This window comes from Rhodococcus sp. 2G, assembly GCF_001886355.1.
Classification (GTDB): domain Bacteria; phylum Actinomycetota; class Actinomycetes; order Mycobacteriales; family Mycobacteriaceae; genus Rhodococcus; species Rhodococcus pyridinivorans.
Genome location: NZ_CP018063.1, coordinates 3,450,862 through 3,681,547, shown reverse-complemented (window position 1 = coordinate 3,681,547; position 230,686 = coordinate 3,450,862). Strand labels below are relative to the sequence as shown.

Here is a 230,686-nt window from a genome sequence, read left to right as displayed (position 1 = left end):
CGGTCGCGTCGAGAGGGTTGACCGGAAGCCGGGTGAGATGGACGGATTCCGGGGAGATCCGCGCAACGGCGAGCACGACGGCGGCCGTCACCACACCCTCGACCAGCCCGACGGGAATGTGCGTGGCGTAGAGGAATCCGATGTTCGACACCGGAACCGCAAAGGTGCCGCCGAGGGCGTACTCGACGACGAAACCCGTCACCGCCGCGAGGACCGAGACGAACCCTGCGACGAACGAGACCGGACCGAGCATGACGAACCGCCGCACCCCGTGGTGTTCGCACAGTGCGCGCAGCACCGTCGCGGCGAGGAAACCGGCGGCGATGGCGACGAGCACCATGTTCGTGACGTTGGCGCCCAGTGCCGACAGGCCGCCGTCGGCGAAGACGAAGGCCTGCACCACGAGGACGATCGTCAATGCGACCGCACCCACGAACGGGCCGAGCAGGATCGCCGCGAGCGCGCCGCCCACGACGTGGCCGCTCACGTCCGGCAGCACCGGAACGTCGACCACCTGCAGGGCGAACAACAGGGCGCAGACCGCCGCCGCAGTGGGTACCGACCTCTTGCTCAGGTCGCTGCGTGCGTGCCAGGCGGCGATGCTGACCCCGATCACGGCGATGACGAAGAACCACGCGGATGCGCGGCCGGTGATCAGGCCGTCGCCCATGTGCAGGGCGAGGACGTCCGTGCCGGCGAAGCCACTCGTATCGACCATCTCCGATGTCCCTCCCACCGACGGAGTGCTCTGCGGCGAAGGCTAGTACCGGCATCGGGGGAGGCGGAGCGTTTTCGAGAGCTCGGCGGGACGGGAGCCTGGGCAAAAAGTGAAACCCGTTCTATATTTGCGTCATGTACGAGTGGTCCGACACAGACCTCATGTTCCGCGATGCGCTTCGCGGTTTCATCGAGAAGGAAATCCGCCCGCACGTCGACAGTCTCGAATCGGGAGAACTGCCGCCGTACGACATCATCCGGAAGTTGTACGCGACTTTCGGCATCGACGAGATGGCCCGGGAGTCGCTCGACCATGCCCTCGCGAAAGAGGAACGCGGAGAGAAGTCTTCGGGATCGTCCGGTGGAACCGGCGGGTCGCCGGGGATGGCGGCGTTGCTCAATATCGAGATCGCCGGGGTGAGTCTCGGGCTCATCGCCTCGCTCGGCGTCAGCCTCGGCCTGACCGCGGGCACGATCCGCAGCCGCGGAACCCTCGCGCAGAAGAAGCGGTGGTTGCCGGAGTTGGTGACCTTCGAGAAGGTCGGCGCATGGGCTATCACCGAACCCGATTCGGGCTCCGATGCGTTCGGTGGGATGAAGACGACGGTGCGCCGCGACGGGGAGGACTACGTCCTCAACGGCCAGAAGACCTTCATCACCAACGGTCCGTACGCCGACGTGATCATCGTGTACGCGAAGCTCGACGAGGGCGACTCCTCGGTGGATCGCCGCGACCGCAAGGTGCTCGCATTCGTGCTGGACAAGGGCATGGAAGGGCTCACCCAGAGTCCGCCCTTCAAGAAGATGGGCATGAACTCCTCGCCGACGGGCGAGCTGTTCTTCGACAACGTGCGCCTGACCCGCGACCGGCTGCTGGGTGAGACCGAGGAAGGCGGTCGCAGCGACGGCAAGGACAGCGCGCGCGAATCCTTCGCCACCGAACGTATCGGCATCGCCTATCTGGCCCTGGGCATCATCGAGCAGTGTCTGAAGCTGTGCACCGAGTACGCGAAGTCGCGGAAGCTGTGGGGCAAGGAGATCGCACAGTTCCAGTTGATCCAGCTCAAGCTCGCCGAGATGGAGATCGCGCGGGTGAACGTCCGCAACATGGTCTTCAGCGCGATCGAACGCACGCAGGCGGGGAAGCCGGTGAGCCTGTCGGAGGCGTCGGCGATGAAGCTGTACTCGTCGCGGGCTGCGACCGAGGTGGCGATGGAGGCCGTGCAGCTGTTCGGAGGAAACGGATACATGGCCGAATATCGCGTCGAACAACTCGCGCGTGATGCGAAATCGTTGATGATCTACGCCGGTAGTAACGAAATTCAAGTAACACATATCGCGAAGGGATTGCTCGCACAGTAAGCCCTGAATACGACCGCTCGAAATTAGCAAAAAGGACAATTTTCGGAGGGGGATGACAATTCCCCCACTGTGTCGACTATTGTTCGCCATGAGAAAAGTTATGCCGGTCGCCGACGAGGGGAGCGACCGGTCCGGAGGGGAGTCCGAGCGGAAATCGGGGGAGCGATGTACGCGGAACGAAGGGACGGCGAAAAGCCGTCGGTCACGACGGACGGCAGGAGCGCTCGCGCAGAGCGCACCCGGCAGGCCGTCATAGAGGCTCATATCGCGCTCATCAGGGCGGGAGAGCTCAAACCCACAGGGGCGCAGATCGCCTCGCGGGCCGGGGTGTCCCTGCGATCGTTGTGGGGACACTTCGGCGACCTCGAGACATTGTTCGCCGTCACCGGCGCCGAGCTGATGCGGCGCCAGGTCGACGCCTACGAGCCGATCGATCCGTCGCTGCCGCTCGAGGAGCGGATCGACGCCTACTGCAGGCAGCGGGCGGAGATGCTCGAATACATCGCGCCGTTCGCACGGTCGTCCGAGATCCGGGTGCCGTTCTCGCGCGAGTTGCAGCGCAACCGCGTGCGTTATCTCGACCGGGCGCGATACGAGATCGGGGCGTTGTTCTCCGACCAGTTCGAGGGCGTCGACGGCACCGTCCGCACCCACATCGAGAACCTGCTGGGTGTGTCGACGACCTGGCCCACCTGGGTGTCGCTGCGGGACGTACTGCGTTTGCCGGTGCCCGAAGCCGTCGAGGTCATGAAGCGGTCGGTGTCGGCGCTGCTCGCGGAGGCATCCGGAGCCGGCCGGCAGCAGGCGGTGGCCCGTGTTGCGCAGGAGAAGGCCGCGGTCGCACCGCACCGGAGGGCGCAGCAGTCCCGGCCGGTGCCGGCGATGACACCGCGGGAACAGGTCGTCGTCCCGGCCTGAGCGCCCGGCCTGAGCATCAGAGCGTGTCGGTCGGTTTCCGACCGGCGCGTGCCGAGAGAAAGGTCTCGACCGCAGGCAGCGCGGCCGAGACCGTCTCGGCATGGTCCACCCCGCGCAGGATCGCGAGTCGCGCACCGGGGACGGTGCGCGACAACGCGCGGGTGTCCTCCACGCGCAGGCGATCGTCCGACCCGACGACGGCGAGCACGGGCACGTCGATGTCGGCGAGCATCTCGTCGTCGATCCCCGGTTCCCGATCCGACCGGCGGAAATAGGCGGCGAGAGCCTGCGCGTCGTTCTTCAGGAAGGCCGAGCGCGTCGCGGGATCGACCGGCGTGCGACGCCGCTCCTCCCAGGCACGGACGAAACCGTCCATGCCCTCGCGCTCGAGCACGTCGACGGTGCCGGGGAAGAACATCGCGTCCATCGATCCCGCCTGGGGGCGTGCGCTCCCGCCGAGCAGCGTCAGACTCGACAGTCTGTCCGGAGCGTCGACGGCGAGCGCGAGTCCCGCACGGGCGCCGAACGAATAGCCGACGTAGTGCACCCGGTCGACCCCGGCCGCATCCAGGACGGCCAGCAGGTCCCCGACGATCGCGTCCATCGCGTAGGCGTCCTCGTCGTGAGGGGTGTCGCTGCGGCCGTGCCCACGCAGGTCGGGCATGACCAGCCGGAAATCCCCGCTGAGCGCCTTCACGTAGCCGAAGGCCCGCCACACCGCCGACGACAGGGCACTGCCGTGGACCAGCAGCACGACCGGTGCCCCCTCGGGACCTGCCGTGGTGAACCGGATCCGGGTGCCGTCGGCGGGATTCGTCGCGTGGCTCATCCCAGCAGTATCGCCGAACGGCTCACCGCCCGAGCTCGACCGACCGATCCACCTCCACCTCCTCCAGGAATCGTTCGTCGTGCGAGACCACCACGAGCGCACCGCTGTAGGCACGCAGGGCCTGGGTCAGGTGCGCGAGACCGGCCAGGTCGAGGTTGTTGGTGGGCTCGTCCAGCAGCAACAACTGCGGAGCGGGATCGGCCGCGAGCACGATCGCGAGCGCGGCCCGCAGTCGTTCCCCACCCGACAGTGCCCCCACGGCGACCTCGGCGTGCCGGCCGCGGAACAGGAAGCGCGCCAGACGTGCCCGCACCTGCTGCGGAGTCAGGTGCGGCGCACGATCCTCGGCGTTCTCCGCGACCGAACGATCGTCGTCGAAGATGTCGAGCCGCTGCGGGAGCAACGCGAAGGGAACGTGGGGTTCCGCCTCGACGATGCGGTGCAGCAGGGTCGTCTTCCCCGACCCGTTGGGGCCGCGCAGCGCGATCCGTTCCGGCCCGACGATCTCGAGCGGTGCGTCCGCCACACGCCGGCCGGGTGGAACCGCGGTTCCGGGCAGGTCGATGCGGATCTCCGGATCGTCGCGCACGGCGTCCTTCGCGCGATCGAGGTTCTCCCGTGCAGTGGTCAGATCCTCCTCGTGCTCACGGCGGAATCGCCCGGCGGATTCCTGCGCCTGCCGTTTGCGCGCGCCCATGACGATCTTGGGTTCGCGCTTCTGCTCGTACATCTTCTGCCCGTAGCGTTGCCGCCGGGCGAGCGTGACGTGCGCCGCCGCCAATTCGCGTGCCTGGCGCCGCACGTCGTTACGGGCGTCCCGCACTGCGGCCCGTGCCGCCTCCTGCTCCTCCGCGACGATCCGTTCGTACTCGCCGAATCCGCCGCCGAACAGGCGCAGAGCCCCGTTGCGCAGTTCGGCGATCGAGTCCATGCGGTCGAGCAGTTCCCGGTCGTGCCCGGCGACGAGCACCGTGCCGGGGAACCGGTCGAGCGCATCCTGCAGGCGCGCACGTCCGTCGGCGTCGAGATTGTTCGTCGGCTCGTCGAGCAACAGCGCGTCCGGCTCGTCGAGCAGGCGTGCGGTGAAGGCGAGCAGCACCGTCTCCCCGCCGGAGAGCTGACCGACGGTGCGGTCGAAATCCCCGACGTCGTGCAGGATCCGGTCGAGGCCGACGCGATGCATGAGCGCAAGAGCGCGGTCCTCGATGTCCCACCGATCGGCTACGACCTCGAAGTCCCGATCGTCGAACGATCCTGATTCGATGCGGCGCAGGGACTTTCGGATATCGCCGATGCCGAGGACGGAATCGACCGGCACCGTCGGATCGAGGGTCACGTCCTGAGGGAGGTAGGCGACCCGTCCCCGCACCGTCGACGAACCGGAGGTCGGGCGGAGTTCACCCGCGATCAATCGGAGCAGGGTGGTCTTCCCACTTCCGTTGCGTCCCACCAGGCCGATCCGCCCCGCCGAGACGACGGCGTCGAGATCCTGCACGGCGATGGTGCCGTCCGGATGGGCGTAGGAGAGTGCGGACAGCGTGATACCGGATGAAGACATGATGGCTCCCGAAGGGTGAGGGTCGATTGCGCGAGTGCGCGGGGACGGGACCTCTCACAGGAGCAACGGACTTCTCCGATCGACGGGTACGGGATGCGAACACCATGGTGAGCCCGTACCGTCCGGGATGCAACCGAATATTTCACCCCGACTCCTACCTGCGATAACAGGCACGGGCTCGAAAGTGCAGGCATGATCGGGACCGTGTGGATCCGACTGATCGGTATGGGAGTCGCGACAGCCACGGTGCTGTCGCTGTCGGCGTGTGCCCTCGGCCCCGATCAGCCCGAGACGATCGCGGAGGAGTTCGCTGCCGCTCTCGACGCCGGCGACGTCTCCGGAGCGGCAGCGCTGACCACCGATCCGGTGGCCGCGGAGTCCGCGATCGATGTCCTCTTCGCCGGCCTCGGCCACGACGACCCGACCGTGAGTGTCGCGGGGACGGGCGACGGCGACACCTTCGACCTCGACGTGACGTGGAACTTCGGGGAGGGCCGCGACTGGTCGTACCGCACCACCGGCAGCGCGACGGAGGACCCCGAGGCCGACGCGTGGCGGGTCCGCTGGGACCCCACGGTGCTGTCACCGGAACTGGCGGGCGGCGCGTCGCTGGAGTATCTGACCACCGTCGGCGCCCCGCCGACGATCTTCGACCGGGCCGGGCGGCCGCTCATGGGGGAGCAGGTCGTCACCGTCGTGAACCTGGATGCCACCGCCGATCCCGCCGCGGTCGCTCCCGTGCTGGCCACGGTCGTTCCGACGATCACGGCGGAGAGTCTCGCCGAGCAGGTCGCGGTGGCCGCCGGCGGCGCTGCGGGAGTGATCACGCTGCGTGAGGAGGACCTCGCACCGATCGAGGATCGCCTCGCCGCGCTGCCCGGCGTGACGCTCGTGCCGCAGACCCGTCTGCTCACCACCGAGCGCGACCTCGCCTCGCCCGTGTGGTCCGGCCTCGCCGAACTGTGGCAGGAGGGGCAGGACGCCTCGGCCGGCTGGGTGATCCGGCGGGTCGCGGCGGACGGCACGACGAGCCAGGTCGCCGGCGAAGCCGGACCGGAGGCACCCGACCTGACCAGCACGATCGACCTCGACCTGCAGCGACGGGCCGAGGAGGTCCTCGCGGGTTTCGACACGCCCGCGGTGATCGTCGGGATCGAACCCTCGACGGGCGCGATCCGCACGATGGCCCAGAACGACGCGGCCGACGCCGAGGGGCCGATCGCCGCGACCGGCCTCTATCCGCCGGGGTCGACGTTCAAGGTGGTGACGACGGCGGCGGCGCTCGATGCCGGGCTCGCCGAACCCGACACCGTGCTGCCGTGCCCGGGCGTCGCCTCGGTCGGCTCCCGAACGATCCCGAACGACGAGAACTTCGATCTCGGCCCCGTGCCGCTGCACACCGCGTTCGCGTTCTCGTGCAATACGACCATGGGGCAGCTCGCTCTGGACCTGCCGCCCGACGCCCTGCGCGCCACCGCGGAACGCTTCGGTCTCGGCATCGATTACGTCACGCCCGGTCTCGTCACGGTCACGGGTAACGTGCCGGTCGCAGACACCGATGCTGCCCGCGTGGAGGCAGCGATCGGACAAGGTCGGGTGACGGCGTCGCCGTTCGGGATGGCGCTGGTCGCAGCCTCGGCGGCGAACGGCCGCACGCCGGTTCCGACGATCGTGGAGGGGCAGCCGGCGACCGCGGATCGGGAGGCCGAACCGATGCCCGGGGACGTGCTGACGGCACTGCGAGAGATGATGCGCGAGACTGTGATCGAGGGTACAGCCGGCACGTTGCGCGACATTCCCGATCTGGCGGGGAAGACGGGGACGGCGGAGTACGGTGACAACGTCGGGGCGCACGGCTGGTTTATCGGATCACAGGATAATCTTGCCTTTGCGGTGTTCGTGTCGGGGGCGGACGGCTCCGCCCCTGCCGTCGAGGCGGCGGGGCGATGGCTGAGGGGGTAGGACGCGTGGCGCAATTGTGATGTGTTCGTGCACAACGCGTGCTGGTGTCTCGTGTGACTGAAGTGAAGGTTGTTACATATGAGATTTCGTGATTGGCGGGGGAAGCGGGGGCGCATCGTCGCGCTGGCCGTGTGCCTCGTCGTGGCTGTCGTCGCTCTGACGACGGTTGTGTTCTCGGATTCTCGAAGCGAGGCGCAACGCCTCGTCGACGACTTCGTTGCCGCCCTCGACGATCGTGATGCGGGCGCAGCGGCGGCCCTGACCTCCTACCCGAACGCGGCGGAGGAAACGATCTCGCAGATGTACGACGGTCTGTCCGACGGCACCGTCGACTACGACGTCACCCAGCTGGTCGAACTCAACGACGACTCGGGATACTTCACGCTCTCCGCCGGCTGGAATTTCGGTGAGGGCAAGGACTGGTCGTATCAGGTCACCGGTTCGGTGCGGAAGCTCGCCGTCGGCTGGCGTGTGTCCTGGGACCCGGAGGTCGTTGTCCCCGACCTGTCCGGCGGACGCACCGTCCACCACGTGCGCACCGACGCCGCGCCGCCGAAGATCTTCGACCGCACGGGCCGCCTCCTCATGGAGGAACAGACCATCAACGCCGTGGTGCTCGACCCGGCGGCGATGCCCGACCCCGTCGACACCACCACTCGTCTCGCGGCGGTTCTCGAGCCGGTCGCACCCGTCATCACCGCCCAGCTGATGCAGGAGCGGATGGCGGAGAACCCCGGAAACCGGATCACCGCGGTCAAGCTCCGCGACCAGGACTACCAGTTCCTCGAGGGCGGCATCGTGTCGATCCCCGGGGTCGAGGTGCTCACGACACCCACCCTGATCAGCGCCGATCGGCGGATCTCCACGCCGCTGCTCGACTCGCTGCGCTCGGCCTGGCAGCTCGAACGCGACCGGACGGCAGGCTGGGCGGTCACCCTCGAGGATCCCGAGGAGGGCCCGATCCAGGTGGCGGGCTTCCAGGGCCCGCCGCCTCCGGACCTGCAGGCGACCGTCGACTCCCAGGTGCAGCTCGCCGCGAAGGAAGCGGTCGTCACCGCAGGTACCCCGGCCGCGGTGGTCGCCATCCAGCCCTCGACCGGTGGCATCCTCGCCGCCGACGTCAACAACTGGGCCATGGAACTCGGTCCCGTCATCACCCACGGTCTCTACCCGGCCGGCGGCGTTCTCGATCCGGTCCGGCTCGCGGCCGGCCTCGAGCGCGGCGTCGATCCGAACGACGTGGGATCCGATGACGTCGCCTCGACCGCCCGTCGCCTCGGCCTCGGCGTCGACTACGACGTGCCGGGCTTCGAGTTCGAGACCTCGCAGATCGGGCACAACCGCTCCGGAGTTGTCCAGTTCGCTGGATCGGATTCCGACGAGAACCTGATCACGCCGCTCGGCGCCGCGGTGCTGGCCGCCTCGGTCGCACGGGGCAGCGTCGCTGCCCCGACGCTCGTGCAGGGCCAGGAGACGGTCGTCCACGACGCCCCCGAGGCGCTGCCCGGTTCTGTGATCGACGCCCTGCGCGGCATGATGATCGACAACGTGCAGAACGGTCCGGCGTCCTTCCTCCGCGGACACGCCGGTCTCGCGGGTATCGCCGCGGCGAGCGGTGAGGACCGCTGGTTCTTCGGCTACACCGGCGGCGACCTGGCCTTCGCGGTCTTCGTCGCCGATGCCGACGGCGGCGACCGCGCGATCAAGATGGCCGACACCTTCCTGCGCAAGCTCGGAGAACCCCTGCTCGGGGAGTGATCGGCCGGAGGCCGGTCCATGGTGCGCTGATCGGCCGGAGGCCGGTCCGCGGCGTACAGGTACGTTGAGCGACCGTGACCGTCCTCGACCTGGCACTGCTCGTGGTTGCCGGATTCTTCGCGGGTGTCGTCGGGTTCGTCACCGGCCTGGCGTCGATCGTCTCGTATCCGGCGTTGCTCGCCGTCGGCCTCCCGCCGGTCGCGGCGAACGTCACCAACACCGTCGCGATGGTCGGTGTGGGTGTCGGGGCGCTGACCAATTCGGCGCAGGAGGTCGTCGACACCGGCCCCCGCGTGTGGTGGTGGACGCTCTACGCCGCGCTCGGCGGCGTGGTCGGCGCGGCTGTCCTGCTCGTCGCGCCGCCCGACTCGTTCGAGGCGATCGTTCCGGGTTTCGTCGCGCTCGCCGCTCTCGCGCTGCTGCTCCAACCACGCATCCGCACCCTGGCCGGCGGTCGCGACCTGCCGCGGGTGTTCTCCGTGGCGGTCTTCGTCGTCGCGGTCTACGGCGGATACTTCGGTGCCGGCGCCGGCGTCGTCTTCTACGCGCTGGTGCTTATCTGCACGTCCGAGCAGATTTGGCGCGCGAGTATCCTCAAGAGCTACCTGCTCGGCGTCGCCAACCTGGTCGCGGCGATCGGGTTCGCAGTCTTCGGACCCGTGCACTGGGGTGCGGCGGCCGCCATGGCCGTCGGCGCGTTCGCGGGTGGCTACTGCGGTCCGCCGCTCGTGCGGCGCATACCCCCGAACCTGCTGCGCGTGGGTGTCGCGCTCGCAGGGTTCGGGTTGGCGGTATGGCTCGCTCTCCGCTGAGCAGCGTCCTGTGCAGTGGTGGCTACTGCACGCCGTGCATGAGCTTTTTGATGTGCGGCGCGAAGAGGGCCAGCACGATGCCCACTGCGATCGACGCTCCGCCGATCCACAGGTAGTACGGCACCTCGTTGTTCTCGTCGTAGAACCCCGCGAGGGTGCCGGCCATGGCCGTACCGCATGCGACGGACAGGTAGAACAACGCGACCATCTGCGTGTGGAAGTTCTTCGGCGCGAGCTTCGTCGACAGCGACAGTCCGACGGGGGACAGGAACAGCTCGGCGAAGGTGAACAGCAGCAGGATGAAGACCAGTCCGAGCAGCGGAGCGCTGTTGGGGCCGCCACCGGCCATGGGGATGAAGCACAGGAAGGCGATGCCCATGATGATCGTGCCTGCGGCGAACTTGATGGGCGACGAGGGCTGACGCGGTCCGAGTTTGGTCCACACGGCGGCGAAGACACCCGCGAACAGGATGATGAAGACCGGGTTGATCGACTGCACCCAGGACGGCGGGAACTCCCACCCGAACAGATTACGGTCCAGGCGTGTGTCGGCGTAGACGGCGACCATCGTGAACTGTTGCTGGAAGAGCGACCAGAACACCGCGCTCGCGATGAACATCGGGATGAACGACAGCACCCGGCTGCGCTCGACCGGCGTGATCTGCTTGCTCGACAGCATGAGGACGAAGTAGGTGATCGTCGCGATGATGGTCAGGGCGACGACGATGTCGGACATGTTGCTCGTCGTGACGAGGCCGGTCAGCGCGGCGACCGCGATGAGGACCACGGCGACCAGACCGATCCCGGCGGCTTTCGTGCGCGTCTCGGCGGGAAGCGGATGGGGTGGCACCTTGCCGATGTCGCCGAGATGCTTGCGGTAGATCGTGTACTGCAGCAGGCCGAGGAACATGCCGACCGCGGCGAGACCGAAGCCCCAGTGGAAGCCGTAACGCGTCTGTAGGAAGCCGGTGAGCAGCGGGCCGACGAGCGCGCCGATGTTCACGCCCATGTAGAAGATGGAGAAACCGGCGTCGCGTCGCGGGTCCTGCTCGTCGTAGAGATCGCCGACGATCGACGTCGCCGTGGCCTTCAGACCACCGCTACCGAACGCGACCAGCACCAGGCCGATACCCACCCCGACGAAACCGGGCAGCACCGCGAGCGCGATGTGGCCGAACATGATGAGCACGGCGCTGTAGAACAGGGTCCGTTCGGAACCCAGCAGCCGGTCGGCGATCCACGCCCCGAGAATCGTCGACAGGTAGACCGTGCCGCCGTAGGCGCCGACGATGGAGGTCGCAGCCCCCTGGCTGATCCCCAGCCCGCCCTCGGACGCCGAGTAGTACAGGTAGTAGATCAGGATGCCCTGCATGCCGTAGAAGGAGAATCGCTCCCACATCTCGACACCGAACAGGTTGGCCAGGGGTAGTGGCTGACCGAAGAACCGATGGTCGGATCGCGACCCGGTCAGAGTAGGTGGTTCCAGCGTGGACATGATCTCCACTGTTCCACCGCACGGGGCGCGAGCGCGAAAAATTCGCGTATCCCGCGGTCGCAGATCACACTTCGCGTGCGAGTGCGAGAGCTGCGACCGGAGGGTCGGTACCGGTCGACCTCGGCGAGGTCAGTGAGCGTCGACCTTGCGGTGCTGGAGCAGTCCGACGACCACGCGCCAGCCCACCAGGAACAGGCCCAAGAAGATCGTCGCGACGATGATGAAGGCGGTTGCGGTGCCCTGACCGGTGACGGCCCGCAGCAGCATCCCCACGACGAGGGTGCTCACCCACACGAGCAGTCCGGTGGGAACGGCCGCGAAGGCGTCGAACTTGTCGCGGTAGAGCCACGCGGTGAAGAACCATCCGACGGTGAGGCCGCCGAGGAACGGCCACGCCGTTCCTGCGAGCCCCACGAGATCGAGCACTTCGTCGTGACTGGAACGACCGAGCACGGCGAATACGACGACGAGAACGACGTCGATCGCCAACGCCGGGATGTACTTCTTCACGGGTCCAGAGTAGCGGCGGCGCGGGGCGCGTCGGAATCTCCGGCGCGTGCTCTCGAGCACGATCCGGACCGGTAGAGCGGGTGGAACGCGGCAGCGCCCCTGCCGGAGCAGGGGCGCTGTCTGTGCGAGAGGGGTCAGGCCTGCAGGACGGCCTCGATCTCGAGGGTGATGGTGATCTTGTCGCCGACGACGGCTCCGCCGCCTTCGAGCGGCATTTCGATGCTGATGCCGAAATCCTTGCGGTTGATGACGGTGGTGGCCTCGAAGCCGGCGACCGGGCCCTGGCCCATGCCGGGGTTGACGCCGTTGAACTCGAGCTTCAGGTCGACCGGGCGGGTGACGCCGTGGAGCGTGAAGTCGCCCGTGACGATGTAGTTATCACCGTCGGCACGCACGTCGGTCGAGGTGAAGGTGGCGACGGGGAACTGCTCGGCGTCGAAGAAGTCGGCGGAGCGGATGTGCGAGTCGCGGTCGGCGTTCTTGGTGTTGATCGACTTGACGTCGATCTCGGCGTTCACCGATGCGGTGCCGTCCTCGGCGACGGTGATGGCGCCGGAGAAGTTCTCGAAGGTGCCGCGAACCTTGCTGACGACGAGGTGCCGGACGGTGAAGCCCACGTTCGAGTGGACGGGATCGATGGCCCAGGTGCCGGTGGTCAGGCCGGGGAAGGTGGTGGTGGTGGTCGTCATGGTGGTCCTCCTCGATGGTCAAACTTTCAACTGCTTGTCGACAATCATGCCACCAAATAGTTGCATGCGCAACTACATCGTGAGGTGGATCACGCCGGCTCGGGATTCTCGACCGGACGACGCCGCCGCTCCAGGGTGCTGCGCTCGTGTTCTGCGCGCTCGGCGATCGGATCGATCTCGTCGGGTCCGTTGCCCCGGTACATCGCGGCGACGGTGGCCCAGCCCGCCAGGGCCACGAACGCGAAGCTCACCATCCGATACACGAAGACCGCTGCCAGCGACTGCGACGCGCTCAGCCCGGCAGCGGTGAGCGTCGCGATGAGGGTGCCGTCCACGAATCCGAGGCCGCCCGGTGCGAGCGGCACGCTGCCCACGGCCTTCGCCGCCGCGAACGCGATGAACAACCCCGCCACCGACGGAGAGCCGCCGACAGCCCAGCACGCCAGTCCGAGGCACGCGACATCGGCTGCACGGTGCACGGCCGACCACGCCACCGCGGCCACACCGTCGCGACGCGCGAGTTCGACGGACTCGAGCTGCGCGAGGGTGCGTTCGAAGACGTCGAAGCCGGTGTCCCTCGGCTTCCTCGTGATGCGGTTGACCCGACGGAGCACCCACGTGCCCGCCGCCTCGATCGACGTGGGGTTCTTCGCGACGTACCGCAGGCCGAAAATCAACGCGATCGCGCCCGCGAGCGACAACACGAGAGTGACGGGGCTGATCCGGCTGCCGACCGCGAACGCACCGATCATGCCCACCGACGCCAGGGTCACGGCCGCGATGACGCCGGAAACCGCGAGTTGCCACGAGGCGACCACGGGGGTCGCACCCCACTTGCGGGTCTGCTTGTAGGTGAAGGCCGTGGAGAAGACCGGACCTGCGGGCAGGGTCACCGCCATCGCCGTGCTGCCGTAGATCACCGACGCCGAACGCCAGTGCCCGACGCGCACCCCGCCGGCGCGGAGCAGTCGCTGCTGCACTCCCGCGAAGCCGCTGAGGGAGATCATCTGCGCCAGCACGGCCGCCGCGAACCAGCCCCAGTGCATCTCCGTGACCGCGCGCCACGAGTCGCTCATCGTCGGCCACAGGTAGATCGCCTCGACCGTCAGCAGAGCCACGAGGGCGATCGCCGACACCCACTTGATCCACCGGAACGAGCCCCGGCGCGGCGTGGCGTCGGGGCATGGAGGATCGTCGTGCGGCTGCGCCACGCTGTTCACCGTAACCGACCGTCGGGTCACGAAGAGGGCGCTGTGGCCGTTCCGCGTCGTTCGCGGGTGTCGCGGGACGGACCGTCACTCGTCCGTCGAAGTGTTCGATTCGTCCGTCCCGTTCGCTTCTCCGGGGGCTCCGGGATAGCGAACCGGCCATGCGAGATGGGTCATCCGCCGCCGGCCGCGAAGCTGCACCTCGTCGCCGAGTTCCCAGTGGCTGCGCTCCTCGTCGTCCGCGAAGTACAACGCGCTCGACGACGCGAGAACCCTACTCGGACGCAGTTTCGCCAGCTCGGTCAGGCGCGAGGCCTCGTTGACCGGGTCGCCGATCACCGTGTACTCGAAGCGCTCCGCCGCGCCGATGTTGCCGGCCACCGCGAGTCCCGCCGACACGCCGATCCCGACATCGAGTCCGGTGATCTCGTCCAGAGCGAAACGCAGTTCGCGGGCCGCCGCGAGCGCCGCCGTGGGGGCGTCCGGCCGGTCGAGGGGAGCGCCGAAGATCACCAATGCCGCGTCGCCCATGAACTTGTTGACGAAGCCGTGATGATGGTCGACCACCTCGACGACGACACGGAAGAACTCGTTGAGCAGTTCGACGACCTCGCTCGGTGGGCGCTCGGCGGCCGTCGCCGTCGAACCCACCATGTCGACGAACAGCACCGCGACGTAGCGCGTCTCACCACCGAGCTCGGTGCCGTACTGCAGGGCCCGGCGCGCGACGTCCTCACCGACGTGCTGACCGAACAACTCCCGCAGACGCCGGCGTTCGTCGGACTCGGCCATCATGCGGTTGAAGCCGACCTGTAGGCGTCCGATCTCACTGCCGTCGAACACCTCGACCTGCACTCCCGAGGCGCCGCGCTGCACGCGTTCGATCGCCCAGCGCAACTGCTTGATCGGGTCGGAGATCTGCGCCGACGTCAGCAGCGACAACACGAGCGCGAGACCGATCGACGTCACCGCGAGGGCGAGCACGGACAGGGCGAGCGCGTCGGCGTCGAAGTCGGTGTTGGCGCTCAACTGCGTCACGCACAGCAGCACGATCCCGGCGACCGGCATGAGCGTGCCCAGGCCCCAGGTCATGGCCAGGCGCGTGCCGACGCCGGGAGCCATCGTCCGGTCGAAGTTCCCCTCGCTCAGCGCCCGCGCGGCGACCGGCCGCAGGATGCGTTCACCGAGCATGTAGGTGAAACCGAAGGTGCTGGTCGCGGCCATCGCGACGGTGACCGAGACCGCCACTGCGAGCGACGGCATCTCCTCGGCGGTGAGGAAGACGAAGAGTACGCCGCCGAGCAGCCACAGACCGAGGTGCACGATCGCCTGTCGCAGCGGGGCGTGCAGGGCCGCCATCTGTTCGGCCCGGGTGGGCGGGCCGCCGCGGAGCTGCCACCGGACGACAGAGCGCAGCGTGATCGCTGCGGCGCCGAGGCTCACGATGCCGGCGAAGACCAGGTACACCGCGAAGACCGCGAAGTTGCGGACCCGATCCGCGATGATGGCGTCGGTCTCGGCGATGGGGATGCCGTACCGGACGAAGGCGAACACGAGCATCGCACCGAACAGGTTCGACGCGCCCATGGAGACCATGTAGAGCGGCCAACGACTCCGCAAGGTGGCGGCGACAGCTCGGTACGACCTCAGCACGACTTCAAATCAAACCACTGTGCGGACGGTCACAGGATGGGGCGGTCACTGTTGGAGGCGCGGAGTGGTTGGATTCACTCGCCCCACCTACTGTGACGAAAGGTGCGAAACGTACACATGAGGCCGCCTCCGACCGGTCCCGACGCGGATGCACCCCTGTGGCGGGCCGCCCAGGTCTTCCGGCTCGTGACCGTCGCATATGCGGTGGGATCGCAGTTCTCGACCGTCGTGAACTACACCCGTCCGGGCTTGTCGTGGTTCTTCACCGGGGTGCTCGTGACGTGGTCGCTCGTCTCGGCGGTGTTGCTCTCCCGCGAGGCACGACTGCGCCGCACGGTCACCGTGGTGGACCAGATCCTCGCCGTCGCGTTGATGGCGGCGACCCGGCTGGTCGCCGACCACGACTGGTACAGCAACCACCAGACCATGCCCACCACGCTGTGGGTCGCCAACGCCGTGCTGTCGGCCGCGATCCTCGGCGGTCCGCTCACGGGCATCGGCTCGGCGCTGCTGATGTCCGTCGTCAGCGCGGTGGTGCGCGACCAGATCAACCTCGACCTGTGGCGCGACGCGACGGCGCCGGTGCTCGTCGCGTGCGGTGTGGCAATGGGTTTCGCCACCACCACCGCGCGCAGTGCGCACCGGCAACTCGAGCAGGCCGTGCGCGTGGCAGCGGCCACCGAGGAACGGGACCGGCTCGCCCGGCAGGTGCACGACGGCGTGCTGCAGGTGCTCGCGCTCGTGCAGCGGCGCGGACTCGAGCTGGGCGGTGATGCGACGGAACTCGCCGAGTTGGCCCGCGAACAGGAGACCGCGCTGCGGCAGCTGATCTCCGAACAGGACACCGACGTCGACCGCGGCGGTGAGCATGCCGACCTCACCGCCCTCGTCCGGGCCAGGGCCGGGACCGGTGCGACGGTGTCCGCCCCCGCCGGCCCGATCATGATCCCGCGGGATCGAGCGGAGGAACTCGCGGCGCTCACGACAGCGGCGCTGTCGAACACGCAACTGCACGCCGGCGCCGGTGCCGCCGCCTACATCCTCCTCGAGGATCTCGGCGACGAGATCGTACTCAGCATCCGGGACGACGGCGTCGGGATCGAACCGGGCAGACTCGACGAAGCTCGCGAACAGGGACGCATGGGGGTGTCCAAGTCGATCGTCGGGCGAGCGGAATGGCTCGGCGGCGTCGCACTGCTCGACAGCGATGTAGGCGAAGGAACCGAATGGGAGATCCGGGTACCGAAGGGGAATGAGTGGCCGAGATCAGCGCGGAAACACACGAGAACAGCACAGAGGAACGCAGCACCGTCAGCGTGATGGTGGTCGACGACCACCCGATCTGGCGCAACGCCGTCGGACGTGACCTCGAGGAGGCCGGGTTCACCGTCGTCGCCGAGGCCGACGGTGTCGCGAGCGCCGCGCGCCGTGCCGCCGTCGTCCGCCCCGACGTCGTGCTCATGGACATGGCGATGCCCGACGGCACCGGCACCGAGGCGACCCGCGCGGTCCTCGAGGTCTCCCCGGACAGCCGGGTGCTGGTCCTGTCGGCGTCCTCCGAACGCGACGACGTCCTCGGCGCGGTCAAGGCGGGCGCGTCCGGCTATCTCGTGAAGAGCGCCTCGGTGCACGAACTCGTCGACGCCGTCCTCGCGACCGCGCGGGGACAGGCCGTCTTCACCCCCGGACTGGCCGGGCTCGTGCTCGGCGAGTACCGCCGGATGTCGAACGACGTCGCCGACCGGAGACCCCCACCGACCCTGACCGGCCGGGAGACCGAAGTGTTGCGTCTCGTCGCGAAAGGGTTGTCGGCGAAACAGATCGCAGCGCGACTGACGCTCAGCCACCGCACGGTGGAGAACCACGTCCAAGCGGCGCTACGCAAACTGCAGCTCGCCAACCGCGTCGAACTCACCCGCTACGTCATCGAACAGGGCCTCGAATAGCGCTCCGCACAGTGGCTCCGACGACTTCGGAGGCATACCGTTCGTCCCGTTAAGCTCAGGGCATGGAACCGAAGGATCTGCGGGTGTCGGACGCCGAGCGCGAGCACGTCGGCGAACTTCTGCAGCGGGCGGTCGGGCAGGGAATGCTCTCGCTCGGGGAGTTCACCGAACGGATGGACACCGTCCTCGCGGCCAAGACCCGAGGCGACCTGAACCAGGTGCTCGTCGACCTGCCCGGTATCCAGATCCGGCCCGAGTTCCAGGAGCAGAATCTGCCGGGCATGTCGCAGGCGCACTATCCGGCGCCGAGTGCGGCCGGCTACCCCGCGCCGAGTGCAGCTGCTTTCCCCGCGACCGGCCAGGGCGCTCCTCTCGTGATCAAGGGCCGCGTCTCCGGCATCGAACGCAAGGGTCGCTGGCACGTGCCGCCCGCCGTCGTTCTCGACACCGTCGCGTCCTCCGTGACCCTCGATTTCACCGAAGCGGTGATGCAGACGCAGGTCGTGCGGATCGACGTGAGCGACTACCTCAGCTCGATCAACATCGTGCTCCCCGCCGAGGCCACGGCCGACGTCAACGGCGTCGAGAACGTCGCGTCGAGCGTGTCGTCGAAGGTGCGCGGCGGAGCGCCGTACGGACCGCTGCACGTCGTGGTGACAGGCAAGGTCCGCGGCGGGAGCTTCAACGTCACCCATCCGCTGTCCACGCGGCTGCGGAAGTTCTTCAACGGCAGCTGACCCCGGAAACACCCGAGGCGACCCGCTCTGCGGGTCGCCTCGGGTTCGTTCGTCAGATCAGTCGCGACGCTGCCGGGCGATCAGCTCACTGACGCTGATCGAACGGCCACTGTCGGGACCGTGGCGTCCACGCCTCCGCGACTCCGCGTCGTTCTGCTCCGGCTGCGATTCGTCCGCTCGCGCTTCCGGCCGCTCGCCGGCCGGGCGGGGCGGCTGCTCCGGACCACGGGACCGGGAGGGCAGAGGCGGACGGGGACCGTTCTGTGTCGGCGGCTGCATGCCCTGCGTCGGCGGCTGCTGAGTGCCCGGCACGGGCGGTCGGGCAGGTCCCTGCGCCGGAGGTCGCTGGGCCTCCGATGTCGGGGGACGTTGCGAGTCCGGCGCCGAGGGGCGCGGTGCGTCGGAAGTGGGCCTCGGTCGCTGGGCCGAAGACTCCCCGCCGGGCGACGTACGGCGCAACTGCGACAGCCAGTTCTCGATCGCCTGCGGATCCCGTCCACGACCGGTGCCGGGTTCGCTCGGACGCGGAGCCGGGGCACCGGGCAGAGCTTCCGCATCGCCCGGGACAGCGGGCGGTCGGATGAAGGACTGCGGCAGCGGCGGCGGAACCTCCCCGCGCTGACGGCGGGGGAGCGGAGGCGCCGACGACGGCGACGACGGGTCGGACGCACCGCGCTGTGTCTGATCGAGCGCACCGCGCTGTGTCTGATCGAGCGCACCGCGCTGCGTGACATCGCGCTGCGGCATCTCGGGGGCACGACGTTCGGGCTTCTCCGGGACACCCTTCTCCGGGCCTCCGAGCCCCGGAAGAGCCGAGCCGTTGCGCTCGTCCACCGGCGGCCGACCCTCCGGGCGACGACGCGGCTCCGGGATCGGACGCGACGGACGCCCCGGACCCGTACCGGGCTGCTCCGGACGGCTCGCCGGCATCGGACGCCCGGCTGCGGGCGGCACCCGTTCGCCGTTCCGCGGAGCAGCAGGGGGACGACCGGACGCGGGCGCGGCCGGACGGACCGGGGGGCGGCCCGGGGCCTGCCGTCGCACCGGCGGCGGCGTGAGATCGCGGAGCTTGCGCTGTTCGGCGGCCGGCCTCGGCGGAGCGATCTTGGGCAGCGGCTGCGTGAGGTCGGAGCCGCCCTCGAAGGCACCTGCCGGGAAGCGGTGCGCGCCCGTGGCCGCGACCGTCGCCGGCCCGAACATGCCGACGGTGATGAGCTCGGGAACGTCCTCGGGCATCAGTTCGTCGGCGAGGATCGGCTCGCCCAAGCCGATCTTCTCCTGGATCCGCTTCATCCACGCCGGAGCCCACCAGCAGTCGTCGCCGAGCAGTTTCATCACGGCGGGCACGAGGAACATGCGGATGACGGTCGCGTCGATGATCAGCGCGGCGATCATGCCGAACGCGATGTACTTCATCATCACCAGCTCCGAGAACCCGAAGGCACCGGTGACGACGATGAGGATCAGGGCGGCCGCGGTGATGATGCGACCGGTGTGGGCGGTACCGATACGGATCGACTCGGTGGTGCTCGCCCCCATCGATCTCGCCTCGACCATTCTGGAGAGCAGGAACACCTCGTAGTCGGTCGACAGGCCGTACACGATCGCGATGATCAGCACGAGCACCGGCGACATGATCGGCCCCGGGGTGAAGTTGAGCAGGTCGGCGCCGTTGCCGTCGATGAAGATCCAGGTGAGGATGCCCAGCGTCGAGCCGAGACCCAGGGCGCTCATCAACACGGCCTTGACCGGCAGCACGAGCGAGCCGAACGCCAGGAACATCAGCAACGTCGTCAACAGCACGACGACCACGACCATCAGCGGCAGGGTCTCGAGCAGGGCCCCGATGGAGTCCTGCTCGATCGCCGGGGTGCCGCCGACGAGCACTTCGACACCCTCGGGCCATTCGGCTGCGTGCAGGTACTCGACGGTGTCGGCGGACTCGTTGCGGTCGGTCAGACCGGCCTTGAGCACACGGACGCCGTCCTTCGCGGGGCCGGTGATCTGGAACTTCTCGACGAGGCCGGGAGCTTCGCTGGCCGTCGTGATGATCTTGTTGAGGTCGCCGCCCTCGGCGCCGCGGACCACGAGCTTGACCGGCTCGGCGCGCTGGCCGGGGAACAGTTCGTCGAAGGTCTCCTGCGCGACGCGCGTGGGGTGCTCGGGCGGCAGGTAGGTCTCGTTGATGCCGCCGAACTTGATGCCGGTCAGCGGCATGATGAGCAGCAGCAGGCCGATGACCGTCGGGATGGTCACCTTCATCGGGTTGACCATCACCCAGCGGCACAGGCGGCCGAGGAAACTGTTCTCGACCTGCTCGTTCGACTGGATCTGCCCGAAGCGTTTCATGCCGAACTTGTCGATGCGCCTGCCGAGGATGCTCAGGATGGCGGGCAGGATCGTGATCGACAGCAGGGCAGCCAGTGAGACCGCCGAGATCGCGCCGTAGGCGACCGACTTGAGGAAGCCCTGCGGGAACAGCACGAGGCCACCGAGGCTGGTGACGACCATCGTCGCCGAGAACACCACCGTGCGACCTGCGGTGACGACGGTGCGTCGCACCGCCGCCGGGGTGTCGTAACCTTCGGCGAGTTCCTCACGGAACCGCGACACCATGAACAGGCCGTAGTCGATCGCCAGGCCCAGGCCGATCAGTGAGACGACCGGTGCGACGAACGAGTTGACCTCGGTGAAGTTGGTGATCAACCGGACGATGCCGTTCGCCGCGACGATCGTGAGACCACCGGTGATCAGCGGGAGAGCGGCCGCGACGACGCCACCGAAGACGAAGAACAACAGGATGCCGACGGCCGGGATCGCGAGGATCTCCATGCGCTTGATGTCGTTGGCCATCGTGTCGTTCAGTGCGCCGGAGATCGGCTGCAGACCGGCGAGCTGCACGTCGACGCCGTCGATGTAGAAGGCGTCCTTGATCTCGCGGAAGTTGCCGGTCAGCTCCGTGTCGTCCTCGCCGGCGATCGCGACCGACGCGATCGCGTGCTGACGCGACGGATCGGCGAGCGACGGCAGCGACGGCGCGTCGTCGGTGGGCCAGTACGCACCGTTGATCTTGAGGATTTCGTCGGGATGCTCGGCGACCAGCGAGTTCAGGCTGTCGGTGACCTTCGCCGCGAACTCGGGATCGTCGACCGTGCTGCCCTCGGGTGCCGTGTACAGCACCAGCACGTCGCCCGCGGTGTCGCGGCCGAAGGTGCCGTCGGCGAGCTTGGCAGCGGCGACGGACTCCGAACCGGGATCGTCCCAGCCGCTCTGGCTGAGGTGATCGTTCAGGCTCAGCCCGTACCCGGCGAGCGCGAGCAACCCCGCGACCATCACCGCAATGACGGTGAAGCGCGCGCGGTAGACGAGCTCTCCCCAACGGTCGAACACGTAAGTCTCCTATTCGGCGACGCTCTTGCGCCCCACCAGGAGAGCAGAAAGCGGTCGGAACGGCTGCAGCCAGGCACCCTCGTCGGGCAGCGATTCCAGGCTGACGCGGGGCAGCGGTTCGCGGAACACACCGGGAATGTCCTCGAGATCGAGGAACTGGATGATCTCGGAGGTCACCGCCCAGCTGGCGTGCTCGCGGAAACCGAGCACCTGGGTCGCGATGCCCTCCTGTGCGAGCCGCTCGAGGGGTTCACGGAACGCCTGCCCGTCGGCGGAGGCCACCATGACACCCGCGAGACCTTCCCGGTGCCTCAGCTCGATGTGGTCCAGCATGTCGGAGTCGACATCGCTGTCCTCGTCGATCTTCGGTTTGGCGAACACCGCGAAGCCCACATTACGCAAGGCCTCGACCCAGGGGCGGACGACGTCCGCGCTGCCGGGGGCGATATTGGTGAACACCGTGGCTTCGGGTTCGAGGGTCGCGGAGTGCAGACGCGACAGTTCGGCGGTGCGTCCGAGCAGCCACCGGCCGAGAGCGTCGAAGCGCGGGCGGTAGGCCGCGGTGGGCCGGCCGCCGAGGATCGCGCCGAGGCCCATGTCGAGGTTGGGTGCGTCCCAGACGAGCAGGACCTTTCGGACCGGCTCGACACCGTCGATCGCGGAGGGGTCGGTCACGCCGGGAAGCTCTTCATGGACACTCATGCTCCGATCTTCCCCCAGACGAACTCGTTGATAGCGCTACCCACCTGGTGTGCCTTGTCCTCGAACTTGGTGACGGGGCGTTCGAGGCTGATCGGGGAGGTGCCGGTGAAGCGGGCGAGGCGCGGTTCGGCATCGCCCACCTCGGCGATGGCCTCGGCGTAATCGGCGTGGTCGGTGGCCACGTGCAGCACTCCACCGGGCTTCAATCGGTCGGCGATCAGGGCGAACGTCGGGGCCTGCAGGAGTCGGCGCTTGTGGTGGCGGGCCTTGGGCCACGGATCCGGGAAGAACACCCGCACGCCGGTGAGTGACGCGGTGGTCAGCATCTTCTCGAGCACCTCGACGGCGTCGCCGCGCAGGATCCGCAGGTTCCGGATCGGTGCGTCGGTGTTGCAGCTGCGTTCGATGTTCTGCAGTGTCTGGGCGATGCCGGGCTTGTAGACCTCCACGGCGATGAGGTTCACCTCGGGCTCGGCTTGGGCCATAGCGACCGCGGCGGTTCCTGTTCCGGATCCGATCTCGAGGACGAGGGGCGCGGAGCGACCGAACCAGGCGTCGACGTCGAGCGGTTCGTCGCCGACTTCCTTGCCGAGTTCGGGCCAACGACGGTCCCAGCACTGCTGCTGGGGGTCGGTCAGCGATCCACGGCGGGACCGGAAACTCGTCACCCTAGGGTATAGGCGGTTCCCGCGGGTCGGGCGCTCCTCGAGCGTCTCGGTGGTGTGCTGATCGGCTTCGTTCACCGGTCCATTGTCGCGTATTCCGAGAGTGTGTGGCGGGAGTGACCTGAGTGGCCACAGTGTTTTCTCAGGGAAGCATTCGTTCGGCTGCCTGTCAGCGATCTCTCTGCGACAATTTCCGCCGACGATCGGGGGATCATGACGGGGGAGTTGTGGCACCACCTCGCCGCGCAGGTCGAACAACTGGATGCGCAGGCAGGGCGGTTGATTCGCAGGGCGCTGACCGAGCATACGGCCGCGCTGCGGGTGCAGGTCGCGGGGCGGGCCGGGACCGGCCGGGAGAGCGTCGAGACGCAGGTACGCGAACTGCTGCTGCGCAGGGTCGATATCGAGGGTGGGCAGGTAGACGCGGCCGTGGGCGGAGTGGCAGTGGACACGCCGGACGGTCCCGACCCGGTCCTCGACGGTGACGTCGTCGTCTACGTCGTGCCGCGTCGTCTCGACCCGGCCGTCGCCCATCCGGCCGACCGCGCCGCGCTGACGGCCGTGGATCCTTGTCGCCTCGTCCTCGTGGTGACGGGTGGGACGGATGACAGCGAGTGCGCTCTCGTCGCGCGTGCGACGGGGGTGCCGCCGGATCAGGTGGTCGCGGTCCGCGATGAGGAACTGCTCGGGGAACGGCTCGCCGCGCGTGCGGTCGTGGCGCGCCGCCTACGTGACGAGGAGCTCGCCCGGGTCGTGGCGGGTGTCCCGGCGGCACCGCAGGTGCGCGAACTCGTCGAACAGACACTCGACCTGGTCGGGCTGGACCCGATGGAGTCCGTCGCCGCGGGACTGCGGTGACACCGCCGAGCGGACTCGTGGATCCGGCCGACGACGTCCTGCGCCGATGGAACCCGCGCGGATGGATGGGACTGCACCGGCCGGCCGCGACCGGCGTGCGGGTCGTCGGAGTGCCCGGTTCCGGCGCCGGCACGCTGGCAGCGGAGCTACGACCTCTGGGCGGGCTGGACATCACGGACGATGGCCGCGCCGTCACCCTCGTGGTGTTCGACCCGTCGGCGACGATCGGCCGCACCGAACTCGACCTCGTCCGCTCGGCGGCAGCCGAGTCGATCGAGGTCGTCTGCGCACTGACGGGCATCGACCGCTTTCCCGACTGGCGTGCGGTCCGCGACGCCGACGTCGAGATCCTGCAGCGGCACGCATCCTGGCTGCCGAGGGTCGTGGTCCTGCCCGTGAGCGCCGCGGCCGCTCGGCGGGCACGCGAACTCGAGGACGACGCGAGCGAGGCGGTCCGGCAGACCCTGCTCACCGCGTCCGGACTCGTCGAACTGCGGGACGTCCTGGCCGCCACGGTCCGGTCGTCGCACGACCCGCGACGAGCACGCGCCGCGGTCGTCGCCGCCACCCGGCCGATGATCGAGGAGGAGATCGGACGACTGAGCGCGGAGGACGAGGAAGGGGGCCTGCGTGCGGAGCGCTCCCGCCTCACCGCCGCAGCACCACCCGCGACCTCCGGCCCCGACCTGCGCCGGCTGCAGGTGACGCTGTTGCAGGAGGTCGCGATGCGCGTGCGGGCGGCGTCCACCGCCGCGGGCGAGGTGCTCGAGACCGCGGACGCGGATGCGGTGGTCACGACGATCGACACCCACGTCGACGACCTGTGTGCGCGGCTCACCGACGAGACGGCCCGGATCGCACCGGGCACTCCGGCGCCGGAACCCACGCGCACGGCCCGCCCACCGCAGACCGCGCGGTCGATGGAGGACACGCTGACGGTGGTCTTCGGTGCGTCGGCAGGCGCGGGTCTCGGCAGACTGCTCCTCACCCCGTTCGGGGACCTGCCGGGCTGGATGTCGCTGGTGGTCGCGATCGCGTGCGCGGTTCCGGCCGCCGGATGGCTGATGCGGATCCGTAGGCGAATCGCCTACCGCGACCGGATGCGGCGGTGGATCGCCGACGAGCTCGCGACCGTACGGGCGGAACTCGACACCTGGATCCGCACCCGCATCCACGAGACGGAACTGCAGTCCACCGCGCTCGCGGTCGCTGCGCGCGACCGGCACGCGACCCGCGTGCGGGAACGCGTCGCCGCGATCGACGCGGAGATCACCCGTCGCCGGGGCGAGCGGCGTGCGCGCACCGCCGCGTGCGAACGCGACCTGGCGGCACTCGGACACATCCCGGAACCGCAAGGTGCCGGGGTGCGTCCAACCGGATAGGAGCGATCCGGCGCGTGCCGGGTCGGAAAGGGGAGACGATGGCCGAATTCGCCGGCTCGGGTGGCACACCCCAGCCGTTCACCGATCCCTTCGATCCGTCCGGGTTCGATCCGTCCGAGTTGGCCGCCTGGGCCGACGAGCTCGCCCCGACGACCGACCTCGACGGTGACGGCGCCGCCGAGACGGTCGTCGCCGATACCGAGCACTGGGGAGTCGGTGGCGACTGGGGCGACGGTCTGGTGGTGGCCACCGACACCGATCTCGACGGCAGCAGTGATCGCCTCTCGGTGATCGCGGACGACGGCCGTTACGGCGTGTGGGAATACTGTCGCGAGCTCGACGGATCGGGTCGGTGGAGTCGACTGGACACAGGTAGCCTTGAATACGACGTACACCACGGAGAAGAGTCGAAGTGATTCATATCCGGCTGCGCAGCAGGGGGAGGGGACGGTATTGTGCGCAAGTTCTGAATCGTTTCTGTGAGATTTCCGACCGGCCCCGAGTGACGCCGGTCGGCATTCCGACGTTAACCTCTATGAAAAGGACATCCGGCGCCTACTTCGCCTGTTCGGCCACGGACGAAGTAGGCGGTACCCCTGCCGAGAGGGGCAAGCCCGGGTCTGCCCTCGTCCGCACAGAAGAACGTGCAGGTCGGAGGTGGGATCCCGGTTCCGGGCACACCCCAGGAGAGTTTTGATGACCTCAGCGACCATTCCCGGTTTGAACGGTACCGACGACAAGCTCCCGACCCAGCATGCCGAGTTGCTTGCCTGGGTCCAGGAGATTGCCGAGCTCACCCAGCCCGATCGTGTCGTATGGGCCGACGGATCCGATGAGGAATGGGATCGTCTGACCTCTCAGCTGGTCGAGGCAGGCACCTTCACGCGTCTGAACGACGAGAAGAAGCCGAACTCGTTCCTGGCCAATTCCGATCCGTCGGACGTCGCACGCGTCGAGTCGCGCACCTTCATCTGCTCGAAGAACGAGATCGACGCGGGCCCGACCAACAACTGGGTCGACCCCGACGAGATGCGTGCCACGATGACCGAGCTGTACCGCGGCAGCATGCGCGGACGCACCCTCTTCGTCGTGCCCTTCTGCATGGGCCCGCTCGGAGCCGAGGACCCGAAGCTCGGCGTCGAGCTGACCGACTCGGAGTACGTCGTCGTCTCGATGCGCATCATGACCCGCATGGGCAGCGCGGCTCTCGAGAAGCTCGGCACCGACCGTCCGTTCGTCAAGGCGCTGCACTCCGTGGGTGCGCCGCTCGAGGCCGGTCAGCAGGATGTCCCGTGGCCGTGCAACGACACGAAGTACATCACCCACTTCCCCGAGACTCGTGAGATCTGGAGCTTCGGCTCCGGCTACGGCGGCAACGCCCTGCTCGGCAAGAAGTGCTACTCGCTGCGCATCGCGTCGGCCATGGCGCACGACGAGGGCTGGCTGGCCGAGCACATGCTGATCCTCAAGCTGATCTCGCCCGAGGAGAAGGCCTACTACATCGCCGCGGCGTTCCCGTCGGCCTGTGGCAAGACCAACCTCGCGATGATCCAGCCGACCATTCCGGGCTGGCGTGCCGAGACCCTCGGCGACGACATCGCGTGGATGCGTTTCGGCAAGGACGGCCGTCTCTACGCCGTGAACCCCGAGTTCGGCTTCTTCGGCGTCGCGCCGGGCACCAGCGCCGACTCGAACCCGAACGCGATGGCGACCATCGAGGCGGGCAACACCATCTACACCAACGTCGCGAAGACCGACGACGGCGACATCTGGTGGGAGGGCATCGGCGGCGAGACCCCGGCGCACCTCACCGACTGGCTGGGCAACGACTGGACCCCCGAGTCCGGCACCAACGCCGCGCACCCGAACTCGCGTTACTGCACCCCGATGTCGCAGTGCCCGATCCTCGCCCCCGAGTGGGACGACCCGCAGGGTGTGCCGATCTCCGCGATCCTGTTCGGTGGCCGCCGCAAGACGACGGTGCCCCTCGTCAGCGAGTCCTTCGACTGGCAGCACGGCACCTTCCTCGGCGCGACCCTGTCGTCCGAGCAGACCGCCGCGGCAGAGGGCAAGGTCGGTAGCGTCCGTCGCGACCCGATGGCGATGCTGCCCTTCCTCGGCTACAACGCCGGCGACTACCTGAACCACTGGATCACGCTCGGCAAGAACGCCGACGAGGACAAGCTGCCGAAGATCTTCTACGTCAACTGGTTCCGTCGCGGCGACGACGGCCGCTTCCTGTGGCCCGGCTTCGGCGAGAACTCGCGCGTGCTCAAGTGGATCGTCGACCGCATCGAGCACAAGGCCGGCGCGCAGTCCACGCCGATCGGCTACGTGCCCAGCGCCGCCGACCTCACGCTCGACGGTCTCGATGTCGATCCCGCCGACGTCGACGAGGCCCTGAAGGTCGACGTCGAGGAGTGGAAGTCCGAGATCGACGGCATCGCCGAGTGGTTCGAGTTCCTCGGTGAGAAGGTGCCCTCGGGCATCCGCGACGAGTTCGAGGCCCTCAAGCAGCGCCTCGGCTGAGTCCGTACACGACGACGAATGCCGTTCCCGGTTTCCCGGGAACGGCATTCGCCGTCTGTGGGGTGAAATCCGGGAAATCGTTCACAGCGGACATCTCGGTTGTGCCACGCCGACCGGTGACGTAGTTCGACGATGCACTGCAACTACTTCCGTCGGCGAGCGGGTCGTCTCGTGCGTGGTTCGAGTCGTATCGGTCGGAAGTGTGCGGCACTGGTGGGGGCGACGGCGCTGGCCTGGGCGCTCCTGGCGGCGCCCGCCACCGCACAGAGCGAAGAGCAACTTCGTCGGCGGACGTCGTTCTTGGCGAGAAGACCACGGTGGCAGCGGCTTACGCGCTGGCAGTTGCCCCGGTACTCGGAACTTCCCCGAACGGCCCCGCCGCCGAGGCGCGGCGGCCGCCGGGTTCCGTGGGGTGTGGTCGTCGACGGCAACGACAACATCTGGGTTGCGAACTTCGCCGGCCGGGCCGTCTCCCAGTTCTGCGGCAGCAGGGCAGTCGCCTGCCGTCCCGGAACCGCCACGGGCGCACCGATCTCCCCGGACGTCACCGGCTACGGACTCGACGGCCTCGTGCGCAACACCGGCATCACGATCGACCAGGCCGGGAACGTGTGGGTGGCGAACAGTTGGAAGCAGATCCCGATCCAGACCAATCCCGGCGGCTCCGAGATGGTGGCCTTCGTCGGGGCCGCCGCGCCAGTGACGCCCTGAGCGTCACGCGTTCTGCGTTGCCGCCCACTCGTCGAGCCGTCGCTTCGCTTCCTCCGCGGGCACGTTCTCGACCCGCGTCATCACGGCCCACCGATGACCGAACGGATCGAGGATCGACGCGAACCGGTCGCCGGTGACGAAGGTCGACGGTTCCTCGAACACCCGGGCACCGAGGGCGACGGCCCGCGCGAACACGGCGTCGGCGTCCGCGCAGTACAGCACGTACGAATGGTCGACGTCGTTCGTTCCGCTCGGCGCGTGCAGGCCGATGCCGGGATGGGGATCGCTCAATTGCAGTCGGCCGTTGTCGAAGTCGAGCTCTGCGTGCATCACCGTCCCGTCGGGGCCGTCCATCCGCTCGACGACGGTCGCTCCGAACGCGTCGCAGTAGAAGTCGATCGCGCGGGAGGCACCGTCGACGACGAGGAAGGGGGTGAGGGAGGTGTATCCCTCGGGGATGGGGTTCACCGATTTCGTCATGGCGCCAGTGTCGGACGCCGACCGTGCGCTCGTATTGAAGAAATCCGACCGGTGACGACCTAGGGGCGGAAGACCGCGCGCAGGCAGTCGTCCTCCTTGTTCTTGAACATCTCGTAGCCGCGTACCGCGTCGGTGAGCGGAAGGGCGTGCGTCATGAGCCAACTCGGGTCCAACCTGCTCTCGAGGACGTGTTCGAACAGGGTGGGCATGTACCGCTGGCCATGTTGCTGCGCCGTCCGCAGGGTCAAGCTCTTGTTCGTCAGCACCGCCATCGGGAACTTGTCGGTGACACCGTAGATGCCGAGCACCGACACGACTCCGCCCTTGCCGCAGGACAGGATCGCCTCGCGCAGGGAGGTCGCGCGGTCGCTCTCCATCCGCAGCGCCTGCTTGACCTTGTCGTAGGCCTGCATGACGCCGGTTCCGTGACCCTCCATGCCCACAGCGTCGATGCAGGCGTCCGGTCCGCGTCCGCCGGTGCTCTCGCGGAGCGTCTCGTAGACGCTGTCGACCTCGGCGTAGTCCACGGTTTCGGCGCCGACCTTCTTCGCGGCGCGGTCGAGGCGGTCTCGGAAACGGTCGATCACGATCACCCTGTCGGCGCCCATGATCTTCGCGCTTGCCGCGGCCATGAGACCGACGGCGCCGGCGCCCCAGACCGCCACGGTGTCGCCCGGGGTGATGTCGCAGAAGTCGGCGCCCATGTAGCCCGTCGGTACCGCGTCCGACAGGAACAGGGCCTGTTCGTCGCCGACACCGTCGGGGATCTGGAAGCAGTTGACGTCGCCGAAGGGCACGCGGATGTACTCGGCGTGCGAACCCTGGTACCCGCCGAAGGGATGGGTGTAGCCGTAGATTCCGCCGGTGGGATAGCCCAGCACGGGTTGCTGCATCGCGGCGTTCGCGTTGGTGGTGTCGCACACCGCGTGCAGGCCGTCGGCGCAGTACGGGCACTTCCCGCATCCGATGAACGACGGCACGACCACCCGGTCGCCGACCCGCACGTTCGTCACCTCCGGGCCGGTGTCGACGATCTCGCCCATGAACTCGTGGCCGATCACGTCGCCCTCCCGCATCCCCGGCAGGTACCCGCCGAGGAAGTGCAGATCGGACCCGCAGGTCGTGGTGAGGCGGACCGCCACGATCACGTCGTGCGGGTTGACCAGGCCGGGATCGTCGACCGTCTCCACCGACAACTCGTTCACCCCCATCCAGCACAGGGCTCGCATCACGCGTCTCCTTCCGATTCACGGGCACTCGGACTGCCCTGCAGGGTGGGGATCTCACCGGTCTGCATGAGAGCCCGCGCACGGTAGAGCGCAGTGAAGGTCAGGGCGCCGGTGACGAGATCGGGGACGGGAACCTCGGCGCGCAGGGTCATCTCGGTGCCGCCCCGGGGCGCGTCGGACACCGCGAGCACTACGCGCGGACCCGGGGTGTCCGCGTCGTCCTCGCCGACGAACGCGAGTCCTTCCGAGGTGACGTCGACGCGGGTGTCCCAGGTCGTCGTCCCGCCGGGGCTCTCCCAGGTCCAGCGCAGCCGGTTCGCTTCGACCGTCTCCACCCGGACGTGGTCGCCGAAGACTCTGCTCAGGTTCTCGGGATCGCGCCAGAACTGCATGACCTGTGCGCGCGGAGCCGCGACGGTCACCGTCTGCGGTTTCCGAGCGTCGACGGGCCGGTCGACGGCGCGCCGGACGAATCCGCCCACCGAGCGACCGGCGTCGTCGATCGCCCTGTTCGCGTTCTCCACGACTCGGCTCGCGTTCTGCACGACTCTGTTGAAGTCGACCACGGTCGTCTCCTTGCTCGGATGCTCGGATGCTCGGGTCGGTGTTCGGTGTTCGGTCTAGTCAGGGTCTTCCACGTTTCGGCGTCTGTTCGGCGACACCGTGCCGTAGCGGGGGGTGATCGTCCACTGTGCTTCGTCGAGTGCACGGATCCTCGGCGCGAGCGTGCCCGGCGCCAGTTCGTCGTAATCGGGGACGGGAAGATCGTGGTGACTCATATGGTCGGCTACCCGTGCTCGGTGGCCGGGCAAACCCGGTCGAGCCGGTCCGAAATCTCGCGGGGCACGAACCCGTCGAGGCCGGGCCGGGCGACGACACGCCGACTCGCCGGGGAATAACGACGGCGTACGGATACGTTCGTACATCGATGGGCCCGCCGAGTCGTCCGATGACGGCGAAATGGTGCAATAGACCGAGACCGCGACCCGAGCCGCCGTGTGTGGCCATGAGGAGGATCGAGCATGAGCAGGATCTACGACAACGTCACCGAGCTGGTCGGACGGACCCCGATCGTCAAGCTCAACCGTCTGACCGAGGGAGCCGGCGCCACCGTCGCCGCGAAGCTCGAGTTCTACAACCCGGCGAACAGCGTCAAGGATCGCATCGGTGTCGCGATCATCGACGCGGCCGAGAAGTCCGGTGAGCTGAAGCCCGGCGGCACGATCGTGGAGGGCACCTCCGGCAACACCGGCATCGCGCTCGCCATGGTCGGCGCTGCGCGCGGTTACAAGGTCATCCTCACGATGCCCGAGACGATGTCCACCGAGCGTCGCGTCATGCTCCGCGCCTACGGCGCCGAGATCGTCCTCACCCCGGGTTCCGAGGGCATGAAGGGTGCCGTCGCGAAGGCCGAGGAGATCGTGGCGAACACCGAGAACGCGATCCTCGCCCGCCAGTTCGGCAACCCCGCGAACCCGGAGATCCACTACAACACCACCGGTGAGGAGATCTGGAAGGACACCGCCGGTGAGGTCGACATCTTCGTGGCCGGAATCGGTACGGGTGGCACCATCACGGGCGCGGGTCGCAGGCTCAAGGAGTACAAGCCGGACGTGAAGGTCGTCGGTGTCGAGCCGGTCGACTCTCCGATCCTCAACGGTGGCGAGCCCGGACCGCACAAGATCCAGGGCATCGGCGCGAACTTCGTGCCCGACGTGCTCGACCGCGAGATCTACGACGAGATCGTCGACGTCTCGTTCGAGGATTCGATCCGTGTCGCGCGCGATCTGGGCACCCAGGAAGGCATCCTCGGTGGCATCTCGTCGGGTGCGATCGTCTGGGCGGCCCTCGAGTTGGCGAAGCGCCCCGAGAACGCCGGCAAGCTGATCGTCGCCGTCGTCTGCGACTTCGGTGAGCGGTACATCTCCACCCCGCTCTTCGAGCACATCCGGGACTGATCGCCGTCGTGGGAATCCTGCACACTCTCCGGGAGGATCTGCAGTCGGCGCGCGGCCACGATCCGGCCGCGCGCAGCGACGCGGAGAACGCCATCGTCTATTCGGGGCTGCACGCGATCTGGTCGCACCGCATCGCGCACCGGATGTGGCAGGTGCCCGCCCTGAAGGGACCTGCGCGGATCCTCGCGCAGTTCACCCGGTTCCTCACCGGCATCGAGATCCACCCCGGCGCGACCATCGGCCGGCGCTTCTTCATCGACCACGGCATGGGCGTGGTCATCGGTGAGACGGCCGAGATCGGCGACGACGTGATGCTCTACCACGGCGTGACGCTCGGCGGCCGGTCGCTGGCGAAGGAAAAGCGTCATCCGACGCTGGGCAACCGGGTCACCGTCGGGGCGGGGGCGAAGATCCTCGGCCCGGTGGTGATCGGGGACGACAGCGCGATCGGCGCCAACGCCGTGGTCACCCACGACGTGCCGGCGGATTCGATCGCAACGGGTATCCCCGCGACCGTCCGGTCCCGCAAGAAGCACGAACCGCTCGTGGATCCGACGACGTACATCGATCCCGCGATGTACATCTGAGGTCGCGTCCTCCCGAAACACGAAAGAGGGGAGGATATGTGCGAGTTCTCCGTCGAGAACGCACATATCCTCCCCTTTTTCCGGGATCAGCCCTCGTAACCGAGCGGGTACAGCACCGACTTGGTTTCGCAGTACGCCTCGACGCCCTCGGGACCGTTCTCGCGGCCGATACCGGAGTTCTTGTAGCCGCCGAACGGTGAACCCGGATCGAATGCGTACCAGTTGATTCCGTACGTGCCGGTGCGCACGCGCGAGGCGATCTCGAGGCCCTTCTCGACGTCGGTGGTGTACACCGAACCGGCCAGGCCGTAGTCGGAATCGTTGGCGATCTTCACGGCCTCGTCGACGCTGTCGTAGGGAATCACGCAGATGACAGGTCCGAAGATCTCCTCGCGGGCGATGGTCATGGAGTTGTCGACGTCGGCGAAGATCGTCGGTTCGACGAAGTAGCCCGTCTCGATGCCCTCGGGGCGACCACCGCCGAGCACGAGACGCGCGCCTTCCTCCTTGCCCTTGGCGATGTAGGACTCGACGCGATCGCGCTGCTTCGCGGAGATCAGCGGCCCGAGTTGTGCGCCTTCGGTATCGGGCAGTCCGACGGGGAAGAAGGCCGCGGTCGCGGTCATCTTCTCGATCACCTCGTCGTAGCGCGACCGCGGCGCGAGGACGCGGGTCTGCCCGACGCAGGCCTGACCGGTGTTCATCAGGCCGGACATCACCAGCATCGGCATCGTCGAGTCGAGGTCGGCGTCCTCGAGGATGATCGCTGCCGACTTGCCGCCGAGTTCGAGTGAGCAGCGCTTGAGTCCGCGCGCGGCGATCTCACCGATGTGACGACCCACGGCCGTCGAACCGGTGAAGGTGATCTTGTCGACGTCGGGGTGCGAGACCAGGTACTCGCCGGTCTCGGCGCCGCCGGGCACGAGTGAGAGGACGCCCTCGGGAAGTCCTGCCTCCGTGAAGATCTCGGCGAGGACGTTCGTCGTCAGCGGCGATTCGGGAGCGGGCTTGAGGACCACCGTGCATCCGGCGAGCAGGGCGGGTCCGAGTTTGTTGAGCATCAGGAACAGCGGCACGTTCCACGCGATGACGGCGGCGACGACGCCGACGGGTTCGCGGCTGACGCGGCTGCGACCGAACAGGCCGGTGCGCTCCTCGGTCCACGGGAACGAATCGGCAAGCCCCGCATAGTAGTCGAGTGTGGCCAGGCCCGACGTCAGCTGCATCATCTCGACCGAGGCCGGCGGCTGGCCCATCTCCGCGGTGAGCGAGGCGCCGATCTCCGCACGACGCTCCTCGATGAGCTTTGCTGCCTTGCCGAGGATCTCGGCGCGCTCGCTCGGGGTGGTGCGCGACCACGGGCCTTCGTCGAAGGCCGTGCGGGCGGCGGACACCGCGGCATCGATGTCCTGCGGTCCCGCGACGGGCACGGAACCGACGCGCTCTTCCGTGGCGGGGGAGAACACCTCGAGTCTCTCGTCGGTCGACGGTGCCACCCATCGGCCGCCGATGAACAACTTGTCGTAGTCGGTCATGTCGCTTCCTCACCTGGCTGTGCTCGTGTATCGGCCGCATTCGTGTGACCTCGAACACTAGAACACGTTACAACTATTGACCAGGGGGTGACCAGACCGGACGGGACGGGAAGGCTCGATCCCCGAGATGGCAGCGACGGTGCAGGAGCCGAATCTCCTGCTCGAACTCGGGAACGGGCCCGTCGACGACGGCCTCCGGCACGACCTCGCGGATCGGCAGCGGACGGACCGGTGCCGGCGGCACGCCCATCTCGCCGAGCCACCGGACCAGTTGCTCGGAGGACGCCGCGTAGACGATCCGCCCCAGGCCCACCCAGCCGTGCGCGGCCGCGCACATCGGGCAGTGCTCACCGGAGGTGTAGACGGTGGCGGTGGCACGCCGGTCGGGTTCGAGATGTTCGGCCGCCCACCGCGCGAGCGCGAACTCGGGATGCCGGGTGCGGTCGCCGCCGGCGATGCGGTTGCGGTCCTCGGCCAGGACCGTGCCGTCCGCGTCGACGAGCACCGACCCGAACGGCTCGTCACCTGCCGCGACCGCCTCCTCCGCGAGTTCGACGCACCGCCGCAGATGCTGCAGATCCGTGTCGTTCACCATGGACGTCTCCTTCCTCCCTCGACTGCACCGTAGGGCGGGGGAGGAGCCGGGTGGCGCGAATCGGCGACCGTCACCACACTGGAGGGTGCCCAACGGTCAGGAGACATGTCATGGCGGAGAACAATCCGTTCGGGTTCGACCCCGAAGATCTCGACCGCGTGGTGCGGGAAGCCGGTGAGGAACTGCGGGAACTGAAGGACCGTATCTTCTCCTTCCTCGAACCGCCGGTGGCGCCGACGCGCACGCAGCCGCGGCCCGAGACCACCGGTGAGAAGGGCGACGGCGTCTGGGTCGTCTACACCACCGAGGACGACGGCGTGGCCCGCGTCGACCAGGTCCATCGCACCGAACTCGACGCGCTGCGCACGCTCAAGGGCAACACCGACCCGCGACGCTCGGTGCGGTTCCTGCCCTACGGGATGAGCGTGAGCATCCTCGATCGCCCGAGCGCCACCGAGGGCGGTGCCGCAGAGGAGAGTGCCACCGGCGACACCGCTCCCGACGACGCCGCGACCGGCGAGAACTGATCAGTTCTAGCCACCATCGTGGATGTAGGAGGCGAGCTGGTCGCGTTCGGTCTGTAGTTCGTCGATGCGGCTCTTGACCACGTCGCCGATACTGACGATCCCCACCAGCCGAGCGTCCACCACGACCGGTAGGTGCCGGATCCGCTGTTCGGTCATGGTCTCGGCGAGACTGTCGACCGAATCGGTGGGCAGGCAGGTCGTCACCGTCCGCGACATCAGTTCGTGTGCCGGGGCGGCGAGGATCGACGGTCCGCGTTCGTGCAGGGCGCGTACGACGTCGCGTTCGGTGACGATCCCGGCGACGGTCTTGCCCTCGCACACCACCATCGCGCCGATGTTGAACCGCGCGAAGTCGCCGATGAGCTCGCACACCGTGGTGTCGGGCTCGACCGTGTGCACCGCCGAGCCCTTGTTCCGCACAATGTCAGCAATCCGCATCCGGTACCGCCGATCTGCTCGCAGAGCATCCCGGCGGCCCCTCACCGGTTTCCGCCGGGACTCCGATGTGGTCCTCAGGGTAGGCCGGAAAACCGGGTGTGCCCGGTCAGGTTATCCAGTCGTGACCTGCGGCGACGATCGATGCGCCGGTGAGGGTGCCCAGTGCGCCGAGTTCGGCGGGGACGATCTGCAGGTCCTGCACGAACCGTAGGCGGGCGTGCCGGGCCGCCGACGCGAGCATCGGCCGCCACAGGTGCCCGCCCGATTGCGCGAAGCCGCCGCCGACGACCACGCGTCCCACATCCGTCAGTGCTGCTGCCGACGCGATGACCTGGCCCAGTGCCGTCCCGGCCCGTTCGAGGGCCGCGGCGGCGACGCCGACCCCGGCCTCGGCGTCCGTGGCCAGCGCGACACCGTCGGGGCCTTCCCAGCCGTGGGCACGGGCCCAGCGCACCGCCGACGGGCCGCTCGCCACGGTCTCGATGCAGCCGACGCCTCCGCACGCGCACACCGTCGTGCCGTAGGGCGAGACGACGTGCCCGATGTGGCCGGCGTTTCCGGTGCGGCCGCGCACGATCCGGCCGCCGAGCACGAGACCGCCGCCGATGCCGGTGCCGAGCACGACCCCGAGCAGGTCGGCGACATCGCGTCCGGCACCGAAGCGCTGTTCGGCGAGGGTCGCGGCCGCGCCGTCCATCACCGGATCGACGCGGGCGTCGGGGAACACCGAACGCACGGCGTCGACGAGTGCGAAGCCGGAGCTCCACTCGGAGATGTTGATCGGGCCGATCGTCCCGGCGTTCGTGTCGACCGGTCCTGCCGCGGCGATACCCACGGCGGTCACCGGTCCCCCGCCGATCTCCGCGACCTCCCGCAACAGTCCCGCGCACGCGCCCCACACGTCCTTCCGGGGAACCGGCACGGATCGGGCTTCGAGCGGGGTGCCGTCGTCGGCGGCGACGGCCGCGGCGAGCTTGGTGCCGCCGACGTCCAGGGCCAATGCGGTCATGGCGACGACACTAAGCGACGGGTCAGCGTCGGCGCAGGACCAGTACCAGGTTGCTGGCGAGGAATTCCCGGACGCCGGGCACGTCCACGAGCCACCACGCCCAACTCGGGTGGTAGCGGGGGAAGGCCGCGAGCAGTTCGCCATCGGGTGTCGAACGTGCCCAGCGCAGACCGTCGCTCGCGCCCACGTCGAACAGCGACACCCCGTACCGGTTCTTCGGCTCCCTGCCGTGCTTGCGCGCGTAGCGCCGGGCCGCGTACTCGCCGCCGAAGGCGTGCCACGGACCGGTCTCGTGCCCGCCGAACGGTCCCCACCACAGGGTGTACGACAGCACCATCAGTCCGCCGGGCCGCGTGACGCGCAGCATCTCGTCGGCCATCACCCACGGCGTCGCGACGTGTTCGGCGACGTTCGACGAGAAGCACACGTCCACCGACCCGGTGCGCAACGGCAGCGCCAGGCCGGAGCCGCGGATCGCGCCGCCCACCTGCAGGCCGGCGGCGTGCATCTCCGACGGGTCGGGCTCGATCGGCACGTAGCGCGAACCCACCTCGGTGAACGCGTCGGCGAAGTAGCCCGGTCCGCCGCCGACGTCGACGACCGTGGTGCCCGTCAGATCGGCGCCGGTCAGACCCGTGTAGAGATCGCCGATGAGGTCGACGGTGTCGCGCGCGAGACCGCCGTAGAACTTCTCGGGTGCCGTCTGCTCGAACCGGAAGCTGCCGAGCAACCCCACGGAGCGGCGCAGTGTGGCGCGGCGGGCGAACAGCCGGGTCACGTCGGTGCGGGGTCGGGTCGTCGATGGCACGTCCAGTCACCTTAGTGCGGGCCTCACACTCGTCCCTCACCTGTTGCCGCCCGGCACCCGCTACTGTGTCCCTGTCATCGTCCGAGTCACATCTGCCCGGCCGGGTGGTCGAGTCGACATACAGGGGGTCACCGCGTGCGGGAGGTTCTGCTGCTTTGCTGGCGCGATAGCGGACATCCGCAGGGTGGTGGCAGCGAGCGGTATCTCGAACAGGTCGGGGCGCAGCTCGCGGCGCGCGGCGTCCGCGTCGTCCTGCGGACTGCCTCCTATCCCGGAGCCGCCGAGCGAGACCGGATCGACGGCATCACCGTCAGCCGCGGCGGGGGACGGCTCACCGTCTATCCGCGCGCGCTCGCCGCGATCCTCGCAGGCAGATTCGGTGTCGGCCCCCTCGCCGGTATCCGTCCCGACGCCGTCATCGACACCCAGAACGGCATTCCGTTCTTCGCCCGGCTCGTCGCCGGTGCGCCCGTCACGGTGCTCGTGCACCACTGCCACCGCGAACAGTGGCCGGTCGCGGGCAGGCTGATGGCCAAGCTCGGCTGGTGGATCGAGTCGTCGCTCTCGCCGCGCGTGCACCACCGCAACCAGTACCTCACCGTCTCCCTTCCGTCCGCCGACGAACTGCGCGCTCTCGGGGTCGACCGGGAGCGGATCGCGGTGGTCCGCAACGGTGTCGACGCCGTTCCCGCCGGTGTCGCGGTGGGTGGCGACGACACGCGCACGGCCCACCCGAGCGTGTGCGTGCTCTCGAGGCTGGTGCCGCACAAGCAGATCGAGGACGCCCTCGCCGCGGTCGCGGCGCTGCGCGGCACCGTCCCGGGTCTGCATCTCGACGTCATCGGCGGCGGCTGGTGGGAGCAGAACCTCCGCGATGCGGCCGCCGAACTCGGCATCGGCGACGCCGTCACCTTCCACGGCCATGTCGACGAGCAGCGCAAGCACGAATTGCTCTCCCGCGCTTGGATTCACGTGATGCCCTCGCGCAAGGAGGGGTGGGGACTGGCGGTGGTCGAGGCCGCCCAGCACGGTGTGCCCACCATCGGTTACCGCAGCTCCAAGGGATTGACCGACTCGATCATCGACGGCGTGACCGGTGTGCTCGTGGACTCGCCCGCCGAACTGACCGCCGCCGTCGCCGATCTGATCGCCGACGCCGACCGTCGTCGTCAGCTCGGCAACAAGGCCCGCATCCGCGCGGGCGAGTTCTCGTGGGAGGCCACGGGAGAGGGCGTGCACGAGGTCCTGTCCGTCACGACCTTCGGGCACACCGTCTCAGGACTGTTCCCGCGCGCCGACGAGCCGTCGACGCTCGCCGACCCGCTGCCCGAGCGCGCAGCCAGCGCCGCCGGCCAGTACCAGTAGCCACACGACGTGCGCCCCGATCGCCAGGGCGCGATGGGGTGACGGGGTCGAGGTGACTCCCTCCACCCGGTACAGGCTCAGATCCTCGTCCTGATAAGCGGTCTCGAGGGCTCCGAGCGTGCTCTGCGCGTCACCGAGTTCGCCCGGCGTGCCGTGCTCGACGAGCACCCAGCCCACCCCGCGGGCGGCGAGCGCACTCGGATCCGCGCCGGACAGCAGCAGGGCTTCGACGTCCTCCGCGCGACGACCCTCCCCGGCGACACTGCCCTCGGCGACGATCAGGGTTCCGGTCTGCAGGACGTCGGCGCGCAGCATGCGCGGGGACGGATCGAGCACCGGTACGGGCCCGGAGAAGTCGAAGACCCGGAACATGCCCACGGGCAGCACCGCCACGTCGCCGTCGTCGGCCGTGACGATCTGCGACACCTTCTCCCAGCCCAACGGATAACGCACGGGCTGCAGTTGCCCGCCCACACCCCACACCAGGTCGGGCAGCGCGACCAGCACGGCGGCGATCGCAGCCGCCGCCCACACCGGTTCGGGCGCCACGAAGCGCCGGGCGAGGACGGTCGTGCCGGCCGCCGCGGCGAGCGCGTAGGCGGGCATCGCCCACGCGACCCACTTCTGGGTGTCGCGCAGCAGTCCCGCGCCGGGCACGTTCACCATCGCCCATTCGCCGACGGCGAGTCCCGGGCCGGTCGCGGCGAGGGCGATGACGAGCACCGCAAGGACGGCAGGCACCGCGACCGCGACGATCACGGAGTTCCTACGTCGCCGCCACAGCGCCGGCACCCCGCACGCCACCACCGTGAGCAGCAGCAGGGTGCCCATCAGCGCCCATGCGGTAGTGCGCGAGGTGGGGACGGATTCGGCGTTCCAGATCCCGCCGAGCCCTGCCACCGAACCGATCGTGCCGAGCAGTGGTTCGGCCCGGGCGGCGAAGGCGCGCACACCGGCCGGGTCCGCTTCGGTACCGCCACCGGCGAGCGCCGTCGCGATCAGCCACGGCAACGACACCGCGACACCCAGCGCGAGTGCGCCGCCCACGCGCGGCAGCACCCGCGTCCGCCCACCGGGCGCGACGAGGACGGCGCAGGCCGTCACGATCGCCAGCAGGGCACCGGTCGGAGTCAGCCCCGCAGCGGCCAGGCAGACCGCCAGCGACCCCCAGCCGCCGCGTCTCCGTCGCCGGATCGCGACGGCCGCACAGATCGTCCACGGCAGCGCGGCGTACCCGGCGAGCAGACTCCAGTGGCCCTGCAGCAGCCGCTCGGCGACATAGGGATTCCAGATCGCGACCGTCGCCGCGACGAGCCGGGCGCCGGTTCCGCTCGTCGGCAGCACCACCGCGACCAGCCGTGCCGCACCCCATCCCGCCGCCCACAACGACGCGACGAGCAGCGCCGTGACCGCGACACCACCGTCGACGACGGTGCTCACCCACGCCAGCAGGGCGTCCTGCGGCACCGCGCGGGCGGCGGCGTCGGACAGACCGAGCGCAGAATCGGTGAGGAACGATCGGGGAGTGCTCACCGCGTCGCGGAAGAGCAGGTAGCCGGGGGAGACGAGGAACGGACCGAGCACCGCGACCGTCAGGACGAGGGACCAGACCGCCGGGAGAGCCGCCGTCGTGGACATGCGGGACGACTCCGGGCGGGACATGGCGGCAGAATACGGTGTCGTTCCGGATGGGAGGATGAGCGGATGCCGCGAACACCCCGACCCGCGTCGGAGGGAACCGAGACCACTCGTGGTTCGACGACGGGAACCGCCGTCACCGGCATGACACTGGTGACGGTCGGCGCGATGACCGCGAACCTCGCGTCCTATCTGTTGCACCTGCCGGCGGGACGCTGGCTCGGGCCCGCCGGATACGGCGAGTTCGCGAGCCTGCTCGCCGCGCAGCTCGTCCTCGCCGTGCCGGCACTGGCGTTGCAGACGGTCGTCGCCCGGGAGGCCGTGCACGGCACCGGCGCCGCGGCGCTGCGTCGTCTCGGTTACCGCTGCGCCGTGCTCGCCATCGTCGTCGCGATGCTCCTCGTGCCCGTCGTGGCGTGGGCGCTCGACACGAGTGTCGGCGGGGCGTTCGGGTCGCTCGTCACCGCGCCGCTGCTCGTCCTCCTCGCCGCCGAACAGGGCCTGCTGCAGGGGCGGGGCAGGTTCGCAGCGCTCAGCGTCGTCCTGTCCGCCGCGGGCGTCGCGAAGGTGGTGCCGGCCGTGGCGGTGCTCGCCGTCGGAGGCGGCCCCGGTGCCGCGCTGTTCGCCGGGGCGCTCGGCACGGGTGCGGTCGCGCTGGCCGCGAGTGTGCTCGTGGGCCGGACGTCGGGTGGACGGACGGAACGGGTCCCGACCGCCGGGGCGGTGCTGCGTGCCTCCCAGGTGCAGCTGGCCCTCATCGCGCTCACGTCGCTCGACCTGCTGCTCGCCCGCATGCTGCTCGATCCCGATTCCGCCGGGTTGTACGCGCTGGGGGCGGTGGCGACGAAGGTCGCCTTCTGGTTGCCGCAGGCGGTCGGTGTGGTGCTCTATCCGCGGATGGCGAATCCCGCCCAGTCGGCGGCCGCGGTGCGGTCGGCGCTCACCGTCCTCGTCGCGATCGGCGCGGTGCTCGTCGCCGGCGCGGCGATCTGCGCACCGATCGTCCCGATGCTGGTCGGCGACGCCTACGGGCCGGTGCAGTCGCTGCTGTGGCTGTTCGCACTGCAGGGCGCGTGTCTGGCCGTCCTGCAGGGCGCGCTGCTGTCGGCGATCGCCGGGGAACGTACCCATCTCGCGCTCGTCGCGTGGGTGGGCCTCGCCCTCGAGGCGGTGCTGATGTTCACGGTGGCGTCGACCCTGCGGCAGTTCATCGCCGTCGCTGTCGGTGTGGCCGCCGCGACGGCCGCGGTGGTCGCGGTGCTCGCTCTGCGCGGTGCTGGGGCGACCCGGTCGTCCACGGACGACGCGGCGACCCCGTCCACCGACGAGTCACCCGCGAACGACACCGCCCCCCACCGGGATCGGTGAGGGGCGGCTCGGTTCGTCTACCGGACGATCACTCCTGCGTCGGAGGCTTCCGCAGATCGGTGCGCGGGATCTCCTGCGTTCGATCCGTCGTCCAATCACGCTGCTGCGCGTTCGGATCGGTCTGGCGCGGGATGACCTCGGTGCGGTCCTCGGTGTGATCGCGCTGCGCGCCGCCCGAATGCGCCGGGCCGACCGTGGTCGTGGCCGGGCCTGCCGGGGCGGGACCGCCGGTCGCGGTGGCGGGACGACGGTTGCCGCCACCGCGGATGCCGAGCACGAAGCCGACGATCAGCAGGATGACGCCGAGGATGCCGAGGATGATCGGCAGGGTGCGGCCGAACAGCGAGATGGTGTCCTGGCCGTCCTTGGCCTGGCCGATCTGGTACTCGATCGTCTCCTCGTCGAACGGCAGTGTCACGTTGAGGACCGTCACCTCGGGCTTGTCGGCCTCGCGGGCGTAGTACTGGTCCTGCTGCTCCTGGCCTTTGACGACGACACCGGTGACCGGGTCGACCCACAGGTCGCGGATGTTGTTGTACCAGCGGGTCATCGTGATCGGCTCGTCGCCCTCACCGACACCCCAGGTGGAGGCGGGCAGGCTGAGCTTGTAGGTCGGGACCTCGGGGTCGGCCTTCGAGAGGTCGATCGGCCCGATCTCCTGGCTGAAGTGGTAGACCTTCATGCCGTTGATCTCCTCCTCACCGACGAAGTCGATGGGGAAGTTCTCGCGAGCGTTGATGTCGTAGTACGGGTACGACTCCTGCTGGACGTCGAACGGGAACTTGTACTGCAGTCCGGCGCGGTTGTCGATCTCCACCGGCGGCTTGTCGGCGCTCACCTGGATCGTGCTCACGCGCTCCGGGAACTCCTCCTCCGAGACGGGCATGGAGGTCTTCCGGTCGATCGTGAGACGGTCGACGACGGCCGAGACCAGGCCCGTGTCCCCTTGCATGTCGAGTCGTCGCACGGTCTGGCCTGCCTGCAGCGTCATGACCTCGGCGTTCGAGGGATCCTCGACGGTGACGAAGCGCTGCGCGACGATCGGCACGTCGCGGTCGACCTGCGCGTTGCCGGCGAGCAGCTGACGGGAATTGAGGATGTCGCCCGTGCCTTCGGCGACCGTGGTCACCTCGAGATCGAGCGGTGTCGTTCTCAGCTTCCCGAGCGTGTACGTCGGCACGAGAATCGCGATCACCAGGAGGAAGGCCCCCAGGCCCACCAGAATCATTGCCAGTATCCGGCCGGAGCTCGAACGCTCAGCCATGCTTTCTCCTCACTCAACGGTCGTCATCGAGTACCCCCACCGGCAGCAGCAGGGCTGCACGGATCGCCTGGCATCCGGCCCGCGAACACCACGTGAGCTCAGACACTAACAGCCCGGTATGGCAATTTGCGCGCTCGCTCGCCGCTGGGACGGATCGGTAGTCGATCTTCGTCGCTGCCGGGATCGTCCCGTGCCGGGTGATCCTGCTCTGTCCACCGCTCCCGCGACACGGCACACTGGTGCCCGATGACCACTACCACCGACCGGAACCGCAGCATGAGCGGATTCCTTCCGGCACTCGAAGGAATGCGCGGTTTCGCCGCAGTGGGCGTGTTGATCACCCACGTCGCGTTCCAGACCGGCGCGGTGCACGACCCACTGATCGGCCGGGTGTGGGCGCGGTTCGACCTCGCCGTCGCCCTGTTCTTCGCCCTGTCCGGCTTCCTGCTGTGGCGACCGCACGCCGCCGCGGCCCGCGCGCTCGGGCCGTCCCCCTCGACGACCCGCTACTTCCTCTCCCGCGCGACCCGCATCCTCCCCGCCTACTGGACCGTCGTGATCCTGGTGCTGTGGTTGCTGCCCGGCGCGGGCGGCGGCGCGACGGTGTGGTGGTCGAATCTCGCGCTCGTGCAAGTGTTCGTCCCACTGACCCTCACCGAGGGCCTCACCCAGATGTGGAGTCTGTCGGTGGAGGTGGCCTTCTATCTCGTGCTGCCGCTGCTGGCGCTGGCGGTGAGCGGGCTGCGCGGGGACGCCGCCCGCTACCGCGTCCCGCTGCTGCTCGCCGTGAGCGCACTGTCGCTGCTGTGGGCGTGGCTACCGGTCGGCACCCCCGACCACATCAACCACACCAACTGGCTGCCCGGCTACCTGCCCTGGTTCGCGGCGGGAATGATCCTCGCCGAACTCGTCACCGGCCCCGAGACGTGGATGCACCGCTTCGCGGCGCGGCGCACGGTGATGGGAGCGATCGCCGTCGCCGCCTTCGCTGCCGCCACCACCCCGCTGGCCGGGCCGGAGACGCTCACCGATCTCGCACCCACCGAATATCTCGCCAAGATCGCCCTGGGCGCGATCATGAGCTTCGCCCTGCTCGCCCCGCTGACCCTCGCACCGCGCCGGCAGCACCGCGTCCTGGCGAGCCCGGCCGCACTGGCCGTCGGGCGCTGGTCGTACGGCGTGTTCATCTGGCATCTCGCGGTGCTGTCGATCGTCTTCCCCGTCTTCGGGATCCCGGCTTTTGCGGGGCACTTCTGGTTCGTCCTGACGGTGACGGTCGTGCTGAGTCTGGCCGTCGCGTCCGTCAGCTACGCCCTCGTCGAGGAGCCGGCGCGGGCCGCCTTCCACCGTTGGGACAAGGCCCGGCGCGGTACCGCCGCCAGGCCCACCGCGACCACGCCGACGAGCGCCGCGAACTGAATCAGGAACGAGTGCCCGACATATCCGTCGGGTGATCGCCACGGCCCGGTGGACAGCAGCGCCATCGCCAGCATCGTCGCGCCACCCGCGGTGCCTACGAGCACACGCGACGCCAGGACGGGGCCGCGGCGCACCGCGAGCGCACCGATCCCCACCGCGCCGGCGACCGCGACGGCGGCACCGGCCCATCCCGCGAGGAGCGTCGCGGCGACCAGCACACCGGTCAGCGCGAGAACCGACGAACCCCAGGTGCGCGGCATCGGACCCGGATCCTCGACGCGCCGCCGCGGCCACACGGCCGCCGCGAACAACGGGACGAGCAACAGCAACCCGCCGAAGATCCCGAGCCGGTACCAGCGGTCGGTCGCGAACTCGAGTGTCAGCGTCTGCTCCGGCCCGGCCGGCACGATCCAGCCCTGCTGCCAGCCGTCCACGACGACCGGCGTCGCCACGGCACCGTCCGGGGTGCGCGCCACCCAGCCGACGTTGGTGCTCTCGGGCACCACCACGAGCCGGTCCTCGTCGCCCGCCGGAACCGTCACTTCGCGCAGGTTCTCCGTCCAGCGGCCCTTGTCGAGTTCCGTCGGCTCCGCGACGGGCGCGTCGGGACCGGGGACGTCGAGCCGAAGGCCCGAGACGACGAAGGCCGCACCGGGATCGACATCGATGTCGACCCGGCCCGGGTTCATGCCGACGACGTCGGTGCCGCACAGCGTCGCGGGGACCTCCACGCCCGCCGCGAGATCGGCGACCCGCGCGGTGAGCGACGTGCGGTAGCTGCGTCCGTCGATCTCCACGACGGGTCCGCGCTCGCAGTCGACGGTCACCGTCTCGTCGTAGACGGATCCCTGTGCCCCGATCGGCCCGTCGTCGCCGAGCACCGACACCTCGGCGAGCCCGGGCGGGGTGAGTTTCGAGAAACCCAGCACTGTGCGATCGAGGGTGTCGCGCCAGTGCACCACGGTGAGTTCGATCCGGTCCGTGACGTGCGGGGTCAGATCGACGATCGTGTTGTCACCGTCGAGTTCGCGCACCTGCGGTCCGTTGCCGAGATTCACCGCGACCCGCGACGGCGCGACCGGCAGCGCTCCCAGCGCCGTCCTGATCTCCAATCCCGTGACGCGTTGTTCCTCGGGAAGCTCCAGCGTGAGCGACGGCCGCGGCGCACCCGCTTCGAGCGAGCTCTCCTCCGCGGTCCACGACGTCCGCGGGTCACCGTCGGTGAGGGCGAACGCCGAGCCATACAGGTCGACGACGTCGGCGTCACCGCGCGCGACGACCCGATCCGAACGGTCCGCGAGGTCCTCGAGCGCCGGCCCGGGGCGCGCGCGCAGGAGCAGTTCCGGGCGGACCCAGGTCTCCTGCGGCACGTCCAGGGTGCGGGTGAACATGCCGGGTTCCTCGGCGGAGGTGGCGAGTCCCCGCGCGCAACGGACACGGTCGTAGGTGTCGACGCAGCTGCCGCGGCCGGGGAATTCCTGGCCGAGCTGCCATCCGCGTACCGCGGCGTCCTCGACCGGGCCCGGCACCACGATGCGGCGACGGATGTCGATCGGGTGTGGTTCGTTCCGGTCGGTGAAGTCCTCGACGACCACCTCGGTGAGACCGAACTGGTTGCCGACCGTGCCGCGTTCGGTGTGCACGGACGTGATGCGGATCCACGAGGTGGTGCCCAGCGGCAGCGCGACCGTCTGTTCGCGTCCCGGTTCGTCGACGCGCACCGCCGTGCTGCCCCGGTCGGTGGACACCTCGAGCCACTTGACGGGATCGCCGAGAGCACCGGAGCTCGTCGTCAGGTGCAGCAGACCCGCTTCGATCGGCCGGTCGAGGTCGAGCTGCAGCCACTGGCCGATCGCCGATTCGAGTCCGTTGCTGTGCCAGCCGGTCGTCGGATCGCCGTCGACCACCGCGGCCGGGCTGCTCGCGACCGACGTGCCACCGAGCTGGGTGGCATCCGACGCCGCGCTGGACACGCTGATGCGGGCGCCTTCCCATTCGGCCCGGACGAGTTCGGTGTCGGGCACCGGATAGTCGGGGACGGCGTTGTGGGTGCGACGCGGGTCGTCGGCGGTCCGGATCGTCGACGAATGATGGTCGACCTGCCCGTAGTCCGTCTCGCGGTCCGTCGGGGTGTCGGTGACCGTCACCTCGTCGACGGGCAGACCCGCGCGGGCCGCGTCGGCGGCGAGGAGCGTGGGACCGACGAACTCGGGCTGCGCGGTGTTGCGGCGCAGCAGCGCTTCGGGGCCGCCCTGCACGACCGGCACGTCGGCGATGTCCACGACGTAGGGACCGACGGGTGCCGCGGCGGGTTCGGCGACGCGGTAGATCTCCACGGCCGGATAGGCAGGTCGCAGGTCGGCGTCGGTGACGAAGTCGTCGGGGTTGTCGAAGACGATGTCGTCACCGAACTCGGCGACCCGCTCGATGCCCGGCGAACCGTCGAGCGCGCGATGCACGAGTGCCGGTCGCGCGGCGGGAGAGGTGTCGGGATCGAGGTCGTTGCGCACCACCAGGAAGCCGATGCCCTGACCGCGCAGGGTCGCGGCGAGACCGTCGGACGGGCGGCCGTCGGCGATGTCGCGTTGCACGGCGTCGAGGGCACGGATGGCGCCGGGTGGCACGAGCGGGACGGCGTCGCGCACCGCCCACGGCGTCGATGCGAGTGCCTGCAGCGGTTCGTCGCGGGTGAGCCCCCACATCTGGCTGCCGAACGGCGCGCCGGGAACGATGAGGGCGCGTTCGCCGCGCTCGCTCGTGTTGTCCTCGAGCCAGGCCGCCGTGGCGTGCCAGTGCTCGGGGACCTCGTCGAAAGCGCCGCGCGGAGCGAGCCGCCCGGTCCACGCGAGTGAGGTCGCGAGCGTCATCGCGACGAGGATCAGCGTCGTCACCGCGACCATCGGATTGCGTTCGGGATGCGCGAAGGCGTTCCGGGCACGCGTCCACGGCACCGATCCGGGCAGAGGAACGGCGCGCAGTAGGTGCGCGATCCCGAGCACGATCGGCAGTCGCACGAGCGGTTCGAGCTTGTGGACGTTGCGCAGCGGCGCACCGGCGGTGTCGAGGAACAACCGGACCTGCTCGGCGAACGGCGAGTCGAGCTGGCCGACGTAACCGACGCCCATGCCGACGAGACCCACCACGAGGATCAGGGTGAAACGACCGCGCGCGGGCATCGACCGCATCGCGAGACCGGCGAGACCGGCCGCGGCCAGGGCGCCGGTGACGAGGACCGCGGCCGGTTGCGTGACGAGCACGGCGCCCGCGATGCGTTCGGGGGAGACGAAGGGCGTCCAGCTGCTGGTGCCGCGCAGCACCTCGGCGAGCGACGTCCATTCGGTGGTGACACCGGACGATTCGATGAAGTCGAGGAAGGGCGGACTGACGCGACCGAGCAGCAGCAGCGGCACCATCCACCAGGTCACCGCGACGACGCACAGCGGCAGCCACCACAGGGTGAAGTGCCACCAGCGCCGGTTCGGACGGTGCGCGGCCCACCACAGCGCCGCGACGAGACAGGCCGCGGCGGTCGCGACCGCGTTGATCGCGCCCATGAGCGCCACCGCCCCGGCGGACTGCGCGGCGAGCCGGCGGGCCGAGCCCGGATTCTGCGTGTTCAGATACCGCACCAGCGGCAGCAGCACCCACGGCGCCAACATCATCGGATGTGCTTCCGACGAGATGGAACCGAGCGTCGTGAGGACGCGCGGGGACAGCACGAACACCGTCGCCGCGATCAGACGGGAGCTACGGCTCCCGATACCGAGGGCTTCGGCGAGGCGGACGAGGCCCCAGAATCCGGCGACGAGCAGCAGCACCCACCACACCCGCTGGGTGATCCACGGGGGGATGTGCAGCAGTTGACCCGCGGCGAAGAACGAGCCGTGCGGGAAGAAGTAGCCGTACGCCTGGTTCTGCACCTGCCCGAGCGGCGCCACACTGCTCCACTGGTGAGCGGCGCGCGTGAGGAATCCGATCGGGTTCTGCGTCAGGTCGTACTTGGTGTCGGCGACGACCAGGCCCGGAACCTGGGCGAAGGACAGGACCACCGCCACCGCGGTGACTGCGTACAGCCACCGGCGGGACAGCGGTTCGGCGGACGGGAGCTCCGTCTCGCCTCGGTACGTGCGTGAACTCGAAGCGTTGCCGGCGCCGTCAGCGGCTGCCGTACTCAACCTGGTTCAGGAGGGACGAATCGGCGTTGCCACTGCGATCGATCTGAGGGCGCGAATTCTCCTGCACAGCGGCCGTTACGCCGAAGACCGCCACGGCGCCGAGTACGGCACCGACGACCACGCTACCCAGGCCCGGTCCCAGGAACTTCCCCATTCCGTCTCCCCATCTCCAGTGACGCAGGCAGTCATCGCCGGCCGCCACGCTGTCTATCGGTCCGCGTCAAACTATCACCCCGGAAGGCGGTGGCGGACGATGCGAGCCTCCGAGTCGATCTTTACCGTCGCCGCGGTGCGCTAGACGCCCAGTGCGCCGAGCAGTGTGCGCAGTTTCGCGGTGCTCTCGTCGAGTTCGGCGAGGGGGTCGGAGTCGGCCACGATGCCGCCTCCTGCCCAGGCCACGGCGCGTCGGCCGTCGGAACTGAGCTCCGCGCACCGGATGGCGACGAACCAGTCGCCGTCGCCTTGTTCGTCGCACCAGCCCACCGCGCCGCCGTAGAAGCGCCGGTCGCCCTCGACCCGGGAGATGACGTCCAGCGCGGCCTCGGTGGGGGTGCCCGCCACGGCCGGGGTGGGGTGCAGAACGTGGGCGAGGGTGAGCGCGTCGGTGTCGGGGTCGCGGAGGGTGCCGGTGACCGGCGTGGCGAGATGCCAGACATCGGGTGTCGCGGTGAGCTCGGGCTTGTCGGGGATGTCGAGGTCGCTGCACAGCGGGGCCAGTCGCGTGCGGATCCAGTCGACGACGTAACCGTGCTCGGTGAGGTTCTTGTCCGAGGTCAGCAGATCCTCACCGGCGCGGCGGTCCTCGTCCGGATCGGCCCGGCGCGCGGCGGTCCCGGCGAGGGGACGGCACGTGACGGTCTCGCCACGGCGGCTCACGAGCAGTTCGGGCGTCGCCCCGACCAGCGTGTGACCCCAATAGCGTTCGCCCGCCGCGCTCAGGTCCAGCGCGTACGTCGCCGCGTCGGGATGGCGTTCGATCATGCGGGCCGCGAGAGCGAGCGGATCGAGCGGTGCGTCGGCCTCGAGGGCGACCCGCCGGGCGGCGACGACCTTCTCCATCTCCCCGAGGGACATCTGCTCCACGAGCCGGCGCACCCGCTCGACGTGCACGCGGGGCAGTGGCAGTTCGGCGGAGATCCGCACTGGCGGCAGGTCCGACAGGTCGGGCGGGGCCTGCCACGGGCCGTCGAGGATCTCGACGTCGTCGGGCTGCGCGAGGGCCACCGGACGGTGCCGCGAGAACGGCAGTGCACCGACGACGATCGTCGCCTTACCGCTGCGGAGTGCCTGCGTGGCGGAGTGGACGTCGTCGAAGAACCGGCGGGTGCCGGTGGCGTGCACCGAGCGTTCGGTGCGCGAGAGCAGGAATCCGTCCATGGTGGATCGACAATATCCCTGCCCGCACCCGGCGCCGGTGACCCGGTGCGGGGCGTCAGCGACCCGGCGGCACGATCAGGACCGGCCGGTGACTGTGCCGGAGCACGTGATCGGCCACCGACGACTGCAACAGGGACCGCAGACCGGTGGTGCCGCGGGTGCCGGTGACGATGATGTCGACGTCCAGCTCGTCGGCGGCCTCGATGATCGCCGACCACACCGCGTTGACGACCTCGACGGTGCGGCCCTCGGCGTGCAGACCCACCGAGCGGGCCATCTCGAGCCCCTCGTCGTTGGTGATGCGCGCGTCGGACAGGGCGACGTCCTCGCTGTCCTCGTCGGGCACCCAGTCGGGTTGCATGACACCGGACAGGCCGGACATGCGGGCGGCCTGCCGGACCATCGGCTCCCAGGCGGTGACGACGACGGCACGGCACGACTCGAGGAAACGACCCGCATACTGCACGGCACGCTTCGAGTTCTCGGAACCGTCGTAGGCGATGAGGATCAGATCTGCGCCCACCGCGTACCCCCTGGGTCGGATTCGGATGCTCGGGTGCACCTTAACCCGCCGGAGCGTCCCCGGGGGAGGTTCGAGCTGTGGATCCGCGAGGTTCGTCCGCTACCGTCGGCACCATGCGGATCCGTCACACTGTCGCCGCCGTGCTCGCGGTCGCCCTCACCACCGCGGGATGCGGTTCGTCCGATTCGGGCGGCGACGACCCGGTCGAGACGACGTCCGACACCGCGCCCGCCTCGTCCACCACAGCGACCGCCACGACCACCGAGGCGACCGCGGCCGCGACGTCGGCGACCTGCGGCGACGATCTGCTCGCCCGGTTGACGCTGCGGCAGAAGCTCGCCCAGTTGCTCAACGTCGGGGTCACCGGAGCCGCCGACGCGCAGGCCGTCGTCGAATCCGAGCAGATCGGTGGCATCTTCATCGGCAGCTGGACCGACGCGTCGATGCTCACCGACCGTCTCGTGCCGCAGGTGGCCGCGCGGAGCGCATTGCCGCTCATGGTCACGATCGACGAGGAGGGCGGCCGCGTGTCGCGCGTGGGCGACCTGTTCGGGCCCGATCCGTCCGCGCGGGTGACGGCGCAGACGATGACGGTCGACGAGACCTACCGAATGGCGTTCGAACGTGGACAGGAACTGAAGTCGCTGGGCATCACGGTCGACTTCGCGCCGGACGTCGACGTGAGCAGCCAGCCCGACGACTCCGTCATCGGCGACCGCTCGTTCTCCGACGATCCCGAGGTCGTCACGCAGTACGCCGGCGCCTATGCGCGGGGACTGATCGACGCGGGCATCATGCCGGTGCTCAAGCACTTCCCGGGACACGGCTCGGCCTCCGGTGATTCGCACACCGGTGCCGTGACCACCCCGCCGATCGAGCAACTGCAGCAGAGCGATCTCGTGCCGTACCGCAGCCTGGTCTCGCCCGAGGTGGGCGTCATGCTCGGCCACCTCGACGTGCCGGGTCTGACCGGCGGGCTGCCCGCGAGCATCAGCCCGGCAGCGGTGGACCTGCTCCGCTCGGGTGCCTACGGCGGCCCCGCCTTCGGTGGCGTGATCTTCACCGACGATCTGTCGGGGATGCGCGCGATCACCGACACCTACGGCATCACCGAGGCCGTCGAGGCCGCGATGGTGGCGGGCGTGAACCAGGCACTGTGGCTGACCACCGACGAGGTGCCCGCCGTGCTCGACCATCTCGAGCAGGTCGTCGCGGAGGGCACGCTCTCACCGGAATGGGTCGACGAGTCGGTACGGACCGTGACACGCGCGAAGGGCGCTCTGGACTGCTGAAATGTCGCAGGTTGCTTCGACCGCAGGCTTCCTACCGTAGAGTAAGAACTTCATTCGAGGAGTCCGGGAGGAGTCATGGCGGGCGGAACCAAGCGACTGCCGCGTGCGGTCCGCGAGCAACAGATGCTGGACGCCGCCGTCGAAGTGTTCTCCGAGCACGGTTTCCACAACACATCCATGGACGCCATCGCGGCGCGGGCGTCGATCTCCAAGCCGATGCTCTACCTGTACTACGGGTCGAAGGACGAGTTGTTCGCGGCGTGTATCGCCCGCGAAGGGCAGCGGTTCGTCGAGGCACTCACACCGGCGGGCGACCCCACCCTCGCCCCGCGTGAACAACTGCGGGTCGCGCTCGAGTCGTTCCTCGGCTTCGTCGACGAGCACCGGCCGTCGTGGATGGTCCTCTATCGTCAAGCGCTGTCGCAGCAGGCCTTCGCGCCCCAGGTGCAGGGCAGCCGCGACCGGCTGATCGAACTCACCGCGCACCTGCTCGAATCGAGCACGCGCGATCCGGAACCCGACACGAACTTCACGATCATGGCCGTCGCGCTCGTCGGTGCCGGTGAGGCCGTCGCCGACCGCATCGCCGGCGGTGAGATCGATGTGCAGCAGGCAGCGGATCTGCTCGAGAACCTCGCGTGGCGCGGTCTCGCGGGACGCAAGCGCTCCGATCGGATGCACTGATCCGTCCCGCCGGGAACACCTCGGCCACAAGGATATTCACCGCACGAGGGTTCGGGCGGGGCGGGACGCCCCCATCGCGTCCCGCCCCGCCCGAAATCTCGGTGATTCCCCGCCCTACCGCAGGGTGGCGGTCAGGTGCGGGTACTGCTTCTTCGGATGCCGCAGTGCCAGATCCCATCCGTCGGCGACGTGCTGCGCATACAGGCTCAGCGACGACGGCAGCAGGACCGGCTTCCCGAACCGCACCGCGTAGGTCACCTTGCCGGGGATTCGTCCCTCGACGGCCGAGAGGGTGGCCGCCGCGCTCCACATGCCGTGGGCGATGGTCTTCGGGAATCCGAAGGCCTTGGCGCCCAGGGTCGACACGTGGATCGGGTTGCGGTCACCGGAGACCGCCGCATAGCGGTCGATGACCTTCTGGTCGACCCGCAGTGTGGAGGTGGGGACCGGGGGGATCTCCTCCTCCTTCGGCTCCGGCTTGGGCTGACCCGACAGCGACGTGCGCTGCTGGTGCAGGAAGGTCGACGTCTGCCGCCACACCAACTCGCGTCCGACGTTGACCTCGCTGACGAGATCGACGAGCAGGCCCTTACGGTGTTCGCGCATGTTCTCCGCGTGCACCGCGATGTCGAGCGGCTCGGTGACCGAGATCGGCCGGAACTGCTCGATCACGTTCTCGGCGTGCACCGAACCGACGGCGGCGAACGGAAAGCCCTTCGACACCATCAGTTTCATCACGAGCGGGAACGTGAGGATGAACGGATAGGTCAGCGGCAGGCTGTCGCCGAACCGCAACCCGCACACCTTGGTGTACTCGGCGAGATCGTCGGGATCGACCTTCAGCGACCGCAGGACCAGGACGTCCTCGGGCAGGCTGTCGCCCGACGCGCCCACGACGGGCAGCGCCCCGAGCACGGCCCGGCTGTAGATGTCGAAGGTCGACGGCAGCGAGGACAGTTCGATCCGTGCCATCTAGGCCCCCAGCATGGACTGGCCGCACACGCGCACGACCTGCCCGGTCACGGCGCTCGACGCGGGGTTCGCGAACCACGCGACGGTCTCGGCGACGTCGACGGTCTCACCGCCCTGCTGCAGCGAGCTCATCAGACGACCGGCCTCGCGGGTGGCGACCGGGATCGCGGCCGTCATGGCGGTCTCGATGAAGCCCGGAGCGACGGCGTTGACGGTGATCTTCTTGTCGGCGAGCGCCTCGCTGGTCGCCTGGACGAGGCCGATGACACCGGCCTTCGAGGCGCCGTAATTGGTCTGGCCGCGGTTACCGGCGATACCGGCGATCGACGACACGTCGATGACCCGGCCACCCTCCTTCAGCGCGCCCTTCTCGACGAGCACGTCGGTGATCTTCCGCGGGGCGATCAGATTCACGCCCATCACGGAATTCCAGCGAGCGGCGTCCATGTTGACGAGCAGCTTGTCGCGGGTGATGCCGGCGTTGTGGACGATGATGTCGGCGCCGCCGTGACGCTCGAGCAGGTGAGCGGCGAGCTTCTCGCCGGCGTCGGGGGCGGTGACGTCGAGCGCGAAGGCGGTGCCGCCGACCTTGTTGGCGGTCTGCGTCAGCGCGTCGCCTGCAGCGGGGACGTCGGCGGCGACGACGGTCGCGCCGTCGCGGGCGAGGACCTCGGCGATCGTCGCGCCGATGCCGCGGGCCGCGCCGGTGACGACCGCGACCTTGCCGGCGAGCGGACGGTCCCAGGACTCGGGGGCGGTGGCGTCGCCCTCACCGATACGGATCACCTGGGCGTCGACGAAGGCCGACTTCGCCGAGAGCAGGAAGCGCAGCGTCGACTCCACGCCGGTCAGGCCGGTCGCGGCCTTCGGGGAGACGTAGACGAGTTGCACGGTGGCACCGCGACGCAGTTCCTTGCCGACGCTGCGCGTGAAGCCCTCGAGGGCGCGCTGGGCGATGCGCTCGTCGACCGACCCGGCCTCCTCGGGCGTGGTGCCGAGGACGACGACGCGGCCGCTCGGGGCGAGATTGCGCAGGGTGGGCTGGAAGAACGTGAAGAGCTGTTCGAGCCCCGCGGGGTCGGTGATGCCGGTAGCGTCGAAGACGAGTGCGCCGAACTTCGTGTCGGACGGCTCGGCGAACGTGTAGTCGCTCAGGAGGTTGCGGATCGGTTCGACCAGGCGGCCGTTGCCGCCGAGCAGGACGGGGCCGGGGAGCGGGGGCTCGCCGGGCTGGTAGCGCCGGAGCTTCTCGGGCTGTGGCAGACCGAACTGCTTGGCGAGGAACGCTCCGGGTGCGGACGAGATGAGCTGGGCGTAGAGCTTGGGTGCGCCCTTGGCTTCGGCCACGATTCCACCTTCTTCGATTCGGTCGTCGGTGCAGTGTTCGACAGCAAGCGTGTTCGACAACAAACTTACCCGTGAGTAAGAATAGTAGCCAGAATTCGAATCCGTCCGAAACCGGGAGACACCAGTGACCACCAAAGCCCGTTCCACGCAGCAGCGCCGTGTCGCCGTTCTCGGAGGCAACCGGATCCCGTTCGCCCGGTCCGACCGCAAGTACGCCCGCGCGTCCAACCAGGACATGTTCACCGCCACCCTCGACGGTCTCGTCGGCCGCTTCAACCTGCAGGGTGAGCGCCTCGGTGCCGTCGTCGGCGGTGCGGTCCTCAAGCACGCCCGCGACTTCAACCTCGTCCGCGAGAGCGTGCTCGGCAGCGCGCTGAGCCCCTACACCCCGGCCTGGGATCTCCAGCAGGCCTGCGGCACCGGCCTGCAGTCGATCATCGCGGTCGGCGACGCCATCGCCGCCGGACGGATCGAGGCGGGTATCGGCGGCGGCGTCGACACCACCTCCGACGCCCCGATCGCCGTGAACAACCAGCTCCGCGAGTTCCTGCTCTCCCTGAACCGGGCCCGCACCACGGCCGACCGGGTCAAGCTGCTCGGCAACGTCCGCCCGTCGATGCTCGGCATCGAGATCCCGCGCAACGGCGAGCCGCGCACCGGCCTGTCGATGGGTGAGCACGCCGCGATCACCGCCAAGGAATTCGGTGTCTCCCGCGAGGCGCAGGACGAACTGGCCGTGGCGAGCCACCGCAACATGGCCGCCGCCTACGACCGGGGCTTCTTCGACGACCTCGTCACCCCGTTCCTCGGGCTGACCCGCGACGACAACCTGCGTCCCGACTCGTCGGTCGAGAAGTTGTCGACGCTGAAGCCGGTCTTCGGCACCAAGCTGGGCGACGCCACCATGACCGCCGGTAACTCGACGCCGCTCACCGACGGCGCGTCGGCCGCGTTGCTGGCGAGCGAGGAGTGGGCCGCCGAGCGCAAGCTCCCCGTGCTCGCCTACCTCGTCGACTCCGAGACCGCCGCGGTCGACTACATCCACGGTGGCGACGGGCTGCTCATGGCGCCCACCTACGCCATCCCGCGCCTGCTGCAGCGCAACGGCCTGACCCTGCAGGATTTCGACTTCTACGAGATCCACGAGGCGTTCGCTTCAGTGGTGCTCGCCACCCTCCAGGCGTTCGAATCGGAGGAGTACTGCAAGGGCAAGCTGGGCCTCGACGCCCCGCTCGGCTCGATCGACCGCAGCAAGCTCAACGTCAACGGCTCGTCGCTCGCGGCCGGCCACCCGTTCGCCGCGACCGGCGGCCGGATCGTGGCCTCGCTGGCCAAGATGCTGCACGAGAAGAAGCAGGAGACCGGCAAGCCCGTCCGCGGCCTGATCTCCATCTGCGCCGCAGGTGGACAGGGTGTGACGGCGATTCTCGAGGCCTGATCGATACCCCTCGGAAGTCGTTGAGAGAGGAAAGTTCCGTTCGGTGTGTAACGCTCCGCGACGGACAGCGATAGACCCATCGACCCCGCGCTGCTGCCTGACCCCCGACCTGGTAGCAACGCGGGGTCTTCGCATTCCGGGCGCAGCCGCTCTGAACCGGGGCACTACCCTTGAAAGCAGGTAGTCGGCGCGCGAATTCGAAGGCGTGCCCAGCTTTGCGAAGGGATCTGGGTGAGCGGCAGCAACGGGACCGACGAGTCCCCGCACGAGCACGACGACGCACGGACCGAGAACATCGGTTCGTCGCCGGAATCCGCTCGTGAGGGTGAAGGCGCGTCGGCTCCTACCGAGCGGTTCGAAGCGGTCGATCCTCACCGGGACGTGGCCGAGGCGAAGGCGAGCAGTGTCACCGAGTCGCAGGCGAGCAGTGTCACCGAGTCGCAGGCGAGTGATGTGACCGAGTCGCAGGCGAGTGATGTGACCGAGTCGCAGGCGAGCAGTGTCACCGAGTCGCAGGCGAGTGATGTGACCGAGCCGCAAACCGAGGCCCCGGCTGCCTCGCAGGCTCCCACAGAGGTCCGAGCCGATGGCACGAACCAGGCGGCTCCCACCGGTGCTGACGAACCCCCGACCCAGAAGGTCCATCCCTCGGAGGAGCCCACCGCGGTCATCCCGGTCGTCGCGCCGGGAAACCGGGCACCGGGTGACGGATCGTCCGCCGCCACCGATCGGCTCCTCCGTTTGCAGGGGGAACAGAACCCGGCACAGCCCGGTCCCGAACAGGCGGGGGCTCCCGTCCCACCCACGTCGACGGCAATGCCCTCGGCCGCCCACCCGCCGCAAGGCGACCAGCCGACCCAGCAGATGCAGGCGGGTCCGCCGCCGCAGGGACCGCCTCCTGTCACTCCTCCGCCCACCGGCGGACCGCGAGGTTCCGGCGGAGACGGCGACGAACCGGGCAAGCCTGGATCGAATCTGCCCCGGCGCACGATCGCGCTCGTCGTCGGTGGCGTCGCACTGTTCGCCGTGTTCTACGTGGCCGATCTGGCGTTGTCGTCGGGCAAGGTGCCGCGCGGTGTCACCGTCGCAGGTGTCGAGATCGGCGGCATGTCGCTCGACGCGGCGGAGGCAGAGCTCACCGAACAACTGACGCCGCGGCTCGACATGCCCGTCGACGTCACCGCCGGCGACACTCAGGGGCAGATCGTGCCCTCGGAGGCCGGGATCGGGATCGACTGGCCCGCGACCCTCGACCAGGTGGGTTCGCAGCCGCTCAATCCGTTCACGCGACTCGCGTCGTTCTTCGGGAACGACGAGGTCGGCGTGGTCTCCACACGCGACGAGGTCGCCCTGTCCGCAGCCATCGAAAAGGCCGCCGCTGCCGCCGCGCACGAACCGCGCGAGGGCAACATCGTCTTCGAGGACGGCACACCCGTTCCGGTGACGCCGCAGCCCGGCCAGCAGCTCGACGTCGCAGTCGCGGGCGACGTCTTCGCCGAGCGCTGGCCTTACGGTGATGTCTCGCTGCCCGTCGAGAGCGTCGACGTCACCGTCACCCGCGAGGGCCTCGACCGGGCGCTGGCGGAGGTCGCCGTTCCGGCCGTGGCACAGGATCTGGTCGTCCGGGGACTCGACGGGGCCGTCGGTGTGCTGCCGCGCGATGCGGTGGGCGCTGTCCTGTCGTTCGTGCCGGACGGCTCGGGCGGACTCGAACCGCAGTACGACACCGAGGCCGCGATCGGCATCCTGGCGCCGCAGCTCGCCCCGTCGGAGACCGAACCGAAGGATGCGCGGATCGTCCTCGACGGTGGTCGTCCGACGATCGTGCCCAGCGAGACCGGCGAGATGGTCGACTGGCCCGTCACCCTCGAGAGGTTGCCCGACCTGCTGAAGGAAGCGGGCGACCGCAGCACCGACGCGGTGTACAGGAAGGCCGAACCCGAACTCACCACCGAAGGCGCCGAGAAGCTCGGCATCAGGGAGGTGGTCTCGGAGTTCACCACCAGCGGCTTCGAATACGCTTCCGGCGTCAACATCCGGCTGGCCGCGCAGGAGATCAACGGCGCCATCGTGAAGCCGGGGGAGACCTTCTCCTTCAACGACTACACCGGTCCGCGCGGTGCGGCGCAGGGGTACATCGAGTCGGGCATCATCGAGGCCGGACGTCCCGGTAAGGCCGTGGGCGGTGGCATCAGCCAGCTCGCGACCACCCTCTACAACGCGACCTACTTCGCCGGGATGGAGGACGTCGAGCACACCGAGCACAGTTACTACATCTCCCGGTACCCGGCGGCCCGCGAGGCCACGATCTACGACGGCGCCATCGACCTGAAGTTCCGCAACCCGTTCGACACGGGCGTCCTGATCCAGACGATCGGCACGAGCTCGGACATCACGGTGCGCATCTGGGGCACCAAGACCGTCGACGTCCAGTCGGTCACCGGCAACCGCACGAACTTCACCTCGCCCAACACGATCACGTTGCCCGCCGGTTCGGCCTGCATTCCGTCGAGCGGCGCGCAGGGCTTCACCGTCACCGACACCCGGATCGTCACCGACGCACGGACGGGCGCGCAGATCTCGAGCGCGACCCGCACGGTCCGGTACGACCCGGTCCCGATCGTGAAGTGCAGCAGCCCCGAACCGGAACCGAGCGACGAGCCCTCGGGCGGCGGCGACGCGACCTCCGGCGACACCGGATCGGAGGACGCCGAGGCCGAGGACGCACCGGCGCCCGCACCCGAATCGCCTGCGGCCGAAGCGCCGGCAGTCGAGGCACCTGCAGCGGGTGGAACCGAAGAGGAGTAGCGGACGTCCTCGAAACTTCGGGGAGGTTGTGTGCGGTTCCGGTGAAGGAACACGCACACAACCTCCCCTTACTTCGTCACTCCGGAAGCGGCACCACGTCGGGGATCTGGCCGTCGGGGATGCGGAGCTGCAGGGGTGCTCCCGAGAAACGACGAGACCGACGTCGTGTGCGAAATCCGTGGGGGAAATCGCGCACAACGTCGGTCTCGTCTATCGCGCTACCGCCGTGAGCGGTTCGATCAGAACGCTGCTTCGTCGAGCTCCATGATGTCGAGGTCGACGTCGGTGATGATCTGACGCGCGACGCTCAGCTCCGGCAGGACGTTCTTGGCGAAGAAGGACGCGGCCGCGACCTTGCCCTCGTAGAACGCCTTGTCCGAGGCATCGACGCCGGCATCGAGCGCGGAGAGAGCGATCTCGGCGTGCTCGAGCAGCAGCCAGCCGATCATCAGGTCGCCGAACGCCTCGAGGAAGCGGACCGAACCGAGGCCGACCTTGTACAGCTCGGTGGGCTGTTCCTGCGCACCCATGAGGTACTGGGTGAGCGTCGCGACCATCGTCTGGGTCTCGCCGAGCGCGGTGGCCAGGAGCGTGCGCTCCTTCTTCAGACGCTGGTCGGCGTCGTCGCGCTCGACGAACTTCTTGATCTCACCGGCGATGTGGGCGAGCGCCACGCCACGGTCGCGGGCGATCTTGCGGAAGAAGAAGTCCTGCGCCTGGATGGCCGTGGTGCCCTCGTACAGCGAGTCGATCTTCGAGTCGCGGATGTACTGCTCGATCGGGTAGTCCTGCAGGAAGCCCGAACCGCCGAGGGTCTGGAGCGAATCCTTCAGGTACTGGTAGGCCCGCTCGGAGCCGCAACCCTTGACGACCGGCAGCAGCAGGTCGTTGATGCGGTGCGCGAGAGCGGCGTCGGCACCCGAGACCTGCTCGGCGACGACGTCGTCCTGGTGCGCCGCGGTGTACAGGTACACGGCGCGCAGGCCCTCGGAGTAGGCCTTCTGCATCGCCAGCGAACGCCGCACGTCCGGGTGGTGCATGATCGACACGCGCGGGGCGGTCTTGTCGGACATCTGGGTCAGGTCGGCGCCCTGGATGCGCTCCTTGGCGTAGTCGAGGGCATTGAGGTAGCCGGTCGACAGGGTCGCGATGGCCTTCGTGCCGACCATCATGCGGGCGTGCTCGATGACGTCGAACATCTGTGCGATGCCGTTGTGGACCTCACCGACGAGCCAGCCCTTGGCCGGAACGCCGTGGCCACCGAAGGTGACCTCGCAGGTCGCGGAGGCATTGAGGCCCATCTTGTGTTCGACGTTGGTGACGAACACGCCGTTGCGCTCGCCCAACTCGTCCTTCTCGAAGTCGAAGTGGAACTTCGGGACGAAGAACAGCGACAGGCCCTTGGTGCCGGGGCCGGCACCCTCGGGGCGGGCGAGGACGAGGTGGAAGATGTTCTCGAACAGGTCGTCGGAGTCGGCCGAGGTGATGAACCGCTTGACACCTTCGATGTGCCAGGAGCCGTCGTCCTGCTTGATCGCCTTGGTGCGACCGGCGCCGACGTCGGAGCCGGCGTCGGGCTCGGTGAGGACCATGGTGGCGCCCCAGCCGCGCTCGACGCAGGTGGCGGCCCACTTCTTCTGCTCATCGGTGCCGTTGTCGTAGAGCACGCCTGCGAAGGCGGGGCCGGCCGCGTACATGAAGGCCGCGGGCTGGGCGCCGAGCATCATCTCGTTGACGGCCCACAGGAGGCTGCGCGGTGAGTCGGTGCCGCCGAGCTCCTCGGGGATGCCCATGGACCAGTAACCGGCGTCCCACCAGGCGCGGAACGACTTCTTGAACGGCTCGGGAAGCGACACCGAATGGGTCTCGGGGTCGAAGACCGGCGGGTTGCGGTCGGCGTCGGCGAAGCCTTCGGCTGCCGGCCCCTCGGTCAGTGTCTTGACCTCGGCGAGGATGCCGCGCGCGGTGTCCTCGTCCAGGTCGCCGAACTTGCCTGCTTCGAGGACCTTCTGAATCTTCAGGAACTCGAAGAGGTTGAACTCGAGGTCGCGGAGGTTGCTCTTGTAATGGCCCATGTCGTCGGTGTCTCCCAGTGTGGTGCGGTCCAGCTGGCTTCAAGTACCGCCCAAGTTATTACTCGTCGGTAACATCTCCATGTTACTCGTCGGGCAACTAACTGCCAAGGGGCGGTTTGCTCGCCACGACGAGCGCGTCGATCGCGGTTCCCGCATCGGTTTCCCGATATCGCCGTTCGGCAATCCTGATGTCCAATCTGCCGTCGATTTCCTCGACGAGATCGGTTGGTGTGTAGAGGATTTCCTTGTCCTGGGGTCCGCCCACTCCTTCGTCGGGATTTATTGCGTCGTGCCCCAAGAATATGAGGATTCCTTCAGGTTTCAGTGAATTGATCGCGTGGTCGAGAAGCGCCTTCCGCTGTGGCGGAGGAAAATGCAGGAAGACCGAGAGGATCAGGTCATATTCTCCGTCGAACGAGTCGGTCGTCACATCCGCGCGGACGTAGCGGAGCCGGTCTCGTGAGCGGGACGGCGCCTGCGCAGCGATCTGCCGGGCCTTGTCGAGGGCGACCTCGGAGAAGTCGACGCCCACGACTTCCCATCCGCGCGTCGCCAACCACAGGGAGTGACGACCTTCACCGCAGCCGAGATCGAGGGCGCGACCGTGCGGTAGCGACGTCACGTGTTCGACGATCACCGGATTGGGCGGCGCGCCCCAGATCAGTTCCGACGCCGCGTACTTCTCGTTCCAGGCCTGTGCATCCATGACTGCGACGCTAGCCTCGCGTGGCGATTGGGACCCCCGCTTGCGGTGAGGGTTACGGAAGCGCATCGTCGGGGTAGCGCTGTGACGAAATCGTGACCTGCGATATCGTTGACCGGATGCGATGTGCCGACACGCGGTACGTCGAGGAGGAGGAGTTCGTCTGATGGGTGCACAGATCGCTGTCCCTGCCCCGCTGAGGAACAGCGCGCTGCTCGGTCTGGGTGTGCACCGCCCCGAGCGCATCGTCACCAACGACGAGATCTGCCAGCAGATCGACTCGAGCGACGAATGGATCCAGTCGCGGTCCGGCATCAAGGAGCGCCGCTTCGCGAAGCAGCATCCGGAGGAGTCGGTCGTCGACATGGCGACGAGCTCCGCCGAGCAGGCCCTCGTGGCCGCCGGCCTCACGGGTGCGCAGATCGACACCGTGATCGTCGCGACCTCCACCTACCCCTTCCAGACCCCGCAGGCCGCGGCTCTCGTCGCCGACCGCATCGGCACCGGCGGCGCCGCGGCGCTCGACATCCAGGCCGGCTGCGCGGGCTTCTGCTACGCCCTCGGTGTCGCCTCCGATCTCGTGCGCGCCGGAACGGCCGAGCACGTGCTCGTCGTCGGTGTCGAGCGCATGAGCGACACCACCGAGCCCACCGATCGCTCGGTGCGCTTCATCTTCGGCGACGGTGCCGGTGCCGTGGTCGTCGGCCCGTCCGACGAGGTCGGCGTCGGCCCCACCGTCTGGGGCTCCGACGGTTCGCAGGCCAACGCGATCCGTCAGGAACCCGACTGGGTCGATTTCGCCACCAACCCGGACCAGAAGCGTCCCTGGATCATCATGGAGGGCACCGCGGTCTTCCGCTGGGCCGCCTTCGAGATGAGCAAGTTCGCCCGGCAGATCGCCGACAAGGCCGGCGTGGCCCTCGAGGACCTCGACGCCTTCGTCCCGCACCAGGCCAACCTGCGCATCAACGACGTCATCGTCAAGCAGCTCGAACTGCCCGAGACCGTCGCGGTCGCCGACGACATCATCGAGACCGGCAACACCTCCGCCGCGTCCATCCCGCTGGCGATGGAGAAGATGCTGCGCACCGGCCAGGTCGGGGTCGGATCCACCGCGCTGCTCCTCGCGTTCGGTGCCGGCCTGTCCTATGCGGGCCAGGTCGTGAAGATGCCCCCGCTCGCGAAGTAGGAAGCAGCGGTAGCAATACGACTTCGTAGCAGTATCGACATATGGCGAGTATTCGCACGTCGTCCGTTCCACGTTGGGTCTGGATCCTGTGCTTCGTCGTGGTCTCCGTGGCCGTCGTCCTCCTCGAACCGATGGGGGACGACGAGCCGGGCGGTACCGGCGGGGGCACGGTCGAGAACCCCTCCGAAGCCCTCGAGGCGCTGGAGGCACTGCCCGTCCGGCCCGCCGAATCGCAGAGCGGCTACGACCGCTCACTGTTCGGCTCGGCGTGGACCGACGAAGTGACCGTCGACCTGGGGCGCAACGGCTGCGACACTCGTAACGACATCCTGCAGCGCGATCTCGTCGACGTCTCCTTCGAGCCCGGGAAGAAGCAGTGCACGGTCACTGCCGGCACGCTCGAGGACCCGTACACGGGGAAGACGATTTCCTTCCGTCGCGGGGTCGAGACCTCGTCCGCCGTGCAGATCGACCACGTCGTCGCCCTGTCGGATGCGTGGAAGAAGGGCGCCCGCCATCTCGACGACCAGCAGAAGCGGAATCTTGCGAACGATCCGCGCAACCTGATCGCCGTCGACGGCCCCACCAACCAGGGCAAGGGCGACTCCGACGCGTCGGAGTGGCTGCCGCCGAATACCGCCTTCCATTGCGAGTACGTCGTGCGGCAGATCGAGGTGAAGACGACCTACGAACTGTGGGTCACCCAGGCTGAACACGACGCGATGTCGCGGATCCTCTCCTCCTGCTGATACCGCTTCCTGCTGATCACGCCTCCAGCAGGGCCCGCGCGATGTCGTCCTCCGACATCAGTACGTGCGCCGCGGCCGGCCCGAGGGGCACGTAGCTGTCGTGGGAGGTGACCCGCGTGATCCGGCCCTGCCACGCATCGTCGACGAGCGTCGCGACGACCGACTCCGCGACACCTCCGCTGCGGCGCGTCTCGTCGACCACCACCACGCGCTCGAAGCGGCGGACGTGTTCGAGCAGCGCGGTCGTCGGCAGCGGCGACAACCACTGCAGGTCGAGGACGGTTGCCGCGACTCCCGCGCGACGGACGGCACGCAGACTCATCGGCACCCCGTTCCCGAAAGTCACCACCAGCACGTCGCGCCCGTCGCCGTAGACGCACACCGATCCCGGTGGAAGCCCGGCGGTGTCGGGGATCTGCTGCCACAGTCCGTCGCCCTCGTCGTAGAGGTCGCGCCGGTGGTACAGCGCGATCGGTTCCAGGTAGACGCACACCCGGCCCTCCTGACGAGCCAGCTCGACGCACGTGCGCAGCAGGGCGCCGGCCGTGGCGGGTGAACTCGGCACGGCCAGCACGAGACCGGGGATGTCGCGCAGCACGGCGACGGAATCGTCGTTGTGGAAGTGCCCGCCGAAGCCGCGCTGGTAGGGCAGGCCAGCGATGCGCACGACCATCGGATTGCGGTACCGCCCGTCGGAGAAGAACGCCAGACTCGCCGCCTCCCCGCGCAACTGGTCCTCGGCGTTGTGCAGGTAAGCCAGGTACTGGATCTCCGGGATCGGCAGCATGCCCGCGACGGCGAAGCCCAGCGCGGTGCCGAGGATCGTCTGCTCGTCGAGCAGGGTGTCGAACACGCGCAGGCGCCCGAAGCACTCCTGCAGCCCTCGGGTGACGCCGTAGACCCCGCCTTTGAGGCCGACGTCCTCGCCGAACACGCAGGCGTGGGGATCCTCCTCGAGGAGCTGTCCGAGCGTGCGGGTGACGGCCCGGGCGAGCGTGAGCGGTTCACCGGCAGGATGCGGATCGTCGTCGACGAGCACGAGCCCGGATTCGAGCGGGCGCATCACGTCGGCGGCGGTCGCCAGTCGCGGCGGCCGGGTCAGTGAGTCCGCGACGGAGCCGACCTCGACCCGTATCCGCTCGTACCGGTCGAGAACCCCTGCGGCATCGAGTATTCCGCGTGCGATGAGTTCACGGGCCGTACCCACCAGTGGGTCCCGCTCGTGGTCCGCGGCAAGATCCGACGGGCTGCGGTAGGCCGACTCGACGTCGGAACCGGCATGGCCGAGGAAACGCACTGCCCGCACGTGCAACAGGACCGGAGCCCGGGTCGTGCGCACCGTCTCCACGGCATCGGTTGCGGCAGCGAGCATCTCCACCGCATCGGCGCCGTCCACCGACCGGTACTCGATCCCCGGATACGACGACAGCGACCGCTCGAGCCAGCCGGGCGGGGTGGGCACACTGATGCCGAGTCCGTTGTCCTCACACACCAGCAGCAACGGCAACGGCAACCCGCGGTGCCGGCAGTAGGCGGCCGCGTTCAGGGCGCCGACGGCCGTCGAATGGTTCGCCGAGGCATCACCGAAACTGCACACCACCACCGAATCCCACGGCCACGCCGCGTCGAGCCCGAGTCGCTGCATCCGCGGTAGCGCGAGGGCGAGACCGACGGCCCGCGGCATGTGCGAGGCGATGGTCGACGTCTGCGGCAGGATGTTCAGGCCGGCGTTGCCGAACACCTTGTGCCGGCCCGCCGAGATCGGATCGAGCGTGGACGCCGCACATCCGGCGAGCACGTCGCGGATCGGGGTGCTGTCCTCGACGAGCGACGCGCGAGCCGCGTAGAAACCGCCCGAACGGTAGTGCAGCAGAGCGGGATCCGTCACCCGCGTGCACAGGCCCAGCGCGGCGTTCGATTCGTGGCCCGCCGATGCGATGGTGTAGAAGCCTTCGCCGCGTCCCTGCAGGGTGCGGGCCGCGACATCGAGGTGCCGCGACTGCACCTGGGCGTCGAAGTACCGCACCAACAGGTCGTCGTCGACCTGCCGGTCGACCGGACGCGTCGGCGGTGCGTGCCCGGGCAGAGCGCGCACCGCGGTGACGAAACGTTCGTCGAGTTCGTCGGCGGCGGTCACTCCTTCTTTCTACGCCCGATCACCTCGGAAGGAGGTGGATCGACCCCCGTCGTTCGGGAACGGCAACGACGTGAAGTTCATCGGCGCGACGTAGTCGGCCGGCACGTGCCAGCGGAAACGCAACAGCAGATGGTGCAGCACCGTCTTGATCTCCGCTCCCGAGAAATGCATGCCCAGGCACCGATGCGCGCCACCGCCGAAGGGCGCCCACGCGTACTTGTGCACCTTGTCCTCGCGGCGCTCCGGCGAGAACCGCTCGGGAAGCGTGCATCACATCTCGGTTGCGTCGATTCGTCCCACGGGACGGTCGCTGGTCGGGCGTGCGGGTGCGTGCCATGCTGGCGCCATGGACGTCGAACGCCCCAAGCTCGAAGGCACCGTCGCGGTCGGGGAGGGCCGCCGGCTCGGTTTCGCCGAGTTCGGGTCGGCCCAGGGCCGCACGGTGTTCTGGCTGCACGGCACGCCGGGTGCGCGCCGCCAGGTTCCCATCGAGGCCCGCGCCTTCGCCGAACGGAACCACATCCGCCTCATCGGGATCGACCGCCCGGGGATCGGCTCGTCGACACCGCACATCTACGAGAACGTCCTCGCGTTCAGCGACGACCTGCGCATCGTCGCCGACACCCTCGGGGTCGACCGCATGGCCCTCGTCGGACTGTCCGGCGGCGGCCCCTACACCCTCGCCGCGGCCTATGCACTGCGCGAACGGGTCGTCGCGGCTGCGGTCCTCGGCGGTGTGGCACCGGTCGTCGGTCCCGAGTCGATCGACAGCAACCTGATGAAGCTGGGCGCCTTCGTCGCGCCGGCACTGCAGACCGCGGGCGTCCCCATCGGCGTGGCGATGAGCGCGGCGATCCGCGTGGTGCGCCCGTTCGCGTCGCCGATCATCGACCTGTACGGACGGTTCTCACCCGAGGCCGACCGCCGCCTGCTCGCCCGTCCCGAGTTCAAGACGATGTTCCTCGACGACCTGCTCAACGGCAGCCGACGTCAGATCTCCGCGCCGTTCGCCGACATCGTCGTATTCACCCGCGACTGGGGTTTCCGCGTCTCCGACGTGAAGGTGCCCGTGCGGTGGTGGCACGGCGACACCGACCACATCATCCCGATCGAACACGGCCTGCACATGGTGGACCTGCTGCCCGACGCCCAGTTCCACCACCTGCCCGGCGAGAGTCATCTCGGGGGTCTCGGTGCGTCGGAGGAGATCCTCACTACGGTTCTGAAGTTGTGGGACCAGGACTGACCGAGGGCGAACGCCCGCTGCCGAGAGCGCTGCACCTGCGACCGTCGGCGCTGGCGGCGGTCGCCGTGGGCGGTCTGCTCGGGACGAGTGCCCGCTACGGCCTCGGCCGGTGGTTCCCCGTCGAGTCCGGGGGCTGGCCGGTCACGACCTTCGCGATCGACGTCCTCGGTGCGCTGCTGCTCGGATTCCTGCTCGAGGCACTGATCCGCATCGGTCCCGACACCTCCTGGCGTCAGGTGGTCCGGCTCGGGGTGGGCACCGGTGCGCTGGGCTCGTTCACCACCTACAGCGCGCTCGCGGTCGAAACCGACCTGCTGCTGCGCGCCGGTGAACTCGTCGCCGCGGCAACCTATGCGCTCGGCACGGTGCTCGTCGGCCTTCTCGCGACCGGCATCGGTGTCGCGCTGGGCGCGTGGTTCGGGAGTCGCCGAGCGGCACGGCGATGATCGCGGTGTGGGTGGCGTTGGCAGGCAGCGCCGGTGCGGTGACGCGGTTCGTCGTCGACAGTGCTCTGCGTGCCCGCTCCGGATCGTCCCTGCCGTGGCCGACCGTGCTGATCAACGTCATCGGTTCGTTGCTGCTGGGGCTGCTCACCGGTGCGGTGCTGTTCCACGACGCCGCCGCGGAGTTGCTCGCCGTCGTCGGGGTGGGGTTCTGCGGCGGGTTCACCACCTTCAGCACGACCAGCGTCGACTCCGTCCGCCTGATCGTGGCGCGCCGCTACGGTGCCGCCTGCGCGATCGCGCTGGGCACCCTGGCGACCACGCTCATCGCGGCGGCCGCCGGGCTCGCTCTCGCCGCCGTGTGGTGATCAGCGAGCGCGGTCGATGAGGCCGAGAACCGAGCGCAGTTCGTCGGCGTCGACCTGCCCGGGTGCCGAGGCGGTGCCGACCATCCCGAACGTCGCCGCCGATCCGAAGACCTGCCCGGCGATCCGCGACACCACGCCGAGGCCGCCCATCGACATGGTGATCAACGGGCGGTCGGCGTGGTCCTCGTGCATGGTGCGGGTCGCGTCGAGCAGGGTGAGCACGTCGGCCGTCGACTGCGGCATGACAGCGATCTTGCAGATGTCGGCGCCGAGTTCCTGCATCTCGCGTAGCCGCGCGACGATCTCGTCCTTCGGCGGAGTGGCGTCGAAGTCGTGGTTCGACGCCACCACCGCAACACCGCAGGCGTGGGCCGCCGCGACGATCCGCTCGACGGCGGCACGGTCGCGGCGGTACTCGACGTCCACCAGATCCACCGCGCCGCTCTCGGCGAGTGCGACCGTCAGATCGGCGTACGCCTCGTCGTCGATCGCGATCTCGCCGCCCTCGTCGGCGGTGCGGCAGGTCGCGAGCAGGGGAGTGCCCTGCAACTGCTCGGACAACGAGCCGGCCTGCGCGACCACCGAGGCGACGTCGTCGACGGTGTGGAAGAAGTCCACGCGCCATTCGACGACGTCGGCCCGCTCGGCGACGGCCGCGATCTGTTCGCGCAGCGCCTCGGGGGTGCGGCCGGTGACGGGGACGAGGATCGTGGGTGCGCCTTCACCGATCACCACGTCCTTGACGCGAACCGGTGTGATCGTTCGTCCCACGTGCCGTCTCCGTTCCCTCGTCCGATGATCGGCCCTATTCGATCACGACCGCTTCGAACCGCTGTCCGCAGTGTCCGCACCGGACTCGGTCCCCTCGACGACCACGACGGCGTCGTCCTTCGCCGCCTTCGACGGGTCGGCGATCGCCTCGCCACGCGCGACCATGAGTGCTTCGTCGGAGAGCGGGATCTCCTTGATGAAGCACGCCAGGACGAATGCGATGAGCAGGAACGGGATGAGGTACCAGAACACCGGCGCCAGCGAGTCGGCGTAGGCGTCGACGATGCCTTCGCGGACGGGATCGGGCAGCAGCTTCATCGCCGCCGGATCGACGGTCGCGGTGGCCTGGCCGGCCTGGTCCGGTGTCGCACCGGCCGCGGTGAAGACCTCGACGAGCTTCTCCGCCAGGCGGTTGGTGAAGATGGTGCCGAAGATCGCTACACCGAGCGCCGCACCGACCTCACGGAAGTAGTTGTTCGAGCTCGTCGCGGTGCCGATCTCGTCGGCGGGCACCGCGTTCTGCACGATCAGGATGACGACCTGCATGATCAGGCCGAGACCCAGACCGAAGACGAACAGCATCGAGCAGATCACCCACAGCGGGGTGTCGCCCTCGAGGGTGGTCAGCCACAGCATGCCCGCCGCGGTGATGAGCGAACCGACGATCGGATAGATCTTGTAGCGCTGGGTCTTGGTGATGGCCAGACCCGAGCCGATCGAGGTGATCATCAGACCGGCCATCATCGGCAGCAGCAACAGACCCGAGACCGCGGCCGAGGTGCCCGACGACATCTGCAGGAAGGTCGGCATGAACGCGATCGCCGAGAACATGCCGAGGCCGAGGACGAAACCGATGGCCGTGGCGTTGACGAAGATCGAGTTGCGGAACAGCGACAGCGGGATGATCGGGTCCTGCGCCCGCGACTCGACGAGCACGAACAGGCACACGAACACCACGAGTCCCGCGCCGAACATCCACGTGAGCGGAGCGGTCCAGCCGCGATCGGCGTCGCCACCGAAATCCGTGAAGAAGATCAGGCAGGTCGTGGCGAGGGAGAGCGTGAGCACGCCGAGGATGTCGATCCGCTTCGTCGGCTTCTTCACCGGCAGGCGCAGCGCGAACCAGGTGATGACGAACGCGATGATGCCGACCGGCACGTTGATGTAGAAGCACCACTCCCACGTCAAGTGGTCGACGAAGAAGCCGCCGATCAGCGGGCCACCGACGGCCGACAGACCGAAGATCGCGCCGAGCGGGCCCATGTACTTACCGCGTTCGCTCGCGGGCACGATGTCGGCGATGATCGCCTGCGACAGGATCATCAGACCGCCACCGCCGAAGCCCTGGATCGCGCGGAAGACCACGAAGGTCCAGAAGTCGTCGGTCATCGAGCACGCCGCGGAGGCGAGGGTGAACACGCCGATCGCGATGAGGAACAGGTACCGGCGCCCGAAGACGTCGCCGAACTTGCCGTAGATCGGCATCACGATGGTCACCGCGAGCAGGTAGGCGGTGGTGATCCACGCCTGGTGTTCGACGCCGCCGAGTTGCCCGACGATCGTGGGCATGGCGGTGGAGACGATCGTCTGGTCCAGGCTGGCGAGCATCATGCCCGCGATGAGCGCGGAGAAGATGATCCAGATCCGTCGCTGGGTGAGAACCAGAGGTTCCGAAGTGGTGGTCACGGTGTTCCTGTCGGAATAGGAATATCGAGCTGTTAGGCGAAGGTGGCCTGCACAGAGGTGAGGCGATCGGAAATTGTTGCACTCGGTAACTTCTGCTGCAAGGCAATTTCCTCCGGGTCACTCGAACCAGGACCGCACGGGCGGTTTGACCCACATGATCTTCTCGTCCTCGTCGGTGCGGACCGCTGCCGGATGATCCGGGTGCTTCTGCGCCCACGCCGTCTTCTCGTCCATCAATCTCGCGGCGAGTTCCCAGGTCTCCATCGTGCGCGGCGGATGCGCATCCGCGGCCCGCGCCAGCTTGCGTCGCGTCTCGTCGGTCATGGCGAGCAGTTCGGCTCCCGAGATGCCGCGGTTCCATGCATACCGGGCCAGGGTCACGGCCTTGTCCCGCCGGTTCTTCTCGGCGCGATCGGTGTGGGCGAAGTCGGCGTCGCTCATGCTCCGAAGGTACGCGCCGGCCCGGATCGGGTTCACCGTCGACGATCCCGGATCCGGCCACGACGGTGCTGCCGTCTGTCTACCCTCGATGAGGGGGCCGAGGAGGCGTGATGACGGCCGACGAGATCCCGGAGGGCACACCCGACACGGTCGTGGCCCGTGCCGCCCGGCCGCCGCGGGTGCCGGTGTTCGACCCGACCCTCGGCATCGACGTTCCCCGGTCCTTCCGCGGCACACCGCCACACCGATTGGTGGCGCTCGGCGACTCTCTGCTGCAGGGCTTCCAGAGCGGCGCGATCTACAACACCGACGTCTCCGTCCCGGCGATCGTCGCCCACGAGCTCGGCGCCGATCTCCGATACCCGCGCTTCGGTGGACCGGGCGGACTGCCGCTGAACGTCGAAGTGCTGTTGCGCCGGATCGAGGAGCGGCACGGATCGACGCTCGAACCGTGGGAGCTGCCGACGGCGCTGTTCACGGCGCGCGGCTTCATGGACGAGGTCGAGGACTACTGGGAACGCGGACCCGGCGCGACACCACCGCTCGTCGGATATCTCCACAACCTGTCGTGTTTCGGCTGGGATCTGCGCGACGCGCTGCAGAAGACCGCCCGCGACTGCGCCGACCGCATCGCCACACCCCGCGACGATCTCGTGCGGCAACTCGTCGAGAACAACGGGGAGCGGGCGGCGCTGTACGTCTATCCGAACACCGACGACCGGCGCCGCGAGATGACACTGTTCGACGTCGCGGCCGAACTCGGTGCCGAGCACGACGGCGACACCGAGGCGGGCATCGAGACACTCGTCGTCTTCCTCGGTTCGAACAACGCGCTGCAGACCGTCACCGAACTGCAGGTCGTGTGGAGCGGCGACGACTTCCGCGACCTCGACGCGAAACAGGCCTACACGATCTGGCGGCCCGAACATTTCGACAGCGAGTTCGCGGAGGTCGTCGCGAAGCTCCGCGACATCGACGCGCGGCACGTGGTGCTGTGCACCGTCCCGCACGTCACCATCGCTCCGATCGCCCGGGGGATCGGGACGAAGAACGGCTCGCCGTACTTCCCCTACTACACCCGGCCGTGGGTGGACGCGCGCCGCTTCGATGCGAGCCGCGACGAACACATCACCGGTGCGCAGGCCCGCATGGTCGACGCCGCGATCGACCTGTTCGACGAGACGATCACCGAAGCGGTCGCCGACGCGCGACGTGCCGGACTGGACTGGTATCTGCTCGACACCGCGGGCATCCTCGACCGCCTGGCCGCGCGCCGCTACGTCGACGACCTCGATGCGCGACCCGCGTGGTGGCAGCCGTACCCGCTACCGCCGACCCTCGCCGCGCTCGACCCGGTACCGGACACGCGTTTCCTGTCGGCCGACGGTCACGGCGGTCGCGACAGCGGGGGATTGTTCTCCCTCGACGGTGTGCACCCGACGACGGTCGCCTACGGGATCCTCGCCCAGGAGATCATCGACGTGATGGTGCGTGCCGGCGTCGAATTCCGGTCGCCGAACGGAACGGTGCGAAACGGTCCTGTCGCCGTGGATTTCGAGCGTCTGCTCCGGCACGACACCCTTGTGCGTACGCCACCGCAGAACATCGATTCGACGCTGTCGATCCTGGGATGGGTCGACGAGGTGCTCGACGTGTTCCGGGTGCAGTTGCGTTTCGGTCTGTGAGGGATCAGGTCAGGTTGATGACGTGAGCGTGTGTCGCCACGGCGTCCTGCATCTTCTTCCGCGACAGCGAGCGCGGACCGCACGCGCATCCCGACGGAATGGCGTCGTCCTCGAACTGCGTCACCTCCAGGGTGTCCACATACTCCGAATTGAGTGATGTGCCGTTGTGCGGTGTCGCTTCGCGGTCGCGGTTGCCGCGGCCGCCGGGACCGCTGCGGGAGACCACGACCTGACCCTCGGTGGTGTTGTACACCGCCGCTACGGTGTGGCCCTTGGGACAACGAACCTTGAGGACGGCCTTCTCGGTGCGCTGGGGTCCGAGTTCCTTCACTGCGGCGAGCGCGAGCTTGCGACGTTCGGTAGGGGGTGTCGTGGCGATATCCATTTTCCTATTCCACCTCACAGTGTCGGGGTTCACAGGGCTTCGGCAGAACCGCTTCGGGATTTGTTTTCAGATGATCTCGTCGGTGAGCCGGTGCGGTGTGCCGAATCGATGAGCGGTGATCGTGACGGACTGTTCGGCCAGGAACGGCAGCATTTCGATTCGTCCGGATCCGGTCACCGGATGGTCGAACACCGCGATGTCGCATCGGGTGTTCCATTCGGCGGGCGGCGCTGCGCCGATCAGGCGGACACGCGCCGGGGTCGTGTCGACGATCCGTTCCTCCCATTCCACATCACTCTCCACGCGCACGCGACCGCCGAAACGTGCTGTATTCGAGCATCTTACGAGATCGACGGCGAAAGCCGAAGAGATTTCCACCGGCGCGCCCGCCCGGGCCGCGGCACCGAGCACGCGCACGAGTTCGTCGGGCCGCCCGGCCTCACCGAGGCGTACGTGTGTGCGAACGGGCCGGTACCGGAACAGGTTCCGCTCTGCCGAGAGTCCTGTGACATCTTGTGCCACAGCGAATTCCGACGTCCATGCTCGCTCGTCGTCCTCGAACGCCCGGCGCAGCGTGTCCTCGTCCCAGATGCACGGTTCCCAGGAACCGAAGCCGAAGAGATAGTTCGGCCCGCCCGCCTTGAAGCCCGCTCCCACCGACGACTTCTTCCAACCCCCGAACGGCTGCCGTCGCACGATGGCACCGGTGATACCGCGATTGACGTACACATTCCCGGCCTGCACCCGATCGAGCCAGCGGGCGATCTCGTCCGAATCCAGCGAATGCAGACCCGCCGTGAGCCCGTAGTCCACCTCGTTCTGGATCGCGATCGCCTCGTCCAGATCGGCCGCGGTCATCACCCCCAGCACCGGACCGAAGAACTCGACGAGATGCGTGCGCGACCCGCCTCGCACCCCGGTGCGCACACCGGGCGTCCACAGCCGGCCCTCCTCGTCGAGCCGGCGCGGTTCGACGAGCCACGACTCGCCGTCGTCGAGTTCGGTGAGCGCGGTGAGCAGTTTGCCCTGCGCCGGTCCGATCAACGGCCCCATACGTGTTCGCGGATCGTGCGCAGGCCCGACCGGCAGTGACCGCACCGCGTCGACGAGCTGGTCGCGGAACCGGCGGGAGGTCGCCACGGAGCCGACGAGGATCACGAGCGACGACGCCGAACACTTCTGCCCGGCATGCCCGAACGCCGACTGCACGACGTCGCGCACCGCCAGATCCGGATCGGCGCTCGGCGTCACGACGATCGCGTTCTTGCCGCTCGTCTCGGCGAGCAGTCGCATCCCCGGACGCAGCGAACGGAAGAGTTCGGCGGTCTCGTAGGCACCGGTGAGCACCACCCGGTCGACGCGCGGGTCGGAGACGAGCTTCGTGCCCAGCGACCGTTCATCGGCGTGGACGAGGTGCAGGACGTCGCGGGGCACGCCGGCATCCCACATCGCCTCGGCGAGCACCGACCCGCACCGAGCCGTGAGCGTCGCGGGCTTGAGGACCACCGCCGAACCGGACGCCAACGCCCCGAGCGTCGACCCCGCCGGGATCGCGACCGGGAAGTTCCACGGCGGCGTCACGACGGTGAGGGTCGACGGCACGAACCGCGCACCGTCGATCTCGTCGAGCGCGCGGGCCCGCTCGGCGTAGTACCGAGCGAAGTCGATCGCTTCCGAGACCTCCGGATCGGACTGGTCGAGCGTCTTACCGCCCTCGGCCGCCATCACCTCGAGCAGATCTGCGCGCCGCGCCTCGAGCACATCGGCCACCTGTTCGAGGATCCGTGCGCGTTCGGCACCGCTGCGGGCACCCCAGACACGACCGGCCGCGTTCGCGTCGACCAGCACGCGCTCGAGGTCGTCCTCGGAGGAGAGGGTGTGGCCGCGCACGGTGTCGATACCGAGTTTCGACGACGGCACCCGCTCGAGGATGCGGCGCCCCCACTCCCGGTTCTGCGGCAGGGACGGATCGGTGTCCGGTGTGTTCGTGAACACCGGCGGCGCAGGGGTGGGAGGACCCTGCCGGTTCTGCGTGCGGTTGGGGGAGGGGACGCTGTCGTCGAGCGCCGCCACCGACGCACGGAACCGCTGCTCCTCGCGTCCGAACAGGGCGGGATCGTCGGCCAGATCGAACACCGCCGACATGAAATTCTCCTGCCCCGAACCCTCGTCGAGCCGACGCACCAGATACGAGATCGCGACGTCGAACTCGTCGGGGCGGACGACGGGTGTGTAGAGCAACAGGCTGCCGACGTGTCGACGGATCACCTCGGCCTGGCTCTGCGCCATGCCGAGGAGCATCTCGAAGTCGATCCCGTTGCGCACCTGCCGGCGACCGGCGAGCTCCCACGCGTAGGCGATGTCGAAGAGATTGTGCCCGGCCACCCCGATCCGCACGTTCTCGATCCGCTCGGGCGTGAACGCGTAGTGCAGCAGCCGCTTGTAGTTCGTATCGGTCTCCTGCTTGGTGCTCCACGTCGCGAGCGGCCATCCGTGCAGCGACGCGTCGACCCGTTCCATCGGCAGGTTGGCGCCCTTGACCACCCGGATCTTGATCGCGGCGCCACCGCCTGCGCGTCGCGCCGCCGCCCACCGCTGCAGTTCGATCATGGCGGTCAGGGCGTCGGGCAGATACGCCTGCAGCACGATTCCGGCCTCGAGATGGAGGAACTCGGGACGGTCGAGCAGCGTCGTGAACGCCGCGACCGTCACGTACAGGTCGTGGTACTCCTCCATGTCGAGATTGACGAACTTCGGCGTCGGCGAGGTCGCGGCGAGACGGTACAGCGGGGTGAGCCGCTCGACGATGTCCGCGAGGGTCTCGTCGAACGCCCATGGCGAGTGCGGCGCGACGGCCGCCGAGACCTTGAGCGAGACGTAGTCGACGTCGTCACGTGCCAGCAACGCATGGGTGCCCTCGAAACGGCGACGCGCCTCGGCCTCGCCGAGGACGGCTTCGCCCAGCAGGTTGAGGTTGAGCCGGATGCCGGGTCGTTGCAGTCGTGCGATGGCCCGGCCCAGCGCGGCGTCGTCGGTGTCGACGACGAGGTGCCCGACCATCGTCCGGAGCGCGCGACGCGCGGCGGGGACGACGAGGTGCGGGAAGCGGGGACCGATCGCACCGCCCGCCCGCACGGCCGCGCGGAGGTGGACGGGAAGGAAATCCGGTATGTTCCGCGACAATTCGGCAAGGGCATGCGCTGCGGTCGCCGGATCCTCGGGGCGGATGACCTCGTCGACGAAGCGCACGGTGAACTCCAGTCCGTGGGGATCCTTCAGAACGTCGGCGAGGTGGCGGGCCGCACGGTCGGGTGCGACCTTCGACGATTCCTCCACCCACCGGCGGGCCAGGGCGACAGCATCCTCGACGATCCGCACGATGCGCCTCCGATCGACGGCGTTTCGAACCTGACGCCAATCTACCCACCGGAGCCGGTTCGCGTTTGCGGTCCGCGGTGCCGGGAATACAGCGCGAAGGGGACAGTCCCGACCGATGAGGAGACGAGAGTGAACCGTCAGGCCCCCGCGTCACGTGGCGCGGCGTCATCCGCCGAGCGCATGGCGCAGAACGGTGTATTCGAGAAGTTCGCACGTGCCGGCTACGTCGGCAGTGGCATCGTGCACCTGCTCATCGGCTACCTCGCGATCAGGGTCGCGTTCGGTCGCGGCGAGCAGGAGGCGTCGCAGTCCGGTGCGATGGCGGAACTGGGCGAGCAGCCCGGCGGGAAGATCGCGTTGTGGATCGCCGTCGTCGTCTTCGTGATGATGGGCCTGTGGCGGTTCGCCGAGGCCACCTTCGGCAAGGCATCCGAACCGGAACAACCCGACGCCGACATGAAGGACAAAGCGTTCGACCGGTTCAAGGCCGCCTGCGTCGGTGTCGTCTATCTCGCCTTCGCGTACACCGCGTTCGGGTTCGCCCGCGGCAGCGGCAAGTCCAGTGGTGAACAGAACGCGGGTCTGACGGCGAAGCTGCTGCAGTCCGGTGCCGGCAAGTTCGTCCTCGTCGTCGCGGGACTCGTCATCCTCGGTGTGGGCGCCTACCACGTCTACAAGGGCGCGTCGAAGAACTTCGTCGACGATCTGAAGAGCCACCCGAGCACGTTCGTGAAACGTCTCGGGCTTGTCGGTTACGTCGCGAAGGGTCTCGCGCTCGGTCTCGTCGGTGTTCTGGTGATCGTCGCGGTCTTCCAGGCCGACCCGCAGAAGGCAGCGGGCCTCGACGGTGCTCTGAAGACGTTGGGCTCGCAGCCTTTCGGTACGGTGCTGCTCGTTCTCATGGGCCTCGGCATCGCGGTCTACGGCCTCTACAGTTTCGTCATGGCCCGCGACGCGAAGATGTGACGCTCAGTCGTCTGCGTCGTCGAACCAGAACGACTCGGTCGCGACGTAGTGGAGGGTCGGTGGGCCGGGCAACTCGAACTCGATCGCGCCCACCGGCCGCAGCTCCCCGTCGTTGTCTTCGCAACTGGCGGTCGCGATGTTGAGTCCTGCGGCGATCCCGGTGAACTCGAGGGTCTGGTAGTTCGCTCCGAAGATCTCCGCGATTCCGGACTCGCCGGTGCCGAGCGCCGCGACGCAGATGAAGGGGTGGTCCTCGTCCGGTGGGGACGTGTACATCAGCTTCACCAGCACGGTGTCTCCGCGGGTGCTGACCGTCCACAATCCTCGGGTGTCCGTATCCGCCGCTGCGCTCGCGGCGGGTGCGAAACCGGCGAGCAGTGCGAGCGGTGCGAGCAACGAGACCGTCGCACGCAGGGTCCTGCGATGGTTCATGGGATCTCCTCGGAACCGCGGTGAGTCTCCGACATATTCATCGTCCGCACTCGACATCCGGGGAACGGGCGAATCGGATGTTCGTGAAGAAGACGTGACGGCGACGAGATCGTCGTACCCGGTCCGTGACTCCCCGGGTCACGAAGAGCTACCGCCTCGACCCAACTAGTTGACAACGCAACTAGTTGGGATCATCCTGGTCGAGAAAGCAACCACATCGGAAAGAAGGTGGATCGATGATCGCCGACGAGCAGCAGCGCTACGAAGAATTCGAGCGTCGGCGTGCACTCATCCGCGACGCACACCTGAAGCCTGCCGACGCGCGCCCGCAGTCGTCGGCGCGGGGACTGCACCACACTGCGCTGATCAGCAGCGACGTCGAACGGACCGTGCGCTTCTACCAGGATCTCCTCGAGTTCCCGCTGACGGAGCTGATCGAGAACCGCGACTATCCCGGCTCCTCGCACTTCTTCTTCGACATCGGCAACGGCAATCTGCTGGCTTTCTTCGACTTCCCCGGTCTCGACGTCGCCCCCTATCAGGAGGTCTTCGGCGGTCTGCACCACATCGCGATCAGCGTCGCCCTTCCCACCTGGGAGCGCTTGCGCGACAAGCTGATCGACGCAGGTGTCGAGCTCGTCGAACACAGCGACGTCTCGTTGTACTTCCGCGACCCCGACGGAGCCCGCCTCGAACTCATCGCCGACCCGCTCGGCGAGATGTACGGCTCGAAGGTGCTCTAGCGCGAAGCTCTAGCACGGGGTAAGGGGAGGTTGTGTGCGTGTCCGGCTACCGGACACGCACACAACCTCCCCTTCGTCTGTTCGCCGAACTCCTACTCGACGATCGGGAAGATCGACTCCCCGTCCTCGGGGGCGCCGCTGATCTGACCGCGGTCGACACGCGAATCCTGCACGATCACCCCGTCGACCTCGTCGGCGAGTTTCGAGTCCTCGGGGGCGCCGGTGGTGGCGTCGTCGATCACCTCGTCGACGTCCTCGGTGAGCTCGTCCGCCGGTGTCGCCGCGACAGGCTTGTCCAGCGGCTCGGCGGGTTCGACGTCGGGTTCCTCCTCGGCGAGGCGCTGGTCCAGCGACTCGCCTTCTTGCTCTTCACGCTGGGTCGTTCCGAACTTGTCGGCGCCGCTCCAGTCCTCGGGCGGGTCGACGACCTCGTCGCCGTCGTCGTTCCGCACTTCGTCGGCGTCGAGGCCTTCGCTGGGGCTGAGGGTGTCGCCGGGACCGTCTTCGATGCTCATGTCGAGGAGATACCCGGCCGGCCGGGTGCGAAACCGGCGGCGGTTTCACTCCTGCCGGATGAGGCTATGCCGACGGAACACCACATCGAGGGAGTTTCCCATGGACGAGAACGAACTCTTCCAGCACATCGAGAAGCTGGTGGACGAAGAGAAGACACTGCGCTCACGAACCGGCGCGGACGGTCCGAGCGACGAGGACCTGCAGCGGCTGGCCGCTGTCGAGAAGAGGCTCGACCAGTGCTGGGACCTGCTGCGGCAGCGTCGCGCGAAGGCCGAGTTCGGCGACGACCCGGACGACGCCCAGGCGCGGCCGGTCGACGAGGTCGAGTCCTACCGACAGTAGGGCGCCGACGGTGGGTCGACCGTTCTGCTTCGGCGACGAACCGTGGCCGGGTAGTTCGGCGTTCAGCACGTCGAAGTGCTCGGCGAGGTGCGGGACGAGGGTGGAGAAGTCGTCCATCGTGGCGCCGATCCCGTGCAGGAGGGGGAGGGGTTCACCGGATCCGGTGCGGCGGTAGCTCGGTCGTGAGTGCATCGGTTCCATCTTTCCCTTCCGGACGGGCCGGAGTGCTCTGTCGCAAAGGCTGTGTGTTCTGTCACATTCGTGAGGAAGGAAAAGCAACGACCTGGCCGAATGCCGTGTTATAGCCCTTGCTTATCGAATTTCTAGAAACTATCGATTGGCACAATTAATAGTTCGCGGATAACGTCGGAGCCGTCAACCCCATCGAGACGAGTGAGGTTTCTACATGTCGCTGATCAACAAGAAGATCAAGCCCTTCAAGGCCGAGGCTTTCAAGGACGGCGCCTTCGTGACCGTGTCCGACGAGGACATCAAGGGCAAGTGGGCGATCTTCTTCTTCTACCCCGCAGACTTCACGTTCGTCTGCCCGACGGAGCTCGGCGACCTCGCGGACCACTACGAGGAGCTGCAGAAGCTCGGCGTCGAGGTCTTCTCCGTCTCGACCGACACGCACTTCACGCACAAGGCGTGGCACGGCTCGTCCGAGACCATCGGCAAGATCAAGTACGCCATGATCGGTGACCCGACCCTGCAGATCAGCACCGACTTCGAGGTCCTCCGTGAGGACCAGGGCCTCGCCGATCGCGGCACCTTCCTGGTCGACCCGGACGGCGTCGTCCAGTTCACCGAGGTCACCGCTGAAGGCATCGGCCGCAACGCCGCCGAGCTCGTTCGCAAGGTCAAGGCCGCTCAGTACGTCCGCAGCCACCCGGGCGAGGTCTGCCCGGCCAAGTGGGAAGAGGGCGACGACACCCTCGCTCCGTCGCTGGAGCTCGTCGGCAAGATCTGATTCGTCGACGGAAATTCGTTCCGGTGGCACGGGATCGAACGTTCCGTGCCACCGGGCACCGTCCGGGTCCGCTCGGCTCGAGCTGAGAAGTTCGCCGACTCCCATCTCTTCCGGTCACAGTTCTTCCACCTCTGGAGTGAATCCTCATGCTCGACGCCTCCCTCGCCGCCCAGTTGAAGTCCCTTCTCGAAAAGGTCACCCAGCCGATCGAGCTCGTGTCGTCCCTCGACGACCGGCCGAAGTCGAAGGAACTCGCCGATCTCCTCGATCAGATCGCCGGCATGTCCGCTCTGGTCACCCATGTGCGCGACGGTGAAGCCACCCGTCGCCCCTCCTTCCTGATCCGCCGGGTCGGCACCGACATCGCGGTCGAGTTCGCGGGCATCCCGCTCGGCCACGAGTTCACCTCCCTCGTGCTCGCCCTGCTGCAGGTCGGCGGCCACCCCTCGAAGGAGGCCGTGGAGCTGCTCGAGCAGGTGCGCGACCTCGAGGGCGACTTCCACTTCGAGACCTACTTCTCACTGTCGTGCCAGAACTGCCCCGACGTGGTGCAGGCCCTGAACGTGATGTGTGTGACCAACTCGCGCATCAAGCACACCGCGATCGAAGGCTCGCTCTTCCAGGACGAAGTCGACGCACGCCAGGTGATGGCAGTGCCGACCGTCTTCCTCAACGGTGAGCTGTTCGGCTCCGGACGCATGAACCTCGAGCAGATCGTCGGCAAGCTCGACAGCGGTTCCGCCGAGCGCACCGCCGCCGCGATCAGCGAGAAGGATCCCTTCGACGTCCTCGTCGTCGGTGGCGGCCCCGCCGGCGCGACTGCCGCGATCTACGCCTCCCGCAAGGGAATCCGCACCGGCGTTCTCGCCGAGCGCTTCGGCGGCCAGGTGCTCGACACCATGGCCATCGAGAACTTCTCCTCCGTCCCTTACACGGAGGGCCCGAAGTTCGCTGCCGAGCTCGAGAACCACGTCCGCCAGTACGACGTCGACATCATGAACGTCCAGAAGGCCTCGAAGCTCACCCCGGCCCCCACCGAGGGCGGCCTCGTCGAGGTCGAGCTCGAGAGCGGCGCCCGGTTGCTTTCGCGCAGCGTCGTTCTCGCGACCGGTGCCCGCTGGCGCGCGATGAACGTGCCGGGCGAGCAGGAGTACCGCAACAAGGGCGTCACCTACTGCCCGCACTGCGACGGCCCGCTGTTCAAGGGCAAGCGCGTCGCGGTCATCGGTGGCGGTAACTCCGGTGTGGAGGCCGCGATCGACCTCGCCGGCGTCGTCGCCCACGTGACCCTCATCGAGTTCGACTCGGTCCTGCGCGCCGACGAGGTGCTGCAGCGCAAGCTCCGTAGCCTGCCCAACGTCGACATCATCGTCAGCGCCCTCACCACCGAGGTCCTCGGCGACGGTTCGAAGGTCACCGGCCTGACCTACACCGACCGCACCACCGACGGGTCGCGCACCCTCGAGCTCGACGGCGTGTTCGTCCAGATCGGTCTGCTGCCGAACACCGAATGGCTCACCGGCACGGTCGAACTCAGCCCGCGCGGCGAGATCGTCGTCGACGACCACGGCCGCACCTCGGTGCCCGGCGTGTTCGCCGCCGGCGACTGCACGACCGTCCCGTACAAGCAGATCATCGTCTCCGCAGGTGCGGGTGCGACGGCCGCGCTCGGCGCGTTCGACCACCTCATCCGCACGAGCGCCCCGGCCCAGGCCGAGGAAGCGGTCGCCGCGACCGTCTAGGCGTCACTGCAGCCCTGTGGCCGTCACCCCTTCCGGGTGGCGGCCACGTTGCTTCCTCGGGGAGGTTGTTGTCGAAGATTCTGCGGAAATCGCCCATATCCTCCCCCAATTCACCCAGCACAGGCATTGACGCGCTCTTTACCCCGGCGCTTCACTGAAATGCGTACGTGTGTCCCCATCGCGACGGTGTCCCAGGAGGTCGACCTATGCGCAGCACACGGAAGTCCGAACGGCGGCGCAGACGCGAAGGACGCCTGTATCGCAGAGCCGCCACGGCGGTGGCGCTCATGGGACTGGTCGCCCTGTGGGTGAATCCCGCGGCGTCGGCGGACGAGTCCACGGGATTCTCGCTTCCCTTCTCCGGAGCACCGGCCTACGAGCATCTGGCGCCGACGCAGGTCACCGACCCGTCCCGGTTGCACGCTCCGCTCGGTCGGGAATGGGCCGAGGACATCGCCCGGCAGATCGGGCTGAAGCCGGAAGATGCGTTGTCGGAGCAGCAGGCCCGTGATTTCACCACCGGCGGGGGAGTGGGCGGCAGCAAGGAGGCCGCCGAGATCATCCAGGGTTCCATCGACATCCTCATCAATACGACCGGCCACCCCCTGTACTCCGACGTGAACGGTGTCTCCACCCCGACGGTGCTGGGCAGTTACGGCCTCTACGTGACGCCCGACGGGATGCTGCAGAGCCCGGCCAACGCGTCGGCGCCGACGAGGCAGATCAACACGCTCATCGCGCCCGGCGGGTACGTCGACACCTGGCTGCGGAACAACGACGCGACGGACACGCTGGTGGCGCTGTACCGGTCGGCGTACCCGATCGAAGCGACCTTCGGTTTCGCGGCGCAACATATATCCGGCGCCGCACAGCTGGTCACCAATACGAAGGGCGACGTCGTCTCGACCGTCGGCATGTCGATGGCGCCACCGCTGTGGATCGTGAACTTCGCTCTCATCTACGCCGTGAGCCCTTCCCTCGCGGCCGCGATGCCGGCCTACTGGGCTCCCATCCCGCCCGAGGTTGCCGAGGCCATCGAGGCGAGCCCCACGGGTCAGGTGCCCTACGCCGATTACGCGTCGTACCTCCAGTGAACTTCGGGGAGCCGCGCGTACCTCGAAGGCTGCCGGTAGGGCTGTCGAGGTAGGTGTTGTTGTCGAAGAACGCGGGAAAATCGACAACAACGTCGGCCCCGATACGACGAACGCCCCGATACGACGAAGCCCCGACCGTGTGGTCGGGGCTTCGTGTGAGAGCCGATGACGGGAATCGAACCCGCGTATTCAGCTTGGGAAGCTGATGTTCTACCATTGAACTACATCGGCACGCTGGGCTTTTGCCGATTCTCGTCGACTCCGGCCCGAGCTTTCGGAGCAAACTGTAGCAGACTCTCCGGGTCGATCGCGGGACCCCTGGACCACACCGAGAGCCCGCAGACGCGGTCGAAGCGACGCTGGTCGCGCGGCGTCCACGGCAGCGGCATCTGCTCGAAAATCGTGTCGTCGATCTTCATCTTGTGGAGGTTGTCCTCCCAGTACTGCTTTCCGGGTCCATCGCGTTGTATTCGACCGGGCTCGACTCGGTGGAGCGCACCTGCGCGTGTGCCTTGTCGACGGGCGTCGTCATCGAATGTCCCGCATCGTCAGAAGTGACCACGACTGTCACCCAGATACGCGCCGACGGTAAAGACCGGAGGTTGCGCGGCACGGAAGCGGACGCTGCGAAGATAGAGCCATGGCAACTGGACGGCTCTACGGTGGACGCGCAGGCGAGGAACGACAGGCCGATCGGCGAGCGCAGCTGATCGAGGCCGGTCTCGATCTCCTCGGAGCTGCCGACGGCGAAGCCACCCTGTCGGTGCGCGGTGTCTGCAAGCGCGCAAGTCTGGCCTCGCGCTACTTCTACGAGAGCTTCGCCGACCGCGACGAGCTCACCGGTGCCGTCTACGACCACGTCGTCCAGCGCATCGCCGAGAGCACGCTCGCCGCCGTGGCCTCGGCACCGGCCGACGACGACCGCGCGATCGTGCGGGCCTGCGTCGAGAACATCGTCCGCGAGATCGACGAGGACCCGCGGCTCGGCCGCATGCTGTTCTCCGTCAGCCAGGCCAACACGCAGCTCGCGAAGCGGCGCCTCGACTCGACCCGCATGTTCGCCGGGCTGGTCACCGCCCAGGCCGAGAACATCTACGCCATCACCCCGAGCCCCCGGCTCGACCTGGCGGCGCACTACGTCGTCGGCGGACTCGCCCAGGCGCTGACGGCCTGGCTCGACGGCACCGTGCCGCTGAGCCACGACGACGTCGTCGAGGAGTGCACCGAACTGCTGATCACGATGTCGGCCCAATTGCGACGCGACTCGGCCACGTAGAACCCCGCGGCCGCGCGATTGTTAACCTCTACGCGTGCTGCTCTCCGATCGCGACATCCGCGCCCAGATCGCCTCCGGGCATCTGGGCATCGACCCGTTCGATCCGGAGCTGGTGCAGCCCTCGAGTGTCGACGTCAAACTCGACAGCCTGTTCCGCGTCTTCAACAACACGCGCTACACGCACATCGACCCGGCGAAGCAGCAGGACGAACTGACGTCGCTGGTGCAGGTTCCCGAGGGTGAGCCGTTCGTGCTGCACCCCGGCGAGTTCGTGCTCGGGTCGACGATGGAGCGGTGCACCCTGCCGGCCGACCTCGCCGGTCGCCTCGAAGGCAAGTCGTCGCTGGGCCGGCTCGGTCTGCTCACGCACTCGACGGCCGGGTTCATCGACCCGGGTTTCGACGGGCACATCACCCTCGAGCTGTCCAATGTCGCTAACCTGCCGATCACGCTGTGGCCGGGCATGAAGATCGGTCAGCTGTGCCTGTTCCGGCTGACGAGCCCCGCCGAGCACCCGTACGGCAGCGCGAAGGTCGGGTCCAAGTACCAGGGCCAGCGCGGGCCTACGCCGTCGAAGGCGTACCTGAACTTCGTGCACAAGCATCCCGACGCGCGCCCGAGCTAGTTCGTCCTGCGCACGTCGCAGACGAACCCCGAGGTGAATCTCGTCCGTGCGGGTCGGGCACCCTCTCGCCCGGGTTAATCTCTGCATGTGCGCGTCGCTGCGGTCGCCACCACACTGCTGCTCCTGCTCGCGGCCTGCGCACAGGACACCTCGTCGCGCCCCTCGCCTCCCGAGGATCTCCCGGTAGTGCGTGCCGACGGTGACCGGCTCGTCCTCGACGGCCGGACGTGGTGGCCCGCCGGACTCAACGCATACCAGCTCGGTACCCGCTGGGAGGTCAACCACGGATGCGGTGCCGAGGTGGACCTCGACGACTTCTTCGGCACGCTGGCGCCGCGTTCGATCGTGCGTTTCGACGCCTTCCAGTCCCACGCTGTCCACCGAATCGGCGGCACGCTCGACTTCACGGCGCTCGATGCCGTCTTCGACGCCGCCGAGCGGCACAGGGTGTACCTGATCCCGGTGCTCGCCCCGCAGGACAGTGATTGCGACGCGGGTGGATACAAGCAGGCGGACTGGTACGACGCCGCTTGGCACGACCCGCTGCCGGGTCATGTGCTCGCCTACGACGACTGGGTCGCGACCGCCGTCGAACGGTGGGGTTCGTCACCGGCGGTCGCGATGTGGGAGCTGATCGGCGAACCCGAGACCGCGACCTGCACCGACGACGAGTGCACCCTCGAACGACGCGAGTGCTTGCCCGGCGGTGCTCGGCTGCTCCGCAACTGGATCGACGAAGCAGCCGGCATAGTCCGCGAGCACGACCCGGACCGGCTCGTCACCGTCGGCACCATCGGAGGCGACCAGTGCGGTTCCGCCGGCGACGATTTCGCGACCGTCACCGACGCCGAGCAGCTCGACGTGGTGCAGTACCACGACTACGACGACGCACAGTTCCTCGAACGGCGGCTCGACGGATTGTCGAAGCCGATGCTCGTCGCCGAACTCGGTGTCCGGGCCGGTTCGTGCCGCGCGGTGAGCGAACGTGCCGATATCGTCGACCGCACGCTCACGCGGTACCGCGATCTCGGGGCCGACGGCGCACTGATGTGGTCGTTCGTCCCCGACCCGCGACCGGACGAGTGCACCTACGACATCGGCCCGGACGACCCGGTCCACTACGTCCTACGGCGTCACCACGGCTCAGGGTGACGTCCGGTCGAGTACCCGGAAGAGTCGCCAATCGGGTTGGTCGGCACCGTCGTTGGGGATTTCGAGTTCGAGTACCGCGATGTCGCTGCCGGTCTCGTAGATGGTGGGGTAGCGGCGGTTGACGGCGTCCGATGTTCCGCGGCCCTCGTTGGGGACGGTCAGGATGTACTCGACCCCGGAGGCGGAAGGGCGGTTGAGCACGGCCGTGAAGTCGGAGTCCGAAGGGATGACGAACGTCTCGGGGCGTTCGGTGGCCGAGAAGATCGCGAACCCGTAGACCGTGTCCATCAGCACCGAGCCCGGCGGTAGGTCCATCGCGTCGAGGTATTCGGCGATGCGTCGTTCTGTGGAGAATGCCGCGATCACCTGTCGCTGCTTCTCACGCACCTCGGACGGATCGTTGTCGTCCGGGAACAGGACCGTGCGCAGCGCGTGCTGTTCCTGCGACAGGGTGGGCGAGCCCATCGCGACGAACGTGACGGGCAGGCTGCACACCAGGAGCACCGCACCCAAGGGTGCTGCGCCGCTGGGGTCCTCCGTCCTCGGAACGGCATGCGGCCCGGGGCGTCGTGCCGTGAGCAGTCCACGTCGCGGAGCCAGTTGTACGACCCACACCGCGAGCAGCGGGATCGCGCAGATGTAGAAGCGCAGGAACGGGAAGGTCATTCCGCGTGCATAGGACAGGGCCGCGAAGCCCAGGACCGCGCCGAAGACGACGAACGGCACGAGCGGTTCGAGATCGCGTCGTCGCCATGCGAGCACCGCCACGACCGGGATCAGCAGCGGAAGCGCCGGCCCGAGCACGACGGTCTCGGCGAGCGAGAAGGCGATCGCACCGAGCCCGCCCGACGACCCGCCACCGCTCTGCTCGAGGATGGCGGCGTTGCCGTAGGCCGAGGTGAACTGCGCGAGCCATTCACCGGTGACGAGCCAGCTCGTCACGACGAACGCGACGAAGGCCAGAGCGAGGGGAGCGGCGACGAGGATCGCGTCCATGATCGCCGGCTGCCATCCCGAGCCGGGAGCGTATCGTCGCGATCGGTACCGGACGAGCAGTGCGACGAAGACCGTCACCGCCCCGCCGACGGCCAGCGCGTCGTACCGCGCGAGATACGCCAGTGCCAGGGCGATTCCGGTCAGCGCCAGGTCGTGGATGTCGTCGGTGCTGCACCAGCGGATCAGACGACGCGCGGCCCAGCACAAGGCGAACAGGAACGGCGCCTCGCTCATCCCGTTCGCGCCGTAGTAGACGATCATCGGGTTCAGGGCGAACACCGCCGTCACCGTCCACACGAGCCACGGCGTGCAGCCGCGATCGCACGCGATGCGGTGGATCTGCACCGCCGCGCCGGCCATGAACGGCGCCGACATGAGCACGGCCGTCACCGCATAGGCCGACAGTCCCGGGAACCACGCCGACAGTCCTGTGAGGGGCACCTGGACGAGCGCGGTGAGGGGTGTGAACACGAAACCGATGGCGGCGAGGTGCGGGTCGCGGCTGAGCAGCACCGACCGCGCAGCGCTGACACGGCTGAGCGAATCACCCTGGTAGTACTGCACGTCCAGCGCGAGCCACAGTCCTACCACCAGATAGATCAGGCAGGCGGTCCAGAACACCCACGTGCTGCGGGTCCTCACGACGACAACCCGTGGAAGGTCTTCTCCCAGTAGGAAGGATTACGGATGAGCTGATAGGTGCCTTTGATCGCCGCGATCGACATGAGGACCCAGTAGAACGGCACGGTCAGGCACGGCCACCACAGGTTCGAGTGGCCCGTCTCGCGGCACGCCACGAAGTTCATGTACATCACGGCGACGTTGCCGAACACGAGCGAGATCAGCGCGGGGAAGTAGGCGTACCAGGGGAAGATCTCCTCGATCAGTTCCGCCTGGCCGAGCAGCCACGCGAGCGTCGTCATCCAGAACACCATGTTCAGGCACGCGATGATCGGCGTGCCCGCGAGCAGGGTCGTGAAACGCAGCATCCCCGCGGTGCCGATCACCCGCCACAACCGGACGGGCCGGCGCATGTGGACCAGCCAGGTCTGCAGATAGCCCTTGTACCACCGGGATCGCTGCCGCACCCAGTTGATCGGATCGCTGTTCGCCTCCTCCAGCGTGGTCGAGTCGAGAACCGCAGTGGAGTAGCCGGATTCGGCGATCCGGACGCCGAGGTCGGCGTCCTCGGTGACGTTGTACGGATCCCACGCACCGATCTCGTCGAACACCGATCGGCGGATATGGTTCGACGTCCCGCCGAGCGGGATCGGCGAGTGCGACTTCATCAGTCCTGGCAGGATGAAGTTGAACCACAGTGCGTAGTCGGCGGTGAACCAGCCGGTCAGCAGATTCTGGGTTCCGTTGTGGAAAGCCAGTTTCGCCTGTACACATGCCACGTCGTCGCCGAGACGGTCGAAGACGACGACCACCCGACGCAACTGCAGGGGCTCGGGGAGGTCCTCGGCGTCGAAGATCGTGACGATCTCACCGGTGGTGAAGTGCAGTCCGTAATTGCACGCCTTCGGTTTCGTCCGTGGGTCGGCGGCCGGGACGAGCAGGATCTCGACGCTCTCGCCGAGCCCGGCCTTCTCCGCGGCCTCGATCGTGACGGTGTCGTCCTCCTCGAGGAGCAACAACACCTGGAGCTTGTCGGCCGGATAGTCGAGCGCGGCCATCGCGGCGAGCAGATCGCCCACCACCTCGGGTTCGTTGTAAGCGGGGACGAGCACCGTGTACGGCGGCAACTGGTCGTCGGTGAGGGCGAGAGCTTCCTCGTCGTCGACGATGAACTGCGCGTCGCGTGCCATGCCGCGGGTGAACAGCAGCAGCCGGTCGGCGAGGGTCGCGATGTACCCGAAGGTGCACAGCACGGTGAAGACGATCAGGGTCGGTTTCGTCGCCACGACGAGCGCGAGCACGAAGGCCCCCGCGAGTGCGAATCCGAGGTATTTCTGCCACGGCACGAACGCGACCGACGCCGACGAGACGGGGCTGCGTTCGCGCAGTCCGTGCACCGCTTCGTGCAGGGCCGCGGTCCGGTAGGCGTCGAACTCGACGGTGTCTTCGGGCGGAACATCGTGTCCCGAGCCGACGTTCACTCGCCCTGCCATTGCGCCTCCACGAGTTCGCGACCCACCTCGATGAGCATGGAACGGTCCTTGTACTCGGGATCGGTGTCCTCGACGGTGCCGTTGCCGCGCAGCAACACTCGCATCAACGTGCGCGCATTGGTGACGGTGTTCGGCTCGGGCTGCGGGAACGGCGCATCGAGTTCGTGGTTGTCCACCGTCAGCAGGCTCACCCGCTGGGCGACGGTGTCGCTGCGGGTCCACACGAAGCTGAGCAGGCTCCACGTCAGGAGCAGGTTGTCGTCGACGACGGTGAAGTACTCGGCGGTGACGCCGCGACCCAGGTCGACATATTCCTTCGGGCTCACCCGTGATTTGCCCAGTGCGTACATCGATTCGGTGGGGTACACCGCGAACGAACCGACACGACGCACCTGCAGTGTCTGCAGGGCGACGGTGCGGGGACGCAGCAGCCGATCCCATTCCGGGTTCGGTTCCTCCGCCCGGAGCATCTGCCGCCGCAGCACCGATCCCTGACGGAAGTATGCGCGGGGCCAGTCGTAGTCGACGGACGACAACTGCACCCATCCGGATGGGACGATCTGGGTGGCGGTGCCCGAGTAAGGGGGCCCGACCGAGACCGGCGTCAGGCGCTGGTCGGGAAGCGGCAGGAGTGCGGCGAGCAGGGTGGCCACCGCGACGCACATCGCTCCGCGCACGGCCTGGGGAACCGACACCGGATTCGGTGGCAGCGTGCGTGGCGCGAGCCCGCGGTAGGTCCACAGATAGGCACCGGCCCCGACGACCACCGTCGCGACCACCGCCGGCACGTACTGCGACACGGCGATGGGTGCGTCCGGCCACCGCTGATCGACCAGGACGAGCACCACCAGACCGGTCACGAATGTTGCGGAGCCGTAGAAGAATCCGCGGGCCCGGGTGCGCCGCGTCGCGAGTCCGACAGCCGTGGCGGCGAGCACGAGCGTGACCTGTCCCGCCGCGAGCTTCGTGCCCCCGGCCTCGACGAGCACGATCCGGTAGAGCACGGGCGAGCTCAGGAAGAGCATCGCCCACGCCTGCCAGTACGCCGCGGTCACGCGCAGACCGAACATCGCGACGCACGCCCCGCACACGAACACCCACGCGGCGAGCACGTCGAGGTGCATCACCTGATAGTTCGTCGCGTAGCGCGGCATCAGCAGCCCCTTGATCGCGAGCGCGATCAGCAGCAGGAGCACCGACGTGATGATGTCGGTCTGCCGGTCGTGGATCGGCAGTTCGTTCTTCCGCTGCCGCGTGATGCCGATCGCAACGATCGCGACGAGAGGCGGCACGATGAGGACGTAACCACCCGTGGTGCCGGTGCGGATCTCGTCGAGCAGCTGCAGCCAGGTGGAGTGGAAGCCGATCAGGGTTGCGGCGACTATCGCGATCCACCGATTGGTGGTGTGCAGCATCGCGTTCGTGAAGAACCGCTCGATGAACGACGGATGCTCGGTTGTCGTGGTCATCGTGTTCACCGCGACTGCGGACGGCGCCGACGGGTGAGCGACCACACCGCGGCGCCCGCCGCACCGACGACGAGCAGGACGATCCCCGCGACGACCACTGCGGTCACCGTGCTGTCCGATTCCGACGACGCCGCGTCGACGTCGTCGTCCCGGGTGTGGGGATCGATGAGGGTGATCGGTTCGCGGGCGGGCGCGGTGAACAGCACGCTGCCCTCGAGTTCGAACCAGCGACCGGGCTCGGCGGCGAGCCAGTCGAGCGTCCGATCGAGTTCCTCGGGAGCACCGGTCGACGTGGCGACCAGCACGGTGCGTCCGTCGTCCCGCACGACCTGCAACGAGGCGAAGTCCACCTCGGTGCCGAAAGTGAGGCTGGTGCTCTCGCCGTCGGCGTTGCGGACCTCGAACCGGCGGTCCTCGGTGCGGACGAGCGGCAGCTGCGACTGCAGATCTTCGGGCAGGAGACCATTCGCGGCTACGATCACTGCCGGTCCCGACGAGGCGAGCGCTTCGTCGATCGTCACCCATTCGGGGTCGAGCGGACGGCTGGTGAGCGACTGGAGCCCGGCGACGAGCTCGACGGCACGGGCGACGTCGACGAGGCTGCGATCGGAGGTGGCGACGTCGACCTTCGGCATCAGCGTCTGGGGCAGCGACGGGAAGCCGACGGGCAGCGGAGGATCCGCGAGGGTGCTGAAGACACGACTGCCGCCGTCGATGCGCAGGGTGACGGGTTGTTGCAGACCGCACTGCTGCTGCGCGCCGGTGGTGCGGAGTTCGACACTGATGTCGGTGAGCCGCCCGAGGGCCGAGTTCGGAACCGTGACGACACGGTCGATGACGCCGCTCGCGTCGGCGGCCCACGAATCGAGCATGATGTCGCCGACGGAGACGGTGATCGACCCGCCCTGGGTGGCGGGGAGCGGGGTGTAGGTGCCCTGCAGGTCGATGCGCACATCGCGCACCGGCCGCCCGAATTCGGTCTGGTCGAGGAAGAGGTGTACGTCGGCGAGGCCGAGACCGCTCGTCTCGAGGTCGGACACGCGTAGGTCGTACAGGGTGGTCGAGTCCGGAGCGAGGATGGGCGGGACGTCGAAGGTGCCGACGGCGACGTCGGAACCGATGGCAAGACCGGACAGGATGCTGTTCACCAGGCCTACCTGGTCGAGGAGGGTCTGGGCGTCGCCTCGGACATACAGGGCGGGCGGCCCGTCGGGCACCGGCACGACCTCCGCACCCGTCTGGTCGCCCTCGCTGACGACGATCTGCCGGACGAGCGGGGTGTCGGCTGCAGGGGGTACGCCGTTCGCCGGGAGTTCACGTACGTCCACGGGCACCTGCCGCCCGGGATACCGGGCGCTCACGGTCGCTGCGAGGTCGAGGGCGACGCCCGCTTCGGCGTCCGTGGGGTCCTCGGCCAGATACAACTCGAGGCGATCGAGGACCGGCGGGAGGTAGTCGGCGACCGCTTGCGGCGCCGCGGGTGTGCCCGCGTACCGGACCAGACCGTCGCGCAGACGTACCGAACCCAGCGTCCAGTCGTCGGGGCAGATGTTGTCGACGGCGACCAGGTGCAGATCGAGCGAGACCACCGCGGCGCCGTTCTCCACCTTCGCCCCGGCGAGCGGAATCGTCAGGGGCACGATGGCGCCACCGGGCGGCAGTTCCACGCGGGTGAGCAGGCGCCCGTCCGAGACGACGTCGATCCATCCGCGCGCGACATTCGTGGGCAGTTCGGCGGTGGTGTCCAGGAAGGCGGGAGTATTTCCGGCCGGGACAGGAAATGTGAGTGTGACGACATCGGAATTGCCACGGAATTCGATGTTCGGCCCGAGCCCGAGCTTGCGGGTCGGGAATGCGACCTCGCCCGGAGGAGTCGGTTCCGTCGGTTCGAGATCCTGCGCTGCAGCGGTAAGCGGGTTCGCGCACAACGTCATCGAGGCGGCAAGAGCCAGCACAAGGGTGCGACGGGAACGGCGACCGGTTCTGGGCGATGTCACTCGAGCAGCGTATTGCGTCCGATCACGAGAATATTGCAGACGCGGCGACAATTCGGTGTGACGTTGCGCTGTTGTAACGGAACGACGGCCGGCCTCGATTTCAGCCGACGACTCGAATCGGACGAATCAGGAGGCGCCGTGGCGGAAGCAGCGAGGGATCGGACGGTTGCGGCGCCGTGAGCGATCCGCTGTTGTTCGTCGCGCACACCGGTGAGCGGTCGGGTGCCGAGAAGGTCATGCTGATGCTCGTCGACGTCGCTCTCGCGCAGGGGCGTCGGGTCGTGGTGGCGTGCCCTGACGGGCCGCTCGCCGAAGCCCTCCCGGCCGGATGCGTCCGTGTCCGGTTGCCCCGGCTGGGCATGTGGGGTCAGAGGGGAGTCGGGCGGATCGCGGGCCTGGCGGGTCTTCCGGTGCGGTGGCTGGTGGGAGCGCGCAGGCTCCGTCGCGTGCTCTCCGCGGAGCGGCCGCGGGTCGTGTGCAACTCGTTGTTCGCATTGCCGTCCCTGCGGCTCGCCGTGCTCGGCACGTCCCACCGTGAACGTGCCGGGTGGCTGGTGCACGACACTCTGTCCTCCCGTAAGCAGCGCATCGTCGCCCGGATGGGCAGGGGTGCCGTGGGTGGAGCGGTCGCCGTCTCGCGGGCCTCGGCCGTGCCGGTCCGTGAATGCGGATATCCGGTGGTCGTCGCACCGCACGGCGTCCCGATCCCGCCTGTTTCGTCCCGGTCGACATCTCCCGATGCCTCGACTCCCGATGCCTCGACTCCCGATGCCTCGACTCCCGATGCCTCGACCGTGCGGGTGGGCATCCTCGCGTCGGTGACGGAATGGAAGGGACACCGCGTCCTTCTCGAGGCGGTGGCCGAGGTGCCCGGGATCCGTCTCGATGTGGCGGGGGAACCGTTCCCCGGCGACGAAGCCTTCCTCGACGAACTGCGGCGTCGCGCACACGCCCCCGACCTGCGCGGACGAGTGTCGTTCCTGGGGCGGGTCGATCCCGCCGAGGTCTTCGCGGTGTGGGACGTGATGGTCTCCGCGAGCACCTCGCCGGAGGCGGGGCCGCTGGTCGCACTGGAGGCGATGGCGCACGGTGTGCCCGTCGTCGGCACCGATCACGGAGGGACCGCCGAGCACCTGGCCGACGGCGCGGGACTGCTCGTTCCACCCGGCGATGCGAAGGCTCTGGCAGAGGCGTTGCGGCGACTGATGTCCGATCCCGACTTGCGGAACGACCTCGCCGTCACCGCACATCGCCGGGTGGAGGAGCGCCACGACATCGAAGTCACGTTGCCGGCCATGGTGAACGCCTTGTGGGCGACGGGCGTCACATCGTGAGGCGGCCTCGAGTATTGCTTTTGCAACCATGTTGTGATCGCCGATGTTTGGTGTTCCCGGCGGATTCGCGCACACTGTGAGCCATGTGGGTGTGGATCGCATCGGCGCTGGCGGCGTGGCTGGGCCTCTCGGCTCTCGGCGCGCTCGCGGTCGGTCGGTTCCTGTTCGTCTCCGAGAGGGAGGAACAACTCGTCGAGATGCAGCGGGAGCAGCGCGATCCTGCGAATCCTCCCGTCGCTTCCTGACACGCCGGACGTCCGCCTGCGCGATACTCGCGAGTAACAATTTCTCGTGTCTAGACTCGGTTCCGCGTCGTCCTCCTGTCCCCCATGTGAGGACGGCCGCACGGGTCGGTAACCCCCCATCACCGGTCCGTGCAGAAGCCCCGGCCGATCCACCACCACGATTGCCGGGGCTTCACCTATTCCCGGGCCTGTTTCCGGCGGAGATATCCTGTCGCTCATGACCGAGCAGGCTCCCCGCGTCGCGATCACCTATTGCACGCAGTGCAAGTGGCTGCTGCGCGCCGGATGGATGGCGCAGGAAATGCTGAATACCTTCGGTACCGCTCTCGGCGAGGTCGCGCTCGTTCCCGGGACGGGGGGAGTGTTCCGCATCGTTGTCGACGACACGGTCGTGTGGGACCGCAAGGAGGACAAGGGCTTTCCCGAGATCGTCGTGCTCAAACGGCGAGTGCGTGATCTCGTGGAGCCGGATCGTGATCTCGGGCATGTGGATCGGGCCGCCCGGGCCGATGCCCCACCTCGTCGCGACAGCAACGACATCTAACGGTAACGTTCTCGTATATGTGCCCGCGTTCTACGCGCGTCGGGCACGGTCGACGGCGTGCCGCTCACGAAAGTGGTCGCCGACATCGAAATACGGGGAGGAAAATCGATGAATTCTGTTGCGAAGAAGGCTGCAGTCGCGGCCTCCGGTGCCGCACTGCTGGCACTGGTCGTTCCGGGCGTCTCGTCCGCTGCGGGTCCGAGCGTCTCGGCGAAGGCGGAGAACGGCGCCATCGTCGTCGACTTCGATCTGACGCGCGCCGACGTCGACCGCGGCGTCACCTGCGTCACCTACGTCCTGAAGCCGGGCACCGTCGACACGGCCGATCCGTCGGGCCGCATCGACGCGCAGCCCGCCGGCACGAGCTTCTCGGTGACCAACACGAGCACCTCGAGCGCGCTGTACATCAAGGACGGCGCACCCTCGCAGGCCGGCCCGGAGTCGATCACCGACGGCACCTACAACGTCTTCTGGGGCTGCCAGGACGCCTCGGGTGCGCAGTACGAGAACATCTTCGACGCGTCCGGTCGCCCCTTCACCGGTGGCATCTCCGTGACGGTCGGCGACGGCGGGTCCGCACCGCAGGGCGAGTCGGCTCCGCAGGCACAGTCCGCGCCGCAGGCCGAGTCCGCGCCCGCACCGCAGGGCCAGGCCGCGCCCCAGGCCGACAATGTTCCGCCGGCCCCCCAGTCGCAGCCGGAGCCGGTCGACCCGCTCCAGTTCGCGATCAAGTTCCTGCGCGACTTGATCGGCGCCTACCTCTGATCGGAGTCCACACTCCGATCCGCACGTGACGGCATCGGCGGCACCCATCGGGTGCCGCCGATGCCGTTTTCGTGCCGACCCTGTAGGTGTGGTCCGGGGTCGATTTCTGTGGCAGTGGAAGGAGAAGGGGTGGACGCCGCCTCGATCGCGACGGTTCTCGCATCGCCGCTGCAACTGCGACGTGCGTACGGCGCGAGCATGCGGCCGCTGACGTCCGGGGGCCACTGGTCCGAGGGTGACGGCTGGTGGATCGGCATCACCGCAGCCCCCGACCCCGACTACAACCTCGCGCTCGTCCACGGCGGCGACGTGACCGCTCACGCCCAGCATGTCTACGAGACGCTGACGGAGGCCGGTCACCCGTCGATCGTCCTGCTCGCCGGGGACGGCCTCGGCGCCGCCCAGGTTCTCGCCGACCACGGCTGGGTGTGTGCAGGTTCGCTGGACCTGACCTACCTCGTCGCCCACGACGCTCCGATCGATCCGGGCCTCCGGGTTCTCGGCGAGGACGACATGGTGCATGCCCGCGAACTCGCCGCCGCGACCTTCGGGATCGCCCCGGGGACCGCCGCGGTCGCCTACGCCGACGTCGTCGCCCGCACCACCGGCGTCGAGGTGATCGGGATCTTCGACGACGCGGATGCGGACGACGGGGCTGCAGCTCTGCAGTCCTGCACCCTGCTCGTCGACAGCGGACCGATCCGGACGGTGTGGTCGCTCGGCACCCGCACCGGCCGGCAACGTCGCGGATACGCGAACCGGCTGATCCGGGCCGGCGCCGCCCACACCCACACGCAGCGCGGCCCGGTCGCGATGTGCGGACTCACCAGGCCGCGTGTCACCCCGCTCTATCTCGCGGCCGGAGCGCGCGTCGCCGAGACCTGGCAGATGTGGTCCCGTCCGCGCTGGCTGCTCGGCAGCTGACGGACGTTCGGGTCGGTAACATTTGCCCGATTCGTCGCGACACACTGGCGACGTGCCCACTCCCCGGGGCGACAGCGAAAGGCCTGTGCATCGTGTCCGAACGAAGCATCCGCGACGCCGAACTGCGTCGTGAGCTCGGTGTTCCTCCCACCGTCGATCTTGTGGGGCATGCCCGCGATCTCGCTCGCGTGGCCGTGCCCGCCGCACTCGTCGCCGCGCTCGCCGCGGTCGCGGTCTTCTTCGTCCGTGACAGCGGCCCTGGGGTGTACGAGTCGTCGCTCGTCGCGGAGATCCGCTCGTCGGCATCCGTGTCCGGCAACGACGCGACCCTCGGGCAGCTCATCGCTCCCTATGTCGCGCTGTCGCAGGACTCGGCGGTCGTGGCCGCGATCGCAGCCGAGACGAACGAGGACCCCGCGAAGCTGCCGTCGAGGATCGACGTCGGCTACGGCTCGTCGCCCACCCTGCTCACCGTGACCGCCCGCGACGACTCGCAGGCCGACGCCGACCGCCTCGCGCAGACGGTCGTCACGCAGCTCGACCGCGCGCAGACCGAACGCAATCGCGTCGCCCTCGACGCGCGCATCGCCGAGCTGGACGCGGTCGTCGCCGGTCTGCGTGCCGACCTCGCCGCGAGTATCGCCACCGACGAGGAGGGCGTAGCCGATCCGGTGGTGCAGGCCGAACTCGATGCGCGGCTCGAGCAGCTCCGGCAGGCACGCTCGGGTGCGAGCCTCGAATACCTTCAGGTGCTGTCGATGCCCGCCGGTACCGGGACGAAGGTGTCCCCGATGCCGCGCGCCGAGGCCGCGGTCGCCTTTCTCGCCGTGTTCGTCCTCGTTGCCGAGTTGCTGGTCGCGCTGAACGGACGCTTCGGAGCGTCGAACAGCCCGGCCTGGGCCCGGCGGGTCGCGCGCCGCCACCGGACAGCTGTGCAGATCGAGCGCGACGATCGGGAGACGCTTCCTCTCGACACGATCGTCATGCTCGGACAGCGCGCTTCGCTCGGCGACCACATCCTCCTCCTCACCGGCGAGGGCGTGACCGTCGAGACCGACGCCTTCGGCGATGCCCGCGACCGGATCGTGTGCTGCGGAGTCGGGGAACAGTGGTGGATCCGCGCGAAGACCGAGGGGCTCGCGCTCGCCGTGATCGTGCTGCAGGCCGGGGCCGAGGAGCGAGCGCAGGCGGAGGACACACTGCGTGCCCTGGCCGAGATCGAGGTGCCCACGCGTCTCGTCCTGCTCGGTGCAGGACGCGAGTTGGTGCCCGTGCTTCCGGCCCGGCGCCGCGAAACGGCCGTGGAGGCGGCTCCCGAGCCCCCTGCTCCCGTCCCGGCCGCCGCACCTCAGCCCGCACCTGCACCTGCACCTGCACCTGCACCTGCACCTGCGGCGCCTGCACCGCGACCGGTGCCCGACGACCGTCACCGGGTTCCGCAGCCGGTGCCGTCGCAACCCGAGTCGCTGTTCGTCCCGCCCCAGGATTCGGCCTACCGGCAGTACCGCTACGACGAGGGGCACGACTACGGATACGCCGACCGACAGAGCTACCGGGACGGGCACGCTCATCCCGAGCAGAACGGTTACGGCGAATCTCGGGAGACGTCGCGCTACTGACCGTGTTCCCGCCCGAGTTGAAGCTTCGCGCCGACAGACTATAGTGATGGCGGTCACTCCAGGGGATGGGTTTGGCCTGCGCAGCCGAGCACATCGGCGTCACGACGAGGAAAATGATTTGTCTATCTGCATTGCCGGCACACCGCAGCACAGCACCGCGACGCCGGGAAGCACCGAATGGATCAAGGCTCATCTCGCCCGCATGGACGACGGTGCGGGCTCCGCATCGCCCTCCGAGGACGTCGCCACCGAGAGTGTCGTCGACGCGCGCCGTTAGGCTCATCTCCAGGACTGCACAGAGGACCAGCCGGGTACACGTGCCGTGAACCGGGCGACGGAGGGAGCGAGACATGAGGGAGTTGTTCCGAGGACAGCTCGACGACCTGGTCGAACGTCTCGGTGAGCTCGCTGCGGTCGCAGCCGAAGGGCTCGACCTGGCCACTCGCGCCCTGTTCGACACCGATCTCGACGCAGCCCAGGCCGCCCTCGATCTCGATGCACGGATCGCCGAACTCGACACCGACTGTGCCGAGCGAGCGGTGCGGATCCTCGCCCTGCAGGGTCCCGTGGCCGCCGACCTGCGGTTGGTCTTCTCCGCGGTTCGTATCACGGGCGATCTCACCAGGATGGGCGAACTGAGCCTGCACATCGCGCGGGTCGTACGGCGTCGCCATCCCGAGTCGCTGGTGTACGACCTCCTGCGCGACGATCTTCGCCGGATGGCCGAACTCGCCGCGCAGATCGTCGCGATCCTGCGCGACGCGTTCACCGACTTCGACCTCGAGACGATCAAGGGCACACACGCCATCGAGACCGAACTCGATGCGGTGCACTCGCGACTGCTCACCCTGCTCGAGAGCCCCGAATGGGACGGCGACATCCGGACCGCGGTCGACACCGCACTCCTCGCGCGTTTCTACGGGCGGTTCGGCGACCAGGCCGTCGACGTCGCCGATCGGTTGATCTTCTTCGTCACGGGCCAACGACCGGCTGCCTGACTTCGCCGCGCGCACTGCCGCGAACCGTGCGATTCTCTCACCATGACCCGCGACGAGCGCCTCTCGGTCGGCGGTCCTGGGGTGCCCGGGTTCGACGACCTCGACTTCGATGCTCTGTCGGTGCGGTCCGGTGCCAAGTGGGCACGGGCGGCCGCCGACGGGCTGGCCCCCGCCTGGGTCGCCGACATGGATTTCCCGGTCGCACCGCCGATCGCGCGTGCGCTGCACGAGCTGGTCGACCGTAGCGATCTCGGCTATCCCGACTGGTTCCACGGGACGCCGCTGCGCGAGGAGTTCGCACAGCGCATGCGAACGCGCTACGGATGGGAACCCGATCCCGGAGCCGTGCGCGAGCAGACGGATCTCATCCAGGCGTTGCAGCTCGTGTTGCACCTGAGCACCACGCGCGGCGATGCGGTGGCGATCCAGACACCGAACTACCCGCCGTTCCTCGCGTCAGTGCGACGGATGGGTCTGCAGCAGATCGACTTTCCGTTCGTCGACCGGGGCGACGGGTGGGTGCTCGACTTCGATGTGTTCGAGCTGTTGGCGGCGCGTCGTCGTCCGCGGGTGCTGGTGCTCGTCAACCCGCACAACCCCACCGGACGGGTGCTCACGCGTGAGGAACTCGAGCGGATCGCCGATCTCGCCGAACGGCTCGACATGCTCGTCGTCAGCGACGAGATCCATGCCGAACTGATCTACGAACCGCACCGGCATATCCCGTTCGCTTCGCTCGGGCCGGAGACCGCTGCCCGCACGGTGACTCTCACCTCCGCCAGCAAGGCGTTCAATCTCGCGGGGATGCGGTGCGCGGTGGTGCACTACGGCTCCGAGGCCCTGTTGAAGCGCCGGGACGCGGAGCCGTTCGACCTGTACGGGACGGTCTCGGTGCCGGGCGTGGTCGCGATGCTCGCCGCGTGGCGCGAGGGCGGTGCATGGCAGCGCGACCTGCTGCAGGTCCTCGACCGGAACCGTCGACGGGTGGACGAGGTTCTGCGCGAACGGATTCCGGATCTGCGGCACCACCTGCCGCAGGGTACCTACCTGACGTGGTTGAACACCGGGCCGCTCGGCATCGACGATCCGGTGTCGACCGTCCGCGATCGGGGACGTGTCCTCGCCGACGGTGGGGTGCGGTTCGGGTCGGGCGCACGCAACTTCCTGCGCATCAACTTCGCGACGTCGGGGCCGATCCTCGATCGCATCCTCGACGGGATCACCGACGCGCTCGGTGCCTGATCGTCAGCACACCCCGTCACCACACCGCGTCGGCCGGGGTGTTCGTGGACTCGAGTGTGTCGTTCGCGGCCGCGCATCCGGAGGTCGCCGAAGCGACCACGGCGCGTGAGGGCTTGGCCGAGAAGTTCTGGTAGAGCAGCCCGAAGTTCTGCTCGACGTCGGCCTGGTTCGTCCCGCGGTCGCGCATCGAGTAGACGAAAACCTTCTGTACCCAGCCGAGCCGGCGGGCCTCTGCGATACCGTCGGCGATGATGTCGGCCTGCCGTTGCGTGCTCACCGCGTTCGCGGCGGTGCCGGTCGGGGCGCCGAACTCGGTGGCCCACACCGGTGTCGCGGCGTCGCCGTACTGCACCATGGTGTCGCGCATCAGACGCATGCGGTAGAAGGTGTTCCAGCTCTGCGTGCTCACATCGGACGGCAGTGCCGGATAACTGTAGGGGTGGACGGAGAGGATGTCGAAGTACTGGTGCGCCCCGCGCGCGTAGAGCTGCTGCACGTAGGTGACGGGGGAGATGTCGGAACCGTTGTCCACCGCCGGTGCGAGTCCGCCGTTGAGGATCCGGGCATTCGGTTGCACGGACTTGACGGCCGGAGCGGCCGCGACGAGCAACTCGACGTACTTGCCGACGTCGGGACGGGGACGGAAGAAGTTCGTCAGGTTCGGTTCGTTCCAGATCTCCCAGTGCGTCACGCGGGTCGAATAGCGCTGTGCTGCCTGCCGGGCGAAACCGGCGAAGGCTGCCGGGTCGGCGGGGTATCCGTGAGTGTCGCCGCCGCCCGCGACGCGCGCCCAGGCCGGGGTGTACGCGATGATGCCGACCACCTCGAGTCCGCGGGCCCGAGCACGATCCACCACACGGTCGGGCACCGACCAGTTCTGTTGTCCGCGGTTCGGTTCGATCACCGACCAGTCGATGTCCACGCGCAGCCACCGGGCGCCGACCGCCCGGATCGTGTCGAGTTCGCGGTCGAGTTCGGAGTCCGGCAGATACATCAGCGGTGCGCCGGCGGCGATGCCGATGTCGTCGGTCGCGCAGGTGGTCGGCGGAGGGGGTTGGGGCGGTGGAGCGCACGCTGCGAGTGCGGCGAGGGTGCACGAGAGGGCTGTGGCCAGTGCAACGTGTGCGAGACGACCCATCGACTCTCCTGATGTACCATTCGGACAATTCAGGCATCGGTCGTAACGTCGCGCCGCCGACCTGCGATTCTTGCGGTGGAGCGAGCGGCAGACCGACGCCGCGAATTCACTGTAACGAGCAGGAGGCCGGAAGATGCGGGATTCGTGGACCGAAGGTTCCGGTGCATGCGCACCGTGAATTTCGAGATCCACGACGAAACATCCGCAGTCCGGCTCTCCGCGGAATGGGACGATCTCGCCCAGGAGGTGGGTCGGCGCGTCGCGACCCGCCCCTCCTACCTACTGGCCTGGAATCGGATGGGGCGCGGCCGATCGGCCGTGTGCACCGTCCGGCGCGACGGGTGCCTCGTCGGACTCGCGCCCCTGCACGCCCGCACCCGTCTCGGGGTCACCGCTCTACGACTCCCGGCTCACGGCCTCGCCACGATAGGAACCTTCCTCGCGACCGACGAGGCCGCGCTCGCCGACCTGCTCGACGGCATCGCCGATCGGAACATGGCACTGCAACTCGACCACGTCGATCTCACCGACCCTCTCGTCGAGATGCTGCATGCCTCGCCTCGCTGGAGCATCGACATCGCCGGAACCGAGCGGTGCCTGACTGTCGATGTCGCCACCGGTGCCGGCGCCGAATCGCTGCGTGGTCGACGCACACTGAGAACACTGTCCCGGCTCGAACGCTCGCTGGAACGCGAAGGCACCCCGGTCTCCGTCGAAGTGGTGCGCGATCCGGACCATCTCGCGCAGAGGTGGCGCGATATCACCGCGGTCGCCGCGGCCGCCGACGCACACAGCGGGCGCGACAACTTCTGTGCGCCGCCGTTCACCGCGTTCACCCGGCCGCTGCTCGACGCCGAGGCCCGCGCCGGCCGGCTGCTCATCGTGGGCCTGCTCGTCGGTGACCGATGGGCGGCACACGAGATCATGTTCCGCACCGGGACCACGGCCGAGATGTGGTTGAGCCGCTTCCATCCCGAGGTACGCCGCTACCAGCCCGGCCAGTTGCTGCAGCGCCACCTCGCCGACCGCCACGACGAGCTGGGCATCGACCGCTTCGACTATCTGCTCGGCACATCGGAATTCAAGGAGCAGTGGTCGAACGGTGACTACCGGGTGGGGCGGATCGTCGCCGTTCCCACCTCGCGACCGCACCACCGATGGACCCTCCGCGCCGCGGATCTCGGAGCCGACCTCGTCCGTCCCCTGCGCCTGGCGGCGCGCGATGCTCTCACGTCGAATCGCTGCTGATCAGAGGCAACCGGGAGTGACCGCGGCCGTGCGCAGCACGTCCCAGGCCGGCTTGGGCGACCCGTCGTGTGTGAGGACCCCGAAGTTCTGTTCGCGATCGGCCACCTCGGTGCCCCGGTCGAGGAGGCTGTAGACGAACAGCTTGTCGACGAAGCCCAACGCGCGTTGCTCGGTGATCCCGTCGCGCAGGATGTCGGCCTGCTCCGTGGGCCCGACCGCGTCGGTGTCCGTGCCCGTCGGTGCCCCGAACTCCGTTGCCCAGATGGGCTTGTCGGAATCCCCGTGCTCGACCATGACGGTGCGCATCTCGCGCATGCGGTAGAAGGAGTTCCAGTCGGAGGTCGAGGCGTCGGACGGGAGAGCGGGATAGCTGTAGGGATGCATGCCCACCACGTCGAAGGCCGGCGACACGCCCTGATCGTACAACTCGGTGAGGAAGGTCGTCGGGGCGATGTCGGAGCCGTTGTCGGTGCCGGGGGACAGGCCTCCGGTGATCACCACCGCCCCGGGGTCGACGTTGCGGATCGCCTCCGACGCCGCCACGAGCAGGTCGGCGTACGCGCCGACGTCGGGTTGCGGGGTGAAGAAGGCCGTCAGGTTCGGCTCGTTCCAGATCTCCCAGTGCGTGACACTGTCCGAGTAGCGATCGGCGACGTCGCCTGCGAAGCGCCCGAAGTCGCCGGGGTCGGCAGGCATCCCGTGCGGATCGCCGGGGTCGGCCTCCGACGTCCGCGCCCAGTGCGGAGTGTGGGTGAGCAGGCCCAGCACCTGCAGGTCGTGCGCGTCGGCCGCGGCGACGACCCGGTCGGTGCCCCTCCAGTCGAAGCGTCCGCGCGCGGGTTCGATGATCGACCAGTCCATGTCGAACCGGATCCAGCCGGCGCCGCTGTCGGCGACCTTCGACATGTACGCGTCGAGGTCGTCGGCGTCGAGGGAATCGAGACCGGCTCCCGTCGCGACCCCGAGACTGTCGGCGGTCAGATCTGTTCGGCAGTCGCGTGCCTCGGTGCTCTGGGTACACGACAGAGCGAACACACCGACAAGGGTGAGAACGGCGCGGAGCGGCATGGACCGCGACACGCGACGCGGCATCGACCGCGAAAGGGACACTGCAACCTCAACGGGACTTGACGAGACCGGCGAGGCCGAGCCCGCCGGTGATGGGAAGGACATGGGTTCCGGCCAGAACACAGACAGCCGAGAGGACAGCGGTGACGGGCCAGGGAAGATCGTAGCGTTCCGCGAAGAGCGACATCCACACGGCCACCGAAACACCCAGCATCGCGATCGCCATGGTCTGGGTGAAGGGGAACAGACCCCTGATCCGGACGCTCCGGACCACCACGATCCAGATCGCGACGAGCATCGCAGCCTCGGTGAGCACCGTCGCCAGCGCCGCCCCGTCGAACGACATGCGGGGGATGAGGACGAGGTTCGCACCGATGTTCCCGGCGAGCGCGGCCAGTGCCACCCACGGGTAGACGCGGTGGCGTCCGGTCGCGATGAGCACCATGAGACCGAGTTCGGTGAGCATCGACAGAGCGCTGCCGAGCACCAGCATGCGCGAGGCGCCGGCCGCCTCGGCGAACCGCTCGCCGTAGAGGAGGGACAGCACGCCGTCCGCCGACGACCAGAAGGCCGCGGTAGCGGTCGCGCCCAGCACCGCGAGGAGCATCGCCGCCTCCCGCGTGCGCTGCCGGAACATCTCGCTCTGCGCCGGCCAGGTGGCGACCAGCAGCGTGGTCACCGGACCCACGACGGTCGACGACACCATCGACAGCAGATCGGCGAACTTGTATCCGACGGTGTAGAGACCTACCGAGTCGAAAGTGTCCATCCGCCCGAGCATCAGCACGTCGATCTTCGACAGCAGGGTGAGCAGAGCGAAACCGATGCTGAGGGGGACGGCCTCGACGAGCATCTCGCGCCACCGCCACAACTGGGCACGTGCGGCGGGCAGGGGACCGGCCTTGCCCGCTCGCACGCCGCGCACGAGGATGCCTGCGCCGACGACCTCGTTGATCACGGCCGGCACGACGAGCACGAGCAGCACCGGATTCCACAGCACCGCGGCGATAGTGGCGATCAGCTGCGCGAGCTGGCCGAAGGTCTCGGCGACCGCGACCGATGCCATGCGTAGTCGACTCTGGTACATCACCGACAGGGCGTTGTTGGGCGTCGCGATCACCACGACGAGACCGGCGATCACCGTCGCCCAGACGACATCGGACGAGTATCCGAGCAGCAGCACGTACCCGATGGCCAGCGCGTACCCGAGCAGACCGAGCACACCGCGCAACGCGATGAACGCGGTGGTGACGTAGGAGACCTCCCACGGATTGCACTCGACGAGCTTGGCGAGCACCACTCGGCCCACGCCGAGATCGGTGACGACGGACAGCAACCCGAGCAGGCCGAAGACGAAGGAGAACTTGCCGAAGTCGTCCGGTGCCAACGCGCGGGCGACGATCATCGAACCGGCCCAGCCCATCGAGGCGACGGCCAACCGGCTGCCGAGCATCACGACGGTGTTGCGTCGCGCGGCCCGCCCGTCGAGCTCCGGGGTCTGCGGTTCGTGGAGAGTACCGCCGGGGTCGTGCGCCGCGACGATCCGCTCCATCACGACGGTTTCGGCCATCCGGTCGGCCAGCGAATGTCTACCCACGCGACGGCCTCGTCAGATTCTCAGGCCCGCAGAGCGGTAGGCATCGCGCGTGAGCTCGGCGGTGCGCGTCCATGTCGAGGTCGCGGCGACCTCGCGTCCACGGGTACGCAGCGCATCCGCGGTATCGCGGTCGTGGACGACGACGCGCAGGGCCGCGGTCCACGAGGTCACGGTGTGTTCGGTGACGAGCAGCGCTCCGTCGTCGACGACGTCGGGCAGTGCACCGACAGCGCTCGTCACCACCGCCCCACCACACGCCATCGCCTCGAGCGGCGGTAACCCGAAACCCTCGTAGCGTGAGGCGTATGCGACGGCGGTCGCTGCGGCGTACAGCGCGGGAAGGTGTGCGGTGGGAACGTAACCGAGACCGATCGAACCGGCCGGTGCGTCGGGTCCGGTGGATCCGGCTCCGGCGAGCACCAGCGGGACGTCGAGGATACGGCACGCGTCGGCGACGAGCGCGACGTCCTTGCGGGGTTCGACGGTGCCGACCTGCAGGACGAACCGTTCGGCCAGCCCGTAGACCCGGCGGATGTCCCGCACCTCCTCGGGAGTGGGAGGTTTCGCCCACGCCGCGGGGGCGAGCGGGGTGACCGCCGCGTCGCGGCCGCACAGCGCGTGGAGACGTTCGGCGGTGAAGTTCGAGACCGCGACGAGCACGTCGGCCCGTCGCATGGCATCGCGCAGCAGCGCGCGCTCACCGGCGGCGCGGTACTTGCTGAACGCCCACGGGGTGTCGAAGACGGCGAGATCGTGGAACGTCGAGACGGTGACACCGGAACACAGGACGGGCAGGTCGACGTCGAGGCTGTGGAACAGGTCGACCCCGCGGACGGGCATCTTGGCGTACAGCATCCGCCGCACCCCGTCGGCGACCGGTCGTACCGACGGGGTCACGCGAGGGGGCAGTTCACCCACGGCATCGCACTGCACCGTCGCGCGCAGCGCAGCCGAGGGGAACAACGGGTCGAGCGCGGTCAGCAGCTCGCGGACGTAGGTCTGGACTCCACTGCCGGACGGACGGAGTGCGAGGGCGCCGAATCCGATTCGGTGAGCGAGCTTCGGTGAGGTGACCAGTGTTGCGTCAGTGCGCATCCGACAGTTCCTAACAGTAGCCAGAAATAGACGTCGAGAGGGAAGATCTCGAGATAGGTCGCCACGGTGGAGGCGACCGCCGCCGCGACGATCGTGCCGCTCACCCCGAGTGCGAGTGCGGCGTCCTGCCCGCTCAGCACCCGGGATGCACGCAGCGTCGAGACCGCGGCGCACACGAGTACGAGGACGAACAGCCACACGCCGATCGGGCCGAGTTCCACGGCGAGCTTCATGTAGTAGTTGTCGGGCTGATAGGGCATGAACCCGAACTGCACGGCCGCCGTGTACGACAGTTCCGACAGCATCGGGTTGCTCTGGGCCACCGTGTCGGCGGCAGCCGAGCCGGTCGCGCCGAGACCCTGACCGAAGGGGTGCACCCACAGCGACGACAGGGTCTGCGACCACCCGTCCCCGCGCTCACCGAGGCTCGACGAGGAGAACAGTGGAGCGAGAATCGAACTCGGCACGGCGAAGAGGACGAGCGGTGCGAGCGCCGCGGTGGCGCCGAAACCGAGGAGCAGGGTGCGGTAGCGGTGGACCGCCAGCCACAACAATGCGACGGCGAGACCGATGTAGCTGGCGCGCACGATCGTCACACCCATGCCCAGCACCATGATCGGTGTCGCGCACAGGAACAGTCTGTTGCGGAGCCGGTGCGGATCGGCGAAGGAGACCGAGCACCCCACGATCAGTCCGATCATCACGAACAGGCCGAAGGCGAAGGGTGTCGTGAACGTGCTGAAACTGCGCAGGATTCCGCCGCTGATGCGCAGATGCTCGTCCCAGCGGTAGCCGAGTTCGGCGAGTCGCTCACCGCCGATCACCTGTTGCGCGAGTCCGATGACGGCGGTGACGGCCGTCGTGCCCATGAGGATCGTCACCAGGTGGTCGCGGTCGCGGGCGTCGAACGGTGCACGCCACAGGATCACCGGGATGACGAGGTAGAAGTAGGTAATCTTGATGGCGATGATGCCGGCGAGCCCCGAGACGAGCAACGCCGACAGGACTCCGATTGCCACCCATGCGACCACGGCCGGCCACCACGGATAGGACGGTGCCGGCAGCCGCCGTCGGTAGGGGCTGACGAAGGTCGCGGCGAGGGTGAGGAGCAGCAGCCCCTCCTTCCACGGCGACAGTGATTCACCGCCGGGGACGATCGCGAGCAGGCCGTGGAACGGCGTGAGCGCGGCGATCGCCAGCAACCCGCGTTGGGGTCGCCGCCAGAGCAACACACCCAGCACGAGCACGACCGGAACGGCGAGCATCAGCACAGGAGTCATGAGACGTACTCGTCTGCAGCGGGATCCGCGGTGCGGGACCCGAAACGGGAGAGCACGGTCGAGGTGACCGCCGTGCGGAGGAACTCGCGCCCGTCCCGCTGCCGACCGCTGTGCTCACCGACCTCGCTGGTGAGGATGTCCCCGGTGAAGCCCCGTCGGCGCAGGCGGCGAAGTCCTTCTTCTCCGCGCTGGGTCAGGAACCACCGGTGGTCCTCGGCGGACAGCACGACCGTGGTCGACACACCCGCGCGACGCAGTGCCTCCAACCCGACCTCGGGAACCTGGGTCACGCCGATTCGGCCCAGCAGCAGCCACAATGGATAGGGCAGGTACTTCTGCGCCCACGGTTTGATGCGGGCTCGCAGGGAGATCGTCTGCGGTTCCGCCGGGGCTGCGATCGCCGGAACATCGGGTGCGTTCGGACCGAGATCTGCGCGCAACGACTTCCGGCGGTGGGTGCACCACAGGATCACGTTCACGAGCACGGCGGAGTGTGCTGCACCCCGGAGGGCGACCCACGACGAGTACCACGCACCCGAACACAGGCCGATCACCACGAGGTCCTGCGGATCGATGCCGAGGGCGGCGACAGCATCGAGGGCGTCGCGGTCGGAGTCGTCGGAGTACAGCGGCGTGGGCGTCGCCCCGTGTGCCGTGCCGGTATCGCCGACCCCGGTCCGGTCGAACCGGATAGTGGAGATGCCGTGCGCGGCGAACTCGCGTGCGAGCTCGACCCAGAGACGACTCGGGCCGAGTCGGTGCTCGTAGGCGGTGCCGAAGAACAACACCGTCGGGGTGGACCGGCGCGGGGCGCCGAACCTGCCGGTGTCGAACCCCTCGGTGGCGAAACCCTCGGTGTCGAACCATTCGGGGGCGACCCCGTGCGTGCGCAGCGCGAACATCTCGTTCGGGCCGAGATATTCGACGCTCTCGTGGATCGGGAGCCCGGAGTCGGTGGTCGCGACGACCGCGCGGCCGCACTCGGGGAAGTGGACCTCGCGGGTGGCAGCCGGCGCGCCCGCAACTACCCAATCGGCGATCCGGGTGAGCTGCTCGATCGGGATCGCGGAGTGGAGTGTGCTGGGGGTGACGAAGGATTCGTGGGCGTCGAGGGAGAGCTCGTCACCGCCGAGTGCGGTGGCGAGCGCCGACACCGCGGCGGTCTCGCGGGCTGTGGGTCGGGTCGCGAGCAGGGTTCGTGTGCCGTTCAGCGACCTCGGATCGATCTTCAGGGCGCCGAGCGCGTCGGCAGCTTCGGGGGCGAGAACCCCGCCGACGATCGAAACCCGGGGGTCTTCGGGATCGTCGGCGCCGAGGGCGAGACGGTAGAGGGCGCGTTGTTCGCGCAACATCGCTCGGCCCGAGACGATCGGATCCCACAGCACGACGGCGTCGGCCGGTCCGCACTCGGGCAGTGCCGTCGCCGCGATCAGTGCGCCGGCGCGCAGTCCGACGACGGTGATGTGCTCGGCGCCGCTCGCGCGGGCCGTCTCCACTGCGGTGACGACGCTGCGCTGCCATGCCGCGACCGCGTCGGGCGAATCCTGATCGCCGGCCGAGTCTCCGGTGCCCGTGTAGTCGAAGCGCACTGCCGCCAGTCCCCGCTCGGCGAGTTGCTCGGCGAGAGCCTTGACGCCTCGATAGGTGTCGAGGTGTTCCTTGCCGAGGGGTGGGCACAGCACCACCGCGCCGCGCGCGCGGCGGTCGGCGGGAAGGTGGACGTGCCCGAGGATCGGGGACGCAGGGTCGCCGAACCACGACGCGTGTCGCACATCCACTCCGTGACCTCCACTGTCGAGGGGGTGAAAGAGGGGGTGATTTCCCGCCCCGTCTCGGACCCTGAATCTTCTTGCCGTTCGGACGCATTCGTATCGAGGGATTGTGCCGACCCGTTACCTCTCGGCGTCGGCAGGGTCATAAAGTACCCTCCCGATCGGCTCGGGGTCTTCGGAGGGATGGCTGTGCCTGGAATCTTGGTGCACGAATGGATCGCACGCGACGGAGGTTCGGAGAAGGTTCTCGACGAGTTCGTCCGCACCTTTCCCGACGCCGACGTCCTGTGCCTGTGGGACGACGCCGACCGGTATCCGGGGCGGACGGTGCACGAGAGCGGTCTGGCACGCACACCTCTGCGTAGGAGCAAGGCGCTGGCGTTGTCGGCCATGCCGTACGTCTGGCGTCGCCGACCCGGTTCGTACGACTTCGCCCTGGTCAGCTCGCATTGTTTCGCCCACCACGTGACCTTCCGGGGCGCACCGAGCGGGTTCGAGAAGTTCGTCTACGTACACACTCCGGCGCGCTACCTGTGGAATCCGGAACTCGACGATCGGGGTGCCTCGCTCGCGGTGCGGTGCGCGGCACCTCCGTTGCGTGCCCTCGATCGGCGTCGCGCGCGGGAGGGTGCACACTTCGCCGCGAACAGCGATTTCGTGCGTCGTCGCATCGAGCGGGCCTGGGATGTCGAGGCGCGTGTGATCTTCCCTCCCGTCGAGACGGCCCGCATCTCGTCGGTGCCCGACTGGCGTGACGAACTGTCCGCCGCCGAATCCGCCCTGCTGGAGGGGCTTCCGGAGACCTTCGTGCTGGGGGCGTCGAGGTTCGTGCCGTACAAGCGACTGGATTGGGTGATCCGGGCAGCCGACCTCGCCGGGGTGCCGGCGGTGATCGCGGGTTCGGGGCCGGAGGAGGGCCGGCTGCGGCAGCTCGCCGACGAGGCGACGGTGCCGGTCCACGTGCTCGCTCGGCCGTCGGACGCCCTGCTCTACGCGCTCTACCAGCAGGCCCACGTCTACGTCTTTCCTGCGGTGGAGGACTTCGGGATCATGCCCGTCGAGGCACGTGCGGCAGGGGCGCGTGTGGTCGTCAACGCGCTCGGAGGTGCTGGTGAGACGGTTGCCGAGGGGGTCGACGGGTTGTGTTTCCGCGAGGACAGGGTGGAGGCGGTCGCCGAGTGCATCGCCGCGATCGACGGTGTGCCGAAGGGCCGTAACGAGGCCGTCGCCGCGCTGTCCTCGGAGAACTTCCAGCAGCACATCCGCGACTGGGTCGGGGAGGGGATCGGAACGGCGTGACTCACATCATACTACCGACGAGTAGGCGAACTCTTGTCGCCGGTTCGTCTCTGTTGTACCTTTCTCCCGGGTCGGGGGCCTGCTGATGGGGTTCGATGGGGGATCGTCATGGCTCACTGCCGCCGGCCGAGCTACGTTCGTCGCCGCTTCATGAATGTGTTCTTTGCTGAAGTAACTACGCGCACAAGTAATTCGAGTTACGCGTAGCTTCTTCGCTTCAGGGTGGAATCACCCGCGTCACTGTGATCCGTTGCACTGAAACAGGATTCGCGTTCCTTCGATAAAACGGACATAATCACCGAATCGTTCATCTGGCTGTCGGGGCCACTTCGCGTGGAGTAGGCAAGCAGGAGAAGTATGGGGATCGGACCCGAGTTGGCGCGCCGCAACGCGCCGACCCACGACACGAGCGACGGTCACGGAAGTGTCCCGCGCAGACAATGGCAGCGCACCTATCTCCGGTCGCTGGCGATCACCGACACGACGATCGTCGTCACGACCGTCGTCCTGGCGCAGGGGGCCGGGACGATGATCGGTGGACCGGTCGACCCGGGGTCCTCGGTGACCCGGGGACTCGCCTCGGCGATCGTGGTGGCCGGCCTGTGGCTTGCGATTCTGGCGCTCAACGGAACTCGCAAGAAGCCGATCGTGGGCAGCGGCGAGGAGGAGTACCGGCTCGTCACGAGGGCGACCCTGCAGACCTTCGGTCTGCTCGCGATCGCCTCGTTCCTCGTCGACTCGTTCGCCACCGACCTCGACACGATCCGGGTCTACGTGTTGCTGGCCATGCCGGTCGGCCTGGTCGTTCTACCGCTCGGACGCCGATGGTGCCGTCGTTCGATCGAACGCCGGCGTGTGCGGGGCGAGTTCCGGACCTCGGTGCTCGTCGTCGGCTCCGAACGCGCGGTGGATGCGATGGTCGGATCGTTCGTCCGCGACACCTCGGCCGGATACCGCGTCGTCGGTGTGTGCACCACCGGGTACACGGGGGAGGGCGGGCGCACCATCACCGTCGCCGGACAGGAGATCCCGGTACTCGGTGCGGAAACCGACGTGATCAACGCCGTCAAGCTCTCCGGCGCCGACACCGTCGCGATCGCTGCCGGAACGCACTGGGGGAACGGTGATATCGGCGAGCTCGCATGGGAACTCGAGCCGTATCGCGTCGATCTCGTGGTGGCTCCCGGCGTCACCGACATCGCCCTGCCGCGACTGTCGATGCATCCCGTGGGTGGGTTGCCGTTCGTGCACGTCGAGGAGCCGCAGTACCGCGGGTCGCATCGGATCGCCAAGACGACCTTCGACCTCGTGTGCGCGGTCCTCGCCCTCACGATCGCGGCGCCGGTCATGCTTGTGGTCGCCGCGCTGATCAAACTCCAGGACGGCGGTCCGGTCTTCTATCGGCAGGAACGCGTCGGCCTGGGCGGCACCGTCTTCCGGATGTGGAAGTTCCGATCGATGGTCGTCGATGCCGACCGGATGGTCGATACGGTCCGCGCGCAGACCGGTCAGGAGGACGCGACCTTCTACAAGTCCGCCCGCGACCCGCGGATCACGCCGGTGGGACGGTTCATCCGCCGCACCAGCATCGACGAACTGCCACAGCTGTTCAACGTCCTCGCCCGCGACATGAGTCTCGTGGGGCCGCGTCCCCTCGCGGTGGGTGAGGGCGAGAAGATCCCGGGCTTCGTTCCGCGCCGCATCCTGGTGCGACCCGGCATGACGGGATTGTGGCAGGTCTCCGGGCGATCCGACCTGTCCGAAGCCGACCGCATCCGCCTCGATCTGTTCTATGTGGCGAACTGGTCGATGGTGCAGGATCTGCTCATCGTCGTGAAGACGGTGCGCGCGGTGCTCGCGAGCGACGGCGCCTACTGACCCGACCGCGCCGACCCGACCGCGGTGCGGGGTTTCGCGGCAGGGGAGCGGGGAACTCTTCGAATTCGTCCTGGAGTATCGGCAGGAGGAGGAGAAGGTGAGCACGTCCGTCCGAAGTTTCCAACCCGACCCCGACGACATCCCGCTGATCACCTCGCTCGACCAGCTCGCCGATCTGGCGACGGATCCGATGCTCTACCTGCGGTATTCGAAGGGGCCGGCGGCGGACGCCGAGGACGGGCCGAGCCGCGATCGCGAGGCGAACGTGACCCTGCCCGGGCTCGTCGCCACCACCCTCGCTCCGGAGCCGTGGTGGCGTCGGCCCGTCAAGGACTGGGTCGCCCGCCGTGTCTGCACGTGCACCGGGTTCGGCGAGGAGGACGGTCGGTTCGTCTGGATCCTCACGGGCAGGATGGTCGGGCGCGGTCCCGGCCACGAGCTGCTACTCGTCGACGTCCGGCCCCATGCCCGCCTGAGCAAGGGTGTGCTCGACGAGGCGAAGAGGTGGTACGAGGAGCACTTCGACGTCGACGGTGATTCGCACAGGAGCGACTGAAAACCGTTCGCGCAGAACGCAGGAAGCCCACCCCGGCATGCCGCGGGTTGGGCTTCGGTGTGCGTGTCACACCAGATCTCGCGGCGTCCGGCGCTGCCAGCTCTCCGAGTGGACGCGACGATCGCCGTGATCGTCGTCGAACACGTATTCGTCGGGCTCCACAAGCGTTTCGTAGTCGAGCAATCCGTGGAAGCTCACCTGGTCGGCGCCGCGTACGGTCTCCAGTTCCTTGCGCTGGATGTCGGTGAGTCCGAGGACGAAGATGTTGGTGCTTGTTGATGAAGCCTTCCCGCTCCCTTGCATCACAGAACAAACCGGTAACGAAACAAACCGTCGGGAAGGTACTTTCACGCGCAACCGCCCCGGCTCGCGGGGGCCGGGGCGGTTGCCATCGAGGATGGATCAGGGGTGTCGTGCTCGACGGCCTCCATGCACCCGGGGAGGTGCTTCTCCATCTCCCGATGGTCCTCGGTGAGAATGGTGACGACACCTGAGCCGGGTCGTGCGAATCGGCGGCACCTTCTGTGCTGCTCATGTAAGAAGGGGTTCACTGGTGTCGAGATCGGCAAACACACGGGAGGCGAGAGCCGTGGACGAACCCCGATCGATGCGAGCGTGGCGCGTGGTGGAGCCCGGCCCCGTCGCCGGTCACCCTTTGCGGTTCGAATCCGTCCCGCTTCCCGAGACCGGACCGAACGATCTTCTGGTGCGCGTGCTGGCGTGCGGTGTGTGCCGCACCGACCTGCACGTCGCCGAGGGCGATCTCCCCGTCCACCGGGCGGGTGTCGTCCCGGGGCACGAGGTGGTCGGGGTAGTCCATCGAGCGGGGGAGGCGGTCGAAGGGTTCGCCGACGGCGACCGCGTCGGCGTGGCCTGGCTGCGTTCGACCTGTGGGCAGTGCCGCTACTGTCGTCGTGGCGACGAGAACCTGTGTCCGGATTCGAGATACACCGGTTGGGACGAGGACGGCGGGTACGCCGAGTTCGTCGCCGTACCGGCGGCGTACGCCCTCCCGCTGCCCGACGGATACGAGGACGTCGAACTCGCTCCGCTCCTCTGTGCCGGCATCATCGGCTACCGCGCGCTGAAGCGCGCCTCGGTTCCCGACGGCGGGAGGCTCGGCATCTACGGCTTCGGCGGCAGCGCCCACATCGCGGCGCAGGTCGCCCTGGCGCGAGGTGCCGAGGTGCACGTCATGACGAGGAGTGAGGACGCGCGGAATCTTGCTCGCGAACTCGGGGCCGCGTCGGTGCAGGGCGCCGCGGACGCACCACCGGTGCCCCTCGACGCCGCCATCCTCTTCGCACCCGTCGGCGACCTCGTGCCGCCTGCACTCGAAGCACTCGACCGCGGCGGCATCCTCTCGATCGCCGGCATCCACCTGACCGACGTTCCGCAGCTGAACTACCAGCGGCACCTGTTCTACGAGCGCGAGATCCGGTCGGTGACCGCCAATACCCGTAAGGATTCTCGGGAGTTCCTCGCGTTCGCCGGGCAGCACCGCATCAGGGTCGCGACGATGCGATACGGGCTGGGCGACGCCGATCGCGCGCTGGCGGATCTCGCCGGCGACCGCGTGCGCGGCGCTGCCGTCCTCGTCCCCTGATGGTCCGGATCGATACGGTGCGCTCCGCCCGAGATCACCAAGTCGGGACTTTCTACCCTACGGGAACATCCCGTCCGGGACGACGATAATGGTGTCGGACCCAGGAGGGCCCCTCGGACTTCTCACCCACGAGGAGATGAGGACAATGTCGACATCATCGGCTCATTCTGCAATGCACACCCATCCCGACATCGTCGAGATGCGCGAACGCTACGACCGGATGGGCGAACAGCCCACAGTCCAGGTCACCGACGGATTGATGATGGTTGCCGGTCTGTACGCGGCGGCATCCGCCTGGATCATCGGCTTCGCCGATCAGACGGCACTCGCCACCACCAATCTGATCTGCGGCCTCGCGGTCGCAGTGCTCGCCATGGCACTCGGTTCGGCCTACGGCCGCACCCACGGCCTGGCGTTCGTCGCGCCGCTGCTCGGTCTGTGGTTGTTCGTCTCGCCGTGGCTGGTCAGCGGAGTAGATACCAGTACGTCCATGATCTGGTCCCATGTCATCGTGGGTGCGATCGTGTTCGTCCTGGGCGTGGCCGCGGCTGCGATGGGAACCGGCCTGATGGACCGTTCGCGTTGACGGTGCAGTAGCCCGGGATGCAGTAACCCGGGTATACGGGACCCGGGCGGTGCTGCCGGCTGCATGTCTGAACCGGCAGCACCTCACCGGGTGCGGCGTCCGGACACCGATTCCGGCTACCGAGGGCTATACCCCTCGGTCGAACGCTGCAACCCCGTCGCCGTTTCGATGCCACGATGCAGTATGGACACCGGTGAAGGCCGCGGCGCTCGTAGTGCGAACTCGGTGAGGTTCGAACGACAATTGCGAGAATCCATCGAGGAACTCGCTCGTGAGATGCACGACGACCGATGGCCCGCGTTCGCTTCCCGAGCGGCCCGTCTGGGTGCTCGCTCCATGCTTGCGGTCCGGCTCTACACGAAGGACGACACGATCGGAGCCCTCGATCTGCGCAGCTCGCAGGTGGGTGCGTTCGACGACGGCAGCGTCGACATCGCCTCGACCCTGGCGACGCATGCGGCCTTCGCCGCGGTGGCCGCGGTGCGCGAGGAGCAGTTCCGCGCGGCCCTGGCTTCGAGGGATGTCATCGGGCAGGCGAAGGGCGTTCTCATGGAACGCTTCGGCATCGACGCGGAGAGCGCATTCGAAATGCTGCGCAGGTTGTCCCAGGAGCGCAATCAACTCGTGCGCGACCTTGCCGTCGAGGTGGTCGAGACCGCCCGACCTCCGCGTGAACGGTAGAGCGAATCCTCCCCAGGCGGATGCGCCGGATCGTCCGGAACTGAGCACCGTGCGCATCCATCCAGTGTGTCGTGCATCACATCTAATCAAAATGATGCGCTGGAAAATCTTATGTTGACGAGTTCGCCTAGCTCAATCAACTATTGCTGTACCAAATGACGCGATCGAAGTGGCGCAGACACAATCGGACGCCGCGACGAAGGACGGGTGGTACGCAATGACCGAGACCGTAATCCGGGAGAGCGAACGACTTCCCTACGACCTCGACGACCGATATCGCTCGGGCTCCGGCACCGTGCTGCTCACCGGCGTCCAGGCCATCGCCCGGATGTTCGTCGAACAGCAGGTACGGGCCATGCGGGACGGTCGCCGGGTGGCGACCTTCGTCTCCGGATATCAGGGCAGCCCCCTCGGTGGTCTCGACAAGATGCTCCACGGCATGCCGAAGGTCCTCGCCGAGCACGACATCACCTTCGTGCCCGGATTCAACGAGGAACTCGCCGCCACCGCCGTATGGGGCAGCCAGGGACAGCTCGGCGCCGGCACACCAACCCACGACGGCGTCGTCGGCGTCTGGTACGGCAAGGGCCCCGGCCTCGACCGCGCCACCGACGCACTGCGTCACGCCAACATGTACGGCGTGAACCCGAACGGCGGCGTGCTGCTCATGGTGGGCGACGACCCCGCGTCGAAGTCGTCGACCGTGCCCGCCGTCAGCGAGCGATCCCTCGCCGCCCTCGGCATCCCGGTCCTGTTCCCGCGCAACGCCGCCGAGATCGTCACCCTGGGCCTGCACGGCGTCGCGCTGTCGCGTGCCTCGGGCTGCCTCGTCGCCCTCAAGATCGTCGCGGACGTCGCCGACGGCGCCTGGTCCGTCGACGGCTCCATCTCCGACCTGCCCATCACGGTCCCCGAGATCGAATGGGAAGGAAGGCCGTTCGTCTACAAGCAGCGCCCCATGGCCGCGCCCGGCGACAGCGTCATCGCCGAGGCCGACCTCTACGGCCCGCGCTGGAAGATCGTCCAGGAATACGGTCGCCTCAACGGCCTCGACGTGATCGAGGTCGACCCGCCGCAGGCCCGCGTCGGCCTCGCCGCCACCGGCACCACCTTCGACGCCCTGCGCCAGACCCTGCTCGACCTCGGTGTCGACGACGCCGCGCTGCACCGCGCCGGCATCCGCCTGCTGCGCATCGGCATGCCGTACCCCATCGGTCCCGAGATCGTCCGCGAATTCGCCCGCGGACTCGACGAACTGATCGTGGTCGAGGACAAGACCGCCTTCGTCGAGACCCAGATCCGCGAGATCCTCTACGGCACCGCGAACGCCCCGCAGATCGTCGGCAAGAAGGACGCCGACGGCCGCCCGCTCGTGCCCGTCGACGGTGAGCTCACCGCCGGTCGCCTGCGCGGCCCGCTGCGTCGCGTGCTCCGCGGCCACGTCGAACTCGGCCCCGCACCCCTGCCGCAGTTGTCGCTCGAGGTGCTGTCGACCCAGCGCACCCCCTACTTCTGCAGCGGCTGCCCGCACAACCGATCCACCGCACTGCCGGAGGGTTCGATCGGCGGCGGCGGCATCGGCTGTCACACCCTCGTCACCCTGTCCGGCCGCAAGGACAGCGCCGTCACCGGCCTGACCCAGATGGGTGGCGAAGGTGCGCAGTGGATCGGCCAGGCGCCGTTCACCGACATCGGCCACATGTTCCAGAACCTCGGCGACGGAACCTACTTCCACTCCGGTCAGCTCGCCGTCCAGGCGTGTGTCGCCGCCGGCGTGAACATCACCTTCAAGCTGCTCTACAACGACGTCGTGGCGATGACCGGCGCGCAGGACGCCGAAGGCGCCCTGAAGATCCCGGCGCTGACCCACAAGCTCACCACCGAGGGCGTCCGCAAGATCATCATCTGCTCCGACGAACCGAAGCGCCTCCGCAAGCGCACCCTTGCCCGCGGCACCGAGGTCTGGCACCGCGACCGGCTCGACGAGGCGCAGAAGCTGCTGCGCGGGATCGAGGGCGTCACCGTGCTCATCTACGACCAGCACTGCGCCGCCGACGCGCGCCGTCAGCGCAAGCGTGGCACCCTGCCCGCCCGCACGACCCGCGTCGTCATCAACGAAGCGGTGTGCGAGGGCTGCGGCGACTGCGGCGTCAAGAGCAACTGCCTGTCGGTGCAGCCGGTCGACACCGAATTCGGTTCGAAGACCCGCATCGATCAGACCTCCTGCAACACCGACTACTCGTGCCTCGACGGCGACTGCCCGTCCTTCGTGACCGTCGAGACGTCGCCGGAGAAGCCCAAGCGCCGCAAGGCTCCGACCCCGCCGCGCATCCCGGACGCCGCCATCGACACCCCGAAGGGCACCCGCAACGTCTTCCTCGCGGGCATCGGCGGCACCGGCATCGTCACCGTCAACCAGGTGCTCGCCACGGCCGCGCTACGCGCCGGATTCGAGGTCGAGTCGCTCGACCAGATCGGCATGAGCCAGAAAGCCGGCCCGGTGGTCTCCCACCTGCGCTTCGCCGCCGACGGACTCGAGCCCGGCAACCGCGTCGGCCCGGGCGGTGCCACCGCTCTGCTCGCGCTCGACCTGCTCACCGCGACCGAGCCGAAGAACCTCGCCTACGCGAACCGTGAGGAGACCGTGGCGGTCGCGTCGACGAGCCGCGTCCCCACCGGCGACATGGTCTACGACCGCTCTGTCCGGCATCCCGACGAGCACGACCTGCTCGCCCGCCTCGACACCGCGACCCGCACGACCGTCTCGTTCGACGCCCTCGCCGCAGCCCAGGCGCTGTTCGGTGAGACCTCGGCCGCGAACTTCCTCGTCGTGGGCGCCGCCCACCAGCTCGGCGGACTCGAGATCCCCGCCGACGCCATCGAGGAGGCCATCGAGATCAACGGTGTGGCCGTCGCGACCAACATCGCCGCCTTCCGCTGGGGCCGGGTGGCCGTCGCGGATCCCGCGGCCTTCGCCGCCGCGACCGCACCGGCCCCCACGGAGCGCGCCGCCACCGTCGCACCGGAGCGTCTGTTCGCCGGCACCACCTTCACCGGCGAGGTCGAGCGGCTCGTGCGGATCCGCGCCGCGTCGCTGATCGACTTCCAGAGCGAAGCCCTCGCCGCCCGCTACATCGCGCAGGTGCAGGCAGCCTGGGAGGCGGAGCGCCGCGTCACGAACCGCACGGACTTCAGCGAGGCCGTCGCCCGCGGACTGTTCAAGTTCACCGCCTACAAGGACGAGTACGAGGTCGCCCGCATGCTCGTCGACCCGGCCTTCCTCGACGAGGTGCAGGGCCAGGTCCCCGGTGGGCGCAAGCTCACCTACCGCCTGCACCCGCCGGCGCTGCGCGCACTCGGCCGTGAGAAGAAGGTCGGCTTCGGACCGAAATCGCATGTCGCGCTGAAGGCTCTGGCCAAGGCGAAGCGTCTGCGCGGCACGAAGCTCGATCCCTTCGGCTACGCCCACGTCCGCCGCGTCGAGCGCGCTCTGCTCGCCCACTACACCGCCACGATCCAGCGGCTCGCCGCCGGCCTGGACGTCGACTCCTACGACCGCGCCGCCGAGATCGCGGCCCTGCCCGACATGGTGCGCGGCTACGAGGACGTCAAGCTCCGCTCCGTCGAGCAGTACCGGGCCCGCCTCGCCGAGCTCGGCATCGACACCGACTTCTGAAGCACGAACACCCTCTGCTGCAAAGGAACCCACCGATGACCACCTCTGCCCTCGACCTCCCCGAGTTCACCACGTCCGACGGCGTGTTCGGCCGCTCGGCCCGTCTGACCGACCGTCCGCACGAGCAGGTCGTCTTCCATCACGACGCGGCCACCGGCTTGCGCGCCATCGTCGCGATCCACTCCACCGCACTCGGACCCGCCCTCGGCGGCACCCGCTTCTACCCCTACGCGGACGAGATGTCGGCACTCGAGGACGTGCTGCGACTGTCGTGGGGCATGACCTACAAGGCCGCGGTGTCCGGTGTGAACCTCGGTGGCGGCAAGGCCGTCATCATCGGTGATCCGAAGATGGACAAGAACGACGAACTGCTCGCCGCCTACGGACGATTCGTCGAGTCACTCGGTGGTCGCTACATCACCGCCGCCGACGTGGGAACCCGCGCGGAGGACCTCGACGTGGTGGGCCGGCACACCGCCCACGCCGTGGGGCGCACCGTCGCCGCCGGCGGATCCGGTGACAGCTCGCCGCTGACCGCACTCGGTGTCTTCCAGGCCATGCGTGCCGGCGCTCGGACGGTCTGGGGCGAAACGACTCTCGCGGGTCGCACGGTCGGTGTCGAGGGTCTCGGCAAGGTCGGCTACGAACTCGTGAAGCTGCTCGTCGCCGACGGTGCCGAGGTGATCGTCTCCGACGTGAACCCCGCCGCGGTCGCCCGCGTGGTCGACGAGTTCCCGGCGCAGGTCACCGACAACGTCGTCGCCTCGTCCGCCGACGTCTACGCCCCGTGCGCTCTCGGTGGCACGCTGACCTCGATCACCGCTGCCCACCTCGACGCACGTCTCGTGTGCGGTGCGGCCAACAACCAGCTCGCGCAGCCCGAGGTGGAGGGCCTGCTGGGCAAGCGCGGAATCGTCTGGGTACCCGACTATGTCGCGAACGCGGGCGGACTGATCCAGGTCGCCGGCGAGGTCGACGGATCCGCCGCCGACGTCGTCCGCGAGCGGGTGGAGTCCATCTTCGACCGCACCGCCGAGATCTTCGACGTCTCCAGCACTCTCGGCGTCACGCCGGGCGCAGCGGCCAACCGGATCGCCGAGCGCCGCATCGATACTGCCTGATCCGCACAGGGGAACTGATCCGCACAGGGGAACTGATCCGCACAGGGGAACAAGGGGAGGCGCCGCGAGGTGCCTCCCCTTCTCGTGTCTTCAGGAGTTTCCGGCCGACGAGGAACGCCCGTGCCCCGCATCGCGGGTGATGTGCTCGACGAGTGGCTGCGTCCGGTACTCGATCGGCGTGGTGAGCGCGAGCGTCGTGGTGGTGTGCGCGACGCCCTCGATGGCGTGGAGCCGTTCGAGGACCAACAGGAGGTCCTCCTGGGACTGCGCCGCCATCCGGATCAGGAGATCTTCCCTGCCCGTTGTCGCGTGGACCTCCAATACCTCTGGGAATCGGCCCAATTGGGCGATCACATGCCCCATCCGTGCCTGGACGAGCTCGGCGCCGATGAACGCCTGCAGCGGCACACCCAGCTTCGGCAGGTCGACGACCGGTCGGTATCCGGTGACGGCACCGGACTCCTCGAGTTTTCTGATGCGCGACTGCACGGTGTTGCGGGCGATGCCGAGCTTCGCCGACAGGTCGACGATTCCTGCCCGGGGGTTGTGCGTGAGCTCTCCGAGGAGAGCTGCGTCGAGCCGGTCGAGACTGAACACGATGACACCCTTTCCGTTGTGATGCGCGTCACCACTCGAGCATAATGCTCAGCCGAACAGAAAGATATTGACACTTCACGAGCCAGTGCCATGATTGCTACATCGAATGCTCACGCAAACACGGCTTGCTGCAACGTAATGCGCGCGAAGTGAGCGACATGCCTACCCCTCGCCCGGACCGGGCGTGGCGGGCGCCGCAATCACCCCGAGGAGCACACAATGCCCGGAGTCGGCATCTGGCGGACCAAATCCGTCGAACAGTCGATCGCGGATACCGATGAACCCGGTTCGCGGCTACGACGAGAACTGACCGCCAAGGATCTGACCGTGTTCGGCGTCGCCGTCGTGGTCGGAGCCGGAATCTTCACCCTCACCGCCCGCACCGCAGGCAATCTCGCCGGACCGTCCATCTCGCTGGCGTTCGTCCTCGCCGCGATCGCGTGTGGTCTCGCTGCACTGTGTTACGCGGAGTTCGCCTCTGCGGTACCGGTCGCCGGCAGCGCCTACACCTTCTCCTACGCCACCTTCGGTGAATTCGTCGCCTGGATCATCGGATGGGACCTGATCCTCGAGTTCGCCCTCGCCTCCGCGGTTGTCGCCAAGGGATGGTCGATGTATCTCGGGGGCATGTTCGGCGGGGACGCATCGATCGACCTCGGACCGATCACGGTCGACTGGGGGTCACTGCTCATCGTCGGCGCCATCACGATCATCCTCGCGATCGGCACCAAGGTCTCGTCGCGGGTCTCCGCCGTCGTCACCGCCATCAAGGTCGCGGTGGTCCTGCTCGTCATCGTCGTCGGCATCTTCTACATCGACAAGTCCAACTACTCGCCGTACGTCCCGCAGGCCGAAGAGGCGGAGAGCGCCGCATCCGGTCTGCATCAGTCGCTGTTCTCGGCGCTCACCGGCGCGGGCGGCAGCACCTACGGCTGGTACGGCCTCCTCGCCGCAGCGAGCCTGGTCTTCTTCGCCTTCATCGGCTTCGACGTCGTCGCCACCACCGCCGAGGAGACCAAGAACCCCCAGAAGGCCCTGCCCCGCGGCATCTTCGGTTCGCTGGCGATCGTCACCGTCCTCTACGTCGGCGTCACGCTCGTGCTCACCGGCATGGTGAAGTACACCGACCTGCGCACCGGCAGCGAGCTGGTCGGTGACGGCAGCGCCACGCTGGCCACGGCCTTCGAGGCACACGGCATCACCTGGGCGCAGATGGCCATCAACATCGGTGGACTCGCCGGCCTCACCACCGTCGTGATGGTGATGATGCTCGGCCAGACCCGCGTGCTGTTCGCGATGTCCCGCGACGGACTCGTCACCCGCAAGCTCGCCGTCACGAACCACAAGGGTGTGCCCGTGCGCATCACCCTGATGGTCGGTGGTGTCGTGGCCGTCCTCGCCGCAGTGTTCCCGATGGGTGTGCTCGAGGAGATGGTCAACATCGGCACGCTGTTCGCCTTCGTCCTGGTCTGCGTCGGCGTGATGGTGCTCCGTCGTACCCGCCCCGACCTGCCCCGCGGATTCCGGGTGCCGCTCGTGCCGCTGGTTCCGATCCTCGCGGTCCTCGCCTGCGGCTGGCTCATGCTCAACCTCTCGGTCGAGACGTGGATCCGCTTCACTGTCTGGATGGTCCTGGGAGTGGCGATCTACTTCGTCTACGGTCGCCGCAAGTCGGTGCTCGGACAACGCCTGAAGTTCGAGGCCGCGCAGCAGGAAGCCGCGAAGCACGAAGCGAGGGAACCCGAACCGGTGTAGATCCGTCGTCCACGAGCCCGCCCGCAACGAATCGGTGTGGGCGGGCTCGTGTGTTCCGGCGGTTCCGGGTACCCGACCGGAAGGAAAGCAGACACCGTCCGATCGTGACGCCGGAAGAGGAGGAGATGGCGCCGCAGTGCGCCCACTGCCACTGCCGCATCCTCGGGCACGGCGTGGAGTCGGCGGATGCCGTCTTCTGCTGCGCGCATTGTGCTCGTCAGGCCGGGCACGCCGAGCTGGCGGATCGTGCCTGACGGAAGAGTGCGAAGCGCGTGAAAGCGGCAGAACGGACTCTGCGAGTTGATCTTTCGGTGAACTCGAGAAGGACCTATGCACGCGAGTGAGCAGATTGCTCTATGCTGTGAACAGCGCCGCAGAGACGAAGGTCACAAGGGTTACCCGGCGTTTCGTCCGAACGCAGGACAAATCGGACATCGGGACCTGATTACCATCGATCTGCCCCTGTCGTCGGGGAGGCCGACAGGGAAGGGCCCCCGCCAGCGATTCGAGGGGAGGAGCCGGCGGGGGCCTCGCGCTGTATCTCCTGTGTCGGGGAGGACTCTAGGGAGACACGGCCACCTACGCCGTGGCCGCTTTGGAGCTTAGGTGACAGCTGGGCACTCGTCCAGAGTCGATACTGAAACGAGACCTGAGAATCTTCTCGGGGTCGAACCGAGACGTTCATCCTGCTTTGCGGCGGATGGGGCCCGTTTCGACGTCGCTTTCCGCCGGAAAGACGGGGGTCGGCATGGCTCTGGACCGGTCGGGATGCCTGCGGTACGCCGCCGGTCGCTGCGAACGCCGCCGGCGCCGACGGTTCCGCGTCGTCCAGAAACCCCAGGCTGCGATGCACACGCCCACTCCCGAGAGCAGGTCGGCCTCGGTCAGTCCGTGGTTCGGCGTCACCGAGTACAGCACACGACCCTCGAGAGGTCCGTTCATCAGCACCCAGAGCCCGGAGGCCACGAACGCGGCCGAGCTCGACAGCAGGTGGGGGCGCGAGAGGCACCACGTCGACGCGGCGAACAACGAACACATCGCGACGAGCGAGTAGAACACGGCGTTCTGCACGGTCGACTCCTCTCGCTCCTGCCGGATATCGATCAACTGTACTGGCGGAGGAGTCGGACCTACCGAGTCGCAAGTCGTGACCCTCGCAACAGGAGCATCAGCTCAGGCGTTGCAGGGTGACGGTCATCAGAGCAAGCACCTGATCGTCGGCTCCGGCGTCCGGAGGTTCACAACACACGGGTGAGGCTCACAACCCTGATGGTCGACCATGGGCGTTGTGAGCCTATTCGGGTCTCGGTATCTCCGCGAACGAGTCGCGCTGCTGAACCATCCACACCGGAGCGATGAAGATGCCTTCCGCTTCCACGCAGATCCCCTCCGGGTCGGCGATGTGCCCCACGACGAACGCCTTACGTCCCTCGACGCGGTCGAGTTTCGCCTCCACGCGCAGAGCGCCGAGGGGAGTGCGCTTGCGGTAGCGGATGGTGAGCGTGCCCGTCATTCCCGGATGTCCCGAGATACGCGCGGCGTCGCCGAGGATCTGGTCGAGCAGCAGTGCGGAGACCCCGCCGTGCACGTGCCCGGCCGGCCCCTCGTAGACGGGACCGAGGTGGATGTCCGCCCACACGCGGCCGTCGTCGTCCTCGTGGATGTCGCCGATCGGGGCGATGGCGTTGCGCAGGCCTATTGCGGCGTTTCCCCAGTTACGGAATCGGCCCGAATCGTTGAACCGGGTGCCGTACGGCCCGTCCTCCCGGTCGCGTTCGAGGATCTCGCGCGCAGCTGCGAGATGTTCCCGCGCCCGCGCGACGTCGTCGGCATCCACACGCGTCTGCAGTGCGAGCTGGATCAGCTCGCGCACGTCCTCGGTGAGCGGACCGTAGGTGGCCCTCTGCTGATCGATTTCCTCGTCGGACAATCCGTCGTTGACGTAGAGCTCGAGGATGGAATCGGTCATCAGGGTTCTCCGGATCGTGAGCGTGGTGAAAGAAAGTAGTCGACCGCGCGCACTGTGGACGAGTCAAGTTCTGCTGCCGCTGTCCGGGATCGCCGCAAAATCCGTAAAACGGACCGTTCTGTACGAAAACGTGTGAACCGCGGCATAGACGGGAACCAATGAGTGAACCCCGTCGGCTCAACGAGGGGAGGGGCCGACGGGGTCCGTTCGTGCCGTGTCAAAGGGGAGGAGACACGGCACGCTTTGTTGCGAGGAGCAACAACGACTCCACGCTACCCACGATTCTTTCATCTGCCAACGTTGCCGACGGGTGATCGACGGGGTGAATTTGCCTATCTGCACCCATGGCGAGCGTGGTAATACAAGCGTACCGTTCGCTTCTGCGTGCGCGGGTATGCGCCGGACAGGAGTCGATGGTCGTGGCCGTAACCATCCACAAGGGCCGTGACAACATCACCAAACGGATGTTGCTGGGAAGGCCGCTGCGAAGCGACACGCTCGGCCACACGCTGTTGCCGAAACGGATAGCCCTGCCGGTCTTCGCGTCCGACGCTCTGTCGTCCGTCGCCTATGCGCCGGAGGAGATCTTCCTCGTGTTGTCGGTGGCGGGCCTGTCCGCCTACGCATTCTCCGGGTGGATCGGTCTCGCGGTCGCCGTTGTCCTCGTCGTAGTGGTCGCGAGCTACCGGCAGAACGTGCATGCCTATCCGTCGGGGGGCGGCGACTACGAGGTGGCGACGAAGAACCTCGGTGCGATCGCCGGCCTGACGGTGGGCAGCGCGCTGATCGTCGACTACGTGCTGACGGTCGCCGTGTCGATCTCGTCGGCCGCCCAGAACATCGGGTCGGCGATCCCCTTCGTCGAACACCACAAAGTGCTGTTCGCCATCACCGCGATCACACTCCTCACCGCGGTCAATCTGCGCGGACTCCGCGAAGCCGGAACAGCTTTCGCCATCCCCACCTACGCCTTCATGTTCTGCATCGGGGTGATGGTCGTCTGGGGCTTCGTGCGTCTCGTCGTGTCCGATGCCCCTCTGCGGGCCGAGTCGTCGCACTACGAACTCGCCGCTGAACAATCCCATCTGGCCGGACTGGCCTTCGCGTTCCTTCTCGCGCGCGCGTTCTCGTCGGGATGTGCGGCCCTGACGGGAGTGGAGGCCATCAGCAACGGGGTGCCGGCCTTCCGGAAACCGAAATCGCACAACGCTGCCACCACCCTGCTCCTGCTGGGCGCCATCGCGATCACGCTGCTGATGGGCATCATCGTCCTCGCCGAGCGACTGGGGGTCGTCGTCGCCGCAGATCCCGCGACACAGTTGAGCGGGGCACCGGCCGACTATCACCAGAAGACACTGATCGCGCAGGTCGCCGAGACGGTCTTCACCGGTTTCCCGCTCGGTTTCTACCTCGTCACCGCCGTGACCGCGTTGATCCTCGTCCTCGCCGCGAATACGGCATTCAACGGGTTCCCGGTTCTCGCGTCGGTACTCGCGCAGGACAAACACCTGCCGACCCAGCTGCGCACCCGGGGCGATCGGCTCGCGTTCAGCAACGGCATCGTCTTCCTGGCTCTCGGAGCGATCGTGCTGGTATGGGTGTTCGACGCCGAGGTCACCCATCTCATCCAGCTCTACATCGTCGGAGTGTTCGTCTCCTTCACGTTGAGCCAGACCGGAATGGTTCGTCACTGGACACGGCTGTTGGCCACCGAAACCGACTCGCGTCACCGCCGGAGAATGCAGCGTTCGCGCGTCGTCAACGGTGTGGGTCTGGCGATGACGGGGACCGTCCTGATCATCGTGCTCATCACGAAATTCCTCGCCGGCGCGTGGATCGCGATCCTCGCCATGGTGATCGTCTTCGTGACGATGCGGGCCGTCAACCACCACTACCGACGCGTGGCGGCCGAACTCGACGCCGGCAAATGGGACGGTCTGCTGCCCAGCCGCACGTATTCGATCGTGCTCGTGGCCAAGCTGCACCACCCGACACGTCGCGCGCTCGCGTACGCCTCGGCCACCCACCCCGACACCCTCGAAGCGATCACCGTCGACGTCGACGAGGAGGACACCCGCGCTCTCGTGCGCGAATGGGAAGCCAGCGACATCACGATCCCGTTGAAGGTGCTGGAGTCGCCGTACCGGGAGATCACGCGACCGGTACTCGACTACGTCAGGCGGGTGCGTGGCAACTCGCCGCGCGACGTGGTGACCGTCTTCATCCCCGAATACGTCGTGGGGCACTGGTGGGAGAATCTGCTCCACAATCAGAGCGCGCTGCGACTCAAGAGTCGTCTGCTGTTCCAACCGGGGGTGATGGTGACGAGTGTGCCGTGGCGGTTGCACTCTTCGGATTCGAGTTAGGCGAGCGCGGAGTCCGGTTCTCGATCAGGTTCGCGATGTCTGCACCGGCTCGCAGCAACGTTTCGGACTGCACTGCGATGGTGTGCAGGCGCTCGTGGAGTGCGTCCCTAGCAGTATCGGTGTCATTGTCGGTTCCGATCGCTGCCATCACCGCCCGGACCGCCGGGATGCGGTAGCCACCCGCGCGTAGTGCGGCAACGATCCGCGCATCCCGCGCCGCGGCGGGGGAGTAGCTCCGCGCAGCGTTACGGTCGATCCGTTCGGGCGCGACCAATCCCTCCTTCTCCCAGAACCTCAGGGTGGACGATCGCACTCCGATGGCGTTCGCCAGCTCGGTGATGCTCATGGCGTCGCCGGGTAGTGGAGGCGCGTCGTGGGCGGCCTCGTCGACGATGGTGTCGAGTGCGCGGAGTGCGGTGAGACTCTCGGCGCGTGCCCGCGCGAGCCCACTGTGGAGTTCGACGACACGGGCGAGTGCCTCGTCGTAGGGGAGGACCTGCACATCGTGCATGACACTGCGCGCCTCGACGGGACCCACCGCGACAGCCAGTGCGCGGTACGCGCGCAGGGCCGTGACGTGTTCGGGACCGAATCTGCGATAGCCGTTGGGCATTCGTACGGCGGAAGGAATCACTCCGAGGCGTTCGAGATCGCGCACCTGCTGCACGGAGTATCCGGTGGCTGCGGCCAGGCGCCCCGTCGTCATCGTGTGCTCCACTGCTCGAACCCTCCATAAGCACTTCAAGGTGACACTCGAAGTATGACCATGGAACAGGTCCTCGCGCAGATCAGAAGCTTCAGCGGTGTCCTCGAGCTCGCACCACAGGAAGGGAGTGGGCTCCCCGAGATTTCGTGGGGCGACCATTTCTTCTACTACGCCCCGGACGGCGAGATCCCGCACAATCGGCAGCCCTACGCGACGATCGTGACGAAGAACTATCCGAACGATGGGGATTCACGCCTCGACGAGCCGGGCCGATGGCGCATGAACGTGCATGCGGGGACGCAGCTGTTCACCGAGTTGCTCGGCTACCCACCCCGGTCCGTCGACCCCTCGACGATCGACTTCGCCGAGACCGACGTCTTCATCCCTCATCCGCTCTACGGCTCACTGGGATGGGTCGCGGTCGTCGAACCCGGCGAGCGGACCACACCGCGTCTGCTCGAAGTGCTGCGCGACGCCCACCTGGCCGATCGGCGCCGCGTCGAACGCAGGAACGTGCTGCGCGACACGGAGTGATCGTGCGAAAGAGCTTCTGCTGTCACCCATCCCTGTTGTGAGCACTCTCGAAGAACGACATCACGGTGACGACTCCGATGCCGACGTACCCGCTCTTCGGGATGTAGACGAAGGCGCGGCCACGGCGCGCGGCATCATCGCTCCGCCCACGGGTTCGGCGAGGTCGCGCACCGAGTACCAGGGCTGGGTGTAGCCCATGAACTCGACAATCGGACGGATTACACGCGGCTCGGTTGGAGCACGTCGCGGAGCACGGCGGCGAAAGCTCCGGGATCGCCGGGCATACCCTCTGCGGCCCCCATGAAGCCACCGTGATCGCCGGGGAACAGCGTCGGAGTTGTGCCGAGCCGGTCGGCGAGCGCTGCCGAGGCGCGGCCGCACAGCTGGCGTACCGACTCGCGACCACCTGCGACGACGATGCGCGTGGACGCGTTCGCGAGAGCGTCGAGATCGGGGTGGTAGCCCGTGCACGACATCCAGTTCTGACCCAGCAGCACGTCGTCGCGGGTCCCGTCGTCCTCGCTGGGCAGTCCGAAGTCGGACGGGCTCGGAGCGGGCCGGCCGAGATAGTCGGAGGTCAGCTCACCTTCGTAGCTGACCAGGGCGATGAACTTCGCCATGGCCGGTCCGAGACCGCTGCGCTGATAGGTGTCGCGAATGTCGTCGCGCACCGCTTCGGCCCCGATGCGATCGGGCAACAGTTCCATGATCGGCGGTTCGTGCGCGACCAGCGTGCGCACCTGCTCGGGGTGGCGCGAGACGAGTTCGAGGGCGTTGACCGCGCCGCCGCTGCTGGCGAAGACGTCGACGGGACCGAGATCGAGTTCGACGAGGATCCGGTGCAGGTCGTCGGCGTGCAGAGCGGGAGTGGACTGCATCGACGTGTCGGTGCGCGTACCGCGGCCCGTGCCGCGCGGGTCGTAGGTGATCACCGTCCGGTCGTCGAAGAAGGAGGCGAGGCTCGTGAAGCCGCTCGCGTCCATCGGGGATCCGGCGAGCAGCAGCGGGGTGGCGTCGCCGGGGACGGTGCGGAGGTCGTAGACGAGAGTCGCGCCAGGGACGTCGATCGAGTGGGTGACGAATTCGGGCATGTCGGCTCCTTCTGGGGTCGGTGACCATACCGACTCGCGCCACCCGGAAAACTCATCGCACATACGACCGCGTCCGCACCCATCACGGATGCGGACGCGGTGTGCGCTGGCTCAGTGGGCGATGCCCGGTTTCGCAGGCAGTCCGCCGAGGAGCGCAAGAGATCCGAAGTGCATATGTGTTCCTCCTGTCGTTCGGTTATCCGGACTGCGTCCGCACCGGGACGCTGACCGAGGAGTACCCGCCGCCTCGGTGCGAAACACTGCCGCGGACCGAAAATTCACTTCGTTATGTTTTCGTGCCCTCGGGGAGTTTTCGCGCGGTCGGACCCGGTCGGGTCTGCGACTCGCTCGGCCGCAGCGGACCGTGGCCGTGGGCGCATTGCACGACCGCTTCGACCGAAGCGCCACAGTCGCGGTGTTCGATGAGCAGTGACGGGCCGTCGGGATCTGCACAGTATTTGTCCCCCCACTGGAGCAGGGCGACGAGGATGGGATAGAGATCGCGGCCCTTCTCGGTGAGCCGGTACTCGTTGCGCGTGCGGCGGCCTTCCTCGCGGTAGGGGACGGTGTCGAGGATCCCGGCCTCGACGAGGGTGCGCAGTCGGGCGGACAGCACGGGGTCGGAGATGCCGGTGTGCCGGCGCATCTGCTCGAAACGTCGCACGCCGTTGAACACTTCGCGGAGAACGATCATCGTCCATTTCTCGCCGATGACGTCCATCGTGCGCTGGACCGAGCAGTTGTCGGTGCTGTAGTCGAGCCACTGCATGCCCACAGGGTAGCTGACTTAATCCTTGACAGTCAGCCTAGGCACTGGCTAACTGTGAATATCGAAGTCAGCGTGAACGAGGAGTTGTCATGACCGGAACTACCGAGGCCCGTCCGACCATCGAGGACTACGGCCAGAAGCCGCCGAGCCGATTCGTCGAGGCGAGCGGCTTCGTCGTCGAGGAAGCCACCGGAACGAAGGTCGCCGGATACGTCGACCTGGGCCCCGACCATCACACCCCGTGGGGAGTCGTGCACGGTGGGCTCTATGCGACCATCGTCGAAACTGCCGGCAGCATCGGCGCAAGCGCCGCGGTACTCGAGCGCGGCCAGTTCGCTGTCGGCGTCAACAACTCGACCGACTTCCTGCGTTCGACGACGGGATGCCGCGCGTCGGTCACGGCAGAACCGTTGCAGCAGGGGAGGACTCAGCAACTGTGGCTGGTGATCATCACCGACACTACGACCGGTAAGGTCCTCGCTCGCGGTCAGCTGCGACTGCAGAACGTTCCGTTGCCGGAGTAGTTGTTTGCGCGCGTCGGTGTCGGGAACCGGAGATGGCGCAGCGCGAGAAGGACGAACTCGAGAAGAAGATGTCCGAAAAGTGTGACGAGGAAACAGTTTTCCGGACTCCGGAAGTGGATCCGTCCGAATGGACCGAACCGCGCCCGCACGCAGGGGGTGGTGCGGGCGCGGAGTCGATCGTCCGGCCGTCAGAGAACGATGCCGAGGGCAACGAGCAGTCCACCGAGGGTCAGTGCGAGAGATCCGAGCAGCATAGGAATACCTCCATGTTGTTGTGGATGGGCACGCCCGCGAACGGACGCGGGAAGTGAAAGATCTGCAAGATCAATTCACTTCCGCCCCATACTTCGCGAAGGCCCCAAAGCCTGTTACCTGCCGTCACTAGTTGTTATATTTCCGTGATAAATCTGTCCGATTAGACTGAAACACCCTTTTATCATGGGTGTTTCAGGACTTGGGGTTCACGGCGTTTTGGGACTTTCCACGTTCGATCACTGCCGCCCGCCTCTCGGCGACCCGCGACGGCGAGAACTCCCGCATCCACTCTTCCGAGGTCTGCTGCTCCACCCGTAGGGCCGGTTCGACGACATGCTCCTCGGCCCGGCGGTACGACGCGAGCAACGCCCGCACACCGGATTGGTCGTTGCCGGCGATCGTCCGCGCGACCTCCACGGCCGTGCCGAGCAGTTCGTCATGCGCGACGACCTGCGTCACCAGACCCGCACGCAGCGCCTCCTCGGCACCCACGAAGTTGCCGGACAGGCTCATGCGACGCGCGAAGCCCGGACCCACCGCCGCGGGAAGGCGCTGGGTGAGTCCCCAACCCGGCAGGACGCCGACTCGCGCGTGGGTGTCGGCGAAGCGGGCGCGCTCGGACGCGATGAGGAAGTCGCACGCGAGTGCCATTTCGAGACCACCGGTGATGGCGGCGCCGTTCACCGCGCCGATGATCGGCTTGGAGATGGGCTTCCACGGATGACCGACGGGGAGGTCGGCGCCGGACACCAGCGACAGGTTGCCTCCACCTTCCCCGAGTTCCTGCAGGTCGAGTCCGGCGCAGAAGGCCGGGTCGGTGCCGGTAAGGACCACGACGTTCGTCTCGTCGTCCGCCTCCGCTGCAGCGATCTCGGTGCGCAGGGCATCGATGAGCGCCGAGCTCAGCGCATTCCGCGCCTCCGAGCGGTTGAAGGTGAGAATGCGGACGGAATCGCGCTGCTCGACGAGCAGGATTTCTTCGGAAGTCATGGCCCGACAGTATCCGTAACTTCGGTGGATCCGACCTCGCTCAGCGGGGCTGAATCCACTGAACTTGTGCCTGCGTACGTTCCCCGATCCAGGAGCGCATCGAGTCGACGCTCTCCTGCAGCGCCTCGGCGGTGAGTCCGTCGGAGGTCGGCACCGACGCCGCCACCGCGCCGAGCACCTCGAGTGCCAGACCGTTGCCGTAGATCTGTTCGGACAGCTCCTGATACACCCGGTGGTAGATCTCCGTGAAGGCGTCGGAGTCGAGGAAACGGGTCTTCAAGGTATTGCCGCCGCCTGGTCCGCGACTCTCACCTCCAGGCATTCCAGGTGGCATGGTCTGAGGCATCCCCTCCGGTGGCGTGGCGTCCGCCATGCCCTGCGGGCGACCGCCCGGTCCCATGCCGCCCATCATGGAGATGGAGTCGTCCGGGCCGGCGGAAGTATCACCCTGCATGGCCATGTTCAGATCCCACGAGACCACCGAGAGTTTCTTCGTGTCGAGGTCGTACCAGAGGTAGTAGTTCTGACCGGGTCCGGCCATGTCGTCGAAGTTGACGAGCAGGTTCTGTGTGGCGACGTACCGAGCGAAGGACTCGACGTCGACCCAGTCGGCGAGGTGCGCGTCGAACTCTGCGTCGTCGGCCGAGTCCATCCACTTCAGGAAGCTGATGATGGGTTGCAGCGTCCCGGAGTCGGCGGCATTGATCTCCTCGAACTGGTCGGCGTAGTCCGACTGGTCGTCGCCGACGTACTCGAACCGCGACGACGCATCGGCCTTGTAGAGATAGCCGGGGGAGTCGAGCAGCGAGTTGGCGTACTGCTCATCGGGATGCTCGAGCACCAGTCGCGTCGCGGTGGCGCTGTCGTTGACCGAGTACACCGTGTACGCGTATCGCTGGGTCGGCTGCTCGGTCTCGGCGGTGAGCGACAACGCCATCGCCTCGTTGATCACCGGCGAGCCGGGCCGCACCGACAGTTCTGTCATGCCCTGATACGCGCGACCGTCGACGTACTCGTCGAAACGGATCAGCAAGGGCAACGAGGTCGGATCCTCCGGATCCACCTGAACCGTGCCCTCCATCCCGGGCGGGCCTTGTGCCTGATCGAAACCCTCGCCCTGCAGGCCGCGCAGCGTCGAGTTGCCCTTCAGGCGCACACCCACGTCGTCGATGTGGGTGCCGTCGATGACCACATCGGCGACCACCCACTCCTTGTCGCCGTCCTTCTCGTATGCGGAGATCATGTCGTCGTACTCGGCGTCGCCGATCTCGAGCGACAACTCGTGTGTGGCGGAGGTGTCGAACAGATCGACTGTGCCGGCGACGTTCTCGGTGATCTCCGAGGAGATGATCGTCGGGTCGCCTGTGATGTAGGGCCGCACGCGTGTCGCTCCGAATGCCGTGGCCACGATCGCGACGAACGCGATGAACGCCACCGGCAGTTTCCAGTGCCGCCGCAGCGAGGTCGGTATCCGGTGCCGCAGACGGCGCCGCGGGGTGGGTGCAGTCATCACAGGTCGGTCTGGTCGTATCCGGTCAGGACGCTCACCCGCTGGCCGGCATTGACGGCGCTCAGTGCCGCGATCAGGTCGTTCGAGCTCGTGCCCTTCTTCAGCTGCGCCGTGTAGTACAGCTCCACCAGAGCGCCGGCGCGGACAGATTCGGTGGACACCAACTCGTATTCACTGCAGTGCTTGATGAGAATGTCCTCGACGGTGCTGGTGTAGGCCGGCTCCGGCGGCACCTGCACCTTGACCACCTGACGCTGCACGTCGAGCGTGAACCAGTTGAACTTGTTCATGATCAGCAGTACGAGGCAGATCGCGACGGTCGCTGCGATGGCGAGCACGTAGAAGCGGGTACCGGTGGTCATGCCGATGGCCATCACCAGGAAGATGAACCCGACATCGCGAGTTTCTTTGATGGCGTTGCGGAATCGCACCACCGAGAGCGCGCCGACGAGAGCGAACGCCCGGGCGATGTTCGATCCGACCACCAACATGATGAGCGCGATGACCATGCCGACCAGCACCAGCGTCTGCACGTAGGACTGGCTGTAGGAGACGTTCTTGTGCGTGTAGCGGTAGACCCACGCAATGACGCTCGACAGCACGAACGACAACGCCAGCGACACCACGATGTCGAAGGTCGTGAACGTGCCACTGAGATCTTGGAAATCGAAGTTCATATCCGTCCTTGTTTCGGAGAAGGGAAGGTCAGCGAGCCGGGATCGGTTCGGTGGACAGAAGATCGGCGGGTACCCGCGCGTCGAAGCCGTCCGGCGACACCAGTTCCGGTGCACCGAAACGGGACCTGGGTGCGAGCCCGAACGCTTCGACCGACTGGCAGTACTTCGACACCCGGATCACCGACATGTCCAGCCGGGCCGTCAAATCAGTCGCCCAGTAGGGCACCCGCTCGTTGGCCTTGAGCTCTACGACGGCCAGCTTCGGCGGGATGATGAAGCGGTTCTCTGCGCCGGACGCGAAGTGGAAGTCGCGGTCGCGGCCGTGCACCTTGTGGTCGATCGTCACGCGCAGGCCGAGGTCGGCGTCGCGTCCGACGAACGCCTCGCGCAGATAGCCGGTGGTCACGATCGGTCGCAGATCCAGATTCCCCACGAGACCGGAGACCTCGTCGACGAACGGCCGCTGCGAGTCGTCGCACTCGATGTCCTCGCGTCCGTTCAGCCATCGCAGGGCGACGCCGTACGGGAGGGCAGTGCGACGCTTCTGGGTCACCCGGTTGACGCGCTGCTTGATCTCGACCTGCACGGGAGAGTCGTCGGTGCATGCGGCCGGATCGCCGTACAGCCGCATGCGTACCTTGCGGCGGAACTTCAGGCCTTCGATCTTCTCCCAGTAAAACCGCAGATCCGGGGTGTCGTAGTACAGCGACGTCACCGGATAGCCCCCGTGTGGGGAGTACGGATCGGTGTCCATCCGGGCGGCGAGCTCGCGCCGTAGTTCGGGCACCTTCATCTCGTCGACGAAATACTTGATCTCGTACCGGTTGAACGCGTGCAGTCTGCTCGCGGTCTGTTGATAGCCGTTGTTCACCCCCACAGCACACACTCGTGATCTCGAGGTTCCGTGGAGTTCTCCTGGCAACTTCCTGACAATCGGAAAGCTCACAGGAACCTGCCAGGAAATCTCGAGCGCGGTGCCAGCCCTACCCGCGACAATCGAAGTCGTGACCGACCGGATTCCCGAAGCGCGCGTGCTCGTCGTCGACGACGAGCCGAGCATCGTCGAACTGCTGTCCGTGAGCCTGAAGTTCCAGGGCTTCGAGGTGGAGACCGCGAGCAACGGCGCCGAAGGACTGGACAAGGCGCGACGCTTCCGGCCCGACGCGGTGATCCTCGACGTGATGATGCCCGGGATGGACGGCATGGGCCTGCTGCGCCGCCTGCGCGCCGACGGCATCGACGCGCCCGTGCTGTTCCTGACCGCGAAAGACGCGGTGGAGGACAAGGTCGCGGGCCTGACGCTCGGCGCCGACGACTACGTCACCAAGCCGTTCAGCCTCGAAGAGGTCATCGCCCGGCTGCGCACGATCCTGCGTCGCGCCGGCAAGGTGTCCGAGGCCGAACGCAGTTCCCGCATCACCTTCGCCGACCTCGAACTCGACGAGGACACCCACGAGGTGTTGAAGGCCGGCAAGCCCGTGTCGCTGTCGCCGACCGAGTTCACGCTGCTGCGGTACTTCATGCTCAACGCCGGGACGGTGCTGAGCAAGCCCCGCATCCTCGAGCACGTGTGGAACTACGACTTCGGCGGTGAGGTCGGGGTTGTCGAGTCGTATGTGTCGTATCTGCGACGCAAGGTCGACACCGGCGACGTCCCCCTCATCCACACCGTTCGCGGGGTGGGCTACGTGATGCGGGAACCCCGCACATGAACCGCCTGCGGGCGCTGCCGCTCCGCTGGACGCTGGTGGCCGCCCTGGTGCTCCTGGCCGGCATCGGTCTGCTCGCGTCCGGGGTCGCGGTCACCTCGGCTCTGCAGAACTCTCTGCTGTCGCGCGTCGACCGGGACCTCGAGGAGGCCGCACGGACCTGGGCGCGACCCGACAAGCCGCCACCGACGCCACCGCTGGACGCCCCCACCTCCCGGCGACCACCGAGCCCCTTCTACGTGCAGGTCGTCGACGCCGACGGGCAGGTGCTGTTCGTCGTCAACGACGAGTCGACCGCACCGGATGTGCCTGAGGATCCGACCGGTAGGCCCGTCACCGTCGGATCCGTGGGCGACGACGGTCCGCACTGGCGGGTGATGAGCACCGAGAACGCGTCGGGTGTCGTGACCACCGTCGGGATGAGTCTGGCCGAGGCCGACGAGACGGTGGACAGCCTCGTCGTGCTGCAGACGGTGATCGGTGCGGTCGTGCTGGTCGCACTGGCGGTGGGCGGCGGTGTCGTCGTGCGGATGAGCCTGCGTCCCCTCGACGAGGTCGAGCGCACCGCCGCCGCGATCGCTGAAGGCGACCTCAGCGAGCGGGTGCCCGAGGGCGATCCCCGAACCGAGATCGGGCGGTTGTCGGTGACCTTCAACGCGATGCTCGGCAGGATCGAATCGGCCTTCGCGGCGACCGCGGCATCGGAGGAGTCGGCGCGACGCTCGGAGGAGAAGATGCGTCGCTTCGTCGCCGATGCCAGCCACGAACTCCGAACTCCGCTCACCACCATCCGCGGTTTCGCCGAGTTGTACCGGCAGGGCGCGAGTACCGACACCGGCATGCTCATGGACCGCATCGAACGCGAGGCCCGCCGCATGGGTCTGCTCGTCGAAGACCTGCTGATGCTCGCGCGACTCGACGAACAACGTCCGCTCGACCGTTCCGCGGTGGATCTGCTCGCGGTCGCCGCCGACGCGGTGCACAACGCGCGCGCCGTCGCACCCGAACGGACCGTTACCCTCGACATCATCGACGGCCCAGGCACTCCCGAGGTTCTCGGCGACGACGCCCGTCTGCGTCAGGTGTTGAGCAATCTCGTCACAAACGCCCTGACCCACACCCCACCAGACGCCGATGTCACGGTGCGGGTGGGTACCTCGGACTCCGATGCGATCTTGGAAGTCGCCGACACCGGCCCCGGCCTCGATCCCGACGACCGCGAGCGCGTCTTCGAACGCTTCTACCGCGCCGACGCCTCCCGCACCCGCGCGTCGGGTGGGAGTGGTCTGGGCCTGTCGATCGTCGCTGCGCTGGTCGCGGCGCACGGCGGGAAGGTGGAGGTGGAGTCCGAGAAGGGTGTCGGCTCTACCTTCCGTGTCCGCATCCCCCGCCTACTTCCACGCCACTTCTCGATGAGGCGTGCTCAGTAGAGATCGTCGAGCTTGTCGAGATCGACGCCCTTCGTCTCGCGACTGGTGGCCACGGCGATCACGGTGATCGACATGGTGATCACCAGATAGACGATGACTGCGGTGGCACTGAAGCGGTCGACCAGCCACACCGCGATGAACGGGGCAGGAGCGCCGGCGATGATCGACGAGCCCTGGAACACCAGCGACGAACCGGCGAAGCGGTACTTGGTGGGGAAGAGTTCTGTGATCCATGCGGCTTCCGGGCCGGCGAGCATGCCGTGCAGCAGCGCGCCGACGCACACACCCACACCGAGCGCGGTCATGTTCTCGGTGTGCACCAGGGAGAAGAAGATCGGCGCCCAGATGACGAGCGAGACGGCCGGGACGAGCATGGCGATCTTGCGTCCCACCCGGTCGGACCACCATCCGCCGCCGATCATTCCGAGGAACTGGCAGACCGATGCGAAGGCGACGGTGGTGACGATCGCGCCGCGGGTGTAGTCGAAATAGGTCGTGGCGTACGCGATGACGAAGATCGTGTAGACGTAGAACGCGATGTTCTCGCCCAGGCGCATGCCGAGGCCGTGGAGCAGCGGGCGCGGCTTGCGCAGAGCCTCGATGATGCTGGACGATTCCTTGCGGGCAGCCTTGTTCTCGGCGGACTCGGCCTTCGCCTGCGCGGCCCGGTAGACCGGAGATTCCTCGACACCCCGTCGGATGAGGAACCCGATGACGAGCAACGGCACGGCGAGGAGGAAGGCGACGCGCCAGCCCCAGTCGTCGAAGGCGTCCCCGGGGAAGACGACCGCGAGTATGCCCACCGTGACGGTGGCCAGGACGGTACCGGCCGGAGCTCCGGACTGCGGCCATGCCGCCCAGAATCCCCGGCGCTTGGGTTCGCCGTATTCGCTGACCAGGATCACTGCGGCGCCGAACTCGCCACCGAGGGCGAAGCCCTGGATCATGCGCAGGACGACCAGGGCGACGGTGGCCCAGATGCCGATCTGGCCGTAGGTGGGGAGCAGTCCGATCGCGGCGGTCGCGCCTCCCAGCATGAGGAACGTTGCAACCAGAATGGGTTTGCGTCCGAACTTGTCACCGAGATGGCCGAAGACGATGCCGCCGAGGGGCCGGGCGACGAACCCGAGTCCCTGTGTCGCGAGGGCCATCAACAAGGAGGCGACCGGGTTGCCGCTGGGGAAGAACAGAGGGCCGAGGACGGTCGCGGCGAGGATGCCGTAGATCGCGAAGTCGTACCACTCGAGGACGGCGCCGGCCATGCTGCCGGCCAGAACCCGTTTGAACGGCGTTCTGGTGGTCGGTGTGCCGGAGTCCGGCGGGACGGACGGCGTACCCGACTGCTCGATGGTGGTCATGTCGTGCCTTTCGGATCAGTTTCGAGGGTTGCTGTGTCACAGCTGGAGGGTCAGCTTGTCGCCGCATGCGCGGGAGCAGCAGGTCATCATGGTTTTTCCGGCTGCGCGCTCGGCCTTGGTGAGGACCAGGTCGCGGTGGTCGACCTCGCCGTCGAGGACAGGTACCTCGCATGCGCCGCAGATGCCTTCCTCACAATCGCTCTGGGCGTCGATGTTGGCGGCTCGAAGTGCCTGGAGCACTGTCTGATCGGCAGCGACCGGGACGGTGATGCCGGAATCCTTCAGCACTACCTCGAAGCCGTGCTCCTTGGAGGGATCGAGTTCTTCGAGCGTGGAGGAGAAGTGTTCGACGTGCAGGGTGTCGTCGGGCCAATGTGCGGTGGCCTCGCCGAGTGCGGAGAGCAGACGCTCGGGACCGCACGAGTACACCTGCGTGCCCTCTTCCGGGTCGGCGAAGAGAGCGGGAAGGTCCATGCGGGTGCCTTCGTCGCCGGGATAGAGCCGGACCCGATCGCCGTGGTCGCGTGCGAGACGGTCGAGAAATGCCATCGAGGTGCGTGCGCGGCCGGCGTAAAGGATCTCGTAGTCGACTTCGGCGGCCTTGACCTGATCGGCCATCGCGATCACCGGGGTGATGCCGATGCCACCGGCGACGAAGACATACCGTTTCGCGTCGGGGTCGAGCTTGAAGTGGTTGCGGGGACCCCGCACCCGAAGCGTGTCGCCGACGGACAGTTCGGTGTGGATCCACCGGGACCCACCTCGGCTCTCCTGATCGTGGAGAACGGCCACCTGGAAAGTGTTGCGGTCGTTCGGGTCACCGCACAGTGAGTACTGTCGCGACACTGCACCGCAGTCGACGTCGATATGCGACCCGGCGGACCATTTCGGCAGCGGCCGCCCGCTCGTGTCGCGCAGGGTGATCAGCAGGGTGTCGTCGGCAACGGGTTCGAGTCCGGAGACGGCCATGGTGCGAGCGATCGTGTTCTTCGACGGTTCGCCGATCTTGACCGGCTGCTGAAGGGACAGCAATTCCGGATCGGCTCGTTCGGGGTTGCGCGTCGGATCCCAGCGAACCCACACATGATCGGGTCCGCGGAACGAGGTGTTGGGCAGATAGGTGAATTCCTGATCCGGGACCAGCTCCATGTGTGGCAGGCGCCGGGTCAGTTCTTCGAGGAAGATCTGGATCTCCATGCGTGCGAGGTTTTTTCCCATGCACTGGTGGCTGCCGTACCCGAAGGTGAGATGGTCGCTGGCGTTGTCGCGCCGGATGTCGAAGTCGTCGGCCTGGTCGAAGTGGCGTTCGTCGTGGTTCGCGGACGAGTTGACGATCAGCAGTTTTGCCCCGGCAGGAATGGCGACACCGTTGATCGTGGTGTCCGCGGTGACGAGACGCCGCCACGCCGCTACCGATCCGGAATGACGCAGGCATTCTTCGACCGCGTTGGGGATCAGGCTCGGGTCGGCGCAGATCTCTTCCCACACGTCGCGATGTTCGAGCAACAGCCGCAAGGCATTCGCAGAGGCGTTGGCGGTCGTCTCGTGCGCGGCGACGATGCCGGCCATCATCATCGAGTGCAGGTAGGAGTCGGTGACGACGTCCGGCTGTTCCTGCTGAACGCGGATGCCGAAAGGCATCCAGCCGTGCCCGTTGGGATCCTTCCGCATCTTGTCGAGAACGGTGCCCGCGAACTGCCAGAACTTCCCGACGGCATCGGCTACGGCGACCTGCTGCTCGGGAGCCGGACGTCCCCACGTGTTGACGGTGTGTGCGATCGAGTACTCGCGCAGGGTGTCCATGTCCTCCTCGGGCACACCGAGGAAGTGCAGTGCGACGGTGAGCGGAACCTCCCAGAGCATCTCGTCGACGAGGTCGACGTGACCGGCATCGATGAAACGATCGACGTATTCGCGGGTCAGTCGGCGCACCATCGGCTCGTGGTGGGCGAGCGCGGCGGGAGTGAAGGGCTCCATCAGCGCTCGCCGTCGCGGCATGTGCGCCGGTTCGTCCTCGTTGACGAGAGTGCGGTTCATGGCATAGCCGTATCGGGCCAGAACAGCGTTCGCCTCGTCGGAGGTCGGGGTGATCTTCTCGAGAGCGATCGAAGGCGAGAAGAGTTCGTTGTCGCGGAAGACGGCTTTGACGTCTTCGTAGCGCGTGACCACCCAGTACCCGAGTTCGGGGCTGTAGAAGACGGGCTCTTCGTCACGCGACCAACGCAGAGATGCGGCGGGGTCCACCTGGTACGGCCCGGTGAAGGGATCGAACGATGCGGCGCGCGGGGAGACGGGGCAGCCGGTAGGGGAGGTGAAGGCGGTGTGGTCGATGGGGCAGCGGCTCTCCGCGGCGGGTTGCGGGGTGTCGAGGACGGTGCCGATCGACTGACTCATCATGATGCTCTCCATCTGCGAACTGCGAATTTACTTTTATCGAACATATGTGTTCGTTGAACGCACATTCAGACGGTAACGGTGGTCACACTCGGCGTCAATGCCGGGGTTGGATCTCTGTGCTGAGGGCAAAAAAGGACGCCTCAGCGGGCGTCCTCGAGTGCGGCTGTACTGGTCAGGTATCGAGCAGGCTGTTGATCCGTGCGGCGGTCGCCACAACGGCGGTTGCCGCAGTGTCGGTATCGAGACCTTCGATCGCGACGACGCCGACGCTCGCCTCGAATCCCATGCCCTCATGGTCGACGGGAGAGCGCACGCCGGCTGCCACGCCGACAGCGCCGTGTTCGAGTTCGCCGGTGGTGATGCTGAAGCCGTCCTCGCGTGCGCGTCGGATCGCGTCGGTGTCGGACTCCGATGCGGGGCGACCGGCAAGGATGGCGATACCGGCCGCGCCCTTGGACACGGGATGTCTGGTGCCGACTCGGTAGCCCACTCGGAGGATGCCCGAATCGGGTTCGGCCACCGCGATCACTACGCACTCGTCGCCCTCGAGGGTCGACAGGAAAGCGGTGGCCGATGTCTGCTGAGCCAGGTCTCGCAGGAGCGGTTGCGTCACCTCGCGCAAGCGGGGACGGAAGCGCGAACCGAGTAGTGCGGCCCCCACCGCCAATCTGATCCGGCCGTCGTGCATTCGGGCTACGAGCGAGTGTGCTTCGAGAGTCGCGACGATTCGATAGCCGATGGCTCGCGCGACCTCCAGTTCGGCCGAGAGTTCCGCGATCGAGATGCCCCCGGGTCGCTGCGACACGATGTCCAGCGCGCGTAGACCGCGATCAAGGGTCTGGAGGGTGCTCAACAGTTCTCCTCGGGGCTCTCGCTAGCGATACCGAAGCCTATCCCGGCCATATCTCCGGCTATCGGCATGGCGGTCGGGTTGCGCGGGCCGCGTGGTGTCCTCACCATCCGGCAGGGGGCGCTTGATGTTTCGGAAACTCGAAGTAACACTATTCGACGCCCGGCTCTCGTCGATCTCGGGAAATCGATCGGGTTCCGGGTTGGAAAGAACGTCACATAATCGTGATTATCATCACTTCCGGTATTCCCATCATTCGGACTACGCCCAGGTAGGTGCACTCGAAGCCCAAGGGATTCAACCGAACACACGACACGATCGTGTGACCGGCTACCGAACAGAGTCTGGATTTCCCGGCTGATCTGCGACAAGACTTCGATTCACACGTAACGCTCAGTTATTTCTCAGGGATAGTTCGGGTAACGCTCGCTCGAGTCCGGTTCCAGCGCCGGGGCCGGATTCGTCGGGAAATAGTTTTGTCTCGGGGAGGAGACACATTCATGGGGAGGACTGCGGGATGACGACGGTCGATGATCGAGGGCTCGACCCGTCCGACGCTCCGCGGCGCGCACCTGACCGTGCGCCCGCGGACGCGTCGCCCGGCACCGGTGTCAACCGGTGGAAGTGGCAGAACGTGTACGTGAAGAGGCTGTGCCTCACGGACGCGATCACCGTGGTCCTCTCCGTGATCCTGGCGCAGACCGTCCGCTTCGGCTACGAGGATCTACTCCGCGCCGGAGGTGGCGGTCAGCTCGATTACACGGTGGTATCTGCCGTCCTCATCGTGGCCTGGCTGGGCGCGCTGAGCGTCTTCCGTACGCGGTCGCGTCGCGTGATCGGTGCCGGCTACGACGAGTATCAGCGGGTCATCTCGGCGACGCTCGCCGTGTTCGGCACCATCGCCATCATCGCGCTCATCACCAACCAGCAGATCGCGCGTGGCTTCCTTGCTATCGCTTTGCCGGTGGGGCTTGCCGGTTTGCTGTTGTCGCGGTGGGTGTGGCGGAAGGTTGTCGCGCGCAAGCGTGCTCGGGGCGACTTCCAGACGTCGGTACTCATTGTGGGCGGTGCCCGGGCGGTGCGGCACATGACCCGCACCTTCTCCCGTCAGGACGGGGAAGGCTATTGCGTCGTCGGTGTCTGCGTGCCGCGCTATTCGGGTGCGCCCGGTGATGTGATCGATGTCGACGGCCGGGAGATCACCGTCTACGGCGACGAACACTCCGTCGTCGAAGCGCTCGAGCTGTCGGGGGCGGACACAGTGGTGGTCACTGCCACCGAAACCTTGGGCAGCGAGGGGTTGCACGATCTGGTCTGGCAGCTCGAGCCGCTCGACACCGACCTGGTCGTCGCGACCGGCGTCGTGGATGTCGCGGGTCCGCGGATCGAGATGCGCCCGGTCGCCGGTCTGCCGCTGATCCACGTGGAAAAGCCCAGCTATCACGGGGCCAAGCGCTCGGGGAAGCGGATCTTCGATCTCGCCTTCGCCGGTGCGGCGCTGGTGGCGTTGGCTCCGGTGTTCGCGGTCGTCGCCCTGCTGATCAAGCTCGAGGATCGGGGCCCGGTCTTCTACAAGGCCGAGCGGATCGGTCTCGACGGTGAGCCGTTCGGGATGATCAAGTTCCGGTCGATGGTGACCAATGCCGACACGATGGTCGAGACGTTGCTGGCGCAGAACGAGGGTGCCGGTCCGTTGTTCAAGATGAAAGAGGATCCGCGGGTCACGCGTGTGGGCAGGGTGATGCGGCGCTTCAGCATCGACGAGTTGCCGCAGTTCCTCAACGTCATTCGTGGCGAGATGAGTGTGGTGGGTCCGCGTCCGCCGTTGCGGCGTGAGGTGGAGGCCTACGACGGTCGGGTCAAGCGCCGCCTGCTGGTGCGCCCAGGGGTGACCGGGCTGTGGCAGGTCAGTGGCCGCTCGGATCTGTCCTGGGACGAGTCCGTGCGACTGGACCTGTCGTATGTGGAGAACTGGTCGATGGTGAGCGATGTGCTGATCATCGGCAAGACCGTCAAAGCCGTACTTGCCAGCGACGGCGCCTACTGACACAAGCTCGAAAAAGAACGGCCTCGGGGTTTCGACTCCGGGGCCGTTCTCGATCTCCGACACCCAACCGTGATTTGACTTTCCGCTGTGATGACCCGCACAGTATGTACGCACAGCGTTCATTACGTACGCAGTGCGTACGAATTTCGATTCCTTCGGAAGGAACCTCCGGTGTCACGACGCTCATTCGAATTCGGCCGGCTCCGCACTGCGGCAGTAGTGGGGTCGGGTGTGCTTGCGCTCGTCCTCGCAGGCTGCAGCACCGGAGAATCTGCTGCTCAGGAGACTGTGCAGGAAACGGCGGCGTCGGACGGCTCTGCCTCGGACTCTGCCCACCCGGCGTCCGACGCTCCCGCCGAGGGGGAGATGCGCGTGACGCTGCTCGGCACGGGCAGCCCGGTGCCGAGCACCGAGCGTTACGGCATGTCCACGCTGGTCCAGGCCAACGGCCTGAACCTCGTCTTCGATGCGGGGCGCGGAGCCACGGTGCGCCTGACGCAGGCCGGCGTTCCGGTCGGTCAGGTCGACGCCGTCTTCCTCACCCACTTCCATTCCGACCACATCAACGGCCTGTCCGACCTCTGGATGAGTAGCTACGTCCCGGCACTCGGTGGGCGCGAGGGCGCCTTCCAGCTCTACGGACCCGTCGGCGTCCGGAACATCGGCGACGGAATGCAGAGCACCTACCGCAACGACATCGACGTGCGCGTCGCGGACAAGGAGGTCGATCCCGCGACCACGCCGATCGAATCGCACGAGTTCGCAGAAGACGGCGTCGTCTTCGACCAGGACGGCGTCACCGTCACGATGTTCACCGTGGAGCACGATCCGGTCGGTGCGATCCAGCCGGCGGTCGGCTATCGCGTCGACTATGCGGGCACGTCGGTGCTCATCAGCGGCGACACCGTTCCCACCGAGAACGTCCTGAAGTTCGGTGAAGGCGTCGACGTGCTGGTGCACGAGGTCGCCGACTTCGAGGATCCGTCGGCGCTGCCCAGTGTGTACGCGCATCACACGAACCCGCAGCAGGCAGGCGACATCTTCGAGCAGACCCAGCCGAAGATGGCGGTCTACAGCCACATCGTCAACGGCATCCCCGGCCGCGTCCCCGGCATCTCCGATGAGATGCTCGTCGAACGCACCCGGGAGAACTACGACGGCCCGCTGACTGTCGGCACCGACCTGATGACCTTCCTCATCACCGGCGATGAGGTGCGCGTCGACAGCTGATCGACAGCTCCGACCGAACCCCGCCGGCACCGTCGGCGGGGTTTCGTCGTGCGGTATCCGGGGGCATCTGGTCGATGTACCGCGTTTCCCGACGAGGAGGACCCGACATGGCGGCCAGCGTCTCCGACCGTTTCGACATCGACGCCACACCCGAGCAGGTGATGCGCGCCCTCGAAGATGTCGAACGTATCCCCGAGTGGTCGTCGGCCCACAAGAGCGTCGAGGTGCTCACCCGGGACGACGACGGCCGGCCGCTCCGGATCCGCATGACCCTGTCGCTGCTCGGCTTCTCCGACACCCAGATCATCGAACATTCCTGGACGGAGAGTTCGACGTCGTGGACGCTCGTCGACAGCGCGATGCAGCGCAGCCAGGACGGGGAGTACGCCCTCGAACAGATCGCGCGCGGCACCCGGGTGCACGTCACCATGTCGCTCGAACCGAAGGTTCCGGTTCCCGGCTTCGTGCTGAAGCGCGGGCAGAAGCACGCGGTCGAAGCGGTCCGGAAGGGGCTGACCGAGTTCGTCCTGTCCAATTACGCCTGACTCGCCGTCGGCAGTTCCAGAGTGAATCGGGCTCCGCAGCCCGGTCCGTCACTGTGCGCGTGGATGCGACCATCGTGGGCTTCGACGAGTGCCCGCGCGATCGTCAGGCCGATGCCGCTGCCGCCGTGATTCCGGTCGCGGGCGGTGTCCGCGCGGTAGAACCGGTCGAAGAGGTGGTCGAGGTGATCGGGCGCGATGCCGGCGCCCGTGTCGGTCACGGTGATCTCCGTTCGGCCGCGGCCCAGGATGCGAGTGGCGACGGTGACGTTTCCTCCTGCCGGTGTGTGCCGTAGAGCGTTGTCCAGCAGGTTCGCCAGCACCTGTCCGAGCCGGTCGGGATCGACCGTCACCGGCGCAGATTCGACGACCTCGGCCTGCAACGTCACGCCTTTACCGTCGTACTGCTCGCGCACCGCGTCGACCGCCGTGGCGACGAGGGTGCCGGTGGTCGTAGGCACCCGATGGATGCGGGTGAGGTGCTCTTCCGCCCGGGAGACCGCGGTGATGTCCTGTGCCAGGCGGTTCAGCCGGCGTGTGGCGGCTCGCAGAATCTGCCGGGTTTCGTCGTCGAGAGTGCGGACGCCGTCCTCGAGTGCTTCGAGATAGGAGTCGAGTGTGGCGATGGGTGTGCGCATTTCGTGCCCGAGGTCGGCGAGCATTCTGCGCCTTGTGGTTTCGGTGGCTTCGAGGCGTCGTGCAAGCTCGTTGAAACTGGCTGCCAGTTCGTCGAATTCGTGACCGAGCTCGGGGCTGGGGACGCGTGTGTCGTAGCGACCTCCGGCGATCTGCGCGGTGGAGGTGGTCACCGTGTCGAGCGAACGCTGGATCCGTCGCGCGATGTACCAACTGACCGCCGAGGCCAACAGCACCGCGATCGCGACCGCCAGACCCCACGCGAGGACGATGGCCCAGGTGAAGGCTTCTTCGACGTGGGCGGCCTGGCTCGAATCGTGATCGATGCCCGCTTGTCCGAGATGGTCGTGGAAGATCCCGGGAGCGAGAGCGGACGCGACCAGCCATGCGCTGACGGCACATCCGACGACGACGGCGACGAACGCGAGGAACAGGCGGGTGCCGAAACTCGTCGCGCTGGGGGAGTGGGACGTCATCGCCCTGTACCCATCCGGTAGCCGACGCCGCGGACGGTGCGCACGAAACGTCCCTGGTTCGCGTCGTCGCCGAGTTTGCGGCGCAGATGGCCGATGTGCACGTCCACGAGGTGTTCGTCGCCCACCCAGTTCTGCCCCCAGACGGCCGCGATGAGCTGAGCACGGGTGAACACGACTCCCGGGTCCTGCGCCAGGGCAGCGAGGACGTCGAACTCGGTGCGGGTGAGTGCGACCGGCGTGCCGCGCACGGCGACCTCCCGTCCGTCGACGTCGAGGGACAGCTCCCCGAACGTCCGGGTCTGCCGACTCGCGGACGCTACGACCCGCGCGGTGGTTCGGGGACGACGCAGCATCGCTTGGATGCGGGCCATGAGTTCGCGCGGGCTGAACGGCTTCGTCAGGTAGTCGTCTGCCCCGACGGACAGACCGATCAGGGTGTCGACTTCCTCGGTGCGCGCGGTGAGCATCACGACGTACGCGTCGGAGAAGGTTCGCAGCTGCCGGCACACCTCGACACCGTCGAGTCCGGGTAGGCCGAGGTCGAGCACCAGGATGTCGGGGTCGACCTGCCGCGCGAGGGTCACGGCCTCGGATCCGTCGCCGGTGATCGTCACGTCGAAGCCGTCGCGTTCGAGATACGAACCCACCAGCTTCGCCAACGACCCCTCGTCCTCGACGACCATGGCTCGCATCCGGGCGGTCGAGCTCGGGACGGGTGCGGATCCGCCGGAAGGTCCCGTCACACGGGCAGAAGAAGGCATGGGACCCATCATCGTCACCCGCAGAGGTGCTGACGATGCGCCCGCAGATCTTGAGCAAATCTTCATGCGATCTCCATCGGATCCCGGGAGCACACCCGCGAGGGTGGACATCATGAACAAGAAGACTCTGGCTGCCGGTGCGATTGCGCTGGCGGTGACGTTCGCAGCGTCGGCGTGCAGTGATTCCGGTGGCGACGAAGCAACCACGGCGACCGCCACTTCGGCCCCGACATCCGCCGAGGCGAACTCCGCGCGGTTCGACCAGGACGATGTGATGTTCTCGCGCATGATGATCCCGCACCATGCGCAGGCCATCGAGATGAGCGACATGCTGCTGGCAAAGGACGGCATCCCGGAGCCGGTGAGGGCGCTGGCCGAGCAGATCAAGGCAGAGCAACAACCCGAAATCGAGCAGTTCGAGGCATGGCTCCAGGAATGGGGCATGCCCATGCGCGGTGACGACGCTCCTGGAATGAACGGCCACATGTCCGGCATGCCATCTGTCTCGGACATGCCGGGTATGGACGACATGCCGCACATGGACGGGATGATGAGCGAGCAGGACATGCAGGCACTGTCCGACGCGCAGGGCGTCGACGCTGCCCGCCTGTTCCTGGAGCAGATGATCGTCCACCATGAGGGAGCGATCGAGATGGCGCAGGACGAGATCGAGGACGGGCAGTATCCCGAGACCGTCGAGCTGGCCCGCACCATCGCCGACACGCAGCAGAAGGAAATCGACACGATGCGTCAGTTGTTGACCACTCTGTAGCCGATCCGCGTCGTAGGTTCGTCCCGCCGGCCGAGTCAGGAGCTGTCGATGTCCCAGCAGGTGCACGAACACACGCACGAGCACGAGCACGCCGGTCACGCAGGACACGGCGCCCACGGCGAGATGTTCCGGCGACGGTTCTGGGTCAGTCTGATCCTGTCGGTGCCGGTCGTGGTCTTCAGCCACATGGTCGCCGAGCTCTTCGGCTACCACCTCCCGGATGTTCCGGGTACCGAGTGGATCCCACCGGTGCTGGGCACCGTCATCTTCTTCTATGGCGGCGTGCCGTTCCTGACCGGAGGCTGGGCCGAACTGCGTTCCCGCCAACCGGGAATGATGCTGCTGATCGCCATGGCCATCACGGTCGCCTTCGTCGCGTCGTGGGCCACGACTCTCGAGGTCGGCGGTTTCGACCTGGACTTCTGGTGGGAACTGGCGCTGCTGATCGTCATCATGCTGCTCGGTCACTGGCTCGAGATGCGGGCGCTGGGTTCGGCGTCCGGTGCACTCGAAGCACTGGCCGCGATGTTGCCGGACACCGCAGAGAAGATCACCGACGATGGTGTCGTCGAGGTGCCGTTGCACGAAGTGTCCCTCGACGATGTGGTGCTCGTGCGTGCCGGAGCGCGCGTGCCCGCCGACGGGACCGTCATCGACGGGACCGCCGAGGTCGACGAGTCGATGGTCACCGGTGAATCCAAGACCGTCACCCGCGACGTCGGCGACACGGTGGTCGCGGGCACCGTCGCCACCGACAGCGCGCTCCGGGTGCGGATCACGGCGGTGGGAGAGGACACCGCGTTGGCCGGCATCCAGCGCATGGTCGCCGATGCCCAGGCGTCCTCGTCCCGCGCGCAGGCTTTGGCGGATCGCGCCGCGGCCTTCCTCTTCTATTTCGCCGCAATCGCGGGTGCTCTCACCTTTGTCGTGTGGACGTTGCTCGGCAATCTCGACGAAGCCGTGGTGCGTACCGTGACCGTCTTGGTGATCGCCTGTCCCCATGCGCTGGGTCTGGCGATTCCGCTGGTGATCGCAATCTCGACCGAACGCGCGGCTCGCGCGGGTGTGCTCGTCAAGGATCGGCTGGCACTCGAACGCATGCGCACCGTCGACGCAGTGCTGTTCGACAAGACCGGCACCCTCACGCAGGGCAAGCCTCAGGTCACCGGTGTCGTCGCGACGGCGGGAATCGACGAGGAACACCTACTCGCCCTGGCAGCTGCGGTCGAAGCCGACAGTGAGCACCCGGTCGCGCGAGCTATCGTGGCTGCCGCCGATGCCCGCGTCCCGTCGGCCGAGCGGATGGCGGTGACGGACTTCCGCTCGTTGCCCGGCCGCGGCGTGCGCGGACTGGTCGACGGTGTGGAGGTGACGATCGGCGGACCGTCCATGCTGTCGTCCCTGCAGTTGTCGGTGCCCGACGACGTCGCCGCAGTCACCGACGGGTGGGTGCGACGTGGTGCATCGGTGCTGCACATCGCCTCCGACGGTCAGGTGATCGGCGCGGTGGCGCTCGAGGACACCGTGCGCGACGAATCGCGGCAGGCTGTCGACGCCCTGCATGCGCGGGGCGTGAAGGTCGCGATGATCACCGGTGATGCCCAGCAGGTGGCCGATGCCGTGGCTGCGGATCTCGGCATCGACGAAGTGTTCGCGGAAGTGCTCCCGGAGAACAAGGACGCGAAGGTCGCCGAATTGCAGAAGCGCGGGCACACCGTCGCGATGGTCGGCGACGGCGTCAACGACGCGCCTGCCCTCGCGCGAGCCGACGTCGGTATCGCGATCGGAGCGGGCACGGACGTCGCGATCGAGTCGGCCGGTGTCGTCCTCGCCGCGAACGATCCGCGAGCAGTGCTGTCGATCATCAAGCTCTCGCACGCGAGTTACCGCAAGATGTGGCAGAACCTGCTGTGGGCAACCGGATACAACGTCGTCGCCGTTCCGCTGGCGGCCGGTGTGCTGGCCTTCGCCGGCATCGCGATCTCGCCGGCCGTGGCCGCGGTGCTCATGTCGGCGTCGACGATCGTCGTCGCGCTCAACGCGCAGACGCTCAGGCGCCTCGATCTCGACCCCGGGCACGCTACCGACGGGCGAGTTTCCCGATAACTTCTCTTTTGTTGACGCGCGCGAGCGACACTTCTGTGAGACGATCTCAATCGCATAACGTATCGGAGTCGCTACGGAGGACGCGGCTTCGATATACGGGGTTGTCGACGTCCGAGTGCAGGGAGGTGCTCGAGCGTCGAAGCGTCTCGGGGAGGAGACACACTATGAGGGTTCTTCCGTCATGACCACAGTTCGTCACACGAACGACGATGCTGCACATGACCTTTCACTTATCGACACCAGTACCGGCGCTCCGGCCGGTACTCGGATGTCCACCAGATGGGGCTGGCAGAAGTCCTACGTCAACACTCTGTTCGTCACCGACGCTCTGGTCGTCGTGCTTGCTATCGCGCTCGCGCATGTGATGCGGTTCGGGCAGGATTCGCTCGTCACCATGGACGGCGTCGGAACGCTGAGTTACACGCTGATCTCCGTTGCGTTCGGCGCGGCGTGGATCGCATTCCTTTCCCTGTTCCGTACCCGCTCCAGGCGGGTCATCGGCGCCGGCTTCGAGGAGTATCAGCGCGTCGTTTCGGCGACGCTCAATCTTTTCGGCCTCGTTGCCATCGTGGCGCTCATCTTCCGGATGGAGCTTGCGCGCGGCTATCTCGCCATCGCTCTGCCCGTGGGTCTCGCGGGTCTGCTGTTCTTCCGGTGGGTCTGGCGACGGGTCGTCGCCCGTCGGCGCCGGAAGGGTGAGTTCACGACGTCGGTGCTGGTGGTGGGTGGCGCCCGCGCAGTTCGCCATATGGCCGGCACGTTCCAGCGCCGCAGTGGTGAGGGTTATCGCGTGGTGGGTGTGTGCGTGCCGCGGTATTCCGGTGTGCCGGGCGAGAGTATCGATGTGGACGGACGGAAGATCCCGATCCACGGCGATGAAAACACCGTCGTCGAAGCGTTGCGTGCCTCGGGTGCCGACACGGTCGCGGTGACCGCCACCGAGACCCTCGGCCACGAAGGCATCCGCGACCTGCTGTGGCAGCTCGAACCCGAGCGTGCCGATCTGGTGGTGGCGACGGGCGTCGTCGACGTCGCCGGCCCGCGCATCGAGATGCGCCCGGTCGCCGGGTTGCCGCTGATCCATGTGGAGAAGCCGAGCTATCACGGTGCCAAGCGCAGCGGGAAGCGACTGTTCGACCTCGCGTTCTCGCTCGCCGCGCTGCTGTGCCTGGCCCCGGTCTTCGCTGTCGTCGCGCTGCTGATCAAGCTCGAGGACGGCGGTCCGATCTTCTACAGGTCCGAGCGCATCGGACTCGACGGCACCCCGTTCGGAATGATCAAGTTCCGCTCGATGGTGCAGAACGCCGACAAGCTGGTCGACCAATTGCTCGATCAGAACGAGGGCGCCGGCCTGCTCTTCAAGATGAAGGAGGACCCGCGCGTCACCCGTGTGGGTCGGGTCCTGCGTCGGTTCAGCATCGACGAGTTGCCGCAGTTCATCAACGTCGTGCGTGGGGAGATGAGCGTGGTGGGTCCGCGCCCGCCGTTGCGTCGCGAGGTCGAGAGCTATGACGGCCGGGTCAAGCGTCGTCTGCTGGTGCGTCCCGGTGTCACGGGCCTCTGGCAGGTCAGTGGCCGGTCGGATCTGTCGTGGGACGAGTCGGTGCGTCTGGACCTGTCGTATGTGGAGAACTGGTCCATGGTCTCCGACGTGCTGATCATCATGAAGACCGTGAAGGCGGTCGTCGCCAGCGAAGGCGCGTACTGATCTTCGATCGAGCGATTCTCGCCCCAAGATCAACTTCTCGGTAGTGTTTCAGGCTGTCGCCGTCCCCTGCACGGTGACGTCGAGCCCCGCCGAAAGGTTACTCGCATGCCCTTCCGGCGGGGTCTCTGCGTCTCCGGATTCTCCCAGTGGGCGGGGCGCATCTTGATTGCCGAGGCGGGGTGAGTTCACGGGTGAGTTCTTACTCGACGGTAACATTTTGGTCCGGCGAACCGTTGTTCGACATGTGAACTGGGTTTTTGTGCTGCTCGTCTCGTGGCTGGTGCTATCCGTCGCCGTCGCTGTGGTCTTCGGTCTGGTCGTTCGTGCCCGCGACGAACGTGAGCTCCCGCCGCCGCTCGACGAGGACGGTGAGGACGATATCCGTGACGTCGGATAGCCGCTCACCTCGCAGATGACCGAGTTTGCGACGGGTCCGTGACGGGAAGCCGATTTGCGACGAGCTTTCACGCAACTCGGAAACCATCGATTCGCAGGACGGTACTCATGGCTGAGCAAGACGTGCACACCAATAAGACCGATCAACTGAAGTTCCAGGATCCCACTTCTCGCTATCCGTCCATCTCGCCGCCGAAGCAGGACCAGCCCGAGCCGGGACTCGACGCCGACATGGTGCCCAAGGCCGACATCGGCGAGTTCTCGTACCGAGGCACGGGCAGGCTCGAAGGACGTAAGGCACTGATCACCGGTGGGGACTCGGGCATCGGTGCCGCCACGGCCATCGCGTTCGCGCGGGAGGGTGCCGACGTCGCGATCTCGTACCTGCCGGATGAGGAACCCGACGCAAAGAACGTCGCTCGCATCATCAGCGAGAGCGGCCGTAAGGCCATCACGCTTCCCGGTGATCTGACGGATGCCTCGTTCTGCTCCGACGTCGTCGACCAAGCAGTCGAACAGCTCGGCGGACTGGACATCCTGGTCAACAACGCCGGTAAGCAGATTGCGGTCGAGGGGTTGGACGATCTTCCGGACGATCAGCTCGAGCAGACCTTCCAGGTGAACATCCTCGCGATGTTCCGCACCACGCGTGCTGCGTTGAAGCACCTGCAGCCGGGTTCGACGATCATCAACACCACGTCGATCGTGGCGTACCAGCCGTCGCCGGCGTTGATCGACTACTCGTCGACCAAGGCGGCCATCAACAACTTCACGAAGAACATGGCGACCCAGCTGGCGGAGAAGGGCATCCGTGTGAATGCTGTTGCGCCCGGACCGATCTGGACGCCCCTCCAACCCTCGGACGGCCAGCCGAAGGAAGAGCTGCCCGAGTTCGGGCAGAATACCCCGCTCGGACGTGCGGGGCAGCCGACCGAGTTGGCGCCGGCCTACGTGTTCCTGGCGTCGCCCGAATCGAGCTATGTGGTGGGGGCGACGATCCACGTCAACGGCGGTATGCCCTCGCCGTAGAACGAGCCGAAATCAACGAGTCGTGCGCGCCAGTGAATCTCCACTGGCGCGCACGACTCGTTCTGGAGTTTCAGACTGCGCTGGATGCAGCGTGCCGGTAAGTGCTTCCCCGGGCTGTCGAGATCGGCACGACAGAAGCAACGTCGGCCGACGTTTCCGCCAGCGCTGCGAGGATCTGCTCGGGGCCGGCGCATGTGCTTGCGCATGTGATCCCACGAGCACGGAGCTTCTGAAGAATGAGAGCTTCGACGGCGGTGCAGTAGCCGTCGAGGATGTCCTCGGTGAGGATCGCGTAGTCCACTTCGCCTTCGAAAGCGGTGGTGGTCTCGATGCCTGCGAGGTCGAGGCGCTCCTGCAACTCTGTCCACCGGTCGAGTGCGACAGCGTTTGAGGGAGTGCCGAGGAAAAGTACCCGTGCCGGTCGGTCCGAAAGCGATGAGGTCGTCACAGGCTGCTCCAGGGTGCGAGTAGGTCAGGTGAAACCGAATTGCCACTCCCGGTAGGGAGCTACACCTTCACCTGTGAAATGTGGTGTTTCACACTGTGTACAGGACTCGTTCACCCTCCGCTACCCGGGCAACTATCAGGAAACACGAATGTGACAGAAGTGGTTACGATTCCGCCCAGGCGTTGGGGACTTTCGTCCCGAGATTCTGGTCCAAACACGCGAAAGCGACTAATCCTCCTCGAAGCGTCGGGGCCGACGTCGGCTACGACCTATAGGGAGGCCCGAGCACGACCGCGCCGGGACCGATCCCGAGCGGCAACGCAGCAAGGACCTCGATCACCGACCACGCAGTGATCGAAGACGTGCGTCCACTCGACGCCGGGTCGATCGCGTTCTCGAACGTCAACTCGTACCGGCCCAGCGGTGACTCCCACTCGACGACGTGGCGTGTACTGGTGGCATCCGGGTCGGCAACGACCACCACCTCGACCCGATCGAGCCCGAGCGTCGCGAGGGCGAGAGCCACCGACGAGTTCGAGGTTCGCGGAAAGGCCAGCGCAGCCTCTCGCGCCGATCCTCGGAAAACGGTGCGTTCTGCGTCCAGACGTTCTTCGATGCCGAGCGCACTCGGTCGTTTGATCGTGGTGTGGGTGAGGCGTGCATCGCGGCTTCCTGCACGTGTCGCTGCGGCCAGAACATCGAAACCGCCGATCGCACCCGTAGGGAGCAGTACACGGCTTGGTCCGGAGCCGAACGACTCCATATCGAAGCCGCGGTCGGCGAAGACACCGCACGAGCAGACGATGATGTCCTTACCGCGTTTCACCACGTCGGGTAGCACTGTCCGGGCTGCATCGACCGTGGCAGCTTCGACCACGATGTCTGCGGCGTCGAATGCGGCGGCGGACTCCTCCGGGCTGCTTCGTGAGTCCAATACGGCCGTGAGGCTCACATGCGGCACCACGCTGTCTCGCAAGGCGTCGATCACCGTCTGCCCGATCGCGCCGGTCCCAACTACGCATACTGCGATCGGACGATGTTCGATTTCTTCGGGTGCCAGTTGCCTCACGTCCTCCGCGGCATGCCGCCGCTCGTTTCCACGAAATACGGGCTCATGGTACCGAGAGAAGGAATCGGCGATGTCTGATTCGCGACGTCGTCGTATCGCTCGTATTACCTTTCAAGGATCGGAATGTGTTGCTATGAGGGCAACTACGGCGTCAGTGCATTGCCGACAGCGGCAAGTGCGCTCATGCTGCCAAGAGCATCGTCTCCTGAGGTGAAGTGGGAATCCTGTGCGACGCCACTTGGCGGCATGAGCATCGCACTGCACGTCCGAATTCGTCGTCGGGCAACCAGCCGTACTCGTCGCACCGACCGCATCGTGGCGGGAGTTTCGGGCGGGGTGGTTGCAGCGACTGCCAGAGCGGAATCCATGCAGCTGCGGAGCGAGCCGGGTCCCACGGTCGATGACGTTCGAGCGCGGCGCGGACAAGAGCATCTACGCCGTGAGTGTCGATCGATTGCTCGACGAGGGTGCACTTCGCCGGCGTCAGGGTGTCGAACCGTGCAGACAGGCCGGCCCGGCGGCACGCCGTGGCCAATCGGTCGATGGGAGAGGGCTGCTGCTCGCGTGTTGCATCGCGGGTCCGATTTGTCGGGTGGGGGAGTGCAGCAGGTTCATTTGTTGGTTCAAGGACGGTTCGGGTGACCGGGGTGTCACCCCGCTCGGTTGTTCCTGTCACCCCGTGGCGCTTCGTCTTGTCACCTCGTTCAGAGCGGCGGGGTGACGACGTGTCACCCCGCTTCATCGACAGGTTGTACAGGACGGGGCGGCGGTCTTCGCGAGGGATCGTCGCCGCGATCCGTTCTTGATCGCCTTTGGAAATGAGGCCGAGAGCAGCAAGCGCTTTCAAACAACGCTGCACCTGGCGTTCGCTGATGCGGGCGTACCCGGCGAGCTTTCGCACGGACGGATACGCATCCGCGCCATGTCGGGACGCATGATTGGCCAGGCCGAGTAGCACCACTGTCAGCGCTGGCGCCGAGGGCATGCCGGGTGGCGTAGGGGACGGAATTTCGGCGCGTTCGAGCGCCCAGGTGATCGCTTCGATGCTCACGATGTCACCTGCGCATGGGTATGCTGACGCATGTTCGACTCCTGTTTAGTCGGACATCCGGCCCGTCGCGATGCCAGTCGCGGCGGGCCATCTGTTTTGAGTTGTTCGCACGCGCGTTCGAGCGCGTGGTTGATCATCTTGGCATCGAGTCCGGGAGGCGTCAACGCTTGCGAACTGGATCGTGCGGTCTCGGACCGCTCTTGATAGCTCGCGGGTGAGCTGTCCCGAAGTCGAGCGAGCCCCGCTGGCAGGGGGAGGAGCCAGCGGGGCCCGGTGCCGCCAATTCCCGGGGAGGGGAAGGGGCATGTTGCGGGGAGGCAACGCACTTGAGGATTAAACCAGAAGCAGGGCCATACGGCACATCGGGAAAGGGACCTAAGTCCCATCGAGGTAGTTCGAGCGCACCCTGATCAGTCGGCGTCCAACTCCAGCCGGCGGTGGAGCCACTTACGGAGCCCGTCCCCGTATTCCTCGCTATCGAGAGCGGCGTCGATTGCTGCCCGAAGATATCCACCCGGGTTGCCCAAGTCGTGGCGGGTCCCGCGATGCACGACGACATGCACTGGGTGACCTTCCTCGATCAATAGCGCGATCGCGTCGGTCAGTTGGAGTTCCCCGCCCGCGCCCGGTTTGATCCGACGGAGGGCGTCGAAGATCTCGCGGTCGAGCAGATAGCGGCCGGCGGCGGCAAGTGTGGACGGAGCGTCGGCCAGAGCCGGCTTCTCGACCATGCCGCGAACTCGCAGAACATCCGGATTCGCAACGTTGGGTACTTCCTCGACCTCGAACACGCCGTATGAGCTCACCTGGCTCTTCGGAACGTCGATGGCGCACAGCACACTTCCTCCGCGCTTGGCGCGGACGCGAGCCATCGTTTCCAGGATGCCGCTCGGTTGCACGAGATCGTCCGGGAGAAGAACGGCGATCGCGTCCTCGTCCGGCTCCAGAGCAGCTTCCGCGCAGCCGACAGCATGCCCCAGGCCGAGCGGCTTCTCCTGCACAACCGATTCAACCGTGAGCAGGTTGGGCGCCCGTCGTACTTTCTCGAGCAGCTTGAGCTTGCCCTTAGCTTCGAGGTGCTCCTCGAGGTCGAAGTCATCGACGAAATGCGCGACGACTCCGTCCTTTCCGGGGGCTGTCACAATAAGAAGCCGTTGAGCTCCCGAATGGGCAGCTTCCGTCGCGACGAGTTCGATGCCCGGCGTGTCAACTACCGGTAGCAATTCCTTCGGCACAGTCTTTGTGGCCGGCAGGAACCGAGTTCCCATCCCCGCCGCCGGAACCACGGCCGTCCGGAACGCTTTACCCACTCCTGCTTCTTCTTTCATGGTTCTACCCTCGCCTCCCCTGTCGAGCGCATGACCGCGCCGGATTACCCTCGCTTGCCCGGTCAAAACGTTGAACAACGGTGAGATAGATCTCACCTTTCAGATCCCGACCTGGATTCCCGCAAAACATGGCGGTCGGTAAGCGCAGTCTAGGGGTCGGTCATAGGGTTCGCGAATCGGGGAATGCACTGAAAGTGCAAGACAACTGGGACGATTGCCTCGGACACGGCTTCGAAGCATTGAATGATCATCCGACGCGTCGCTGCGCCACAAGCTCAAGCAACGTCCGATCTGGACGACCGTTCAAGCTGCCGTATCTCGTAAGTAACGTTACAGTCTCAAAGAGCGTTCTCGCATAGGAGCGGCACGCGTACAACTGGAGTAACTGCGCCCGACTGGGCACGCTACGGGCAGGTCACGCGACCGGGGAGGGTACGCGGACTGGGTCCGGCGTTGCTTGTTTGTGGAGCAGTGCATGTCTCGGGGAGGAGACAACGATGAGGGTGGTTGGGCTATGACTGCCGTCGGGGAGGCGAGTCAGGGCGTACCTGATGCACTCGTGGGGGATGGCGCCAATTCTATTCGCGGACATCACCAATCGTCGCAGCCAGCGAATCGTCGAAGCTGGCAAAAGTCCTACGTTAGCGGATTGATCTGGTCCGACGCGATTGTCGTTGTGCTCGCCGTAGTTCTGGCACACAGTGTCCGTTTCGGACAGAGCGATCTACTGACGACCGAGCCGGTCTCCGAGCTCAGTTACGCGCTGATCTCGGCAGGTCTTGTCGGTCTCTGGTTGATCACTCTCGCACTATTCCGTACCCGGTCTCGGCGTGTCATCGGTGCAGGTCATAGCGAATATCAACGCGTCGTCTCGAGTACTGCTCGGCTATTCGGGTTCATTGCAATTATTGCACTCGTGTTCCGCCTGGAACTGGCACGTGGATATTTGGCGATCGCTCTGCCGGTGGGTCTTGCCGGTTTGCTGTTGTCTCGGTGGGTGTGGCGGAAGGTGATCGCGCGCAAGCGTGCTCGCGGTGAGTTCCAGACCTCGGTGCTCGTGGTCGGTGGTGCTCGGGCGGTGCGGCACATGACCCGCACCTTCTCCCGTAAGGACGGGGAAGGTTACCGCGTCGTCGGCGTGTGCGTGCCGCGTTATTCGGGTGCGCCCGGTGATGTGATCGATGTCGACGGCCGGGAGATCACCGTCTACGGCGACGAGCACTCCGTCGTCGAAGCGCTCGAGTTGTCGGGGGCGGACACGGTGGTGGTCACTGCCACCGAAATCTTGGGCAGTGAGGGGTTGCACGATCTGGTCTGGCAGCTCGAGCCGCTCGACACCGACCTGGTCGTCGCCACGGGTGTGGTCGATGTGGCCGGTCCGCGTATCGAGATGCGCCCGGTGGCCGGTCTGCCGCTGATCCACGTCGAGAAGCCGAGCTATCACGGGGCGAAGCGGTCGGGGAAGCGGATCTTCGATCTCGCCTTCGCTGGTGCGGCGTTGGTGGCCCTGGCTCCGGTGTTCGCGGTCGTCGCCCTGCTGATCAAGCTCGAGGACCGGGGTCCGGTCTTCTACAAGGCCGAGCGGATCGGTCTCGACGGTGAGCCGTTCGGGATGATCAAGTTCCGGTCGATGGTGACCAATGCCGACACGATGGTCGACACGTTGTTGACGCAGAACGAGGGCGCCGGCCCGCTGTTCAAGATGAAGGACGACCCGCGGGTCACCCGTATCGGGAAGGTGATGCGGCGCTTCAGCATCGACGAGTTGCCGCAGTTCCTCAACGTTCTTTGTGGCGAGATGAGTGTGGTGGGTCCGCGTCCGCCGTTGCGGCGTGAGGTCGAAGCCTACGACGGTCGGGTCAAGCGCCGGCTGCTGGTGCGCCCGGGCGTGACGGGTCTGTGGCAGGTGTCGGGTCGGTCGGATCTGTCGTGGGACGAGTCCGTGCGACTGGACCTGTCGTATGTGGAGAACTGGTCGATGGTGTCCGATGTGCTGATCATCGGCAAGACCGTCAAAGCTGTAGTCGGATCCGACGGCGCGTACTGACGCCGTACACAAGCTGAGGATAGAGAAGGTCAGAGTCGCGATGAGTCGTATTGCTGTGTTCGGAACCGGATATCTTGGAGCAACCCATGCCGCCTGCATGGCCGAACTTGGCCATGAGGTATTGGGCGTCGATGTCGATCCTGCGAAACTAGCCAAGCTGGAGGCGGGCGAGGTTCCGTTCTACGAGCCGGGTCTCGATGACGTGCTCAAGCGCAATGTGGAGAACGGGAGATTGCGTTTCTCTGCCAGCTATGAGGAGGCGGCAGCGTTCGCTGATATCCACTTCATTGGGGTCGGCACGCCTCAGAAAAAGGGCGAATTCGCCGCGGACCTGCGGTATGTGGATGCCGTGGTCGAAACTTTGGCTCCTCTTCTCGACCGTCCAGCCGTAATTTTCGGCAAATCCACTGTGCCTGTGGGCACGGCGAAGCGTCTCGGCGAACATGCGCGTGCCCTGGCGCCGGCCGGCAACGATATCGAGGTGGCGTGGAATCCGGAGTTCCTGCGAGAGGGATATGCGGTCGCAGACACCCTGCACCCGGACCGAATGGTCCTTGGTGTCGATCCGGAGAGTCCCGGACGTGCTGAGGAAGTTGCGCGCGTCGTGTACGCACAACTTCTCGAGGAGGGGATCCCGCTCATCGTCACGGATCTCGCGACTTCAGAACTTGTCAAGACCGCCGCCAATGCCTTCCTGGCGACGAAGATTTCATTCATCAATGCGATGGCGGAGGTGTGTGAAGCCGCAGATGCTGACGTGACGGTTCTCGCCGACGCAATCGGACACGATGAGCGAATCGGGCGACGATTCCTGAATGCCGGAATCGGGTTCGGAGGTGGGTGTCTTCCGAAGGACATTCGAGCGTTCATGGCCCGCGCCGGTGAAATCGGTGCCGATGAGGCGCTCACCTTCCTGCGGGAGGTCGACAACATCAACATGCGGCGGCGTACCCGGATGGTCGACGCTGTGCGTGAGGCAACGGGTGGTTCGCTACTCGGTACGCGCGTGGCGGTACTCGGTGCAGCCTTCAAACCGAACTCTGATGATGTGCGCGATTCACCTGCACTCAACATTGCTGGTCAGATCCAACTTCAGGGCGCATCCGTGGTGGTATTCGACCCGCAGGCCATCATGAACTCCCGCGCACTGTTTCCCACGCTGGAGTACGCGTACAGCGCGCTCGATGCCTGTGAACGCGCCGATGTAGTCCTGGTCCTTACGGAGTGGCAAGAGTTCCGAGAACTCGATCCTCAGACGCTGGCGCCCATCGTCAAGAACAAGGTCGTTCTTGACGGGCGGAATTGCCTCGATCCTCAGCGTTGGCGTAGCGCTGGATGGACCTACCGGGGACTCGGACGTAGGTAATCGGACCTCGCACCGTACGAGTGTCGAATCATTGCGAGGAGAGCAGGCACATGAATATCAGACAAAACGTCAGTACGTTGAAGCAGTACGTCCACTCCTACTATTGGGATATCAGACGATATACCCGGTGGTCCGGAGTCTCGAATAATTCTGCTGCGACGGTCATCGAGGCCAGAATCCTCAAAGAATTTCATCGGATCGAAAAGGGTATATCCCTTCCTCAACCCCGGGAATGGTTCGGTCGAGAGACGATCGAAAGAATTGTCGGATTATGCCGTGCTTATGTTGCCTTGGATGAGAGCGACCAAACTGTCGTTCGTGATGCGCTGGAGACCCTCACATCTTATTCGAAGACCTTCGAAACCGCGCCACCCGAGTGGTGGCTCGAAATCGAACCGGAAATCGAAGGTCTCTCCCGAGAGTTGGGTGCTGGCAGCCCGGGACGCGGCGGGCGTACACCTGTCGGTGCGGTTGTCGAAGGCTGGGCTACGGATATTCCTCAATTCATCAGAAGTCGGCGAAGCATTCGAGACTACGCCGAAAAGTCTGTGCCGCAGGAAACTCTGGATCAGGCTGTATCCGACGCGAGATTCAGTCCTAGCGTCTGTAACCGCCAGGCGATACGGGTGCGGTTCTTCCCTCGCGGAGATGCGGCCGACCAGCTTCTCCGTCTGCAGAACGGCAACCGAGGATTCGGCCATACCGCCAGTCACATCGCATTGGTCACCGGCGATCTCAGTGCATTCCTTACTCCGGGCGAACGCAATCAGGTCTTCGTCGACGGCGGGCTTTTCTCAATGACCTTGATAAATTCGCTGTGGTCTAAAGGGGTTGGTACCTGCTGCTTGAACTGGAGTGTTACAGCAAAACAGGACAACCAACTGCGTCGCACCATCAATCTGCCCCAAAATGAGGTAGTAATCATGATGATTGCCGTGGGTTATCCGGCGTCCGCCGCGTTCGCAGCTAACTCTCCAAGGCTCGGCCTGGAGCGTGTCCTTAGGATCGGTCCTGCCGATGACTGAGCTCCAACCGAAGGATGCTTCCTCGGGACGACTGTTGACGGTACTCCAATCCTTGGATCCTCCGGACGGTACTACAAAGTATGTGGTTCAAGTGGCGACCGGTATGCCAGCTAAGATCGAGTTGAAGTACTTTTCCTGGCGCAATGCCTTGTTCGGGAAGTACGACGTCTTTCACGTGCACTGGCCGGAATTCCTGCTGCGCGCAGACAGTAAGCTCAAAACGACGCTGAAAACTGTGGCATTGATGGTGTTTCTTGCGCGACTCGAAGTCACCCGTAAGGCGGTTGTGCGAACCATACATAATGAAGAACCGCATGAGTCGGGCGGCCGTCTAGAGAAGTACCTGACTGATCGCCTCGAGCGGATGACGAGTCTCTTTATCCGTCTGAACCCCGTGACGCCGTATCCTGCCGGCGCTCCCTGCGTCACGATCCCACATGGACACTATGTGGACTGGTTCGCTGATAAACCCTCGCTAGAAAGTGTTGAGGGACGGATTCTCAGTTGCGGACTCATTCGGCCGTACAAGGGGATCGAAGAACTTCTTGCACTCTACGGAGCGAATGCGCCTACCGAGACTTCGCTGCGGATCGTGGGCAAGCCCCGCGACTCAGATTTGAAGGACATCATCGAGACCGCGTGTAGAGAGAGCGGCAAAGTTTCGGCTCGCCTGGAGTTCGTGCCCGACGATGACCTTGTACGAGAAATATATGAGTCGGAACTCGTCGTGCTTCCATACAGGAAGATGCACAATTCCGGAATTGTATTCTTGGCACTCTCGCTCCAACGGCCTGTGCTGGTTCCGAAGAATGAAGTTAATACCATCCTGGCGTCCGAAGTGGGTACAGGATGGATAAATACATTTTCTGGTGATATCAGCCTGGATCAGATTCATGATGCCCTCGCGGTCGCGAAAAAGGCGGTTCAAGGATCATCACCGAACCTCGAAGGTCGTGATTGGGCATCGGTGGGAGAGGCTCACGCCTCAGGCTACGAGACGGCGTACGCACTACGTCGTGCGAGGACTTGATGCAGTCCGATACCGAAGCAGGTCAGACAAAGGCTCCCATGGGCCGTGTCGTCGCGCGTGGTGCAGCAGTGACGATGTTGGGGCAGGGTGTCAGGCTCCTTATTCAGGTTCTTGGCTTCGTCCTCCTTTCAAGATTGCTGGATCCCCAGATCTTCGGACTGCTGGCAATGGTGATGGTTGTCGTAGGCGTTGGTGAAGTGGTGCGCGATGCGGGACTCTCTACAGCTGTTATTCAGGCGACGCACGTGTCACATGCCCAACGCTCGAACCTTTTTTGGATAAATGCAGCGGTCGGCATTATATTGGCCGGCGCACTGGTTGCTGGTGCTGGGGTGATTTCTGAGTTCTACGACCAGCCTGCCCTCAGAGAAGCATGCCTGGGCCTGGCATTGATATTTGTATTGAACGGCTTATCGACCCAGTATCGTGCAAGTCTTCAGCGTGATCTCAGATTCAAGGCGCTGGCGTCGACCGACGTCTTGGCCATGTTCGCGGGCTTGTGCTGCGCCGTGGGCGCAGCACTACTTGGATGGGAGCTGTGGGCATTGATCACGCAGTACCTCGTGCAGGCTGCGACCGTCCTGGTGATGACCCTTGGGTTCTCACGATGGATTCCCGGACTGCCCACAAGAAATTCTGGTATGGGTGGGCTACTGCGTTTCGGCTGGACGTATGCGGGAACTCAGATGATCAATTATCTGAGTCGGAACGTGGATTCTATCGTTATCGGTCGACGATTCGGTGCTGAAATCTTGGGTCTATACGATCGCGCATATCAACTTCTAACGCTTCCGCTCAATCAGATCAACGGTCCGGTAACCAAAGTAGTATTTCCTGTTCTTTCCAGGATGAAAGACGACCGATCTAGCTTTGACCGATTGTTGTTGCGAGGTCAGTCGACCCTCCTTCAGGCTGTTGCCTTCATTTTTAGCTTCGCGTGCGCATTTGCATATCCGATAGTCGAAATCGTGTTGGGGAAAGAATGGCTGGGTAGTGCTCAGCTGTTTCAGCTCCTTGCGATTTCCGGCATGGTACAGGCCGCCGCGTTTGGTACGTACTGGGTGTTCCTTGCGAAAGCGTTGAACCGATCGAATCTCATATACACTTTCTCGACCAAGGCGCTGTTGGTTATATCCGTGTTGGTCGGCTCCCAGTGGGGAGTGACAGGAGTAGCCGCGGGCTATTCCTTGGCCACTTTGGTCTCATGGCCGATCGGACTGTACTGGATTCACAAGATCTCATCGACTCCGGTCGCCAAGATGGCGATCAACAGTGTCCGGGTGATGCTCGCATATGCGGTATCCGCATTGGTTGCTCTGTTCGCTACAACCGTTCTTCCGCCAGTCCCAAATATTGTGGAACTCGTCGTCGGGATTTGTTTCTATCTCGCTGCTGTGACTGTGCTTGCTGTTCTCTTCCGATCATTCCGTCGAGATCTGCAATCAGTGTGGAATGTCCGCGCCTTACTCGTGCGCGGAGAGACCGTTTCAAAGGAGGCTGACCATGCCTGATGTGTACTACTGGTGCAGAGGCCAGGACGACAACATTGGCGACGTACTTCTGCGACGGAGATTTCTACGCGAGCTTCGGTGCCTCGGGGAGGTGCACGTGCTTATTGGTGGCGCGTCCGAAGGCTTCATCGACGCAATGAGTTTCGACAAATCGGACGTATTGTACCGGTCACAGACGGCTTGGCTGAAAGCCTTGTACCACGCGGTTATACGTCGCGGCGTGGTCCTGGCTGCGAATCCTGGCGAAGTACGCGTCGATCGGAAAAGTGCGGTCGCGTACGGTTCGATAATTCCTGCGCAGATTCTTTCTCGGTGGCGTGGTGGTAAATCCTTGCAGCTCGGCGTTGCGGTCAAGGGAAAACATTCGGTCCTACGAATCCCAGTTACCATCTTTGGAAGGAATTCAGATTTGCAATCTTTCCGCGAGGAGGTCGAGGCCTCTCCGGATGCCCCTGTTTATCCGGACTGGGCATTCGACGAATCGCGAGACACGCACGGCGTCGTGGTCGCTAGACGAGATGTCTGCGCGGTGACGTACAGAGTAGACCGTCCGATGCTCTCCGAATCCGCCCTCGACGCGCTCCGTCGTGTGTGTTCTGAGCGCGATTTGAAGATCGTCGTCTTCTCGCAGGTGAGGCGGGATAACTCCCGAACGCGCGAGCTCGCTTCGGCATTGGGCGGGGACGTACTCATGTGGGAGGACGATGTCAGTCACTCTGATCAGGAACGAAAGATTCGGGATCTGATGGCGCACAGTGAGGTCGTTGTGAGTGACAGGATCCACGCGCTCATCATGGGAACCTCAGAGGGCGCCACACCACTGGGGCTGATACCTGGGTCTGACGTGAAGGTCGCCCCTCATTTTGCGGCTGCGTCGATTGCCGGGATCAGCGGCGATATCACCTCGTTAGGTACGCACGCAGTGGCGGACTTCATTCGCGGCGTCATCGACAGGCGTACAGAAATAGAAGCACGAGTGGACATGGCTCGTGCCAGAGTCGCTGACCTTGGCGAAGCGGTTCGTTCGGTGAACGCCGGCGTTCGAGAACGAAATGGGAGCCTTAGATGACATCAAGAGCCTTGTATTTTGACCGGGATCCGATTGGTGCCGCGGCTTCTCGGGCGGCTGAGGTGACACGTGCCCGAAACGTGGGCCTACTCCTCGGTGTGGGCGCCATGCTCGTATCCTTGCGTAGCCCCATCTTGCCCTCCGTAATCAATGTTTCGGCGATATTGGTAATCGCCGCTCTGAGTGTTGCTGCACTCACTTCATCGCAAGGTTCACTGACGCGTCTGAGGGTTACAGCCCTCGATGTGGTATTCGTTTCGTATTTTTTGATTCGGGTCATCGTGGAATGCATAAATTCCACAGACTTTTCCGTGCCGTTCGGTTCGGGCACAGTGCTTGATCTCGGCTTGGGTTATGTAGCCTTACTTGCTTGTCGAATTGTTGTCGTTTCGTCCCAATCATTCTTCGCAGTTTTGATGGGTCTGGCGGTCCCCGGTGTAGCCGTAGCGGCGATTGCGGTTGCCCAGATTCTCGGCCCTACGGAAATAAGCAACTTCCTCATTCAGCACTTCAGTAGTGGGGGTCTCGAAACCCGAATCAGTGCGGGATGGGAGATTCGCGGCACAAGTACCATCGGCCACTGGACCGCACTCGGAGGATACCTGAGCTTCATTGCCGCTATCCTTGCATCAAGAATCGTTTTGGATCGCAACAAAGGCGTCACCAATCGGTGGGTATGGGTAGGACTTGTCGTAGTCCTCATGGGACAGGTCTCAACCCTGACGTTTGCCACCATTGCGATGACTGCTGTGGTGATCGGTGTCATGTTGTTCCGTGTTGGAGTACGGCCCGTGCACTTATTCATCGGTCTCACGGCAGCAGTAGTTGTTTGGGTGACAATCGGGGATATGCTGACGAGTCGCCTGGACAAGCAAACATATGCTTCATCGGCAGGAACCCGGAACTACCCCTTCTTGCCGGAATCGGTCGCCTTCCGGGTGGACGTATGGATAAATGAGTCTATTCCGGCAATTATGGAGCGACCTCTTACCGGATGGGGGATCGGAACGTATCGATATTTTGGCACCCCGGCATCCTCTGATAACTTGCGCTGGATATCCCCTGAATCGGAATGGGTAAGGACCGCCATTACGGCCGGAATTCCGACCTTGGCGTGGCAGATCATCATGCTGGCGACCGTAGTCGTCGCGATAAATCGCTTGCGTTCCTTGATCGATGGGAAGTTCATCGACCCGGTTTTTGCTGCGGTGATCACACTCCTGATCGCGAGTTTCATTCATTCGCATATCGCCAACCGCGGGGTTCCTCTCGTGTTGTGGCCGGTGGTCGGCGCTTGTATAGCTCTGTCGATGGTCTTGTCGAGAACTGAATCATCTACGGAACAGAAGGGTGAATTATGAGAGCCTCTCCAATTATGCTTGACGCATGGGGAATCGAAGTGACCCCGTCAACGCCGGACGGCGTCCTCACGTGGATGAAGCAGGAAATCCGCGCTGGCAAGCGTCTGATGCTGAACCACAACCTTCACAGTGCCTACCTCTACCTCAAGAACTCCGAGTTCGCGGCTCTTTACGAGCAGAGCGACTTAACGATCGTTGATGGGTTTCCCATTCTGGCCGCGACCAACCGCGTTCGAAAGCGGCGCGGACTGGATGGTTTGGATTCGTCTTACCGATGTGGTTCTACGGACTGGCTCATGCAGCTAGATCTTCTTCCGGCCGGTACACGCGTTGCCTTGGTCGGCGGGTCATCCGAATCATGCACGAAGGCTGTCTCTGTATTGTCCGACAGTTTTCCTGATCTCGTATTCGAGGGATGGGACGGGTACTCCGATGCGAAGGCACTGGCTGACTCTCACTTCTTCGAACTTTCGGAGTTCCGCCCCGACATTGTTGTCGTTGGCATGGGGATGCCCCATCAGGAAAGTTATTTGGCTCACCACTGGCATCATCTTCCCAACGCCGTTTATGCCACGGTGGGCGGTGCGATCGACCAGATTTCGGGATTGCAAAAGCTTGCCCCGCGATGGTTGGGGAGATTGAAACTGGAGTGGGCATGGCGTCTTCTGTCCGACCCCCGTCGGTTGGCGCACCGTTACCTGGTCGAGCCATTTCTGCTGATGGCTCTCACGGTGAAGCGCCATCGTGCACCCGGCATCGATGGCGAGTAAACGAATGGAACGTGCAGTGAACGGTGTTTCGGTAATCATTCCGACTGTAGGACGTCCCGAGCTGCGTAATGCGCTCGAGAGCGTGCGGAACCAATCGATGCAGTGCGCCGAAACGATAGTCGTTCTCGATCGTCCCGATGCGGAGCCCGCGGTTCGCGAGATATTGTTACCGAGCGAGCGGTTGGTTGTTACTCCTGGGGCTGCTGGAGGTGGGGGCGCTCGAGCTCTCGGTCTGAGTGCGAGCGTCGGTGGCTATGTCGCATTCCTGGATGATGACGATTGGTGGGAACCAAAGAAGGTGGAGGCCCAGGTGACCTCTATACAGAGTTCGGGTGCCACCTTTTCCTCAACAGCTACATATTTCGACACAGCAAGAGGCGTCAGGATCCTGCCGGAGGAGGAGCTTCAACCTTCTGAAAGCATAGCCTCATACCTCGTCCGTCGTCCCAGGTTGCGGCATGGGTCAGGTTATATCCAGACAAGTTCATTGATGGTTCGCGCTGATCTGGCGAAGGCGGTGTCCTGGAACCCAAGTCTGAGAAAGCATCAGGATTGGGATTTCATCGTTCGATGCGCTGAGCACCCGGACTTCAAGTACTCCTTCATCAATGTCCCGTTAGTTCATGTGGTGCAGGGCAGTGCCGGTTCGGTGTCCAAATTGGCGGACTGGTCGACCAGTTCGAAATGGTACGACGAGCATCGTCACAGTCTTGATCGCGCCGCGGCGGGGGATTTTGTTCTTACACAGGTAATTCGGGGATCCTTGAGTGGGTTGGATGCTCGAGGGCTTCGGCATGGCGTCGCGCTACTGAAAGGCACTCGTCCGCATTTCGCGGCGATTGTGGTTGGATTGTTCGGCGCGGTAGAAGGAGTTCAGAATCGTTGGGGGAAGAAATGACTGCCAGGTCGGATGGGGCTGCAGCAGTGAAAACAAACGTGAAGTCCGTGCTCAAGAAACTCAGGGTGCTCCAAATTCGGGCTATTGGCTTCGCTGAGGCGTCGGTTTATCGCGCCATTCTGCGTGTCTCTCGAGGGCCGAAGTCGACGGCATCCTCCAACCATGTCCTTATTGCTGCACCTGGTGGCGGAAACATCGGCGACCAGGCAATGTTGGAGAGCTTTGTAGGCAACGTCGACGGCACGGTCCAGGTGATCGTCCGGTCTGAGAGTGATTTTGTTTGGGACACAGTTTCGGGTAAATATGAAGTAGCCGTTCTTCCTTCGTTGCTATACGGAAACGGTGCGGCCCATATTCGTGATTTCAAGCGGTACCTTCGCCTTCTTCTCGATGCGGCATCTGTCTCTGTAATCGGTGCGGACATCATGGATGGCGCGTACAACCCGAAGGCTTCGGTGCGGCGGTCGAATCTCATCATGGTTGCCGCAAAGCAGGGAGCGGCGGCGCGTGTCTTGGGCTTCAGTTGGAACGAAAGCCCCCATCCAGCGGCATCGGCTGCTCTGAAGCGGGCGACCGGGCTCGGTGTGAGATTGTTTCTCCGAGACCCGATCTCCTTCGCGAGAGCCCAGTGCGCTCAGTTGGGTGGATGCTCCTTGGTGGCAGATACCGTGTTTTCGCATCCTATGTCTTCGGGTGGTCGAAACGTTGCCGGCGAAGCTGAATCTCGAAATGTTGTGTTGGTCAATGCGAGTGCATTGGTGAACAGGCGGGTGGACCTGGTCGAGTGGTACGAACCAATGGTTCGGTTCCTGCTGGATCGTTCGTACAAGGTTGTCCTGGTTCCCCATGTTATCCGCCCAAATGGCGACGACCTGGAACTGCTGAGACGGTTGCATGTGAAGTTGAATGACGCCGATGTCGAGTTGGTTGATCGTCTCATGTCGCCGACCGAGATCAGTGATCTGTTGACGCATGCAAGGTTCGTCATTACGGGCCGCATGCACCTCGGCATCCTTGCTCTTCGTATGGGAGTACCCCCGGTCGTACTGGCCACTCAAGGCAAGGTTGAGGGATTGTTCGAAATGTTCGGCACTCCGGAACTTGCACTGAACCCGTACGAGAAGTTGTCGACCGAGTTGCTCGATCGGGTTAAATACGTGGATGTCAACGCTGACGCTCTACGTGAATCCATCGCAGCGAAGCTTTCTGATGTTGTTGAGCTTTCGCAAAACAATTTCCGCGGCCTTGCATAGTAGCTGCGATAACACGTATTGCATTGATCGAGATCGCACCCACCCGATTAGGAAATCGAAGTGAGCACAATAAATAAGGTTGACGCCGTGAATGGGAGGGTGTCTAAACCCTCTTCGTCTTTCAGGCCGGACCTGGAAGGCATGCGAGCGGTTGCGGTGCTTTCTGTCTTTGTCAATCATCTTTTCGGCTGGCCAGCTGGCGGATTCGTCGGTGTTGATATATTTTTTGTCCTCAGCGGATTTTTTATCACGGGCTTGCTGATTCGCGAACGTACTCAGTCGGGAACGATTTCGTTCCGAAATTTCTATATTCGTCGCGTACGGCGGATTATTCCCGCTTCTGTCCTAGTCTTGCTGGTCACGATAGTTGCGGCATATGTGGTTTTTCCTGCACAGCGTGCAAAGGAAACTGCACTCGACGGCATGTGGGCAGCGCTGTTCGGCGCGAATTGGCGATTCCAATCGTCCGGTACGGATTACTTCCAGGAGGGGCAGCCCCCATCGCCGCTCCAGCATTACTGGTCGCTATCGATCGAAGAACAGTTCTATTTTGTGTGGCCGGCACTCCTTCTCGGGATCTTCCTCGCGACGAGGCGCGCAGCGCGTCGCGGCGATAGCCAGCGAAGACTGCTTGCCCTGGCGGGAGGAATGGGCGCGATATGCCTGCTTTCATTTGCCTGGAGTGTCCTGGAGAGTGCAAACGCACCAACTAGTGCGTACTTCTCGACGTTCACGCGAGTATGGGAATTGGGCGTCGGGGCGTTGATAGCGATTCTAGGCCCCGTAATAACGAAACTTCCCCTCGACGGTCCGATTCGTATGTTGCTGTCGTATGTCGGGTTCGCGGGTGTTGTCGCGTCACTTTTCATTATTTCCGAGGAGACCCGGTTCCCAGGTCCCGGCGCGCTTCTGCCTGTTCTCTCGACGGCATTGGTGATCGCTGCGTTTCACAACGCGCCGGTTCGTGGGGTTCCGTTCTTGACCAACCCGGTCTCCTTATATTTCGGTAAGACTTCATACTCTCTTTATCTCTGGCATTGGCCTATCATCGTTATTTTTGCAGCGATCCTTCCGGAAGGGCCGACTTACTATTTAACAACGGCTGTGCTTACGCTTGCGCTTGCGCATGTTTCGTTTACATATTTTGAGGATCCGATCAGGCGCTCCTCTTGGCTCGAGAAGCCCACTGTGCTGCAGAGGCCTCGTGAAATTTCGATTTCTCCGGAGTTTTGGCGCGGCGTGGGATTCTCTTCTGCGGCGCTGGTTCTGACCGCTATTCTCGTGATCCAGCTGATCGACCGAGAGAATGGCGTGGGGGAGCAGTACGAGTCTCTATACGTTGCCGGCGCGGAAGAAATCGCGGATGTGGATCCTTGCTTCGGGGCGGGTGCAAGAGTCAATCCGAACTGTGTCCCCGCGTATGAGCCTAGTGACCTCAGCCCGTCGATCGATACGTTTGCCAAGGACAATCAGGGTGCGTACTCATGTTGGCGAACGGTCGGTGGGCAGATGAAGCGCTGCACTTATGGCTCGGACGAAGAGGACGCGTTACGCGTAGCGTTGATTGGGGATTCGCATGCGGCGATGCTGTCGGTGGGGTTGGCGCAACAGCTAGTCTCCAATAATTGGTCGCTAACGACATACCTCGGGAATGGGTGCCAGTGGCAATCCTGGTCGAATGGAGACCGGGACTGCCAATCGGAGATGGGGCGCGTACAGGAAGAGCTGACTACGGGCGAGGCATACGACGTGATCATTACGTCCGCATCGCGCGAATTCGGCGGAGGGAACAAGGCTGCCGCGGCCCAAGCGTATGTCGACGCATGGGAGCCTGTTGCGGCACGGGGCACGAAGATCTTCGCGATTGCAGACAATCCCACGGTCAGCGAGGATTCCCTTGCATGCCTTACTCGGTTCGGCGCGGGTGCCGAGGAAATCTCCCGTTGTGGTGACAATCGATCGCGCGCGCTGGCGATAGAGGATCCGCTGGTAAGGGCGACCGATAGTTCGAGAGCAGAGTTGATCGACCTGACGGATATCTACTGTGACGATGACTGGTGCCCGACGGTGATTGGCGGCGTCATTGCATACAGGGATACTGCGGGGCACATCTCAGGGACATTCAGCCGGACGCTAGGACCAATCATTACCGAGCGCATCGTGGAGCGCATGCAGGGGTAGCGAGGCTCTGTTGCTCAACTACGTTGCGTGGTGCTGATAGGAGGACGGTTCGGTCGGGCGTTGAAGTAAACGGTGCAACTCGCAGTCCTTGCGCCCGAGAGCGGGTCTAGCGATCTCCACTGCGCAGTGGCGTCAGGGGCGCTCGAGTTCGCCTGCGGGAGCAGTCTCGATCTGCACAGATGGAGACTGCTCGCCGTTTTCCCAGAGTGGTGGTCCAGCTATCGACTGGCACTTCGGTCGTTCCGGACCGCGTCTAGTCGCGTATGGGCCGACCAGGACAAGCCTGGGGAGTACGTGCCTTCGTCTATGGGAAGTGTCCCTGCGTATTTCTCTCTCGCAATGCGCTGTAACGACGTGGTCGATAGCTGGTCGTGCGATAGGCCTCGGCGCTGATCTCGGCGCTGAGTGGATTTCCAGGCAGAAGCAGTCACTGAAACTACTGTCGCGACCGACCGAGAGAGGAATGAGCGTTCTCGGTCCTGTCTCGGTCGGTCCAGACGGCGGAGCGAAGCGACACTCGATCTTCTACGAACACTCCTGTACGTCAATCACAATGTCAGGAGAGTCGATCAGTGGTTGCACGGGTAGGCCAGCACTTCCTGCGGAGGTCGGTTCCGTCAATTCGTAAACAATTTCAACGGTTTGGCCCTGCGGAATGGGGGTCTGCACGTTGAAGAGCGGGTGTCCACGTTCCTTTGCGGTGTAGCCGAACGCAGTGGTGCCGTTGACAGTGACCTTGTTCAACTTGGCACCTTGGGTTGCGAGCAGTCCGATATCGGTGAGATTCGTGCCGACTGGTGCGCCGACCGGGTTATCGAACATTCCGGCAACGTAATCGGTGTAGTCGCCCGGAGGAAGGCCGTTGGTCAGTCGCACAGTTACCTTCGATTCACGGGTGTCTCCATCACACGACCCCGCTGTGTACTCAATCTCTCGCTCCAAGTAGTAGTCCAACTTGTTCCCACCGAGGTTGTTGATCACCACGTGGGCATAGGGAGCGGGGTCATCGGGCACGACGTGACCGAGGGGCGTAGTTGCGAGGATGTCTTGTTCCTCCGGGACGGAGCTCCACACTGCAAGGCGGCCTTCGCCTGCTGCGCGACCCAGAGCCTCGAGGAGTGCTTGCGGCCTGGAAATGCTGCCGGTCAGCTTCTTCACCACGGTCTGCGCAACCGTTTCCAGGTACGCCTTACGTGCCCTCTGATCGTCTCCGAAGCGGGCGTACGCTGTGGATTCGGTCAGTTCCACCACGTTCTCCGCGGTGATCTTCTCTCCGCCCGGGAGCGTGACGTCACCGACCACCTCTAGGACATAGCTCAATGCGACCGGGTCGGTCGCGATCGCTCCGTCCACGCGCTGGCCCGTCTCCTGCTGCCACATGGATTGCCAGATCTGGCCCGCATACGGGAAGTGCGGACTCACATTGCTGTTGCGGAAATCCTGCGTGGGCCGGCTGTGACCGTATGCGCGCTGGAAATCGGGGCCGAGGTCGATCGGGTCGTAGTCGAACCGGAATTCCCGGTTGCTCGTGACGTCGTCGACGGAGACGGCCCCGTCGTTCGCGCGAATGACAGCAAAACCGCCGAGCAGTCCACCCGTGCCGCGTGCCTCCGCGTTCGTCTGGAAACCGACGAAATAGCTGCGCGGACCGTCTGCGCCCAGCATGGCCGGAGCGATCTGTGCTGCGAGCGAAGTGTTGTTCAACAGGCCGGACAACTCGGACACTTGTTCCTGCAGATCGACTCGAGCGTCGTCGATCAGTCCCAGCCATGTGCTGTCGACGTTCTGGGCCTGCTCGTCGAGGTCGCTGATCGCCGCGGAGGTCGTTTCGAGGACGGGCGCGGCGTCGCGGAGTGCCGCAAGATTGATTCGCGCGCCGTCCAAAATCAACTGATCGGGAGACACGGCACTACCCGCGTCGACCGCGGGGAGGAGAACCCGCTCTGTGAGACCGCTCACAATGGTTGTCATCTGGCGAGTGGAATCGAACGGGCTCCCCAAGAATGGAACGGCGCCGGCAATACGCCACGGCACCGAGTCGACCGAACTCTGGGCGTCTTGGGCGTAGCGGTCCGCGTCGCCCGCGACGGTGCGCGCCCTGTCGGTATCGCCTGCGAGCAGTGCGTCTTTCGCCTGCGTTGCGAAGTCCTGTGCCTTCTCCAGGTTCGACTTCGCTTGCAGGCCTTCGTAACCCAGCCAGCCGATGAATCCGACGACGACGAGTGCGCCTACGCCGCAGCCGATCTGCACGCGCCGGCGCTTGCTGCGCTGAGCTGCGATCTCCTCGTCCGACAGGCGCCTGCGCACCTTGCGCCTACGCCGTTCGGGTGAAACTGACTCACCGGTAACATCGTTCACGCCGCTTGTGCCCCCTTCGTGGTTTCCGCTCGAGACGATAACCCGATTCCGAACTGGCCGACCGTTCAAGTGGTGGGTAACCGTGACTGTAAGTAAACTTCTGCACGGTGATCGTGACAGTGGAGTTGGGAGGCTCCGTCCACGATCGCACGATAGGGGAGGATTCTGCACGTCCCCTGTCCTGAATTGTGTCGGGCGAGGGCGAGGGGAGCGTGGTGCATCTACTTCCGCTGTCCCCTAGTCAGCGGGGTCTCTGGTACGCGCAAGCACTCCATCCTGATGTGCCCTTCACGATCGCCCAGTACGTAGAACTTCGAGGCGAGCTCGATCACGACCTCGTTCGTAAGGCATGTGTGCAGGGTGCACGCGACGTGGAGTCCGGCTTCCTTTTCCTCGTCGAAAAGGAAGGGCTTCCAGAGCAGGTCGTCGATGTGGAGTTCGACGACGACGTCCCGTACGTGGATTTCCGTTCGTGCGACGACCCCGAAGCTGCGGCCCACCGGTGGATGAGCGAGCGGTTCTCGCGGCCCATCGATCCGCTGCGCGACCGATTGATCGCGACGGCGCTGCTCCATGTCGCCGACGGCCGGTACTTCCTGTCCAGCTACGTCCACCACATAGCTCTGGACGGGCACGGCGCGATGATCATGCTCAACCGCTCGGCCGAGCTCTACTCGGCGTGGATTGCGGGGGAGGAGACACCGCCCGTCACCTCGATGCCCGTCGAAAAGATCGTCGAGTTCGAGGCTGCATATACGGGGTCGAAACGTCAGACCGCCGATCGTGCCCACTGGCTCGAGCGGCTTTCCGACCTGCCCGAACCGATTTCGCTCGTCGATGGCGTCGCTCCGCCGAAGGTGCCGGCTCGCCATGCCGGTGCCGAGTTGCTGTCCGAGGTCGCCGACGCCGTGACGGCTCTGGCCCACGACGCGAATTCGACCGACGTCCCGATTGTCGTCGCCGCCTTCGCCGCGTTTCTGTCCCGCGCATGCGGCACCGACGATGTGGTGCTCACGCTTCCGGTTTCGGCCCGCACCACCGCGCCGTTGCGTCGCTCCGCCGGAGCCATCTCCAACGTCGTTCCGCTGCGGGTCCGCGTCGATCAGGCGGCGCCGGCCACCGATCTGATCCGCGACGTGCAGGTCGAACTCACCGGAGCCCTGCGTCATCAGCGCTACCGCTACGAAGACATGCTGGCCGACCTGCGCGAGATGGGCCGCGAGCACAGCGAGACCCGCAATGCGTTCGGTCCCGTCGTCAACCTGATGATGTTCCATCCGCAGATCGCGTTCGGCGACGTGATCGGTGATTACCACGTGCAGTCCACCGGACCGGTCGACGACCTGTCGGTCAACGTCTACCCGGGCGTCGCCGGCCGCACGATGCGCGTCGATTTCGAGGCCAACCCCAATCTCTACGGCGACGAGCACCTCTCGTCGCTGCACAGCCGTTTCCTCGGATTCCTGAAGGAGTTCGTGCAGAACGCGGGCGTCGCGGTGGGCGATCTCGCCCTCGCCGACCCGGCCGAACTCGACGGTCTGGCTCCCGCACGTGGACGCACCGCGCCCGAGCCGGAACTGCTGCCCGACGTCCTCACCCGCCACGCCGCGAGCGACACCGTCGCCGTCGTGGACGGAAACGGCAGCATCACCTACCGCGAACTCGACGCTCGCTCCGACGCGCTCGCTCATGCGCTGGTCGCGGCCGGTGCCGGCCCCGAAGAGCGCGTCGCGGTGCTGCTGCCCCGCTCGATCGATTCGGTGGTCGCACTGTGGGCCATCGCCAAGACCGGTGCCGCCTACACCCCGCTCGACCCCGAACTTCCCGCCCGCCGCCTCGAGCAGGTGCTGCGCGACGTGCGGATCGCCGTCGCCCACGACCACCCGGCGCTGCCCGAGCACGTCACCCGCATCGCGCCGCCCACCGACGGAACCGGCGAGACCTTCACCGCCGAGGATCGCCTGCGGCCGCTGCACGTCGACAACACAGCGTGGGTCATCCACACGTCCGGTTCCACCGGCACCCCGAAGGCCGTCGCGGTGGGTCACCGCGGTGTGTCGGCGCTCGTGTCGACGCTGCGCGATCGCTACCGGGCCGACGAGACGTCGCGGGTGCTGCACCTCGCGTCGCCGTCCTTCGACGCGTCGCTGCAGGAACTGCTCCTCGCTTTCGACGCCGGTGCCACCCTGGTGATCTGCCCGCCCGACGCCGTCGGCGGACCGGCGCTGGCAACCCTGCTGCGCAGCGAATCCGTCACCCACGCGATCACCGCACCGGCGATCCTCGCCGTCACCCCCGACGACGGCCTGCCCGACCTGCAGGTTCTCGACGCCGGTGGCGAAGCACTGCCGCAGGCCGTGGCCGACCGCTGGTCCACCGGCCGCACCATGCTCAACGCCTACGGGCCCACCGAGACCACGATCCTCGCGACGCTCAGCGACCCGCTGCAGCCCGGCGCGGGCGTTCCGATCGGCCGGCCGATCGACGGCATGACCGCTGTCGTCCTCGACGCGCGCTTGCATCCCGTGCCCGCCGGCGTGATCGGCGAGCTGTATCTCGGGGGACCGGGCGTCGCGCGCGGTTACCTCGGCGCCCCGGCCTTCACCGCCGAACGCTTCGTCGCATCGCCGTTCGGTGGGCGCATGTACCGCACGGGCGACCGCGCCCGCTGGACCCCCGACGGTCACCTCGAATTCCTCGGCCGTGCCGACCAGCAGGTGAAGATCCGCGGTTACCGCATCGAACTCGGTGAGATCGAAGCGGCGCTCGTCTCCTTCGACGAGGTGCAGGCCGCGACCGTCACCGTCCACGGCGAGCACATCGCCGCCTACGTCGTGGGCGACGTCGACCCCGCCGACCTCACCGTCCGCCTCGCCGACGAACTGCCCACCTATCTGCGTCCGTCGTCGATCACCGTGCTCGAGGCGCTGCCGCTCACGCCGGGTGGCAAGGTCGACCGGCGCGCACTGCCTGCACCGGAGCGTGCTGTGGCCGTCGGATCGCGGCCGCCGAACGGCCCGACCGAGAAGATCGTCGCCGAGCTATTCGCCGAGCTCACCGGCATCGACGACGTCGGAGCTGACGACGACTTCTTCGCGCTCGGCGGCCACTCGCTCGGTGCCGCGCAACTCGCCGCCCGGCTCGGTGCCGCGCTGGGTCGCGACGTGCAGCTGCGCGATGTGTTCGCCCACCCGACCGTCGCCCGACTGGCGGCCGTCGCGGCGAAGCGACCCGAATCGGAATCGCGACCCGTCGCCACCCCCGGCACCGGGCCGTCGCCGCTCGCCCCCGCGCAGCGCCGACTGTTCCTGCTGGCCCGGGCGCACGGCGACCCGGCCGCCTACCACCTGCCGTTCGCGCTGCACCTCGACGGCGCCCTCGACCTGCCTGCGCTGCAGGCCGCGGTGGTGGACGTCCTCGACCGGCACGAAACCCTCCGCACACTGTTCCGCCTCGAACTCGACGGTCCGGTGCAGGACGTACTGCCGCTCGACCGTGCCGTGGCCGGCCTCGCTCTCGAGCCGGAAAACGCCGACGGTGACGTCGAAGCGCTCATCACCGAGTGGGCGGCCGAACCGTTCGATCTCACCGCGCAGATCCCGTTCCGCATCCGTCTGCTGCGACTCGCCGACGACAAGCACGTGCTCGCCGTCGTCGCCCACCACATCGCGCTCGACGGGGCGTCGTTCGTGCCGCTCACCGCCGACGTCGCCACCGCCTACCTCGCCCGCGCGGCCGGGGAAGCGCCTGCGTGGACGCCGCTGCCGCTGCACTACCGGCACTACGCGCAGTGGCATCTCGATCGCCTCGGCGATCCGGCGGCAATCGACACCCGGGCCGGTCGCGAGATCGACTACTGGACACGCACACTCGACGGTCTCGCCGACGCGGCGCCGCTGCCCACCGACCGCCCCCGCAACGGCGGCTTCGGTCCCGCTGCGGCCGTGGACTTCACGGTGCCCGCCGACCAGGTCGCGGCGCTGCGGTCCGTCGCCGCCGCGCACGACGCCACCACCTTCATGGCCGTGCACGCCGCCGTCGCCGTGTGGCTGGCCGCCTGGACCTCTGGGCACGACATCGCCATCGGCACCGGAACGGCCGGTCGCGATCATCCCGACCTCGACGCACTCGTCGGCATGTTCGTCGGCACCGTCACGCTGCGGACCAATGTCGACCCGGCGCAGCCGTTCACGTCGCTGCTGGCGCAGGCCCGCGACACCGACCTCGACGCCTTCGCGCACGCCACCGTGCCGTTCGACTACGTCGTCGACGCCCTGGGCTTCTCGCCCTTCCACGTGATGCTCGCCTACGACAACGTGGACGTGCCCGACCTCGAACTGCCCGGCCTCACCGTGCGGCCGCAGGAGATCGCCTCGGCGCAGGCCCGATTCGACCTCGAGATCTCGCTGCGCGAACTGCGCGACGGATCGCTCACCGGCCGCCTCGTCTACGACACGAAACTGTTCGACGACGACACCATCGCCCGCTGGGTGACCCGCCTGAGCGGAGTGCTCGAGCAGGTCGCGCAGCATCCGTCGCTGCCCGTCGGCGATCTCGACCTCGGCACCCTCTCCGTCGAACCGGCCGAACCCGGGCCGGAAGCGACCTTCGCCGAGATCATCGACCGGTCGTCGGCCTGCGTCGCCGAACCCGGGGGACAGGCCGTCGAGATCCGCACGGCGGCACGCCCGCTCGCGTGGACGCTGATCGAGCGGGGCATCGGGACGGAAGACCGGGTGGCCGTCGTGCTCTCGCGGTCGACGCGGTCGGTGCTCGCCGCCGCGGCCGTCGCCCTGAGCGGTGCAGCTTTCGTCCCCGTCGACCCCAACCAACCCGCCGCCCGCATCGCTCAGCTGCTCGGCGCATCCGGCGCGCGGTACGCGATCGTCGACGGCGACGTCGCGCTGCCCGACGGGATCGAGCCGATCGCCTTCACCGTCGAGGGCGACACCCGCCCGATCACCGATGCGGATCGAGTGCGGCCGCTGCACGTCGACAACACCGCCTACGTCGTCTACACCTCGGGATCCACCGGCCGGCCCAAGGGCGTGGTGGTCTCGCATCGGGGACTCGGCCCGCTCGCACAGTCGTTCGTCGAACGCTTCGACCTGCCCGCCGTCTCCGACACCGCCACCGAAGCGCGGGTGCTGCACTTCGCTACCCCTGCCTTCGACGGCGCGGTGCTCGAATACGTCCTGGCGCTCACCTCCGGCGGCACGCTGGTGGTCGCGCCCGCCGACCTGTTCGGTGGCGACGAACTCGTGGAACTGCTTCGCACCGAGGGCATCACCCATTGGTTCTCGACGCCCTCGGTGCCCACACAGCTCGACCCCGCCGGACTCGACGCCCTGCGCACGATCGCGATCGGCGGCGAGGCGTGGCCGGTCGAGACCGCCGAACGCTGGGCACCCGGCCGCACCCTGCTCAACGTCTACGGACCCACCGAGACGACGGTGCTCGCCACGTCGAGCGAACCCTTCGCACCCGGCGACCGGCTCACCATCGGCACCGGCCTCGTCGGAGTCACCGCGGTGGTGCTCAGCGAACGCCTGCGGCCCGTGCCCGAAGGTGTGACCGGCGAGCTGTATCTCGGGGGACAGGGCGTCGCCCGCGGCTACCTCGACGCACCCGCACTCACCGCCGACCGGTTCGTCGCCAACCCGTTCGGCGCCGGACGCCTCTACCGCACCGGCGATCTCGTCCGCTGGACGGAACACGACGACGACCGCGCCCTCGAATTCGTCGGCCGCAGCGACCACCAGGTCAAGATCCGCGGATTCCGCATCGAACTCGGCGAGATCGACGCGACCCTGCAGACCCACCCGGGTATCGGCACCGCCGTGACCGTGGTGCGCGGCGACACCCTCGCCACCTACGTGCACAGCCGCAACGGCCGCCTCGACCCGCACGAGATCCGCGAATGGGCCGCCGAGCGTCTGCCCCGGCACTTGGTGCCCGCGACCGTCACCGCGCTCGATGCGTTCCCGCTCACGAGCACCGGCAAGATCGACCGCGCCGCGCTGCCCGAGCCGGAGGTCGCCGCGACCCGCACCGACGGATACCGCAGCGCCAGCGAAGAACTCGTCGCCGGTGTCGTCGCCGACCTGCTCGACCTGCCGAACGCCGCCGGATCCGACGACTTCTTCGCCGTCGGCGGCAACTCGCTGCTCGCAACCCAGCTCGCCGCGCGTCTGCGGGGAGTCGCGGGTCGCCGGATGGGTGTGCGCGACATCTTCGAGCACCCCACCGTCGCCGAACTCGCAAACCTGCTCGCCGAGGAACCCACCGGCGAGCACCTGCCGCTCGTACACATCGACGACGACAGCGACGCGCCGCTCGCACCGGCGCAGCAGCGCATGTGGCTGCTCAACCGGTTCGACGTGGCCGACGGTATCGACGGCGGCGACCACATCGCCTTCGCGCTCGATCTCGACGCCGACACCGACCTCGACGCCGTGCGTGCGGCCGCCGCCACCGTGGTCGCCCGCCACGACTCGCTGCGCACGGTCTTCCCCGACAGCCCGTCCGGCCCGCGTCAGCACGTGCTGCCGTCGGTGACGCTCGACCTCGAGCCCGTCGACGCCGGCACTGACCTCGATGCGGAGCTGACCGACTTCGCTCGCGCGCGTTTCGATCTCACCGTCGACCCGCCGATCCGCACCCGGCTGTATCGGACAAACTCCGGCTACGTGCTCGCCGTGGTGATCGACCACATCGCCGCCGACGGCTTGTCGCTGCTGCCGCTCGGCCGCGACGCCGTCGCCGCTTACCGTGCCCACCGCGACGGGGAGACTCCGGAGCTGCCGGCACCGTCGGTCACCTACCGCGACTACGCGCGCTGGCACCGGGCCGTGCTCGGCGACGAGACCGATCCCGACAGTCTCGCGGCCCGGCAGCTCGCCTTCTGGCAGCAGACCCTCGATGACGCGTCGCCGTTGCTCGCGTTGCCCACCGACCGTCCCCGCAGCGCGGCGACGACCGGTACCGCGGGTCGCGCGAGTTTCACGATCCCCGCCGAACTGCACGCCGCGATCGACAAGCTCGCCCGCGCCCACGACGTCACGCCGTTCATGGTGATGCACGCGGCCTTTGCGATCTTGCTGTCGGCGCTCGCCGCCACCGACGACGTCACCATCGGCACGCCCGTCTCCGGACGCAGCGACGCCGCGGTCGACGACGTGGTGGGCATGTTCGTCGGCACCGTGCCGCTGCGGTTGCGGGTGCATCCGCGCCGCACCTTCGCCGACCTGCTCGCCGACACCCGCCGCGCCGACCTCGACGCCTTCGCCCACGCCGACGTGCCGTTCGATCGCATCGTCGACGCGGTGGGGGCCGGCACCGACGCGCACCACCCGTTGTTCCAGGTCATCCTGGCGTACGAGTCGTTCTCGCTCGACGAGTTCACGCTGCCCGGCAGCTCCACGACGATCCGCGAAATCCCCGTGGGCACGGCCCGCGTCGACCTCGAACTGACCGTCCGCGAACGCCGTTCCGAGACCGGTGTACCCGCCGGTTTGGAAACGGTCCTCACGTACGCGGACGAACTCTTGGATTCGCACACGATTGTGCAGTGGCAGTCGTGGTTCGTGCGTATCCTCGATGCCGTTACCGCCGACCCGGCTGTGTCGGTCGGCGGTATCGAGTTGGGCGACGCCGACCTCACCCCCGTCGGCGTCGCCCAACAACTTTCGGCAGAGTCGCTGCCCGAGCTGGTCGCGCAACGCGTGGCCGACGATCCGGCGGCCGTCGCCGTGGTGGGGGACGGGTACTCCCTCAGCTACGGCGCGCTGTGGTCGCGCTCGGGCGCGCTCGCCAAACTCCTCCGCGAACGCGGCGTCACCGCCGAGGACGTCGTCGCCGTCGCACTGCCGCGCACCCCCGACCTCGTCGTCGCGATCCTCGCCGTCTCCCGCGCCGGCGGCATCTACCTGCCCGTCGACGTCACGCATCCCGCGACGCGCCTGCAGGCCCTGTTCGACGACGCGCAGCCCTCGCTGGTCGTCACCGACAGTGACTTCACCGACGTTCGCGTGCCGACGCTGCGACTCGACGACCCGGAGGTGGCCGGCCGCCTCGACGACGGCGCCCTGTTCGACTTCCCGCTCGTCGCGGATCTCGGCGCCTACATCGTCTACACCTCCGGCTCCACCGGAACCCCCAAGGGCGTGCAGGTCACGCACCGCAACGTGCTGTCGCTGCTCGCCGCGACCGTCGACGAATTCGGACTGCGCGCCGACGACGTGTGGACGATGTTCCACTCGCCGGCCTTCGACTTCTCCGTCTGGGAGATGTGGGCACCGCTCGCCACCGGCGCTTCTGTGGTGGTGATCGACCACCTCACCGTGCGCGACCCGGCCGCCTTCGTGGACGTGCTCACGAGCAACCGGGTGACGGTGCTCAACCAGACCCCCACGGCCTTCTACCAGCTCGCCGCCACCGATCACGCGCCGCTCGAAGACCTGCGGCTGCTGATCTTCGGCGGCGAAGCCCTCGACCCCGCGCGGGTGCGCCCGTGGGCCGAGCGTCATCCGCATGTGCGGGCGGTCAACATGTTCGGCATCACCGAAACCACCGTGCACGTCACCTTCGGCGACGCCACCGCGACCGGCATCGGAGCGCCGCTGCCCGGTCTCGCCGTGGACGTGCTCGACTCGTCGCTGCGACCCGCACTGCCCGGAGCGATCGGCGAACTGTACGTGCGCGGAGACCAACTCGCGCGCGGCTACCGCGGACGCCCCGGCCAGACCGCGACCCGCTTCGTCGCCGCCCCCGGTGGCGCCCGCCGCTACCGCACCGGCGACCTCGGCCGCCGCGACACCAGCGGTGCCCTGCACTATCTCGGTCGCGCCGACCAGCAGATCGAACTGCGCGGCTACCGCATCGAACCCGGAGAGATCGAAGCCGCCCTGCTGCGCAGCAAGGGCGTGCGCCAGGCCGTCGTGCTGCTGCGCGACGACCGCCTCGTCGCCTATCTCGTCGGCGGCGACGCCATCGACGCCCTGCGCGACCTGCGACGCAGCCTGCCCGACTACCTCGTCCCGTCGGCCGCCGTGGTCCTCGACGCACTACCGCTCACCGCCAACGGCAAACTCGACCGCGCCGCGCTGCCCACCCCCGACGTCACCGCCGATGGGGGAGCGGCACCGCACGGACCGGTCGAGGAAATCGTCGCGGACGTGTGCGCCGAACTGCTCGGCATCGCCCCCGGCACCCTCGGAGCCGGCGACGACTTCTTCCACCTCGGCGGCAACTCACTGCTCGCCACGCGCCTCGCCGGTCGCCTCTCGGACGTGCTCGACGCCGACGTCACCGTGAGAGACATCTTCGAGAACCGGACCATTACAGCCCTAACTTCACACATAACCAGTGGAAGCGATAAGCCCTCTCGCCGTGCGCGTCTCGTCGCCGACCCCGACGCACCCGCCCCGTTGTCGGCGGCGCAGCAGCGCCTGTGGTTCATCAACCGCTTCGACCCGGCCTCCCCGAGCTACAACCTGCCCTTCGCGGTGCGGCTCGACGGGAACCTCGACCTCGACGCGCTCGCCGCCGCCGTGACCGACGTGCTCGAACGGCACCGCACACTGCGCACCGTCTACCCGGCCGCCGACGAGTACACCGTGCTGCCCGTCGCGCGCCCCGACCTCGACCCGGTGGCCGTGCCGGAGGACGCCCTCGACGAGTTCGTCCGCGACTACGCCACCACCGGATTCGACCTCACCGTCGAACCCCCGGCCCGCATGCGCCTGTACCGGACGGCACCGGATCGGCACGTGCTGCTCGTCGTCCTGCACCACATCGCAGCCGACGGCTGGTCGCTGACGCCGCTGCTGCGCGACATCGCCGTCGCCTACGGCGCCCGCCTCACCGGCGTGACCCCCGAGCTGCCGGAACTGCCCGTCCAGTACACCGACTACGCGCGGTGGCAGCGCAGCGTCGCCGACGAGCAGATCCCGTACTGGCTGGGCGAACTCGCCGACCTGCCCGACGAGGTGACCCTGCCCGGCGACAGGCCGCGCCCCGCACAGCCCACCGGACACGGTGCCGCCCACACGATCTCGCTCGACGTCGACCTCGTCCGCGGACTGCACACGCTGGCACGTGAGGGTCGCGCGACGGTGTTCATGGTGCTGCACGCCGCGCTCGCGGCGTTGCTCGCGCGGCACGGTGCCGGTCGCGACATTCCCATCGGCACCGCCGTCTCCGGTTGCGGCGACCCGCAGCTCGACGACGTCGTCGGCATGTTCGCCGGCACCCTCGTGCTGCGCACCGACGTCGACCCCGACGCCACCTTCACCGACCTGCTCGCCCAGGTGCACCGCCGCGACCTCGCCGCCTACAGCAACCCGGACGCACCGTTCGAGACGCTCGTCGAGAAGCTGCAGCCCGCCCGCAGCGAAGCGCGGCACCCGCTGTTCCAGGTGGCGCTGTCGCAGGCACGACCCGTCGCCTCCACCTTCGCGCTGCCCGATCTGAACGTCACCGCCGCGCCTGTCGACACCGAAACGGTCAACGTCGACGTGCAGGTCACCGTCACAGAACAGCAGGACGGCATCGACCTCGAATTCTTCTACAGCACAGATCTGTACGACGCCGACACCGTCGCCGCCTACGCCGAACGCCTGCGCACGATCCTGAGCGCGGCCGTCGCGGATCCGAATGTGCGGGTCGGGGAGATCGCCCTGCACGGCGACGCCGACCTGCCCACCGTCGGCGCTGTGCCGGGCGCACCCCGGTCGCTGCGTCAGTGGCTCGCGCAGGGTGCGGCTGCTGGTGGCGAGGAACTCGCGATCGTCGACGGCGACCGCGAACTGTCGTATCCCGAACTGCTGTACTACGCCGACGCTCTCGCCGCGCGCCTGCAGCTCGCCGGGGTGCGCCCGGGCGATCCGGTCGCGTGCGCCTACCCGCGTTCGCTCGAATCCGTGCTCGCGGTCTGGGGCATCATCGGCGCCGGTGCCGCACCGATGCTCGTCGATCCCACCGCCCCCACCGCGCGCCTGGCCGAGATGCTCACCGACGTGCACGTGGGTGTCGGTGAAGCGCCGGCACTTCCGGCAACCGTGCGGTGGCTCGAGGTGACCTCCGACGACGAGGAACCGCTCGCCGACGTCGTCGATCCCGCACCCGGCGCCCCCGCCTACTTCGTCTTCACCTCCGGCACCACCGGACACCCCAAGGCCGTCACCGTCACCCAGCGCGCCGCGAGCGCGTTCGCCGAGGACATCGGCGAATATCTCGCCGCCTTCCCGGGCGATCGCGTACTGCACGTCGCGGCACCGTCGTTCGACGCCGCGATGCTCGAGATGCTCACCGCCGGCATCTCCGGCGCGACGCTCGTGGTGGCCGACGCCGACAGCTACGGCGGCGCTGCCCTCGGCGACCTGCTCGACAGTGCCGAGATCACCCACGCGGTGATGACGCCGTCGACGCTCGCGACCGTGCCGGTGCGCGACCTGCCGGCCCTGCGCACGCTCGTGCTCGGCGGCGACCGGCTCACTCGCGAGATCGTCGACCGCTGGGGAGACGGGCGCACCCTCGTCAACAGCTACGGCCCGGCCGAGGCCACGATGTTCGTCACCAACTCGCAGCCGCTGCGACCCGGCGACGACATCGTCATCGGCACCCCCGTCCGCGGCGTCACCGTCGAGGTTCTCGACGAGCGGCTGCGTCCCGTGCCCGCCGGCGTGGTCGGCGAACTGTACGTCTCGGGACCGCGACTCGCCTCGGGCTACCGCGACGCCGCCGCGCGCACCGCGGCGCGGTTCGTCGCCGGACCCGACGGCCGCCGCTACCGCACCGGCGACCTCGTGCGCTGGACCCGCGCCGGTGCCCTCGAATTCGTCGGCCGCAGCGACAACCAGATCAAGCTGCGCGGCGTGCGCATCGAACCCGGCGAGATCGACACCGCGCTCACCGCTCTCGACGGTGTCGACCGAGCCGTGACCCTCGTGCGCAGCGGCCGCCTCATCTCCTACGTCACCGGTGAGAACCTCGACGACTCCGACCTGCGAGCCCAGCTGCGCACCCTCCTGCCCGCGCACCTCGTGCCCACCGCGATCGTGCCGCTGGCCGCGATCCCGCTCACCTCCCACGGCAAGGTCGACGCCGCCGCCCTGCCCGAACCTGCCGCCGGCGAAGGCAGCGAACCGCGCACCGAGACCGAAGCGCTCGTCGCCCGCATCATCGGCGACGTCCTCGGCGACGGCACCGCCGTGGGACGCACCGACGACTTCTTCGCCGTCGGCGGCAACTCGCTGCTCGCCACCGTCCTCGTCGGCCGCCTGCGCGACGAGACCGGCACCGACGTGCCGCTGCGTACAGTCTTCGCGAACCCCACCGTCGACGCGCTTGCCGCCGCCCTCGACGCCGGTGGTTTCGACACCGACGCCGGACCCGTCGCGGTGTCGCCGCGACCGGAACGGATTCCGCTCAGCCGCGCCCAGCGTCGTCTGTGGGGATTGAGTTCGCTTGCCCCCGATGCCTACCGGCTGCGCAGCGTGGTCAACCTGAGCGGACCGCTCGACCTCGGTGCCCTGCAGGCCGCGCTCGGCGACGTCGCGCTGCGCCACGAGATCCTGCGCACCGACTACATCGTCGACGGCGACGGCGTGTACCAGCAGGTCCACGAGGCGCCGCGCAGCGACCGGTGGCGCGTGCGACTCGAACGCACCGGCCCCGACCAGCACGTGCTGCACCTCGACGTCGACCATTCGATCGCCGACGGCACGTCGCTGCGGCCGTTGCTGCGCGACCTCACCATCGCGTATCTCGCCCGCGTGAACGGTGCGACACCGCAGTGGGAACCGCTGCCGCTGCAGTACGCCGATTACGCCCTGTGGGAAGCCGAACGTGGCATCCCCGAGCGCGATCTGGAGCACTGGCGACGCGCCCTCGACGGACTCACCGTCACCGAACTGCCCGCCGACGCCACCGGAATCGACACCGGTGCGCGCAGCGTCGACTTCACCGTGCCCGCCGAGGTACGCGACGCGCTCGCCGACCTCGCCCGCGCACACGGCGCCACCGAGTTCATGGTGCTGCACGCCGCGCTGTCGGTGCTGCTCGCGCGACTCGGCGGCAGCGACGACATCGCCGTCGCCGCTGTTGTGGGCGGACGTCGCTGGGCGCAGCTCGAAGAGCTCGTCGGACCGTTCCTCGACACCCTCGTGCTGCGCGCCCGCGTGGCTCCGGACATGTCCTTCGCTGGGCTGCTCGGCCAGGTCCGCGATTTCGATGTCGCCGCCTTCGACCACGTCGCCGTGCCCTACGAGCAGTTGCTGTCGGAGCGGCAGAGCGGCGCACCGCAGGTCGCGCTGGCGCTGCAGGACTTCGGCTTCGACCCGATCAGCCTGGGAGAGCTCACCGTCGAGGCCCGCGAAGTCCTCGACGACACAACGAAGTTCGATCTGCAGTTCACGCTGGCCCCACGTCCCGACGGTTACACCGGCACGCTCGTGTTCGACGCCTCCCGCTTCGCCGGCCGCACCGCCGAACTGCTCGTCACCCGGTTCGTCGCGCTGCTCGGCAGCCTGGCGAGCGCACCCGACAGGACCATCGGTGAAGTGGCCGTCGATGTCCCGGCCGCCGCCCTCGACGGCGGCGAACCGGCCCCGGCACGCACCCTCGCCGAGATGCTGCGCGCCACCGCCGCCGCCCATCCCGACCGGGAAGCCCTGCGCGGCGACGGCGAATCGCTCACCTACCGCGAACTCGACGAGCAGTCCGACGCCCTCGCCGACGAGTTGCGTGCCGAGGGTGCGCGGGACGGGAAGATCGCGCGCATCGACGCACCGCGCAGCGTCGACTACATCCGCACCCTGTGGGCCATCACCAAGACCGGTGCGGCCTTCACACATTCGCGGCAGGCAGGGGAGACGTGCCTGCCCGGCACCGCCTACGTCGTGTCCACCTCCGGGTCCACCGGCACCCCGAAGCGGGTCGCGGTGACGCACCGCGGACTCGCCCCGCTCGCCGCCGAAGCGGCAGAGCGCTACCGGGTCGAGCCCGGAGACCGCGTGCTGCACGGCTATTCACCCGAGTTCGACGCCGCGCTGCTCGAACTGCTGCTCGCCCACACCACCGGCGCGACGCTCGTCGTCGCACCCCCGGACGTCTACGCCGGGCAGGACCTGCACCGCTACCTCGCCGAACAGCGCATCACCCATTACCTGTCGACCCCCACGGTGCTCGGCACCCTCGACCCCGAGGGACTGCCCGACCTGAAGGTCGTCGCCTCCGGAGGCGAATCGCTGTCGCCGTCGCTCGCCGCGCGCTGGGCCGACGGCCGCGTGATGCTCGACGCCTACGGACCGACCGAGGCCACGATCGTCGCGACCCTCGTCGACATCGAACCCGGCACCCGCCCGAGCATCGGGCGTCCCGTGCCCGGCACCGTCGCCCACGTGCTCGACGCGCGCCTGCGTCCCGTGCCCGCCGGAGGCGTCGGCGAGCTGTACCTCGCCGGTGAAGGCCTCGCCGCCGGATATCTCGACGACCCCGCCCGCACCGCCGAACGCTTCGTGGCCGCTCCCGGTGGTGCCCGCATGTACCGCACGGGCGACCGCGTCCACCGCCGCGTCGACGACACCCTCGGCTATCTCGGCCGCACCGATCGCCAGCTCAAGGTGCGCGGCGTGCGCATCGAACCCGGCGAACTCGAAGCCACGCTGCTCGCCCAGCCCGGTATCCGGCAGGCAGCGGTGGTCGCGGTGAGCGGCACGCTCGTCGCGTTCGCGGCCGGACCGGACCTGTCGGCCGACGACATCACCGCGCGCGTCGCGCTCGTCGTGCCGCCGCACCGCATGCCCACCCGCGTGCACGTGCTCGACCAGCTGCCCCTCACGCCCAACGGCAAACTCGACGTCGCCGCCCTCGAACTGCACGACGCCGCCGCACTCGACGACGACGCCGCCCTCGACCGGCCGCTCACCGATGCCGAGGATCTCGTCGTGACCGTCGCCGAGGACGTGCTCGGTGCTCGCCCGGCCGCGCACCGGGGGTTCTTCACCGCCGGCGGCGATTCGCTGTCGGCCGTCGTGTTCGCCGCGCGGCTCAGCGAGGCGTTCGGCACCGACGTGCCCGTGCGGGAGGTGCTCGCCGCCGCCACCCTCGCCGCGCTCGCTGCCCGCATCGAATCCGGCGACGACCAGCGTGTCGCGCTGCGGCACTACGACGACGACACCCCGGCACCGATCGCGCCCGCACAACGTCGCCTCGGCATCGTCGCGCGGGCCGAGACCGGCACCGCCGGCTATCTCGTGCCGGTCGTGCTCACGCTGAGCGGCGACCTCGACGTCGACGCTCTCACCGCCGCGGTGAGCGATGTCGTCGACCGCCACCGCGTGCTGCACACCGCCTTCACCGACGACGTGCAGGTACCCGTCGACCCGCCGGTGCTCGAACACTCCGCGCCGGAGGACGTCGCCGCGGCCGTGACCGCCACGATCACCACGCCCTTCGACATCACGACGCAGGCCCCGATGCGGATCCGGTTGTTCGACGTCGAACCCGGCCGCTGGGTACTCGCCGCCGCCGTGCACCACATCGCGTTCGACGGCGCGTCCGTCGGTCCGCTGCTCACCGATCTCGCCGTCGCCTACGACGCGCGTCGCGGGGGAGAAGCGCCGGTCTTCGAGTCGCTGCCCGTCACCTACGGCGACTACGCGCGCTGGCAGCACGAACTGCTCGGCGACGCCACCGACCCGAGTTCGGTCGCCGCGCGCCAACTCGACTATTGGACAACCACACTCGCCGGCCTGCCCGACAGCCCGCTTCCGCTGCCCGCCGACCGGCCGCGTCCCGCGCAGCCGACCCACCGCGGCGCTCAGATCGTCTCGACCCTCGACGCCGAGACCCACCGTCGCCTCCGTGACGTCGCGCGCAGCCACGACGTCACCGTGTTCATGCTCGTCCACGCGGTGCTCGCCGCGATGCTCGCGCGTCGCAGCGGACGCACCGACATCGCCGTCGGCACGGCGATCGCGGGTCGCACGGATGCGCGCCTCGACCGGCTCGTCGGCATGTTCGTCGGCACCGTCGTGCTGCGCACCGCCGTCGATTCCTCGCGGCCGTTCACCGACCTGCTACGCGACGTGCGGGCCACCGATCTCGGTGCGCTCGCGCACGCCGACGTGCCGTTCGACGAGGTCGTCGCCCGTCTCGCGCCGCGCCGCGACCCGTCGTACAGCCCGCTCTTCCAGGTGCTGCTCACGCACCGTGTCGAGGCCGGCGAGGTGCTGCCGCAACTGCCGGATGTGCAGATCGCCGAGACCGACGCCGGGGAACCGGCCGCGCAGTTCGACGTGGTCGTCGAACTCGTCGAGCGCGAGGCCGGACTCGACCTGCGCCTGGTCTATGCGACGGATCTGTTCGACGACACCACCGGCGACGCGATGCTCACCGACCTCGCCGCGATGCTCGCCGCCGCCCTCGCCGAACCCAACCGCGCCGTCGGTGATCTCGCCGTGCCGGTGCCTGCACCGTTGTCGACCGCGGCCGTCCCACCGCGCACCTTGCCTGAAATCCTGGAGACCGCCGTCGAGCAGTATCGCGGACGCATCGCGGTGCGCTCCGGCACCGTCGCGTGGACGTACGGCGGACTCGACGCCCGCGCCGACGAGATCGCCTCCGTGCTCGCCTCCCACGGCGTGCGACGCGGAGACCTCGTCTCGATCGCCGTGCCGCGCAGCGAGTACTGGCCGCTCGCCGTTTGGGCGATCACGAAACTCGGTGCGGCATGGGTGTCCGTCGACCTCACCCAGCCCGACGCGCGCGGCGCCGCGATCCTCGCCGACTCCGGTGCTCGCATCGGCCTGACCGTCGGCTACCGCGAACTCGGCCACGTGACGTGGCTCGACCTCACCGCCGACCGCAGCATCGACTTCGACGCCGTCGAACCCCCGCGTCCCGCAGTCACATCCGACGATCTCGCCTACACGATCTACACGTCCGGCACCACAGGCACACCGAAGGGCGTCGACGTCACCCACCGTGGGCTCGCGGCGCTGCTCGACGTGCAGACCGCCCTGCTCGACCTCGGGCCGGAATCGCGCGTGCTGCAGGTCGCCTCACACACCTTCGACGCCGCGGTCTTCGAACTGCTCTCCGCCCACGCGCACGGCGGTGCCCTCGTGATCGCCCCCGACCACACCTTCGCCGGGGAACCCCTGCAGGAGCTGATCGTCGACGAGCGCGTCACGCACCTCAACCTCACGCCCACCGTGCTCGGCACCCTCGACCCCGAGGCATTCGAGCCGACGACGATCGTCGCCGCGGGTGAGACCCTGCCCGGTGCGCTGGTGGGCCGCTGGTCGCGGCACCGGATCGTCAACGGCTACGGACCCACCGAATTCACCGTCGCCGTCTCGTATTCCGCGCCGCTCACCGATGACGAGAAGCCGAGCATCGGCACGCCTGTCGCGGGAGCCACCGCCTACGTGCTCGACTCGCGTCTGCACCCCGTGCCGCGCGGCACCGTCGGCGAGCTCTACGTGACCGGCGACAGCACCGCCCGCGGCTACCGCTACGAATCTAGCCTCACCGCAACGCGATTCGTCGCGAACCCGTTCGGCGACGACGGGTCGCGGCTGTACCGCACGGGCGACCTGGTTCGGATCCTGCCGAACGGGGTACTGGATCACGTGGCCCGCATCGACGACCAGGTGAAGATCCACGGCATCCGCATCGAACCCGCCGAGGTCGACGCGGCGCTGCTGAACCGTCCGGGAGTCGCGGCGGCCGTGACCGTTCCGCATCCCGGACGTGACGGCGACACCGTGCTCGTCTCCTATATCCAGCCCGAGACCGGCACCGCACCCGACACGGCAGCATTGCGTCGCGCGCTCGTCGCCGACCTGCCGCGTCACCTGCGGCCGGTGAGCATCACCGTCGTCGACGCACTGCCGCTGATGGCATCCGGCAAGGTCGACCGCGCGGCGCTGCCCGCCCCCGACAGCGCCGTCGACGAGCCATATGTGGCGCCGCAGGGACGTATCGCGCAGACCGTCGCCGCGGTGTTCGCCCGCCACCTCGACCTGCCGATCGACGAGGTCTCCGCCGACCGAAGCTTCTTCGATCTCGGTGGCAGTTCCATCGCAGCCGTCACCGCCGCCGGTGAACTGCGCGACGAGCTCGGCGCCGACGTTCCCGTCGAATGGCTGTTCACCAGCCCGGATCTCGCGTCTCTCGCCGGTCGCATCGACCACGGCTGCAGTAATGACGAACGCGACCCGCTCGGCAGCCTCGTCGAGATCGCCGGTCGCGGTGACGAGAAGCCGCCGTTGTTCTGCGTGCACCCCATCAGCGGACTCGCATGGATGTACGCCGGTTTCGCGCAGCATCTCGACGGCCGTACCCTCTACGGTGTCCAAGCAACGGGCTTCGACGACATTCCGGACAGCATCGGCGAACTCGCCGCGCGGTATGTGGCCGAAATCCGTAAGGTGAGGGCCGATGGTCCCTACCACCTGCTGGGCTGGTCGGTGGGCGGCACCATCGCACACGAGATGGCCGTGCAACTCCGCGAGCACGGAGAGCAGGTCGGTGCGGTAGTGCTGCTCGACACGCTCACGCCCGAGACTGTGCCTGCCGAGCCCCACCCGACGGCAGAGAACGTACCCGACATCGCCGGGCTGCCCGAAGAACTCGTCGCCGAGGTCCGGCGCCGCACCGACGCCGCCGCGCAGGCCGTCGAAGACGCGGTGCGCCGACACACCCTCAGCGAATACGACGGCGACATCGACCTGGTGGTCGCCGAACCCGATCTCGACCGGCACCCAGATATCGCCGCCACCTGGCAGCGATATGTGCGCGGTCTCGTCGTCGAACATCCGGTGCCGTTCACGCACTCGGAACTGGCCGATCCGGACGCGGTGCGTGCGATCGGCCCGGTGCTCGACAGCGTGCTCGAGCGCCACGACGACCCCAACACCGCGCCCGCCGGGTGCGCACGCAGTGTTACCGCAACGAGGGAGACGCCCTGATGGAAGTACATGATTACCTGCGAATTCTGCAGGCGAGGTGGAAGATCGTCGCCGTCACGACGGTGGTGGCGGTTCTTGCCGCCCTCGGCGCCTCCCTGCTGACCACGCCGCAGTACGAAGCCAAGACACGCCTGTTCGTGTCGACCTCGTCGGGCGCATCGGTGCAGGAGATCTATCAGGGCAACCTGTTCTCGCAGCAGCGAGTCACCTCCTACACCGAACTGCTCGAGGGCACCACCCTCGCGCAGCGCACCCTCGAGAAGCTCGGTCTCGGCGAGATGTCGGCCGTCGATCTCGCCGGCAAGGTGACCGCCTCGTCGACCCCAGACACGGTGCTCATCGACACCGCCGTCACCGACGAGTCGCCCGAGCGTGCCCGCGACCTCGCCAACGCACTGTCGGACGAGTTCGTCGTCATGGCCCGCGAACTGGAGACCCCCGAGGACGGCGGCCCGCCGACCGCCCGCGTGGTGGTCGAGCAGTACGCGGCCACGCCGTCGGCGCCGGTGACGCCGAAGACCACACGGAACGTCGCGCTGGGCCTGGCCGTCGGTGTGCTGCTCGGCATCGCCCTCGCGGTGCTGCGCGATCGCCTCGACAACACCATCAAGGACCGCAACGCCGTCGAGGAACTCGCCGGCACCGGTGTGGTGGGTGTGATCCCGCTCGAGAAGGCCCGCCAGGAGGAGCCGGCGATCGTGTTCGCGGACGCCAACAGCGGCGACGCCGAGGCCTACCGGGAGATGCGGACCAACCTGCAGTTCCTCGAGGTCGACAACCCGCCGCGCGCGATCGTTATCACCAGTTCCCTGCCCGGCGAGGGCAAGACCACCACGGCCGTCAACCTGGCCCTGGTGCTCGCCGAGGCCGGTCACTCCGTCGTGCTCGTCGAAGCCGACCTACGCCGTCCGCGTGTGACCAAGTACCTCGGCTCGCTCGGTGACGCCGGCCTGTCGAACGTGCTCGCACACACGGCTGCTCTCGAAGACGTGCTCCAGCCGACGCGCTTCGACGGCATGTGGGTGCTCGCGGCCGGCGGTCTGCCGCCCAACCCGTCCGAGCTGCTCGGTTCCGCGCATGCGCGGGAGGTCGTCGAGGACCTGCGGTCGCGCTTCGACTACGTCATCATCGACGCGCCGCCGCTGCTGCCCGTCACCGACGCGGCGATCCTCACGAACATCGCCGACGGTGCGCTGCTCATCGCGCGTTACGGCAAGACCACCCGCGAGCAGTTCGCGCGGGCCGTCGGCAACCTGCGGGCGGTCAACGCGCCCGTGCTGGGCACGATCCTGGCGCTGACCCCGACCAAGGGACGCGGCACCGCCTACGAATACCGCTACTACTACAGCTCCGACAAGGACGGTGCTGCTCCGGCAGCCGCCCAGACGAGCACGCCGGCGACGCAGCGTGTCGGAGCGCCGGCACCGACCGCACCGGCCGCCCAGCCGGCTGCGCAGGCTCAGACGACCGCGTCGGCACCCGTCGAGGGACCGGCCCGGCCGCAGAACGGTCAGCATCATGTCGAGCCGCCGGCCACGCAGGCCCACCCGGCGCCGAGCAACGACGCCTACCACTACCGCGCTGCGGAGCAGTTCCCGCCGGCGCCGCAGCCGGCATCGGAGCGATACGGCAGCGAGCCCTACCAGGCGCCGCAGGCGTACTCCGCCGCCGAGCCGCTGTCGCGACCCGTGGTGCACGCACCGCGACGCCCGGTGAACGACTCAGGCTCGGAGAGCGGCGAGGAGAGGTAGCAACAGATCGGCGATCTCGGATCCGACCGTGACGAACGTCTCCTCGTCACGGCCGATCGGGTCGACGATGTCCTCCGGCCCGGGTGCAGACATCTGCGCCCGGGCCGTCGTCAGTTCTGCGATGGTCCGCGCACCGGTGGCGTTCTGCAGCCGGGCGGCCTCGCGCAGCGTGAACGTCACCCGCATCCTGCGCGGTGCGAGCTGGATGACCTTGGCGCGGTGCCGCTCGCTCATCGTGATGATCATGTCGGAGTCCTCCGCGATCGGCGGGGTGATCCGACGCGCAGCGAATCCGTCCGGATCGCCTCCGAGCTGCTGCAACACGAGTGCCGCGGTGGGTTCCATGCCGTAACCGACCATCGCCCGGGTGCCGGCGCTGTGCGCCGAAAGGTCCTCGCGACCGGCCTCGGCCGCGTATGCGGTGGTCAACCTCTCTGCGGTGGGTGATCGGCAGATGTTTCCGGTACACACATAGAGAATCCGCATTCGGCGATCCTATGGGAGACGCTACCCAGGCGCTCAGGAGCCATCTCCGGGGTGCTCGGTCCCGGCGTACCTCATACGAACGGCCCTCGTGACCCGCCGGTAACGTTCTGTACCATCGTCGGTGATTTCGGGCGCCGGGGGAAGCTGACGCGGCTGGCGCATCCAACGTCGAAGGCGGCTGATGAGTTCTATTCTCGGTGTGACCGTGGGGGAGAGCGCCGTTCGGGTGGTGCGGCCGGTGGATCGAACGACCCCGACGGCGGGGTTCCAGTTCCAGGTGGTCGAAACCGGTAAGGACGATCCGGCGCGGCTGGCGGCAGGCACCCTCGGGGTGCTCTTCCAGACCGGTGTGGCGGGCGATCCGATCGAGCGGGTGGGACTGGTCTATCGCGACCAGGCCCAGGGCGAGCGCCTGCGCGCGGCAATGGCCGTCGAGCACATCGACCGTTACCTGCTCGTCTCCGAACCCGAAGCCGCCGTCACCTATCTACAGGCCACCGGCGAGCTCGGCAGCAACACCGCCGTCTTCTACGACCTCGGCGACGCCGGGCTCACCGTCACCGTCGTCGACCTCGTCTCCCGCGAGGTGCTCGCCGAACGCACCGACAGCATCGGCGGCCGCGTCTTCGACAACGTGATCCGCGACCACCAGCTCGACACCAACGGTGTGTGGCGCCCCGACGACCCCGCCACCGACGACGAATTGTCGGCCCAGTGCCGCGAGGCCAAGGAGAAGCTCTCGCAGAGCGAGACCGTGGCCGTGCCGGGCGCGGCAGGGGTCGTGCTCATGTCGCGCGAGACCTTCGATCCGCTCATCGCGCAGTGCGTCGAGTCGTCGGCGCAATTCGTGCACCAGGTGATCTCCCGTGCCGGTCGCAACCCCGAGGCCGTGGTCCTGCTCGGCGGCGGCGCGCACATCCCGCTCGTGCAGGAGGTGCTGCGCTCCTGGCTCGGCCTGCCCCTGGTGGTGCCGCACGAGCCCGAACTCGTCCTCGCCAAGGGCGGGGCCCTGGCCGCCGCGCAACCGGCCACCTCGCAACCGGTGAGCACCCTCACGCGCATCGTGCCGGGTCAGCCCCCGTCGACGAGCGCCGACACCGAGCAGATCCCGGTCGTCGCCGCCGCGGCCGCTGCGCCCACGGCTGCCGCCAGCGGTGCGGAGTCCGCCGACGCGAAGAAGCCGTGGTGGTCGTCGCTGGCCGGTCGCGGTCCGTCGGTCAGCGGCAGGCAGATCTCCGGCGCCGGGATCGCGGGCACGGCTCTCGCGGTCGTCGCGGTCATCGGCGTGGCGCTGAGCACCGGCTTCACGAGTTCGTCGACCGACGAGACGAGCCCCACCCAGTCGTACATCCCGACGACCACCAACGCGCCGCGGCAGAACCCCGCGCCGGCGGTAGCGCCCACGCAGGTCACCACGACCACCACGGTCGAGCAGGAGCCGGCTCCGACCACCCATTCACCGCGCCCGGTTCCGCCGGCCCCCGAACCTCCGCCCGCTCCGGCTCCGACCATCCCGGGGCTGGGAGTGCCGGTCCCGACGCTGCCGCCGCTGCCGACGATCGAGCTGCCGCCGCTGCCGCAGATCCGGCTTCCCTGAGTCACCCGCTCACGCGCGTCGCGCGTGCCGGCCACCCGTCTGCTGTCCGGGGGCGTCGGTACGCGCGAGCACGGCGGCGATCGCCGTGGTGAGCGGCACCGACAACGTGAGCGCGATGCCGCCGACGCATGCGCGGACCAGCTCGATCGCCACGGCGTCGCTCGTGATCACATCGGTGATCGACCGCCCGGCCACCGAGAACAGCAGCAGGAGAGGCAGCGCGCCGCCCGCGTAGGCGAGGACGAGCGTGTAGACGGTGCTGGCGATGTGGTCGCGGCCCACGCGCATCGCCGCCGAGAAGATCTCACGACGTGACGACTCGGGATCGAGCCCGGCGAGTTCGAAGGCCGACGCCGCCTGCGTGATGGTGACGTCGTTGAGCACACCGAGCGAGCCGATGATGAATCCCGCCAGCAGTAGGCCCGAGATCGACACGTGCCCGATGTACAGCTGCACGTCGGTGTTCTGTTCCTCCGACAGACCGGTCAGATGTGTCATGCGGATCGCGACGTAGGACAGTAGGGCCGCGACGACCATCGAGGCGAGCGTGCCGAGCAGCGCCGAACTGGTCCTCAGATTCACACCGTGCGCCAGATACAGCACCGCGTAGAGGATCAGTGCACCGCCGATCAGTGCGACCGGCACGGCGGGTTTGCCGTCCAGGAGCGCCGGGAGCATGAACACCACCAGCACACCGAACGCGACCACCAGGCCGATCAGGGCCCGCAGACCGCGCCAGCGGGCGATCGCGACCACCACGACAGCGAACACCGCGACCACCAGCGCGAGCGGGAAGCCGCGGGCGTAGTCGTAGAAGGAGTACTGGGTGGCGCCCGCCGGATCGGTCTGGCGGACGAGACGGATCTCGTCGCCGGTCTGTAGATCGGGCTGACCCGGGCCGGGGATCACCTCGAGGAGGGTCCGGGCACCGTCGTCGGGACCGGATTCGATGGCGACGATGCTGCGTTCGCAGTCGAAGGCGTTGCTCGAGGGAGGGGACGGCTCACCGGTGAAGACGCGCCCGAAGGACGCGCTGCCGCACGGGCCGGTGTTCTGCTCGACGACCGTTCCGGCTTCGGTGACGACCGCGCCGCCGCTACTCGTCTGAAAGGGGGCGGGGATGTCCACGGCACGGCTGCTCGGCCATAACAGGGCGGTGCCGAAGAGCACCAGGAGACCGATCGCAGCCAGCAGGCCGACCACGATCTTCGCGGCGATGGGTCCGAGTGGGATGGGACTTTCGTCCTGCCCGTGGCCGTGTCCGTGGCCGAAATGGCCGTGTCCGTGATTCACCCGGACAGGCTAGCCAAGAGGCGAGATGGTTGGGGCTGGTGGTGGCGGGGAGCAGGGGGGGTGTCCCCGCCACCGTCACCTGATCTCGCACAGGGGGGATGGCGATCGATCAGGGAGCCCGGCACAGTGCGTAGTGCTTAGTGCCATAGCCAAATTACTGGTTCCGACCCGGGTTGGGGGAGGGGTTGGCATGTGTCGATGGTCACGAAGCCGACAAACTGTCCGTTCGGGTAGGTCGACCGTGCCTCCAAACAGGGACTTTGGTCCCGAAAGGCACAACATAACTGTTCGGCAACGATTGCCAGCCCGGGGTCGGAAGCCCTGTTCCTACTGTTTGTAGGAGGACAGGAAGTTACCGATCCGCTCGATCGCCACCGCCAGATCGCGTGCCCACGGCAGCGTGACGATGCGCAGATGGTCGTGGTTCGGCCAGTTGAAGCCCGTGCCCTGCGTGACGAGGATGCGCTCCTGCAGCAGCAGATCCTGCACGAGCTTCTCGTCGTCGTGGATGTCGTAGACCTCCGGATCCAGACGCGGGAAGGCGTAGAGCGCACCGCGCGGCTTCACGCAGCTCACGCCCGGGATGGCGTTGAGGCGCTCCCACGCGACGTCGCGCTGCTCGAGCAGGCGCCCACCGGGCCGTACCAGGTCCTCGATGCTCTGATAACCGCCGAGTGCCACCTGGATGGCGTGCTGGGCCGGCACATTGGGGCACAAGCGGGTCGAGGCGAGCAGGTCGACGCCCTCGAGGAAGCCCTCTGCGTGATCCTTCGGGCCCGTGATGACCATCCAGCCCGACCGGTAGCCGGCGACCCGGTACGCCTTCGACAGGCCGTTGTAGGTCAGGCAGAGCAGGTCGGGGGCCAGCGACGCGAGGGAGACGTGCTTCGAATCGTCGTACAGGATCTTGTCGTAGATCTCGTCGGCGAGCAGCAGCAACTGGTGCTTGCGGGCGAGGCGCACGATCCCCTCGAGCACCTCGTGCGAGTACACGGCGCCCGTCGGGTTGTTCGGGTTGATCACCACGATCGCCTTGGTGCGGTCGGTGATCCGGGACTCGATGTCGTCGAGGTCCGGGTTCCAGTCATTGGTCTCGTCGCACAGATAGTGCACGGGGGTGCCACCGGCGAGCGAGGTCATCGCCGTCCACAACGGATAGTCGGGTGCCGGGATGAGCACCTCGTCGCCGTCGTCGAGCAGGGCCTGCATCGTGATGGTGATGAGCTCGGAGACGCCGTTGCCCAGGTAGACATCGTTGATGTCGAACTTCGGGAAGCGCGGCACGAGCTCGTAGCGCGTGACGATCGCGCGACGGGCGGAGGCGATGCCCTTGGACTCCGAGTAGCCCTGCGCGTGGGGCAGCGCCGCGATCATGTCCTGCACGATCGTGTCGGGCGCCTCGAACCCGAACGGCGCGGGGTTGCCGATGTTGAGCTTGAGGATGCGATGCCCCTCGGCCTCGAGCCGCGCGGCGTGGGCGTGCACCGGCCCGCGGATCTCGTAGAGCACGTTCTGGAGCTTCGACGACTGCTCGAGCCGACGGCTGATGTGATGGTGAAGTTGGCCTTGCTCCTCGGTAGTCACGGGTTACATCGTGCCACCGTGCCGCAACAGGATTTCATCCGCGTTTTGCCGGTTGCGGTAACGAGTTGGGAAACAAGGCGCGACGAATGTCCGGATCAATGCGATGATCGAGGTCCATCTAGGCCTCACGTCGGGGTGACGTGGGGGAATGCAAGGAGCAAGTGGTATGGCGCAGGGCACTGTCAAGTGGTTCAACGCGGAAAAGGGCTTCGGCTTCATCGAGCAGGATGGTGGGGGAGCAGACGTTTTCGTCCATTACTCCGAGATCCAGGGTTCGGGCTTCAAGACCCTGGACGAGGGGGCACGAGTCGAGTTCGAGATCGGCCAGGGGCAGAAAGGCCCGCAGGCTCAGGGTGTGCGCGCCATCTAGGTCGCACTCTTTCGAGAATTCCGCGGTCGACGGCGTCGCACTTCCGGTGCGGCGCCGTCGTCGTGTGCTCTCCGTCACAGCCGGGAGGCGTAGGCCTACCCGTCGGTAAGTACTGCTTGTAAGGTATATCCGGTTCGTGGGGTAACAGTTTGTTTTCTCCGGTGCGGGGGGATTCGTACCGGACGGTTTTTCCTTCCTGGGGGATTGGTGTTTGTGGATTCGGCTACTCCTCGCAGTGCGACACACGATCGATGGACCGACCCCAAGAAACGCCTCTGGCTGTACGGACTCGTCGTCCCCCTGAGCCCCTTCATCGCCTACTTCCTCGTCGAATACCTCCACCTCGGCGTCTTTTGGGCCACCGGTGCACTGGTCATCGCCGTCGTCTGCCCGTTGGTCGACGCGTTCGCGAGGCTGGACACGAGCAATCCGCCCGAGAGCGTGATGCGGACGCTCGAGAACGACCGGTACTACCGCTACTGCACCTATCTCTATCTCCCACTGCAATACGCGGGCCTGACATTCGGGTGCTGGATGTGGGTGTCGCAGCCCATGGGCGGCGCCGAACGATTCGCGATGGCCGCCACACTCGGCATCGTCGGCGGTGTCGGCATCAACGCGGCGCACGAACTCGGACACAAGCGCACCACCCTCGAGCGGCGCCTCGCGAAGATCGCGCTCGCCCAGTCGTTCTACGGCCACTTCTACGTCGAACACAATCGTGGACACCACGCCCGTGTGGCGACCCCGGAGGACCCGGCCACCGCCCGCATGGGAGAGAGCTACTGGCGCTTCCTGCCCCGTTCGGTGTTCGGCAGCCTCCGTTCCGCGATCCGTTACGAGAAGGGCCGGCTCGAACGTCGCGGCACGTCGTTCTGGAATCTGCGGCACAACGACATCCTCAACGCATGGGCGCTGAGCGTCGTCCTCTACGCGGTGCTCATCGCGGTGTTCGGCTGGTCGATCGCCCCGTGGCTCGTCGTCCAGGCCGTCATGGCGATCATGTTCCTCGAAGGCGCCAACTATCTCGAGCACTACGGGCTGCTGCGCGAGAAGCGCCCGGACGGCAGCTACGAACGCGTGCAGCCCCAGCACAGCTGGAACAGCAACCACGTGTGCTCCAACCTGTTCCTCTACAACCTGCAACGGCACAGCGACCATCACGCCAATCCGCTGCGCCGCTACCAGACCCTGCGGTCGATGCCGCAGGCGCCGCAGCTACCCGCCGGTTACGCGGTATTGATCATCCTGGCTCTGTTCCCGCCGCTGTGGCGGCGCATCATGGACCCGCGACTGCTCGAGCACTACAGTCACGATTTCTCGCGAATCAATATTGAGCCTGAGAAACGAAATGCGATTCAGGCACGATACGGTGGTCGCAGTTAGGCGCCGTGTCGGGGAGACCGGCGACGGTTTCCCGCTCTCGTCGGCCCAACGCGGGATCTGGTTCGCCCAGCATCTGCTCGGCGACATTCCACTGACCATCGCCCAGTACGTCGACGTCCGAGGCGAATTCGATCCCGAGATCTTCGCCGACGCCGGCGCCGCCACCGCCCGCTTCTTCGGCAACCCGCTCAACATGTGGGGTCCGTTCGACGACCTCACCTGGGTCGCCCACGATCCCTACGTCAACGCCGAGAAACTGCGCGGCACCACCTTGTACCTGTCGTCGCGCACCGGCCTGCCCGGCCGCTACGACAATCTCGAATCCGAGTGGATCAAGGACGAGGAAGACCTCGCCGACGTGGTCATCAAGGGCGGACTCATCGAAGCCGCAGCGGCCGACTGCACCCGACGCATGGCGACGCGCCTCGACGAACTGGGCATCCCCGCCACCATCGACATCCACGATGACGGCACCCACAACTGGGGCTACTGGCAGGACGACCTGCACAACTCGTGGCCCGTCCTCGGTCCCGCGATCGGCGCGTCCTGACGGTTCATCCACAGGCGGTCGGTTCATCCACAGATCCGGCCGATTCGTCCTCGTAGGCACCTGCGGCCCGGGGCGACGGGCGATGCTAGGCGCCATGGGGGAGTTGATTCTGCGGCGCGAGGCAAATGCGCGCGGCGTCACCGATGCGGAGATCCGACGTCTGGTGCGGAACGGAACGTGGACTCGGCTCGCGTCGGGAGTCTTCGTCCAGTCCGACCAATATGCGGGGGCCGACGATCACGCTCGACATGCTCTTCGGGCACGGGCGTTCATCGCCAATGCAGGACCGACCTCGGCGCTGAGCCACGTATCGGCCGCGGTGCTGCACGGGCTCGACGTCTGGCAGATCCCACTCGACGATGTGCACCTCACCCGCAACGCGCCGAGTGGAGCGCGGAGGACACCCGGCCGCGCCATGCACGCGGCGCTCTTCCGTGAGGCGGACGTCGTGGATCGGAGGGGTGCGCGGGTGCTGTCGGTCGCACGGACGATCACGGATGTGGCCGCAACGGTGCCGGTGGAGCAGGCCGTCGTACTTGCCGACAGTGCGCTGCGAGCGGGGCTGGTTGCCTCCGACGAGCTGACCGTTCCGTGGAACGGATGGGGAGTCATCCCCGCATCGCGCACGCGCGTCGTGCCGTGCAGCTGTCGAGCGGGTGCAGCGACAGCGCCGGCGAGTCGCGGAGCAGGGTTCTGTTCGTCCGTGAGCAGATCCCGATGCCGCTCACGCAGGTGGACGTCTTCTGCGCCGACGGCAGGTGGCTCGCTCGCGTCGACTTCCTGTGGCCGGAGCACGGTGTGATCGGCGAGTTCGACGGTCGGATCAAGTACCGCCGCGACGGGGTCGCGACCACCGCCGCCGAGGACGTGGTCTACCGCGAGAAGCTGCGGGAGGACGCACTGCGTCACGCGGAGTGGACGGTGGTGCGGTGGACGTGGCAGGACCTCGGGACCCGCGGCGCCGTCGCAACGAAGGTGCGGGAGGCGTTCGCACGGGCGGCGCGGGGGAGCGGGCCGACGGGGAGGTACGCAACAAAGAAGTAAGGCTCGCAACGCCAGCAGTCACTGCCAGCGTTGCGAGCCTCAACCTCGCGTTGCGTACCTACTTGCGGCCAGGTGCCTTCGCGCCGGGCTTGAAGCCGAGCGCGCCCGGCTTCGCCTTCGGTGCCTCGACCTCCGGCTTCGCCGCGGTCGCGGGCGCCTCGGGCTCAGCCGGAGCCTCGGCGACCGGCTCGGGTTCCGGCGTCGGCTCCGCCTTCGCCGGAGCGGCAGGCGCAGCCTTCTTCGCGCCCGGACCCTTCAGACCGCTCTTGAGCTGCAGTCCGCCCGGCTTCGCCTTCGGGATCACCGACTCCTTCGGCTGCTCCGCAGCAGGCGCCTCGGCCGTAGACGACTCCGCCGCGGGAGCCTCGGCAACAGGTGCCTCCTCGGCAGGTGCAGCCGGAGCTGCGGACGCCGCCGGAGCCGCCTTCTTGGCGCCCGGTCCCTTCAGGCCGCTCTTGAGCTGCAGTCCGCCCGGCTTCGCCTTCGGCACCGCGGGTGCTTCGGCAGCGGGAGCGTCCGACGACTCGGCAGGAGCGGCGGGAGCAGCAGGTGCGGCCGGCTTCGCAGCGCCCGGGGCCTTCGCGCCCGGTGCCTTGAGACCGCCCTTCATCTGCAGCCCGCCCGGCTTCGCCTTCGGCGCTGCCGGTGCCTCGGTCTCAGGAGCAGAAGAAGCCTCGGACGACGCGGCCGGTGCGGCCGGCGCCGCAGCCTTCTTCGCGCCCGGGCCCTTCAGACCGCCCTTCATCTGCAGGCCGCCCGGCTTAGCCTTCGGCGCTGCCGGTGCCTCGGCAGCTTCGGCAGCAGGAGCCTTCGCGCCCCCGGGAGCCTTCGGTCCGCCCGGAGCCTTCAGACCGCCCTTCATCTGCAGGCCGCCGGCCTTCGGGACACCGGTGGTCTTCGGAGCAGCCGGCGCTGCCGCTGCCGCCTCGACCTCCTCGACGCGCTCCTTCTCGACCTCTTCCGCGGTCTCCTCGACCTCGACCGGAGTCTTCGGCTGCTGGACCACCTTGAGGTTGTCGCTGAGCTTCGCAGCCTCGATGCGAGAGATCGACTCGAGCATGAGCTGCGCAACGTCGATGACCTCGACGCCCTCGCCCTTGCCCTCTTCCTGACGCGCCGTCACACCGTCGGTGAGCATGACGCGGCAGAACGGGCAGCCCGTCGCGATCTTGGCGGGATTCGTGGTGAGCGCTTCGTCGACACGGTCGATGTTGATGCGCTTACCGATCTTCTCCTCCATCCACATGCGGGCACCACCGGCACCACAGCACATGGACCGCTCGCCGTGACGCGGCATCTCGACGAGCTTCGCGCCCGACGCCGCCATCAGCTCACGCGGAGCGTTGTAGACCTTGTTGTGCCGTCCGAGGAAGCACGGGTCGTGGTAGGTCACGTCCTGGCCGACGGCCTTGACCTGGACCAGCTTCTTCGCCCGCACCAGACGGTTGAGCAGCTGCGTGTGGTGGACGACCTCGTAGCTGCCACCCACCTGCGGGTACTCGTTGTTCAGCGCGTTGAAGCAGTGCGCACACGTCACGACGATCTTGCGCTTGCTCTGCTCGACGCCCTCGAACACACCGTTGAGGACCTCGATGTTCTGCTGCGCCAACTGCTGGAACAGGAACTCGTTGCCCGCGCGGCGAGCGGAGTCGCCGGTGCAAGTCTCCTCGGCGCCGAGGACCATGAACTTCACGCCGGCGGTCGCGAGGAGCTCGGCGACGGCCTTCGTGGTCTTCTTGGCGCGGTCCTCGTAGGCACCGGCACAGCCGACCCAGAAGAGGTACTCGTAGCCGTCGAAGCTATCGGCATCCTGGCCGAAGACCGGGATGTCGAACTCCATCTCGTTGATCCAGTTGAGACGGTCCTTGGCGTTCTGCCCCCAGGGGTTGCCCTTGTTCTCGAGGTTCTTGAACAGACCCGCGAGCTCGGACGGGAAGTCCGACTCGATGAGCACCTGGTAGCGACGCATGTCGATGATGTGGTCGACGTGCTCGATGTCCACCGGGCACTGCTCGACGCACGCACCACAGTTGGTGCACGACCACAGGGTCTCGGTGTCGATGACGGGAGCGAGCTCGCCTGCTTCCAGCAGTCCCTCGGTCTCGCCGACGAGCTTGCGACCCGACTCCTCGCGAGCCGACGCCGGGATCTTCGCCAGCTTGGCCTCGTCCGGGTTGCCCTCGGCGTCGACCAGGCCGACCTCGTCGCCACCGAGATCGGTGCGACCACCCGCGAGCAGGTAGGGAGCCTTGGCGTAACCGTGGTCGCGCAGCGACGTGATGAGCAGCTTCGGCGACAGCGGCTTACCGGTGTTCCAGGCGGGGCACTGCGACTGGCAACGACCGCACTCGGTGCAGGTCGTGAAGTCCAGCCAGCCCTTCCACGTGAAGTCCTCGATGCGGCCGGCACCGAAGGTGTCCTTGTCCGGATCGGCGTCTTCCATGTCGACGGGCTTGCCGCCGGACATCATCTGACGTGCGGCACCGAGGGCGGGACCGCCGTCGTCCTCACGCTTGAAATAGATGTTGAAGAAGGCCGAGAAGCGGTGCCATGCGACACCCCACGTGATGTTGCGGCCGACGATGTAGAGCCACACCATACCCGACATGAGCTTGATGAACGCGAAGACCGACACGAGTTCGGGGCTCTCCGGAAGGATCCGGGCGACCTGCATCGTGAAGAAGTCGGTGTAGGCGTTGTGGTGGTGGTAGGTGGCGATCTTGCCGGCCTTCACCAGGATCATGCCCAGGCCCTCGAGCAGTACGACCGCTTCGACGAAGTAGGCGGCCTTGAAGTTCGAGCCGCTGAAGCGCGACATCCGACCGGGCTGACGTGGATGATTGCGCTGGCGGATGTAGATCAGCGTCAGGATGCCGATCACCGTGCCGAGGCCGAGGATCTCGTCGATGAAGTGATAGACGACGGTGTCACCGATGAGGGGCCAGTGGAAGCTCGGGTCGAACGTCTGGCCGTAGGCCTCGAACCAGACGATCGCGCCGAGCATGAAGCCGACCATCACCAGCCAGTGCGCCCAGCCGACGGTCCGGAACTTGACCATCTTCGTGTGCGCGAGGAATTCGACGACCATCTGCTTGAAGCGCGGGAAGAACGGCCGCCAGCGGTCCGGGGCCGGCTGGCCGACCCGGATCGTGTTGACCATCTTCAATGCGCCGCTGATGAACGCGAACCAACACACGAGGCTCAGCAGCACGCCGATCGTGCCCAACGTAATCGTCAGGGCATTCATACGTGGCCTTTCGTGTCGGGGGCGGCGTCGTGCCGCCTGGTATGAGTCACCGCATCGTAACGCAAGCTAAGTTACCCACCGGTAACTTGGTCTGAACTGGAGTTACCCGCCAGTAGCAAAATCTGCGTCGAATCGGAGACCGTGTGCCCGGACACGCTAGAGGTCAAACGCGATACCGCCGTCGCGCAGGATGTCCTAACTCGCCCGAAACGAGGCGTATGTCACACGGAGGTCACGACACGCTCTACCGGCCACGATGCGGTGTCCATTCGGACAAAGGGGTATAACGCTCCGGATGTGATGTCGGTTATGATTTGCCCGGTACGTGGGGTTCGCACGTGGGATGTACACGTCGGGGGACCTAGAACTCCAGGTCGATACAGCAGAATGGGGGCGTCTTAACAGGCGTGCGCCATGTCACAGAACGGAAAAGTATGAAGCTGAAGAAGCTTGCCGCTGTGGCGACGATGACGATCGCCGCCATGGGCATCACAGCCGGTACCTCGCACGCGGCGCCCGCTGCGCAGGACGAGATCAACTACGAGTCCAAGATCGAGGGCGACTCGGTGGTCACCGTCATCGACGCAGGCGAGTTCCAGGTCTCCGGTGACGGCGAGAGCGTCGAACTTCAGGACAACGCCGGCAACACTGTTCTCAGCCTGCCCCTGGCCATCCAGCTCGGCGATCTGCAGCTCCCCTTCGAGCGTCAGATCAGCGAGGACGGCAAGACCCTCACGCTGACCCCGGTCACCGACCTGTCGAAGGCCACCCCCGTCGCCCCTGAGGACAAGGTCGGCGCGAGCCTCACGCCGGTCGCCCTGAAGCTGACCGATGTCGCTTCGCCGGACGAGAACCTGAAGGCTCAGCAGAACTTCGCGTCGCAGCTAGGTATCGCGACGGCGGTCGGCGGCCTGGCCGGAACCATCATCGGCGCCGTGGTGGGCGGTCTCGGCCTGCTCGGCGGCCCTGTGGGCCTGGCTTCGATCCCGCTGGGTGCCGGTATCGGCGGCGTCATCGGCACTATTGTCGCCGGTGGTCCGACGTTGATCATTGCAGGCATCGGTCTCATCCAGACCCTTGCCGCGCCCCCGGGCACCACGGTCTACGCCAACTGATTCCAGTCGGCTAGGCATTCGAACTCGAACGGCCGCTGTAAGGACGAGCTCCTTACAGCGGCCGTTCTCTGTCCGGGCGTCGGAACGCGCACAGAAAAGCCCTGTCCGGAAGTACGGACAGGGCTTTCAGCTCGAATCGGGTGTCTTTAGATGGACCCGATGAGTCGGCTGCCGTGGCGGATGATGTCCCAGACATAGCCAAGGATGTCGAAGCCGAGTTCGAGGCTGGTCATCAAGATCTCGCTGCTCAAGTGAAGTCCTTTCGAGGGATGGCGCTATCGGCCGGGGTGCGAGGATCGTAACCCACGCTAAACAGACATTCGGCGCAACATCCCGGACGTGGTCGGCTTCCTGGGAATCGCAGCTCGGAGACGTTTCACCATCAGGACTCAGGGCCATTCCAGGGCTTCCGCAAGCAGCCCCCGAGCCCGCGTCGACCGGCACGGCCGTACGCCCCGACGAACGACGAAGGTCCGCTCCCCGTGGGAAGCGGACCTTCGTGATGTTCTGGGGATTACCAGGTGCGGACCTTCAGGCCCGGGTTCTCGGCCAGGACCGTCTTGATCGGCGTGGCGAACAGTTCAGGGCTCTCACCGAGCAGGCCGCTGACGAACCCGGCGATCTCGCACATGCCGTACTGGCCGACGTTCGAGGCGCTGGAGATGCCGAGGGCGAGAGTGCCGGTGACGAGGGTGCCACCGCTGTCGCCCTGCAGGGCGCACAGGTTGGTAGAGAAGCCGTTCTCGAGCACGCGGTGGCCGATCTCGACGTTCTGATTGGCGGCCGTCACGACGCCGCAGCTGTAGCCGGTGCGCAGGCCCGACTTGCAGACCGGAGCGCCGACGACGGGATCCGCGACGCCCGTGATGGTCAGCGGAGCGGCGAACGGAACGCGCACGCCGTTGTTCTCGAAGCGGGCTGCGGCCTCGGCGGAGGGACGGATCAGCGCGTAGTCGCTGCGGTCGAGCACCGTCTTCTCGAACGAGCCGAGGTGCTGACCCAGGTTCTCGCCGACGAGCTGGTGGACCTGGGACGCCCATCGCGTACCGGCCTGGGCGCGGTTGGGGTCGCAGTGACCGGCGGTGATGTTCACAGGACGTCCGCTGCCGTCCTCGGCGTTGAAGCCGAGCGAGCAACGGAGCCCTTCGCCGGCACCGAGCGCGGCATAGGCGTCGCCGCCGAAGAGCGCGTCGGGCGCGCCGAGACCACCGGCGATGGGCTGCAGGTCGGTTGCGCCCTCCGGGGTCAGTTCGGCGGGAGCGAACAGCACGCGCACGCCGTCGAGGAAGTCGGGGAGCTCGACGCCGGACACATTGTCGGTGCGCACGACGACGTCGTTGTTGACCACGTCGATGGCGATGCCGCGGATGACGTCGGCGACGGCGGGCGGCTGGGTCTCGAGCCAGTCGCCCAGCGCGCCGAGCTGATCTTCGAGGGCGTCCTCGCTGCGCTCGGTCTCGGCGACGGCGAATCCGGCATCCTCGGCGGCCTTGCGGGCCTCCTCGAAGCCGTCACCCTCGGTGAGGCCGACGGTGGCGGTGCCCTGGTCGTCCAGCCACACACCGGCGAAGACGGCTTCGAACTGCTCCCGTGCCTTCTCGGCGAACGCGGCGAGATCCTGGCTGCGCTGCGCATCGGCGAGGAAGCGCTCGGCATCGATGTTCAGGTCGCGCTGCAACGCCTCGACGAGCTCGGCCGGCAGAGACGATGTCTGCGTGGGTTCGGTCTCGGGTTCGGCCTGCGCGATGGCAACGGCAGGGCCGAGGAGCAGCAGTGCGGTCGAACCGATGACGGCCGTCCGACGTGCGAAGGTGCGTCGCATGGATACCTTTCTCGTTCCTTCGCGCATGCACGCGCGAAGGCGCCGTTCCCCCGCGGATCGGCGTCCGTCCGATCCTAAGGGGTGATCGAGGAAGTACATAGCTACTTCTCGGTTACGGATGAGACTCGTGTGACTGTTGTGACGAACGGACCGGACGGTTCCAGACGTTATGCCGGGTTCGCCGCAGTACGGACTCGGGTGCCGGTGGCGTTCTCGATCTCTTGGATCGGGATGCCGAGGCTGGAGGTGCCGCCGTTGGGCGCGAGCACCAGATTCGCCTCGACGCAGTTCGGGGCGCCCGCACTGTTCGATCCACTGATCACACCGAGTGCGAGGGTGCCGGTGACGATCGCGCCGCCGCTGTCACCCGCGAGGGTGCAGGCCGAGGTCGCGAAGCCGCGGATGGTGCTCGAGAAGCCCGAGTCGTAGGTCAGCTGGGTTTCGATGCGATCGGCGACGACGAGCCCGCACGTGAACGACGAGGACTGGCCCGACTTGCAGACGGGCGCGCCGACGACCGGAACGGCCGTGCCGGTGACCGTGAGGGTCGAGCCGTTTCCGCCGCGGACCGCCGGGCGGTCCAGGCCCGCCTCGACGCCTGCCTTGTCGAGCGAGACGATGCCGTAGTCGAGGGTGCTGTCGGTACCGACCGTGGACTCGGTGAACTTGCCGATCCGGACGCTCTCGTCGATGTTCGCGCGATTGGGCAGGTAGACCGTCGAACCGCCGTCGGCGCGAGCCACCGCGTCGCAGTGACCGGCGGTGAGGTTGACGGCGTCGCCGTCGGCGTCGACACCGTTGAAGCCGAACGAGCAGATGCCGATGCGCTCGATGGGCGTGGCACGGACGTCGCCGTCGGCGGTGATGTAGGTGTCGCCACCCATCGGGGCCGGATCGTTCGGCGGCATGCCCGGCGACAACTGGACCTGCACGTTCGCCACCAGCGACGGCAGGTTCAGCGCGCGCCCGATCGGCGAGTTCACGATGTCGAGGACGATCTGGTTGTTGAGCACATCGATCGACGCGGAGTTGATCTGCGACGACACCTCGCGCGGGAGCCCCGCCACCCAGCGGTTCAGTTCGGCGAGGGCCTGCTCGAGTCCGTCGGCCGAGACCGGCGCGACCGTCGCCCGGTAGCCGTCCTGGGCCGCCTTCTCTGCGGCCTCGGGGTTCGTGACGGCGATGACGGGCTTGCCGTCCTCGCCGAGCCAGGCGCCTGCGAACTCGGAGGGACGCTCGGAGCGGAAGTCGCGGGCGTAGTCACCGAGTTCCTGCGCCCGCGCGGCGCGATCGAGGTATTCCTCGGGCGTCAGACCCAGGTCGCGCTGGATCGCTTCGACGAGCTCGGCGGGAAGTTCAGCGGAAGGCAACTGTTCGGCGGGCGCGGCGTTCGCTGTGGCGCTCAGAGGCACGGCCAGCAGAACCGCGGAGGCCGCTGCGACTGCGACGCGGCGGGTGGTGGAACGGACTGCGGCGCGCGACGCCGACGAGAGACGCATGGAGGCCTTTCACGTGTGCTCGATGTGCTCTTGAACAGGTGCTTCGTGGAATCGGCGAGCCGACCCGCGGGACAGCCTACGGGACGGCCCGGCGACCGCCGATAGTGCCGTAGGTCACCACTCGGATACCCGCGCTGTCTAGCTGCCGGTCTCAGACTCTGTCGTTTCCGGAATGTCCTCCGTCGAGGGCGGTTCCTCAGAAGGGTCGGGATCGGTCGGGGCGGTCGTCGGCTGGGTCGTCGTGGTGGTCGTACTGCCACCGCTCCCGCCACTGCCACCACTGCCGCGTCCGCCACCCGAGGAATCATCGGGCTGGTTCCGCCGCGACCAGCCGGTGCTCGAGGTGGTTGAGGACGTGCTCGAGGTGGTCGAGCCGGGCGACGACGACGAAGAGGACTGTTCGCTCGTGCCGGTGGTGGGATCGACCCAGGTCTGCTGCACGACCGGCGGGGCCACCGGGACCGTCTGCTCGGCGGTGGCCGGCTCGGTCGACTCCTCGGTGGTGGTCTCCTCGGTGCTGCGGGGAGCCGGCGGCTTGCTCGACTTCGAGGTCGTCGTGGTTGCGGGAGCGGTCGGGGTGTCGGCGACCTGCGTGCCCGCGGTGGCTGTCGGGGAGTCCCGCAGCCCGAACACCAACGCGCCGACGCCTACCAGCAACGCGATCGCCGCAGCCGCCGCGATGGCCGTGACCTTCGACGAGCGACCCGAGGGCTTCTCGTCGGCGGCATCTCCGGCTGCGACGGCGGCGACCGTCGCCTTCGGCGTGTTCGCCGCGGCGGCAGCGGGCGTGGCGCCCGGAGGGGGAGTCGCGGTGATCTTCGAGATCACCGCGGTGATCTCGGGGTCGAGTTCGCTGCGTCGCGGTTCGGTGAGCTTGGCGGTGGGCAGGATCTGCGTCGAACCGAGGAGGTCGACCGAGCCGGCGGCCGCGGCGAGAGCGGCGCCGCGCACCATCGTCTGGTGCGGCTCGGGCGCCAGGGCGCACCGCACGCCGAGTCCGGTCTTCACCGACTGTGCGACGAGCTGCGCGGCGCTCGGATCGACTGCTTCGTCGATCGTGACGACGATGGCGTCGAGGTTGCTCACGAGCCAGCCGAACGCGCCGAGCGCCGACGAGAGCTGCGCGGCGACCGACGGGGCGTCGTCCTCGGGGAATCGGAAGGCCTTACCCGCCGCGACTCCCGAGCGCACGAGCGTGACGGTCGAGCCCTGCGGGTCGATGTGATAGACCGCGAGGAGCCGTCCGGTCTGGTGCGCGACCTGCGATTCGAACCATGCCGCGGCGGCCTCGGCGTCGGAGACGAGCGAGACGTGACGCAACCCGACGTAGTCGAGCGCGTTGCGCAGTACCGCGACCGTCGAGCTCGGCCAGTCGGTGGGATGCGTCGCCACTGCCGTGTACGGGGTGTCGCCGATGAGGGAGGCAGCGTCGGCGAGGAGGCATTCCATGGCCGTGGCGACGAGGTCTTCGGCGCGGGAGAGCGAACCGTCGTTGGCGCGGACACCTCCGGAGTGGCCGAGGCGGTCGACGAAGCCGGTGAAGGAACTGGTGTGCCCGTCGACGACGTCGTGGTCGCCCAGCGTCGCGGTGCCGTCGGAGTGCAGGTGGACGGCGGTGAACCGCTCGATCGGTGCGGGGTCCGGCCGTCCCGGCGTCGGTGAGGTGACCGCAACCGACGACACGGTGGTCCCCACCCTCAGGCCTACGCCTACGGACATGCCGGCTTGCCTCCATTCCGGTCGGAGTGTGTATGACGGGGTACATCTGCGCCGTGCCCCATGGCCCGAAGCAGTGACAGGAGCTCCGAGCGGGAACCGGCACCGAGTCGGCGCCGGATACGGGCGACATGATGTTCCACGGTCTTCGCGGAAATGTACAGGTGGTTCCCGACTTCTCGGTAGGTGAGGCCCGAAACCACCAGGTCGGCCACCTGCGCCTCGCGCTCGGACAGTGCACCCGGCTTCTCCCGTGCACCGAGGGGTGATTCGTCCGGATCGCCCGAGGGAGTGTCAGGGGCGATGTCGACCGGTGCGCGACCGGCCGGGCCATCCTGCCGGATCGTCCGCGCGACCTGCAGTAATCCGGTGGCGACGGTGGTGTCGTCCGTCCGCAGCGCCGCTTCTCCCGCAAGCTTCGCGCCGTCCCACGGAAGACCCACGGACGCGAGGGACTCGGCCGCCTCGCGGATACGCGTCGCGTCGACCTCACCGCGCAGCACCGAGAGCCATGCGTGCCCGGCCCGCGCGAGCACCGCGGCGTAGGCGGTGGTCTCCGCAGCCAGGGCCAGCGCGCGGGCGTGCGGGACGAGGTCGGCCGGACGGTCCGCGGCGATCGCGGCCTGCACCCCGTACCAGTGCAGCGCCGCACCCCACAGCGGTGGCTCACCGAGGGTGGTGAGCAGTACGCGGGCAGCGGCGACGAGATGCGCGACCCGCGCGGACTCCCCGAGGCGGACGGCGGCCAGCCACAGTTCGCCCAGGGGCAGCAGCCCGAACAGGTCGACGGAGTACTCCGCCACCACCGACTGCGCGGCCTGCCACCGCACCGTCAACGCTCCGAGGTCGGCATTGCGTCGCGCCAACCCGACCTGCAAGGCGTGGAAGAAGAGGAGGTCACGCTGCCCGGTCACCTCGGGAGCGACGGCTTCGGCGGTCGCCGCCGCCGCTGCGAGATCACCGCCGAGCATCTCGGTCCACGCCACCAGGATGCGATTGCGCACGGTGGGAGTCTCCGGACGGTCGAGGATCGCGCGTGCGTGCCCGAGTTCGCCCGAGTGCAGGCACAGCAGTGCGGCGACGGAGTCGACCGTGTCGGGCCAGGCGCGCAGTGGCCCGTCGGAGCCGAGGCTCGTCAATGCGCGGGCGAGGCGGTTCATCGCGATCCGGCCGTCGCCGCCAACGGATTCGCGCAGGCCCTCCTCGAGCAGTCGTGCGGCGGAGGCCGCAGAGGTCGGCGCACCCGAGACGGCGGCACCGCGGAGATGTTCTGCGGCCGAGGGTCGTCCGGCGGCGAGCAGCACGGTGGCGGCGAGGGGAGCGTCCGTACCGACCCGTTCGGGACCGAGCCATTCGAACAGGTCGGCACTGCGGTCGAGCATGCCGCGATGCGCGGCGATGCTCGCGGAGATCCGGGTGGCGGCGCGCAGGTCGTCGACGTCCGCCGTGTCGGCGCGGTCGAGCAGCCGGTCGGTGATCTGTTCGGCTCGCTCGAGATCCCCTGCTGCGAAGGCGACTTCGGCTCGTCGCACCGCTAGGGCCGCGGGATCGGCTCCCGCGGGCACGGCGGCGTCGAGGAGCTCGGCGGCTTCACGAGGTGGCGCGTCGGCTGCGAAGGCGACGAGCCGATCGGCGAGGTGCGGGTCGGTGAGACCGATCGTCGCGAGACCGCGGGCGAGCTGCGGCGTCAGCGTTCCGGCATCGATACGGGTCGCGAGAAGCCGGCGCGCGACGGCGAACAGGTTGTGTCTTCCCAGGACCGCAGCAGGCACACCGTTCGCCCCGGTGGTGAGGCTCGCGGCATCCTGGCCGAGAAGGCCGCTCGCACGAGCGGCATCGACGAGGTCGAGGGCACGCTCGACGGGGATGTCGAGTACGGCGGCGAGTTCGCCGGGATCGAGCGCGGCACCGAGATCGACGAGCGCTAGGACTGCGGTGAGCTCGAGATCCGCGAGGAGCTGCCGGCGGATCGCCTCCTCGACGGCCCGCTGGACATCGCTCTCCGTCCGCACGGCCTCGAGGGCGGTGTCGACGAGATGCGGTACGCCGCCCGTGAGGCGGTGTAGAGCTCGCACCTGGGGCGGTGCGAGCCGGAGCTCGAACGACGCCGCGCGACCGGCGATTTCACGAGGCGTCCACGAACCCAGTTCCACCACCGTCCCACTTCCCGCGAACGCTGCGGTCAGCGAACGCATCTCGGGACGGTGTGGTCGGGCTTCGGTGGCCACGGCGATCCCCGTCGGCGCGTCCCGGATGTGGTCGACGAGCTCCTGCAGTTCCGCGGCGGTCATGCGGTGTGCGTCGTCGACGATACGGGCGTCGGCGAGATCGGTTCGGAGCGAAGCGAGCACGACGGACTTCCCGGTTCCGGTGCCGCCGACGAGCAGCAGTCGCGGGGGAGCGGCCGCGGTCAGGGCACGCGTGACCTCCCGGGGGACCGGGCGTCGCGGAGGAGCGGGAGCGGACGTCATCGGGATCGGTCAGCGTCCGGTTCCGAGCAGTCCGCCCACAGCCTGCCCGGTGCCTCCGAGCAGGCCGCCGACGCCGTTGCCCAGACCTTCGACGACCGCACCCGCACCCTGGCCGGCGCCCGAGAGGGCTTCGCCGACACGGCTTCCGCCTGTGCTCGGCGCGGTGGGTGCGGTGGGTTGCGGCGCAGGCTGAGGGGCGGGTGCCGGTGCCGGAGCGGGGGCGGGTGCTGGGGCAGGTTGCGGTGCCGGCTGGGGTGCCTGCGTGGTCTCCCCGGCTGTCACCGGTGCGGGAGCGGTCGGGTCCGGTGCAGGTACAGCGCCGGTGGGTGCGGCACCGGAAGCGGGCGTCGCGGCGACCGGAACAGCGGTCACGGTGCCGTCCGGTCCCTGCACCCGGACCGGGACGACGGTTCCCGCCTCGGACGGCTGCGCGCCGGTCGTGCCGGGGACGGTCGTCCCGGGCGCGATCTCGGTGGACGTCGGGTTCCCGGCCACGACCTCGCTCGACGGACGTACCTCCGAACCGGGCGTCTCGGCCTCCGACGACAGGGTGCCGATCGCTAGTCCGCCCCCGGCGAGGACGACGACGGCGGCGACAGCGGCACCCACCAGCGCGAACGAGCGGCCGCGTGCGGGTGTGCCGGTCGCGGTGTCGACGACCGCCGGCCGATGCGCTGCAGCGACAGGCTGCGCCTCCGCGGCGGGCACCACCGGCAGTGCGACGGTCTCGGGTTCGTCGTCGACGACAGGTGCAGGAGGCGTCACCGGAACCGCGGCAGTCGGGGCACCGACCGCGGCCGCTGCGAGCGCGGCTCCGTGCGCTGCGGTGAAGGCCGGTCGCGCCGACGAGACGATAGGCAGACCCAGCTCCGACGAGATCAGTTCGGCGACGAGCGGGGTGGACGAGCCACCACCGATCAACAGCACGCGTCCGATGTCCGAACGATCGAGCCCGGCCCCGCGGATCGCGTCCTGCACCACGGCGAGCGACGCCTCGAGCGGTTCCCGGGCGAGTTCCTCGAACTCGCTGCGCACCAGACGCAGGTCGCGGTGCAGGCCGGGCAGCGCGACCGGCACCACCGTCTCGGTGTCGCTGGACAGTGCCTCCTTCGCCGCGCGGCACCGGCCGCGGAAGTCGGCGAGTGCCGCGACGGTCGCGGAATCGAACGGATCGAGGCCGGTCGAGTCCCCGCCGAGCGTTTCCAGCAGATAGGTCGTGACGAGATGGTCGAAATGGTCGCCGGAGACGTCGTCGCTGCTCAACGGGCGGCCCAGCAGCATGGGATGGGCGCCGCCCTGCACGACGGTGACGTCGAGGCTGCGCGCACCGAGGTCGTAGACCACCGTCACGTCGTCTCCCAGCGGCCCGTGTGTGGCGTCGAGCCAGCGCGCCGCCGCGATCGGTTCGGGGATCGTCCGTGCGGTCACGCCGGCGCGGACGAGTGCCGCCTGTAAGGTCTCGACGGTGTGAGCCGACCACGCGGCGGGATGCGCCAGCATCGTCGGCACCTCGGAGGTGCCGGTGCGGTACTGCAGGCAGGCCACGGTCGACGCGACGAGATCCTCACCGAGGTAGGTGGAGCCGTCGTCGGCGAGGATGCCGACCGGATCGCCGACCCGGGCCGCATAACCGGAGAACACCTGCGCACCGGGGGTCGGGGCGCCGACGACGGGGGCCCCGCCCTCGGGGAGGTGGAGTTCGGTGGGGACCGACAGAACGCTGGGATCGCCGGCTCGGGGCTGGTCGAGCACGGTGAGGGCCACCGAGTTGGCCGCCCCGATCGTGACGCCGAGTCCTGAATACATGCACGCTCCCGTGTTCTGGGCGGACATCGGTCCGCGATCTCGTTCCACCGTTCGGTCTCGATGAGCCTGTCGTTCCCGGGCCGGGAGCCGTTAGCTCCCACACCGCCCACCGGCCCATTCGTAGGGACGATCCCCTAACGACCCCGATGCCCCCGCACCCCGATCCCCTAAAGGTCGACGGCAGAAAGGGGGGCCGCACCCCCTGTGCCCGTGACTGGCACGTTCGTAGCTTCGTATGTAGATCCCGACGACTCAGGAGACACGCGATGGCCACCAACGCCGTACTCGACTTCATCCTCAGCCTGTTCCGTGACGAGAAGGAACTCGCCCGGTACTGCAGCAACCCCGAGGCCGTCCTCGCCGAAGCCGGATTGGGCAGCGTGTGCCACGCCGACATCGTCGCCGTCGCCCCGCTCGTTGCGGACAGTGGTCTGTTCGCCGGAACCGCCGCCGAACTGACCGCAGCGCTGAACGGTGCGGCGAACGTCGGGGCGTCGATCGCAGGCACCGCCGCAGCCGGTCTGGGCGGAGCAGCGGGCCTCGGTGGCGCCGCCGGCCTGGGCCTCGGTGTCGGAGCAGGCCTCGGTGGGGGCCTGGGTCTCGGTGGTGGACTCAACCTCGGCGGCGGACTGGACCTCGGCGGGACCGTCGGCGCGCAGACCGGGATCGTCGTCGACCTCGGTGCGCAGCTCGGAGCGGCGCTCGAAGCCGGTGGCGAACTCGGCGCTTCCCTGGGTGCAGCGCTCGGTGGTGCTCTCGACGCAGGCCTCGAACTCGGCGGATCCTTCGACGTCGGAGGTGCCGTGGCCGGAGCGCTCGAAGGTGGGCTCGGCCTGGGCGTCGGTGCCGCTGCAGACCTGGCCGCGGCGATCGACGCGGCCGTCGAGGCCTCGGGCGGCCTCGGCGCAGATCTCGCCACGACCCTCGAAGGAGCCTTGGGCATCGGCGGCACCCTCGGCGCCGACATCGGGCTTGCCCTCGGGGGCCTGCTGGAATCGGCCGTCGACGTCGGCGGCACCTTCTCGACCGAACTCACCGCGGCCCTCGAGGGCGGCGCCGAACTCGGTGCCGCACTCGGCACGACCCTCGGTGGCGTTCTCGGCGTGGGCACGGAACTGACCGGCGCGCTCGGCACGAGCCTGGGCGGCGTCCTCGGTGGTGTGGCCGATCTCGGCGCCGGACTGGGAACCGACCTTTCCGCCGGTCTCGACGCCGGTGTGGGCGCGACGCTCGGCCTCGGTGCGTCCCTCTCGGCCCTGCTCGGAGCGGGCGGTGGAGCTGCGGCCGATCTCGGCGCCGCGCTGGGGACCGTCATCGAGAACAGCGCGCAGGGCGGTCTGCTCGGCGGTGTCGACCTCGACGCGGTCCTCTCGGGTGGCGGTGAGATCGACGCTGAGGCCGGGGCGGGCGTCGAACTCGGCACGCTGGTCGGCGGGGTGCTCGGAGGTGCGCTCGGCCTCGAGACCACCGAGGCCACCGAACTGTCGTCGGCGCTGAACGTCGCCATCGGCTCGACCACCGGTATCGGCGCGACCGTCGATTCGACCGTGCAGGCGGGGACGAACCTCGGATCGGATCTGTCGTCAGTCCTCGGCTCGACCTTCGCGACCGGCGGCTCGGCCGGCGCCGAGCTCGGCCTGCAACTCGGCAGTGCACTCGAGACGGCCGCAGGGTCGGCGTCCCTCGATGCGGGGGCCGATCTCGGCACGCAGCTCGCGTCGACGATCGGCGGCAGCCTCGATGCCGGTGCCGAAGCCACCGGTCAGCTCGGCTACGCCCTCGACGGCGCACTGGACGCGGCGGCGGAACTCGGGGCCGGAGTGAACGTGGGAGCGGACCTCGGCGCGGCGATCGGCTCGGGGATCGGCGCGGCCGGTGGACTGGGAACGTCCGTCGATCTGGGTGCAGCCACCGATGTCGAGAACGGGTTGGATCTCGGTGGTGCAGCAGACCTGGGCGCGGCTGCCGACCTCGGTGTCTCCGGCGGTCTGGAGAGCGCAGCCGACCTCGGTGCCGAGCTGTCCACGCAGGTGGGGACGGCCCTGTCGGGCGGGGTCGATACGGCCCTGTCGGGCGGGGTCGATACGGCCCTGTCGGGCGGTGCGGACAGCTGGGCATCGGTCGGCGAGGACGTCTTCGGCTCTGCCTCGGGAGCTGCGGGCTTGTTCGGCGAGGGTGGTCTCACCGCGACCTCCGGTCTCGGCGGCGACTCCTCTCTCGGCGCCACCGACTCCACCGAGCTCGACGAACTGCTGCCCTGACCCGCAGCGGTGCGGGCTCCGGGACATAATGTCCGGAGCCCGCACCGACGGAAGGCGAGTCGACGCAGCCCATGCAGCATTCACCGGATACGCAGCATCCATCCGATCCTTCGAGACGCCGAGCGCTCCTCGACCTGATCGACTCCGCGATCGCGCGATCTCGCAGCGCCGGGCGCAACGATCTCACCGACCGGTTGACGGCCGCCCGCACGAAGGTCTCCGACCCGCGACTGCGGGTGGTCGTCGTCGGGGGTCTGAACCAGGGCAAGAGCCGGTTCGTGAACGCTCTGCTCGGCCTCGAGGTGTGTTCCGTCGGCGACGACGAGACCACCGCGGTCCCCACGCTCGTGCAACACGGGCAGGAGCCGTCCGCCGAACTCGTCCCGACCGGTTCGGCGCCGCGCATCGCCGTGCCCTTCGACGACCTGCAGCAGGTCGCGCCGCGCAGCGCCGGCCGGGACGTCGACCGGCTCGAGGTGAGTGTGCCGAGTCCGCTGCTCGCCGACGGACTCGTGTTCGTCGACACCCCGGGTGTGGGAGGCCACGGAAATCCGCACACAGCAGCCACCTTGACGCTCCTGGCCACCGCGGATGCGGTCTTCGTCGTCTCGGATGCGAGTCAGGAGTTCACCGCACCGGAGATGTCGTTCCTGCGACAGGTACAGACGTTGTGCCCGGCGTCGGCGGTGCTCGTCACCAAGACGGACGTGTATCCGCACTGGCGCGCGATCGTCGACGCCGACCGCGAACACCTGCAGCGAGCGGGGATCGACCTGCCGCTGCTGCCCGTCTCGTCCCTGCTGCGCGAGTACGCCCTGCGCACCGAAGACGCCTCGCTGCAGCAGGAATCCGGCTTCGACGCGATCTACGACTTCCTGCGCGAACAGGTGGTCGCGCGCAACGCCGACTCGGCGCGACTGTCGGTGGCGCACGACGTGAAGACCGTCGTCGACCATCTCGCGCTCGGATGCGAGAGCGAACTCGCCGCCCTGCGCGACCCCGACTCCGGGAACGCCGCGATCGAGGACCTGCACCGGGCACGCGCCGCGACCGAGGCATTGCGGACGCGGGCGGCGCGGTGGCAGATCACGTTGTCGGACGGCATCGCCGATCTCGCGGCCGACATCGACCACGACCTGCGCGACCGGCTGCGCACGGTGACCCGCGACGCCGAAGCGTCCGTGGACGACTGTGATCCGGGCAAGGAATGGCCGCGGCTGGGGCAGTGGCTCGCCGAACAGGTCGCCGAATCCGTCGGTGACAACTTCGTGTGGGCGCACGAACGCGCCGAGGCGCTCGCAGGCAAGGTCGCCGAGCACTTCGCACTCGACGACGACTCCTTGCCGTCGTTGCATCTCGGCGACCTGTCGAGACTGCTCGAGCCCGTCGAGAACCTGTCCGATCTCGAATCGGGCCGGATCGGTATCGGTCAGAAGGTACTCGTCGGCATGAAGGGTTCTTACGGTGGCGTGCTGATGTTCGGTCTCGTCACCACCCTGATGGGGATGGCGCTCGTGAACCCGATCTCGGTGGGAGCCGGCGTCGTCCTGGGTACCAAGGCGTATCGCGACGACAAGCAGGTGCGGCTCGCCAAGCGCCGCGTCGACGCGAAGAGCGCGATCCGCGCCTTCACCGACGACGTGAGCTTCCAGGTCGGCAAGGAATCGAAGGACCGGCTCCGGCTCATCCAGCGTCAGTTGCGCGATCACTTCACCGAGATCGCAGAGCAGACACTACGTTCGCTCGACGAGTCGCTCGAAGCGGCCCGCCAGGCCGCGACCGTGCAGGAACAGGAACGCCGCCGTCGGATCGGTGAACTCGACACGCAGGTCGCGGAACTGGGCCGATTGCGCGAGCGCGCCGCGGAACTCGCGGGAGTGTCGGCGTGACCCCGACTCTCTCGCGCGCCCGCGACCTGCTCGACCGGGCACGCGCGTCGTACGGCGAGAACCCGGCCGTCGCGGACCGGCTCGACCACTGCGCCGCGCGACTCGATCAGCCGTTGCGGATCGCGCTCGCCGGATCGCTCAAGGCCGGCAAGTCGACCCTACTCAATGCGCTTGTAGGACAGGACATCGCGCCCACCGACGCGACGGAGTGCACGCGCGTCGTCACCTGGTACCGCAACGGACCCGTGCCGACGGTGAACGCCTGGTACGACGGGAACCGCCGCATGCCGGTGCCCGTGCAGCGTCCCGACGGCCGTTTGACCTTCGACCTCGGCGAACTCACCGCCGACCGCGTCGACTTCATCGACGTCGAATGGCCGGCCAGCGCGCTGGCGCAGACCACCATCATCGACACCCCGGGCACGTCGTCGTTGTCGCAGGACGTGTCGGCGCGGACCCTGGCGCTGCTCACCCCGGAGGAATCGGCCTCCGGTGCCGACGCCGTCGTCTACCTGATGCGTTCGCTCGGAGCCGCCGACGTCGAGTTCCTCGAACGGATCGGCCGGCACGTCGGCGGGGGATCGGGACCGCTCGGCATCGTCGGGGTGGTATCGCGCGCCGACGAGGTCGGTGCGGGTCGTGCCGACGCGATGATGTCGGCGAAGCAGGTCGCGGCGAGGTTCACCGACGAACTCGAACGCACCGGACTGTGCCAGGCGGTCGTGCCGGTCGCCGGGTTGCTCGCCCTCGCCGCACGGACCCTGCGGCAGAACGAGTTCGCGGCCTTCGAGGCGCTCGCACAGGTGCCGGTGGAACAACTGCAGGTCGCGATGCTGTCGGCCGACCGTTTCGCGCGGCCCGACGTCGACCTGCCCGTCGACCCCGGGATGCGGGCACGTCTCGTCGACCGGTTCGGTCTGTTCGGCATCCGCACCGCAGTGCTGCTCGTGCAGCTCGGCGCGCGCGATTCACCGTCCCTCGCCGCCGAACTCGTCGCGCGCAGCGGGCTCGACGAGCTGCGTCAGGTCATCGACGTGCAGTTCGGTCAGCGTGCCGATCAGCTCAAGACCCATTCGGCGCTGCTGGCGCTCGAGCGGGTGTTGCACGCGTGCGGCGACCACGAGCTGCTGGGAGCCGTGCGACGCGAACTGGCCGACGACCACGGCTTCGCCGAACTCCGCCTGCTGGGCAGACTGCGGTCGTCGTCGGTGTCACTGCCCGACGAGGAGGTCCAGGCTCTGCAGCGTGTGGTCGGTGGATCCGGGATCGGCGCCACCCGGCGCCTCGGTCTCGCCGACGACGCGTCACCTGCCGAGATCCGCGCTGCGGCCGTCGATGCGGTGCGGCACTGGCGATCCCGCGCCGAACATCCGCTGCTCGATCCGTTCACTGCGAAAGCCGCAGCGGTGGCAGCGCGCAGTGCGGAAGGGCTGGTCGCGGGAGCCGGCCGACAGATGTGAGCTGTAGCCGAACGATTCGGCTTGCACCTCACGTAACGTGAGGTCATAGCGTCGATCGTGCCGGCGCACGGAGTGCCGGTGGAAGTGGGTGGACGATGCCGACGACTGGTTCCGGGCAGCAGACACGTTCCGGACAGCACTGGAAGGTGGGGCGTCTCGCAGCGGAGACAGGCCTGACCGTGCGGACCCTGCATCACTACGACGACATAGGCCTCGTGCGGCCGTCGGGTCGGACGGCGTCGGGCCATCGGCTGTACGAGGAGTCGGACGTCGAGAGGCTGTACCAGGTGCTGGCGCTGCGTCAGCTCGGGCTGTCACTGGACGCGATCGCCACGGTCACCGACGGCGACACCTCGCTGTCGGAGATCCTCGACGCGCACCGTGCCTACCTGGACGATCAGCTCGCGGCGACCCGCACGCTGCGTGCGCAGGTCGAGATGCTCTCCCGCACGGTCCGAACGTCGCCGGATGCATCGGTCGCCGACTTCCTTCAGGTGATCCGAGGAGTGATCGAAGTGGACGACATGTTCGAAAGGTATTTCGACAAGGGACAGATCGCAGACCTCGCGGAACGACGCGCGATGCTGGGCGACGACGTCATCACGGCGGCAGAGACGTCGTGGCAGGAACTCATCCCGCGTGTCGACGCTGCGCTGAGTTCGGGGATGGATCCGGCCTGTTCGGAGGCCCAGGAGATGGCACGGCAATGGATGGATCTGCTCGAGCAGTTCCACGGCGGCGACGAGGGCCTACGCGACAGCCTCTACCGCATGCACGAGGACAACGCGCAGCAGATCGAGCAGGAGTTCTGCGGGCCGAGTCGCGAACACATCGAGTTCATCACGAAGGCGAACGAGGCGCGATCTACGTAAGCACAGGGACGGATGCTCGGTGTCGTCATCGAGCATCCGTCCCCGTGTGGTGCACCTACCGTCGGCGGGCTCTGCCGGCGGCGCGAACCAGGCGGGCGTGGACGGCCTCGAAGCGGAACAGATCCGCCCACGTCCATCGCACGACCTCGAAGCCCAGTGCCCGGATCGCATCCTCCCGCAGCTTCTCGCGATGGACGGTCTCGGCCGTCGCGCCGGGCTCGTCCGAACCGTACTTGCTCCTTCCGTCGAATTCCCCGACCACGCCTTCGTCCTCCCAGAGGAAGTCGGGACGAGCGACGAATGCTCCGGAAGGGGTCCGCAGCTCGTGCTGCAGCTTCGGCGCCGGTAGCCCCGCCGACCGGATCCGTAGTCGGCTGAGCGACTCGCCGGGACTTTCGCTGCGACCGTCGAGGAAGGCAACGGTCCGCCGGGCAGCGGCGATCCCGTGCCGCATGCCGGACGATGCCAGCGCATCGAGGAGCAGGGGCGCGATATGGGGACGCGCCCGCAGCGCCGCGTCGCCGGCGATGACTGCCGAGTCCACCGACAGTGTTCGTGCCAGGTCGACAACCGTCCGCGCGACGGTCGTGGTGCGCAGACCCGCGACGACGCAGACCTCGTCGGGTTGATAGGTGCACCTGTGTACATGGAGGGTCGGGGTGCTGCGTCCACTCGACCGGTCGCGGCTGATGTGGACGGGGGAGAGGTCGACGTCCCAGAGAGGAAGGCCGTGCAGCACCGCAGCGGAGACATGGCTGACGACGGCGTCCGGGGTGATCCGTCCCCGTCGTGCCAGTACGCGCGCATGGTGCAGGGTGAGCGGGTCGAGGTCCGCGCCACCGTCGACGTACACACCGCGCGTGACGTTCCGCAGTCGTCCCACACGGACAGCCTGTCGGATCTCGTCCGAGGTCGTCCCGCCGGCCAGCAGGTCGGAGCGCAGAAGGAAGTTCGGTTCGTCCATGCAGTGAGGGTCGTGTACGGCGACGACGGACCCGGAGCATCGAAGCCCTCGACCCGACCACCTGTGGATCGACGGGGTCCCTGTGGACAACCCGTCCTTGCGCACCGGTGCGGACAGTGGCGCCTTGTCGACATCGGGTATCCGTCCCCGAACCGAGCGGATGCAACCGATCGAAGTGATCTGCGCCACCCTCGGAACAAAAGTCCACGACCTGCCGTTGGACGAGTCAGACAACTTGAGCGCATAAGACTCAACTTCACTTGACGGCGTGGACCGCTCGGGTGCAGGCTTGAGTCGACCGCGCTCACCTGAGCCGAACGGGCTCAGGTCGGGCATGGAACGTTTTCGCGGCGCGCACGCGTCGCGGCAGGAACATTGGAGGAAAATTATGGCTCGTGCGGTCGGCATCGACCTCGGAACCACCAACTCGGTCGTTTCCGTTCTGGAAGGCGGCGAGCCCGTTGTGGTCGCCAACGCCGAGGGGTCCCGCACCACCCCGTCCGTCGTCGCATTCGCGAAGAACGGTGAGGTTCTGGTGGGCCAGCCCGCCAAGAACCAGGCGGTCACCAACGTCGACCGCACCATCCGTTCGGTCAAGCGCCACATCGGCACGGACTGGACCGTGGCCATCGACGACAAGAAGTACACGCCGCAGGAGATCAGCGCCCGCACGCTGATGAAGCTCAAGCGCGACGCGGAGGCCTACCTCGGTGAGGACATCACCGACGCGGTCATCACCGTCCCGGCGTACTTCAACGACGCCCAGCGTCAGGCCACGAAGGAAGCCGGCACCATCGCCGGCCTCAACGTCCTGCGCATCGTCAACGAGCCCACCGCGGCTGCCCTCGCCTACGGTCTCGACAAGGGCGAGAAGGAGCAGACCATCCTGGTCTTCGACCTCGGTGGCGGCACCTTCGACGTCTCCCTCCTCGAGATCGGCGACGGCGTCGTCGAGGTCCGCGCGACCTCCGGCGACAACCACCTCGGTGGCGACGACTGGGACGAGCGCATCGTCAACTGGCTCGTCGACAAGTTCAAGGCACAGCACGGCGTCGACCTGACCAAGGACAAGATGGCCATGCAGCGTCTGCGTGAGGCTGCCGAGAAGGCCAAGATCGAGCTGTCGTCCTCGCAGTCGACCTCGATCAACCTGCCGTACATCACCGTCGACGCGGACAAGAACCCGCTGTTCCTCGACGAGCAGCTCACCCGCTCGGAGTTCCAGAAGATCACCGGCGACCTCCTCGAGCGCACCCGCGCTCCCTTCCAGCAGGTCGTCAAGGACGCCGGCATCTCCGTCGGCGACATCGACCACGTCGTGCTGGTCGGCGGCTCGACCCGTATGCCCGCCGTCACCGACCTCGTGCGCGAGCTCACCGGTGGCCGCGAGCCCAACAAGGGAGTGAACCCCGACGAGGTCGTCGCCGTGGGTGCAGCCCTGCAGGCCGGCGTCCTCAAGGGCGAGGTCAAGGACGTGCTGCTGCTCGACGTCACCCCGCTGTCGCTGGGTATCGAGACCAAGGGCGGCGTGATGACCAAGCTCATCGAGCGCAACACCACGATCCCCACCAAGCGGTCGGAGACCTTCACCACCGCCGACGACAACCAGCCGTCGGTGCAGATCCAGGTCTTCCAGGGCGAGCGTGAGATCGCGGCGCACAACAAGCTGCTCGGCTCGTTCGAGCTCGGCGGCATCGCGCCGGCTCCGCGTGGCGTCCCGCAGATCGAGGTGACCTTCGACATCGACGCCAACGGCATCGTCCACGTCACCGCCCGCGACAAGGGCACCGGCAAGGAGAACACGATCAAGATCCAGGAAGGCTCCGGCCTGTCCCAGGAGGAGATCGACCGGATGGTCAAGGACGCCGAGGCGCACGCCGAGGAGGACCGCAAGCGTCGCGAGGAGGCCGAGGTCCGCAACCAGGCCGAGTCGCTCGTGCACCAGACCGAGAAGTTCATCAAGGAGAACGAGGACAAGGTCCCGGCCGACGTCAAGGAGAAGGTCGAGGCTGCGATCAAGGAAGCCAACGACGCCCTCGCCGGCTCCGACATCAACGCGGTCAAGGCCGCCGTCGAGAAGCTCGCGACCGAGTCGCAGGCCCTCGGCCAGGCCATCTACGAGGCGCAGGGCGCCGAGGGTGCCGCTGCCGGTGACGGCGCGGCCGCAGGTGCCGACGACGTCGTCGACGCCGAGGTCGTCGACGAGCCGAACGATTCGGAGAAGAAGTGAGTGCCGACAAGCCCGAGCAGGAACCGGTGACCGTCACCGACAAGCGACGGATCGACCCTGAGACCTTCGAGGTGCGCGACCCCGCCGAGGAGCCGCGCGCCGAGGAGGGCGAGGTGATCGAGTCGGTTCCTGCGGAGGGCGACGCCGAGAAGGCCGAGCGGACCGAAGGACAGTCGCAGGAGGCGAAGGAACTCGCCGAGCGCACCGCCGACCTGCAGCGCGTGAGCGCGGAGTACGCGAACTACCGTCGCCGCGCCGAGGCGCAGCGCACGGCGATCGCGGAGGAGGCCAAGGCCTCCGTCGCGGCGAAGTTCCTCGACGTCCTCGACGACCTCGACCGGGCACGCGCCCACGGCGACCTGGAGACGGGTCCGCTGAAGGCACTGTCCGGCAAGCTGACCGGTGTGTTCGACAGTGTCGGACTCGTCGCATTCGGTGAGGAAGGCGACGCCTTCGATCCCGAGTTGCACGAGGCCGTCCAGATGGAAGGCGACGGTCACCACCCAGTGCTCGGGACGGTGCTCCGCAAGGGTTACCGCTTCGGCGACCGCATCCTGCGGCACGCGATGGTGACGGTCACCGACGGCGATCCGGCGGACACGCCGGGTGACGCGCGGTCGGCGGAGCCCGGAACAGAGTAAGAACAAGAAAACGCGAGAGGAGGAGACGCCCGGTGAGCCAGCGGGAGTGGATCGAGAAGGATTTCTACAAGGACCTGGGCGTCTCCCCCGACGCAACGCAGGACGAGATCAAGAAGGCCTACCGGAAACTGGCGCGGGACCTGCATCCCGACGCCAACCCCGGTGACGCCAAGGCCGAGGAACGCTTCAAGGCCGTCAGCGAGGCCAACGCCGTCCTGTCGGATCCCGCCAAGCGCAAGGAATACGACGAGACCCGGCGCCTGTTCGCCTCCGGCGGCATGCCGGGTGGCTTCCGTCCCGGCGCCGGCGGATTCTCAGGTGGTACCGGAGCGACCTTCGACATCGGCGACCTGTTCGGCGGTGGCGGCGACGGTGGGCTCGGCGACCTCTTCGGTGGCCTGTTCAACCGCGCCGGTGGCGGCACTGCTTCCACCGCCGGCCGGTCGCGTCCGCGCCGCGGATCCGATGTCGAGACCGAGACGACGCTCGACTTCCGCGATGCCGTCCAGGGCGTCACGGTTCCCCTGCGGATGACCAGCCCGGCGCCGTGCACCACCTGCCACGGCAGCGGTGCCCAGCCGGGAACGAGCCCGCGGGTCTGTCCGAACTGCAACGGAAGCGGTGTGGTCTCCCGCAATCAGGGCGCGTTCGGATTCTCCGAACCGTGCGACGACTGCCGGGGCAGCGGATCGATCATCGACAACCCCTGCAGCGACTGCCGCGGTACCGGCGTGCAGAACCGCACCCGCACCATCACCGTGCGGGTCCCCGCAGGCATCAAGGACGGTTCGCGCATCCGCCTCGCCGGTCAGGGCGAGGCCGGTCTGCGCGGCGCCCCGTCCGGCGACCTGTTCGTGACGGTGCACGTCCGTCCCGACCGCGTGTTCGGGCGTGAGGGCGACGATCTGACCCTCGTGCTGCCCGTCAGCTACGGCGAACTCGTCCTCGGCGGCACCGTCTCGGTGCCGACCCTCGACGGCCGCGTCGGGCTGAAGATCCCGCCGGGAACGGCCGACGGCCGGGTCCTGCGGGTCCGCGGACGCGGCGTCCCCAAGCGCGGGGGCGGCGCCGGTGACCTTCTCGTCACGGTGAAGGTCGCGATCCCGCAGAATCTCGACGAGAAGGCGACGGAAGCGCTGCACAACTATCTTCGTGCAGAAGAGGCAAGCGGTTTCGATCCTCGAGAGGGATGGGCAGGTGCGTGATGAGCGAGACGAGAATGCCACGGAATCTGTCACCGGATCCCGATGCGCGCGTCTACGTCATCTCGGTGGCAGCAGAACTCGCCGGGATGCATGCGCAGACGCTGCGTAACTACGACCGGCTCGGACTCGTCACCCCGCACCGCACCAGCGGCGGCGGCCGCCGGTACTCGCCGCGCGACGTCGAACTGCTGCGCGAAGTGCAGCGCCTCTCCCAGGACGAAGGTGTCAACCTCGCCGGGATCAAACGGATCATAGAGCTGACCAACCAGGTCGAGGCACTGCAGCAGCGCGTCGCCGAACTCAACGCCGAGGTCGCCCAGTTGCGTTCGACACGTGGCGATCTGGTGCCCATTCCGCGCAGCAACGCCCTCGTCGTGTGGAAGCCGCGCAACAGGCGCGATTGACCGCACCGCGGTCGAGCGCGACTGATCCGCCGGATCGGTCGAGAACGAAAATCTCCCGCCCAGCGAGACGATCGCCCTGTGGAGCCTCGACGTCTGCCTAGTGTGGCGTGTTCCACACGAACGGTCGACGGAAGGCAACAGTCATGGCGGAGTGGGCGGAAGAATGCGACGTCCTCGTGGTGGGGTCGGGAGCCGGAGGGTGCTGCGGTGCGTACACCGCTGCGCGCGAAGGACTGTCGGTAATCCTCGTCGAGGCATCCGAGTACTTCGGCGGCACCACGGCGTACTCCGGGGGCGGCGGCGTCTGGTTCCCCACCAACGCGGTCCTGCAGCGTGCCGGTGACGACGACACCCTCGAGGACGCACTGACCTACTACCACGCGGTCGTCGGCGACCGCACCCCGCGCGAACTGCAGGAGGCCTACGTCCGCGGCGGCGCCCCGCTGATCGACTACCTCGAGTCCGACGACGACCTCGAATTCATGGTCTACCCGTGGCCCGACTACTTCGGCAAGGCGCCCAAGGCCCGTGCCCAGGGACGTCACATCGTCCCGTCGCCGCTGCCCATCGCCGCCGATCCCGAGCTCAACGAGTCGATCCGCGGCCCGCTCGGCCGCGAACGCAACGGCGAACCCCTGCCCGACATGCTCATCGGAGGTCGCGCGCTCGTCGGACGATTCCTCATCGCCCTGCGCAAGTACCCGAACGTGGAGCTGTACCGGAACACCCCGCTCGAAGAACTGATCGTCGAGGACGGTGTGGTCGTGGGCGCGGTCGTCGGGAACGACGGCGAGCGACGGGCGATCCGCGCGCGCAAGGGTGTCGTCCTCGCCGCCGGTGGCTTCGATCGGAACGACGAGATGCGCAGCAAGTACGGGGTGCCCGGCGCCGCGCGGGAC

180 protein-coding genes, 1 tRNA gene and 1 pseudogene (2 of these 182 running past the window's edge) are annotated in these 230,686 nt (G+C 67.4%); 100 read left to right on the top strand and 82 right to left on the bottom strand.

What is annotated here, in order from left to right; genetic code table 11:
* Nucleotides 1–718: the 5' portion of an energy-coupling factor ABC transporter permease gene (locus BO226_RS17150; RefSeq protein WP_071935781.1), read on the bottom strand. It extends 395 nt beyond the left edge of the window; 718 of the gene's 1,113 nt are visible here — the first part of the coding sequence; its start codon is at nucleotides 716–718; the stop codon falls past the left edge of the window.
* Nucleotides 719–852: 134 nt separating this feature from the next.
* Here BO226_RS17150 and BO226_RS17145 point away from each other — a divergent pair, with 134 nt between their 5' ends.
* Both BO226_RS17145 and BO226_RS17140 read left to right on the top strand, forming a co-directional pair.
* Nucleotides 853–2,079 (top strand): acyl-CoA dehydrogenase family protein, encoded by a 1,227-nt coding sequence (locus tag BO226_RS17145; protein WP_071935780.1) that lies wholly within the window; start codon nucleotides 853–855, stop codon nucleotides 2,077–2,079.
* Between the two features lie 327 nt (nucleotides 2,080–2,406).
* Nucleotides 2,407–2,997 (top strand): hypothetical protein, encoded by a 591-nt coding sequence (locus BO226_RS17140; protein WP_041803855.1) that lies wholly within the window; start codon nucleotides 2,407–2,409, stop codon nucleotides 2,995–2,997.
* A 16-nt stretch (nucleotides 2,998–3,013) separates the two neighbouring features.
* Here the strand turns inward: BO226_RS17140 and BO226_RS17135 are convergent, their stop codons facing one another.
* Together BO226_RS17135 and BO226_RS17130 are read right to left on the bottom strand one after the other, a co-directional pair.
* Nucleotides 3,014–3,826: an alpha/beta fold hydrolase gene (locus tag BO226_RS17135; protein ID WP_064060499.1), complete on the bottom strand. Its 813-nt coding sequence runs from the start codon at nucleotides 3,824–3,826 to the stop codon at nucleotides 3,014–3,016.
* A 22-nt stretch (nucleotides 3,827–3,848) separates the two neighbouring features.
* On the bottom strand, nucleotides 3,849–5,384 hold the full coding sequence (locus BO226_RS17130) for an ABC-F family ATP-binding cassette domain-containing protein (RefSeq protein ID WP_071935779.1): 1,536 nt from the start codon (nucleotides 5,382–5,384) through the stop codon (nucleotides 3,849–3,851).
* Between the two features lie 192 nt (nucleotides 5,385–5,576).
* Here BO226_RS17130 and BO226_RS17125 point away from each other — a divergent pair, with 192 nt between their 5' ends.
* The 3 genes from BO226_RS17125 (at nucleotide 5,577) to BO226_RS17115 (ending at nucleotide 9,916) form a co-directional block, all read left to right on the top strand.
* Nucleotides 5,577–7,346, top strand: coding sequence for a penicillin-binding transpeptidase domain-containing protein (locus tag BO226_RS17125; RefSeq protein ID WP_024102067.1), 1,770 nt, complete (start codon nucleotides 5,577–5,579; stop codon nucleotides 7,344–7,346).
* Between the two features lie 78 nt (nucleotides 7,347–7,424).
* Nucleotides 7,425–9,104, top strand: coding sequence for an NTF2-like N-terminal transpeptidase domain-containing protein (locus BO226_RS17120; RefSeq protein WP_071935778.1), 1,680 nt, complete (start codon nucleotides 7,425–7,427; stop codon nucleotides 9,102–9,104).
* Between the two features lie 74 nt (nucleotides 9,105–9,178).
* Nucleotides 9,179–9,916, top strand: coding sequence for a sulfite exporter TauE/SafE family protein (locus tag BO226_RS17115; RefSeq protein ID WP_071935777.1), 738 nt, complete (start codon nucleotides 9,179–9,181; stop codon nucleotides 9,914–9,916).
* A gap of 22 nt (nucleotides 9,917–9,938) precedes the next feature.
* On the opposite strand, the gene BO226_RS17110 is transcribed toward BO226_RS17115, so the two are convergent.
* From BO226_RS17110 to BO226_RS17090, 5 genes are all read right to left on the bottom strand, one after another.
* On the bottom strand, nucleotides 9,939–11,411 hold the full coding sequence (locus tag BO226_RS17110; protein ID WP_033096407.1) for a peptide MFS transporter: 1,473 nt from the start codon (nucleotides 11,409–11,411) through the stop codon (nucleotides 9,939–9,941).
* A 129-nt stretch (nucleotides 11,412–11,540) separates the two neighbouring features.
* Entirely contained in the window at nucleotides 11,541–11,921 is a 381-nt protein-coding gene (locus BO226_RS17105; RefSeq protein WP_006552707.1) for a DUF3054 domain-containing protein, read from the bottom strand.
* Between the two features lie 134 nt (nucleotides 11,922–12,055).
* A complete protein-coding gene (locus tag BO226_RS17100; protein ID WP_071935776.1) occupies nucleotides 12,056–12,610 on the bottom strand; it encodes a YceI family protein in 555 nt (184 codons plus the stop codon).
* Nucleotides 12,611–12,699: 89 nt separating this feature from the next.
* Nucleotides 12,700–13,821: a lysylphosphatidylglycerol synthase transmembrane domain-containing protein gene (locus tag BO226_RS17095; protein ID WP_232237983.1), complete on the bottom strand. Its 1,122-nt coding sequence runs from the start codon at nucleotides 13,819–13,821 to the stop codon at nucleotides 12,700–12,702.
* 84 nt (nucleotides 13,822–13,905) lie between these two features.
* Nucleotides 13,906–15,414: an adenylate/guanylate cyclase domain-containing protein gene (locus BO226_RS17090; RefSeq protein ID WP_019290866.1), complete on the bottom strand. Its 1,509-nt coding sequence runs from the start codon at nucleotides 15,412–15,414 to the stop codon at nucleotides 13,906–13,908.
* 174 nt (nucleotides 15,415–15,588) lie between these two features.
* Here BO226_RS17090 and macS point away from each other — a divergent pair, with 174 nt between their 5' ends.
* The 3 genes from macS (at nucleotide 15,589) to BO226_RS17075 (ending at nucleotide 18,154) form a co-directional block, all read left to right on the top strand.
* On the top strand, nucleotides 15,589–16,791 hold the full coding sequence (gene macS, locus BO226_RS17085; RefSeq protein ID WP_024102063.1) for a MacS family sensor histidine kinase: 1,203 nt from the start codon (nucleotides 15,589–15,591) through the stop codon (nucleotides 16,789–16,791).
* Complete coding sequence (locus BO226_RS17080; protein WP_006552702.1) at nucleotides 16,791–17,417, top strand: response regulator; 627 nt, start codon at nucleotides 16,791–16,793, stop codon at nucleotides 17,415–17,417. Before macS ends, BO226_RS17080 begins: the two co-directional genes overlap by 1 nt.
* Before the next feature lie 62 nt (nucleotides 17,418–17,479).
* A complete protein-coding gene (locus BO226_RS17075; RefSeq protein WP_006552701.1) occupies nucleotides 17,480–18,154 on the top strand; it encodes a DUF1707 SHOCT-like domain-containing protein in 675 nt (224 codons plus the stop codon).
* Nucleotides 18,155–18,211: 57 nt separating this feature from the next.
* Here the strand turns inward: BO226_RS17075 and BO226_RS17070 are convergent, their stop codons facing one another.
* From BO226_RS17070 to trmB, 3 genes are read right to left on the bottom strand one after another with little or no spacing between them, the layout of a single operon-like run.
* Nucleotides 18,212–21,544, bottom strand: coding sequence for an MMPL family transporter (locus tag BO226_RS17070; RefSeq protein WP_071935774.1), 3,333 nt, complete (start codon nucleotides 21,542–21,544; stop codon nucleotides 18,212–18,214).
* Nucleotides 21,545–21,553: 9 nt separating this feature from the next.
* A complete protein-coding gene (locus BO226_RS17065) occupies nucleotides 21,554–22,246 on the bottom strand; it encodes an NYN domain-containing protein (protein ID WP_006552699.1) in 693 nt (230 codons plus the stop codon).
* Nucleotides 22,243–22,989 (bottom strand): tRNA (guanosine(46)-N7)-methyltransferase TrmB, encoded by a 747-nt coding sequence (trmB, locus tag BO226_RS17060; RefSeq protein ID WP_006552698.1) that lies wholly within the window; start codon nucleotides 22,987–22,989, stop codon nucleotides 22,243–22,245. Before trmB ends, BO226_RS17065 begins: the two co-directional genes overlap by 4 nt.
* 135 nt (nucleotides 22,990–23,124) lie before the next feature.
* On the opposite strand from trmB, the gene BO226_RS17055 reads away from it, so the two are divergent.
* From BO226_RS17055 to BO226_RS17030, 5 genes are all read left to right on the top strand, one after another.
* On the top strand, nucleotides 23,125–23,769 hold the full coding sequence (locus BO226_RS17055) for a hypothetical protein (protein ID WP_024102059.1): 645 nt from the start codon (nucleotides 23,125–23,127) through the stop codon (nucleotides 23,767–23,769).
* A complete protein-coding gene (locus tag BO226_RS17050) occupies nucleotides 23,766–25,151 on the top strand; it encodes a hypothetical protein (protein WP_064256134.1) in 1,386 nt (461 codons plus the stop codon). The genes BO226_RS17055 and BO226_RS17050 overlap by 4 nt, the downstream gene beginning before the upstream one ends.
* Nucleotides 25,152–25,189: 38 nt before the next feature.
* Entirely contained in the window at nucleotides 25,190–25,567 is a 378-nt protein-coding gene (locus tag BO226_RS17045; protein ID WP_006552695.1) for a DUF6802 family protein, read from the top strand.
* A gap of 280 nt (nucleotides 25,568–25,847) precedes the next feature.
* Complete coding sequence (locus BO226_RS17040) at nucleotides 25,848–27,680, top strand: phosphoenolpyruvate carboxykinase (GTP) (RefSeq protein WP_006552694.1); 1,833 nt, start codon at nucleotides 25,848–25,850, stop codon at nucleotides 27,678–27,680.
* 342 nt (nucleotides 27,681–28,022) lie between these two features.
* Nucleotides 28,023–28,391, top strand: coding sequence for a hypothetical protein (locus BO226_RS17030; protein ID WP_232237982.1), 369 nt, complete (start codon nucleotides 28,023–28,025; stop codon nucleotides 28,389–28,391).
* Between the two features lie 3 nt (nucleotides 28,392–28,394).
* On the opposite strand, the gene BO226_RS17025 is transcribed toward BO226_RS17030, so the two are convergent.
* From BO226_RS17025 to BO226_RS17015, 3 genes are read right to left on the bottom strand one after another with little or no spacing between them, the layout of a single operon-like run.
* Nucleotides 28,395–28,871 carry a VOC family protein gene (locus BO226_RS17025; RefSeq protein WP_071935772.1) on the bottom strand — a complete coding sequence of 159 codons (477 nt, stop codon included), beginning with the start codon at nucleotides 28,869–28,871 and terminating at the stop codon, nucleotides 28,395–28,397.
* A gap of 59 nt (nucleotides 28,872–28,930) precedes the next feature.
* Complete coding sequence (locus BO226_RS17020; RefSeq protein WP_071935771.1) at nucleotides 28,931–30,100, bottom strand: zinc-dependent alcohol dehydrogenase; 1,170 nt, start codon at nucleotides 30,098–30,100, stop codon at nucleotides 28,931–28,933.
* Nucleotides 30,100–30,666 carry an SRPBCC family protein gene (locus BO226_RS17015; protein ID WP_019290874.1) on the bottom strand — a complete coding sequence of 189 codons (567 nt, stop codon included), beginning with the start codon at nucleotides 30,664–30,666 and terminating at the stop codon, nucleotides 30,100–30,102. Before BO226_RS17015 ends, BO226_RS17020 begins: the two co-directional genes overlap by 1 nt.
* A gap of 456 nt (nucleotides 30,667–31,122) precedes the next feature.
* Between BO226_RS17015 and cysK the strand changes: the two genes are divergently transcribed.
* Together cysK and epsC are read left to right on the top strand one after the other, a co-directional pair.
* Nucleotides 31,123–32,058 carry a cysteine synthase A gene (gene cysK / locus BO226_RS17010; RefSeq protein ID WP_060650337.1) on the top strand — a complete coding sequence of 312 codons (936 nt, stop codon included), beginning with the start codon at nucleotides 31,123–31,125 and terminating at the stop codon, nucleotides 32,056–32,058.
* An 8-nt stretch (nucleotides 32,059–32,066) separates the two neighbouring features.
* The gene (epsC, locus tag BO226_RS17005; protein WP_019290877.1) at nucleotides 32,067–32,645 is read left to right on the top strand and encodes a serine O-acetyltransferase EpsC; all 579 of its coding nucleotides are present in this window, start codon (nucleotides 32,067–32,069) and stop codon (nucleotides 32,643–32,645) included.
* Nucleotides 32,646–32,731: 86 nt separating this feature from the next.
* On the opposite strand, the gene BO226_RS17000 is transcribed toward epsC, so the two are convergent.
* Nucleotides 32,732–34,180, bottom strand: coding sequence for an aldehyde dehydrogenase (locus tag BO226_RS17000; RefSeq protein WP_006552686.1), 1,449 nt, complete (start codon nucleotides 34,178–34,180; stop codon nucleotides 32,732–32,734).
* Nucleotides 34,181–34,253: 73 nt separating this feature from the next.
* A complete protein-coding gene (locus tag BO226_RS16995) occupies nucleotides 34,254–34,775 on the bottom strand; it encodes a nucleoside deaminase (RefSeq protein ID WP_064256136.1) in 522 nt (173 codons plus the stop codon).
* Nucleotides 34,776–34,885: 110 nt separating this feature from the next.
* Here BO226_RS16995 and BO226_RS16990 point away from each other — a divergent pair, with 110 nt between their 5' ends.
* Nucleotides 34,886–35,302, top strand: coding sequence for a hypothetical protein (locus tag BO226_RS16990; protein WP_006552684.1), 417 nt, complete (start codon nucleotides 34,886–34,888; stop codon nucleotides 35,300–35,302).
* Between the two features lie 6 nt (nucleotides 35,303–35,308).
* Here the strand turns inward: BO226_RS16990 and BO226_RS16985 are convergent, their stop codons facing one another.
* The 3 genes from BO226_RS16985 to BO226_RS16975 all read right to left on the bottom strand — a co-directional run bounded on the left by BO226_RS16985 (nucleotide 35,309) and on the right by BO226_RS16975 (nucleotide 37,527).
* On the bottom strand, nucleotides 35,309–35,740 hold the full coding sequence (locus BO226_RS16985; protein WP_024102052.1) for a CBS domain-containing protein: 432 nt from the start codon (nucleotides 35,738–35,740) through the stop codon (nucleotides 35,309–35,311).
* 106 nt (nucleotides 35,741–35,846) lie between these two features.
* Nucleotides 35,847–36,749, bottom strand: a complete 903-nt coding sequence (locus tag BO226_RS16980) for an ROK family protein (protein WP_071935770.1) — start codon at nucleotides 36,747–36,749, stop codon at nucleotides 35,847–35,849.
* A gap of 22 nt (nucleotides 36,750–36,771) precedes the next feature.
* A complete protein-coding gene (locus tag BO226_RS16975) occupies nucleotides 36,772–37,527 on the bottom strand; it encodes a class I SAM-dependent methyltransferase (protein WP_064853020.1) in 756 nt (251 codons plus the stop codon).
* Nucleotides 37,528–37,692: 165 nt separating this feature from the next.
* Here BO226_RS16975 and BO226_RS16970 point away from each other — a divergent pair, with 165 nt between their 5' ends.
* On the top strand, nucleotides 37,693–38,922 hold the full coding sequence (locus BO226_RS16970) for a glycosyltransferase family 4 protein (RefSeq protein ID WP_019290883.1): 1,230 nt from the start codon (nucleotides 37,693–37,695) through the stop codon (nucleotides 38,920–38,922).
* Here the strand turns inward: BO226_RS16970 and BO226_RS16965 are convergent.
* Nucleotides 38,833–40,584, bottom strand: coding sequence for a hypothetical protein (locus tag BO226_RS16965; RefSeq protein ID WP_071935769.1), 1,752 nt, complete (start codon nucleotides 40,582–40,584; stop codon nucleotides 38,833–38,835). The genes BO226_RS16970 and BO226_RS16965 overlap by 90 nt on opposite strands.
* 42 nt (nucleotides 40,585–40,626) lie before the next feature.
* Here BO226_RS16965 and BO226_RS16960 point away from each other — a divergent pair, with 42 nt between their 5' ends.
* The gene (locus BO226_RS16960; RefSeq protein WP_083543673.1) at nucleotides 40,627–41,928 is read left to right on the top strand and encodes a lipopolysaccharide biosynthesis protein; all 1,302 of its coding nucleotides are present in this window, start codon (nucleotides 40,627–40,629) and stop codon (nucleotides 41,926–41,928) included.
* Between the two features lie 28 nt (nucleotides 41,929–41,956).
* Here the strand turns inward: BO226_RS16960 and BO226_RS16955 are convergent, their stop codons facing one another.
* Nucleotides 41,957–43,192: a DUF3068 domain-containing protein gene (locus tag BO226_RS16955; protein ID WP_024102049.1), complete on the bottom strand. Its 1,236-nt coding sequence runs from the start codon at nucleotides 43,190–43,192 to the stop codon at nucleotides 41,957–41,959.
* 246 nt (nucleotides 43,193–43,438) lie between these two features.
* Between BO226_RS16955 and BO226_RS16950 the strand changes: the two genes are divergently transcribed.
* Complete coding sequence (locus BO226_RS16950; RefSeq protein WP_071935768.1) at nucleotides 43,439–44,611, top strand: acyltransferase family protein; 1,173 nt, start codon at nucleotides 43,439–43,441, stop codon at nucleotides 44,609–44,611.
* Here BO226_RS16950 and BO226_RS16945 read toward each other — a convergent pair.
* From BO226_RS16945 to BO226_RS16930, 4 genes are all read right to left on the bottom strand, one after another.
* Nucleotides 44,500–48,786: an alpha-(1->3)-arabinofuranosyltransferase gene (locus BO226_RS16945; protein WP_071935767.1), complete on the bottom strand. Its 4,287-nt coding sequence runs from the start codon at nucleotides 48,784–48,786 to the stop codon at nucleotides 44,500–44,502. The two genes, BO226_RS16950 and BO226_RS16945, sit on opposite strands and share 112 nt — an antisense overlap.
* Nucleotides 48,767–48,940 carry a DUF2613 domain-containing protein gene (locus tag BO226_RS16940; protein WP_006552672.1) on the bottom strand — a complete coding sequence of 58 codons (174 nt, stop codon included), beginning with the start codon at nucleotides 48,938–48,940 and terminating at the stop codon, nucleotides 48,767–48,769. Before BO226_RS16940 ends, BO226_RS16945 begins: the two co-directional genes overlap by 20 nt.
* A 140-nt stretch (nucleotides 48,941–49,080) precedes the next feature.
* The gene (locus BO226_RS16935) at nucleotides 49,081–50,163 is read right to left on the bottom strand and encodes an isochorismate synthase (RefSeq protein ID WP_071935766.1); all 1,083 of its coding nucleotides are present in this window, start codon (nucleotides 50,161–50,163) and stop codon (nucleotides 49,081–49,083) included.
* Between the two features lie 55 nt (nucleotides 50,164–50,218).
* Complete coding sequence (locus BO226_RS16930) at nucleotides 50,219–50,686, bottom strand: universal stress protein (protein ID WP_019290888.1); 468 nt, start codon at nucleotides 50,684–50,686, stop codon at nucleotides 50,219–50,221.
* Nucleotides 50,687–50,799: 113 nt separating this feature from the next.
* Here BO226_RS16930 and BO226_RS16925 point away from each other — a divergent pair, with 113 nt between their 5' ends.
* Nucleotides 50,800–51,978 carry a glycoside hydrolase family 3 N-terminal domain-containing protein gene (locus BO226_RS16925; RefSeq protein WP_024102046.1) on the top strand — a complete coding sequence of 393 codons (1,179 nt, stop codon included), beginning with the start codon at nucleotides 50,800–50,802 and terminating at the stop codon, nucleotides 51,976–51,978.
* A 75-nt stretch (nucleotides 51,979–52,053) separates the two neighbouring features.
* Nucleotides 52,054–52,662 carry a TetR/AcrR family transcriptional regulator gene (locus BO226_RS16920; protein ID WP_024102045.1) on the top strand — a complete coding sequence of 203 codons (609 nt, stop codon included), beginning with the start codon at nucleotides 52,054–52,056 and terminating at the stop codon, nucleotides 52,660–52,662.
* A gap of 114 nt (nucleotides 52,663–52,776) precedes the next feature.
* On the opposite strand, the gene BO226_RS16915 is transcribed toward BO226_RS16920, so the two are convergent.
* A complete protein-coding gene (locus tag BO226_RS16915) occupies nucleotides 52,777–53,634 on the bottom strand; it encodes a MaoC/PaaZ C-terminal domain-containing protein (protein ID WP_071935765.1) in 858 nt (285 codons plus the stop codon).
* Nucleotides 53,635–54,981 carry a 3-oxoacyl-ACP reductase gene (locus BO226_RS16910; protein WP_024102043.1) on the bottom strand — a complete coding sequence of 449 codons (1,347 nt, stop codon included), beginning with the start codon at nucleotides 54,979–54,981 and terminating at the stop codon, nucleotides 53,635–53,637.
* Nucleotides 54,982–55,105: 124 nt separating this feature from the next.
* Between BO226_RS16910 and BO226_RS16905 the strand changes: the two genes are divergently transcribed.
* Both BO226_RS16905 and BO226_RS16900 read left to right on the top strand, forming a co-directional pair.
* On the top strand, nucleotides 55,106–56,419 hold the full coding sequence (locus BO226_RS16905; RefSeq protein WP_006552665.1) for an acetyl-CoA C-acetyltransferase: 1,314 nt from the start codon (nucleotides 55,106–55,108) through the stop codon (nucleotides 56,417–56,419).
* A gap of 231 nt (nucleotides 56,420–56,650) precedes the next feature.
* Entirely contained in the window at nucleotides 56,651–59,227 is a 2,577-nt protein-coding gene (locus tag BO226_RS16900) for a VanW family protein (RefSeq protein WP_198040571.1), read from the top strand.
* A gap of 239 nt (nucleotides 59,228–59,466) precedes the next feature.
* Here BO226_RS16900 and BO226_RS16895 read toward each other — a convergent pair whose 3' ends face one another.
* Together BO226_RS16895 and BO226_RS16890 are read right to left on the bottom strand one after the other, a co-directional pair.
* Entirely contained in the window at nucleotides 59,467–61,302 is a 1,836-nt protein-coding gene (locus tag BO226_RS16895; RefSeq protein WP_006552663.1) for an acyl-CoA dehydrogenase, read from the bottom strand.
* 97 nt (nucleotides 61,303–61,399) lie between these two features.
* Nucleotides 61,400–62,008: a class I SAM-dependent methyltransferase gene (locus BO226_RS16890; protein ID WP_071935764.1), complete on the bottom strand. Its 609-nt coding sequence runs from the start codon at nucleotides 62,006–62,008 to the stop codon at nucleotides 61,400–61,402.
* A 163-nt stretch (nucleotides 62,009–62,171) separates the two neighbouring features.
* Between BO226_RS16890 and BO226_RS16885 the strand changes: the two genes are divergently transcribed.
* Nucleotides 62,172–63,194, top strand: coding sequence for a beta-ketoacyl-ACP synthase III (locus BO226_RS16885; protein WP_071935763.1), 1,023 nt, complete (start codon nucleotides 62,172–62,174; stop codon nucleotides 63,192–63,194).
* A gap of 41 nt (nucleotides 63,195–63,235) precedes the next feature.
* Entirely contained in the window at nucleotides 63,236–63,943 is a 708-nt protein-coding gene (locus tag BO226_RS16880) for an HNH endonuclease family protein (RefSeq protein WP_024102037.1), read from the top strand.
* A 16-nt stretch (nucleotides 63,944–63,959) separates the two neighbouring features.
* Here the strand turns inward: BO226_RS16880 and BO226_RS16875 are convergent, their stop codons facing one another.
* Both BO226_RS16875 and BO226_RS16870 read right to left on the bottom strand, forming a co-directional pair.
* On the bottom strand, nucleotides 63,960–66,080 hold the full coding sequence (locus tag BO226_RS16875; RefSeq protein WP_156895241.1) for a thiamine pyrophosphate-dependent enzyme: 2,121 nt from the start codon (nucleotides 66,078–66,080) through the stop codon (nucleotides 63,960–63,962).
* A 9-nt stretch (nucleotides 66,081–66,089) separates the two neighbouring features.
* Nucleotides 66,090–66,341 (bottom strand): annotated as a pseudogene (locus BO226_RS16870) (cytochrome P450); the annotation flags it as partial.
* Between the two features lie 85 nt (nucleotides 66,342–66,426).
* Here BO226_RS16870 and BO226_RS16865 point away from each other — a divergent pair.
* The 3 genes from BO226_RS16865 to crcB are packed head-to-tail and all read left to right on the top strand — an operon-like array spanning nucleotide 66,427 to nucleotide 68,137.
* Nucleotides 66,427–67,326 (top strand): alpha/beta fold hydrolase, encoded by a 900-nt coding sequence (locus tag BO226_RS16865; protein WP_006552657.1) that lies wholly within the window; start codon nucleotides 66,427–66,429, stop codon nucleotides 67,324–67,326.
* A complete protein-coding gene (locus BO226_RS16860; protein WP_071935762.1) occupies nucleotides 67,311–67,772 on the top strand; it encodes a fluoride efflux transporter FluC in 462 nt (153 codons plus the stop codon). The genes BO226_RS16865 and BO226_RS16860 overlap by 16 nt, the downstream gene beginning before the upstream one ends.
* Nucleotides 67,769–68,137, top strand: a complete 369-nt coding sequence (crcB, locus tag BO226_RS16855) for a fluoride efflux transporter CrcB (RefSeq protein ID WP_064256207.1) — start codon at nucleotides 67,769–67,771, stop codon at nucleotides 68,135–68,137. The genes BO226_RS16860 and crcB overlap by 4 nt, the downstream gene beginning before the upstream one ends.
* On the opposite strand, the gene aroD is transcribed toward crcB, so the two are convergent.
* From aroD to BO226_RS16840, 3 genes are all read right to left on the bottom strand, one after another.
* Nucleotides 68,138–68,908, bottom strand: coding sequence for a type I 3-dehydroquinate dehydratase (aroD, locus tag BO226_RS16850; RefSeq protein WP_064062070.1), 771 nt, complete (start codon nucleotides 68,906–68,908; stop codon nucleotides 68,138–68,140).
* A gap of 42 nt (nucleotides 68,909–68,950) precedes the next feature.
* Nucleotides 68,951–70,594 carry an MDR family MFS transporter gene (locus BO226_RS16845; protein ID WP_071935761.1) on the bottom strand — a complete coding sequence of 548 codons (1,644 nt, stop codon included), beginning with the start codon at nucleotides 70,592–70,594 and terminating at the stop codon, nucleotides 68,951–68,953.
* 117 nt (nucleotides 70,595–70,711) lie between these two features.
* Complete coding sequence (locus tag BO226_RS16840; RefSeq protein WP_024102029.1) at nucleotides 70,712–71,035, bottom strand: hypothetical protein; 324 nt, start codon at nucleotides 71,033–71,035, stop codon at nucleotides 70,712–70,714.
* Between the two features lie 110 nt (nucleotides 71,036–71,145).
* On the opposite strand from BO226_RS16840, the gene BO226_RS16835 reads away from it, so the two are divergent.
* A complete protein-coding gene (locus BO226_RS16835) occupies nucleotides 71,146–72,720 on the top strand; it encodes a hypothetical protein (protein ID WP_071935760.1) in 1,575 nt (524 codons plus the stop codon).
* Nucleotides 72,721–72,724: 4 nt separating this feature from the next.
* Here BO226_RS16835 and BO226_RS16830 read toward each other — a convergent pair whose 3' ends face one another.
* Nucleotides 72,725–73,105: a hypothetical protein gene (locus BO226_RS16830; protein ID WP_016696235.1), complete on the bottom strand. Its 381-nt coding sequence runs from the start codon at nucleotides 73,103–73,105 to the stop codon at nucleotides 72,725–72,727.
* Nucleotides 73,106–73,171: 66 nt separating this feature from the next.
* Nucleotides 73,172–76,483 (bottom strand): bifunctional proline dehydrogenase/L-glutamate gamma-semialdehyde dehydrogenase, encoded by a 3,312-nt coding sequence (locus BO226_RS16825; RefSeq protein WP_071935759.1) that lies wholly within the window; start codon nucleotides 76,481–76,483, stop codon nucleotides 73,172–73,174.
* Nucleotides 76,484–76,663: 180 nt separating this feature from the next.
* On the opposite strand from BO226_RS16825, the gene BO226_RS16820 reads away from it, so the two are divergent.
* The gene (locus BO226_RS16820; RefSeq protein WP_006552648.1) at nucleotides 76,664–77,449 is read left to right on the top strand and encodes a DUF1206 domain-containing protein; all 786 of its coding nucleotides are present in this window, start codon (nucleotides 76,664–76,666) and stop codon (nucleotides 77,447–77,449) included.
* 3 nt (nucleotides 77,450–77,452) lie between these two features.
* Here BO226_RS16820 and BO226_RS16815 read toward each other — a convergent pair whose 3' ends face one another.
* Nucleotides 77,453–77,881, bottom strand: a complete 429-nt coding sequence (locus BO226_RS16815; RefSeq protein ID WP_006552647.1) for a hypothetical protein — start codon at nucleotides 77,879–77,881, stop codon at nucleotides 77,453–77,455.
* A 236-nt stretch (nucleotides 77,882–78,117) separates the two neighbouring features.
* Between BO226_RS16815 and BO226_RS16810 the strand changes: the two genes are divergently transcribed.
* Nucleotides 78,118–78,624 (top strand): VOC family protein, encoded by a 507-nt coding sequence (locus tag BO226_RS16810; protein ID WP_071935758.1) that lies wholly within the window; start codon nucleotides 78,118–78,120, stop codon nucleotides 78,622–78,624.
* 92 nt (nucleotides 78,625–78,716) lie between these two features.
* Here BO226_RS16810 and BO226_RS16805 read toward each other — a convergent pair whose 3' ends face one another.
* The gene (locus BO226_RS16805; RefSeq protein ID WP_033096299.1) at nucleotides 78,717–79,139 is read right to left on the bottom strand and encodes a hypothetical protein; all 423 of its coding nucleotides are present in this window, start codon (nucleotides 79,137–79,139) and stop codon (nucleotides 78,717–78,719) included.
* Between the two features lie 100 nt (nucleotides 79,140–79,239).
* Here BO226_RS16805 and BO226_RS16800 point away from each other — a divergent pair, with 100 nt between their 5' ends.
* From BO226_RS16800 to BO226_RS16780, 4 genes are all read left to right on the top strand, one after another.
* Nucleotides 79,240–79,482 carry a DUF2630 family protein gene (locus tag BO226_RS16800; RefSeq protein WP_006552644.1) on the top strand — a complete coding sequence of 81 codons (243 nt, stop codon included), beginning with the start codon at nucleotides 79,240–79,242 and terminating at the stop codon, nucleotides 79,480–79,482.
* Nucleotides 79,483–79,888: 406 nt separating this feature from the next.
* On the top strand, nucleotides 79,889–80,452 hold the full coding sequence (gene ahpC, locus BO226_RS16790) for an alkyl hydroperoxide reductase subunit C (RefSeq protein ID WP_006552642.1): 564 nt from the start codon (nucleotides 79,889–79,891) through the stop codon (nucleotides 80,450–80,452).
* Between the two features lie 146 nt (nucleotides 80,453–80,598).
* On the top strand, nucleotides 80,599–82,194 hold the full coding sequence (gene ahpF / locus BO226_RS16785; protein ID WP_071935757.1) for an alkyl hydroperoxide reductase subunit F: 1,596 nt from the start codon (nucleotides 80,599–80,601) through the stop codon (nucleotides 82,192–82,194).
* Between the two features lie 206 nt (nucleotides 82,195–82,400).
* The gene (locus BO226_RS16780; protein ID WP_071935756.1) at nucleotides 82,401–83,288 is read left to right on the top strand and encodes a hypothetical protein; all 888 of its coding nucleotides are present in this window, start codon (nucleotides 82,401–82,403) and stop codon (nucleotides 83,286–83,288) included.
* Between the two features lie 160 nt (nucleotides 83,289–83,448).
* On the opposite strand, the gene BO226_RS16775 is transcribed toward BO226_RS16780, so the two are convergent.
* From BO226_RS16775 to BO226_RS28595, 3 genes are all read right to left on the bottom strand, one after another.
* A tRNA-Gly gene (locus tag BO226_RS16775) sits at nucleotides 83,449–83,519 on the bottom strand.
* Nucleotides 83,510–83,707: a hypothetical protein gene (locus BO226_RS16770; RefSeq protein ID WP_006552640.1), complete on the bottom strand. Its 198-nt coding sequence runs from the start codon at nucleotides 83,705–83,707 to the stop codon at nucleotides 83,510–83,512. The genes BO226_RS16775 and BO226_RS16770 overlap by 10 nt, the downstream gene beginning before the upstream one ends.
* Nucleotides 83,704–83,820, bottom strand: coding sequence for a hypothetical protein (locus tag BO226_RS28595; protein ID WP_332260671.1), 117 nt, complete (start codon nucleotides 83,818–83,820; stop codon nucleotides 83,704–83,706). Before BO226_RS28595 ends, BO226_RS16770 begins: the two co-directional genes overlap by 4 nt.
* Nucleotides 83,821–83,928: 108 nt before the next feature.
* Here BO226_RS28595 and BO226_RS16765 point away from each other — a divergent pair, with 108 nt between their 5' ends.
* The 3 genes from BO226_RS16765 (at nucleotide 83,929) to BO226_RS16755 (ending at nucleotide 86,341) form a co-directional block, all read left to right on the top strand.
* The gene (locus BO226_RS16765) at nucleotides 83,929–84,564 is read left to right on the top strand and encodes a TetR/AcrR family transcriptional regulator (protein WP_006552639.1); all 636 of its coding nucleotides are present in this window, start codon (nucleotides 83,929–83,931) and stop codon (nucleotides 84,562–84,564) included.
* Nucleotides 84,565–84,598: 34 nt separating this feature from the next.
* Nucleotides 84,599–85,189 (top strand): dCTP deaminase, encoded by a 591-nt coding sequence (dcd, locus tag BO226_RS16760; protein ID WP_016696219.1) that lies wholly within the window; start codon nucleotides 84,599–84,601, stop codon nucleotides 85,187–85,189.
* A gap of 87 nt (nucleotides 85,190–85,276) precedes the next feature.
* Entirely contained in the window at nucleotides 85,277–86,341 is a 1,065-nt protein-coding gene (locus BO226_RS16755; RefSeq protein WP_064256163.1) for a hypothetical protein, read from the top strand.
* Here BO226_RS16755 and BO226_RS16750 read toward each other — a convergent pair.
* The 4 genes from BO226_RS16750 to BO226_RS16735 are packed head-to-tail and all read right to left on the bottom strand — an operon-like array spanning nucleotide 86,333 to nucleotide 92,917.
* Nucleotides 86,333–87,979: an ArnT family glycosyltransferase gene (locus BO226_RS16750; RefSeq protein WP_198040570.1), complete on the bottom strand. Its 1,647-nt coding sequence runs from the start codon at nucleotides 87,977–87,979 to the stop codon at nucleotides 86,333–86,335. The genes BO226_RS16755 and BO226_RS16750 overlap by 9 nt on opposite strands.
* Complete coding sequence (locus BO226_RS16745; protein WP_033096294.1) at nucleotides 87,976–89,451, bottom strand: glycosyltransferase; 1,476 nt, start codon at nucleotides 89,449–89,451, stop codon at nucleotides 87,976–87,978. Before BO226_RS16745 ends, BO226_RS16750 begins: the two co-directional genes overlap by 4 nt.
* On the bottom strand, nucleotides 89,436–90,920 hold the full coding sequence (locus tag BO226_RS16740) for an archaeosortase/exosortase family protein (RefSeq protein ID WP_232237981.1): 1,485 nt from the start codon (nucleotides 90,918–90,920) through the stop codon (nucleotides 89,436–89,438). Before BO226_RS16740 ends, BO226_RS16745 begins: the two co-directional genes overlap by 16 nt.
* A gap of 5 nt (nucleotides 90,921–90,925) precedes the next feature.
* Complete coding sequence (locus BO226_RS16735; RefSeq protein WP_071935753.1) at nucleotides 90,926–92,917, bottom strand: hypothetical protein; 1,992 nt, start codon at nucleotides 92,915–92,917, stop codon at nucleotides 90,926–90,928.
* 176 nt (nucleotides 92,918–93,093) lie between these two features.
* Here BO226_RS16735 and BO226_RS16730 point away from each other — a divergent pair, with 176 nt between their 5' ends.
* The 9 genes from BO226_RS16730 to BO226_RS16700 all read left to right on the top strand — a co-directional run bounded on the left by BO226_RS16730 (nucleotide 93,094) and on the right by BO226_RS16700 (nucleotide 100,588).
* Nucleotides 93,094–94,251 carry a glycosyltransferase family 4 protein gene (locus tag BO226_RS16730; RefSeq protein WP_071935752.1) on the top strand — a complete coding sequence of 386 codons (1,158 nt, stop codon included), beginning with the start codon at nucleotides 93,094–93,096 and terminating at the stop codon, nucleotides 94,249–94,251.
* Nucleotides 94,252–94,334: 83 nt separating this feature from the next.
* A complete protein-coding gene (locus BO226_RS27765) occupies nucleotides 94,335–94,496 on the top strand; it encodes a hypothetical protein (RefSeq protein ID WP_019290926.1) in 162 nt (53 codons plus the stop codon).
* Nucleotides 94,497–94,713: 217 nt separating this feature from the next.
* Nucleotides 94,714–95,040 (top strand): SelT/SelW/SelH family protein, encoded by a 327-nt coding sequence (locus tag BO226_RS16725; RefSeq protein WP_064851727.1) that lies wholly within the window; start codon nucleotides 94,714–94,716, stop codon nucleotides 95,038–95,040.
* 108 nt (nucleotides 95,041–95,148) lie between these two features.
* Entirely contained in the window at nucleotides 95,149–95,805 is a 657-nt protein-coding gene (locus tag BO226_RS16720) for a hypothetical protein (protein WP_071935751.1), read from the top strand.
* A gap of 129 nt (nucleotides 95,806–95,934) precedes the next feature.
* Nucleotides 95,935–96,729, top strand: a complete 795-nt coding sequence (locus BO226_RS16715) for an N-acetyltransferase (protein WP_071935750.1) — start codon at nucleotides 95,935–95,937, stop codon at nucleotides 96,727–96,729.
* 92 nt (nucleotides 96,730–96,821) lie between these two features.
* Nucleotides 96,822–98,348 carry a hypothetical protein gene (locus tag BO226_RS16710; RefSeq protein ID WP_071935749.1) on the top strand — a complete coding sequence of 509 codons (1,527 nt, stop codon included), beginning with the start codon at nucleotides 96,822–96,824 and terminating at the stop codon, nucleotides 98,346–98,348.
* Between the two features lie 118 nt (nucleotides 98,349–98,466).
* Entirely contained in the window at nucleotides 98,467–98,625 is a 159-nt protein-coding gene (locus BO226_RS27135; RefSeq protein ID WP_153811627.1) for a hypothetical protein, read from the top strand.
* A 73-nt stretch (nucleotides 98,626–98,698) separates the two neighbouring features.
* A complete protein-coding gene (locus BO226_RS16705) occupies nucleotides 98,699–99,346 on the top strand; it encodes a phosphate signaling complex PhoU family protein (RefSeq protein ID WP_024102005.1) in 648 nt (215 codons plus the stop codon).
* A 42-nt stretch (nucleotides 99,347–99,388) separates the two neighbouring features.
* Nucleotides 99,389–100,588 carry a MalY/PatB family protein gene (locus BO226_RS16700; RefSeq protein ID WP_071935748.1) on the top strand — a complete coding sequence of 400 codons (1,200 nt, stop codon included), beginning with the start codon at nucleotides 99,389–99,391 and terminating at the stop codon, nucleotides 100,586–100,588.
* Nucleotides 100,589–100,604: 16 nt separating this feature from the next.
* Here the strand turns inward: BO226_RS16700 and BO226_RS16695 are convergent, their stop codons facing one another.
* Nucleotides 100,605–101,726, bottom strand: coding sequence for a GH39 family glycosyl hydrolase (locus BO226_RS16695; protein ID WP_071935747.1), 1,122 nt, complete (start codon nucleotides 101,724–101,726; stop codon nucleotides 100,605–100,607).
* A gap of 165 nt (nucleotides 101,727–101,891) precedes the next feature.
* On the opposite strand from BO226_RS16695, the gene BO226_RS16690 reads away from it, so the two are divergent.
* Nucleotides 101,892–102,974: a GNAT family N-acetyltransferase gene (locus tag BO226_RS16690; protein WP_071935746.1), complete on the top strand. Its 1,083-nt coding sequence runs from the start codon at nucleotides 101,892–101,894 to the stop codon at nucleotides 102,972–102,974.
* Here BO226_RS16690 and BO226_RS16685 read toward each other — a convergent pair whose 3' ends face one another.
* Genes BO226_RS16685 through BO226_RS16665 form a run of 5 tightly spaced genes read right to left on the bottom strand, consistent with a single transcriptional unit; the run spans nucleotide 102,975 to nucleotide 109,792 of the window.
* Nucleotides 102,975–104,084, bottom strand: a complete 1,110-nt coding sequence (locus tag BO226_RS16685; RefSeq protein ID WP_232237980.1) for a cellulase family glycosylhydrolase — start codon at nucleotides 104,082–104,084, stop codon at nucleotides 102,975–102,977.
* Nucleotides 104,085–104,091: 7 nt separating this feature from the next.
* Nucleotides 104,092–105,639, bottom strand: a complete 1,548-nt coding sequence (locus tag BO226_RS16680; RefSeq protein WP_228044681.1) for a flippase — start codon at nucleotides 105,637–105,639, stop codon at nucleotides 104,092–104,094.
* Between the two features lie 12 nt (nucleotides 105,640–105,651).
* Complete coding sequence (locus BO226_RS16675; protein WP_064256173.1) at nucleotides 105,652–106,734, bottom strand: glycosyltransferase family 4 protein; 1,083 nt, start codon at nucleotides 106,732–106,734, stop codon at nucleotides 105,652–105,654.
* A complete protein-coding gene (locus tag BO226_RS16670; RefSeq protein ID WP_156895239.1) occupies nucleotides 106,617–108,014 on the bottom strand; it encodes an O-antigen ligase family protein in 1,398 nt (465 codons plus the stop codon). The genes BO226_RS16675 and BO226_RS16670 overlap by 118 nt, the downstream gene beginning before the upstream one ends.
* The gene (locus tag BO226_RS16665; protein ID WP_071935743.1) at nucleotides 108,011–109,792 is read right to left on the bottom strand and encodes an alpha/beta fold hydrolase; all 1,782 of its coding nucleotides are present in this window, start codon (nucleotides 109,790–109,792) and stop codon (nucleotides 108,011–108,013) included. Before BO226_RS16665 ends, BO226_RS16670 begins: the two co-directional genes overlap by 4 nt.
* A gap of 177 nt (nucleotides 109,793–109,969) precedes the next feature.
* On the opposite strand from BO226_RS16665, the gene BO226_RS16660 reads away from it, so the two are divergent.
* The 3 genes from BO226_RS16660 to BO226_RS16650 all read left to right on the top strand — a co-directional run bounded on the left by BO226_RS16660 (nucleotide 109,970) and on the right by BO226_RS16650 (nucleotide 113,519).
* Nucleotides 109,970–111,085, top strand: coding sequence for a glycosyltransferase (locus BO226_RS16660; protein WP_071935742.1), 1,116 nt, complete (start codon nucleotides 109,970–109,972; stop codon nucleotides 111,083–111,085).
* Between the two features lie 357 nt (nucleotides 111,086–111,442).
* Nucleotides 111,443–112,963, top strand: coding sequence for a sugar transferase (locus BO226_RS16655; protein WP_071935741.1), 1,521 nt, complete (start codon nucleotides 111,443–111,445; stop codon nucleotides 112,961–112,963).
* Nucleotides 112,964–113,060: 97 nt separating this feature from the next.
* Complete coding sequence (locus BO226_RS16650) at nucleotides 113,061–113,519, top strand: DUF6098 family protein (RefSeq protein ID WP_071935740.1); 459 nt, start codon at nucleotides 113,061–113,063, stop codon at nucleotides 113,517–113,519.
* Nucleotides 113,520–113,585: 66 nt separating this feature from the next.
* Here BO226_RS16650 and BO226_RS16645 read toward each other — a convergent pair whose 3' ends face one another.
* Nucleotides 113,586–113,825, bottom strand: coding sequence for a hypothetical protein (locus BO226_RS16645; RefSeq protein ID WP_156895237.1), 240 nt, complete (start codon nucleotides 113,823–113,825; stop codon nucleotides 113,586–113,588).
* 301 nt (nucleotides 113,826–114,126) lie between these two features.
* Between BO226_RS16645 and BO226_RS16640 the strand changes: the two genes are divergently transcribed.
* The 5 genes from BO226_RS16640 (at nucleotide 114,127) to BO226_RS16620 (ending at nucleotide 121,189) form a co-directional block, all read left to right on the top strand.
* Entirely contained in the window at nucleotides 114,127–115,125 is a 999-nt protein-coding gene (locus tag BO226_RS16640; RefSeq protein WP_071936497.1) for a zinc-binding alcohol dehydrogenase family protein, read from the top strand.
* A 172-nt stretch (nucleotides 115,126–115,297) separates the two neighbouring features.
* Nucleotides 115,298–115,711 (top strand): SPW repeat protein, encoded by a 414-nt coding sequence (locus BO226_RS16635; RefSeq protein ID WP_006552605.1) that lies wholly within the window; start codon nucleotides 115,298–115,300, stop codon nucleotides 115,709–115,711.
* 225 nt (nucleotides 115,712–115,936) lie between these two features.
* Entirely contained in the window at nucleotides 115,937–116,392 is a 456-nt protein-coding gene (locus tag BO226_RS16630) for an ANTAR domain-containing protein (protein ID WP_198040569.1), read from the top strand.
* Nucleotides 116,393–116,609: 217 nt separating this feature from the next.
* Nucleotides 116,610–120,068, top strand: coding sequence for an indolepyruvate ferredoxin oxidoreductase family protein (locus BO226_RS16625; protein WP_071936496.1), 3,459 nt, complete (start codon nucleotides 116,610–116,612; stop codon nucleotides 120,066–120,068).
* Between the two features lie 35 nt (nucleotides 120,069–120,103).
* Nucleotides 120,104–121,189 carry a Glu/Leu/Phe/Val family dehydrogenase gene (locus tag BO226_RS16620; RefSeq protein WP_071935737.1) on the top strand — a complete coding sequence of 362 codons (1,086 nt, stop codon included), beginning with the start codon at nucleotides 120,104–120,106 and terminating at the stop codon, nucleotides 121,187–121,189.
* Between the two features lie 90 nt (nucleotides 121,190–121,279).
* On the opposite strand, the gene BO226_RS16615 is transcribed toward BO226_RS16620, so the two are convergent.
* Entirely contained in the window at nucleotides 121,280–121,786 is a 507-nt protein-coding gene (locus BO226_RS16615; RefSeq protein WP_071935736.1) for an Lrp/AsnC family transcriptional regulator, read from the bottom strand.
* 219 nt (nucleotides 121,787–122,005) lie between these two features.
* On the opposite strand from BO226_RS16615, the gene BO226_RS16610 reads away from it, so the two are divergent.
* Both BO226_RS16610 and BO226_RS27130 read left to right on the top strand, forming a co-directional pair.
* The gene (locus BO226_RS16610; protein WP_071935735.1) at nucleotides 122,006–123,541 is read left to right on the top strand and encodes an amino acid permease; all 1,536 of its coding nucleotides are present in this window, start codon (nucleotides 122,006–122,008) and stop codon (nucleotides 123,539–123,541) included.
* A gap of 104 nt (nucleotides 123,542–123,645) precedes the next feature.
* Nucleotides 123,646–123,795: a hypothetical protein gene (locus tag BO226_RS27130; protein ID WP_006553103.1), complete on the top strand. Its 150-nt coding sequence runs from the start codon at nucleotides 123,646–123,648 to the stop codon at nucleotides 123,793–123,795.
* Nucleotides 123,796–124,222: 427 nt separating this feature from the next.
* Here the strand turns inward: BO226_RS27130 and BO226_RS16605 are convergent, their stop codons facing one another.
* Both BO226_RS16605 and BO226_RS16600 read right to left on the bottom strand, forming a co-directional pair.
* Complete coding sequence (locus BO226_RS16605; RefSeq protein WP_071936495.1) at nucleotides 124,223–124,612, bottom strand: hypothetical protein; 390 nt, start codon at nucleotides 124,610–124,612, stop codon at nucleotides 124,223–124,225.
* Nucleotides 124,613–124,835: 223 nt separating this feature from the next.
* A complete protein-coding gene (locus BO226_RS16600) occupies nucleotides 124,836–125,510 on the bottom strand; it encodes a PaaI family thioesterase (RefSeq protein WP_071935734.1) in 675 nt (224 codons plus the stop codon).
* A gap of 413 nt (nucleotides 125,511–125,923) precedes the next feature.
* Here BO226_RS16600 and BO226_RS16595 point away from each other — a divergent pair, with 413 nt between their 5' ends.
* On the top strand, nucleotides 125,924–127,876 hold the full coding sequence (locus BO226_RS16595; RefSeq protein WP_071935733.1) for an APC family permease: 1,953 nt from the start codon (nucleotides 125,924–125,926) through the stop codon (nucleotides 127,874–127,876).
* Here the strand turns inward: BO226_RS16595 and BO226_RS16590 are convergent.
* On the bottom strand, nucleotides 127,797–128,582 hold the full coding sequence (locus tag BO226_RS16590) for a MerR family transcriptional regulator (RefSeq protein ID WP_071936494.1): 786 nt from the start codon (nucleotides 128,580–128,582) through the stop codon (nucleotides 127,797–127,799). The two genes, BO226_RS16595 and BO226_RS16590, sit on opposite strands and share 80 nt — an antisense overlap.
* Before the next feature lie 54 nt (nucleotides 128,583–128,636).
* Here BO226_RS16590 and BO226_RS16585 point away from each other — a divergent pair, with 54 nt between their 5' ends.
* Together BO226_RS16585 and BO226_RS27760 are read left to right on the top strand one after the other, a co-directional pair.
* Nucleotides 128,637–129,116, top strand: coding sequence for a DUF6194 family protein (locus tag BO226_RS16585; protein ID WP_071935732.1), 480 nt, complete (start codon nucleotides 128,637–128,639; stop codon nucleotides 129,114–129,116).
* A 37-nt stretch (nucleotides 129,117–129,153) separates the two neighbouring features.
* On the top strand, nucleotides 129,154–129,309 hold the full coding sequence (locus BO226_RS27760) for a hypothetical protein (RefSeq protein WP_198040568.1): 156 nt from the start codon (nucleotides 129,154–129,156) through the stop codon (nucleotides 129,307–129,309).
* Between the two features lie 25 nt (nucleotides 129,310–129,334).
* Here the strand turns inward: BO226_RS27760 and BO226_RS16580 are convergent, their stop codons facing one another.
* Complete coding sequence (locus BO226_RS16580) at nucleotides 129,335–130,207, bottom strand: alpha/beta fold hydrolase (protein ID WP_071935731.1); 873 nt, start codon at nucleotides 130,205–130,207, stop codon at nucleotides 129,335–129,337.
* A gap of 286 nt (nucleotides 130,208–130,493) precedes the next feature.
* A complete protein-coding gene (locus BO226_RS16575) occupies nucleotides 130,494–130,976 on the bottom strand; it encodes a winged helix-turn-helix transcriptional regulator (RefSeq protein ID WP_071936493.1) in 483 nt (160 codons plus the stop codon).
* Between the two features lie 89 nt (nucleotides 130,977–131,065).
* Here BO226_RS16575 and BO226_RS16570 point away from each other — a divergent pair, with 89 nt between their 5' ends.
* Complete coding sequence (locus BO226_RS16570) at nucleotides 131,066–131,500, top strand: PaaI family thioesterase (protein ID WP_006553096.1); 435 nt, start codon at nucleotides 131,066–131,068, stop codon at nucleotides 131,498–131,500.
* A gap of 447 nt (nucleotides 131,501–131,947) precedes the next feature.
* Here the strand turns inward: BO226_RS16570 and BO226_RS16560 are convergent, their stop codons facing one another.
* The 4 genes from BO226_RS16560 to BO226_RS16545 are packed head-to-tail and all read right to left on the bottom strand — an operon-like array spanning nucleotide 131,948 to nucleotide 135,803.
* Nucleotides 131,948–132,745 carry an enoyl-CoA hydratase gene (locus BO226_RS16560; RefSeq protein ID WP_071935729.1) on the bottom strand — a complete coding sequence of 266 codons (798 nt, stop codon included), beginning with the start codon at nucleotides 132,743–132,745 and terminating at the stop codon, nucleotides 131,948–131,950.
* A 40-nt stretch (nucleotides 132,746–132,785) separates the two neighbouring features.
* Nucleotides 132,786–134,255, bottom strand: coding sequence for a CotH kinase family protein (locus BO226_RS16555; RefSeq protein ID WP_083543668.1), 1,470 nt, complete (start codon nucleotides 134,253–134,255; stop codon nucleotides 132,786–132,788).
* The gene (locus tag BO226_RS16550; protein ID WP_006553093.1) at nucleotides 134,255–134,932 is read right to left on the bottom strand and encodes a DUF4956 domain-containing protein; all 678 of its coding nucleotides are present in this window, start codon (nucleotides 134,930–134,932) and stop codon (nucleotides 134,255–134,257) included. Before BO226_RS16550 ends, BO226_RS16555 begins: the two co-directional genes overlap by 1 nt.
* 28 nt (nucleotides 134,933–134,960) lie before the next feature.
* Complete coding sequence (locus tag BO226_RS16545) at nucleotides 134,961–135,803, bottom strand: polyphosphate polymerase domain-containing protein (protein ID WP_156895235.1); 843 nt, start codon at nucleotides 135,801–135,803, stop codon at nucleotides 134,961–134,963.
* Between the two features lie 133 nt (nucleotides 135,804–135,936).
* On the opposite strand from BO226_RS16545, the gene BO226_RS16540 reads away from it, so the two are divergent.
* Both BO226_RS16540 and BO226_RS16535 read left to right on the top strand, forming a co-directional pair.
* Entirely contained in the window at nucleotides 135,937–136,644 is a 708-nt protein-coding gene (locus BO226_RS16540) for a response regulator transcription factor (protein ID WP_071935727.1), read from the top strand.
* Nucleotides 136,641–138,071, top strand: a complete 1,431-nt coding sequence (locus BO226_RS16535) for a sensor histidine kinase (protein WP_071935726.1) — start codon at nucleotides 136,641–136,643, stop codon at nucleotides 138,069–138,071. Before BO226_RS16540 ends, BO226_RS16535 begins: the two co-directional genes overlap by 4 nt.
* Here the strand turns inward: BO226_RS16535 and BO226_RS16530 are convergent.
* From BO226_RS16530 to BO226_RS16520, 3 genes are all read right to left on the bottom strand, one after another.
* Nucleotides 138,065–139,429 carry an MFS transporter gene (locus BO226_RS16530; RefSeq protein ID WP_198040567.1) on the bottom strand — a complete coding sequence of 455 codons (1,365 nt, stop codon included), beginning with the start codon at nucleotides 139,427–139,429 and terminating at the stop codon, nucleotides 138,065–138,067. The genes BO226_RS16535 and BO226_RS16530 overlap by 7 nt on opposite strands.
* A 36-nt stretch (nucleotides 139,430–139,465) precedes the next feature.
* On the bottom strand, nucleotides 139,466–141,826 hold the full coding sequence (locus BO226_RS16525; protein ID WP_071936490.1) for a cytochrome P450/oxidoreductase: 2,361 nt from the start codon (nucleotides 141,824–141,826) through the stop codon (nucleotides 139,466–139,468).
* A gap of 172 nt (nucleotides 141,827–141,998) precedes the next feature.
* Complete coding sequence (locus tag BO226_RS16520; RefSeq protein WP_071935725.1) at nucleotides 141,999–142,679, bottom strand: IclR family transcriptional regulator; 681 nt, start codon at nucleotides 142,677–142,679, stop codon at nucleotides 141,999–142,001.
* Between the two features lie 514 nt (nucleotides 142,680–143,193).
* Here BO226_RS16520 and BO226_RS16515 point away from each other — a divergent pair.
* The 3 genes from BO226_RS16515 (at nucleotide 143,194) to BO226_RS16505 (ending at nucleotide 146,498) form a co-directional block, all read left to right on the top strand.
* Entirely contained in the window at nucleotides 143,194–144,723 is a 1,530-nt protein-coding gene (locus BO226_RS16515) for a sugar transferase (RefSeq protein ID WP_071935724.1), read from the top strand.
* Nucleotides 144,724–144,894: 171 nt separating this feature from the next.
* Entirely contained in the window at nucleotides 144,895–145,953 is a 1,059-nt protein-coding gene (locus BO226_RS16510) for an MBL fold metallo-hydrolase (RefSeq protein WP_232237979.1), read from the top strand.
* Nucleotides 145,954–146,060: 107 nt separating this feature from the next.
* Entirely contained in the window at nucleotides 146,061–146,498 is a 438-nt protein-coding gene (locus BO226_RS16505; protein WP_071935722.1) for an SRPBCC family protein, read from the top strand.
* Here the strand turns inward: BO226_RS16505 and BO226_RS16500 are convergent.
* Together BO226_RS16500 and BO226_RS16495 are read right to left on the bottom strand one after the other, a co-directional pair.
* A complete protein-coding gene (locus BO226_RS16500; RefSeq protein ID WP_071935721.1) occupies nucleotides 146,489–147,607 on the bottom strand; it encodes a sensor histidine kinase in 1,119 nt (372 codons plus the stop codon). The two genes, BO226_RS16505 and BO226_RS16500, sit on opposite strands and share 10 nt — an antisense overlap.
* Entirely contained in the window at nucleotides 147,604–148,290 is a 687-nt protein-coding gene (locus BO226_RS16495; RefSeq protein WP_071935720.1) for a response regulator transcription factor, read from the bottom strand. Before BO226_RS16495 ends, BO226_RS16500 begins: the two co-directional genes overlap by 4 nt.
* Nucleotides 148,291–148,480: 190 nt before the next feature.
* Here BO226_RS16495 and BO226_RS16490 point away from each other — a divergent pair, with 190 nt between their 5' ends.
* The 5 genes from BO226_RS16490 (at nucleotide 148,481) to BO226_RS16475 (ending at nucleotide 154,379) form a co-directional block, all read left to right on the top strand.
* On the top strand, nucleotides 148,481–149,140 hold the full coding sequence (locus BO226_RS16490; RefSeq protein ID WP_081263379.1) for a DUF305 domain-containing protein: 660 nt from the start codon (nucleotides 148,481–148,483) through the stop codon (nucleotides 149,138–149,140).
* Nucleotides 149,141–149,188: 48 nt separating this feature from the next.
* Nucleotides 149,189–151,246, top strand: a complete 2,058-nt coding sequence (locus tag BO226_RS16485; protein WP_071935719.1) for a heavy metal translocating P-type ATPase — start codon at nucleotides 149,189–149,191, stop codon at nucleotides 151,244–151,246.
* 268 nt (nucleotides 151,247–151,514) lie between these two features.
* On the top strand, nucleotides 151,515–152,954 hold the full coding sequence (locus BO226_RS16480; RefSeq protein ID WP_071935718.1) for a sugar transferase: 1,440 nt from the start codon (nucleotides 151,515–151,517) through the stop codon (nucleotides 152,952–152,954).
* Nucleotides 152,955–153,198: 244 nt separating this feature from the next.
* Nucleotides 153,199–153,351 carry a hypothetical protein gene (locus BO226_RS27755; RefSeq protein ID WP_162836411.1) on the top strand — a complete coding sequence of 51 codons (153 nt, stop codon included), beginning with the start codon at nucleotides 153,199–153,201 and terminating at the stop codon, nucleotides 153,349–153,351.
* A gap of 107 nt (nucleotides 153,352–153,458) precedes the next feature.
* Nucleotides 153,459–154,379, top strand: a complete 921-nt coding sequence (locus BO226_RS16475; RefSeq protein ID WP_071935717.1) for an SDR family oxidoreductase — start codon at nucleotides 153,459–153,461, stop codon at nucleotides 154,377–154,379.
* Between the two features lie 70 nt (nucleotides 154,380–154,449).
* Here the strand turns inward: BO226_RS16475 and BO226_RS16470 are convergent, their stop codons facing one another.
* The 4 genes from BO226_RS16470 to BO226_RS16455 all read right to left on the bottom strand — a co-directional run bounded on the left by BO226_RS16470 (nucleotide 154,450) and on the right by BO226_RS16455 (nucleotide 158,275).
* Nucleotides 154,450–154,737: a hypothetical protein gene (locus BO226_RS16470; protein WP_033096256.1), complete on the bottom strand. Its 288-nt coding sequence runs from the start codon at nucleotides 154,735–154,737 to the stop codon at nucleotides 154,450–154,452.
* A gap of 352 nt (nucleotides 154,738–155,089) precedes the next feature.
* Nucleotides 155,090–155,896 carry an aspartate dehydrogenase domain-containing protein gene (locus tag BO226_RS16465; RefSeq protein WP_269666610.1) on the bottom strand — a complete coding sequence of 269 codons (807 nt, stop codon included), beginning with the start codon at nucleotides 155,894–155,896 and terminating at the stop codon, nucleotides 155,090–155,092.
* A 181-nt stretch (nucleotides 155,897–156,077) separates the two neighbouring features.
* Entirely contained in the window at nucleotides 156,078–156,947 is an 870-nt protein-coding gene (locus tag BO226_RS27125; protein WP_156895233.1) for a helix-turn-helix domain-containing protein, read from the bottom strand.
* A gap of 410 nt (nucleotides 156,948–157,357) precedes the next feature.
* On the bottom strand, nucleotides 157,358–158,275 hold the full coding sequence (locus tag BO226_RS16455; protein WP_071935715.1) for a UTP--glucose-1-phosphate uridylyltransferase: 918 nt from the start codon (nucleotides 158,273–158,275) through the stop codon (nucleotides 157,358–157,360).
* Between the two features lie 514 nt (nucleotides 158,276–158,789).
* Between BO226_RS16455 and BO226_RS16450 the strand changes: the two genes are divergently transcribed.
* The 11 genes from BO226_RS16450 to BO226_RS16400 all read left to right on the top strand — a co-directional run bounded on the left by BO226_RS16450 (nucleotide 158,790) and on the right by BO226_RS16400 (nucleotide 172,786).
* Nucleotides 158,790–160,322, top strand: a complete 1,533-nt coding sequence (locus BO226_RS16450) for a sugar transferase (RefSeq protein ID WP_425607478.1) — start codon at nucleotides 158,790–158,792, stop codon at nucleotides 160,320–160,322.
* Between the two features lie 40 nt (nucleotides 160,323–160,362).
* Nucleotides 160,363–161,688 carry a UDP-glucose dehydrogenase family protein gene (locus BO226_RS16445; RefSeq protein WP_071935714.1) on the top strand — a complete coding sequence of 442 codons (1,326 nt, stop codon included), beginning with the start codon at nucleotides 160,363–160,365 and terminating at the stop codon, nucleotides 161,686–161,688.
* Nucleotides 161,689–161,738: 50 nt separating this feature from the next.
* Entirely contained in the window at nucleotides 161,739–162,713 is a 975-nt protein-coding gene (locus BO226_RS26735; RefSeq protein ID WP_083543667.1) for a nitroreductase family protein, read from the top strand.
* Nucleotides 162,706–163,743 (top strand): hypothetical protein, encoded by a 1,038-nt coding sequence (locus BO226_RS27120; RefSeq protein WP_071935713.1) that lies wholly within the window; start codon nucleotides 162,706–162,708, stop codon nucleotides 163,741–163,743. The genes BO226_RS26735 and BO226_RS27120 overlap by 8 nt, the downstream gene beginning before the upstream one ends.
* Nucleotides 163,743–165,254 (top strand): lipopolysaccharide biosynthesis protein, encoded by a 1,512-nt coding sequence (locus BO226_RS16430; RefSeq protein ID WP_071935712.1) that lies wholly within the window; start codon nucleotides 163,743–163,745, stop codon nucleotides 165,252–165,254. The genes BO226_RS27120 and BO226_RS16430 overlap by 1 nt, the downstream gene beginning before the upstream one ends.
* A complete protein-coding gene (locus BO226_RS27115; protein ID WP_156895229.1) occupies nucleotides 165,247–166,323 on the top strand; it encodes a hypothetical protein in 1,077 nt (358 codons plus the stop codon). The genes BO226_RS16430 and BO226_RS27115 overlap by 8 nt, the downstream gene beginning before the upstream one ends.
* A 98-nt stretch (nucleotides 166,324–166,421) precedes the next feature.
* Entirely contained in the window at nucleotides 166,422–167,684 is a 1,263-nt protein-coding gene (locus tag BO226_RS27110) for an O-antigen ligase family protein (protein WP_156895227.1), read from the top strand.
* 14 nt (nucleotides 167,685–167,698) lie between these two features.
* Nucleotides 167,699–168,454 (top strand): WecB/TagA/CpsF family glycosyltransferase, encoded by a 756-nt coding sequence (locus BO226_RS16415; protein ID WP_198040566.1) that lies wholly within the window; start codon nucleotides 167,699–167,701, stop codon nucleotides 168,452–168,454.
* Nucleotides 168,455–168,458: 4 nt separating this feature from the next.
* Entirely contained in the window at nucleotides 168,459–169,352 is an 894-nt protein-coding gene (locus tag BO226_RS16410; RefSeq protein ID WP_198040565.1) for a glycosyltransferase family 2 protein, read from the top strand.
* A 47-nt stretch (nucleotides 169,353–169,399) separates the two neighbouring features.
* A complete protein-coding gene (locus tag BO226_RS16405; RefSeq protein WP_198040564.1) occupies nucleotides 169,400–170,605 on the top strand; it encodes a polysaccharide pyruvyl transferase family protein in 1,206 nt (401 codons plus the stop codon).
* Nucleotides 170,606–170,665: 60 nt separating this feature from the next.
* A complete protein-coding gene (locus BO226_RS16400) occupies nucleotides 170,666–172,786 on the top strand; it encodes an acyltransferase family protein (protein ID WP_232237978.1) in 2,121 nt (706 codons plus the stop codon).
* Nucleotides 172,787–173,311: 525 nt separating this feature from the next.
* Here the strand turns inward: BO226_RS16400 and BO226_RS16395 are convergent.
* Nucleotides 173,312–175,144 (bottom strand): DUF4012 domain-containing protein, encoded by a 1,833-nt coding sequence (locus BO226_RS16395; RefSeq protein WP_425607476.1) that lies wholly within the window; start codon nucleotides 175,142–175,144, stop codon nucleotides 173,312–173,314.
* A 281-nt stretch (nucleotides 175,145–175,425) separates the two neighbouring features.
* Between BO226_RS16395 and BO226_RS16390 the strand changes: the two genes are divergently transcribed.
* Together BO226_RS16390 and BO226_RS16385 are read left to right on the top strand one after the other, a co-directional pair.
* Nucleotides 175,426–194,124 carry a non-ribosomal peptide synthetase gene (locus tag BO226_RS16390; RefSeq protein WP_232237977.1) on the top strand — a complete coding sequence of 6,233 codons (18,699 nt, stop codon included), beginning with the start codon at nucleotides 175,426–175,428 and terminating at the stop codon, nucleotides 194,122–194,124.
* Entirely contained in the window at nucleotides 194,124–195,875 is a 1,752-nt protein-coding gene (locus BO226_RS16385; protein ID WP_071936485.1) for a polysaccharide biosynthesis tyrosine autokinase, read from the top strand. The genes BO226_RS16390 and BO226_RS16385 overlap by 1 nt, the downstream gene beginning before the upstream one ends.
* On the opposite strand, the gene BO226_RS16380 is transcribed toward BO226_RS16385, so the two are convergent.
* Nucleotides 195,846–196,361: an arsenate reductase/protein-tyrosine-phosphatase family protein gene (locus tag BO226_RS16380; RefSeq protein ID WP_024101937.1), complete on the bottom strand. Its 516-nt coding sequence runs from the start codon at nucleotides 196,359–196,361 to the stop codon at nucleotides 195,846–195,848. The two genes, BO226_RS16385 and BO226_RS16380, sit on opposite strands and share 30 nt — an antisense overlap.
* Before the next feature lie 181 nt (nucleotides 196,362–196,542).
* Here BO226_RS16380 and BO226_RS16375 point away from each other — a divergent pair, with 181 nt between their 5' ends.
* Nucleotides 196,543–197,958 carry an Hsp70 family protein gene (locus BO226_RS16375; RefSeq protein ID WP_071935705.1) on the top strand — a complete coding sequence of 472 codons (1,416 nt, stop codon included), beginning with the start codon at nucleotides 196,543–196,545 and terminating at the stop codon, nucleotides 197,956–197,958.
* Nucleotides 197,959–197,967: 9 nt separating this feature from the next.
* Here BO226_RS16375 and BO226_RS16370 read toward each other — a convergent pair whose 3' ends face one another.
* Together BO226_RS16370 and BO226_RS16365 are read right to left on the bottom strand one after the other, a co-directional pair.
* Complete coding sequence (locus BO226_RS16370; protein ID WP_071935704.1) at nucleotides 197,968–199,251, bottom strand: YibE/F family protein; 1,284 nt, start codon at nucleotides 199,249–199,251, stop codon at nucleotides 197,968–197,970.
* Nucleotides 199,252–199,578: 327 nt separating this feature from the next.
* A complete protein-coding gene (locus tag BO226_RS16365) occupies nucleotides 199,579–200,835 on the bottom strand; it encodes a pyridoxal phosphate-dependent aminotransferase (RefSeq protein ID WP_071935703.1) in 1,257 nt (418 codons plus the stop codon).
* Nucleotides 200,836–201,001: 166 nt separating this feature from the next.
* Between BO226_RS16365 and BO226_RS16360 the strand changes: the two genes are divergently transcribed.
* The 4 genes from BO226_RS16360 (at nucleotide 201,002) to BO226_RS28170 (ending at nucleotide 204,185) form a co-directional block, all read left to right on the top strand.
* Entirely contained in the window at nucleotides 201,002–201,205 is a 204-nt protein-coding gene (locus BO226_RS16360; RefSeq protein ID WP_006553044.1) for a cold-shock protein, read from the top strand.
* 213 nt (nucleotides 201,206–201,418) lie between these two features.
* Nucleotides 201,419–202,591, top strand: coding sequence for an alkane 1-monooxygenase (locus BO226_RS16355; RefSeq protein ID WP_071935702.1), 1,173 nt, complete (start codon nucleotides 201,419–201,421; stop codon nucleotides 202,589–202,591).
* On the top strand, nucleotides 202,578–203,141 hold the full coding sequence (locus BO226_RS16350) for a hypothetical protein (protein WP_198040563.1): 564 nt from the start codon (nucleotides 202,578–202,580) through the stop codon (nucleotides 203,139–203,141). The genes BO226_RS16355 and BO226_RS16350 overlap by 14 nt, the downstream gene beginning before the upstream one ends.
* 600 nt (nucleotides 203,142–203,741) lie before the next feature.
* Complete coding sequence (locus BO226_RS28170) at nucleotides 203,742–204,185, top strand: hypothetical protein (RefSeq protein WP_232237976.1); 444 nt, start codon at nucleotides 203,742–203,744, stop codon at nucleotides 204,183–204,185.
* Nucleotides 204,186–204,243: 58 nt separating this feature from the next.
* Here BO226_RS28170 and BO226_RS16340 read toward each other — a convergent pair whose 3' ends face one another.
* The gene (locus BO226_RS16340) at nucleotides 204,244–207,432 is read right to left on the bottom strand and encodes a (Fe-S)-binding protein (protein ID WP_071935701.1); all 3,189 of its coding nucleotides are present in this window, start codon (nucleotides 207,430–207,432) and stop codon (nucleotides 204,244–204,246) included.
* A gap of 434 nt (nucleotides 207,433–207,866) precedes the next feature.
* On the opposite strand from BO226_RS16340, the gene BO226_RS16335 reads away from it, so the two are divergent.
* Nucleotides 207,867–208,547: a hypothetical protein gene (locus BO226_RS16335; RefSeq protein WP_024101930.1), complete on the top strand. Its 681-nt coding sequence runs from the start codon at nucleotides 207,867–207,869 to the stop codon at nucleotides 208,545–208,547.
* Nucleotides 208,548–209,061: 514 nt separating this feature from the next.
* Here BO226_RS16335 and BO226_RS16330 read toward each other — a convergent pair.
* From BO226_RS16330 to BO226_RS28435, 5 genes are all read right to left on the bottom strand, one after another.
* Nucleotides 209,062–210,369: a S1 family peptidase gene (locus BO226_RS16330; RefSeq protein WP_071935700.1), complete on the bottom strand. Its 1,308-nt coding sequence runs from the start codon at nucleotides 210,367–210,369 to the stop codon at nucleotides 209,062–209,064.
* A 167-nt stretch (nucleotides 210,370–210,536) separates the two neighbouring features.
* Nucleotides 210,537–211,868, bottom strand: a complete 1,332-nt coding sequence (locus BO226_RS16325) for a S1 family peptidase (RefSeq protein WP_071935699.1) — start codon at nucleotides 211,866–211,868, stop codon at nucleotides 210,537–210,539.
* Between the two features lie 138 nt (nucleotides 211,869–212,006).
* The gene (locus BO226_RS16320; RefSeq protein WP_232237975.1) at nucleotides 212,007–213,587 is read right to left on the bottom strand and encodes a hypothetical protein; all 1,581 of its coding nucleotides are present in this window, start codon (nucleotides 213,585–213,587) and stop codon (nucleotides 212,007–212,009) included.
* A complete protein-coding gene (locus BO226_RS16315; RefSeq protein ID WP_071935697.1) occupies nucleotides 213,578–216,055 on the bottom strand; it encodes a LuxR C-terminal-related transcriptional regulator in 2,478 nt (825 codons plus the stop codon). The genes BO226_RS16320 and BO226_RS16315 overlap by 10 nt, the downstream gene beginning before the upstream one ends.
* A 9-nt stretch (nucleotides 216,056–216,064) precedes the next feature.
* Nucleotides 216,065–217,861, bottom strand: coding sequence for an Hsp70 family protein (locus tag BO226_RS28435; protein WP_071936483.1), 1,797 nt, complete (start codon nucleotides 217,859–217,861; stop codon nucleotides 216,065–216,067).
* Nucleotides 217,862–218,127: 266 nt separating this feature from the next.
* Here BO226_RS28435 and BO226_RS16305 point away from each other — a divergent pair, with 266 nt between their 5' ends.
* From BO226_RS16305 to BO226_RS16290, 4 genes are all read left to right on the top strand, one after another.
* On the top strand, nucleotides 218,128–220,122 hold the full coding sequence (locus tag BO226_RS16305) for an IniB N-terminal domain-containing protein (protein ID WP_071935696.1): 1,995 nt from the start codon (nucleotides 218,128–218,130) through the stop codon (nucleotides 220,120–220,122).
* 71 nt (nucleotides 220,123–220,193) lie between these two features.
* Nucleotides 220,194–222,011, top strand: coding sequence for a dynamin family protein (locus tag BO226_RS16300; RefSeq protein ID WP_024101924.1), 1,818 nt, complete (start codon nucleotides 220,194–220,196; stop codon nucleotides 222,009–222,011).
* On the top strand, nucleotides 222,008–223,471 hold the full coding sequence (locus BO226_RS16295; protein WP_071935695.1) for a dynamin family protein: 1,464 nt from the start codon (nucleotides 222,008–222,010) through the stop codon (nucleotides 223,469–223,471). Before BO226_RS16300 ends, BO226_RS16295 begins: the two co-directional genes overlap by 4 nt.
* 95 nt (nucleotides 223,472–223,566) lie before the next feature.
* Nucleotides 223,567–224,343 (top strand): MerR family transcriptional regulator, encoded by a 777-nt coding sequence (locus tag BO226_RS16290; RefSeq protein WP_071935694.1) that lies wholly within the window; start codon nucleotides 223,567–223,569, stop codon nucleotides 224,341–224,343.
* Nucleotides 224,344–224,398: 55 nt separating this feature from the next.
* Here BO226_RS16290 and BO226_RS16285 read toward each other — a convergent pair whose 3' ends face one another.
* On the bottom strand, nucleotides 224,399–225,307 hold the full coding sequence (locus BO226_RS16285; protein ID WP_071935693.1) for a hypothetical protein: 909 nt from the start codon (nucleotides 225,305–225,307) through the stop codon (nucleotides 224,399–224,401).
* A 388-nt stretch (nucleotides 225,308–225,695) separates the two neighbouring features.
* Here BO226_RS16285 and dnaK point away from each other — a divergent pair, with 388 nt between their 5' ends.
* The 5 genes from dnaK to BO226_RS16260 form a co-directional block, all read left to right on the top strand.
* On the top strand, nucleotides 225,696–227,537 hold the full coding sequence (gene dnaK / locus BO226_RS16280) for a molecular chaperone DnaK (RefSeq protein ID WP_024101921.1): 1,842 nt from the start codon (nucleotides 225,696–225,698) through the stop codon (nucleotides 227,535–227,537).
* Nucleotides 227,534–228,178, top strand: coding sequence for a nucleotide exchange factor GrpE (gene grpE, locus BO226_RS16275; RefSeq protein WP_024101920.1), 645 nt, complete (start codon nucleotides 227,534–227,536; stop codon nucleotides 228,176–228,178). Before dnaK ends, grpE begins: the two co-directional genes overlap by 4 nt.
* Before the next feature lie 32 nt (nucleotides 228,179–228,210).
* Entirely contained in the window at nucleotides 228,211–229,383 is a 1,173-nt protein-coding gene (dnaJ, locus tag BO226_RS16270) for a molecular chaperone DnaJ (RefSeq protein WP_064061281.1), read from the top strand.
* Nucleotides 229,383–229,787: a heat shock protein transcriptional repressor HspR gene (locus tag BO226_RS16265; RefSeq protein WP_024101918.1), complete on the top strand. Its 405-nt coding sequence runs from the start codon at nucleotides 229,383–229,385 to the stop codon at nucleotides 229,785–229,787. The genes dnaJ and BO226_RS16265 overlap by 1 nt, the downstream gene beginning before the upstream one ends.
* A 143-nt stretch (nucleotides 229,788–229,930) precedes the next feature.
* A protein-coding gene (locus BO226_RS16260) for an FAD-binding protein (RefSeq protein WP_064852471.1) crosses the window boundary here: on the top strand, nucleotides 229,931–230,686 show its 5' portion. 780 nt of this gene lie beyond the right edge of the window; only the first 756 of its 1,536 coding nucleotides appear in the window; its start codon is at nucleotides 229,931–229,933; its stop codon lies beyond the right edge, outside the window.

Excerpts from the sequence above, each read along its gene's own strand:
- BO226_RS17145 (WP_071935780.1), top strand. The coding sequence starts at position 853 with ATGTACGAGTGGTCCGACACAGACCTCATGTTCCGCGATGCGCTTCGC.
- BO226_RS17135 (WP_064060499.1), bottom strand. The coding sequence starts at position 3,826 with ATGAGCCACGCGACGAATCCCGCCGACGGCACCCGGATCCGGTTCACC.
- BO226_RS17130 (WP_071935779.1), bottom strand. The coding sequence starts at position 5,384 with ATGTCTTCATCCGGTATCACGCTGTCCGCACTCTCCTACGCCCATCCG.
- BO226_RS17125 (WP_024102067.1), top strand. The coding sequence starts at position 5,577 with ATGATCGGGACCGTGTGGATCCGACTGATCGGTATGGGAGTCGCGACA.
- BO226_RS17120 (WP_071935778.1), top strand. The coding sequence starts at position 7,425 with ATGAGATTTCGTGATTGGCGGGGGAAGCGGGGGCGCATCGTCGCGCTG.
- BO226_RS17110 (WP_033096407.1), bottom strand. The coding sequence starts at position 11,411 with ATGTCCACGCTGGAACCACCTACTCTGACCGGGTCGCGATCCGACCAT.
- BO226_RS17100 (WP_071935776.1), bottom strand. The coding sequence starts at position 12,610 with ATGACGACCACCACCACCACCTTCCCCGGCCTGACCACCGGCACCTGG.
- BO226_RS17090 (WP_019290866.1), bottom strand. The coding sequence starts at position 15,414 with ATGGTCTCCATGGGCGCGTCGAACCTGTTCGGTGCGATGCTCGTGTTC.
- macS (WP_024102063.1), top strand. The coding sequence starts at position 15,589 with ATGAGGCCGCCTCCGACCGGTCCCGACGCGGATGCACCCCTGTGGCGG.
- BO226_RS17080 (WP_006552702.1), top strand. The coding sequence starts at position 16,791 with ATGGTGGTCGACGACCACCCGATCTGGCGCAACGCCGTCGGACGTGAC.
- BO226_RS17075 (WP_006552701.1), top strand. The coding sequence starts at position 17,480 with ATGGAACCGAAGGATCTGCGGGTGTCGGACGCCGAGCGCGAGCACGTC.
- BO226_RS17065 (WP_006552699.1), bottom strand. The coding sequence starts at position 22,246 with ATGAGTGTCCATGAAGAGCTTCCCGGCGTGACCGACCCCTCCGCGATC.
- BO226_RS17055 (WP_024102059.1), top strand. The coding sequence starts at position 23,125 with ATGACGGGGGAGTTGTGGCACCACCTCGCCGCGCAGGTCGAACAACTG.
- BO226_RS17045 (WP_006552695.1), top strand. The coding sequence starts at position 25,190 with ATGGCCGAATTCGCCGGCTCGGGTGGCACACCCCAGCCGTTCACCGAT.
- BO226_RS17040 (WP_006552694.1), top strand. The coding sequence starts at position 25,848 with ATGACCTCAGCGACCATTCCCGGTTTGAACGGTACCGACGACAAGCTC.
- BO226_RS17025 (WP_071935772.1), bottom strand. The coding sequence starts at position 28,871 with ATGACGAAATCGGTGAACCCCATCCCCGAGGGATACACCTCCCTCACC.
- BO226_RS17020 (WP_071935771.1), bottom strand. The coding sequence starts at position 30,100 with ATGCGAGCCCTGTGCTGGATGGGGGTGAACGAGTTGTCGGTGGAGACG.
- cysK (WP_060650337.1), top strand. The coding sequence starts at position 31,123 with ATGAGCAGGATCTACGACAACGTCACCGAGCTGGTCGGACGGACCCCG.
- BO226_RS17000 (WP_006552686.1), bottom strand. The coding sequence starts at position 34,180 with ATGACCGACTACGACAAGTTGTTCATCGGCGGCCGATGGGTGGCACCG.
- BO226_RS16995 (WP_064256136.1), bottom strand. The coding sequence starts at position 34,775 with ATGGTGAACGACACGGATCTGCAGCATCTGCGGCGGTGCGTCGAACTC.
- BO226_RS16990 (WP_006552684.1), top strand. The coding sequence starts at position 34,886 with ATGGCGGAGAACAATCCGTTCGGGTTCGACCCCGAAGATCTCGACCGC.
- BO226_RS16985 (WP_024102052.1), bottom strand. The coding sequence starts at position 35,740 with ATGCGGATTGCTGACATTGTGCGGAACAAGGGCTCGGCGGTGCACACG.
- BO226_RS16980 (WP_071935770.1), bottom strand. The coding sequence starts at position 36,749 with ATGACCGCATTGGCCCTGGACGTCGGCGGCACCAAGCTCGCCGCGGCC.
- BO226_RS16965 (WP_071935769.1), bottom strand. The coding sequence starts at position 40,584 with ATGTCCCGCCCGGAGTCGTCCCGCATGTCCACGACGGCGGCTCTCCCG.
- BO226_RS16960 (WP_083543673.1), top strand. The coding sequence starts at position 40,627 with ATGCCGCGAACACCCCGACCCGCGTCGGAGGGAACCGAGACCACTCGT.
- BO226_RS16955 (WP_024102049.1), bottom strand. The coding sequence starts at position 43,192 with ATGGCTGAGCGTTCGAGCTCCGGCCGGATACTGGCAATGATTCTGGTG.
- BO226_RS16950 (WP_071935768.1), top strand. The coding sequence starts at position 43,439 with ATGACCACTACCACCGACCGGAACCGCAGCATGAGCGGATTCCTTCCG.
- BO226_RS16940 (WP_006552672.1), bottom strand. The coding sequence starts at position 48,940 with ATGGGGAAGTTCCTGGGACCGGGCCTGGGTAGCGTGGTCGTCGGTGCC.
- BO226_RS16935 (WP_071935766.1), bottom strand. The coding sequence starts at position 50,163 with ATGGACGGATTCCTGCTCTCGCGCACCGAACGCTCGGTGCACGCCACC.
- BO226_RS16925 (WP_024102046.1), top strand. The coding sequence starts at position 50,800 with ATGCGGATCCGTCACACTGTCGCCGCCGTGCTCGCGGTCGCCCTCACC.
- BO226_RS16920 (WP_024102045.1), top strand. The coding sequence starts at position 52,054 with ATGGCGGGCGGAACCAAGCGACTGCCGCGTGCGGTCCGCGAGCAACAG.
- BO226_RS16915 (WP_071935765.1), bottom strand. The coding sequence starts at position 53,634 with ATGGCACGGATCGAACTGTCCTCGCTGCCGTCGACCTTCGACATCTAC.
- BO226_RS16895 (WP_006552663.1), bottom strand. The coding sequence starts at position 61,302 with ATGGGCCATTACAAGAGCAACCTCCGCGACCTCGAGTTCAACCTCTTC.
- BO226_RS16890 (WP_071935764.1), bottom strand. The coding sequence starts at position 62,008 with ATGGATGCACAGGCCTGGAACGAGAAGTACGCGGCGTCGGAACTGATC.
- BO226_RS16885 (WP_071935763.1), top strand. The coding sequence starts at position 62,172 with ATGGGTGCACAGATCGCTGTCCCTGCCCCGCTGAGGAACAGCGCGCTG.
- BO226_RS16880 (WP_024102037.1), top strand. The coding sequence starts at position 63,236 with ATGGCGAGTATTCGCACGTCGTCCGTTCCACGTTGGGTCTGGATCCTG.
- BO226_RS16865 (WP_006552657.1), top strand. The coding sequence starts at position 66,427 with ATGGACGTCGAACGCCCCAAGCTCGAAGGCACCGTCGCGGTCGGGGAG.
- crcB (WP_064256207.1), top strand. The coding sequence starts at position 67,769 with ATGATCGCGGTGTGGGTGGCGTTGGCAGGCAGCGCCGGTGCGGTGACG.
- BO226_RS16840 (WP_024102029.1), bottom strand. The coding sequence starts at position 71,035 with ATGAGCGACGCCGACTTCGCCCACACCGATCGCGCCGAGAAGAACCGG.
- BO226_RS16835 (WP_071935760.1), top strand. The coding sequence starts at position 71,146 with ATGACGGCCGACGAGATCCCGGAGGGCACACCCGACACGGTCGTGGCC.
- BO226_RS16830 (WP_016696235.1), bottom strand. The coding sequence starts at position 73,105 with ATGGATATCGCCACGACACCCCCTACCGAACGTCGCAAGCTCGCGCTC.
- BO226_RS16820 (WP_006552648.1), top strand. The coding sequence starts at position 76,664 with ATGGCGCAGAACGGTGTATTCGAGAAGTTCGCACGTGCCGGCTACGTC.
- BO226_RS16815 (WP_006552647.1), bottom strand. The coding sequence starts at position 77,881 with ATGAACCATCGCAGGACCCTGCGTGCGACGGTCTCGTTGCTCGCACCG.
- BO226_RS16810 (WP_071935758.1), top strand. The coding sequence starts at position 78,118 with ATGATCGCCGACGAGCAGCAGCGCTACGAAGAATTCGAGCGTCGGCGT.
- BO226_RS16805 (WP_033096299.1), bottom strand. The coding sequence starts at position 79,139 with ATGAGCATCGAAGACGGTCCCGGCGACACCCTCAGCCCCAGCGAAGGC.
- BO226_RS16800 (WP_006552644.1), top strand. The coding sequence starts at position 79,240 with ATGGACGAGAACGAACTCTTCCAGCACATCGAGAAGCTGGTGGACGAA.
- ahpC (WP_006552642.1), top strand. The coding sequence starts at position 79,889 with ATGTCGCTGATCAACAAGAAGATCAAGCCCTTCAAGGCCGAGGCTTTC.
- ahpF (WP_071935757.1), top strand. The coding sequence starts at position 80,599 with ATGCTCGACGCCTCCCTCGCCGCCCAGTTGAAGTCCCTTCTCGAAAAG.
- BO226_RS16780 (WP_071935756.1), top strand. The coding sequence starts at position 82,401 with ATGCGCAGCACACGGAAGTCCGAACGGCGGCGCAGACGCGAAGGACGC.
- BO226_RS16770 (WP_006552640.1), bottom strand. The coding sequence starts at position 83,707 with ATGAAGATCGACGACACGATTTTCGAGCAGATGCCGCTGCCGTGGACG.
- BO226_RS28595 (WP_332260671.1), bottom strand. The coding sequence starts at position 83,820 with ATGACGACGCCCGTCGACAAGGCACACGCGCAGGTGCGCTCCACCGAG.
- BO226_RS16765 (WP_006552639.1), top strand. The coding sequence starts at position 83,929 with ATGGCAACTGGACGGCTCTACGGTGGACGCGCAGGCGAGGAACGACAG.
- BO226_RS16745 (WP_033096294.1), bottom strand. The coding sequence starts at position 89,451 with ATGGCAGGGCGAGTGAACGTCGGCTCGGGACACGATGTTCCGCCCGAA.
- BO226_RS16740 (WP_232237981.1), bottom strand. The coding sequence starts at position 90,920 with ATGACCACGACAACCGAGCATCCGTCGTTCATCGAGCGGTTCTTCACG.
- BO226_RS27765 (WP_019290926.1), top strand. The coding sequence starts at position 94,335 with ATGTGGGTGTGGATCGCATCGGCGCTGGCGGCGTGGCTGGGCCTCTCG.
- BO226_RS16725 (WP_064851727.1), top strand. The coding sequence starts at position 94,714 with ATGACCGAGCAGGCTCCCCGCGTCGCGATCACCTATTGCACGCAGTGC.
- BO226_RS16720 (WP_071935751.1), top strand. The coding sequence starts at position 95,149 with ATGAATTCTGTTGCGAAGAAGGCTGCAGTCGCGGCCTCCGGTGCCGCA.
- BO226_RS16705 (WP_024102005.1), top strand. The coding sequence starts at position 98,699 with ATGAGGGAGTTGTTCCGAGGACAGCTCGACGACCTGGTCGAACGTCTC.
- BO226_RS16700 (WP_071935748.1), top strand. The coding sequence starts at position 99,389 with ATGACCCGCGACGAGCGCCTCTCGGTCGGCGGTCCTGGGGTGCCCGGG.
- BO226_RS16695 (WP_071935747.1), bottom strand. The coding sequence starts at position 101,726 with ATGGGTCGTCTCGCACACGTTGCACTGGCCACAGCCCTCTCGTGCACC.
- BO226_RS16690 (WP_071935746.1), top strand. The coding sequence starts at position 101,892 with ATGCGCACCGTGAATTTCGAGATCCACGACGAAACATCCGCAGTCCGG.
- BO226_RS16675 (WP_064256173.1), bottom strand. The coding sequence starts at position 106,734 with ATGCGCACTGACGCAACACTGGTCACCTCACCGAAGCTCGCTCACCGA.
- BO226_RS16670 (WP_156895239.1), bottom strand. The coding sequence starts at position 108,014 with ATGACTCCTGTGCTGATGCTCGCCGTTCCGGTCGTGCTCGTGCTGGGT.
- BO226_RS16660 (WP_071935742.1), top strand. The coding sequence starts at position 109,970 with ATGGCTGTGCCTGGAATCTTGGTGCACGAATGGATCGCACGCGACGGA.
- BO226_RS16655 (WP_071935741.1), top strand. The coding sequence starts at position 111,443 with ATGGGGATCGGACCCGAGTTGGCGCGCCGCAACGCGCCGACCCACGAC.
- BO226_RS16640 (WP_071936497.1), top strand. The coding sequence starts at position 114,127 with ATGCGAGCGTGGCGCGTGGTGGAGCCCGGCCCCGTCGCCGGTCACCCT.
- BO226_RS16635 (WP_006552605.1), top strand. The coding sequence starts at position 115,298 with ATGCACACCCATCCCGACATCGTCGAGATGCGCGAACGCTACGACCGG.
- BO226_RS16625 (WP_071936496.1), top strand. The coding sequence starts at position 116,610 with ATGACCGAGACCGTAATCCGGGAGAGCGAACGACTTCCCTACGACCTC.
- BO226_RS16620 (WP_071935737.1), top strand. The coding sequence starts at position 120,104 with ATGACCACCTCTGCCCTCGACCTCCCCGAGTTCACCACGTCCGACGGC.
- BO226_RS16610 (WP_071935735.1), top strand. The coding sequence starts at position 122,006 with ATGCCCGGAGTCGGCATCTGGCGGACCAAATCCGTCGAACAGTCGATC.
- BO226_RS16600 (WP_071935734.1), bottom strand. The coding sequence starts at position 125,510 with ATGACCGATTCCATCCTCGAGCTCTACGTCAACGACGGATTGTCCGAC.
- BO226_RS16595 (WP_071935733.1), top strand. The coding sequence starts at position 125,924 with ATGGTCGTGGCCGTAACCATCCACAAGGGCCGTGACAACATCACCAAA.
- BO226_RS16590 (WP_071936494.1), bottom strand. The coding sequence starts at position 128,582 with ATGACGACGGGGCGCCTGGCCGCAGCCACCGGATACTCCGTGCAGCAG.
- BO226_RS16585 (WP_071935732.1), top strand. The coding sequence starts at position 128,637 with ATGACCATGGAACAGGTCCTCGCGCAGATCAGAAGCTTCAGCGGTGTC.
- BO226_RS16580 (WP_071935731.1), bottom strand. The coding sequence starts at position 130,207 with ATGCCCGAATTCGTCACCCACTCGATCGACGTCCCTGGCGCGACTCTC.
- BO226_RS16575 (WP_071936493.1), bottom strand. The coding sequence starts at position 130,976 with ATGCAGTGGCTCGACTACAGCACCGACAACTGCTCGGTCCAGCGCACG.
- BO226_RS16570 (WP_006553096.1), top strand. The coding sequence starts at position 131,066 with ATGACCGGAACTACCGAGGCCCGTCCGACCATCGAGGACTACGGCCAG.
- BO226_RS16560 (WP_071935729.1), bottom strand. The coding sequence starts at position 132,745 with ATGACTTCCGAAGAAATCCTGCTCGTCGAGCAGCGCGATTCCGTCCGC.
- BO226_RS16555 (WP_083543668.1), bottom strand. The coding sequence starts at position 134,255 with ATGACTGCACCCACCCCGCGGCGCCGTCTGCGGCACCGGATACCGACC.
- BO226_RS16550 (WP_006553093.1), bottom strand. The coding sequence starts at position 134,932 with ATGAACTTCGATTTCCAAGATCTCAGTGGCACGTTCACGACCTTCGAC.
- BO226_RS16535 (WP_071935726.1), top strand. The coding sequence starts at position 136,641 with ATGAACCGCCTGCGGGCGCTGCCGCTCCGCTGGACGCTGGTGGCCGCC.
- BO226_RS16530 (WP_198040567.1), bottom strand. The coding sequence starts at position 139,429 with ATGACCACCATCGAGCAGTCGGGTACGCCGTCCGTCCCGCCGGACTCC.
- BO226_RS16525 (WP_071936490.1), bottom strand. The coding sequence starts at position 141,826 with ATGATGAGTCAGTCGATCGGCACCGTCCTCGACACCCCGCAACCCGCC.
- BO226_RS16515 (WP_071935724.1), top strand. The coding sequence starts at position 143,194 with ATGACGACGGTCGATGATCGAGGGCTCGACCCGTCCGACGCTCCGCGG.
- BO226_RS16505 (WP_071935722.1), top strand. The coding sequence starts at position 146,061 with ATGGCGGCCAGCGTCTCCGACCGTTTCGACATCGACGCCACACCCGAG.
- BO226_RS16500 (WP_071935721.1), bottom strand. The coding sequence starts at position 147,607 with ATGACGTCCCACTCCCCCAGCGCGACGAGTTTCGGCACCCGCCTGTTC.
- BO226_RS16495 (WP_071935720.1), bottom strand. The coding sequence starts at position 148,290 with ATGGTCGTCGAGGACGAGGGGTCGTTGGCGAAGCTGGTGGGTTCGTAT.
- BO226_RS16490 (WP_081263379.1), top strand. The coding sequence starts at position 148,481 with ATGAACAAGAAGACTCTGGCTGCCGGTGCGATTGCGCTGGCGGTGACG.
- BO226_RS16485 (WP_071935719.1), top strand. The coding sequence starts at position 149,189 with ATGTCCCAGCAGGTGCACGAACACACGCACGAGCACGAGCACGCCGGT.
- BO226_RS16480 (WP_071935718.1), top strand. The coding sequence starts at position 151,515 with ATGTCCACCAGATGGGGCTGGCAGAAGTCCTACGTCAACACTCTGTTC.
- BO226_RS16475 (WP_071935717.1), top strand. The coding sequence starts at position 153,459 with ATGGCTGAGCAAGACGTGCACACCAATAAGACCGATCAACTGAAGTTC.
- BO226_RS16455 (WP_071935715.1), bottom strand. The coding sequence starts at position 158,275 with ATGAAAGAAGAAGCAGGAGTGGGTAAAGCGTTCCGGACGGCCGTGGTT.
- BO226_RS16450 (WP_425607478.1), top strand. The coding sequence starts at position 158,790 with ATGACTGCCGTCGGGGAGGCGAGTCAGGGCGTACCTGATGCACTCGTG.
- BO226_RS16445 (WP_071935714.1), top strand. The coding sequence starts at position 160,363 with ATGAGTCGTATTGCTGTGTTCGGAACCGGATATCTTGGAGCAACCCAT.
- BO226_RS26735 (WP_083543667.1), top strand. The coding sequence starts at position 161,739 with ATGAATATCAGACAAAACGTCAGTACGTTGAAGCAGTACGTCCACTCC.
- BO226_RS27120 (WP_071935713.1), top strand. The coding sequence starts at position 162,706 with ATGACTGAGCTCCAACCGAAGGATGCTTCCTCGGGACGACTGTTGACG.
- BO226_RS16430 (WP_071935712.1), top strand. The coding sequence starts at position 163,743 with ATGCAGTCCGATACCGAAGCAGGTCAGACAAAGGCTCCCATGGGCCGT.
- BO226_RS27115 (WP_156895229.1), top strand. The coding sequence starts at position 165,247 with ATGCCTGATGTGTACTACTGGTGCAGAGGCCAGGACGACAACATTGGC.
- BO226_RS16415 (WP_198040566.1), top strand. The coding sequence starts at position 167,699 with ATGCTTGACGCATGGGGAATCGAAGTGACCCCGTCAACGCCGGACGGC.
- BO226_RS16410 (WP_198040565.1), top strand. The coding sequence starts at position 168,459 with ATGGAACGTGCAGTGAACGGTGTTTCGGTAATCATTCCGACTGTAGGA.
- BO226_RS16385 (WP_071936485.1), top strand. The coding sequence starts at position 194,124 with ATGGAAGTACATGATTACCTGCGAATTCTGCAGGCGAGGTGGAAGATC.
- BO226_RS16380 (WP_024101937.1), bottom strand. The coding sequence starts at position 196,361 with ATGCGGATTCTCTATGTGTGTACCGGAAACATCTGCCGATCACCCACC.
- BO226_RS16375 (WP_071935705.1), top strand. The coding sequence starts at position 196,543 with ATGAGTTCTATTCTCGGTGTGACCGTGGGGGAGAGCGCCGTTCGGGTG.
- BO226_RS16360 (WP_006553044.1), top strand. The coding sequence starts at position 201,002 with ATGGCGCAGGGCACTGTCAAGTGGTTCAACGCGGAAAAGGGCTTCGGC.
- BO226_RS28170 (WP_232237976.1), top strand. The coding sequence starts at position 203,742 with ATGGGGAGTCATCCCCGCATCGCGCACGCGCGTCGTGCCGTGCAGCTG.
- BO226_RS16340 (WP_071935701.1), bottom strand. The coding sequence starts at position 207,432 with ATGAATGCCCTGACGATTACGTTGGGCACGATCGGCGTGCTGCTGAGC.
- BO226_RS16335 (WP_024101930.1), top strand. The coding sequence starts at position 207,867 with ATGAAGCTGAAGAAGCTTGCCGCTGTGGCGACGATGACGATCGCCGCC.
- BO226_RS16330 (WP_071935700.1), bottom strand. The coding sequence starts at position 210,369 with ATGCGACGCACCTTCGCACGTCGGACGGCCGTCATCGGTTCGACCGCA.
- BO226_RS16325 (WP_071935699.1), bottom strand. The coding sequence starts at position 211,868 with ATGCGTCTCTCGTCGGCGTCGCGCGCCGCAGTCCGTTCCACCACCCGC.
- BO226_RS16320 (WP_232237975.1), bottom strand. The coding sequence starts at position 213,587 with ATGTCCGTAGGCGTAGGCCTGAGGGTGGGGACCACCGTGTCGTCGGTT.
- BO226_RS16315 (WP_071935697.1), bottom strand. The coding sequence starts at position 216,055 with ATGACGTCCGCTCCCGCTCCTCCGCGACGCCCGGTCCCCCGGGAGGTC.
- BO226_RS28435 (WP_071936483.1), bottom strand. The coding sequence starts at position 217,861 with ATGTATTCAGGACTCGGCGTCACGATCGGGGCGGCCAACTCGGTGGCC.
- BO226_RS16305 (WP_071935696.1), top strand. The coding sequence starts at position 218,128 with ATGGCCACCAACGCCGTACTCGACTTCATCCTCAGCCTGTTCCGTGAC.
- BO226_RS16300 (WP_024101924.1), top strand. The coding sequence starts at position 220,194 with ATGCAGCATTCACCGGATACGCAGCATCCATCCGATCCTTCGAGACGC.
- BO226_RS16290 (WP_071935694.1), top strand. The coding sequence starts at position 223,567 with ATGCCGACGACTGGTTCCGGGCAGCAGACACGTTCCGGACAGCACTGG.
- BO226_RS16285 (WP_071935693.1), bottom strand. The coding sequence starts at position 225,307 with ATGGACGAACCGAACTTCCTTCTGCGCTCCGACCTGCTGGCCGGCGGG.
- dnaK (WP_024101921.1), top strand. The coding sequence starts at position 225,696 with ATGGCTCGTGCGGTCGGCATCGACCTCGGAACCACCAACTCGGTCGTT.
- BO226_RS16265 (WP_024101918.1), top strand. The coding sequence starts at position 229,383 with ATGAGCGAGACGAGAATGCCACGGAATCTGTCACCGGATCCCGATGCG.